This window comes from Bordetella pseudohinzii, assembly GCF_000657795.2.
GTDB lineage: Bacteria > Pseudomonadota > Gammaproteobacteria > Burkholderiales > Burkholderiaceae_B > Bordetella > Bordetella pseudohinzii.
On the sequence record NZ_JHEP02000008.1, the window covers coordinates 1 to 203,548 of the forward strand.

Genomic DNA, 203,548 nt, shown 5'->3' on the forward strand with positions numbered 1-203,548 from the left:
AGGTGGCTCAGATTTACTTTGCGCGAAGTGGCTCATTATTACTTTGCGCGCAACATAGTACTTCTCTATCACCTCTGCAACATGATGGTGGGCGCAGACCTGAATCATAAAATCGACGTCACCCGTGCGCATCAGCTCCAGGCCGGCAAAGAAGTCCTCGATGTAGATGATCTCTGTTTGGTTTAGGCCATGAAAAGCAATGTAGCGACGCGTGTTGAGGTCGTGGTTGCTGCCAGCCGGACCCAAGGTAGCAATTTTCATTTCCTTCCTCGCTTTCTGTGGTTAAGCGCGAAAAGTGTAGGCAGAATTGTGGATATTGCCCTGTATCTAGAGATTCAGCTGCACCACAAATCTTCGGGCCGTGCGACTGCTCTCTACCCGATGGAAATGCCATGAGCTCCGAGCCAACCTTTGCCTCTTGGGATGCGTGCCTTCCTCACACCGCCCGATGGCTTTCAAATTCTGATATCGGTCAACGGAAGGTGGTTCCTGGCGGAACCCGCCTGTATCAGCAGAGTGACATGCATCGGGATTTCTACTTGATTCGCAGCGGATTCGTCCAAACCGCGATGAACCACGAAAATGGTCGACGCTTGCTGCTAGAAGTAATGGGGCCAGGATCAATGTTTGGCGAAGGAGCGGCCTTCGAACAAACTCCGCGATTCGTCGATGCTTGGACCGTTACCGCCTGCGAATTGTCGATGTATGAACCTGCGGAAGTGACAAAAAGTCAGGATGCAGTCGAGTTGCTTGAAGATCTGATCAAGCTGATGGCGGCAAAGCAACGAATCTTGGCATTAAAGCTGCTCCAATTCAGCAATGACGAACCTGAGCTAAGGCTTCGACATCTCATTGCGCGAGTGGTGGCTGTACAAGCGCGGTCAAAGAACACTTCCAATACACAGGTCAGTCAGATCTGGATCAGTCAGGAAAAATTGGGAGAAATGTGCGGCATGAGCCGCGTGAGCGCGGCTCGGTCGCTGCGTCGTATGGCTAAGGCAGGGCTGGTCGTGACCCATCCCAAGTACGTAGAGGTACTGGACGTCGATGGTTTATTGAACAATCAATCGCATCATCTGTACTAACGAGAACTACCGATCCCACAGCAGCATACTGGGAAGAGTTGATGTTGAAGTCAGCAAAACGACGAACCAGCACCCCGGGCAGCAGATCAGTCCCGCAGAGAAAAAACGACCGAAAGGTACGAAACTGGCTTCTCCACAATGGACACGACGCCGTGTAGTGCTGTAGCGTCAAAAAGCAGAGTATCGCCAGGCCCCAGATCCATGCTTCGACGGCCGTATTGGTATTGAAGTCTGCCAGAGAGGATATAAATGAGCTTAATGCCGGGATGCTGAAACGTCGTATATGGCTCAGCTTCACTTTCCAAGACGACCTTGTACGGCTCAACAAACATGTTCCCTGACAGCTGATGACCTATCAATTCGTACGAATACCCGCGAATGACGCCTTCGCGTTCGATACGTAGGCCTTTCCCAGCAGGTACGTAAGAACAATCAGTCCGCTTCTCCTGATCCGTAAAAAAGCGCGACATTGGGACGTTCAACGCTTGCGATATGCGCTCCAGCGCTTCAATCGACGGAGACGCCAATCCATGTTCAATTCTTGAAAGCATCGACCGAGAAACGCCGGAGGTACGACCTAACGCCGCTGCGGAAATGCCGCTGGCCATCCGCAATGAGCGAATTTGAGGCCCAAGCTGGGCAGCTACGGAACTCCGTTTTTGAGCCGTTTCAGCGCGGAGGGGATTTAGAAGCTCTGTAAGTCGAGCGGGCGGCTTGAAAGGGCGAGCGGCCGGAAATGGAGAGTTCGTTTGCTTCGATTTCAACGTGCGCTACTCTTTCTTACTGGCTTAGACGGGTCTCCAAACGGGCAAACCCGATCCCGGCATTACATCTGTAGGGTGGCTACTTGTTCAGGCCCAGGGCATTCCGGAATGCAGCGTATTGCGCGGACTTGAGCTGAACAAACTCATCGGCTGTGCCGTATTTGGCCGGAACGACAGCCAAGCTTTCCATCCTAGCCATGAACTGCGGGTCCTTTTGCATGTCCCTCACCGCATTGCCAACCACCTCTGCGATCGAAGATGGCAGCCCGGGTGGGCCTTGGAGCGCATACCATACCTTAGTGTCGAACTTTTGAAAATCCGGATACTCACTTAGGCTAGGTAGATCAGGCGTGATGGACGTACGCTGCGCATCTGTGGTCGCCAGTGCGATCAGTTGGCCATTTTGGATGTACGTAAGGGCTGACGGCAAGGCAAGGACAGCTACATCGACGTTCTTGCCGATCAAGTCATTTATGATCTGGGGGGCGCTTTTATAGGGAACTCGCAGTGTCTCGATGCCTGCGGATTTCTCAAACATCAAGCCTGCCAAGAACAGGCTGGTGCCGGGACCAGATGTGGCGAGAGCCAGCTTGCCAGGGTTGGCCTTCGAGTATGCGATGAGGTCGCCGACCGATTTGAATCCCAAGTCTGGCCTTGCCACCAACACCATTGATTGCGTGCCAATAAGCGCTATGGGAGTTAGTGTGGAAGACTTCCCGGAGGGCATCGTTCCGCTGGCCATCTGTTGCATTTCAAATTCCAAACCATTGCTGACTGCTAGAACGTAGCCATCGGCTGGCGAATTCATGGCTTTGTTCACAGCTATCGTTCCTCCGGCTCCGGGAATGTTCTCGATAATGACGCTCTGTTTAAGCCTGCTGGACAAACCCTCGGCAATGTACCGTGCCATGGTGTCCGTGCCGCCGCCGGCGCCGTAGGGCACAATGATTGTGATAGCTTTCGCGGGATACGCTTGTGACCAGGCAGTTCCCGTCGCGACAAAGAAAGCAAGAAAAGCAGCGATTCTTCTGAGATGCGAAATCATGTGTTCCCCTTACGATTTATTGCCCGGTCCGGGCTATGGCTGATGCTCGACCCTACTTAGGGCCGGATGACGACTTTTTTGCGACGTATGAAGGTGAATCCGTTTTGAAACGTGGCTCCTGTAGCCGCACTGAATGATGTGGTGACCGGCGCCACTTGCCGGGCACAGTGCGTAGAGGGCGCGTGATCTGGACGCGTCTCTGGTCGCCTACCCGCGATTCCGAGCCGCTTCGCCCCTCAATATTTCAAGGTCCCGTGAAAACCCACTCTCCCTGGACCCTAAGATTTTTCCGTTGTAGGCTCGCGTTCTGCCATATACGATCCAGACATCATCAGGCGAACCGATGACTTCCTCGACTCGAACTTTGTCGGGATGCTTGTCCGCATAAGTGCGGTAAACGAGCCCAGAGTCGATCTCCCCAGCCAGGAGGCTCTCAAAAATCAGAGGCAATGATTTCATGGAAACTTTGGTTTCCCAACGCGTGAGGTCGCAGTAGCCCTCATTCGCCGGTAGCAGGGCTCCGATAGTTTTAGGGACCGTCACGTCAAGCCTGGTCAGGATCGCCAACTCTTGGCTATCTGAAATAAAACTGTCGATCGCAAAAACGTCGCGAAAGTTCTCACCTAGCGTTTGAGGAGTTTCCGGGTGTACGGCACACTGAAGGATGTAATCGATGGAGCGTGCGCGTAACATTGCGATCGCCTCGCGGAACGAAACGACGAAATTAATCTCATACGATTTGACGTCATGAAACTCCATGTATCGCTTGCAGACCATTTCGTGATTGGTACCGCGGGGACCGAGCGTGGCAATTCGTACTGTGGGTTGCTGATTCATCGATGGAACCGGTAGTTGGTGGGACTTCTTCAGCCACAGTATTTAGGCAGACTTCTCAAACGGCAACCGGTTCATCCCATGCAAATGGCGCGAGAGGTCGTCGCCACGAGCTCACACTCTGTCGTTGCATGACATGCAATTGAGTGATGTCCGCACTTGGATCATCGACGAGAACTCATTCACGCTGAGCGGGTCGCCATTGCGAGGGTGTATCGCTGTATACACACTCCTGGGAAGTCAGCCTGGATAAGTCACGCGGGAGACAACGAAGCGCACCCACCACTAGGCCCGGACTGCGGGCCTCTGCCACTGGGCTCACCGTCTACTCGGTACGGGCCCCCAGCGCAAACTGCCGATCGCCGAAATGGTCTCTCAAGGGGGGCGCCCGTCAACGGACCTTGAAAAGGGGACTCGGATTGGATGTCGAAACCACCAATGTGAGCGACTTTTTTGCCCTGCTCAAGGCTACATACATCTTGGATTTGGCGTACAGGGTCGATGTGAACCGCGCCTTGTCGCAGGCCATCAGCATCGCGTGGTCGCACTCCAGGCCCTTCGCCTTGTGAATGCTGCTTAGCACCTTTGGGGGTAATGAAGGACGGGAATGGGAGCGCATACGCGACACCTCCGCAAATCCTTCGTCCGGATCTGCAAACTGGCCGATGCGCACGGCATCCCGCAGTTCGGACCAGTGATCGATCTTCACGGTGTCAAAGCCCGCGGCGTTATCCTTCACCAGCGCAACGATTTTTGTGAGTGCGTTCGACACGCCCGTATGCGAGGGATTGTTCAGGAGGCATCGTGCGACCGCCTGGATGTTGGCCGGCTTGCCCGTGGTGGGGCGCGCCGCCCTGGTACGAACTTCTTGCAAAAGTCGGTCACCGTGGCTGGACGAGCTGAATCCCGCTGCGACGCTTCCCATGAAGGAAATGAGACCCTGCGCCACCGTTTCTGGATCGCCATGACTGGTGCGTAGTGTCTGTACGAGCGTCCCTAGCGCATCACGCGTATGCCCTTCCCAGATCGGCACTGTCCGAAACCAAAAGGCCCGAAGGGCCGACACCAAGTCGTTCTGCGATGCGAGAACCATAAGCTGCGAGCTGCTTTTCAGCATCTTGTCGATCGGTACTCGATGCTCCTTGGACAGTTGGTAGCCCGTACGCATCTGCGCCGTGTTGTTTCCGACAAGCACCCTAACTGATGGAGGTAGCGCTCCGGTCAGGTCTATTGGAGATCCGCGTTCCAAGCTCTCCCGCGCCTCGATTACCCAAGCCCCCAACAGAGGACAACCGGTATTCCAGCGGTGAGGGGTGATCAGCTTCTCGCCCGCTCCCTGCGCCTTCAAAGCGTCCCAGCGGGCACGATCCTCGCGCGCGGCTTTGTCGGTCTTGGCGCCGTAAATCCGCTGCATGGGATCACCAAAGATCCGGACAGTTGCGCCAGCGGACAGTAAAGACATGACAACACTGTGCTGATCGACACTAGTGTCCTGGTGTTCATCGCACACGATGACTGGGTAGCGCTGGGCTAGTGCACGAGCGACCATTGGCTGATGGCGCAGAAATCCCGCGACTTTGGTTGCCATGATCTCAAAGCCTTGCCCTCCATCCCGCCAAGCCCAGGAAGTTAGATCGCGCGGAAGACCAAGTGGCTTGTGATACGCCAGCGCGATCTGCGCAATCAAGGCATCGATGGTCTTGATTTCGACGCGTGACCCGGCTTTCTTCGTGCGTTCTGCGAAGACAGAGCAAGCGGCGTGGGTGTGCGTCAGGATCAACAAGCGGCCATCACCGATCGCACCTACCACCTCCTGCGCGTACGCAGCGGCCTGATATGTCTTGCCGCAGCCCGCCGCAGCTTCAATGATGACTAGCCGCTCGGGTGAGCGGAGAAGCTTGGCAACGGCGTGGTCGCTCATAGATCGAGCTCTTCCACCGTCTTGTGGCCCACGGCTGTCAGTACTGCGTTGATCAACGGAAGCAACTGCGGCTGCATTTCCGCCCAAGCGCCTAACGCCACCATTTTCTGGGCCAACTCCTGCCCACCAGCGTTGGACTTGAACCATTGCTGGGAATGCTTCTTCCAAGCCTTTTCTTGGCCTGTGGGCGCGCCATCCTTGCTTCCGCTGGCGGCTGCGATAATCAAAGTGCGCCACGTTTTTCCGGAGGCTTTCAGCGCCGCATCTATCGCCTCGATGCTCTTGTCCTGAAGTCCCAGGCGCTCCGCTAAAGTCCGAAGGCGATAGCCATCCAGTTCGCCTTCTGCATCTTTCAGCAATGCGAGAAGATTTTCTTCGGGAATGGCCCCGATCACATGATCCTCGGTGCAGCCCTTGGACCACTGGTGCAATCGTTCTTTGAGCTTGTCCTTCAGCTTCTTCCACCGCTCAGGAGCCGTACCTTCGTCGTCAGCCAGGCCGGCAAATAGCAAACCGGAAGACGCGAGCGTCTCCAACAGATCCAAGGTCGCATCGTTTCCCTGACCATCGCAGACTCGCACCCCGTGATCGAGCGGGTTGCCCTTAAAGGCCCTCTCTAATAGGTACTGTAAAAAGCCGACTTCGGTGGGCCCTTCTGCAATGACGGCCACACGCGCCAGAAATGTTTCAGGATCGCGTTTCTGCTGTGGCCCGATCTTGTCCCGAGGCAGCGCCCCGATGGCGCCCGCGCTGTCCAGATACCAGAGGTCCGCCTGCTCGGCACACGAAATGGCGATAGGGCTATGCGTCGTGAGGAAAATCTGTCCGTGTTGGTTGGCCAGGATATTGATGAGCTTGCGCAGACGGTATGGCTCCAGCCCGCGCTCAATCTCATCGATGAGGGTAACGCTTGCTCCCTTGTCCGTTGACGATGCGATTTCGAGTGCAGCCATACGTCTGGTGCCAGCACCCCAACTGTTCAGGGGCAACGCCACCCCATTCTCGGTCGCCACTAGCCCGATGAGCGCGCCGATGGACAACCCCTGGCTCGTCGTAAGACCGAGTTTCAAATTGCTGGGAAGCGCGGCACCTGCCATGCGCGCATCCAGCGATTCAATCGCCTCCTTACCCTTGTCATTGAGCGAATCGTGCAAATTGAGCCCTGCGACCTCCTTGCCGATACGTGCCCGCAATGCGCTATCGGCCAACAACCGATCCAGCGCCGAGCCATAGACAAGGCGCAGATCGCGATCATTGCGCTCATCCGCGCTCATTCGAACCAAGCCGATACGCCGGCGAACGGCTGACGAAAAATGGGCCGATTCGTCATCGGGTTGCACGACCTCCCATGCGAGTTCCAATTCCGCGGTACCCCGTACCCGCACGCGATATACCGGCTCGCTCGGCGCGGCAGGGCCTTCTTCGTCGGCTGACGGAGGTATCGCATCCTGCCCGTTCCACGCCCACGGCCACGCAAAAGTGCTCTGCGAGCCGATGCCGGTCGTATCGGGTAGGGTCATGACGGCTTCGATGACGAATTCCTGCGCGCTGTCGCGCGCCCAATAATCGGCCTCAGAGATGACCGCAGTGTTCGATGGCGAAAGCAGCAACGCAATCGCTTCGAGGATGGTCGTTTTTCCGGCGTCACCCCCACCCAGGATGACGTTCATTCCTTTCGCAGGCCGCCATGTTAGGGAGTGGATGCCCCTGAAGCGTTGAATAGTTATTTTATGAATTCGTGCTGTTTGGGCCATGTCATCCTCAATTGCATGGAATAGGGGCATACCCAGAAACCCGTTCTCTTACGTCATTCAGGAGCGCGGGCTTCGGATACCGTCACCGGTTCACAATCGCGCGCATTTCTTAATTGCAACAAAATGCTAAGAACATAGCTTAGCAGTACTCAATCCAGTGAGCATTCTTGGTATCAACTGTCTCTGCGAAAAAATGCAGACGACCGCTTTCGCGCTTCACTAGACATTGGCGCGCTACAAGTGATTTTCTGCTTCTTGGGCGCGGGCAGCCGTTGATGACGGGCCTTTTCCGTCCGGCGCGCGCACGGGCACGCTCCCTGGCGCAAAGGGGGGCAACGGTAGGCACTTTTGCGCGGGTCCCCAGTCGGACCGATGGAAGGTGAGATGGTCGAGAAGCAGCCGACATTCCCGGACAAGCGCGAAGTTGGCGAGGCTTTTCTCATCGTCAAGCAGTGGGATGCGCATGCGTGAGGTCAGTCCGGCAAGGGCACTGGCTTCTTTTGGTGGGCTCCAGATAATGACCATTGACCACTGACCACAGCCAACAGCGCATGGTGACGCCAGTTTCGACACCTTCCTTTGTTGACGACCGATCGCCAATGGTTGGTTGGCGACCCTCGCTTTTGGAGAGAGCAATGCAACTAAGTTTCAGTAGTGCGTGGGCAGGAGAAAGGCGGGTGCAGGAAGATGTCCAAGACGCACCAGTGGTACGCGAGGCGGGCGGCCTCTATCGAGCCGCAACCGCGGAAGAGCTGCTACGTGCGGCTGCGCAGCAATTGGAGGGGGCGCTGGGTAGTCGCTTGCCAGTGGCCAAGCCATCCGCCGCCATCGACTATATCGTGACGCGGCTGGCGCTGTCGGACGTTGAGGTGTTCGGCGTAATGTTCCTTGATGCGCAATTGAGAATGATCGCCTTCGAGGAAATGTTCAGAGGCACGCTGTCTGAGACGAGCGTGTATCCGCGCGAGGTCGTCAAGGCGGCTATTCGGCACAACGCGCATTCCATCTTGATTGCCCACAACCATCCCTCGGGTTCGTCGCAGCCAAGCAGGGCGGACGTTGAGGTTACGCGGCGCTTGAAGGAAGCAGTGGCTCTGGTGAATGTGACATTGGTCGACCACGTGATCGTGGCGGCAGGTAGCGGCCATTCCATGGCCAAGATGGGCTTGATCTAGGCTTGCCCGCCTGCGTCCAACAGCCGAAGACCGAACGGTCTTCGGCTTTTTTTACGCCGCGAGTAGCTGCTTGGCGGTGAGCCGCTTTTGAAGCTCGGCTGGCGCCACGGTTCCCGACAGCAGTCTTTCCAAATATTCGCCGAGCTTCGCCCATGCTGCTTGCTTCTCGTCGGCGTAGTCGTAGAGTTGGTAGTGCCGCCTGACACGGTTCTTGCCCGTGTGAATGACGTGATTTTGGCAGCGGTCGATGATGTTTGGATCGATTCCCAGTGACTCCATGATGGTCGACCCCGTTCGCCGCAAATCATGAGGCGTCCAATTGCCGTTTTGGCCTTTGCCGAGCACCAGGGAGTTGTCCGAAGCGCGACGTGCTTTGGCCTTTCCGTTGAACATGGCTTGCCGATCTTTGATTTGCTTAGTAAAGGCCTGCTTGTACATCGGTTGGTCTACCCCCGCGTCATCATTGTCGCGCGAAGGTAGGAGCCAGCGGGATGATCCTGCCAGGCTGACCAGGGTCTCGAAATGCTTGACTGCGAAGGGTGACAGAAAGACCAGGTGGTCGCGCTTCTGTGATTTTCTGCCCTTGACGTTCGCCTTGGGAATGAACCACGTACCTTCTCGGAGATCGAGATGCGAAATTTCGGTTAGGTGCAGTTCCCCTATCCGGCATAGCGTGCTCAAACAGATCCAGGAAACTGCCTGCAACGCCTTGGATGGAGGCTTCCTCTTTCGCTTGTCATCCGAAGCGAGATACTGCTCCTCCAACTCGCGGTATCGAGTCTGGAGTTCGACAATCTCAATAGGCGGGAGAACCCGTTCGCGCGCGTTATCCGGGTCGTAATCGTCCGCCAGGAGCACCCCGAGCTCAACCAGCTCAACCGGATTCCCTTCCGAAAGCAGCTTTCGCCATGGTTGGCGCTTTTCTGCCCAATGGAACATCTGGCCCAGTATTTGGTAGGTCACCTCGGCAAGCCGATTGCAACCGCGGCCGACAATCGAGCGGATCACTCGCTCAATATCCTTCTCGCGAATTGATCGCACGGGAGTATCACCGATCAAGGGAAGCACGTCTTTTTCAACGATGCGCTTCACTTCGGTGTTGCCATCTGCTCGCTTCACTCCCGATTCCAGCCAACTTTTATACATCTCTTGGAACGAAAGGGCGTCGGTCGTGGCCTCTTCTTCAGCGGCGGTTACAGCGGCAGATTCAGCTGCCATAGCTTCCCGCACCTGGGCTTTTTCCAAGTCGCGGACGGCTGACGGATTGCGGCCCGCCTTAATGTCCGCCCGCGCTTTGTTCCTGGCGGAGCGGATCTCGTCGAGTGTGCGCTCCGGCCATGAGCCGCAGTAGAATCTCTTTACCTTGTCGCCCATGCGATAGGCGTATCGCCACACCACGGCCATCGTGCCGCGCTGAATGCGGATCTCCCCACTCAGGCCGTCTCCATCGGCCAGGTGATCACCGACCCATTCCGCCGGTACCGCTTCCAGTTCTTTGACGGTCCACCGCGCACCTTTTCCGCGTTTTGGGTATCTCGTCATATTTCTTCGAATCTCTCCGTTCTTCTGCCTCAAGCGCCATATGGGACAACATATGGGACAACATTTTTGCGGCTGTCAGCGTACATTAGCGAACGTCGACGAACAAGGAAATTTGGATAAAGCCTTACGAATCAGCTGGTTATTCGTTCGCTGACGTTCGCTGACGTTCGCGCGTTTCTAATTTGGGAGCAGAGGGTCGCGAGTTCGAATCCCGCCGCCCCGACCAAACAAATCAAAGGATAGGCTTGCTTCTGGCAAGCCTATCTTTTTTTTTCGGGTCCGGTCAGTAATAAAGCGTCGCAACAATGGTGTCGCTATAGCTGCCGACGGCAAGATCCGGCTGCGCGGGCACTTCGCCATACACGGTGATGGCAACGGTGTTGCCGGCGACATCGGTGGTGCCCGCGGCCCTGTCTGTCTCGTCATCGTCGCCCCAGACGCGGGTATGCGCTTCGTCCAGATACAGCTGATAGCGCGCGGTGCCCGCGGGGCCGGCCATTCTGCGCATGGCGCCGTCAAAGTGCTGGCCATTGTTCAAACCGACTTTCCATGGCGTGCCGGGCGCGCACTGGACCCGGATGGATCCGTGTTCGTGAATGGCTTGCTGGGGCGGGGGCGTGGCGCCGAAATTGATGTCCGTCGCCACGATCCAGCAGGCATTGTCATAGGTGGCCAGGACGCCGGAGGAGTGGAATGCGAGCGAGCCGCCGCCGCTGCCCCCGCTTGTGCAGTCCGCCGAGACGGGATAGTCCGTGTTGCTGTAGCGGTACCGCAGCGTGCCCTGGATGCCTTGTTCCTGGAAGTTCCGCGATGCGGACACGGCCTGCCCGGGATAGACCCAGCCGTAGATAGGCGCATGTGTCGATACGGGTGAGCCGGGCGTCACGGCGAGTTGCGTCTGGTAGACCGGGATCGAGCCAGGCGCGCCAATCAGCTGTGTGTGCGCGGGATCGGAGAACAGGTCGTACTTGAGGAATCCGCCGTTGTAGTTGGTCATGCGCCGCGTGGCCTGGCCCGCGCTCCAATCGCCCGGGCCGAGATAGAGGCATATCTGGTAGTACAGTGTCCGGCCGCCGGCGTAATCCGGCGCGCAGGTGTACTTCAGATTGCTGGTCGTGGCCCGGCCGGCCGCGGTGACCGTCCCGAAGTTCATCGAGAACGCGCCGTTGACATGGCAGGTCTGCGCCTGGGCGCTTGGGCTGGCGAGAAACAGCAGCCCCATGGCCATCAGTTGGCACAGGCCCAGGAGACGTCTTATCGGCATATCAGCTCTCCAAGATCAAACCGGCCATGCTGGGCGAGGCCCGTGGGAAGTTCGACCGCGCAACGCCCCCCCCGGTCGCGGACGGTGATCTTGGCGCCTTGCGGCGGGTCTTCGACATAGACCCGGCCGTCATAGCCGACCACGATCGTCCGGTCTCCCGGGCTCAGTTTCGCCACCGTGCCGGCGCGGACGAAGGCGCCGGAGGCATGGCGCAGCGCGAATTCAAGCGCCAGCGTCGTTTTCATGGGAAAGCGCGCGACCATCCCGCTGCCGGTGGCGGGCACCGCCTTCATGCGGACGCGCTCGACGCTCACGTCCGCGGGCAAGACCAAGGGGTCGACGGAAAGGTCGTTTTCCTGCCAGGAATTGAGCGGCGTGACCAGCAACAGGCCTTTGTCGTCGGTCGCGCCGACCAGGCGATTCTCCAGTTTGACGGGGACGTTCGCAATGCCATCGGTCGACACCAGGGCGAAGGAGTCATAGACGCGCCGCATGGGGAAGACGCTGCCCTTCATGAGCAAGATGCCTCCGGTCGCGCCGGCATAGCCGGTCGTGTTGCTTGGGGCATCCTGGTTGTGCCAATACTGGGTGCCGGCCCGCCATTCGCCGTAGCGGCTCAGTTGATTGATTTCGGCCTGTCCGCCGCCTTCCTGGCCCGCGCTGGCCTGCATCCGCCATCCCCAGCCGTCGGCGTCGCCGGGCAGGTTGCGGGCAAGCCCCGCGGTGGCGGTATTCCCATGGTTTTGATGTTCCATGCTGGTCCACGCCTGGAGCTTGTCGCCCAGCGGCAGGGTCCAGTAGGCGTACGCGCTGGTGCCGCCCTTGCCGTCCAGGTCGCGATTGGCGCCTATGCTCAGATGGCCGTATCGGCCCAGGGATTGCGACCAGCTGAGTCCGGCGTAGCTGGCGCGCGGGCTGTCGCGATAGTCTTGCCGGACATAGCTCGCGCCCAGCTGCCCGCCGCCTATGCTCCAACCCAGGAAGGCCTGGGAGGTGCGCAGCGGCAGCCGGGATCCCTGCAGCGTGCCGATGTCCCGGAATGAGGCGTCCCGGCGCACGGTGGAAAGATTTACGCTGATGTCATGGCCCTGCCACTGATAGCCGGCGCCGTACTGCTTGCCGCGCTGTGCATCCTGGTTGCTCGATGCGCCCGAGACGTTGACCACGCCGAGTTGGCCCAGTCTGAACAAGGCGCCCACGCCGCCCATGGTCAGGCCGCCGGCCGCCTCGCCATGCGCCTCCAGCGTGATGGTGTTGCTCAAACCGTAGCGGCCGCTGGCGCTGTACATGACCTCGTTCGCGTAGGAGAAAGAGCGCAGGCCATAGTCTTCGCGCAATTTCCCGACTTCGAACGACCAGTCTCCGAGACCCTGCTGCAGCAGCTGGGTGCTGTTGTAGATCGAAAAATTGACGACGCGGCGCTGCCCGGTAATGTCGGTGATGACCATCTGGGCCGTGCCCGCGCCGGTAATCACGGGAGTGCCGACGATCTGAAACTGGCCCGGCGGCACCTGGCTTTGCGCCTCCCGTATGCCGTTGACATAGAGATCCACCACGGAGGGCAGGGCGGTTTCGCCGACGAAGGACGCCAGTGGCACGGTCACGCGATAGGGCTGGAGATCGAAATTGCGCGAGATGCGCAATCCGCCAAAGCGCATGGTGCGGGTCCAGGACAGCGCGCTGTTGAAGGTGTCTCCCACGGTCGCCGTGATCATCGGGTCCGGGAAGTCCAGCTGCCAGGAGCTGTCCAGGCGCGTGCTGGTGAAGGTGTTTTCACCATGGTTGCCGCCCAACGATTGGACCAGGTTGCTCGTCTTCCATAGGCCCGGGCCCACCCCGAACATCCTGAACTCGGTCCAGCCGCTGACCATCCGGGCGCTCCGGTCTTTCTGGCCATAAAGATCGTAGTTGAGCAGCAATCCCGGCGCCTGGGCCGTGGGGTCCAGATGGGGCATCGCGGGCGTGCGATAGCCCAGTTCGGTTACCGGTCCGCTCAGCGAGCTGACGGGAGCGAGCAATATCAGCTGCTGGTCTGTCGCGTCATAGTCCTGCCGCAGGCCCGGCACGTCGTCCAGCTTGACCAGGCCGGAGGCCGATGCGGCGCCAGGCCAGGTCAGGCCCAGGTCCGTAAGCGTCGCCGCATCCGCCAGCAGCTGGCCGTCTCGCAATACGAAGTGCGCCACACGCCGCAAATGAACGCGGTTGAGCATGACCTCCAGATAGAGGTCTTCGTCCTGCCGGGAATCCGCGGCCTGGCCGGCCGGCGCTTCCTGGGGCTGGGGCCCCGGGTGTTCAACCGCCTGGGCGGCGCACCCGGGTTTCCCTATCCCGATTGCAAAGACAACGCTAGCGGCAAGTGCCTTCCAGGGGCACCGCTTGTGCGTCAGTGTCATCATTGAATCGAGCTTTAAGCGCAAGGCCGGCGGTCAGCGGCGCGGGAGATTTGATCGCCCATCCCATTTGTTTCCCAGGCAGCACGTAGCCGAGCAGGCCGTCTTCGATAAGCTGTTGTTTCCCATCGGTCGATACGGCGGTCACCGAACTGATCCGCAGGGCGCGCGGACTGTTATTGCTGAAGCGCAATTCCGTGCCGCCGCCTCTGCGCGGCGTGAACTGGGCGCACACCCGGCTGAGGTCGGTCTTGTGCGGCGCTTGCGCGTCATCCGCGGGATCGGCCGGCTTGGCCGAACTCGCCGCGATAAAGACGGGTATGGAGTAGCGCAGCAGGATTTTCAGCCCCACCCCCTTGGCGGGCGTTTCCTGGGGCAGCTCGTCAATCAATACCCGATAGGTCTGTTCATCCGCGGCCGGGGTGGGCTTCAGGCGGACGATACGCACGGTCTGCCGGTTGCCCGGCGCCACCCGCATGATCGCCGGGCTGGCGACCACGTCGGTCGCGGGGATCAGGCGATCCGCGCCGCCTTCCTGCGTCCAGCGCATGACGCGCACCTGCGCTTCCAGGGGATTCTGGCCGCTGTTGAAGACTTGCAGCGCCTGCGCTGACTGGGCGGACTCGAATTGCAGACGCACGGGCGACACCTGAAGCACCGCCGCCTGCGCTGGCTGCAGGCTTCCGAACGCAAGCCAGGTCGCCATGGCGCCGATGAGGCCGGCGGCGGCATACAGACGCGGGCGACGGTATGCCGGATACTTGATCAAGCTCATAGTGGCCTCCAGATTTTTCAGTAAGTAATAGTGGCCGTGATGGTGTCGAGATAGCTGCCGACAGGCTCGTTGCCGGCCAGCCTGGCTCTGGCGAATACCGTGAGCGCAATGTTGTAGGCCGGGCCTATGCCCTGCCCGATGCCCGAGTACCAGGAGGTGGAGTCATTGCCCCAGTTCTGCGTGCGCGCGGCGTCGTGCGTCAACTTGTAGCGGATGGAGGTGCCGGAGCTCGCATTGAGCATGGCCCGGTCGTCGGGATCCCGAGACGTCGTGCCGCCATCAAGGCCCAAGGTGAAGGGCAGGTCCTTGGTGCACTGGACCTGGATCGTGCCGGTCTCGTCGATGTCGAAATTCGCGGCGGCGGGATGAGAACCAAACTCAACATCGCTGGCGGAGACAATCAGGCAAGTGCCTTGAATCGAAATCCGCACCTGGAAGGTCGTGTCCGTCGTCTGGCTCTGGGCCAGGGCGGTGCTTGATGTTCCGGCAATGACGCTGGCGGCCAATACCCGGGATAAGCGGCGAAAACTGTGCATAAGATCATCCCAAAAATGTGAATGCATCCATTGCGCGAACGTCGTCATGGTTCGAGTCAACTCGCAGATGAGCGATCCGCCCACCTGTGTCCAGGTGAGACAGCGGAGCGACGACGGCATCATGCATGGATGAGTCAGGCCAAGCCTTTGGCAGGGTTATCAGGAAATGATGGCGGAGGGCGCCGATGTCGACGCATGTGCAGGAGACTGCGGGCTGCATGGTTCGATGCAGCGTCCCAGCAGAGACCGATAGGCACATGAAACGAGGAACCCATCACGCTCGGGAAAAGGCACGGATTTATTGATTCTGTAAGTGGGCGCCTTGAATGTGAGCGGTGACAGTGATATTGACGTTCGGGAGGCTAACCGGAAAGGCCGCGCCAGCCCATTAAGGCTTTCCCCTAGGGAATCCAGGCAGGCGCATCAGGCGGATTCTGTTACGAACGATGTTGGCTCGCGCCGCGGTTGTTCGGCGTGAATGGACGCCCCAGTGGGATCATCGCAAATACGCGATGTCCGCTTTCTGTGGAAAGAATTCCGTGGACATGGGCACTGTCGTGATGCGCTCGTTTCTTGCCGCCGCGCGGGCAGGGCGTGTTTCAGCAGGCGAGGGAGGCTTGCTGCCGCACCAGCAGCCGCACAAAGGTTTCGCATTCGGGGCGCAGGGGTTCGAAGGCCGAGTTGATGAGGTAGACGGCCACGGGAATGTCCAGGTCCACCGGGCGCACGGCCAGGCCGCTCCAGAGTTCTTCATCGACGCAGAATTGGTTGACGAGCGCGACTCCGATGCCCTCGTGGACCAGGGCGCAGGCCTGTTCGGAGCGGTTGATTTCCACCAGCGGGGTATCGTCGACGCCGGCGGCGCGCAGGCGTTCGCGGATGAGGGCGCCCATCGGCATCTCTTGTTGGTAGAGGATGAGCGGCACGCCGGCCAGGTCGCCGAGCTTGATGGTCTTGCGCCGCGCCATGGGGTGGCTGCGCGGCACGGCCAGGCCGATTTTGCCGTCGAACAGCGGGGCGCAGTTCAGGTTGGGATGATCGATGGGCCAGATGGACAGCGCAAAATCGATGACCTTGCCCAGCAGATCGGCGGGCATCTCCTTGATGAGGCTGGTCCGGTAGGAGAAGGCCGCGGGCGGCTCGGTGGCGAGATAGCGTTTGATAGCCTTGGGAACGACGCGCAGGCCGAGGGCGGGGCTGCTTGAGAAGCTGATGCGTTGCTGGCGCTGCTCCTTGAGGTTGTCGACCAAGCCATCGATGCGGGCCGCGGCGCCATAGAGTTCGTCCACTTCCCGGAAGATCACGCGCGCATTCTCGGTGGGGCGGAGCGCGCCGTTCTTGCGGTCAAACAGCATGAGCCCGAGGCTGCGCTCGATATGGGCGAGGGTGCGGCTGATGACGGGCTGCGATACGAACAGCATGCGCGCCGCGCCGCTGGCCGAACCGGTCAGCATGACGGCCCGAAAGACCTCCATATGTCGAAGCTTGAATTTCACCTTGTCTCCTGGCGCTATGTCTTATGGCTATACCCGCCGCAGCATTCGCATATCCGCGACCGGGGCGGCCTTCCTAGAATAACTGGCAGCAGGCCGAAGGGTTCGGCCGCGACCAGGAGCCATGATGATGAATGTGAAGGAGACCGGCCGGGCTGTCCTGCGCCGTGTGCTGGGGGAATCGTATTTCGAGAAGCGAGAAGCGGGCCGCAATGCGTTCAACAACGACGCCCGCGAGTTGGTCGAAGCCTATTGCTTCGGCGCGATCTGGGGGCGTCCTGGCCTGCCCGACCGCACCCGCAGCCTGTTGGTGCTGGCGATGCTGACCGCGCTGGGCAAGGGCGCCGAGCTGAAGATGCATGTGGTGGGCGCGCTGAACAACGGCTGCACGGTCGATGAGATCAAGGAGACCTTGCTGCAGGCGATGGTGTATTGCGGCGTGCCGGCCGGGGTCGAGGCTTTCCGCGCGGCCGAAGAGGTGCTGGCCGCCCAAGACCGGATCGGGAAGGCCTGACATGGCGCGCATTGGATTCATCGGTCTGGGCGCCATGGGCCTGCCCATGGCGTGCAATCTGGTCAAGCGCGGCCACGAGGTGCTGGGCTTCGATTCGGCCGCGCGGCCGACCTTCACCGCCTCGGGCGGGCGCATGGCCGGTTCGGTGCGCGAGGTCGTCGATCATGCCGACACCCTCTTCACCATGCTGCCCAACGGTCCCATTGTGCTGGATGTCGTGGCCAGCCAGATCCTGCCGCATAGCCGTCCCGGGCAGCTGCTGGTGGACTGCTCGACCATCGGCGTGCCCAGCGCGCGCCAACTGCATGCCCTGGCCGCCGAGCGCGGCCTGGGCGTGCTGGATGCGCCGGTGACCGGCGGCGTGGGCGGCGCGCAGGCGGCGACCCTGACCATCATGGTCGGCGGCGACGAGGCGGCCTTCGGCGCGGCGCGCGAACTGCTTTCGGCGATGGGATCCAAGCTGGTGTATGCCGGCGGGGCGGGCAATGGCCAGGCCGTGAAGATATGCAACAACATGGCCGCCGGCATCATCAAGATCGCCATCAGCGAGGCTTTTGTGCTGGCGCGTCAGCTTGGCGTGGATGAGCGCGTGTTCTTCGAGGTGGCCGCGGCCGGCAGCGCCCAGGCCTTCGCCTTGACCCGTACCTGCCCCGTGCCCGGGCTGGTGGAGAGTTCGCCCAGCAGCCGCGGCTACCAAAACGGTTTTGCCACGAGTTTGATGCTCAAGGACATGGTGTTGGCGCAGGAGGCGGCCATGGCCAGCGGGGCGGCGACCGTGCTGGGCGGCGCGGCCACGCATCTATACCAGCTGTGCGCCAATGCCGGCCTGGGTGAGCAAGACAACGGGATTGTTTATCAGTACTTGTCAGGACAGTCGGCTTGAGACCGGCGGAGGAGACATCATGAACTACATCAAGAATACGCTGGCCGCGGCATCGCTGGCTCTGGGGATGAGCCCGGCATGGGCCGCCGATACGTATCCTGCCCGGCCGGTTTCCATCGTCGTCGGATTCGCCGCGGGAGGCAGTACCGACTTGCTGGCCCGCACACTGGCCAAGGAACTGTCGGAACAGTTCAAGCAGACTTTTATTGTCGAGAACAAACCGGGCGCCAATAGCAATGTCGCCAATACCTTCGTGGCGCGCGCGGCTCCCGACGGCTATACGCTGTTGATGGTGCCCTTCGGGCTGGCGGTCAACCCTTATCTGTACAAGGGCTTGAAGGTCAGCGTGGACAACTTCGCGCCTATCGCCTTGGTGGCGCAGGTGCCCAATATGCTGGTGGCCAACAAAAACCTGCCGGTCGACAACCTGAAGGCCTTCGTCGATTATTCCAAGGCCCATCCCAAGGCGGTGTCGTATGGCTCGCCGGGCGTGGGATCTTCCTTGCATCTGGGCGGCGAGCTGTTCCGGCAGGCGACGGGCGCCGAGATGCTGCATGTGCCTTTCAACGGCAGCGGCCCGGCGCTGGTCGCGGTGCGCTCGGGCGAGGTGACATCGGCCTTCGACAATCTGTCGACGGTGGCGCCCTTGGTGCGCAGCGGCGATCTGAAAGCCCTGGCCGTTACGAGCGAGCGCCGTTCCGAGGCCTTTCCGGACGTGCCCACCGTGGCGGAATCCGGCTATCCGCAGTACGAGATATCCTCTTACTTCGGTCTGGCGGCGCCCGCCGGCACGCCGTCCGCGGTGGTCGAGGCGCTGAACCGGGCCGTCATGAAGGCCGTGGCCGGCCCGGCCGTCCAGGCCCAGTTCAAGACGCTGGGCGCTTACGCGACGCCGAACACGCCAGCCGATTTCTCGGCGTTTCTGCACAAGGAAAGCGAGAAGTGGCGCAAGGTCATCGCCACCTCGGGCATAGACTTGACGCCCTGAGGCGGGCAGGCTTTGCGCGCTCGGGGACTGAGGCAGGCCCTGAGCGCCGACGCGCTATTTGGTCCGGTCATGCGAACTTCAGGTTCACGTTCTTGGTGTAAGTGAACTCAAGCAGTTCGGCGAAGCATTCTTCGCGCCCGATGCCGGATTGTTTGACGCCGCCGAAGGGCGCGCCCAGGAAGTGCTGGCTGGCATTGTTGATCCAGACATAGCCTGTCTGCATGCGCTGGGCGGCCCGGTGCGCGGTGTCGAGATCCCGGGTCCAGATGGAGCCCGTCAGACCGAAGTCCACGCCGTTGACCGCCTGAAAGAGGCGGTCTTCGTCCGACCACTTGAAGACCGACATGATGGGGCCGAAGACTTCTTCTCGCGCCAGCCGCATCGACGGCCGCATATCGGCAAAGACCGTGGGTTCGTAGAAGAACCCTTCCCGCAGGGCGGGATCATCAGGGCGTTTGCCGCCGCAAACGAGTCTTGCGCCGTCTTCCAGGCCCATCGCCACGTAGCGCTCGACTTTTTCCAGCTGGGCCTGGCTGACGAGTGAGCCCATGGTCGTGGCGGGGTCTATCGGGATGCCGGGTTTATGGCGCTGGGGTAGTGTCCGCGCGACGCGCGCCAGGACTTCGTCATGGATGGATTCGTGCAGAAAGACCCGGCTGGTCGAACCGCAGCTCTGGCCCGACCAAGTGAAGTTCATGCCGCCGATGATGCCATCGACCAGGCGTTCGCGGTCGGCGTCGGGATAGGCGATCAGGGCGTTTTTTCCGCCGAGTTCGAGCAGCACGGGTTTGAGGCTGTCCGCCGCGGTTCTCATCACGGCGCGGCCGGTGGGCACGCCGCCTATCAAGGTGACTTTGCGCACCAGGGGGTGCCGGGCCAGGGCGTCGCCGCATTCGGCCGTGCCGCACAGGAAGTTGACCACGCCGGGCGGAAACAGCGGGCCGACCAGTTCCGCCAGCCTCAGGACGGACAGCGGCGCCTGGTCTGGCGCCTTGATGATGACGGTATTGCCCGCGGCCAGCGGCGCCGCCAGGCGCGCCGCCGCGAACATCAAGGGATGGTTGTAGGCGACGATGCGCGCGATCACGCCCAGCGGCTGCACGCTCGTGTAGTTGAGATTGCCCGGACCCATGGGGATGGTCTCGCCCTTGATCTCGCTGGCGAGGCCGGCGAAATAGTCGAGGCAATCGGCGGCGAAGGCGGCGTCGTGCGCCAGCGCCGATACCGGGTTGCCATTGTTGAGCGAGTCCAGCTGGGCCAGCGGCATGGCGTGTTCGCGCAGGACGGACGCTGCTTTGCGCAGATAGCCGGCGCGCTCCCTGGGCGGCAGGGCGGACCAGGCCGCAAAGGCCCCGTCCGCGGCCTGGACCGCGGCGTGCACGTCGGCCGCGTCGGCCAGCGGCGCGGCCATGATGACTTCGTTGTAGCAAGGATTGATCGTGTCGGCGTAGCCGCCGGCCAGCGGGGCATGCCATTGGCCGCCGTAAAAGAGTTGGGCGTGGCTGGGCAGAATGCCGTGGGGGATGTCTTGGGTGCGCATGGTGTTTCCTGTGTCGGGAAAGAGGGCCCGTCGGCTAGCTGTCAGAGCGGGTCAGGCCGGCGGTCATCGCGGGGCTGTAGCCGGTCTGTACGATGACGTCCAGCACGATGGCCTGGCCGTTCTTGACCGCGTCGATGGCCGCCGGCAAGGCGCGCGAGAGTTCATCCAGGCTGTCGATGGGGCCTATGCCCGTCAGTCCCTGGGCGCGCGCCATGGCGGCCAAGTCCGGTTCCGGGTTGGCGATGCGTTGGCCTATCCAACGGTTTTCGACCGGACGATTGCGCTGCCGCGCCATGCGCTCCTGGTGCACTTCGTCATTGAAGAAGGAGCGGTTGTTGCAGACGATCATCAGCAGCGGGATTCCGGCATTGGCCGCGGTCCACAGGGCGTTGACGCCCATCAGATAGTCGCCGTCGCCAATGACGGCCACGGGCAGCCGGTCGGATCCCTTGAGCGCGAGCGCCGAGCCGATCGCCATGCCGGGGCCCGATCCGATCCCGCCGCCGCCGTCGTAACCCAGAAAATCCAGCGGATGCCGGAAATCCCACATCTCGCCGCTCCAGCTCAGGGGCAGGCGCATGAGGCAGGTTTTCTGGCCGCCGATGGCATGGCGCAGCGCGGCGGCCACGGTGGCGACGGTCAGCGTCTCCTGGGCAAGGCCATTGGCGGCGGCCTGGGGCGCGCGGGCGGGGGGGCGGGCGGCGCGGGCACGCACGCGCGGGTTGAGCAGTTCAACCGCGGCTTCGGGTTCGCTCAGCAGGAATACATCCACCGGGGGCAGGCCCTGGTGATCCATGCTCCAGCCATTGTGGCTGTAGTGGTCGACGGATACCTGGATGATCTTGCTGGCTATCGCTTCGTCTTCCCAAGCCTGCTTGAGGGTGCCGGCCAGGTCCAGCCAGTCGAGGCTTAGCACCACGTCGGCGTCGCGCAGCACTTCCCTGGCGCGGGCGCTCAGAAAATGACCGGCGGGCGCGGCATGCAGACGGTGGTCGGTGGGAAAGGCGCAGCCGACTTTCAGATCGGTCAGGACTTCGGCATTCAGGGTTTCCGCCAGCTGGATGCGCTGTTGCCAGCCCCTCTCATCCCGGCTGACGCGCCCGGCGAGGATGACGGGTCGCCGCGCGCCGGACAGCAGCGCCGCCGCCTGCGCGATCACCTCATCCGAGGGCCGCGCCGGCGGCGGAGGCAAGTAGCGCGAAGGATCCAGCCGGGCGGGCTGCTGGGCGAGCCGGGACTCTTGCAGCGCGGCGTCGAAGCACACATAGACCGGGCCTTGCGGCGCGGTGGAGGCGATCTGCCGCGCGCGCAGAATGGCTTCCTGCGCCGCGCCGATGGATGCCGGCTGCGCATCCCATTTGATGAAGTGGCGCACCAGGGCCGCCTGGTCCTGCGCGGTATGAATCCAGTCTATCCAAGGACGGCGCTTGGCCGCGTCCACCGGCCCGGTGGCGCCGAAGACCAGCACGGGAACGCGATCCACCCAGGCGTCGAAGATCGCCATCGAGCCATGCATGAGTCCAACATTGCTGTGCAGGATGGCCGCCAGCGGCTTGCCATGGACTTTGGCATAGCCGTGCGCGATCGCCACGGCATGTTCTTCGTGCAGCACCACGATCATCTGCGGCCGCTCATTGCCCAGGTGATTGACGATGCTGTCGTGCAGCCCACGGAAGCTGGCCCCGGGATTGAGCAGGACATAGGGGATATCCAGTCCGCGCAGGATGTCGGCGATCGCATCGCTGCACCAGATGGTCGAGTCGGGCGAACTGGGTTGCGGGATGTCGCGGCGCACCGCGGCGTTGGAAAGTGCGGTCATGAAGGCTCCGGCAAGGGGGTATGGAAAACGGGGCCCGGCCGGCATGGCGGCGCGGGCCGGCGCCGATCAATCGGGGCGGATGTGAGCGGTCTTGATCACTTCGGCCCAGCGCTTTTGATCCTCGGCGATGAGTGTGTTGAAGGCGGCGGCGGTGCTGCTTTCGGGCAAGATGCCTTGCTCGGCCAGTTTTTCCCTGACATCGGGCAAGTCCAGGGCCCGCCGCAGTTCGGCGTTCAGCGCCGCGATGATCGGCGCGGGTGTCTGGGACGGGGCGATCATGCCTATCCAGATATCGCTTTCGAAGCCCGGCACGGTTTCGGCGATGGCCGGCAGTTCGGGCAGCAGCGCCAGGCGCGACGTGCCGGTCGATCCCAGGGCCCGCAGCTTGCCGCTGCGGATATGCGGCAGGGCGGAATTCAGGGGGCAGAAAAAGAGATCGACATTGCCCGAGAGCACATCGACCAGCGCCGGCGCACTCCCCTTGTAGGGCACGTGGACCAGCTTGACGCCGGTCATCGACTTGAAGACTTCGGCGGCCATGTGTTGCGGACTTCCGGCGCCCGCCGATGCGTAGGTGAGCGCATCGGGGTTGGCTTTTGCCAAGGCGATGAGTTCGGCGACCGAAGAGACCTGGATTTTCGGGGCGACCACCAGCACCATGGGCACCCGCCCCAGCAGCGTCACGCCTTGCACATCCTTGATGACGTCGAAGGGCAGCTTGGGGTAGAGCACGGGATTTACCGCCACGGTCTGGTTGGGGGCGATCGCGATGGTGTAGCCATCGGGCTCGGATCTCGCCAGATAGTCGGTGGCGATATTGCCCGCCGCGCCCGGTTTGTTCTCCACGATGACGGGCTGCCCGAAAGTTTCCGACATCTTCTGGGCGAGTATGCGCGCCAGCACATCGTTCGAGCCTCCGGGCGGCAGGGGGACGATGATGCGTATCGGCTTGGCCGGATAGGCCTGGGCGCGCGCCGGCGTGGACAGCGCCGAGGCCAGCGCGGCGGAAAGCAGGGTTGCAACGAAAGTGCGGCGGCCGTCTTGCATGCTTGTCTCCCTTGGATTGTCGTTGTCAGCGCATCCTAGGGAGATATGACGGGTGCTTCAATCTTGAACATTGAATCAACCTGAACCGGCGGCCTATCCTGCCGGCGGGCCCGCGGCGTCCCTCAGCGAGCCGGCCCGCCGGCGACGAATTTCGCGCGTGGACGCAAAAGCATGCTGGTCGCGCGCTGTTCCTGCACATGGGCGATCCAGCCGGCGATGCGCGCGAGCGCGAACAGGGCCGGGGCGGCCTGTGGCGCGAGCCGCAGCGCGCGCGTCACCACGACGACGGCGAGTTCCTGCCTGGGCCGCAGGCCGGTGATGCGCTGCACCTCGTCAAGAAAGCGAAAAATCGCCCGCAGCTCGCGCGTGAGCGTCGCGCGCCTGCGTATCATGTCCAGAAGCAGCGCCGCGCGGGGGTCGCCGGCCGGGTAGAGCGGATGGTGAAAGCCCGGGATGGCATGGCCTTGCTCCAGCAGCTGGCAGGCGCGCCGCACCAGGGTCAGGCGCCTGGCGCCCTTGCCGATGAGTTTCTCGACCCGACCATACATTCTGCCGAGCTCTACGCCCGAGGTCGCGCACAGCGCCGACGCCAGGCAGCTTTGCAAGGAGCCGCCCGCCGAGGCCACCACGCGGGCGCTCAGCGTCCCCGGGGGCAATTCGTGGTCGGCCAGGAGTATCAGTAGCGCGCGCAAGGTCTCGGTGTTTTCGGCCGTGGCGCTCATGCCCAAGGAGGCAGTCAGCGCCTGCAGCAGGGTTTCGCGCGCCTGCATGGGGCGGTAGGCGCGTCCAGGCCCGATAAAACCGCAGAAAGCCACCATGGCCTGCATGATTTCGCGTCCCGCGGCCAGCGTGCCGCCGCGGGCGAGCCGCTGTTCCGTCGAACCATGATCGATGCCCAGCAGGAGCGTCGCCATGGCGAAGACTTCCAGTATGTTGTCGGCCGGGGCGGAGGCCGCCAGCGAGCGCGCCAGGGTGAGGAGCCCTGGCGCGGGCTGGCGCACTCGCCAGCGCGGCGCTTGGGCGGGCAGCCTGCCGGTCCAGAGCAGTTCCGACACCGCTTCCACCGAGGTTCCGGCCCTGACCAGCTCGGCGGCCGGATGGCCCCGGTAGGCGGGGCCCCGCGCGGTGATCTCGGTGATGGAGGTGGGCAGGATGGGCTGTCCCCAATCCATGGCGGCGGCGGCCACGGCGCCATGCCCCGCCCGGGCCTCGGAGCGCTTCCTGAGGCGCTCCACATCCCCGCTGTGATAGCGCTTGGCCTTTTTCCCTGGCTGGGCGACGCTGCGTATCCAGCCGCGGCTGACATAGGCATAGAGCGTCTGCGCGCGCACCTTCAGCAGCTGCATGGCCGTGGCGGCGTCGATATAGTCGCTGTGCGAACCCGGGGGAGGGGCGTCGCGGGCGGTGTTTTCCGGTTCGGGTATCAGCACGCTCGATGGCGGTCCGGTGGGGCCCGCATGTCCGCGTCCACGGGCTAGTCAAGCGTGCATTATCGGAAGCCTGCCGCGGGTTTGCCAATAAAGAATGCGTATCGGATATATGGTTTTTCGTATGCCGTCCGGCATTGATGGACAGGCGGGCGCCCCCTGGGCGCCGCCGCCATCTCCTTGTCCCCGGCGCGTGGCGGCCATCGCATCCCGGGCCAGGCGGCCGGGATGAACAAGCAATTCAGACGCCACGGCTAGGCGGCGCGCAGCGCCTTCTTGTCGACTTTGTTGGCGCCGGTATAGGGCAAGGCGTCGAGGATGCAGATGACCGCGGGTACCTTGTAACGCGCCAAGTTGGACTGGCAGTGCGCGATCAGGCCGGCTTCGTCGACCGCCGCGCCCGGCCGCAGGACCACAAAGGCGCGGATGACTTCGCCGCGGTAACTGTCCGGCCACCCCACCGCCGCCGCTTCGGCCACGTCCGGGTGCAGGAATAGCACCTCATCGACCTCGCGCGGGTAGATGTTGTAGCCGCCCGAGATCACCAGGTCTTTCTTGCGGTCGCGGATGTATAAAAAACCGTCTTGCGCGAACTCGCCGATGTCGCCTGTGTATAGCCAGCCGTCCCGCAGCGCTTCGGCGGTGGCGTCCGGCCTCTCCAGGTAGCCCTGCATGATCTGCGGTCCGCGCGCGCGGATTTCACCGCGCTGGCCGGGCGGCAGCACCGTCGTGCCCGACGCCAGATCGACCACCTGCACCTCGGTCCCCGCGACCGGCATCCCCACGGAGCCGTGCCGGGTTCCCGCCGGGCCGTTGTAGGTGAGGATGGGGCCCGCTTCGGTCTGACCATAGCCTTCGTATATCGGCGCGCCCACCGCGGCCTCCCAGCGCCGATGCACTTCTTCGGCCAGGGGCGCGGAGCCGGAATAGCAGGCGCGCAGGCTGGACCAGTCGGTGTGCGCGAAGCGCGCATGGCCCAGCAGGCCGGTGTAGATGGTGGGGCTCCCGGGAAACAAGGTGATGCGTTCGCGTTCAATGGCATCGAAGACATCGTCGGGCCGGTAGCGCGGCAGCAGCACCAGCGTCGCGGCCGCGCTGACGGCCAGGAACAGACCCATGGCCATGCCATAGGAATGGAATAGCGGCATGGCGCAAAGCACGCTGTCGGCGCCATAGCGGGTGGGCAAGACCAGCTCCCTTTGCCGCACATTGGTGGCGATGGCGTCGCGCCCGAGGATGACGCCCTTGGGCTGTCCGGTCGTGCCGCCGGTGTACTGCAATAAGGCCGGCGCCTGGGCCTCGGCGTCGTCCATGGGGGTGTCCGGCCCGCCTGGCCCGGCTTCCATCCAGGAGCGCGCCTCCTGCTCCATGACCAGCCGTATGCCCAGCGCCGTCGCCAGTGGGGCGGCCACGGCGGCGGATGCATCATCGGCGACCAGCAGCGCGGGCCGCGCGTCACGCAGGATGAATTCCAGTTCGCGCGCGGTGTAGAGCGGATTGAGCGGAACATGCTGCTTGCCGGCGCATTGCAGCGCCAGCGTCATCACGCAAGCCAGGTCGGAGTTGCCCAGCAACGTGGCCACCCGGTCGTTCAGGCGCGTGGCCTCGCGCAGGCGGCTGGCCGTGGCCCGGATCTGCCGCGCATAACGCTGGTAGCCGATACGATGCGTGCCGCAGACCAGGGCAGCGCGTTCGGGATAGTCGCGGGCCGCGCGCGCCAGCAGCGCGGGAATGCGCGGCGGCTTGTCCAGGCTGGCGCCGCTCATCGCGAGCCTCCCGAGTCCACCCGCAACACCACCGCCATGGCGCTGTCGCCGGCCGCGCAGCCGGTGAACAGGCCCAGGCCGCCGCCGCGTTCGGCCAATTCCTCGATGAGTTCGATGACGGATCTCAGCCCGGTCGGGCTTTGAGGATGGCCCCACACCAGGGAGCAGCCATTGTTGTTCATGGCCATGACGTCGAACCCCGTGGCGCGCGCCAATGCGATGTCCGAAACTACGAAGGGATTGTGGGTCTTGACGGCATGCAGGTCGGCGACCGCCAGGCCCGCGCGCGCCAGCGCGCGGCTGGCGGCCTCGATGGGCGCTTGAGGCATGTAGCCCATTTCGGTGCGCGACTGGCCAAAGGCCAGGATCTGGATGCCGATCTCGGGACGGCGCGAGAGTGCGCGGGCGCGTTCGGCGGTCGCCAGGATCATGCCCGCGTTGCCGTCGGCCGGATGCGTCTGGCCGCCGTAGGTGATGGTGCCGCCAGTCAGCACCGGGGCCAGGCGCGCCAGACCGTCCGCCGTGGTGGCGTGGATGCCTTCGTCGCCCTCCATCACCGACGCGATCTTGGCGTAACGCGCATCGGGGACTTCGAAGGGCAGTGTCATGTAGCGCTTCTGGAAGCGGCGCCCATCGGCGCAGGCCTGCGCGTATTGCTCGTAGCGGCGCAATGTGACGGCATTCTGTTCGGCGGTGGAAATGCCATGGCGCTCCGCCACGCGCTCGCCGGTCTGCAGCATGGACAGGCCGCTCCAGGGGTCATGCGAGAAATTGTCCAGCACCCAGTTCTCATGCGCGCCGGACCCCCCGGGCCCGGCCGGGTCGGGATAGTAGAGTTGCGGGCCATTGGAGACGCGGTCGGCCATCAGGACCAGCGTAGTCTCGGCGTTGCCGAGCATGAGTTCGGCCGCGGCGGTCGCCAGGCCGCGCACGGAGGTGGCGCAGGCCTGCGCCACCACGGGGCCCGCCAAGTGGGGCGCGCCGAGCATGCCGGTCACCCAGGGCAGGCCGTAGAACCCTCCTTGCTGCGGCACCGAGCAGCCCAGCACCGCGCTCTGCAGCGCCGCGGGCGCGATGCCGCGGCGTTCCAGTTCGCGGCGCGCGGTCCAGGCCAGCAGACGCAGGCTGTGCAGGCGGGACAGGCTGCCCTGCCAACGGGAAAACGGGGTGCTCCAATACACGCCATAGGGAATGTGTACGCCGGTCATGCGGACTCCTGCTGGAAAAGGAAGGTCAGGGCAGGAACTGCCATGCGCCGGAACGGGCCTGCATCAACACGACGCCGCGCTCGTCCAGGCCGTTGTGGTTGGCGGGCGACATCACATAGATGCCCTGGGTGCCCACCGTGCCGTGCAGGCTTTCCAGCGCGTCGCGCAATGCCTGGCGAAAGGCCGGGGTGCCGGCCGGGGTGGCGGTGGGAATCTTGGCCACCGCGGCGTCCAGCAGCAGGTAGGCATCGTAGGTGTAGGGCGCGAAGGCGTTGCGTGCGTCGGCGCCATAGCTTGATTCGTACAGCTGGGCGTAGCGGCCGGCCACGGGCTTGATCGGGCTGTCATCAGGCAGCTGCTCCACCACTTGCACGGGACCGCTGGGCACGATCACGCCATCCACGCCTTTGCCGCCCAGCTTCAGGAAGTCCTTGTTGATGACGCCGTGGGTGTTGTATTGCACGCCTTTGTAGCCGCGCTCGCGCAGCGAAAGATGGGGCAGGGCGCCCGGCGTTCCCGACCCGCCGACCAGCACCGCATCCGGCGTGAGCGCGACCATCTTCAGCACCTGGGCCGTGACCGAGTTGTCGGTGCGCGCATAACGCTCGTTGCTGAGCACCCTGATGCCGCGCTTGGCGGCGGATGCCTGCAGCGCGCGGTACACCGCGTCGCCCCAGGCATCCGAAAAGCCGATGTATGCCACGGTTTTCACGCCGCGCTTGACCATGTCGGCGGTCAGCGAATCCACCATCAGATCGATGCTGTGCGCGATCACGAAAATCCATTCGGCGCGGTCGGGGCTGACCGCGATGGGCGCCAGCGACAACTGGGGGGTGCGCGCTTCGCGAGCGACTTCGGTGACCGCCAGCGAGGTCGGCACATTGCTCGGGCCGATGATGGCGTCGACCTTGTCTTCGGTGATGAGCTTGCGCGCGGTCTTGACCGCCGAAGATGGGTCGGTCGCATCGTCCAGGGCGATGTATTCCACGGCCCGGCCGCCCAGCGTCTTGGGCAGCAGCTGCACGGTGCTGCGATATAGCGAACCCATGGAAGCCCCGGGCCCCGTGCTGCTGGCGATCACGCCGATGCGGATATCGGCGAGGGCGGCGCTAGGCGCCAGGGCGCAGGCCAGCGCCAGGGCGGCAAGACGACGATACATGGCTATTCCCCTTTTTTGGATATGGCCCGGCGAGCGGGATGACCCTAGTATGGAGGTGTGGGCGATAACTGGATAATTGCGTTTCCTTATCAATCGATAACCAGATTTCGGGTGTCGCCCATGCCGGAATTCCCCACGCTGCAGCAATTGCGCTCACGCCTGCGTATCCGTCACCTGGTGCTGTTGGACGAGTTGGGGCGGGTAGGCAACCTGCATCGCGCGGCCGAGGCGATGCATCTGAGCCAACCGGCGGCAAGCAAGCTGCTGGGCGAGGCCGAGGGGCTGGCCGGGCAGGCTTTGTTCGAGCGCTCACATCATGGCGTCGCGCCGACGGCGCTGGGCCTGTTGATGATCGACCGCGCCCGCCTGCTGCTCAACGAATTGGATGCGACCCATGCCGAGCTCGCGGCCGCGGCCAAGGGCGCGACGGGCAAGGTGCGGGCGGGCATTTTCCCGGTGGTGGCTCATCTGCTGGTTCCCTTGGCGGTCGAGCGCCTGCAAGCGACTCACCCGGCTTTGCGCATCGAATTATCCGAGGGACTGGAGAAGCAGCTGCTGCCTGCCTTGCGCGCGGGCGAACTGGATTGCGTCGTGGGCCGACTGGGGGTGGAGGGCGCGGACGCGGATCTGCAATGCGAGATCCTGTATGACGAGGCGACCGCCGTCGTCTGCGGGCCGGCACATCCCTTGGCGTCGCGCAGCCGCTTGAGCGGCGCGGCCCTGGACCGTTATCGCTGGGTGCTGCCGTCGCGCAACGCCGCGCTCTACAGCATGGTCGCGGCCGCCGTTTCGGCGCGAGGCGCGGGTTTCCCGCAGGTCGCCATCGAATCCAGCGCCATGCTGACCATCGTCTCGCTGCTGCAGCGGACCTCGCTGCTATCGGCCATCCCCTTGCGCGTGGCGCGGGCCCTGGCGGACAACGGCCAGGTGGCGATCCTGCCGCTGGCATTGCAGGCGAGGCTGCATCCGGTGGGGATCATGACCCGGCGGGGGGCGCACCTGGCGGCCACCGTTTCCTTGCTCCTGGAGGCGCTGCGCGAGGCGGCTGCCGCGATCTGAAGGCCCGGAGCGTGGCCCTTGCGCGGCCGCGCCGCGTGGCGGCCTAGAGAAGCAGCTGTATGGCCGGCAGACTGGCATCGGCGTTCAGCAGATGGACTTTCTTCATTTGCAGCCGCAAGCGGCCTGGCCCGCCTTCGAGGGTGTGATAGGCCGTGGCAGCCAGGATTCTCTGGCTGTCGCCTTGGGTCTCGACATAAAGAAAGGGCGTGCGCATCTGGTGGAGTCCCGCCGCGGGGTCGCTCGACATTATCTGTGGGGCCTGCAGGATGCGCAGTCCGCGCACGGCCGGATGCAGGGAATGGGCCCGGGGATTGGCGTAGCGCTGGATACGAAGCCGCAATAGCAGGAGATCCTCGTACAGCAGGGATGGCGCTTCATCGCCGGGCGGCTGGTCCGGCGACAAGGGCATCCAGTACAGACCCGATTCGGCGTAGAGCGCAAGCCATTCGTCATAGCGCCTGGTGTCCAGGAGCATGGCCTCGTGGTACACGAAGGCCGCCAGTTCTGCCTCGAAGGATGCCGCGGTCTTGTCCATCGACACAGGGTTCACGCGCTTTCTCCCATCAGTTCGAGCCAGCCGCGGTGCTGATTGCGGATGACCCATTCATTGTTGCCGCTGTCCATGGAGGCCGAGGCCTGGCGGGTCTCCCCGTCCTTGTAGCCTCGATGCAGGCTGAGCCACTCATTGCCCGAGCACAGCAGCCCGCGCTGTTGGCTTTCGAAGAGGTGCACGTCGTCGTGCGCGACCACCGACATGGGCGAGAAGACCAGCCGCGCGTAGGAGGCCGCCCGCTGCCGCAGGCGAGCGGGGGCGTTGCTGGGCGCGAAGGCCCAGATCTCGACCAGGGTGCGATCCACCGCCAGGGGGCGCAGGACGCGCAGCACCATGGGCGATGCCTTGGCCGCCAGGCTGGGGTAGAGCACCGTATTCTGCGGGGAAAATCGCAGGATCTCCTGCGCGGCCTCCTGGCCGTGGCGCGCTTCGAGTTCGCGCTGGTAGTCCGGCAATGGCGCATAGCCCGTATGGATGCTGAACTTGGTGCCCAGCACGCTGTGTCCATGCGGCAGCACGCGCGCGCCCATTTCCGAATAGAAGCTGTAGCCGGCCCCGAAGGGCAGCAGTTGCTCCATGGCCAGTACGGTATCGCTATTCTCCGGCAGGGTTTGCGCGACTTCCTTTGCGGCGGCGGCGGCCGATTCGTGCGTGGAAATCGGATGCACCGTGTCGTTGACGTTCTCCAGGTAGAGCTTCCAATTGCAGTCGATGAGACTGCGCAAGGGCTGGCCCAGCACGGATAGCTGGCCATCCGGCGCCCTGGCGACCATATTGTCCAGCGTGCCCAGGGCTTCGCCGAAGTAGGTCATGAAGTCAGGGCCTTCCGCGTCGATCCGGGCAAACACAAACCCCTTGTAGTTCATGCTGGCGCCGGGCGATGACAGGCCTTTGCCCGAGGGGCAGGAAGACAGCCCGGTGCCTTCGTAATCGTTTTTCAAGGGGATGGACAGCAGGGAGCCGTCCAGGCGGTAAGTCCAGGCGTGATAGGGGCAGCGCAGCATCTTGCCGCAATTGCCCTCGCGTTCATGCAGGAGCTGGCTGCCCTTGTGGGCGCAGCGGTTCATCAGCACCGCCACTTCCGTCGGGCTCTTGCGCAGCATGATCAGCGATTGCCCGGCGATCTGGGTGGTGTAGTAGTCGCCCACGGCGGGCGTCTGGCTCTCGTGGCCGACGTAAACCCAGGCGCGCTTCCACAGCCTCGCCTGTTCGCTGGCGTAGACGCCGGGGTCGGTGTACAGGTCCCGATGCACGCGGTCCGGGCCCACCAGGTGCCGGAAGCCTTCCGGGGAAGTTTCGCCTGTCATATTGTCTCCAATGCGTTTCATGGGCCGCTTTACGCCGCGGCGGCGCAGGGCGGCCCCGGCGCCCAGGCCTGGCCGGCGGAATCGGGCGGAACGGCCGCGATCAGGGCACGGGTATAGGCATGCCGGGGCTGCTCGAACACCTGGTCGACCGGTCCTTGTTCGACGATGCATCCCTGGTGCAGGACGAGCACGCGCGAGCACAGATAGCGGACCACGGCCAGATCGTGCGATACGAAGACCAGCGCGATGCCTAGTTCCTGTTTGAGCCGCAGCAGCAGGTTCAGGATCAGCGCCTGCACCGACACGTCCAGGCCCGATACGATTTCGTCCGCGACGATCAGGCGGGGCGTGACGCACAGGGCGCGCGCAATGTTCACGCGCTGTTTCTGGCCTCCCGACAATTGCGAGGGCAGGCGGTCCACGGCTTCGGGCGGCAGGCCGACGGATGCCAGCAGCTGCCGGGCAATTTCCCGGCGCCGCGCCGGCGCCGAGCCCGCTTGGGCGGCGAAGGCGCCGGACTCCAGGATCTGGGTTACCAGCGCGCCCACGCGCCGCCGCGGATTCAAGGCCGAGTCGGGGTTCTGGAACACCAGCTGCACGTCTCGCGGGTCGGACGTGCGGGGCGCCGCCGCCTGGGAGCCGGGATAGACGATGCGTCCCGCGCTGGGCGCGACCATGCCGGCGATCAGGCGCGCCAGGCTGGTCTTGCCGCTGCCGCTTTCGCCGACAATGCCGAGGAATTCGCCGCGCTGGACCGATAGGGACAGCGGCTGGAGGATCTGCTTTCTGGGCCGGGCCCGGAACAGACGGGCCTGGCCGGGGTAGCTCAGCGCCACGTCCGTCAGCGTGACGACGGGCGGCTCGTCCGCCGCGGCGGGCGCGGCCCGCATGGCCTGGAACGCCGCGCGGTCACCGCCTTGCGGCGCGTCCAGCGCCGGAATGGACGGCAGGCAACGGGCGGCGCGCTCGCCGCCGCGCGGCAGCAAGGGGACTTCCTGTTCGTCGCAGGCCGCCTGGCGCGAAGGGCAGCGGGAGGCGAACCGGCAGCCGCGCAGCCTTGCGAAATCACCCAGGCCCGGCATGAAGTCGGGCAGGGTGCGCAGGGCCTGCACCGGCGCGTCCATCCCTGGGGCGGATTCTTTCAGGCTGCGCGTATAGGGATGCAGGGGGGTGTCCAGCACCTGCCGCGCGGGGCCGAATTCCACCACTTCGCCGGCATAGAGCACGGCGATCGCATCGCAGACATGGGCCGCCAGCCGGAGGTCGTGCGTGACCAGCGCCACGGCGGTCCGGTGGCGCCGCTGCTGGTCGGCCAGCACGCGCATGATCTGGGCCTGGGTGATCACGTCCAGTGCGGTGGTGGGTTCGTCGGCGAAGATCAGTGCCGGATCGCCGCAGAACGCCATGGCGATCAAGATGCGCTGGCATTGTCCGCCCGACATCTGGTGCGGATAGCGCGCCAGCATGCCCTGGGCATCCGTCAGGCCGACCTCCCGCAGGCGCGCGCAGGCGTAGGCTTCCCATTGCGCGGCGGGTATGCCGACGTGCCGCAGATGCTCGAACAACTGCTGGCGCACCGTCATCGCGGGGTTCAGGCCCGACAAAGGCTCCTGGGGAATGAAGGCGATCTGGCGGCCCAGCATCCCGCGGCGCCGCGCCGGGCTCATCTGGTTCAGATCCTCGCCGCGGAATTGGATGGCGCCGGCGGTGATGCGAAAGCCAGGCGGCAGGGTGCCCGATATCATGCGGCCCAGCATGCTTTTGCCGGCGCCCGACTCGCCCACCAGGCCCAGCATGCGGCCTTCGGGGATGTCCAGGTCGATGCCGCGAAGCACATCGGCGGGCAGGCGTTGGCCGCCGGCGGCCACGTCCGTGGTCAGGGTAAGCTTGCGCAAGCTCAGTAGCGACATGGGCTCAATTCCTTCCGCGTTTGCGCGGGTCCAGCAGCTGGCGCATGCCGTCGCTGAGAAGATTGAATCCGAAGACCGTCAGCACGATGCCCGTCACCGGCGCGACCATGGTCCAGATGGCTTCCTGCATGGTGCTGCGCGCGTCGGCGATCATCACCCCCCAGGCGACCACGTCGGCGGGAACGGACAGGCCGACAAAGCTGAGGATGGCCTCGACGATGATGGCAATCCCTATCTGCAGGCTGAACAGCGTCAGGATCAGCGGCAGCAGTCCCGGGAGCATCTCGCGCAGCATGACGCGCATGTGGCCGAAGCCCATCAGCCGGGCCGCCGTGACGTAGTCATTGCGGCGGATCTTGAGGGCCTCGGCGCGCACCACCCGGCAAAAGCGGGTCCAGTCCACCAGCACGATGGCCAGGATCACATTGCCTACGCCAGTGCCCAGGCCCACCATCAGGATCAGCGAGAGCACCACTGGCGGGAAGGACATCCACAGGTCGACCAGATAGCCGATGCCCTTGTCCACCGCCCCGCCGAAGTAGGCGGCGATCAAGGCGAGCGCGGTGCCCGCCAGCATGGCGCCCATCGCGGCGCATAGCCCCACCCATAAGGCCACCCGCGTGCCGAAGATCAGCCGGGACAGCACGCAGCGGCCCAGACTGTCCGTGCCTAGCGGATACTGGGCCAGCCCGTCGGCCGCCCAGGCGGGCGGCAGCAGCGGCGACAGCAGGTCCTGCGCCAGCGGGTCATTGGGCGCGATGGCGGGCGCGAAGACCGCCAGCGCCACCAGCGCCAGCACGATGGCGCTTCCCAGGGCGGCCTTGGGCGAGGCGCGCAAGGCCGCCCACCAGGCCGACACGCGCAAGGCGGCGGGTGCGGCGGGTGCGTTCAGCGTCGTCATCAGGAGTCTCTCAAGCGGGGGTCGATTACGGCGTACAGACAATCCACGCTCGCATTGATCAGCAGGATCACGGCGCAGAAGACCAGTGAAATTCCCTGGATCAAGGGCAGGTCGTGATTGCGCACGGCCTGGACCATCAGGTTGCCGAGCCCAGGGAAGGAAAAAATCATCTCGATCAGCAGGGTCCCGCCGAACAGAAAGCCGAATTGCACGCCGATCAGCGTCAAGGTCGGCAGGAAGGCGTTGCGCAGCATATGCCGCAGGATCACGCGGCGTTCAGGCTGTCCGCGCAGCCGCGCGACCGTTACATACTGTTCGTGGCTGGTCTCCAGCAGGCTGGCGCGCAGCACCCGCGCAATCAGGGGGCTGAAGCCCAGCGCCAGCGCGAGGGCGGGCAGCACCAGGTGCGAGGCGGCGTCTAGCCAGTCCCGCCAACGGCCCTGCAATAGGAAGTCCAGGAGGACGAAGCCGGTGTATCCGGACGCGGAGACATCCGAGCTGAAGCGGCCGGAAAAGGGCAGGACGGGCCAATGCACGCCAAAGCCCAGCATCAGGAAGATGCCCCATAGAAAGCCGGGGATGGAGATCAGCAGCACCAGGCCGATATCCGCGGCCAGTTCACCGCGGCGGTCGTGCAGCACGTAAAGCAGCAGGCCGCCCGGAATGCTGATCGCCAGCGCCATGACGAGGGCCACGAAGGACAATTCCAGCGTGGCGGGCAAGGTCGTCGCGATCAACTGGGTGACGGGCGCACCGGCGCTGACGGAACTGCCCAGGTCGCCCTGAAGCACATGGCCCAGCCAGATGCCGTACTGCGCGATCAGCGAGCGGTCGAGCCCCATGGCGTGGCGCAAGGCCTCGACTTCGGCTCGGGTCGCGCTGGGCGGCAGCATCATGCCCAGGGGATCCGCCGGCAGCAGCCTCAGCACCACGAAGACGACGACGGACAGCGCCAGCATGGTCGGCACGGCCACCGCCAGGCGGCGCATGAAATGCGAGGCCAGCGACGCCCACATCAGCGGCTCCAGCGATAGACCGCGGGCAGGATGTAGCCGGTCTGGTAGACCTGCATGTCCACCGCCTTCTTGGATGCCACCGTCGCGACCGACTGCAGCAGCGGCAGGCTCCATGCGTGCTCTGTCGCCTGGCGGGCCAGCTCGCGATAGCCGTCGTAGCGCTTGGCGGGGTCGCCTTGCGCGGCCAGGGCGTCTATCGTCTTGGCGAGTTCCGGTTCCTTCCAGGTCGAGAAGCGCAGGCGCGGATCCAGGATCTTGCCGGCGAAAATCTCCGGATCGCCGGTCGCGTTCGCCCAGCTGTAGAGCATGACGCCCGGCACCTTGGACGAATGGCTGAGGTCCAGATACTTGGCCAGCGTGATTTCCTGCAGATTGGCCTGGACGCCGATCTGCGACCACATCTGCACGATGGCGCGCGCCATTTCGTAGTCGCTGGGGAAGGTGTTGTTGGTCGACAGGAACTGGATCTTCAGCGGCTTGTCCGGCCCGTATCCCGCCTTGGCCAGCTCGGCCTGGGCGGCGGCCTTGTCATAGGCGTAGCTAAAGCCCGCCACGTCGCCGGGAGAACCGGGCGTGGCCAGCACGGAAATCGGCTTGGCCACGTTGGCGTAGAAAGCCTTGGAGATGGCCTGCTTGTTGATCGCCAGGTGCAGGGCGCGCCGCACATGCTCGTTCTGGAACTCCGGAACATAGCTGGGGAGCTGCAGAATGAAGATCTCGCTGTAGGGATAGACCTCGGCCTTCAGCGCGGGAATCTTGTTCAGCCGGTTGACTTCGCGCAGCGGGATCTGCACCGCCACGTCGGCCCGGGCCGATTCCAGCATCGCCACGCGCGCCGAGGCATCGGGAACGAATTCGAACACCACCCGCTTGATCGCGGGTTTGTCGCCCCAGTACTTGTCGAAGGCTTCCAGCACCACGCGCGAGCCGCGCTCGTAGCGCACGATCTTGTACGGACCGGCGCCGATGGGCGCCGCCTGGAATCCGTCCTCGCCCACTTTTTCCATATAGGCCTTGGGCAGGATGTAGGAGGTCAGGAAGCCCAGATAGTTGGGCGCGGTCGGCGTCGGGGTGGAGAACACCATGACGGCCTGGGTCGGGCTGGAGATTTCGATATCCTGCAGCCCGCCGAAAAAGCCGTTGATGGCAAGGCGCTTTTCCTTCTTCGGGCGGTCGAGGAAGCTGAACTTGAAGTCTTCAGTCGTCAGCTTGGAGCCGTCATGGAAGGTCAGGCCCTCGCGCAGCTCGATGGCCAGTCGCATATTCTTGTCGTCCAGCCAGCGCCAGCTCTTGACCAGCGCGGGCTGCAGCTTCAGGTCGCCGTCAATGAACAGCGGCGAATCGAACACGGCCTTGTACAGCGATTGCCCCGCGGGAAACGTGACAGCGGTGGGATCCCAGGAGGGCACGTCCACCGGATAGGCGATTTTCAGCTCGCCCGGCTCGGGCGCCGGCGTGTCTGCCTGGGCCAGCGCGGCCGCCCAGCCGCCGCATAGCAACAAAAGACAGGATGCCAGGACCCTGCCCAACCACCGTATCCACCATGCACTGATCATGAACGGCCTCCGATCGCGGAATCGTTGCGCACGCATGCGGCCTGGCAGCGTGCAAACAGTATACTGTTTATGATTTAAGCATTAAAACTTCAGGATTAAACTAATTAATAACCCTGATATCAGTGGCTTATGCTTGTATAGAACAATATATTGTTCAGGGATAACCCTAGCCGATTCTCCTCGGCCCGCCACCCCGCCTTCACAGGAGCGGATTGAATGGGACTGCTGCAACAACGCTTGAAATGGGATGCGCCCGCGGGCGCCATCCTGGATGCGGACCGCCGCTATGTCATGCTGCGCGCCGACGTCCTGATGGGGCTGTTCGCCGCCTTGCCGCCCGGGCAGCGCGCCCAGGCGCTGGACAGCCTGCAAGCCTCGGTGCGCACGTATGGCGGCGCCTCCGCCCGCGCCTACCAGGCCAGCGGCGCGGCCGATCTTGCCGCATTCTTGCGGGTAATGGCCGAATCGGCCGCCGACCTGGGGTGGGGCGCCTGGCGCTTCGAACCGGACCACGGGGCAGGGTTGAGGCTCTCGGTGCGGAACAGCCCCTTCGCGATGGCGGCCGGCCCCGGCGACCGGCCGGTCTGCCACGCGATAACAGGTATGCTGGAAGCCGTCAGCGCGCTGGTGACGGGGGCGTCCAGGACGTTTCGGGAAACCCGGTGCGCCAGCATGGGCGCGTCCTGTTGTGAATTCCAGGCGCAGAACGAATGAGGCCAGGCCGGTGGAGCAGACGGTTAATAAAAACAGAAGGACGAGCGTGGCGGCGCGCAAACCCAATTTGCGCGAACGGGTGTACAGCATCATCCGCGAACGCATACAGACGGGCCTGATCCGCCTGGAAGACCGCCTGGTGGATCACGATATCGCGCAGGAACTGCACGTCTCCCGCATGCCGGTGCGCGAAGCGCTCATGCAGCTCAAGAACGAAGGGGTGCTCGAAGGCACGGCGCGCGGTTTCGTGCTGCGCCGGTTCACGCTGGCCGAAATGAACGAGATCTTCGAGATCCGCACCCTGCTCGAACCCTCGGCCGCCGCCTCCGCATCCTTGCATGCCGATCCCAGGAGCCTGGCCGAGATGAAGGCGGCTCTTGAACAGGCCGAAAGCGCCAACCTGCGCACCGACCTGGACGATTTCATGCGCAGCAACGCGCGCTTCCGGCTGATCTGGCTTGCCATGGTCCCCAATCGTGAGCTGGCCGGCGCGATTGCGCGCTACATCGATCATGTGCAAGTCGTGCGCCTGGTGACCATGGACGACCAGCAGGTCCGCGACATCATCCTGGACGGCATGCGGGGCTTGTATGAAGCCTTCCTGTCCGGCGACACCGAGCTTGTCCGCATCCGCATGCTGGGCCATGCGCGGGCCGCGGCGGCCTGCTACTACGACGCCTACCAGAAGACCTTCGAGTCAGAGAATGCGCGGCGGCAAGCCTAGCCCTTGACGGCGCCCGCCGTCAGCCCGGTGATGATCTGCCGCGCCGCGACAAAGGTGAATATCAGCGGCGGGATGGCGATAAGGCTGCCCATGGCCATGACACGTCCCCAGTCCACCCCCAGGTCGGTGATGTAGAGCGAGGCGGCCACGGGCAGGGTGCGTGTTTCGCGGTCGGTGAGCACGAGGGCGAGGATGAACTCGTTCCAGGCGATCCGGAAGGTGAAGATGGCGGCCGCGGCCAGGCCGGGCGCCATCAGGGGGAGGAACACCTTGGTGAACACGCCGACCGGGCCGCAGCCGTCGATGGCGGCGGCTTCTTCCAGTTCGATGGGCACTTGCAGCACGAAGCCGTAGAGCAGCCAGATGGTAAAGGGCAGGTTGACGGCGACGTAGAGCAGGACGAGCCCCGCCAGGCTGTTGATCAACCCCCATTGGCTCCAGATCATGAAGACGGGGATCGCCAGCACCGCCAGGGGCACGGTGCGCAGCAGCAGCGTGGCATAGGCCACGGCGGCGCGCCCCTTGAAACGGAAGCGCGCGAGTCCATAGGCCGCCATGCAGCCCAGCACCAGGGTGATGAGGGTCGAGCACAGGCCTACGAGCAGGCTGTTGGCCAGGTAGCGGCCGAACTGGTCTTCCTCCAGGACGGCGCGGTAGTTCTCCAGGGTGGGGACGAACAGGAAGTTCAGCGGTTCGGCGAAGATGTCCACCTGCTGGCGCAGGCTGGTGGCGAAGATGATGGCGATGGGCGCCACGCACAGCAGGGCCAGCGCGATGAGCACGGCGTAGTGCAGGCCGCCCCGGATGAGGGAGGGTTTCATGGCGGGTTCAGTGATCCGTTTTCAAGGGGTTGGACAGGCGCAGGGCCCCCCAGGACAGCAGCGCCACGATCGCCAGCAGCAGGACCGAGATCGCCGCCGCGAGGCCCAGGTGCTGGCCGACGAAAGCGGTCTTGTAGATATGCAGGGAGAGGATCTCGGTGGCGTCGCCCGGCCCGCCGAAGGTCAGCACATAGATGACTTCCAGCACCCGGAAGGCGTCGATCAGGCGCATCATGAGCGTGATGGCGAGCACGTGCGCGATCATGGGCAGCTTGACGAGCAAGGTCATCTGCCACCAGCGCGCCCCGTCGATGCGCGAGGCTTCGATGACGGCGCTGTCCACATTGGCCAGCGCGGCGGCCACCATGATGAAGACGAAGGGCGTCCATTGCCAGATGTCGGCGATGACGATGGCGATGAAGGCCAGCGCGGGGTCCGCCAGCCAGGCCAGGGGCGCGATGTCCAGGCGGGCCAGCACTTCGTTGACCAGGCCGAATTGCGCGTCGAAGATGTAGCGCCAGACCAGGCCGACGGCAATCGGCGCAATCATCATGGGCAGGATGAACACGGTGCGGAAGAAGGCCGTGCCGCGCACGCGCCGCTCCAGGGCCAGCGCCAGGGCGATGCCGAGGAGCATTTCGGCGCCGACGCAGACGGCGGCAAACAGCAGCGTGGTCCAGAGCGATGACCAGACGCGCGGGTTGGCGAAGGCGGACAGGAAATTGTCCAGGCCGACCCAGCGCGCCTCGCTCCAGGGCGTGCCGGCGCTCCAGTCGAAGAGCCCCAGCTGGAAGGCCGAGATGACGGGATAGAGACAGGCGGCGGCCATGACGAGCACGGCCGGGCCGAGATAGAGGGCGGGGGCCCAGGCGGAGGTGCGCATGGTGGTGCCCTTCAGATGGCGTAGCCGGCCGCGCGCATGATCTGCGTCACGGGCGCGACCGTGTCGTTCAGGGCCGCTTCGGCGGTCTTCTTGCCGATCAGGGCCTCGGAGATGGCCACGCCCAGGGCCTGGACGTTGATCTTGTCCCAGACAGCGATGAGGGGGCGCCAATCGGGGTTGGCGTGCCTCAGCGCCTCCTTGAAGGTGGCGAATTCCGGGTAGCGGCGCAGCAGGTCGGGGTCGTCGAAGGTCGAGTTGCGGATGGGCGCGCCGCCGGCCGCCGCGACCGCCTGATCCTGCGTTTTGCACGTCAGCCATTGCATGAGCAAGAACGCTGCATCGGGGTGTTGCGCGTTCTTGGGGATGGCCAGCCCCAGCCCGCCCGACTGGGAGGCGTGGCGCGTGCCCATGGGGTGCGGGGCCCAGCCCACCTTGCCGGCGATGCGCGATCTGGCGGGGTTGTCGACCTGGCCGGACAGGGTGGTGGAGTCCAGGTACATGGCCGCCTTGCCTTGCAGGAAGGCCGTGATGCTTTCTCCCTGTCCATAACCCGGGATGCCGGCCGGGCCGGTGGCGACGACTTCTTGCAGGAATTGCAGGGCCCGCACGCCCGCCGCGTCGTTAAAGCGCGGGCGCCACTGCTCGTCGAAGACGCTGCCGCCCAGCGGATTCAGGTGCAGCAGCCAGGCGTGCACGGCCTGGTGGCCGGCCTGGCCGCGCGAGGTCAGCGCGCCCATGCCCGCCTTGTCCTTGATCTGGCGCAGCAGCGCGGCCAGCTCGGTGTAGTTGGCGGGCGGCTGGAAACCGTGCTTGGCGAAAATATCGCGGCGGTAGGCCAGCACCGAGGTCTCCGCGCCGTAGGGCAGGCCATAGAGCTTGGCGCCCGGGCCGGCGAGATAGCCCTTGGGGCCGCCGACCAGGCCGATGTTCTCCAGGTAGATCGGCACGATGTCATCGAGGTCATAGGCGGGGTCGGCCAGGGCGGCATTGAGCAGGAAGGGATCCAGCGGCCGGATGAGATCCTTGGCGACGTATTCTCCCTTCCAGGTCACCACATAGGACACCAGGTCGTAGTCGCCCTGGGGCTTGGCCATCTCCAGCAGCTGCTTGTCCTTCATGCGCCCGATGGCGAGCTTGTCGACTTCCACCCGTATGCCGGTTTCCCGCGTGAACTGCGGCAGGATCTTCAGCATGGCGTCGAAGTGCGGGTGCGCCGGGATGCTGAAGACGACTTTTTGCCCGGCATATTTGGCATGACGGTCCTGGGCCCTGGCGCCGCGCAGCGGCAGGCCGGCGCCAAAGATCGAAATGACGCCGGCTTTGAGGAAATCGCGTCTTTGCATGGGTTGTCTCCTTTGGGGGCGAGGCGGGTTGGGCTAGGGGCGCAGGCTTGCGCCGGTCGTGGCGTCGAAGACGTGCAGGTCCTCGCTGTCGAACTGCAGCGCCAGGGTCTGCCGCCGCAGGCCCTGCGCGTTGCCGGCCAGCATGGCCGACAGGCGCTGCCCGCCGGGCTGGCCCAATCGGCCAGTCACCTGGCTCTCGGTGCCCAGGTATTCGACGCTGTCGACCGTCATGTCCAGCGGCACCAGGGGCGTGTCGGCGGCCGGGCGCAGGTGTTGGGCGCGCAGGCCCAGGACCACGGCCTGGTCATCGGCGGCGGCCAGCCAGGACGGGGCCGGCCAGGCAAAGCCCTCGCCCACCAGCCGCGCGCGTCCGTGCCGGCTGTCGCAGCGCGCGTTGAAGAAATTCATGGTGGGGGTGCCGATGAAACCCGCCACGAAGAGATTGGCTGGCCGGTTGAAGATCTCCGAGGGCGTGGCGACCTGCTGGATGCGGCCTTTGTCGAAAACGACGATGCGCGAGGCCAGGGTCATCGCCTCGACCTGGTCGTGGGTGACGTAGACCGTGGTCTTGCCCAGCTGCGCGTGCAGGGCGGCCAGCTCGGCGCGCATATGCCCGCGCAGCTTGGCGTCCAGATTGGACAGCGGTTCGTCGAACAGGAAGACCTCGGGCTCCCGGACGATGGCCCGGCCTATCGCCACGCGCTGGCGTTGTCCCCCGGACAGGTCCCGCGGCTTGCGGTCCAGCAGATGCTGGATGTTGAGCACCTTGGCGGCGGCCCGCAGCTTGGCGTCGATCTCGTCGTGGGGCCGCCTGGCCAGGCGCAGCGAGAACGACATGTTCTCGGCCACGGACATATGCGGGTAGAGAGCGTAGTTCTGGAACACCATGGCGATGTCCCTGTCCATCGGCGGCAGGCGGGTCACGTCCTTGCCGCCGATGAAGATGCTGCCTTCGGTGACATCTTCCAGGCCGGCGATCATGCGCAGCGTGGTGCTCTTGCCGCAGCCTGATTCGCCCAGCAGCACCGTGAACTCGCCCTCGCGGATCGAGAGATTCATTTGCTGCACGACGGTGACGTCGCCGAAGCGCTTGACGACATTGCGCAATTCAAGTCCGGACATGCTGTCTCCAGATGGCTAAGTGTTTTTGTTGTCGAGCCCCGGCCCCTGGCGCCAGGATTCGGCGGTGTAGCGGCGCACGCCCCAGCCCACCGGCGCGATCCGGTTGCCGGGATGCCGCGGATCCGGGCCCCAGATGGCCTGGTAGGTATCCACGCAGCGGCCGCGCCTTTGCAGGCGGACAAAGCAGGCGGCCAGGCCGGCCCACCAGAGCGCCAGCGCCACGCCCATCCAGCGGGGGGCGTCGGCGGCCAACAGCCCAATGGCGATGGTCGGCACCGCCGCCACGATGCCCAGCCATCCCGCGGCCTTGTGGAAGCGTTCGAAGCACAGCCGCCTGCGCGTCATGTCGTAGTGATCGCCGCGCATCCGGCGGTCGCCCGGGCCGCCCTTGCTGCCGCGCAGCAGGCCGGATGCCGCCTGCAGCCATCCGGTCAGGCAGAGCAGCCAGCCGAACAGGGCATGAAGGGAGGCGGCCGCGCCGTCCGCCGAGACTGTCATGAGCGCCAGCGCCAGACCCGCCGTCATGCAGGCTACCGCGCTGCCCTGCAGCCAGAGATGCGCACGCCACCAGGCCTGGTTGTCCAGGGTCCGCGGCCATGCCTGGCGGGGCAGGATCTTGTAGTAGCGCGCGGCCAATGCGCCCAGCGGAGACAGCATGCCCCAGGACAGCACCATCAGCCTGGCATGCCAGGCCGTCGCCATCGCGATGTCGTGCGTGGCCGCGCCTGACAAGGGCGTCAGGAGCCAGGTGACGACGGCTTCGACCATGGGCGGCGCCGGGCTGGGCTATACCGGCCGGCCCGCGCGCGCCGTCAGCCATCGCGGGGCGTCCTGCAGGCAGACCGGGCGCAGGAAACGCTCCAGCGCGGCGTCGCCGACAGAAGTGCTTTCCGGGCGTGTGCTGCTCGGCCAGGGGCCGCCATGCTGCTGCGCCCGGGTCACGGCCACGCCCGTGGGCACGCCGCTGAACAGCACCCGGCCGGCGATGGCCATGGCCGCCGCGACCAGCTGCCTGCCGAGGTCGTCGTCCTCGTCGGCGCCCCATAAGGTGACGGTCAGGCTGCCGCCTATTGCCTCCAGGACGCGCAGGGCCTGCGCTGGATCGCTGGCGCGGACCACCATGCACGCCGGGCCGAAGACTTCTTCGCGCAGGATGCCGTGCTCGATGAATTGCGTGGCCGTCGCCTGGGCCAGCACCGGCCTGGGCGCGCGCGGCTCGGCGGCCGGATCGTGCAGCAGCATCTGGGCGCCGGCTTCCTGCCAGCGCGCGACCCCGGCGTCCAGGGCCTGGCGCATGGCGTCGTTCAGCATGGGGTGCGGCCGCTGTTCGCCCAGCGCCAGCGCCAGTTGCGCGACAAAGGCGTCGTTGCTGGCCTTGGCGCCGGTTCGCAGCTCGTCGATCAGGACCAGCACGCCCGGGCTGGTGCAGAACTGCCCGCAGCCCATGGTGATGGAGGCGGCCAGCGCGCCGGCCAATGCCTGGCCTTCGGCGGCCAGTTTCCAGGGCAGCGCGACGATGGGGTTGATGGAACCCAGCTCGCCGTAGAAGGGGATGGGCCGGGCGCGGCCGGCGGCCTCGGCGGCCAGCGCAGCGCCGCCCCTGACCGAACCCGTGAATGCGCCGGCCGCGATGGCCGGATGGCGTATCAGGCGCAACCCCGCTTCGTGGCCCTGCTCCTGTATCAGCCCCAGCAGGCCGGTGGGCAGTTCCAGGGCCGCGATGGCTTGGCTGGCCAGCTCGAAGACGCGCCGGCTGGTCAGCAGATGGCTGGGGTGGGCCTTGACCACGACCGGGCATCCCGCCGCCAGCGCCGCCGCGGTGTCGCCGCCCAGCACCGAAAAGGCAAAGGGGAAATTGCTTGCCGCGTACATGGCGACCGGGCCCAGGGGCAGGCGCCAGCGCTGCATGGCGGGATGGCCCGCGGGCGGCGCGCCGGGCGCTTGCGGATCATCGATGACGGCATAGGGTACGCCGCCCTCGGCGAGATCGGCAAAGCGGCGCAGCTGGAAGGCCGTGCGGTCCAGCTCGCCGTTGAGCCGGGCGCCGCCCAGCGCGGTTTCCGCGTCAGCCAGGCCGACGAGGGATTCGCGGTCCGCCTCCAGCGCGTCGGCCAGGGCGCGCAGCAGGGATGCGCGTTGCGCGCCGCTGCTGGCGCGCCACAGCGGGAAGGCGGACAGGGCGGCGTCGCAGGCGCTGTCGACCTCGGCGGGCGAGGTGGCCGCCAATGTTGCGAGAACGTGGCCCGTGCGGGCGTCCAAGGAAGGGATCATGTTCATGTCGGAATCTCAGCGGGCCCAGCGCAGTACCAGGGGATCCAGGCGCCGGGCCGCGTCCAGCAGGCCGGCGCGGACGGGGGCGGGCATGGCGGGGAAGGGGTGGCGCGGCGCGTCGCAGGCGATCACGCCGCCTTCTTTCATGAGCGCCTTGGCGGTGAGGATGCCGCCTTGGCGGTTTTCGTAGTTGATGAGCGGCAGCCAGCGCTCGTACTGCGCGGCCGCCGTCTCGCGGTCGCCGGCGGCGTAGGCGTCGAAGATGCGGCGGATGCCGTCCGGATAGCCGCCGCCGCACATGGCGCCGGTGGCGCCGGCGTCCAGGTCCGCCAGCAGGGTGATGGCTTCTTCGCCATCCCAGGGGCCCTCGATGGCCTTGCCGCCCAGCGCGATCAGCTCGCGCAGCTTGCTGGCCGCGCCGGCCGTTTCGATCTTGAAGTAGGCGACCTGCTCGATCTCCCGCGCCATGCGGGCCAGCAGCGCGGCCGGCAGGACGGTGCCGCTGGCCGGCGCGTCCTGGATCATGATGGGGATGTCGATGGCGTCGGAAACCTGGCGGTAGAAGGCCTCGATGCCGGCGGGTTCGACACGGAAAGTGGCGCCATGGTAGGGCGGCATCACCATGACCATGGCCGCGCCCATGGCCTGGGCCTGACGGCTGCGCGCCGCGCAGATGCGGGACGCATAATGACTCGTGGTGACGATGACCGGCACCCGGCCGGCCACGTGCTCCAGCGCGGTGCGCGTCAGATGCTCGCGTTCCGCGTCTGATAGGGAGAACTGCTCGGAGAAGTTGGCCAGGAGGCAGAGCCCGGTGGCGCCGGCATCGATCATGAAATCCAGACAGCGCTTCTGGCTGTCCAGGTCGAGTTCGCCGGTTTCGGTGAAGGTGGTGGGCACCACCGGAAAGACGCCTTGGTAGGGTCGCTTCATCGACGTCTCCTCACTCGATGACACGGAACTGGTCCAGGTAGTCGGTCTTCAGGGTCAGGCCCAGGCCGGGGACGTCGTCGCGCAGCTGCAGAAAGCCGTTTTCGGCCGCCGGCTCGCCATCGAAGAGGTAGTAGAAGAGTTCGTTGCCGATCTCCACGTCGTGGACGGGGAAGTACTCGCTCATGGGGCAGTTCAGGCTGCTCATGGTGAGGTGGTAGTTGTGCATCTGGCCGGCATGGGGAATGACGGGCACGCTATAGGCTTCGCACAGCGCGTTGATCTTGTGCGCCATGGTGATGCCGCCCACCCGGTTGGTGTCGTACTGCACGACGCTGACGGCCTTGCGGTCGAGCAGTTGCTTGAAGCCGTACAGGCTGAATTCATGCTCGCCGCCGGAGATGGGGATGGAGGTCAGCCGGTTGAGCTCGGCATAGCCGTCGATGTCGTCGGCGATGACCGGCTCTTCCAGCCATCGCGGCTGGAATTTCTCCAGCTTGGGCAGGATGCGTTTGGCGTACTCCAGGTTCCAGCCCATATAGCATTCCAGCATCAGGTCGTTGTCGTAGCCGATCACTTCCCGCACGGCCTCGACCGATCGGAGGTTTTCGGCCACGCCGTCCTGGCCGTGCTGCGGGCCGTAGCCGAAGCGCATCTTGAAGGCCCGGAAACCTTGGTCCAGGAAGCGCTGCGCCTCGGCCTGCATGGCTTTCAGGTCCGTGTGGTAGAGCTTGCTGTAGTAGCAGGGGATTTTTTCCTTGGTGCGTCCGCCCAGCAGCTTGAAGACAGGCTGGCCGGTGCTTTTGCCCAGAATGTCCCAGAGGGCGATGTCCAGCGCCGAGATCGCGGCCATGCCCACGCCCTTGCGGCCCCAGGCGTGCGTGGCGCGGTACATGCGTTGGTTCAGGTACTCGTAGTCCCAGGGGTCCTGGCCGATCAGCAGCGGGGCGAGGTAGTCGTCGATGATGGCCTTGGCGATGCGCGGCGCCAGCGCCGCGTTGCCCAGGCCCACGATGCCCTTGTCCGTCTCTACCTCGACTACGGTCCAGCCATGGAAGCGGAAGGTGCTCATGGTGTCGCGGCCGCAAGCATGCGCGCTGGCGCCGTTGTCATAGACCAGGTCCATGGCGTTGGCGCAGAAATTGCCTTGGGGGGGAACCGTCTTGCCCTGCCATTCGAATACGCGGGCGCGAACCGATTTGATTTTCATGTGCGGACCTCAGGAGGTGTGGGAAGCGGAGCCGAAGGGCGACAGGCCGGCGCGGTAGGCGCGGCCCATGCGGCAGGCGATCCGGAAGGCATTGGCCGTGGCGTTGACGTCGGCGCGGCCCAGCCCCGCGATGTCATAGGCCGTGCCGTGGGCGGGCGTGGTGATGGGGATGGGCAGGCCGCCTTGCACCGTGACGCCCTGGGAAAAACCCATCAGCTTGATGGCGATCTGCCCCTGGTCGTGGTACATGGTGACCACGGCGTCCAGGTCGCCGTCGCGCGCCTTCAGGAAAATCGTGTCGGCCGGGAAAGGCCCGGCCACCGGCAGCCCCGCCGCATTGAGTTCGCGCACCGCCGGTTCGATGATGTCGATCTCTTCGCGCCCGCAGATGCCGCCATCGCCGTTATGGGGATTGAGGCCCGCGACGGCGACCTTGGGGTGATCCACCCCGTTGGCCTGCAAGGAGCGGTAGATCAGCGTGGCGGCCTCGATGATGCGGGTTTTTTCGATGTAGCTGGGCGCGTCCCGGAGCGGCACATGGGACGACACACGGGAGGTCCACAGCCGGCCCAGGGTGTTGAACTCGCAGAAATAGCCCTGCACGCCCAGATACTGGGCAAAGTGGTGCAGCTCGTCTTCGTGCTTCAGGCCGCCTTGCTTCATGGCGTGCTTGTTCAGCGGCGCAAAGCAGATGGCATCGATGTCGCGCCTGAGCGCGGCGTCCATGCAATGGTCGAGCACGCGCAATACCGAGGCCCCGCCGGCCGCGTCGGCGCGCGCGCGGCGCACGTCCCGCGGCCGCACGGTATCCATGGCCAGGAAGGCTGGCGTGGCCGGGCTCGGCCGGCCACGGGCTTCGGCCAGCGAGCGCAGGGGCGCCAGGGGCACGGCCAGACCGGCCTCGCGCTGGCCTTGTTCCCATAGCCAGGGGTCGCCGACCAGCACGACATTGGCCTGCGCCATCAGGTCGGCGCGGGCCAGCAGCCGGGCCATCAATTCGGGGCCGATGCCGGCCGGGTCGCCCAGCGTCAGCGCGACGACGGGCAGATCCGCCGCGGAAGAGGTGGTGTCAGTCATGAGGGTGTCGTCGTGAGTGAGTGATCCTGGCCTCGGGCGCCGCCTATCTGCCCCAGATGGCCTTGTAGTGGTCCCGATAGCCGTTGTCCGGGTCGTAGCGGTTGTCCGCGCCGCCGTCGCGCGCCACGTTGTCGGGCGTGACCAGATGCACTTTCGGCGTGTAGCCGGACCACGGCGCTTGCGCGAACGCGCGGTTCAGTTCGTCCACGATCTGCCAGCCTTGCAGGTTCAGCGGCTCCGACACCGTCCCGGCCTGATGGCGCTTGCGGCGTATCCGCTGGTAGGCGGCTTCGGAGCCGTCGCCGGCGGACACGCCCTTGGGGCGGTCGCCGCCTTTTTTGCCCGCCGCCGACAGCGAGGGCGCCATGAAATCGAAATACGAGTCGTTGATGGCCAGCGTATGTGTCCACTTGTCGCCATGGCGCTGCAGCAGCGCGGTGGTGAGCTGGGGCATGCGGGTGGCGGTTTCGGCGATGGGGCTGTCCTCGATGCCCAGCACGGTGCAGCCGCCGCACTGGCGGATGACGGCCTCCATGGCGCGCGCCTTGTAGATGGCGATGGCGTACTGCGAATCGGTGAGGATGACGACGCCGGCCTTGCCGTCGGCGTCCGCCACCGCCCAGAGGGCGGCCGTTTCCGCGACATCGTCGGCCGGGGTGGTGACATTGGCGAAAAGCCCGGCCTCTGGGTTGGGTCCGGGTTTTTCGCCGGCGTGCCATCCCACCAGGGGCAGGCCCAGGCTGGCCGCGTTCGACAGGGCGGCTTTTTGTTCGGTGGTGTCGAAGCCGCCCACGACGATGCCATCGGGTTGTTGCGCCAGCGCCTGGTTCAAGGCGGCGGTGCGGCCGCTCACGCTGCCCTGGCCGTCGATGACGCGGACTTGCCAGCCTATGGCCCGTGCGGCTTCTTCCACCCCCTTGGCCACGCCCAGGATGCCGCCATTTTTGAGGTCGGCCGCCACGAAGACGATGCGCTTGCCCGCGGCGGCGCGCGGGCCGGAGCGGGGGCCATCCCAGTGGCCGGCCGGCGTCGTGGCCTGCGCCACGCGGCGCCTGGCCTGGTCCAGGAAATCATCCGCCTGGGCGGGGCTGGCGATGAGCAGCGCCGCGCCGAGCAGGCAGGGGCTGACAAGAAAGCGCATCATGGGTTTGCTCCCTGGGTAATGCATGGGGTGTAAGGACAGCCGGGGGTCAGGGCCGGGGCGCGGGTTGCGCCGGCGACAGCTGCCGCTCGGCAATACGGCGTTTGATGGACAGGTTGCGCCGCTGCTGGGCCCAGCCCGCGATGCCGATGGACACCAGGAGGGTCAGCCCGTTGAACAGGGGCTCGACGTAGAAGGCGCCGCCGAGCTGCTGTATGCCCGATATGCCGATGGCGAGAATGGCCACGCCGATCAGCGTGCCCCAGACGTTGACGCGGCCGGGACGCAGGGTGGTCGAGCCGAGGAAGGCCCCGACCAGCGCGGGCAGCAGGAACTCCAGGCCGACGCTGGCCTGCCCGATCTGCAGCCGCGAGGCCAGCAGCACGCCGGCCAGGCCGGACAAGACGCCCGATGCCACGAAGGCCGCCATGACATGGCCGCGCACATTGATGCCGTTGAGCTCGGCCGCCTTGGGATTGGCGCCGATGACGTACAGGGCCCTGCCCAGCGGCGTGTACTCCGTGATCAGCCACAAGACGAGGCCGATCGCCAGCACATAGAAGGCGCCGATGGGCAGGCCAAGGAGCTGGGCGCCGGCGATATCGACAAAGCCGTCGGGCAGTTCTCCCACCACCTGGCGGCCGCCGCTATGCCATAGGGCCAGGGCGTAGATCACCGTGCCGGTGCCCAGGGTGGCGATGAAGGAGTCGATCTGGGCCACCTCGACCAGCCATCCGTTGATCGCGCCGAACAGGGCGGCGCAGAGAATGACAAGGGCCACGGCCGCGGGCCAGGGCAGGCCCATCTGGGTTTGGAGACTGATGGCCAGGATGTGCCACAGCACGATGCCATAGCCTACCGTCAGGTCGATCTTGCCCGTGATCATGGGAATCGTGGCGGCCAGCGCCAGCAGCGCGATCACGGACTTGTCCGCCAGGATGGCGCGCAGGTTGAACAGCGTCGGGAAGGTGTCCGGCAGCAGTATCGAGAACAAGGCCACCAGGACCAGGCAGAGCAGCGGCAGCCCATAGACGGGTAGGGCCCGGCCCAGGCGCTGCGCGAAGGTGATGGCTTGTCCGTCCAGCGAGGGCTCCGGTTCGAGGGCGGTCGACTTGATGGACGCGGTCATGCGCTTGTCTCCAGGACTTTGGTGGGGGATAGGGGCTGGGCGGGGCGGCCCGCGGCCTGTTCCAGCAGGGTTTCGATGGTGATGTCCGCGCCGCTCAGTTCGGCCGCGATCTGGCCATCGCGGAACACGAGCACGCGGTTGCAGACGGCGGCCACCTCTTCGAAGTCGGTGGAGACGACGATCAGGGCGGCGCCCGCTTCGGCCCGCTGGCGCAGGACGTCGTAGATTTGCCGCTTGGCGCCCACGTCCACGCCGGCGGTGGGTTCTTCGAGCACCACCAGGGGCTGGTCCAGGTGGAACCAGCGCGCCAGCACCACTTTTTGCTGATTGCCTCCGGACAGCTGCTGGACTTCGGCGGCGGCCGACGGCGGATTGATGTCGAACTGCCGGATCAGCGCAAGCGCCGCGTCTGCCTCGGCGCGGCGGCGCTTCAAGGAGATGCCGCGCGCGCCATGCAGGGCAGGGTGGGGGAAGAGGTTTTCCTGGACGCTCATCGAGCCGGCCAGGTTTTCTTCCAGCCTTTCGCTGGCGACATAGGCCACGCCGGCGCGGATGGCATCGGCGCAATGGCGCAAGTCCACGGCCTGGCCTTGCAGCTCCATGCGCCCCGCCGCCAGGGGTTCGCGCCCGAACAAGGCCCGGCTGATGGATTCGTGGCCGGCGCCGCGCAGGCCGACCAGCCCCAGGACCTCGCCCCGATGCGCGTCGAAACTGACCGGACCGGCGTTGCCGCTGGCGGCGCCCGCCAGGCGCAGCACGGCCGCCGGAGCATCCGGCTCGCGGGCCTTGGCGACGCCGCTGGACAAGGGCTTGCCCACGATCAGGCGCACCAGGTCTTCCTGGGTGGCCTGCGCGGTGCGCAGGGTCTGCACCAGCCGGCCATCGCGCATCACGACCGCGCGGTCGGAGATCGCCAGGATCTCGTCCAGCCGATGCGATACGTAGATCATCGCCATGCCCTGGTCGCGCAGACGCCGCAGCACCTCGAACAGGCTTTGCACATCGGCCATGGGCAGGCAGGCGGAGGGCTCGTCCAGCACCAGCACGCGGGCCTGCACCTCCAGCGCCCGGCCGATGGCGAGCAGCGATTTCTCGGCCCGGCTGAGCGAGAAGACGCGGCGGTCGGGGTCCAGCTCGCAACCCACGCGGGCCATGACGCGGCGAGCCGCTTGGCGCGCGGCCGCCCAATCGATCAGGCCGAAGCGGCGGCGATAGCCCATGCCCAGCGCAATGTTTTCGGCGACCGTCATCCATTCCACCAGCCCCAGGTCCTGGTGGATGAAGGCCACGGGCTGGCGCGAGCGTTGCTTGGGACGCCAGCTGGCCTCGGGCAGTCCGTCCAGGCGGATGTCGCCCGCATCGGCCTTGTGCACCCCGGCCAGCAGTTTGATCAGGGTGGATTTTCCCGCGCCGTTCTCGCCCAGCAGGGCGACGATTTCGCCCCGGTCGACATCGAAGCTGACGGCGTCCACGGCCTGGGTGCCGCCGAAGCGCTTGCTCACGCCGTCAAAGCGCAGCAGGGGTTCGCCGGAGGAGGGAGGCCGCGCGCTCACAGGATCACGACCTTGGAGACGTCGGGTTCGCGCTGCGTGGCGATATCGCGCTCGAACCGGCAGGTATCCACGTTGAACACGCTGACCCGGTCGTCATCGAGCGAGACATAGGCCAGGGGCTGGACGGGATGAAACGACAGGGCGATGGCGCGCGCGCCGGTCGGCACATGGGCCAGCTCGCGCAGGGTCAGCGGATCGACGATGGACAGGCTGCGCTCGCCGTAGTTGGTCACCAGCAGGCGGCCGTCGCGGTATCGGTACAGGCGCGTGGCGTCATCGCGCGACGGCGCTGTCCGGGTGACCGTCATGGTGGCCGTGTCGATGCTGGCCAGGGTATTGCTCCAGCGATTGGTGACATAAAGGGTTTTTTCGTCTTCGCTCAGGCAATAGCCCTCGGGCTTTTGGCCGGGATGACAGAGCACGGGCGCGGCCAGGGGATCCCAGGGGCGGACCTTGGCGACCGTATGGGACAGCAGGTTCATGCAGTAGGCGGTCTGCCCGTCGCGGGTCAGCGCAAAGAGGTGGCTTTTGACGCCGCCGCTGGACACGGCGCGACGGGGCGCCGTGTCCGAGCGCGGCGCGTCCAGGACCAGGAGCGTGGATTTTTCTTCGCTCAGTGCGTAGAGCCGGTCCTGGGCATCCATCTGCAGGCCATGGATGCGATTGAAGGGCAACAGGTCTATAGACCGTACCAGTTTGGACGCGCGTATATCGATCTGGAAGATGGAATGGCCCCCCGGATCGGTGATGCCGGAGTGCTCCACGCCGTAATGGCCCACGTAGGCGTACTGGCAGGCGCTGTCGGTCACGAATTCATGCGGGTAGTCGGGCAGGGGAACCGAGGCGATGCGCGCTCCGGAGGCCAGGTCGTAGGTGCTGAAACAGTGGCTGCATTTCTCGACCAGCAGCAGGACTTCGCGGTCTTGGGTGGGGGCGGTCATGGGCATCCCTCGGTATTGAGCGTGAGGCGGTACAGCGAGGTGCTGGCGCAGATGAAGAGCTGGTTTCGGCCCGGGCCGCCGAAGGTCAGGTTGCCGACTTTTTCAGGCACCGGGATCTTGGCCAGCCGCGCGCCGTCGGGGCCGTAGACCTGGACGCTGTCGGCGCTGCTGGTGTAGAGCCAGCCCTGCGCGTCGACGCGAAAGCCATCGGCCAGCCCGGGCTGGATTTGCGCGAACACCCGGGGATGGGCCAGCTGGCGGCCGCCGATGACGTCGAAGGCCACGATGTGGTGGTTGCCGCCGCCGTCTTGCCGCAGCGCCGCCGAGGTGTCGGAGACGTAAAGCAGGGATTCGTCAGGCGAGAAGGCCAGGCCGTTGGGCTCTTCGATGGCATCGCTGACGATGTCGAGGCGGCCGCTGGCCGGGTCGAAACGGAATACGAAGTTGTCGCCCAGTTCGGAGTCGGCCTTGTGCCCTTCGGCGTCGGAGAGGATGCCGTAGGGCGGATCCGTAAACCAGATCGTGCCATCTGATTTGACGACGATGTCGTTGGGCGAATTGAGCCGCTTGCCCTGGTAGCGATCGACGACGATCTCGTCGTCAAGGGGCTGGCCTTGCGGGCCGAAGCGCGTGCGCACGATGGCGCGCCGGCCGTGCGAGCAGTGCAGCAGGGAGCCATCGGCCTCCAGGGTATGGCCGTTGCTGAAGTCGGCGGGATGGCGCCAGACGCTGGCGCCTTCGTCGGCGCGCCAGCGCATCATGCGGTTGTTGGGGATGTCGCTCCACAGGAGGTAGCCGCCTTGCGGGATCCAGACAGGGCCTTCGTTCCAGCGGCAGCCGCCCGCGAGCTTCTCCAGTTTGGCGCCGGCGGGCAGCAGCGCCGCGGCGCGGCGGTCGTAGATTTCCAGGCCTTCCATCTCAGTAACCCATTTCGTCCTGGGTGGTCTTGCGGACCTGGTCGAGGTGACGCTGCATCGCCTGGACGGCCAGTTCCGGCTGGCGGGTCTTGAGCGCCTCGAGGATGGCGCGGTGTTCTTTGACGCTGCGCCCGATGGCGCCCTTGCGCAGCAGCACGCGGCGGCGGAACTCCAGCGCATAGCCGTAGAAGTCGGACACCACGTCGGCCAGGAGGTTGTTGCCACAGGCCCGGTAAAGCGTGCTGTGGAATTCCTGGTCGGAGATCTGGAAGCGGACCGGATCGTCGAGCATGGTCTCCTGCTCGCGGATGAGGGCTTCCAGGCGCTGCAGCTGCGCGGCGCTGATGCGCCGGGCGGCCAGGTGGATCACCTGCACTTCGACGGCGGCGCGGGCTTCGGCGACTTCCTGGAGGGAGCGGTGCCGGAGGTCTTTCAAGGCGCTGACGGACTCGTGCAGCCGGAAGGACCCCGTGCCCAGCACCCGCGTGCGCGCGCCCTGGCTGACCTCGATCATGCGCCGCTCTTGCAGCGTGCCGATGGCCGCCCTCACGGTTTCGCGCGACACGCCCAGGGTGCTGGCCAGCTGGCGCTCCGAGGGCAATTCGTCGCCCGGCCGCAGCAGGCCGGAATGGATCATGTAGGCAATCTTGTCGCTGATCTGGTCTTTGAGGGCCTGCTTGCCCAGCGGGGCTTTCTGCCCCGGGATGCGATCGATGAGTTCCATGCCGGATAGGGGGGTGATGAGACTGGTACGGAATATAGACCAGTGCTCCCGGCGCACGATTCCGGGTATTCCCTAGCGGGAGACAGGGCAGGGGGCGGCTGCGCGGGGCTTTTCCCGGCGAGGACGGCGCGCCGCGCCAGCCGGGCGCGGCGCGGAAAAATAAGACGGTTCTAATTGCGCATGGCGCATGCCTATCGAGAGGCCGCCGCCGCGCCCATCCTGGCCTGCTGGAAGCTGAGCGCATGCTGGATGACGTGCTCGATCAGGCGGCTGGTGGGGCCGGCGGCGCGGGCCAGCGCGATGCCGACCTGGAACCCGGGCGGATTGTCGGTCAGCCGCAGGCATTTGACGCCCCGGGGCTGCACCAGGCGGGAGACGCCGGCCACCAGGCCCACGCCCAGGCCAGAGGCCACGAGGCTCATGATGGTCTGCACTTGCATTGCTTCCTGGGCGACCTGGGGCGTGAAGCCTGAGAACTCGCAGCGCATGCGCGCCAGGGCCGAGAGGCTGGGCACTTTGTCGCGCGGATACATGATGAAGGGTTCGTCCGCGGCTTCGCTGAGCGCGATCGCGTCGCGCGCGGCCAGGGGGCTGCCGGCGTTGACCGCGAGCATGAAGTCGTCGCGGTCCATGGGCACGAGGACGCAGCCGCTGTCTTCCAGCACCGGGTAGCGCAGCAGGCCCATGTCGAGTTCGCGGCCGCGCAGGCCGGCCAGGATTTCCGAGGAGGTGGCTTCGTTGAACTCCAGCGCGACCTTGGGGTAGCGCTCGCGCAGCGAAGGGATGAGCCGCGGCATGAGGTCATAGGTGGCCGAGCCGATGAAGCCCAGCCGCAGCCGTCCGCCTTCGCCGTCGCGCACGTCGCGCACGGCCTGGCGGCATTTCTCCGCGTGCAGGAGGGCGGCGCGGGCATCGGCCAGCATGGCCTGGCCGGCCGGGGTGAGGAAGACGCCGGTGCTGGTGCGCTCGAACAGCGCGCTGCCGACTTCGGTCTCCAGCTTGCGGATGGAGATCGACAACGGCGGCTGCGCCATATGGAGCTGGGCCGCCGCCCGGTGGAAGTTGCCGGTTTCGGCCAGCGCGATGAATTGGCTAAGTTGTCGCAGGTTCATTTGATATCAAACCAATATCAAAATCTAAATTCTTAATATTAGACAGCATGATGCCATGCGCATAGAGTCTGGGACACACGGCAGGGCGCCGCCAGAGCGTCCGGACCCGTCCACCCAAGGAGACACTATGTTGCATCGCAGACAATTGCTGGCGGCCCTCCTGGCCGCCGCAAGCGTCGGCGCGGCCGGCCACCAGGCCGAGGCGCGCGCCGAGACTTTTCCCTCGCATCCGATCAAGTTCGTCGTGCCTTTCGGGCCGGGCAGCGGCACCGACACCTCGGCGCGCTATTTTGCCCGCCAGCTGCAGACGCTCACCGGCCAGCCGGTGGTGGTGGAGAACAAGCCGGGCGCCAATGGTTTCATCGCGGTCAAGAGCGTGCTGTCGGCGCCGGCCGATGGCTACACCGTCTTTATCGGCAGCAATTCCACGCTGGCGGTCAATGCGGCGCTGTTCAAGGCGCTGCCCTATGACCCGGTGAAGGATTTCGCGCCCCTGACGATGATGATGCGTTCGCCGGCGATGCTGGCCGTCAGCCCCAAGGCGCCGTACAGCACGCTGAAAGATCTCATCGCCTACGGGCGGGCCAATCCGGGCAAGGTGAATTTCGGCGCCGGCTCGGCGGGCTATCAGCTGATGGGCGAATTGCTCAATGACGCGGCCGGGCTGAAAGCCGTGCACGTGCCCTTCAAGGGCGCCAGCGACGCGATCACCGCGGTGGCGTCGGGCACGGTGGATTACACCTTCGCCGAGGTCACGGCGGTGCAGGAGCTGGCCAAGGACGGCCGCGTGAAGGTGGTGGCGGTGGCTTCGGACCAGCGGGTGGGCACCTCGCCCGATGTGCCCACGGCGACCGAGGCCGGCCTGCCGGGTTTCGAGGCCTACACCTGGGTCGGCGCCATGGTGAGCGCCAAGACGCCGCCGGCCGAGACCGCCCGGCTGGCCGAATTGTTCACCCAGATCTCCAAGATGCCCGACACCCGCGCCTTTTATGAGCGTCTTGGGGCCACGCCCATGACCGGCGGTCCATCGCAGATGCAGGAGTTCCAGAAGAACGAGATCGCGCTGTGGCAGCGCATCGTCAAGAAAGCCGGGGTCCCCCAGCAATGAAGGAAGAGGCCGTCATGACGGGGTGCGCCCTGCAGCATGTGAAGGTGCTGGATCTGTCGCGCGTGCTTGCCGGCCCCTGGGCCGCGCAGACGCTGGGCGATCTGGGCGCCGAGGTGATCAAGGTGGAGCGCCCGGGCACGGGCGACGATACCCGGGCCTGGGGGCCGCCCTATGTGACGGACCCGGCCGGCCAGCCCACGGGGGAGTCGGCCTATTACATGTGCGCCAACCGCAACAAGCTGTCGGTCACCATCGACTTCACCCAGCCCGAGGGGCAGGCGCTGGTGCGCCAGCTGGCCGGGCAATGCGATGTGCTGATCGAGAACTTCAAGACAGGCGGCCTGGCGCAGTACGGCCTGGACTATGCCAGCCTGAGCGCGCTCAATCCGCGCCTGGTGTACTGCTCGGTGACCGGCTTTGGCCAGGACGGCCCGTATGCGCATCGCGCGGGCTATGACTTCCTGATCCAGGGCATGGGCGGGCTGATGAGCATCACCGGCCAGCCCGACGGCGCGCCCGGCGCCGGGCCGATGAAGGTAGGCGTGGCGCTGACCGACATCCTCACCGGCCTGTACGCCAGCACGGCCATCCTGGCGGCCTTGCAGGCGCGCGAACATACCGGCCGCGGCCAGCATATCGACCTGGCCCTGCTCGATGTGGGCGTGGCCTGCCTGGGCAATCAGGCCATGAACTATCTCTACAGCCAGACGGCGCCGCGCCGCATGGGCAATGGGCATCCGAATACGGCGCCCTACCAGGATTTCCCGACCGCGGACGGTCACATGATTCTTGCCGTGGGCAATGACGGGCAGTTCGCCCGCCTGTGCGCGGCCATCGGCCGGCCGGAATGGGCCAGCGATCCGCGCTTTGCCGCCAATGCCGCGCGCCTGGCCAACCGCCAGGAGCTGATCGAGGGCCTGCTGGCCATCACCGTGACGCGCGGCACGCGCGAATGGATCAGCCTGCTGGAGCAGCACGGCGTGCCTTGCGGTCCCATCAACAATGTGGCCGAGGTGTTCGCCGACCCGCAGGTCCAGGCGCGCGGCATGCGCATCGCCATGACGCATCCGCAGGCCGGCGAAGTCCCCCTGGTCGCCAGCCCCATCCGGCTGTCGGACACGCCGGTGAGCTACCGCCACGCTCCGCCGCAGCTGGGCCAGCACACCGATGCCGTGCTGGCCGCCTATCTGGGCCTGAGCGCCGAGGCCCTGCACCACTATCGAAGCCATGGAGTCCTGGGATGACGGCCCTTAGCACGCTTTCGCTCGCGCCCACGCGCATTCCGCCCGAGGACGAGGCCTTGCGCGCCGACGTCCGGGCTTTCCTGCAGCAGGCCACACGCGAGATGCCGGCCCATGTGCGGGCACGCTCCTGGGGCGGCTACGACACGGACTTCAGCCGCCGCATCGGCGCCAAGGGCTGGATAGGCCTGACCTTGCCGCCCGAATACGGCGGGGGCGGGCGCAGCGCCTTCGCGCGCTATGTGCTGGTCGAGGAGTACCTGAATGCCGGCGCCCCGGTGGGGTCGCACTGGATCGCCGACCGCCAGAGCGCGCCGCTCATCCTGAAATACGGCACGGAGGCGCAAAAACGCTTTCACATCCCGCGCATCTGCCGCGGCGAGTCCTTTTTCTGCATCGGCATGAGCGAGCCGAACGCCGGCTCGGATCTTGCCAGCGTGCGCACCCGCGCCGTGCCCAATGAGCGGGGCTGGCTGCTCAACGGACAGAAAATCTGGACCACCAACGCCCATCATTGCCAGTACATGATCGCGCTGGTGCGCACTTCGGGCGAGGCGCAGGACAGGCATCAGGGCCTGTCGCAGCTCATCGTCGACCTGTCCTTGCCCGGCGTGACCGTGCGGCCGATCGAGGACCTCTCGGGCGACAGCCATTTCTGCGAGGTGTTTTTCGAGAATGTGCAATTGGCCGAGGATGCCCTGATCGGCCGCGAAGGCCAGGGCTGGGAACAGGTCACGGCGGAACTGGCCTTCGAGCGCAGCGGGCCGGAGCGCCTGTTCTCCAGCATTGTGCTGTTCGACCAGTGGCTGCAGTATGCGCGCCTGCCGGCCCACCGCACGGCCTCGGCCACGCGGCTGGCGGGCAAGGTGCTGACCCAGCTCGCGCCGCTGCGCGCCATGTCGGTGGCCGTGCAGGAAAAACTCACGCGCGGCGCAAGCCCCATCATCGAGGCGGCGCTGGTCAAGGAGCTGGGCACCACGCTGGAGCAGGCCATCCCCGCCGAGATCGCGCAGGATCTGTTCTCGCGTCCGGCCGAGGATGTCCCGGTGGAGCTGTTGATGACGCTGAAGTACGTGACCGAGGCCTCGCCCTCGTTTTCCCTGCGTGGCGGCACCCGCGACATCCTGCGCGGCATGATCGCGCGCGGCCTTGGCCTGCGGTGAGGTAAGAAGATGAACGACAACGATCTGTACGCTGACGCCGCGCGCGATGTGCTGGCCGACCACTGCACCCCGCGGGCGGTGCGCGATATCGAAGCGGGCGGCCCGTCGGCCGGCCCGCTGTGGGAGCAGCTGGAGGCCGCGGGCCTGGCCGATGCCCTGGTCAGCGAGGAAGCGGGCGGCTCCGGCCTGGGGCTGAGCCAGGTATACGGGGTGCTGGAGCAGTGCGGGGCGCACGCCTTGCCCCTGCCGCTGGGCGAGACCATGGTGGCGCGGGCCTTGTTGCCGGCGCGACCGGCGGGCAGCATCGCGCTGGCCCGGGGACAGCGTCTGGCCGACGGCGCCTGGCATTGCGCCCTGGTGCGCGGCGGCCGGGCGGCGGCCCACGTCCTGAGCCAGGCAGAGGGGGAGTGGCGTCTGCTCGCGGCGGCCGATGCGCGTTGCCAGCCCCATGCCCTGCCGCTGGATGCGGCGATGAGCTGGACGGCGGAGAAAGCCGGGTCGGCGATCGCCATCGCGGGCGCCGACAGCGGCCTGGACGTCTGGACCCTGCAGGCGGCCGTGGCCGCGGCCCAGATGGCCGGCGCCCTGGGCTGGGTGCTGGAGCGTACGCTGCAATACGCCAACGAGCGCCAGCAGTTCGGCCGGCCCATCGGCAAGTTCCAGGCCATCCAGCATCAGCTGGCGGTCATGAGCGAGCATGTGTGCGCGGCCCGCATGGCGGCGCAGCTGGGTTGCAGCGGCGAGGGCGCGCTGCCGGATCGCCTGCGGGTCGCCACGGCCAAGGCGCGCTGCAGCGAGGCGGCCCTGGCCGTGGCCGAGTTGGCGCATGCCATCCACGGCGCCATCGGCTTTACCGAGGAATACGACCTGCAGCTCTACACGCGCCGCCTGCACGCCTGGCGCCAGACGGCGGGCAGTGAAGCCTATTGGCAGGAGGTCGCCGGCCAGGCCCTGCTCGCGCATGAGGGGCTGACGCTCGATCTCGTGCGCCGTATCACCGATGTCCCGGCCTGAGCGGGACCTCAAGGAGAATCACACCATGGCATTCCTGCAAATCGAACGCGACGGCGGCATCGTGACCGCGACCATGAACCAGCCGGAAACGCGCAATGCGCTGACCGGCAACACCGCCGTCGAAGAATTCGTGGCGCTGTGCGCCGACATCCGCCGCGATGCGACGGTCAAGGTGCTCATCATCACCGCGGCCGGCCCGATCTTCAGCTCCGGCGGCAATGTGAAGGACATGCGGCGCTTTTTCGATGAGGCGCTGACGCCGGAAAGCATTTGCGAAGAGTATCGCCAGGGCATCCAGCGCATCCCGCTGGCCTTGCACGCGCTGGATGTGCCGGTCATCGCCGCCGTCAACGGGCCGGCCATCGGCGCCGGCCTGGACCTGGCGTGCATGTGCGATATCCGGATCGCCGCCGATAGCGCGACCTTCGCCGAAAGCTTCGTGCGCGTGGGCATCGTGCCCGGCGACGGCGGCGCCTGGCTGCTGCCGCGCGCGGTGGGCATGGCCCGCGCCTGCGAGATGGCCTTCACCGGCGAGGCCATCGACGCGGCCGAGGCGCTGGCTTGCGGGCTGATCAGCCGCGCCGTGCCGGCCGAGGCGCTCATGCCGACGGCCAGGACGCTGGCCGCGAAGATCGCCGCCAATCCCGGGCCGGTCATGCGCATGACCAAGCGTCTTCTGCGCGAGGGGCAGCAGGCCAGCCTGGCCTCCCTGCTGGAGCTGTCGGCCAGCTACCAGGCGCTGGCGCACAAGACGGCCGAGCATCGCGAGGCGGTGACGGCCTTCATCGAGAAGCGGGCGCCGAAGTTCTGAGGGGCCGGGCGCGGCCTGTGCGGGCGGGCTCGGGCTGCGGGCCATCCATGCGGATATCGCCGCCGCCCGGCCGCCCCGGATATTCAAACGGCGTGTTTCATGCGGCCGCCGTTATCGAGGATTTTTCGCGGCGGATATTTTCCGGCTTTTTAATGATTGAAATAAAAACGGATTATTTCCGTTTTAGAAAAAGCGCTGGCGGGATGCTCGTTTTTTTGCAAGCGCTTTTTTGACAAGCACGGTCAATTTTCATTTTCCGGCGGGGTTTTTTCATCTGCCCCGGACTCTCCGGTAAAATCGGCGGTCACGTCACGCTGAATTTAATATCCCGCCGTGAGCTCCGAATACAGTCTGCTATCGTTGAATCAGGTATGGGCGATGCTTGTGGCGCGCGCCCGGCTTGTGGCATGGGTGGCCCTGGGAACCCTGCTGCTGACCTGTCTGCTCATATTGGTGTTGCCGCGGGTGTGGACCGCCACCTCGGATGTCTTCATCGACTACCGGGAAAACGATCCCATCAACGGCCGCTCGTTCTCGCCGCTGCTGGACGAGAGCTATATGCAGACGCAGATCGACATGATCCGCAGCCAGACGGTGGCCGACCATGTGATCGCGAGCCTGGGCTTGCTGACGGGAGAGGATGCCGCCGCGGGGTCCAAGGCGCGCAATGAGCTGCTGGCCTATATCAAGCGCCACCTGGAGGTCGACAAGCAGCAGAACAGCCGCGTGCTGGCGATTGCTTTCTCCGCCGATACGCCCCAGAAGGCGCGCGAGTTCACCAATGCGGTGGTCAATTCCTATATTGCGGTCAGCCAGGGTGTCGCCTCGGCGGCCGCCCGGGCGCGCACCGAACAATACACCGCCCAGCTGGAGCAGCTGCGCGGCGAACTCGACGCCATCCAGGACAAGCTGACGCGCTATCAGCAGGAGACCGGCATTGTCGATACCCTGCAGGCGGGCGACGATATCGATGCCCGCCGGCTCAATGACATGGCCACCGCGATGCTGGCGCTGGAGTCCCAGCTGGAGGCCGCGCGGGCCCGCAAGGCCACCACGGCCAGTCTGCTGGCCGGCGGCATGCGGCCGGAGGATCTGCCCGAGGTGGGCCTGATCGCGCCCATCAACGACTTGCGCAATGGTTTGACGGTGGTCGAGCACCAGCTGGGCCAGCTGCGCGGCGCGCTGGGGCCCAAGCATCCCAGCGTGGCCGGCCTGCTGGCCCAGCGCGCGCAGATGCAGGCCGAGATCGCCCGCCAGGCCAAGGCGGCGGTGCAAGCGCAGGACAGCGAGGTGCAGCGCCTGGAGGCGCAGCGGGCAGCCCTGCAGCGCGATATGGAGGCGCAGCGCGCCAAGGTGCTGGACCAGATGGCCAAGCGCGACCGCATTGCCGCCTACCGGCGCCAGTTCGCCGGCGTTGAGCAGGTCTACCAGACCGCCCTGCAGAAATACGATGGCATCCTGATGGCCAGCAATATTTCCCTGCCCAGCCTGGCCGTGCTGCGCGCCGCCGAGTTGCCGGCCTCGCCCTCGCGGCCCAAGGTGCGCAGCAGCCTGGTGCTGGGCCTGTTGGTCGGCATCCTGGCCGGCCTGGCCCTGGCGCTGCTGCTGGAACTGAGCCGCCGCCGCATCCGCTGCCTGGATGACCTGGAGCGCAATACTGCCCTGCCTGTCCTGGGCCGCGTGGGCCGGATGGCCGCATCATGAGCGATTCCACCATGCGCCCCCTGTTCGACCGCCTGAACCAGCAAGCCGGCCAGGACGCCGCCGCGTCCGGCGACAAGATGGGCGAGCGTTTTGTGCGGCTGGGCCTGCTGACCGAGGAGCAGGTCGCGCGCGTGGTCCAGCTGCAGCAGGCCGAGCGCCTGCGCTTCGGGCAGGCGGCCGTCAAGCTGGGGTTTGTCTCCGAGGCGCGCGTGCAGTCGGTGCTGGCCGAACAATACCGCTACGACTATGCGTCGGCGCAGCACGCCGAGATCAAGCTGCCTATCGCGGCCATGCCATTTGGCCGCGAGGCCGAGGCCATCCGCCAGCTGCGGGCCGAGATCTCGATCCGCCTGGAGGATTTGCCGCGCATCGCCGTGGCGGTGGTGAGCCCGCAGGATGGCGAAGGGCGCAGCTATCTGGCGGCCAGCCTGGCGGTTGCCTTCGCCCAGACCGGGCGGCGCACGCTGCTGGTCAATGCCAATCTGCGTGCCAGCGGGCAGCAGGACCTCCTGGGCGGCGGCGGCGGAGCGGGCCTGTCGTCCATCCTGGCCGGCCGCGCGGCGTCGGGCGAGAGCCGCGCGGTGGCGGGCTTTCCGGCCCTGGGCGTGCTCGATGCCGGGCCGCAGCCTCCCAATCCGGCCGAGCTGTTGCGCGAGCCGGCGCTGCGCCGGGTGCTGGAGGCCTATGCCGGACAGTACGAGATCTTTATCGTCGATACGCCGGCGGCGGCGCAGTCGCCGGATGCGCAGAGCATTGCGCGCCAGGTGGACGCCTGCCTGCTGGTGGCGCGCAAGGATGTGACCGCGCTGGGCGAATTGACGCGCACGGCCGAGCAGCTGGAGACGGCTGGCGCGCGCGTGCTGGGCACGGTCTATAACGAATACGACCCCGAGCGGGGCCGCGGTTGGCGGGACTGGCTGCGCGCACTCGTGCCGGCGCGCCTGCGCCGCTGAGGGCCGGGGCCATGGGCGCGCAGACCGTCCTTCCGGTCGCCGACGGACAGAGCCGCGGCAGCCGTTGGGCCGTATGGCTGCTGGTGGGCCTGAGCCTGCTGTTCGCCATCGTGCCGGATACGCTGTCGGTCGGCGAGCTGGGCCCGCAGGCCACGCATACGGTGATGCAGGGTTCGATGTTGCGCCAGGTGCAGTACGCCTCGCTCTTTCTGGGCGCGGCCATCGTCGCCTGGAGACATCTGCCCGTCGTGCTCGGGAATCTGCGCGCCAGCAATCTTTTTCTGCTGCTGCTGGTGGGGTATTGCCTGGCCAGCACGGCCTGGTCTCCCTATCCCGACATCACGCTCAAGCGCACCGTCATCTTCGCCGGCCTGGTCCTGATCGGCCTGGCGGTGGCGCCGCCCTTGAGCGGCCCGCGCCAGTTCCTGCGCGTGGTGCTGGGGACTTACTCCCTTGTGCTGGTGCTGTCCTTCTTCGTAGCGCTGCTGATGCCCAGCGTGGGCGTGGACGCCTTGCTGGGCAATGCCTGGCGCGGCATCACCTGGCAGAAGAACATGCTGGGCTCCATCGCAGGCTTCGCCGTGCTGCTCTGGCTGCGCGAGTGGGCGATGACGCCGCGCCTGCGGCGCCTGGCCAGCCTGGGGCTGTTGTTCAGCGCTTTCATGCTGGTGATGAGCAAGAGCGCCACCGCCCTCCTGGTGACCGCGCTGGGCGCGGCGGTCTACCTGATTTCGCGCAAGCGTTTGTTTGGCGGGCGGCATACCGGCCAGATCCTGGTGTTGGGCGCCCTGCTGTTGCTGCTGTATTTCCTGCTGGTGTTCTTCGTGGCGGCGGGCCGCATGCCGCGGATCGACGACGCGGTCGCGATGGTCACGGCCCTGTTCAACAAGAGCAGCGACCTGACCGGCCGGGGCGAGATCTGGGCCCTGGTGGATATCGCCATCGAGCGGCACAAGCTCCTGGGCATAGGCTATAGCGCCTTCTGGGTGGGCGAGGGCGGGCCGGCGCAGTACATCGGCGACCGGCTGGGCTGGCTGCCGGGGCAGGCGCACAACGGCTATCTCGACATCCTGCTCGACCTGGGGCAGGTGGGCATGGGCTTGTTCCTCGCATGCCTGGCCTGGCATGTGGCGAGCATCCTGCGGCTTTACCGGATAGACCGCGAGGATGCGGCCATGCACCTGGGTCTGTGCGTGACGATCATGATCAGCAATTTTTCGGAAAGCCAGATCCTGCGCGACACCAATTTCCAGAACATCATGTTCATCTATTCGTCGCTGGCCATCAGCGGCCGCCTGGCGATGGCGCGCGCGCGCGGCGCGGCCGCCGGGCCGCGGGTCGGCCGGGAGCGCCAGGCATGAGGCGCTGGGCGGCGCTGTGCTGCCTGGCCTGGCTGCTGGCGGCGCGCATGGCCTCGGCCGCGCCGGCCGATTGGTTCGTTTTCGCGATGAAGCCGGAGAATCTGGCCGGCGCGCCCGATGTGGCTTTCCTGAACCGGCCGCTGGACGCTGCGGCGCGCATAGTCGCGCGCGACGGGCATTTCTTTCGCGCAGGCGCCGACGGCCAGGTCGACGAGCGGGTGCGTTTCTTCGGCGTCAACCTGTCGTTCGGCGCCAATTTTCCCGATGCCGGCGAGGCGGCCCGCCTGGCGCGGCAACTGCGCAGGCTGGGCTTTAACGCCGTACGCTTGCATCACCTCGATTCGCTGCCCTCCGATCATCCCGAAGCGCCCATCAGCATCCTGACGCCCGGACCGTTTCCGAGCTTCAGCCCGCCGGCGGTGGCCAGGTTGCGCGGCCTGATCCGGGCGCTGGCCGCCGAGGGCATCTACGTCAACCTGAATCTGCACGTAGGCTATCGCTTCCGCCCCAGCGTGGACGGCTTGCCCGCGCTGGATGGCGGGGCCGAGATGCCGGCCTTGACCGCGCCCATCCATCTCTACGATCCGCGTCTGATCGCCATGCAGGAGGAGTACGCCCGCCAGCTGATCACGCGGCTGGGCTTGCGGGACAATCCCGCGCTGGCCATGGTGGAGATCAATAATGAGTCTTCGCTGCTGGCGGCCTGGCTGGGTCCGGATTGGCAGGCGGCGATTCCCTCGGCCTATGCGCCGCAGCTGCGCAAGCAATGGCGGGCCTGGCTGCTGGCGCGCCATGGTTCGCTGGAGCAGGCCTGCGCGGCCTGGGGCGGTTGCCCGGGCGGCGATGCGACCGAGTTTCCGCAGCCGGACGGCCAGCAGCCGGTTTATGAGAATGGCCTGGCTCAGCTGCGCGCGGGGATCGCCCGCCGGGTCCATGCCTGGTTGGGGCCCGGCAGGCCGGCCGAGGCGGATCCGCGCGAGCAGGATTTCCGGCGCTTCCTGGCGGCGACCGACCAGGCGTATTTCGAGCGCCTGCGCCGCGTCGTGCGCGACAGCGCCGGCGCGCCGGTGCCGGTGACCGGCACGCAGATGGGTTTTGGCGGCCTGATGAATTTCGATTCCCAGGCCACCATGGACTATCTCGATGAGCATTTCTATGTGGCGCATCCGGATATCCGGTCGGCCGACGACTGGCGCATCCCGGACCTGAACGCCAGCGGCAATGAGTTTGCCCGCCTGCTAGCCCTGTCCTTGCGGCGCGATCGCGAGAGGCCCTTCGTGGTGAGCGAGTTCAACCAGCCTTTTCCCAATCCCCGCGGGGCGGAGATCCTGCCGCTGATGAGCGCCGTGGCCGCCCTGCAGGATTGGGACGGGCTGTTCTACTTCGATTACAGCGACGCGCAGCGTCTGCCGCAATCGCCCTCGCGCTTTGCCTTGAGCGGCGATTGGGGGCGCATGGCCCTGGCCGGCCAGAGCGCGCGCCTGTTCCGCCAGCCGCTCGTGGAGGCGCTGCCCGGGCGCATCGACATCCCGGTGGGGCCGCGGCAGCGCCTGCGCCTGGGCGCCGACCGGCGCTTTGACGCGATCACGGTGGCGCTGGCCGAGGGCCTGGGCGTGCAGCCGCAATGGGCCTTGCAGGGCAGGGTGGCGGTGGACCTGTCGCCGGCGCCCGACGCCGCGCCGCGCGCGCCGGACGCCGCGCCCACCGCCGTGCTGAAGCAGGCGGACGGCCATGTCCTGATCCAGACGCCCTGCCTGTGGGCGGTCTTCGGCGCCGCGGGCGGCGCGTCCGTGGGCGGCGGGCCGGCCTGGATGCGCTTTGATGCCCCAGGGCCGGTCAGCGCCATGCTGACCTGCCTGGACGGACAGCCGCTGACGCGCTCGCGTCATCTGCTCTTGAGCCTGGGCAATGACACCACCGGCACGCAGCCCGGCGCGATGCCGCGGCGGCCCAAGCTGCGCATGCCTTACCGCGGCGGGGCCTCCGGCTTTACCCTGGAGCCTGATCCGGGGTCGGCGGGCGCGGACTATGCCACCCGGCCGCCGGCCTGGCTGCGCCGCATGCCGGCCACGCTGGGCCTGGCGGCCCGCGCCGGCCGGTTGACGGTCTACCCGCTGGACGGCGCAGGCAGGCGCCAGGCGCCCTTGCCGGCCGCCGACGTGGTCCTGGGCGCCGACGGCGCGCGCGTGCGCGTGCAGGCCGGGGCCGCGCCCAGCCCCTGGTATGAACTGGTTTACGAGGACAAGCCATGAGCGCCGGCCCGATCAGCGTCTGCATCGCCACCTACCGGCGCGCGCCGCTGCTGGACGCCCTCTTGGGCGACCTGGCGGCGCAGACGCTGGCGCCGGCCCAGGTGGTGGTGGTGGATAACGATGCCGAAGGCAGCGCCCGGGCCGTGGTCCAGGCGCATGAGCCGGCGCTGCGGGCGCTGGGCGTGCGGGTGGATTACGCCATCCAGCCCGAGAAGAATATTTCGCTGACCCGTAATCGCGCGGTCGCGCTGGCCCGCGGGCAGTGGCTGGCGATGATCGATGATGACGAACGGGCGCCGCCGCAATGGCTGGCCCTGCTGGCCCAGACGGCCGCGCGCTTCGACGCCGACGCCGTCCAGGCGCCCGTGCTGGCGGAGTTGCCGGCCACGGCGCCGGCCTGGGTGCGCCGGGGGCGTTTTTATGACGGGCCGCGTTTCCGCACGGGCGAGGCCGTGCCGCGCAATGTCTTGCGCATCGGCAATTTCTTCATCCTGGCCGACTGGCTCAAGCGCCGTCCGCAGCCCTTCGATCCGGCCTATGGCCTGAGCGGCGGCGAAGATGGCGACACGCTGATGCGCCTGGCGGGCGAGGGCGCGCGCATCGTCTGGTGCGATGAGGCCCATGTGGCCGAGCCGGTGGCCGCGAGCCGGATGACGGCGGCCTGGATCTTGAAACGCGCCCTGCGCGGCGGCCAGGACTTCGCCCTCCATTTCGAGGCCGGCCGGCTGGGCGGCCGGCCGGGCGCGGCGCGCCGCCTGCGCTTTTATGCGCGCGCGGCGGCGCAGATGGCCGCCGCCGGCCTGCTGGCGCTCTTGAGCTGGCCGCTGGGCCGCCATCATGCCGTCCATTGGCTGGGCCGCGCCTGCGCCAACTACGGAAAACTGTCCGTCCTGTGGGGCGGGCGCTATCACGAGTACGCCTGAGCATCATGGCCCTGATCCTGCATCTGCTGCTGTTCATCATCGCCTTGCCAGTCACGGCGGCGACCCTCTATCTGGGCCTGCTGACGCTGCTGTCGGCGCGCCTGCCGCGGCCCCAGCCCCGGCGGCGCGACATGCGTTTCGACATCCTGGTGCCGGCGCACAACGAGACGGCCGTGATCGAGCGCACGGTGCGCAGCCTGGCGGCCATCGATTGGCCGCGCGAGCACTACCGCATTGTCGTCATCGCCGATAACTGCAGCGACGATACGGCGGCGCTGGCGCGAGCGGCCGGCGCCGAAGTGATCGAGCGCCACGATCCGGCGCAGCGCGGCAAGGGCTATGCGCTGGAGTTCGGCATCGCGCATAGCGCGGCCGACGGTTTTGCCCAAGCGGTGGCGGTGATCGACGCCGACACCGAGGTCACGCCCAATCTGCTGGCCACCTGCGCGGCGCGCATCGAGCAGGGGGCGGAGGTAATGCAGGTCCATTATGGCGTGCTCAACCCGGACGACTCCTGGCGCACGCGCATCATCACCATCGCCTATGGCGCCTTCCATGCGGTGCGGGGCAGGGCGCGCGAGCGCCTGCATGCCTCCAACGGCCTGCGCGGCAATGGCATGTGCATGACGCACGCCTTGCTGCGCGACGTGCCCTTCAATATCCATTCGATGACCGAGGATCTGGAGTACGGCATCGTGCTGGGCCTGGCCGGGCGCCGCGTTGTCTATATCGACGAGGCCAGCGCCGACGCCGAACTGGTGGCTTCCGAGCGGGGCTCGCGCACCCAGCGCCAGCGCTGGGAAGGCGGACGCCTGGCCGTGCTCAAGGCCTATGTGGGCCGTCTGCTGCGCCAGGGCCTGAGCCGGCCGAGCTGGCTCTGCCTGGAGCTGGCCATCGATCTGCTGACCCTGCCGCTGGGCTATATCGTGCTGCAGACCGGCGGCTTGCTCGCGCTGGGCGGCCTGGCGGCCCTGGCGCTGCCGGACGCCGGGCTGGCAATCTGGCCGCTGCTGGCGCTGGGCCTGCTGGCCGTGCTGGCCTTGCATGTGCTGCGCGGCTGGCAGCTCTCGCCGCTGGGGCCGCGCGCCCTGCTGGACCTGCTGCGCGCGCCCTTCTTCGTGCTGTGGAAGCTGGTGGTGCTGTTGCGCAACCGGCGCAACCGGCACTGGATCAAGACCGACAGGGATTCCCGATGAAGCGGCCCCCTGCATCGGCCTCGGGCCTGGCGCGCCTGTTCGGCAGCTCGATCGCCGACCAGGCCATGCTGTCGGCGGCCAATTTCGCCGTCGGCCTGATCCTGATCCGTTATGCGGCCGAAACCCAATACGGCTATTACATCCTGGCCTTCAACACCATGATGTTGCTCACGACCTTGCAGGGGACCTTCATCGGCACGCCGATGGTGATCCGCCTGCCCGGGCTGGACGCGCCGCAGCGGCGCCTATGGATGGGCAGCCTGTTGCGCGACCAGAAGCGGCTGGGCCTGTGGGGCGGGCTGCTGGCCCTGGCCGTGATATCGGGCGGCTGGGCGGCGGGCCTGTTCGACGGCGCATCGGCCGCCGTGGCGGCCGCGGCCCTGGGCCTGGTGCTGGCGGCGCTGTATCGCGAGTATCTGCGCGGCATTCTGCTGATGTATCACCGTCCGCAGCAGGTGCTGGGCGCCGATGCCGTCTATGTGGCGGTGCTGCTGGCCGGCTGCGCGCTGGCCGTGCACGCGCCGGCGGCGGCCGTGGGCGCGCTGCTGGCGGGCATGGCCGCGGCGCTGGTCGGCGCGCGCCTGCTGCGCCGCGCGCTGGGCGGCGATATCGATGCCCAGGCCGCGCCGGGCCGCTTGCGCGAGATCGCGCGCATGGGCTTGTGGGCCGCTTCGGGCGGCGTGATCTATTGGCTGTTCAATCAGGGCTATCACTTCCTGACCGCCGCGACGCTGGACCTGGCGGCCGTGGCGGCTCTGGCGGCTTCGCGCCTGACGCTCATGCCCATCAATCTCCTGCTGTCCGGCATGCAGAAGCAGCTCACGCCCATGGCTTCGGGCTGGATGCACGCCATGGGCGCGCGGCGCACCTTGCGGCGGCTGATGCTGTTCTCGCTGGCCCTGGCGCTGTTCACGCTGCTCTACGGCGCCGTCCTCTGGCTGCTGCGCGACTGGATCTTCCTGGATCTGATGCGCAAGGATTTCCCGCAGCGCGATGCCTTGCTCCTGCTGTGGACGGGGCTGTTCGTGCTGATGGTGATCCGCGAACCCATCATGATGGTGCCCTTGCTGCGCCAGCGCTTCCGCGCCCTGAGCGCCGGCACGCTGGTCTGCGCCCTGATCGCCCTGGCCATCAGCTATGCCGGCATGCTCAAGTTCGGGCCGGTCGGCGCGGCCATCGGCATCGTGGCGGGCGAAGCCTGCTATGGGCTGGCCGTGGCCGTCATGGCCTGGCGCGAAGTGCGCCGTGACGATGATATGACCGGAGCGCGGGCATGAGCCGGGCTTGCGTGCCTGCCGGCGCGCCGGCCCGCGGCCGCTTCTTCCCTGGACGATGATTCATGGACATTATTTCGATTCAGTATCTGCGCGGGATCGCGGCCATGATGGTGGTGGCGGTCCACCTGCATCCGCAGCTCGAGCGCATGGGATACCAGGGCTATTGGCCGCACTGGCTGGCCGCGGGCGTGGACATCTTCTTTGTCCTGAGCGGCTTTCTGATGTGGATCACCACGCGCGATCGAAAGGTCGGCGTGCTGGAGTTCTACCGCCGCCGCGCCGTGCGCATCATTCCGCTGTACTGGCTGCTGACCTCGGTGGCCGTGGCGGTGATGCTGATCGCGCCGCAGCTGCTGCAGACCACGCGCTTCGGCCTGTCCCATGTGATCGCCTCGTATTTCTTCGTGATGGCGCCCAATCCGGCGGGGCTGATCGAACCCGTGCTGACCGTGGGCTGGACGCTCAACTACGAGATGCTGTATTACCTCATCTTTGGCCTGACGCTGGTGCTGCCCACCGCCTGGCGCTTCGCCGTGACGGCCCTCGTGCTCATCGGCATCAGCATGCTGGGCTGGTTCGTGGTGGGCCAGGACAGGCCCATCCTCCAGGTCTATACCTCGGACATCGTGTTGGAGTTCCTGCTGGGCATGAGCATAGGCTGGTGGTTCTCGCGTCCGCATCAGGGCGGGTCGGCGGCCCTGGGCTGGCTGCTCGTTCTCGGCGGCTTTGCCGCCATCGCCCTGGCCTCGGTTTTCGCGCCGCAGGCCTCGCGTCCGCTGGCGCAAGGCCTGCCTTCGGCGGCCATCGTGATGGGGGCCATCCTGCTGGAGCGCTTCCAGGCCCTGCCGCGCTTCAAGCTGCTGCACACGCTGGGCGATGCCTCGTATTCGATTTATCTCTCGCATGCTTTTGTGCTGTCGGCCTTGAGCCAGGGCTGGCGCAAGCTGCACCTGGACAGCCTGCCGGGCGGCCGGGTGGGATTCTGCCTGCTGGGCGTCGTGGCCTGCGCGGTGGCGGGTCTGGCGGTCTACTACCTGATGGAAAAACCGCTGATCGGCCTGTTCAAAAAGCCGCGCGAGCAGGAGGCGTCCAAGGCCGCTACCCGCCGATCCGTAGCCGGTCTTTGAGCATGCGCAGCCAGCGCTTGTGGCGGCGCGTGGCCGCGCGCTGCGCGGACCAGTCGATCATGCTGTCGTGGACGTCATAGTGGCCGCGCTGGGCCTCGGGCAGTTCGCCCGACTCGACCGCGGCGATCAGTTCCGGCAGCCGGCGATAGAACTCCGCGCCGCGATAGGGCGGATGCAGCGACCACAGGCCGGGCGCGGAGCCCAGCAGGTCGACGCGGTACAGCCCGCGCTGGCGCAGCACCTCGCCCAGGATGACCTCGGCCTCGCGCACCTGCGGCGGGTTGCCCAGCAGATGCGATTTCAGGCGCTGCAGCGCGCCGGGCGGCAATAGCGGCAGATGGCCCAGCGTGGCGCGCAGCCGCTCCATGTCCAGCATGAAGATGCGCGTGCTGGCGCTCTGGAAACGATAGGCCGGGGCGCCGGCGATTTCCGTGCGCTGGGGCTCGGGCTGGCCATGGCCGTAGACCGCCCCGTCGGCGCGCGGCGGCCCCGGAAAGGGGCCGGTCAGCAGGACGTTGGGATCTTGTTCGGTGTAGGCGATGGCTTCCTCGACCCAGCGCCGGCTGCCGCCGCCGAACAGCATGTCGCCGTCGAAGTGCACGATGTGGCGCGCCTGGCTGTGGTGCATGCCATAGAAATAAGCATAAAAGGGCCCGCCGTCCCAGGCCTTGACCGGGATGTCGCCGGCGCCGAAAAAGGATCGCGCCACTTCGCGCCGCGCCTCGGGCGCATAGTCCACTTCGATCACGTCCAGCTTGGGCGTGTCGCGGCGCAGCTCGCGCGCCAGCGCCAGCAGCTTGGCGCGGTATTCATCGAAATGCGTGCCCCGGTAGCGTCCCGAACGGCTGCGATGGGTGTCGATGGTGACGAGGATGCGGTCCACCATGGGCGCCCAGGCGCGGATCTGGTGCGGCAGCAGCAGCGCCGCATGGGGATAGTCCATGGGGTACATGCTGATCTGGGCGGCGACGCGGTGGGGGTAGTGCACGGCGGGTTCTCCAGTGTGTGGCGTCATCATGCGCGCTCCGCCGCGACGGTTGCCGCCAAGCCCTCTGACAAGGGTGTCCAGCGCAGGCCAAGCTCGCGTTCGGCGCGCTCGGCGCGCAGGCGGATGGGCTGGCGCCACAGGCGGGCCAGCGAAGGCGGGATGGGCGGCGGCAGGCGCAGGCGGCCCAAGCCGATCTCGGCGATTTTCAGGACCGGCGCCAGCAGATGGGTTTCGATCTTCAGGCGGCGCTCGCCGATGCGCTTGATCGGGACCGCGCCCAGCGCCCGGGCATAGGCCAGGAAGTAGCCGTTCCAGTCCGGGGCCTGGGCCATGGCGAGGTTGTAGACGCCGGCCGGCGCGCGCAGGCCGGCCAGCACGGCGGCCGCGACATCGTCGATATAGACCAGATTGCTGCAGCCGTCGCCGGCCGCGCCCAGGTCGCCGATGCGGCGGGCGCGCAGCAGGCGGGCGATGCGCAAGCTCCATTGCGGGCTTTGCGGGCCGTAGATGCAGCCCGGACGCAGCGTGAGCACGGTCGGGCGCGAGGACAGCAGGCGCTCGGTCTCGACCTTGGCGCCGGCATAGCCGTCCAGGCCCTGGGCCAGCGGATGTTCTTCGCCGATGTCGCCCTGCGCCGGGCCATAGACGGTCATCGAACTGAAGTGCACCAGGGGCATGGGCCTGGCGTCCAGGGCGCCGGCAAGCGCCCGGGCGCCGGCCGTCATGGTCTCGGCCGGGCCGGCCACGCAGTTGACGGCGGCATCGGCCTCGCCCAGCGCGCGCGCCACCGAGGCGGCGTCGGTGGCGTCGAGCACGATCTCGCGGCCCAGTCCGCCGGCGCGGCGCACGCCGGCCACCGGTTCGGCCCAATCGCTGGCGGCCAGCCGCGCCATCACGCGGCGGCCGACATAGCCGTTGGCGCCCAATACCAGGATGCGTTGCTTCATGTCGGGGAGGTCTCCTTGCGGGCGGCCGCGGCGGGCAGGCGAAGCTCGCGGCGCAGATGATCGGCCAGGCGCAGGGCCAGCGCCACGATGGTCAGGGTAGGGTTGGCCTGGCCGGAGGTCGGGAAGACCGCCGAGCTGGCGATGTAGAGGTTGGCGGCCTCGTGCACGCGGCAATCGGCGTTGACCACGCTGTCGCGCGGATCCCGGCCCATGCGGGCCGTGCCGATGTGGTGGCCGCCATAGGCGCCGTAGCGCGTCATTTCGGCTTCGACTTGCGCCGGGTCGTAGTCGAAGCGTCCCGCGCCGCTGGCCGCCAGCGCCTCGGCCAGGGCGGCCAGGGCGCGCTGCACCGTCTCGACATCGCGCCGCGTATAGCGCCAATCGATATGCAGGCGGGGCATGTCCAGGGCGTCCCGGCCGCTGCCCAGCGTGACCCGGCTCTCGGGGTTGGGCTCCTGTTCGGCATGGAAATCCAGGCTATAGCGGCGGTTGCGCGGGTGGACGATGATGGACGGAAATTTGCGCGCGGCCAGCCTGCGCTGGGTGAGCATATGCCACAGGAATCCCGCCGTGGCCGGCGCGCCCAGCAGCACATTGCGCAGATGGCGCAGCCACAGGCCCGCCGAGCCCGGCGTGTCGCCATAGAGGCGCTTGGCGTATTCATAGGGCACGATGGGCCGGGCCAGGTAGAGCGCCGACAGGATGCCGCTGCCGTGCCCGGGATCCGGGATGCGCGGATGATGCAGGCGCGCGATGAAGTTGCCGGCATGCAGACGGCGCTGGGCTTCGGGCCGCAGGGCCAGGCGCCGGCGGCAATAGACGCCCTCGTCGCTGATGTCATAACCGTGCCAGACCGAGCTGGCGCCGGACAGGTCCACTTCGCCTATGGTGCCGGCGACATGGCACATATAGTAGCGGCCCACGACGTCATGGGCATTGCCCAGCCCGCGTCCGCTGGCCCCCGGGCTGGCCAGCAGCAGGCGCGCGGTCTCCAGGCCGCCTGTGGCCAGCACATAGTGGCGCGCCCGGACCGTGAAGGCCGAGCCGGCCAGGGTGCGCACCTGGGCCGGGCCCACGGGCGCGCCGGCCGGGCCGCTGTCGAGCCCGCATAGATTGGCGTGCTGGATGATGCGGATGGGCCCCTGGCGCAGCCGCTGCGCGTAGCGGCCGGCGAAATCGGTGGGCAGGCTGAAACGCTCCAGCGTATCGGTGGAGAAGGCCGCGCTCTCGAAGCCGCCTATCATGGGCCGCAGCGGATGGTGGAAGGCGGTCTGCACGGTATAGGCGAAGTCGCCGGCCTCGCACAGCTGGTTTGCCCGCGGATAATAGGGCAGCAGATCGTCCAGGCCGATGGGCCAGCCGCTGTGCGCGATGTAGTCGCGCGGCTCGAAGTCGATGGCGTCGAAGGGCATGCAGCGCCCGCCCCAGATGGTGCTCGAGCCGCCCATGCGGCGCTGCCGGTAGCGGTCCGGGCCGGGATGCATGCGCGCATCGGCGACGGTGCCGGCATAGAGGTCCTGCGTGGCGCGCTCCTCTCGCGGGCCGCCGCTTTCGAGCAGCACGATGTCCAGGCCGCTGTCCATCAGGGCCAGGGCCAGCGTGATGCCGGCGGGGCCGCCGCCGGCGATGCACAGGTCGGCCGTCAGGGTCGTGCCCTCAGGAATGGTGCTGGCGTCCAGGATCATGGTCGGGTTCCAGGCCCTTGCGGCAGCGCGCCGCGCGATTCATCAGTACTGCACGCCGCTGCTGGCCGGCAGTTTCAGGGTTGCGCGCACATAGCGCGCAAAGGCCGCGTAGCCCGTGGTGGAAGGGTGAACGCCGTCGGCGAACATGCCCGGCGCGAGCTTGCGGTAATCGTTGCTGCCGCCGCTGGACCAATGCAGATAGTCCACCACCCGCAGGCCGGAATATCGCGGCGCCAGGCCTTGCAGCAGCCAGTCGTTGAAGGCGCGCGCCTGCAGGATCATGGCGTCGCTCATGCCGAGGTAGGCGCCGATATTGTCCACGACCAGCGGGATGTTTTGCTCGGCGGCGGTCTGCGCGAAATACATGAAGTTGTCCTGCATGGTCTGCAAGGGCAGCATGCCCATGGCGATGTCGTTGATGCCGACATGCAGGTAGATCAGGCGCGGCCGCGTGCCGGCCGGCAGGGTGCGCGGGCCGCGTCCGTCGCCCGGATCGTCGTCTTCGGCCAGGGCGTCGCGGCGCCAGCGCGCCCGGACCTGGGTGGAGGTTTGCCCGCCGATGCCCTGGTTGAAATGAAATACGCCGGAATACTGCGCCAGCTCGTAGGAAAGCTGGCCCGGGCTGGAGGGGTAGTCGGGCACGAACTGGCCCTGGACGTTCAGGCGGCCCTTGCGCTGGATTTCGCCTTCGGCGATGGAGTCGCCGATCAGCACGGCATAATCGGGCTCGGCGCGCGCCCAGGCGGGCAGCGCGGCGTAGCCCGGGGCCAGGAGCAGGGCCGAGAGCAGGGCGCGGCGCTTCATCAGAAAAAGCGTTCGTTGACGTGGATGACGTCGCCGGGCTGAACGGCGTCGGTGAGCGTGACGCGCTTGCCAGTGACGGCCCCGGTCAGCGCATCGCTGCGGTTGAGGTCGATGCGGCTGTCGGAGGCGCGCGGGGTGAGGCCGCCGGCCAGCGCCAGGGCGCGCATCACGTTCAGGCCGGGTTCTATCGGATAGGCGCCGGGCTTGCCGACTTCGCCGTAGACATAGAAGCGCGGCGCCTCGGGCACGAAGACCACATCGCCGGGCCGCAGCTCGGTGTCCTGCACCGTTTGCGAGGGCGATTGCCGGTTGCCCACATAGAGGTTGATGCGGTCGTTGCCGCCGCCGGCGCGGCGCACCAGCGTGGCGACATCGGCGGCGCCGTTCGTGGCGCCGCCGGCCATGGCCAGCAATTCCAGCACCGACAGCCGGCCTTCGATGGGGTAGCGGCCGGGCCGGGCGACCTGGCCCAGCACGGAGACGATGCGGCTGCGCAGGGTCAGCACCTCAATAGCGACCTGCGGGTCGGTCATATAGCCTTTGCTGCGCAAGCCCTGTTCGATGCGCCGGGCCAGGGTCGAAGGATTGAGGCCCGAGGCCGGAACCTGGCCCAGCATGGGCACCACGACCCGTCCGTCGGCATCGACGGTGGCGCGCACTTGCCCGCCGCCCGTGCCCATGATGTTGATGCCCAGCGTGTCGCCAGGGCCGACGGCGCCTATCGCGCCGCCAATGGCCTGTTCCACGGCGCTGTCGGCCGGGGCGGCGACGGCCGGCGAAATGGGCAGGGTGTCGGGCAGGCGGTTGCCGGCCAGCTCGCCCTCGGTGCCCCGCCTGCCGCTGCCGATCTTGCCCGGCGGCGTGACGACCGGCGCGATGGGCGGCGCGGCATAGACGGCCGGCGCGGCCGAGGACGCCGGCGCGCCCATGGGCAGGGGAGCGGTATAGGCAGGGGATTCGACCGGCGCGTTGTAGCGCTGGAAATCCGCCGGGGCGCCGGCGGGCGCTGGAGAAACCGGGTCGGGGATGGGCAGGTCCTGCGCGCCCGCGGTTTGCGTGTAAATCACCAGCGCCGCCAGCATCGCTTTTCGCCACGTCATAATCCGACCCGCCACGTTATTCTCCGATCCCTTGATAAAAGCTTGCGCGCGCGTGTAATAGTATCCCAGGCCGGGCGCCACACCGCAGGTATTTTAAATACAATACGCGCGTGCCGGCTTGAATGACTGTGGTTTTCTCAAATGCGAATGTGAGACCATTATTTTTCAATTAACCGCCCTTCGTATCGAGATTACCCTTGCATAGTCCCCAGCAAGTATCCGACCCCGGATTGCGCGCGGTTGAAAACGGCGCCGGGCCCGCGCTGCCCAGCGTGCGCCTGTTCGATCTGGACATCGCCGCCGTCTCTTTCGGACAGGCGGTCGAAGCGCTGGCGCAGGCCGCCGTGCGCCGCGACGGCCGGGCCCGCATCGTGGTGACGCCCAATGTCGATCACGTGGTGCGCCTGGATGCCGCGCCCGACTTCCGGGCCCGCTACGCACGGGCCGATTTTATTTTTGCCGACGGCATGCCGGTGGTCTGGGCCAGCCGCCTGCTCGGCCGGCCGCTGCCCGAGCGCATCACCGGCTCCGATCTCTTTGTCGCGCTGTGCCGCCGGGCCCAGCGCGAAGGCTGGCGCGTGATGCTGCTGGGCGGCATGCCGGGGTCGGAGCCCGCGCTGCATGCGCGTTTCGCGCAGTATTTCCCGGGGCTGGACATCGAGGTGGTCAGCCCGTCCATGGGCTTCGATCCGGTCGGGCCCGAAGGCCAGGCCTTCGCCGACCGGGTGCGCGAACGCCAACCCGATGTCGTCTTTCTGTGCGTGGGCATGCCCAAGCAGGAGAACTGGGCGCTGCACCATGCCCTGGCCTTGCCCGGCGGCATCCTGCTGTGCGTGGGGGCGGCGATGGAATTCGCCATCGGCCTGCAGCGCCGGGCTCCCCAGTGGATGCAGCGCGCCGGCCTGGAGTGGCTGTGGCGCCTGGCCAGCAATCCGCGCCGCCTCTGGCGCCGCTACCTGGTCGACGACCCGCGCTTCGCGGTGCTGTGCTGGCGTCAGTGGCGCAAGCGGTCCGGTTCGGCGCCGTGACCGAGGGCGCGGCCATCCTGGCCCGCCGGCCCGGGGGCTGGACGGCGCGGCTGGCCGCGGCCGGCCTGGCCTGGCATGCCGTCTGCGCCGCGGCCGCGCCCGGTCCGGCGGAATATGCCGTGCAGCTGGGCAGCTCTTTCCAGTACCAGAGCAATCCGGCGCGGCTGCCCGAGTCCATGGCCGGCGATATCCGCAGCGCGGGAGTCATGGTCAACGCGGCCGGCCTGGGGCTGCGCCTGCCGCTGCTGTCCGATGACACCCGGCTGGAGGCCGGCGGCACGCTAGCCGACGCCCGCTACACCCATGACCGCCAGCTGGATCACCAGCCCGGCAACCTGCTCTCGACCCTGCATTGGCGCGCCGGACCGCTGTTTGCCGGACGCTTCGATTACGGCTACCAGAAGCAGCTCAATTCCAATCTGTCGCGCACCTGGCCCGACCGCGACATGCAGGCGCGGGACAACAAGGCGGCCGAAATCGGGCTGCGCGTGAGCGAACGCCTGACGCTGCCGGCGTTCAGCGTTTTTCGCAATGGCACGCGCTATGACCAGGACATCAACAAGACGCTGTACGACCGCAAGGAAGAGGGCTGGCAGCTGGCGGCGCGCTATGCGGGCTTTGGCCGATCCTATGCGCAGGCGGGGCTGCGCCGCGGCAACGTCGATTATTACGGCCGCACGCCGGACCTGGTGGCGACCATAGACGACCGCTACACGGACGACGAGATCTTCGCCGCCGCGCGCTGGGATTACAGCCCCAAGACGGTGCTGCAGGCCCGCGTCGGCCTGCTCAAGCGCAGCTATGAACATCTCGGCGACCGCGATACCCATCTGTTCACCTTCCAGGGGCGCGCCACCTGGGATTATTCGCCCAAGACGCGCTTGGACCTGCAGCTCTGGCGCCGGCCCTACGCCTATGACGACGACCCCACGGTGCTGTATTCGGTGCAGACGGGCGGCCTGGCCTCGGTGACCTGGCGGCCCACCGTCAAGACCGCTTTGCAGCTGGGCGCGGAACTCACGCGCCAGCGCAACACGGCCTTTACCGGCGGCAGCGACCAGGTCTTGCAGATCCGCCGTTATGGCGCCCGGCTGCAGTGGCAGCAGCAAGACACGCTGCGCTGGATCCTGGATGTCTATCGCGACCGGCAATCCGGCGACTCGCCCGCCGACGCCTACAAGCAGACTTTCGTGCGCATCGGGCTGGAATACACCTTCGGCACCCGGGGCAAGGAGGACTTGCGCCGCCTGATGCAACCTACCGACTGCCAATGGCGCAGGCCGGAACTGGCCATGTGCGATCCCATGGGCGAGGAACCCTGAGCGCTCAATAGGCGTTGCGGTCCCAGAAGATCACCAGCCCGGTGCGCGCCAGGATCTTCAGGTCCAGCATCAGCGACCAGTTGGCGATGTAATAGCGGTCGTAGCGCACGCGCTGGAGCATTTTTTCCGGTGTGTCGGTCTCGCCGCGCAGACCATGGATCTGCGCCCAGCCGGTGATGCCGGGCTTGACGCTGTGGCGCAGCATATAGCCCTGGATCATGCGGCGATAGAGTTCGTTGTGCTCGGCGGCGTGCGGGCGCGGACCCACCAGGCTCATGGAGCCGCCCATCACATTGAAAAGCTGGGGCAGTTCGTCCAGCGAGCTTTTGCGCAGGAAGCGGCCGACGCGGGTCACGCGCGGATCGTCCTGCCGGGCCTGGCGCAGCGTGCCGTCGGCCTCCTTGCCGGCATTGGCGCGCATGGAACGGAACTTATAGACCGTGATGGGCAGGCCGCGCTCGCCATAGCGCGACTGGCGGAAGATCACCGGGCCGGGCGAGTCCAGCTTGATGGCCAGCGCGATCAGCAGCATGAAGGGCGAGGCCGCCAGCAGCAGCAGCCCGCCGATCATGAGGTCCATGGCGCGCTTGAGGCTGCGCGACAGTCCTTGCATATGGCTTTCGTGCAGGGCCAGCAGCGCCACGCCGGCGATCTCGGCGCTGCTGGCGGTCAGCTCGCCCAGAAAGGGCGACTCGGGCATCAGGTAGATGGCGGCGGTGGAGTCGTACAGCCGGTTCATCAGGTCCATGAAGACGGGATCGTTCTTCCTCTCATCCAGGGTGACGAACGCGATGCCGTAGTCGCCGGCGTCGATACGGGCCTGCGCGTCGGGGTAGCGGCCCAGATAGGGCGGCGGCTCGGCTTGGCCCGGGTGTCCGCAGACCGGTTGCTCGGCGTAATAGCCGGCGGTATGGATGCCAAGGATGGGCGAGCGCCGCAGGCGCATGGCCAGCTTGCACGCCTCCGGGCCCATGCCGAAGAAGACGGCCGTGCGGCGGCTGGAGGGGGAGTTGTTCAGGCGATAGGCCACGCGGCGCAGAACATAGAGGCCGAGCACCTGCAGCGGCAGGGCGACGGCCGCCCATTTGAGCAGCAGCAGGCGCAGGGATTCGGTGTCGGTGGCGCTGCCAGGCAGGAAAAACAGCGCGATCAAGGCCAGAAACAGCACCTGCAGCCAGCGCAGCGCGCCCCGGCCCAGCATCCAGGGCATGCTGCGCGCGCTGAGCAGCAGCGTGAAACGAGCGAAGACCGCGAAGGCGCCGGCGGCCAGGATGGCCGGTATCCATCCCTGGAAGATGGGCGACATCATGTCCAGGGACCGGGTCAGGAAGAAAAAGACACCGGCGTTGATCAGCGCGCAGATCAGGCCGCTCAGGGCCATGAAGGAGCGCTGAGGGTGGCTGGGCGTTGCGTGGGTGAGCATGGGAACTGTGAGGGAAATCAGCGGCCGTAGGCGTCATCAAACCGGACGATATCGTCCTCGCCCAGATACGGGCCCGACTGTACTTCGATGAGTTCCAGGTCTATCGAACCCGGATTCTCCAGGCGATGCTTGACGCCCAGTGGGATATAGGCGGATTGGTTTTCCGAGAGCAGGAAGACTTCGTCGCCGCGCGTGACGCGGGCCGTGCCGGTCACGACAATCCAGTGTTCGGCGCGGTGATGGTGCATCTGCAGCGACAGGCGGGCGCCCGGGGCCACGCGGATGCGCTTGACCTGGAAGCGCTCGCCGCCGTCGATGGCGTCATAGCTGCCCCAGGGGCGGTAGACCAGGCGATGGGCCGAGGCCTCGGCGCGCTTGCCGGCGTTGAGGCGGGCCACGATGCGCCGCACGTCCTGGACCTTGTCGCGGGCGGCCACCAGCACGGCGTCGGCGGTTTCGACGACCACCACGTCCTCCAGGCCCAGCAGCGCGAGCAGGCGATGGCTGGAATAGGCGTAGACATTGCGGCAGTCTTCGGCGATGACGTCGCCGCGCAGGGCATTGCCCTGGCGGTCCTGCGGCGCCAGCTGCCATAGCGAGGCGAAGGAGCCGATATCGCTCCAGCCGGCGTCCAGCGGCACCATGGCCACGCCCGGGTCGCGCTCCATGACGGCATAGTCGATGGAATCGGCGGGGCAGGCGGCGAAGGCGGCCTCGTCCAGGCGGATGAAATCGCCGTCATGGCGCAGTCTGGCCATGGCCTGGCGGCAGGCTGCCAGGATGTCGGGGCGGTGCGTCTGCAGCGCCTGCAGGTAGCGCGAGGCGCGGAACAGGAACATGCCGCTATTCCAGAAATAGCGGCCGCTGGCCAGGTATTGCTCTGCCGTGGCGGCGTCGGGCTTTTCGACGAAGGCCTCGACATCGGCCACGCCCTGCCGGACCGCGCCGGCGCGGATATAGCCGTAGCCGGTCTCGGCGTAGGTGGGCTGGATGCCGAAAGTGACCAGGCGGCCATCCAGGGCGGCGGGCAGCGCCTGGCGCACGGCCTCCTGAAAACGCCCGGCGTCGGTCACGGCGTGGTCGGAGGGCAGCACCAGCAGGACGGGGTCGTCGCCCTCGGCCTGCGCCAGCAGGGCGGCCAGGGCGATGGCGGGGGCGGTATTGCGCCCGGCCGGCTCAAGCAGGATGGCCGGCTCGTGTTGGCCGATCTGGCGCAGCTGTTCGGCGACGATGAAGCGGTGCTCTTCATTGGCGACGAAGATCGGCGCCTGGGCGTCCAGCCCCTTGACGCGCTCGCAGGTCGCTTGCAAGGGGGAAAGATCGCCCAGCAGGGGAAGAAACTGTTTGGGATAGCTGCCGCGCGAAAGCGGCCATAGACGGGTGCCCGTGCCACCCACGAGCAATACGGGGCGCAGCTTCGGCGTGGTACTCGGCATCTGGGGTCCCTTGCAATTGGCCGCGCAGTCTCTCTGGTGCCCGGGTTCTTGGGTACAAATACTTGCACGGGTGCAAACTATATAGCGTGCAAGACAAAATGTGGCGTCGACTTTGCAAATCCTGAAGATCTATATGTTTTATTTTACTTCGTCGCTATACTAATATAATTGCTGCGGCAGAAAGCCATAATACGATTTATTTTGCGATTATCGGAAATATAAGTCGGGATATAACAAATTATGCATAACCGGTTTGCGCCGGTATTAATGCAATACGGTCCCGCCTTGTCACATCGTTCCGTGGCGCGGCTGCTGTTTAAGACGCAAGGTTATGCTCCAAGAATGCGGCCTAAAGTCCCGCAGCTCCGCCTTGCCAACTCGCGGATACAGGCTATGCAGAGCCTGGAAATCACAAAGTATTGGCCCTTGCCCCGGCGATGTCGCCTCGGGCCCTCGGTAGTGATTCGCCCTGATGCTTGCCGCCGGCGACACGGTTTTCCCGTGCTTGCCCGGTTTGACGCATCCGTTTCCCCCTTGTCCCTACAGGTTTGTTTCCGCCGCGCGGCGCGTCATGACGCTGCCGCCGCCCGGCCGAACCCGCTTGCCTGCCTGTAATGAAGGATCAATGTGCAAAGCGCCATCTTCTCCCATCTCGACGAACGACTCTGCGCCAGCCAATGGCGCGATGTGCTGTCCGCATTCGCGCAGGAACTGGTCCAGGACCTGACGGCGCAGCGCCTGCGCGCGCTGATGCGGCGCGCGGGCGAACAGTTCGCCGGCAGGCAGGCGCTGGCTCCGGCCGCGTCGGTCGCCGATATGCAGTCGGCCATCAACCAGGTCTGGCGTCCGCTGGATTGGGGCTGGGTGGAAATTTCAGAGGCCGAGGACCATCTGGCGCTGGCCCATTGCTGCGCGCCGCTGCGCGCGGCCTTCGGCGACAGCCATCTGGCCTGGAGCAGCGGATTTCTCGAGGGCGTCTATGAGTCATGGATGCGCCGCCTGGGCGCCGATGCGCAGTTGCGCATCACCGAGCAACAGGCGCCCGATGCGTTGGGGACGATTGTCTATCGATTGGGCCGTTGAGACAGGGAGAGGCCGCCGCGGGAGATGCGCCCGCGGCGCATTGGGGAGTCAGGGATGCGCGACATCAGCGACATAAGCAGCCTGTACCGGGAGTTCGGGGGAGACCCGCGCAACTACCGTGAGATCGGCCAGGAAGGCCGGGCGGCGGCGGCCCGCGGGCGCTGGCCGCTGCTGGGCCGGATACGGCCCGGGGTGGCGGCCGTGCCGCCGGCCGTGGGCGGACCGGCGGATCGCCCGGCGCGCGTGGCGCAGTGGCCACCGGCCGCGGTCGCCACGCTGGTCTTGCCGCCGGCGGCCGGCTATCCGCCTGTCCGCGCCGGCGCGGCCATCGATGGCGAGCGGGCGCTGGCCCTGGTCAGGAGCGCGCGCGTGCAGCGTATCGCGCTCGATGCGCTCGTCCTGCCCGCCGCCGCGCCCGAAGCCGAATGGTTGCCGCCCATCGTGGCCGCGCCTGCCGGCCTGGCGGGCAACGCCGCCGCGGCGCCGCGCGTCGAGCCCGGCCTGGCCCCGGCCGAGCCGCTCGTGGACGCGCCGCCGCTCGCGCGGACCGAGCCGCCCGCGGCCTTGCCGCCCGTCATGCCCGCGCCCGACGCCCGCTCCGCGACGCCGCTGCAAAGCGTTTTCGCGCGCCTGGCCAAGGCGCCGGTCCCGCCCACATCCAACACGGCAAAAGAATGAAAACCATAGCCATCGTCTCCGCCAAGGGCGGGGTAGGAAAGACCAGCATCGCGGCCGCCCTGGGGCTGGCGCTCAGCCGCGCGGGACATCCCGCGCTGGTGCTGGACCTTGACCCGCAGAATGCGCTGCGCTTTCACCTGGGCGCCGACGCCGAGGCGGCCGAGTCCGGACTGGCGCGCGCCAGCCTGGCCGGCATGCGCTGGCGCGACGCGGCCGTGCAGGGCGAGGCCGGCCTGCATCTGCTGCCCTTCGGGCAACTGAAGGAAAGCGACCGCCTGGCCCTGGAGCAGCAGATGCTGCGGGACCCCGACTGGCTGGCGCGCCATCTGCGCGAGCTGGACCTGGCGCCGGGCACGCTGGCGCTGATCGACACGCCGCCGGGGCCTACGGTCTATGCGAGCCAGACCTTGCGCTGCGCCGACCTGGCGCTGGTCGTGACGCTGTCCGATGCGGCTTCCTATGCCACCTTGCCCCAGGCCGAGAGCCTGATCGCCCAGTATGCGCAAGGGCGCGAGGGCTATCTGGGCCATGCCTTCATCGTCAACCAGGTCGACAGCGCGTCGGCGCTGGCCAAGGACACCCTGCGCGTCATGCGCGGCGTCCTGGGCGAGCGGCTGGGCGGCGTGGTCCACCGCGACGCCGCGGTCAGCGAGGCGCTGGCCTTCGGCAAGACCGTGATCGACCACGCGCCGCACAGCCAGGCGTGCAGCGATATCCTGGCCAGCGCGCAATGGCTGCGGCGGCAACTGAGCGATGCCAAGAGGGAGCATCCATGAAATCGTCGAGCCGAGAGACCGCGGCGCGCCATCCGCGTCTTGCGCGCCTGGGCAATGATCTGCTGTCCTGGCGCATCTGGAAGATGGCTTGGGCGCGCGCCCTGTCGCTGGCGCTGGCCGGCGCGCTGTCGGTGCTGGCGGTCGCCGTGGAGATGGGGCTGTTCCAGCAGATGGTGTTCGCGGCCGTCTGCGTGGCCGTGACCCTGCTGCTGCATCGCGTGGGCGGCCGGCTGGCCACGCTGACCATGGTGATGCTCTCGGTCATCACCTCGCTGCGCTATATGTATTGGCGCATCACCGACACCATCGGTTTCGACAACGTGCTGGACGCTTTTTTCGGCTACGGGCTGCTGCTGGCGGAAGTCTACGCGCTGACGGTCATGCTGTTGAGCTATTTCCAGTCGGCCTGGCCCCTGCGGCGCAAGCCCGCGCCCCTGCCGGCCGACCGCGGCAGCTGGCCGACGGTGGATGTCTATGTGCCGACTTATAACGAGCCGCTGGAGGTGGTTCGCCAGTCGGTGCTGGCCGCGCAATCGCTGGATTGGCCGGCCGACAAGCTGCGCGTCTATGTGCTGGATGACGGTCGGCGGGCGGAGTTCCGCGACTTTTGCGAGCAGGCGGGCGTGGGCTATCTGACCCGCCCGGACAACCGGCATGCCAAGGCCGGCAATATCAATGCCGCCCTGGCGCGGACACAGGGCGAATTCGTGGCCGTGTTCGATTGCGATCACGTGCCGGTGCGCTCCTTCCTGCAGATTTGCATGGGATGGTTCGTCAAGGACAAGCGGCTGGCGCTCTTGCAGACGCCGCACGTCTTTTTCTCGCCCGATCCTTTCGAGCGCAATCTGGGCACCTTCCGCAACGTGCCCAATGAGGGCGAGCTGTTCTATGGCGTGGTGCAGGATGGCAACGACCTGTGGAACGCGACTTTTTTCTGCGGTTCCTGCGCGGTGATACGGCGCAGCGCGCTGGACGCGGTGGGAGGCGTGGCGACCGAGAGCGTGACCGAGGACGCCCTGACCGCGCTGAAGATGAACCGCCAGGGCTTCAACACCGCCTATCTGGCGGTCCCGCAGGCCGCCGGCCTGGCGACGGAAAACCTGTCGCGCCACATCGGCCAGCGCACGCGCTGGGCGCGGGGCATGGCGCAGATCATCCGCATCAACAACCCGCTGCTGGGCAAGGGCCTGAAGCTGGGGCAGCGGCTGTGCTATCTGAGCGCGATGCTGCACTTCTTCTTCGGTCTGCCGCGCGTGGTCTTCCTGACCGCCCCGCTGGCCTATCTGTTCTTCCATGCCAATGTATTCCAGGCGTCGGCCATCATGGTGGCGGCCTATGCCTTGCCGCACATCATCCTGTCCAGCCTGACCGGCTCGCGCATCCAGGGGCGTTTCCGCCATTCGTTCTGGAACGAGGTCTACGAATCCGTGCTGGCCTGGTACATCATGCGCCCGGCGCTGCTGACGCTGATCAGCCCCAGGACCGCGCAGTTCAATGTGACCGCCAAGGGCGGCATCATCAGCGAGGCTTATTTCGACTGGACGCTGGCGCGCCCCTATGTGGTGCTGCTGGCGCTGAACCTGATCGGTTTCATTGTCGGCGCGGTCAGCCTGGCCGCCGGCTATGGGGGCGTGGACGCGCGCCTGACCATTGTCCTGAACCTGGCGTGGACGATCTACAACATCATCATGACCAGCGCCAGCGTGGCCGTGGCCGGCGAGGTCAGGCAGCTGCGCAGCACGCCGCGCGTGGCGATTTCGCTGCCGGCCATGCTGCTGCTGCCCGACGGGCGCACCGTGGCCTGCCGGACCAGCGATTATTCGCGGGGCGGCCTGGGGCTGGTGTTGCCGGCCGGCGTGGTGGTGCCCAATGGCATGCCGCTGAGTGTTTCCCTGTTCCTCAACGATGAAGAGGCCATGTTCCCGGCGCTGGTGACTTTCAGCCGGGGCGACCGGCTGGGCCTGAGTTTCCAGTCGCTGACGCTGGAGCAGGAGCGCGCGCTGGCGGAGATGACCTTCGGCCGCGCCGATACCTGGACCGCCCACTGGGGCAATAACACGCCGGACTCTCCGCTGGCCGCCCTGGGCCAGATCAGCACGATAGGGGTGCGGGGCTTCAGCTTGCTGCTGCGCCAGTTGCGCGACCGCAGCCTCGCGGCCGCGCGCCGGCCCATGCCTACAAAAAACTAGAGGACGATAGACCGATGACTTCCAGGCTTGATGCTTGGCCGCCCAGGCCTTGCCCGTCCCCCGGCTTGCCCGCCCCGCGGCGGGCCATGATGTTGGTCTTGCTGGCCCTGGCGCTGCCGGCCGCGGCCCAGCAGGAGGCCGCCGCGCCGCCCGCCGCCCAGACCCTGCCGCCCGGCGCTCAGGTGTATTCCCTGCCGCTGTCGCGCTTGAGCGGGCAGAGCGCGCTGCCGCTGCGCGGCGTGGACGGCATCAACGGGCTGGGCTTCTCGGCCCGCCGCGACCAGCGCATCATCGGCGCGCGCCTCAATCTCGATTACAGCTACTCGCCGTCGCTGCTGCCCGACCTGTCGCACTTGAAAGTGCTGCTCAATGGCGAGGTCGCCGGCAGCGTGGCGCTGCCCAAGGAAGCAGCCGCCACGCCCACGCGCAAGGCGGTCGAACTGCCCCTGCCGGCGCTGGCCGACTACAACCGCCTGGACGTGCAGCTGATCGGCCATTACACGCTGGGCTGCGAGGATCCGGTGCACTCCAGTCTGTGGGCCGATGTCGCGGGCAGGAGCACCTTGGACCTGACCGTCGTGCCGGTGGCGCTGCCCAATGACCTGGCGCTGCTGCCCGCGCCCTTCTTCGATAGCCGCGATATCCGTCCGCTGGCGCTGCCCGTCGTGCTGGGCCGCCAGCCCGATGCGGCGCGGCTGGAGAGCGCGGGCATCCTGACCTCGTGGTTCGGCGCCCTGGCCGGCTATCGCGGTGCGCGGTTCAGCGCCCGCCTCCAGGACCTGCCGGCTTCGGGCAATGCGGTGGTGCTGCTGCAGCCGGGCGATACCGTGGCCGGCGTGCAGGCGCCGGCCATCGATGGCCCCGCGGTGGCCATGATCACGCATCCCCAGGATCCTCACGGCAAGCTGCTGCTGGTCATGGGGCGCGACGCCAAGGAGCTGAAGCAGGCGGCCACCGCCGTGGCCCTGGGCAGCGAAACGCTGTCCGGCTCGCGGGCGCGCTTTACGCGCCTGACGCCGCCCCAGCCGCGCAAGCCTTTCGATGCGCCCAACTGGCTGCGCAGCGACCGTCCGGTGGCTTTCGGCGAACTGGTCGCCACGCGCGAGCTGAATGTGTCGGGCCACCGCCCGCCGCCCGTGCAGATCCCGCTGCGCCTGCCGCCGGGCCTGTTCGGCTGGCACAGCGACGGTGTGCCGGTCAACTTGATCTACCGCTATTCGCCGCGTCCTGGCGCCAAGCAGTCGGTCATGGAGATGACAGCCGGCGACCAGCTGCTGCGCAGCTTTTCGCTGCATGAAGGCACGGGCGTTTTCAGCCGCCTCAATGGCATGCCGGCCTCGGAAGGGCAGGCCAGGGTGAGGGTGCCGACCTATCTGCTGCCGCCGCTGAGCGCGCTGCAGTTCCGCTATGTGTACGAGTACGCCAAGCTGGGCGAATGCCAGAACAGCATCCTGGACAATGTGCGCAGCGCCATCGACCCGGGCTCGACCATCGATGTGTCGGGCCTGCCCAAGTACGCGCCCATGCCTGACCTGTCCTTGTTCGCCGACGCGGGCTTCCCCTTCACCCGCATGGCCGATCTTTCCGAGACGGCCGTGCTGATGCCGGAGGGCGCCGGCGCGGCCGTCTATGCCGCCTATCTGACGCTGCTGGGCGTGATGGGACAGGCCTCGGGCTATCCGGCCATCGGCGTGACCGTGGGCCAGGCCGCGCAGGCCGAAGCCCTGCGGGACAAGGACCTGCTGGTGCTGGCGTCGGGCGACAACCAGCCGCTGCTCAAACAATGGCAGGGCATGCTGCCCAGCGGTTTCGAGGGCAGGGAGCGGCGCTTCAGCCTGTCGGACTGGATAGACCAGCTGGCCGCGTGGCTGGGCCCGGATCCGCGCGACCGCAAGCGCCGCGCCGATCTCCAGCTCGATTACGCCGGCGGCGGCGTGCTGGCCACGCTGGCCGGCATGGAGTCGCCGCTGCGTTCGGGCCGCAGCGTGGTCGTGGTCTCGGGCGCCAGCGCCGAGGGCCTGGCCGCGGCCGTGCAGGCCCTGCAGGCCAATCGCGATAACGAAGGCCGGGCCGAGGATCCGCGCGACCGTATCGGCGGCAGCCTGACGGTGATCAACGAAAAGCAGGCCTACACCTTGCAGGACGAGCAAAGCTATTACGTGGGTTCGCTGCCCGCCTGGCTGGGCCTGCAATGGTTCTTCGCGCGCCATCCGCTCACGCTGGTGGGCGCCTTGCTGCTCAGCGCGCTCGTCATCGCCGTGTTGCTCTACCTGTCGCTGCGCGCCCGCGCGCAACGCCGCCTGGGATCGTGATCATGAAAAACAACCGCCTTTCGACCCAAATGCCGCAAGTCCGCTGGTCGGCGCGCGCGCTGTCGCGGCTGCCCATGCTGCTGCTGGCCAGTTGCTCGCTGCTGGCCCAGGCGGCCGAGACGCCGGCCCCGGCTCCCGAGCCGGCGTCTTTCAAGGCCGATCAGCGCTACACCTTCAAGCAGCTCGGCGCACAGTATCCGCTCAACCTGCGCGGCGTGGACGGCAGCAATACGCTGAACTTCAGCGTGCGCAACGACCGGGTCGTGACCGGCGCGCGGGTGGACCTGCGCTATGCCTATTCGCCCGCGCTGCTGGCCGAGCTGTCGCACATCAATGTGCTGGTCAACGACGAGGTCGCCGCCACCATTCCGGTGCCGCGCGAAACGGCCGGCGGCAATCTGCGCCAGACCGTCGAGATCCCGCCGTATCTGATCACTGCCTATAACGACCTGCGCCTGCAGCTGATCGGCCACTACACGCTGGACTGCGAAGATCCGCTGCATTCCAGTCTGTGGGCCAATATCAGCAATCTGAGCTCGCTGGACCTGGCGACCGCGGCCCTGCCGCTGCCCAATGACCTGGCCAACCTGCCGCTGCCCTTTTTTGACCGGCGCGATATGCGCAAGCTGGTTCTGCCTTTTGTGTTCCAGGCCGAACCCGACGCGGCCGTGCTGGAAGCCGCCGGCGCCCTGTCGTCGTGGTTCGGCGCGCTGGCCGGTTATCGCGGCGCCGAGTTTCCCGCCGCCGTCACGCAACTGCCCGGGCGCGGCAACGCGGTGGTGTTCGCCATGGGCAGCGCCGTCCCCGGCCTGGGCCAGCCGCCGGTCAAGGGCCCCGCCCTGGCGGTTGTCGGCAATCCCAACGACCCGGACGGCAAGCTGCTGCTGGTGATGGGCCGCGATGGCAAGGAGCTCAAGCAGGCCGCCGCCGCGCTGGCGCTGGGCAGCCAGACGCTGGCTGGCCCGTCGGCGGCCATCACCCGCCTGGCCGAGCTCAAGCCGCGCCAGCCCTACGACGCGCCGCGCTGGCTGCGCACCGACCGCCCGGTGCGTTTCGGCGACCTGATCGATCCCAAGCGCCTGAACGTCTCGGGCTTCAGCCCCGACGCCATTCGCATCGATGTGCGCGTGCCGCCCGATCTGTTCGGCTGGCAGGAAAAGAAAGTACCCATCGACCTGCGCTACCGCTATACCCCGCAGCCCACGTCGCTGAACTCCTCGCTGCTGTTCGGCGTGGGCGATGAGTTCGTCAAGTCCATGCCCTTGTTCGCCCTGGAGCGCATCGAGGGCGGCGACAAGCTGCGCGCCGAGGTGCTGCCCGACGAGAGCCTGCCCATGCGCGCCCAGCTGGATGTGCCGCTGGAACTGCTGAAGGCGCGCGGGCAGCTGCAGTTCCGCTATCTGTACGACTACATCAAGCAGGGCGAGTGCCGCGACATCATCGTCGACAATGTGCGCGGCATGATCGAGCCCGAGTCGACCATCGACCTGAGCGGCTATCCGCATTTCATCCTGATGCCGGACCTGCGCGCCTTCGGCACCTCGGGTTTTCCTTTCACGCGCCTGGCTGACCTGTCGGAGACGGCGGTGGTGCTGGATGAGCGCGCCGGCGCCGAAGTCTATTCGGCCTATCTGAATGTGCTGGGCCGCATGGGCGACGCCACGGGGTATCCGGCCACGGGCGTGACCGTGATCCGTCCGCAGCAGCTCGACGCTCAGGCCGGCAAGGACCTGCTGGTGATCGCCGCCGGGGCCTCGCATCCCTTGCTCAAGCGCTGGGCCGCCAGCATCCCGGGCAGCTATGAGGCGGGCGCGCACTTCAGCCTGTCGGATCTGGTCTATCGCGTGACGGACTGGTTTCATGCCGACCCGCGCCTGGACCGGCGCGTCCCGCGCGCGGCCCTGAGTTATGCCGGCGAAGGCGTCAGCGCCATCGTGGCCGGCTTCGAGTCGCCGCTGGCCGCGCGCCGCAGCGTGGTGCTGCTGGCCAGCAGCCAGCCCGAGGGCCTGGCCGCGGCCGTGGCCGCGTTGCGCGGCGGCGAAGGCTATGACAAGGCCGTGCAGGGCAGCCTGTCGGTGATCCGGGGCAAGCAAGTCGATGCGCTGGCCGGCGACCAGACTTACACGCTGGGCAGCCTGCCGCTGCTCAAGCGCATCGATTGGTCGATCTCCTCGCTGCTGCCCGGCTACACCTTGCTGCGCCTGGCGGTGATGGGACTGGTCTGGCTGGCCGGCATCGCCGTGGCGCTGGCGCTGCTGCGCGTCCTGGTGCGCCGCCTGCGCAGGAAGACGCCGTGATGCCCAGACCCGCCCGCGCACGCGCTTCGGCCTGGCGCCCGCGCGCCCTGCTGGCGGCGCTTGCGCTCGGGCTGGCCGGCCGCGCGGCCGCCGCGCCCGTGTGCACGGCGGTCAGTTGGCCGGAATGGTCGGCCTTCGTGACGCATTTCGTGCAGGCCGATGGGCGGGTCGTCGACGGCAGCACGCCGCGCCAGATGAGCACTTCGGAAGGACAGTCATATGCCATGTTCTTCGCCCTGGTGGCCAATGACCGCGAGACCTTCGGGCGCCTGTGGCGCTGGAGCGTGGCCAACCTCGCCCGCGGCGATGCGGGCCGGCATTTGCCGGCCTGGTCCTGGGGCAGGCGCGATGACGGCGCCTGGGGCGTGCTGGATGCCAACTCGGCGTCCGATGCCGACCTATGGTTTGTCTATGCCTTGCTGGAGGCGGGGCGGCTGTGGCGCCAGCCCGCCTACACCCGCGATGCGCTGGCGCTGTTGGCCCAGGTCGAGGCCGGCGAGATCGCCGATCTGCCGGGGCTGGGCAGCATGCTGTTGCCCGCGCCCCAGGGCTTTGTCCAGCCCGGCTTGTGGCGGCTGAATCCAAGTTATCTGCCGCCGCCGGTGCTGCGGCGGCTGGCGCAGGCATCGGCGCAAGGGCCCTGGAACGCCGTCGCCGCCAATACGCTGCGGCTGATCCAGGCCACCGCGCCCAAGGGCTATGCGGCCGACTGGGTCGCCTACCGCGGCCGGCCGGCGCAGCCCGGATCCGCGGCGAGGGTGGGGCATTACGAGAACGATCCCGTGCAGGGCGCCAAAGGCAGCTACGACGCGATCCGCATCTATCTGTGGGCGGGCATTACGCCGCCTGACGATCCTGTCGCCCGGCCCTTGCTGGCGGCCCTGTCGGGCATGGCGACCTCGGTCGCGGCCGATGGCGCGCCGCCCGAGTCGGTCGATGTGGACAGCGGCCAGACGCGGGGCAGGGGGCCGTTCGGTTTTTCAGCGGCCTTGCTGCCCTACTTCGAGGCCCGGGGGCAGGACGACCTGCTGCAGGGGCAGTTGCGCCGCGTGCGGACGGCGTGGGCCGCCAGCCTGCAAGCCGCGGCCTCGCGGCAGCCGCCTTATTACGATTTTGTGCTCAGTCTGTTCGGCACCGGCTGGTTCGATCAGCGCTACCGGTTCGGCAAGACGGGCCGTGTGTCATTGGAGTGGGAGAAGAAATGTCCTTGAACCGCCATACGCTGGCCATCGGCGTGCTGGCCGCTCTGGCGCACCAGAGCGGCTGGGCCCAGCCGGCCGCCACCGCCTCGCTGCTGGAGCAGGGCCGTTATTGGCAGAACCAGGGCGATGCCAGGCGCGCCGCCCAGGCATGGGAAAAACTCCTGCTGTCCGAACCGGCGCAGCAGGAGGCGCTGTATGGACTGGGGCTGTCGGCTGTGCGCGAGAAGCGCTTGAGCGATGCCCAGGGCTATCTGAACCGGCTTCGGCAGCTCGACGCCGCCGGCTCCTTCACCCAACGTCTGCAGCAGGACATCGCGCTGGCCGGCGGCCCGGGCGCGGCCGACCTGGAGCGCGCGCGCATGCTGGCGGCCTCGGGCGAGATCGGCCAGGCCATGCAGGCCTATGACCGGGCCTTGCAGGGCCGCGAGCCGCAGGGCGATATCGCCCTGGAGTACTACAGTTTCCTGGGCTATACGGACAAGGGGGTGGCGCCGGCCATCGGCGGCCTGCAGCGGCTGTCGCGCGAGATGCCGGGCAATCCCTATGTGCAGCTGGCCCTGGGCAAGCATCTGATCCGTGACGAGCGCCGCCGCGCCGAGGGCGTGCGCCTGCTGGGCCAGCTGGCGCAGCGCAAGGATGTCGGCGCCGACGCCACCGAGAGCTGGCGCGCCGGCCTGATATGGCTGGGCGCGCCCAGTGCCGCGGAAAAACCGCTGTTCGAGGCCTATCTGAAGGGCCATCCGGATGACAAGGAAGTGCGCGCCGTCTATGACAACCCGGCGGCCAGGCGCGGCGCGCCGGCCGTGGCCTGGCGCCAGGATCCCCGGCTGGCGCGCGGTTTCGCGGCCCTGAAGAACCAGGACCTGCCCGCCGCCGAGGCGGCCTTCCAGGAAAAACTGCGCGCCGCGCCCAATGATCCCGACGCCCTGGGCGGCCTGGGCCTGGTGCGCATGCAGCAGGATCGCGGCGCCGAAGCCCAGGAGCTGTTGTCGCGCGCCGCGGCGCGGCCCGGCGCCGGACGCAATTGGAGCCGCGCCCTGGCCGGGGCGCGCTATTGGAACTTGCTGGACCAGGCCGAGGCCGCGCGCCAGCGCGGCGACAGCGACGGCGCGCGCCGCCTGCTGGAGCAGGCCATCCGCCTGGATGGCGGCGCGGCCGGCGCCTACAACGCCATGGGCCGTCTCTATGCGGGCGCGGGCGACATGGCCAATGCGGAGAAGACCTATCGCGCCGTGCTGGCCCGCCACAAGAATGACCCCGAGGCCGTGCGCGGGCTGGCCGATGTGCTGGCCCGGACCCATCGCGCCGACGAAGCCCGGCGCCTGGTCGCCGCGCTGCCGCCCGGCCAGGCGGGCGATATCGGCCGGCTGCGGGCCTCCATCGCCGCCGGGCAGGCCCGCGAGGCCGACAAGCGCGGCGACACGGCCGGCGCCCGCCGCCTGCTGGAAGATGCGCGCGCCGCCGATTCGCGCAATCCCTGGGCCACGTATGAGCTGGCGCGGCTGATGCTGCGCCATGGCGAGGCGGCGCGCGGTCAACAGCTGATGGACGAGACTCTGCGCCTGCAGCCGGACGCCGCCGACGCACTCTACGCCAGCGCGCTGCTGGCTTCCGAGAGCGGCGATTGGGGCCGCGCCCATGACACGCTGGCGCGCATTCCGGAGAGCCGGCGCACGCCCGACATGCAGGCATTCCAGCGCAATGTCTGGGTGCGCGAACAGGCGGCGCAGGCGGCGCGCCTGGCCCAGGCGGGCGATACGGCCCAGGCGCGCCAGCGCCTGGAGGGACTGGAGACCGCGGCCGCGGGCGATCCTCAGCTGCTGGGCGCCATCGCCCAGGCCTATGTGGACGCCGGCGACACGCCGCGCGCGCTGGCCCTGATGCGGCCGCTGGCCGCGGGATCGCTTCCGGCCGGCCCCGATGTGCTCATTCCCTATGCCGGCGTGCTGCTCAAGAGCGGCGATGACCCGGGCACGGCCGCCGTGCTGCGCCAGGTGCAGAAGCTGCCCATGGATGCCGACCAATACCGCGGCTTCCAGGACCTGGTGAGTCTGTATACGGTGCGCCAGGCCGAGGCCATGCGCCAGCGCGGCGATCTGGTGGCCGCCTACGACATCCTGCAGCCGGTGCTCAAGCGCCGGCCCGACGACGCCTCGGCGCAGGGCGCGCTGGCGCGCATGTATGTCGCCGCCGGCGACCGCGACAAGGCGTTGGAGATCTATCGCGGCCTGCAGGCGCGCGATCCCGACAATGCCCAGCTGCAGATCGCGGTGGCCGGCATCGCCGCCGAAGCCGATGACTGGCGTTCGGCCGAGACGGCCATCGACCGCGCCTTGACGCTGGCGCCGCGCGATCCGGACGTGCTGGCCGGCGCGGCCCGTCTGTACCGCTCGCGAGGCAAGACGGCGCGCGCCGCCGATCTCTATCGCCAGGCCATCGCGGCGCAGGAGGCGCGCGGCGCCGCGCTGGCGCTGGCCGACAGCGGCGGCGCTCATGCCGACGGCAATCCCTTCGTGGGCCTGCCGGGCCAGCGGGCCCGGGCCACCGGCCAGTCCCAGGTGCTGGGCCAGGCGCTGGACGAGTCTTTGCCCGCGGCCTACCGTTCGGACGCCGATGCCGAGCCGGCTTCCGCGCGCGAAGAACCCTATGCCATCGCCGCCTCCGCGCCGCGGGATACGCGGGCGCTGGCGCCTTCCGCGGCGCCGCCGGGCGGCGCGGCGGCCGCCTATGCGGGCGGCATCGCCACGCGCACCGGGCCGGGCGCCGACAACCTGCCGCCGGCCGGCCATGCGGCCAAGGCCGATCCCGCGCCGCGCTCGCTCAGGCAGGAGCTTGACGAGGTCATGCAGGCGCGCAGCGCGGAAATCCGCGCCGGCGCTTTCGTGCGCTCCAACAATGGCGAATCCGGCATGAGCAAGCTGACCGAGGTCGATGCACCCGTCGAGGCGCTGATCCCGGCCGGCGACGGCAAGCTCTCGCTGCGCGCCACGCCGGTCAGCTTGACCGCCGGCAGCCTGGACAGCAGCTATTCGAGCAGCAGCCGCTTTGGCGGCGGGCCGGTGGCCGCCGCCGCCCAGGCGCAGGGCCGCGTGGGTTCGGCCGGCAGCCAGCGGGATCGCGGCGTGGGGCTGTCGGCCGGCTATGTGATGGACGGTCTGTCGGCCGACATCGGCGCCACGCCGCTGGGTTTCGAGTATTCCAATGTGGTGGGCGGCGTGCGGATCAACGGGCCCATCAGCCGCGCCGCCGGCACCTGGTACAGCCTGGACCTGTCGCGCCGCGCCGTGACCGATAGCCTGCTTTCCTTTGCCGGCACCCGCGACAATCGCAGCGGCCAGCGCTGGGGCGCGGTCACGGCCACCGGCCTGGAAGGCCAGATCGGTATGGACAACACGGATTATGGCGTCTATGCCTATGGCTCCTGGCGCGGCCTGGATGGCCACAATGTCGAGTCCAACTCGCGCACCGAAGTGGGCACGGGCATTTACTGGCATCTGATGCGCGAGTCCAACCGCATGCTGACGGCCGGCCTGAACCTGGGCGCCATCTTCTACGACAACAACCAGCGCTTTTTCACCTATGGCCACGGCGGCTACTTCAGCCCGCAGCAGTTCTACGCCCTGAGCGTGCCGGTCACCTGGGCGCAGCGCGATGGCCGCTTCACGTACAAGCTGCAAGGCGCGGTGGGTATCCGCCACTTCAAGGAAGACAGCGCGGATTACTTCCCGACCAACGGCGGCCTGCAGGCGGCGGCCAATGCCGTCAACCAGGGCTTGTTCGGCACCCCGGCCGTCTACGACGGACAGTCGCGCACGGGCGTGGGCTACAACCTCGCGGCGGCGGCCGAATACCAGCTCACGCCCAAACTGTTCCTGGGCGGCACGCTGGCCATGGACAACGCTTCCGACTATCGCCAGTACGCCGGCGGCCTGTATCTGCGCTATGCCTTCTATCCGCAGACACGCCCGCTGGAGCTGCCGGTCAATCCCTATCAGTCGCCCTATGCCCGCTAGCGCGTTCAATCAAGGAGTATCGCCATGCTGACTTCCGTTTTTGCCGGTTTGAGCATCCTGCTCATCGGCGACAGCCATCTGGCCGCGCCCGGCTATCTGATCACGACCCTGCAGGACGATCTGGTCCAGCAGGGCGCCGTCGTGCGCAGCATCGGCGTGTGCGGCAGCAATGCCGGCGACTGGCTCAAGGCCACGCCCAGCACCTGCGGCGGCGCCGAGCGCCTGAACAGCGGCAAGATCGAATTGAAAGGCAAGGCGGCCCGCACCACGCCGGTCACCGAGCTGATCGCGGCCACCAAACCCAACCTGGTGCTGATCGTGCTGGGCGACACCATGGCCGGCTACACCAACCCCGCCTTTCCCAAGACCTGGGCCTGGCAGCAGACGACGGCGTTGACCCAGGCCATCGCCGGCAGCGGCGCGGCCTGCGCCTGGATCGGTCCGGGCTGGGGCACCGAAGGCGGCAAGTACAACAAGAATTTTGCGCGGGTCAAGCAGGTGTCGGCCTTTCTGGGCAGCAATGTCGCGCCCTGCGCGTATATCGATTCGACGCAGTTCTCCACGCCGGGCCAATGGCCGACCACGGACGGCCAGCACTACACCAACACGGGCTACAAGGCCTGGGGCGATGCCATCGCCAAGCAGCTGGCCAGCCTGCCCCAGGTCAAGGCGCTGCGGAAACAATGACGCGCGGCCAACGCGCAGCACGGAAAGGACCAGGAATGACTGCTTTTCTTTGGCGTGGCCTGGCCGGTCTGTCGATCGCCCTGTCTGCCACGGGCGCCGGCGCGGCGCAGATCCAACTCTATGAAACCGGGCCGGCGGAGGATGCTTCCTTCGTGCGCTTCGTCAATGGCGGCGGCGAGCCGATGGACGTCGGCGCCAAGGGCTCGCAGGCGCGCATCAAGCTGGATGCCGCCCATCCGGCTTCGGACTTCATGCCCGTGAAGGCGGGCGCCAAGATGCAGGGCATGCTGCAGGGCGCGGGCAAGACGCGCGAGGTCGAGGTGACGGTGCGGCCGGGCGAGTTCGCCTCGGTGGTCGGCCTGCCGGACAAGGAGGGGCTGCGCGCCGTCATCGTGCGCGAGCAGCCCGAGGACTTCAATGCGCTCAAGGTATCCGTCGGCTTCTACAACCTGGACCCGGCTTGCGGGCAGGCCAGCCTGTTGGCCGTGCCGCGCAATCTGGCCTTGTTCGAGAACGTCGCCGAGGGCGGCGTGGCGCGCCGCCTGGTCAACCCGGTGGCGCTGCGCGTGCAGGCCCGTTGCGGCGGGCAGGCAGTGGGCCCGGAGCTGGACCTGGGGGCGCTGCAGGCGGGGCAGCGCCATACCGTCCTGCTGCTGCCTTCGGGGCCGCGCCTGTTGCACGCGGTAGACCAGACCGCGCGCTAGGCCGCGCAGCCGGCGGGGAAGCCTCCCCGCCCGATAACAATCCCTCCGGCCGACCCGGCCCTAGACCATGGTTTTCGCGTCCCTCGAATTCCTGACGCTGTTCCTGCCGCTGTTCCTGGCCATCTATGCCTTGACGCCGCGGCGGGCGCGCAACTTCGTGCTCCTGGCGGGCAGCTGGTTGTTCTACAGCTGGCTCAAGCCCATCTACCTGCTGCTGCTGGTGGGCGTGACCGTGGCGGCCTGGGCCGGCGGCCTGCTGCTGGAGCAAGTCCAGGCCGGCCATCGCCGCAAGGCGCTGCTGGTGCTGCTGTTGGCGGCCAATACGGCCACGCTGTGCTGGTACAAATACGCCAACATCCTGGTGGCGACCTTCAATGACATCGCCGGCATGGCCGGCGCCCTGCCTCTGTCATGGGAGCGGGTCGCCTTGCCGGCCGGCCTGTCCTTCTTCGTGCTGCAGGCCATCTCCTACCTGGTCGACGTCTATCGCCGGGACGTGCGCGCAGAGCGCAACTTCATTGATTTCGCGGCCTACAAAGCCATGTTCGGGCAGCTGATCGCCGGCCCCATCATCCGCTGGGCCTGGGTGGAAAAAGAGATCGCCCACCGCAGCATGGACTGGCAGAACTTCTGCCTGGGCGCGCGCCGTTTCATGGTGGGCATGAGCATGAAGGTGCTGGTGGCCGATACGCTGGCGCCGGTGGTCGACGCCGCCTTCGCCTTGCCCGCGCCGACGCTGGCCGATGCCTGGATAGGCTGCGGCGCCTACACCCTGCAGCTGTTCTTCGACTTCGCCGGCTATAGCGCCATGGCCATCGGCCTGGGCCTGATGATGGGCTTTCACCTGCCGGAGAACTTCAACCATCCTTATCTGGCGCGCAGCATCCAGGACTTTTGGCGGCGCTGGCATCTGTCCTTGTCCAGCTGGATACGCGACTATCTCTACATTCCCATGGGCGGCAGCCGCCTGGGCGTCTGGAAAACCTATCGCAACCTGCTGCTGACCATGGGCATCGCCGGGCTGTGGCATGGCGGCGAAAGCTGGAACTTCCTGCTCTGGGGGCTGGCCCACGGCCTGGCCCTGGCCTTGGCGCGCGCCTGGGGCGGCAGCGGCCTGCCCGCGCCGCCCGGCTGGCTGTCGCGGCTGGCGACGCTGCTGTTCGTGATGCTGGCCTGGACGATCTTCCGCGCCGCCGACTTCCATGCCGCCCTGGCCATGTATCGCGGCCAGTTCGGCCTGAACGGCATCGCCCTGGGCGACAGCCTGGCCTATGTGCTGCGGCCCACGCATGCGCTGGCCGCGGCGCTGGGCGTGGTCTGCGTCATTCTGCCCGCGCTGCGGCCCGGGTGGACGCGCCGGCCGGCGGGCCGGCTGCGCGCGGCCTGCAGCGCGCTCTGGCCGGTGGCCGGTTTCTTGTTGGCCTATGCCCTGATCGCCGCGCGCGGCGCGGTGCCTTTCCTCTATTTCCAGTTCTGAACCGATGAGCGCCCCTCACGATACGCCGGCCGCGCCTCCCGTCGTCCATGCCACGGCCGCCCATCGCCGCGCCAGCCGGCTCGCGGGCGTGGCGCTGATCCTGTTCATGGCCGGCGCGGCCCTGAGCAACGGCTGGTGGAGCCTGCGGCATGAGGTGCTGCCGCAAGACCGCTCGGTGGCGCGCCTGCTCGACGGCGGCGTGACGCATGATCTTTCGCTGCGCCTGGCCGACATGAGCTTCAGCACCGAAGCCGCCCGCCTGCAGCGCGGGTTGGGCTGGCTTACCCTGCGCGACCTGGGGCCGCGCGTGCGCCGCGGCTGCGCCGGTTGGCTTTTTTTGGGCGATGAGCTGCAGCCGCATCCCGGCGCCGACCAGAACCAGGCCGAGCGGGCCCGCATCGTGGCCGCCGTGCGCGGCGCGCTGGCCGCCCGCGGCATCGAACTGCTGGTGGCGGTGGTGCCGGACAAAAGCCGTATCGAAGCCCAAGGCCTGTGCGGCCTGCATCGCCCGGCGTCCTTTCAGGACCGGCAATCGCGCTGGGTCGGCATCCTGCGCGCCCAGGGCGTGCGCGCCGTGGACCTGAGCGCGGCGCTGGGCGCGGTCGGGCAGGGCGCTTTCTATCGCAATGACACGCATTGGAACGAAGCCGGGGCGGGCGCCGCGGCGCGCGCCATTGCCGAACAAGTGCGCGCCAGCGGCGTGCCCTTGCAAGCGCCGCAGCGCTGGCGCGTGACGGCCGAGCCGCCGGCGCCCCGGCCCGGCGACCTGGTCAGGCTGGCTGGCGTGGACTGGTTGCCGCTGGCGCTGCAGCCCAGTCCGGAAATCGTCGCCTTGCACCGCTACACGCCCGAGGCCGCCGCCCCGGCCCAGGACGCCGACGACCTGTTCGGCGACAGCGCCCTGCCCACCCTGGCCCTGGTGGGCACCTCCTTCGCGCGCACCTCGGAATTCCTGCCCCAGCTGTCGCAGCAACTGGGCGTGGCCATCGGCAACTTCGCCCGCGACGGCGGCAAATTCGGCGGCGCCTTGCAGGCTTATTTCAAGAGCCCGGCCTGGAAACAAAGCCCGCCGCGCCTGCTGATCTGGGAAGTGGACGAGCGCGACCTGGGCACGCCGCTGACCGACGAGGACAGGATAAAGCCCTAGGCACGGGTATCAGACACCTGATCGTGGCCATGCGGTCCCTCAGACCACCTTGACCATGAACACGCTGTGCGGGTCGGGCCGGTAGTCGCCGAAAGGCGGGCATTCGGTGTAGCCCTGGCGGCGGTAGAAGGCCAGGGCCTCGGCCTGGCGGGCGCCGGTTTCGAGGTGGATGCGGCGGATGCCGGCGTCGGCCGCGGCCGTTTGCAGGCGGGCCAGGAGCGCCTGGGCCACGCCCTGCCCGCGCGCGGCCGGGCGCACATACATGCGCTTGAGTTCGGCGTAGCCGCTGTTGAGCTGGATGCCGCCGCAACCCAGGGCCTGGCCGGCCTCGTCGCGCGCCACCAGAAAGACGACGCCGGGGCTGCACAAGGCGTCGAGGTCCACGCCATGATGGCTTTCGGGCGGCGACAGCGGGATCTGGTAGGCGTCGAGTTCTGCGATGAGCGCGGCGACGTCGGGCGTGCGCGCGTTTTCGGGCGAGATATTCATGTCGGAGCGTCGTGGACGGGCAAGCCGCCGATCCTCGCACGGCGGCATGGGCCGGTCAATCCGCGCGGCCGGCAGCATCTAGGCGCCGCGGTCCTGGTCCAGGCGCCAGCCCCGATGAGGCGCGCGAACTGCCGGCTTTACGCGGTTGGCGCCGGCGGCCGTCCTTGAGCGAGACGGTGGACGCCGCTAGCCCTTCGTCCTGGCGCCGGGACGGAGGGCCTGCGGTGTGGCGGGACCTCAGTCGGGCAGCTCCACCCAGACCTGGCCTTCGGCCATCTTGACCGGATAGACGGGCAGCGGCTCGCGCGCCGGCCCCTCGAGCACCTCGCCGGTCTTCACATCGAAGACCGCCTGGTGCAAGGGGCATTCGATACAGCCGTCTTCAAGGTAGCCGTCCGTCATATAGGCATGCTGGTGCGTACAGATGTTGCCGGTGGCGAAGACGGCGTCGCCCACTTTGCACAAGGCGATATCGCGTCCGGCGATTTCGACGCCCAGCATGGTTTTGCCGTTCAGGTCGGCCGATGCGGCGGGATGCCACGTCATGTTGCGGTTCTCCAGTGGTGTGTAGAAAAAAGTGTGGGAAATCAGCGGGGTTCGGAGAGTTCGACGGCATAGATGCGGGCCTCGATGGGCTTGGCCGCCGTCACTTCCTGCATCACCCGGGCGAAAGCCTGTTCGGCGCGCGAGAGCTGCGCCTTGGGATTGCTGACCAGATAGACGTCGATGGGCGTTGGATGCTCGAAAGGCGGCAGTCGCCACAGCTGGCCATCGCGCACATCGCGCGCGGCCACGTGCAGGGGCAGGGCGCCCACGCCCATGCCGGCCAGGACCATGCGGCGCACTTCTTCCAGATGGTCCGATATGCCGCGGAAAGGCATGGCGAGCCTGGCCTGGCGGTACATGCCGTTGATGGTCTGCAGCACCTCCGAGTTGGCCACCACCTTGAACGACACCGCATTGTGGCCGGCCAGATCGTCGAGCGTGAGGCCGCGCTTGCCGAACAGGGGATGGCGCGGGCCGCAGAACAGGCCGAAGTACTCCTGGTAGAGGTGGAAGTACTCAAGCTCGGCCACCTTGCTGCAGGCCAGCGACACGCCGACGTTGATGGACCGGTTGAGCAGCGATTCGATGAGCGCCGAACTGGGCTGCAGGCAGATATCCAGCGTGACCTGCGGATAGCGCTCATGAAAGGCCGCCAGCGTGTCGTCGATGATGTCGCTGACGATGTGGCTGGCCATGTGCAGCTGCAGCGTGCCGGCGATGGCCGAAGGGTCTTCGCCGATCAGGCCGGGGATGTTGCGGATGGTGTGGAAGATCTCGCGGCATTCGCGATGCAGCAGGGCGCCGGTTTCCGAGAGGCTGAAGCGGGTGGAGCTGCGCTGCACCAGCTGCGTGCCCATGGTCTCCTCCAGGCGCTTGAGCGCGGCGCTGACCGCGGGCTGGGTGCGCCCCAGGATGTCCGCCGCCGCCGAGATGCCCTGCGCCTCGGCGATCACCAGAAAAGTGCGCAACAGGTTCCAGTCCAGGCTGCGGGCCAGCGAGCTTTCGGTCAGGAGTTTGGAGACGGGTTGCATCGGCGTTCTAGCTCTATAAACTGTATTTATGATTGGATAATCAAAATCCATTTGATTTATACGACACGCTACCGGAACATGCGCATCGGGTCAACGATTCAATGGAAGCGCCGCGATGCATGTGGTTTACGCCGATCAACAGCAGCAACATCAGCCCGAGCATTTCATGGTGGCCGGCCGCGTGCGGCCCAATCCCGATGTCCCGGCGCGCCTGGCCGGCCTGCGCGAAGGCGTGGCGGCCATGGGCTATGCCATCCATGCGCCCGAGGACTTCGGCCTGCAATACCTGAGCCGCGTGCATACGGCTCGGTATCTGGATTTTCTTGAGCACGCGCATGCCTTGTGGTCGCGGCTGCCCAATGCCGGCCCCGAAGTCGTTCCCAATGCCCATCCCCGCCGGCCAGACGCGCCTTACCCGCAAGGCATCGTCGGGCGCGCGGGCTTTCATATGTACGACCTGGCCTGCGCGATCGGTCCGCACACCTGGCAGGCCATGCGGTGGGGCGCCAACAGCGCGGCCAGCGCCGCGCGCGGCGTGGCCCAGGGCCGGCTGGACGCGGCCTATGCCCTGTGCCGCTCGCCGGGCCATCACGCCGGTCCTGAATACGCCGGCGGCTTCTGCTATCTGAACGGGACGGCGGTGGCCGCCGAAGTGCTGCGCGAGCGCTATGACCGCGTGGCCATCATCGACGTCGATGTGCATCACGGCAATGGCACGCAGGATATTTTCTATGCGCGCGGCGACGTTCTCACCATTTCGCTGCATGGCGACACCGCCGAGTTCTACCCCTTCTATTGGGGCAGCGCCGGGGAGCGCGGCCAGGGCGAAGGCGAGGGCGCCAATCTCAATATTCCGCTGGCGCGCGGCACGGCCGACGCCGCCTATCTGGCGCAGCTGTCGGCGGCGCTGGAGCGGGCCTCGCAATGGGGCGCCCAGGCCCTGGTGGTGGCCCTGGGCTTTGACGGCTATGAGCGCGATCCGCTGGCCTGGCTGTCCATCAGCACCGAAGGCTTCGGGCGCATCGCTCAGGCGCTGGCCGGCCTGGGCCTGCCCACCGTGCTGGTTCAGGAGGGCGGCTATATGTGCGAAGACCTCGCCGCCAATCTGCGCAGTTTCATGACGAATTTTGAAGCCGCCCACCGTGTGGCGCGGGGTTGACATCAATCAAGGGGTGAACACCATGGCAGTCAAGGAAGTAGCGGTACGCATGTTCGACAAGACCTTCCGCGAGGTGACCCAGGCGTCGCATTCGCCGGGCTTCATCTACAACGACCCGGACGTGCTGGCGCGCGAAGAGGAGGAGATCTTCCGCCGCGACTGGCTCTGCCTGGCGCGCGAGGACGAGCTGGCCAAGCCGGGCGACTACATGGCCTTGCGCGTGCTGCGCGATCCGGTGCTGCTGTGCCGCGACGAGACCGGCACCGTGCGCGCCTACGCCAATATGTGCCTGCACCGGGGCGTGGAGATCGCCACCGGCAAGGGCAATGCCGAGGAGTTCACCTGTCCTTACCACGGCTGGCTCTACGGCCTGGATGGCGCGCTCAAGGGCGCTTCGTATATGCGCGACGCCGAGGATTTCGACCGCAAGAACTGCCGCCTGCCCGAACTGAGCGTGGGCCTGTGGGGCGGCTTCATCTTCGTGTCGCTGGCCAAGGAGCCCGTGCCCTTCGCCGACTTCATCCGCGACTTCGACGAGAAGTTCGGCTATATCCAGACTGGCCAGCTGAAGGTGGGCCTGCGCGTGGATGCCGAGCTCAAGTGCAACTGGAAGCTGATGGTGGAGAACTTCATCGACTTCTACCATGTGGGCGTGCTGCACAAGGATTCCATCGGCCGCTTCATGAAGACGGTGGACCTGCCCTATGACCTGCGCGCCAACGGCCAGGTCTTCATCGACGAGTACGACGCCGGCACGCTGTCCAAGTCCGGGGACCTGACTTCGCGGCGCATCCCGGCGCTGGAAGGCAAGTCCGACCGCTATTCGGCCACCGGGCTGTTGAGCCCCAACCTGAATTTCTTCGTGCGCCCTGACTACATTTCGGTCTATACGAGCTGGCCCACCGGACCGGAGACCATGCGCCTGTCGGGCATGGTGCTGTGGATGCCCGAGACGGTGGACGGTCCGCAGCGCGACCGCGTGGTGGGCGAGTTCAAGGAAATGCTGGACAAGGTGCTGGCCGAGGACTTCTCCATGGTCGAGTCGCTGCAGAACGTCACGCGCGCGGCCTCCTTCGTGCCGGGTCGCATGTCGCGCCTGGAGAAGGGCGTGCAGCACTATATCAAGCACAATCTGGAGCGCCTGTTCGGCGCCGCCGAGGCCTGATGATGAGCGGGCCCATCCAGTATTTCGCCGATGCCGGCGGCATCAATGTGCGCGTGCGCCAATGGGGCCAGGCCGGCCCCGCCGTGCTGTGCGTGCACGGCCTGGGCTCGCATGCCGAGATCTGGGACGAGCTGGGCGCGCGCCTGGCCGCCCAGGGCCGTGTCTGCCTGGCCATCGACCTGCCGGGCCATGGCCTGTCCTATAAGGGCCCGGATTTCGACTACCGCGCCGCCGGCCACGCCGCCATGCTGGCCCGTCTGCTCGACAGCCTGGAACTGCGGGCCGTGGACGTCGTGGGTTCCTCGCTGGGGGGCCTGCATGCCGCGGCCTTCGCCACCACGCATCCGGCGCGGGCGCGCAGCCTGGCGCTGATCGGCGCCGTGGGCCTGGCGCCGCTGGCGCCGCAGCGGCGCGAGTGGACCGCCGGCTATCTGTCGCGCATGGACCGCGACTCGGTGGCCGAACGGTTGCGCGTGGGGGTATACGACCCGGCCCTGGTCAGCGAAGCCTATATCGAGGAAACCTGGCGCATGAATAATTCGGCCGGCGCGGCCGAGTCCTTCGCCGCCATCGGCCGCTACTACCGGGGATCCATCAACGACGATATGCAGACGGACAGGCTGGCCGCCCTGGGCGAGCGCCTGCCGCTGATGCTGATCTGGGGCGAGGACGACGTCACGGTCTCCTACGCCGATGCCCGCGAGGCGGCGACCCGCCTGCCGCGCGCCCGTTTCGAAGCCCTGCCGCGCACGCGGCACATCCCCCATGTCGAGCGGCCCGATGAGGTGGCCCGCTTGCTGTCGCAGCATCTTTCCGCCGTGTCAACGACCGTTCTGGAGTCCGCATGAAGCAAGCCGATCTGTCTTCCTCGCTTACCCGCCGTGATCTCATCAAGGGCGCGGCCACCCTGGGCCTGGGCGCGGCCTGTGGCCTGATCCTGCCGTTCGGACAGGCCCAGGCGGCCGAAACGCCCGTCAAGGGCGGCCGCCTGAAGCTGGGCCTGGCCGGCGGGCAGACCACCAATACCCTGGATCCGGCGCGCGGCGGCTTTGGCTCGCCGGTCGAGCGCACCATCAACTACACCCTGTACAACACGCTGATCGAGATCACGGAAGACGGCCAGGCCATCCCCGAGATCGCCACGCGCTGGGACGTGGGCCCGGGCGCGCGCGAATGGATCTTCCATATCCGCGAGGGCGTGACTTTTCACAATGGCAAGCCGCTGACGGCCGACGACGTCGTGTTTTCCCTGCGCCGCCATACCGGCCCGGACACCAAGTCGGGCGCGGCCGGCCTGCTCAAGGAGATCACCTCGATCGAGAAGGCCGGGCCGATGCAGGTCAAGATCGTGCACGCGACCGGCAACGCCGACCTGCACTATCTGCTGTCCGACTACCACCTGAGCATCGTGCCGGACGGCCAGGCCACGATCGATGGCGTGGGCACCGGCCCCTACATCCTGCAGCAGTACGAGCCCGGCGTGCGCTTTCTGGCCAAGCGCAATCCCAACTACTGGAAGGAAGGCCGCGCCCACGTCGACGAGATCGCCATCAGCGTGGTCAACGACGATGCCGCGCGCCTGGCCGCGCTGCAGTCGGGCGAAGTGCAGGTCGTCAACCGCCTGGATCCCAAGACGGTCAAGCTGCTTGAGCGCCTGCCCAGCCTGCGGGTCATCAACGCCAGCGGCAATGCCTTCTATGCCCTCAATATGCGTTCGGACCGGGGGCCTTTCGCCAATCCGGACCTGCGCCTGGCCATGAAGCACGCCATCAACCGCAAGCAGATGCTGGACCGCCTGCTCATGGGCTACGGCTCGCTGGGCAATGACCACGCGGTCGGCCGCTATATGCCTTTCTTTGACGCCACGCTGGCGCAGCGCGAGCAGGACCTGGACCGCGCGCGCTTTCACTACAAGAAGTCCGGCCATAGCGGGGCGATCGACCTGCGCACCTCGACGGCCGCCTTCTCCAGCGCCATCGACATGGCGGTGCTGCTGAAGATGGACGCAGAGAAGGCGGGCATGACCATCAACGTGGTGCGCGAGCCGCAGGATGGCTATTGGGAGACGGTGTGGCGCTCCAAGGATTTCATGATCACTTATTGGGCCGGCCGCGCCGTGCCGGACCAGATTTTCACCACCGCCTATTTTTCCAAGGCCGCCTGGAACGACACGCACTGGTCCAATGCCCGCTTCGACACGCTGCTGCTGGCCGCGCGCACCGAGCTGGACCAGGCCAAGCGGGCGCAGATCTACGCGGAGATGCAGGCGCTGATGCGCGATGACGGCGGGCCCATCATCCCCTTGTTCAACAACTTCCTGGACGGCGCCAGCGCCAAGGTGCGCGGCAATCTGGGCGCGCCCAATATGGAGCTGGCCGGCTGCCGCATCGCCGAACGCTGCTGGCTGGCCTGACGGCCTGGGCGCGTCCGGCGCGCCCAGGCACGTAATAACAAAGGGGGAAATCCGCATGACCTTATTGCGATTGATCGGGCGCCGGCTGGTCTGGGCCCTGATCACTTTATGGCTGGTATCGGTGTTCATCTTCATGGCGGTCGAGCTCATGCCCGGCGACGCGGCCGAGGCGCTGCTGGGCAAGGACGCCACGCCGCAGGCCGTCGAGAACCTGCGCCGGGCCTTGCGCCTGGACGAGCCCGCCGCCACGCGCTATGTGGAGTGGCTGGGCGACATGGCGGCCGGCAATGCCGGCCAGTCGCTGGTGACGGGCATGCCCATCGCGCCCGTGTTGAGCGAGCGCCTGGGCAATACGCTTTTCCTGGCCGTCAGCGCGGCCGTGGTGGCCGTGCCGCTGGCGCTGGCCCTGGGCCTGTTGTCGGCGCTCAAGCAGGGCACGGCCGCCGACCGCGTCATCTCGGTGGTGTCGCTGGCCTCGATCTCCTTTCCGGAGTTCTTCATGGGCTATGTGCTGCTGCTGGTGTTCGGCCTGCAGCTGGGCTGGCTGCCGGTGCTGTCCACCGTCAACCCGGACATGGCCCTGGGCGAACGGGTGTTGCGCATTGTGCTGCCGGCCCTGACCCTGGTCTGCATGGTCATGGCCTACATGATGCGCATGACGCGCGCGGCCGTCATCAACGTGCTGTCCCATCCCTATATCGAGATGGCCCGGCTCAAGGGCTGCAGTCCAGGCCAGATCGTGCTGCGCCACGCTTTCATCAACGCGGTCGGGCCGATCATCAATGTGGTGGCCATCAGCCTGGCCTATCTGGTGGTGGGCGTGGTGGTGGTCGAGGTGATCTTCACCTATCCGGGCATGGGCCAATGGATGGTGGACGCCGTGTCCAAGCGCGACATCCAGGTGGTGCAGGTCTGCGGCCTGGTCTTCGGCGCCGCCTATATCGGCCTGAACCTGGTGGCCGATGTCACGGCCCTGGCTTTCAACCCCAAACTGAGGCACCCGCGATGACGGCGATGATGAATGTCCTGGCCGCCTGCCGGCGTTCGGAGGCGGTGACCCGCGTCGCCTTGCTGGTGCTGGCGCTGGTGGTGCTGGCCGTGGTCGCCGGACCCTGGCTCTGGCCGGTCGGCCCCGACGACATGGTGGGAGATCCCTGGAGCCCGATGAGCTGGGCGCATCCATTCGGCACTGACCAGCTGGGACGCGACATGCTGGCGCGCGTGATCGAGGGCGGGCGCAACAGCCTGGCCCTGGCCGCGGTGATCGCCGCCGGCGCCTTCGCGCTGGGCACGGGGCTGGGCCTGGCGGCCGCCTTCTGCTCGGGCGCCGTGGACGCCGTGCTCTCGCGCGCGGTCGATCTGCTGATGTCGTTTCCGCCGCTGATCTTTGCCTTGCTGGTGATCTCGTTGCTGGGCAATTCCATTCCGGTCCTGATCGCCGTGTTGGTGCTGTTCGAGTGCCTGCGCATCTTCCGGCTCACCCGCTCGCTGGCCATGGATATCGCGGTGCAGGACTATGTGGTGGCCGCCAGGCTGCGGGGCGAAGGCCTGGGCTGGCTGCTGGGCCGCGAACTGCTGCCCAACGCCATGGGGCCGCTGGCCGCCGAACTGGCCATCCGTTTCATGTTCAGCCTGTTGTTCATCAGCTCGCTCAGTTTCCTGGGCCTGGGCGTGCCGCCGCCGGCCGCCGACTGGGGCGGGATGGTGCGCGACAACGCGCCGGCCATCGGCTTTGGCCTGACCGCGCCGCTGTTTCCCGCGGGCATGATCGCCATCGTGGCGGTGTGTGTGAATTTGCTGGCGGACGCTTTGCTGCGCCGCAAGGATGTTTGAGATGACCTCGCCATTGATCGATATCCGGGATCTGCGCCTGGCCACCTCCGCCACGCCCTCGCGCGAACTGCTCAAGGGCCTGAGCCTGACCCTGCGCGCCGGAGAGGTGCTGGGCATTATCGGCGAGTCGGGCGCGGGCAAGTCCACCCTGGGCCTGGCGGCCCTGGGACATCTGCGCGCCGGCGTGCGCCACACGGGCGGCCAGGTGCTCTACCGTGGGCAGGACCTGCTGGCCATGCCCCTGGCCCGGCGCAATCAGCTGCTGGGCCGCAAGCTGACCTATGTCGCCCAGTCGGCATCGGCGGCCTTCAACCCCGCCTACACCCTGGGCCGGCAGATGACCGAAACCCTGGTGCGCGACGGCATGCCGCGCGAAGCGGCGCGCCAGCGCATGGTGGCCTTGCTGCGCAAGCTGGACCTGCCCGACCCGGAAAACTTCGGCGAACGCTATCCGCACCAGGTCTCGGGCGGACAGCTGCAGCGCGCCATGACCGTGATGGCCATGGTTTCCGAGCCGGAAATGGTGGTCTTCGACGAGCCCACGACCGCGCTGGACGTGACCACCCAGCTGGAGGTGCTGGCCGCCATCAAGAAAGCCATACATGGCCAGCAGAGCGCGGCGCTCTATATCAGCCACGACCTGGCCGTGGTGTCGCAGATCTGCGACCGCATCATGGTCCTGCGCCATGGCGAGCTGGTGGAGGCGGGCACGGCGCGCCAGGTGGTCGATGCGCCGGCGCGCGAATATACGCGCGAGCTGCTGGCCGTGAGCCGGCATCGCGGCGCGCCCGAGCCGGTGAGCCAGGAGGACACCATCCTGACGGTGGACAAGCTGTCGCTCAGCTATGGGCCGGTACAGGTGCTGCACGAGGTCTCGCTGCGGCTGCGGCGCGGCACCACGCTGGCCGTGGTGGGCGAGTCCGGCAGCGGCAAGTCCACCCTGGCCAAGACCATCGTGGGCCTGGTGCCCGGGCCGCGGCAGACGCTGCGCTTTGACGGCCAGGCGCTGCCGGCGGCCTTGCGCGACCGCTCGCGCGACACCCTGCGGCGCATCCAGCTGGTGTTCCAGACGCCTGACACGGCATTGAACCCCAGGTTGACCATAGGCGAATCGCTGGGCCGGCCGGTGGCTTTCTACCATGGCTTGCCGGCCTCGGCCGTGGCGCGCCGCGTCGAAGAGCTGCTGGCGGAGATCGAGCTGCCGGCCGAGGTGGCCCGCCGCTATCCGGGCGAGTTGTCCGGCGGGCAGAAGCAGCGCGTCTGCATCGCGCGCGCGCTGGCCGCGCAGCCCGACGTCATCATCTGCGACGAGGTCACTTCGGCCCTGGACCCGCTGGTGGCGCAAGGCATTATTGCCCTGCTGGCCCGTTTGCAGCGCCAGCGCGGGGTATCGTACATCTTCATCACCCACGATCTGGGCACGGTGCAGAGCATCGCGCACGACATCGCGGTCATGCGCGGCGGCAAGGTGGTCGACTGCGGCAGGCGCGACGAGGTGCTGCCGCCGCGCCATCCCTATACCAGGCTGTTGTTCGGCGCCGAGCCCCGCACCGAGGCGGGCTGGCTCGAACAGGCGCTGCGCGGGCGTTCGCGCAGCGAAGCCGGACCTTCCGGCGAGTTGCAAAAGGCGGTGCCCGACGCACCCATGAGTATCGGCTGACAAGGAAGCATAAATGACGGAAACCATCGTGATCGCGGGCGCGGGACATGCCGCGGGCAAGGCGGTGCGGATCCTGCGCGAAGAGGGCCATACCGGCCGCATCGTGCTGGTGGGCGAGGAAACCCATCTGCCCTATGAGCGTCCGCCGTTGTCCAAGGAGTATCTGAACGGCGCGCGCACGCTGGAGCAGTGCGCGGTCAATCCGGCCGCCGCCTATGACGGCGTCGAACTTCTGCTGGGCCAGCGGGCGCTGGCGCTGGACCCCGTGGGCCATGTGCTGTCCACCACGGCCGGCATGCTGCGCTACGACAAGCTGCTCATCGCCACCGGCGCGCGGGCGCGCGCCTTTCCGGGCCTGCCGTCTCATCCGCGCGTGCATGTGCTGCGCGGCGCCGATGACGCGCTGCGCTTGCGCCAGGCGCTGGTGCCGGGCCGCCATATCCTGCTCATCGGCGGCGGCTTCATCGGCCTGGAGGTCGCCGCGACCGCGCGCGGCCTGGGCTGCGAAGTGACGGTGCTGGAGTCCGCCGATGTGCCGCTGGCGCGCGTGACCGGCCGGCAGGTGGGCCGCTATGTCGAGTCCGTGCACCGCGCCCATGGCGTGAAGCTGCAGACCGGCAGGGTGGTGACCGGGGTGCGGGCGCATGACGACGGTGTCGAGGTCAGCTGCCAGACCGGCGAGACCTGGCGCGCCGACACTCTGGTGGTGGGCATAGGCGTGGTGCCCAATGTGGAGCTGGCGCGCGAGGCCGGCATCGAGTGCGAGGACGGCATCGTGGTCGATGCTTGCGGCCGCAGCAGCGCGCCGGATGTCTACGCCACCGGCGATGTGACCTCGCATCCCAATCGTCATTACGGCCGCCGCATCCGGCTCGAAACCTGGGAGAATGCCGAGAAGCAGACCGTGGCCGTGTGCCGCAGCATGTTGGGCCGCGAGACCGCCTATGACGAGATTCCCTGGATGTGGACCGATCAGTTCGGCATGAATCTCCAGGTCGTGGGCCTGCCGGGGCCGGTGGACCAGGCCGTGGTGCGCGGCGATCCGGCCAGCGGGCGCTTCATCAGCCTGTCGCTGCACCAGGGCTGCCTGACTTTCGCGGTGCTGGCCAATATGGGACGCGAGCGCCGCGCGCTGACCACGCTCATCGCCAACCGCACGCCGGTGTCGGTGGCCGACCTGGCGAATGACGCCATCAACCTGCGCGATCTGGCCCGCCAGACCGCGGCTGCCTGAACGAGGAGCGCCTAGTGTTCTATCACTGCGACCGCAACGACCACGGTCTGCCCTACAACCCCTTCAAGGCCTGCGTCATTCCGCGCCCCATCGGCTGGGTGTCCACCCGCTCGGGCGCGGGCGTGCCCAATCTGAGCCCCTTCAGCTTTTTTTCCGCCGTCAATGAGCGCCCGCCCATGGTGGCCTTCTGCGCCAACGGCCGCCATGTGGCCGGCGGCGAAAAAGACTCCGTGCTCAATGCCCGCGAAACCGGCGAGTTCGTCGTCAATCTCGCGACCTATGCCTTGCGCGACGCCATCAACGCCTCGTCCGCCTCGGTCGAGCGCGATGTGGACGAGTTCGGCCTGGCCGGCGTGACCGCCGTGCCCGGCCGGCTGGTCAAGGCGCCGTGCGTCAAGGAGTCCCCCGTGCACTTGGAGTGCGCGGTGCACGACATCCTGGAGCTGCCCAGCAGCGAGGAGGGCTGGATCAGCCGCATGGTGATCGGCCGCGTGCTCGGCATCTACGTCGATGACGCCATGATCGAAGACGGGATGGTCAAGGCCGAGCGGCTGCAGGCCATCTCGCGGCTGGGCTATATGGACTACGCCGTCACGCGCGAAGTCTTCCAACTGAACCGGCCCGAATGACGGGCGACAAGGGAGTTTCGATGGGAGTGTCCGCCATCAAGGATCATCGTCTGTCCGCCGCGGCCCGGGTGCTGGTGAGCGAGCATTTCGCGGTGCAGGCCGGAGAATGCGTGCTGATATCGGCCGATACGCGCACCGATCCCGAGCTGCTCGATGCCGTCTTCGGCGCGGTGTGCCAGGCAGGGGCCACGCCCTTGCTGGCGACCTTGCCCAAGCTGCCTTTCCAGGGCGCGCTGGCCGATCCCTATCTGCCGCCGGCTTTCGCGGCCGCCGCCGCGCAGGCCGATGTGTGGCTGGATTTCAATTTTCCCTATATGGCCGGCTCCACGCCGCATGACGAGGCGATCAAGGCCGGCCGGGTGCGCTACGGCCTGCTGGCCCTGCCCGATGGGGCCAGCCTGGCGCGCGTCTACGGCGGGGTGGATTTCGGCGCGCTGATGGATTTCCAGGTGGCCTTGGCCGAATACCTGGACGCGCGCGCCGGCGCCGAGGCGCATTTCACCTGCCCGCTGGGCAGCGACGCCCGCTTCATCCTCCAGCCCGTCAAGCTCAAACGCCACCGCGTGGCCAATGTGCCCGGCATCCATACGGTGCCGGGGGCTCAGAGCCTTTATCCCCAGCTCGACAGCGTGCGCGGGCGCATCGTGCTGCAGGCCCTCTTCGACGAGGTCTACCGGCCATTGCGCCGTCCCATCACGCTGGAGGTGGACGGCCGCATCCAGGGTTTTTCGGGCGCGGGCGCCGAAGACGCGCCGCGCCTGGAGCGGGCCCTGCGCCGCGCCGGCAATGGCCAGTACGGGTATTTCGTGCACTTCACGCTGGGCTTTCACCCGGCCGCCTGTTTTACCGGCACGAATTTCATCGAGGACATCCGCCTGCCCGGCACCAACGCCATCGGCATGGGGCTGCCCTGGTGGGAGCCGGGCGGCGGCGAGAACCATCCCGACGGCGTGGTGTTCGACCAGACCCTGTCGGTCGATGGCGAGGTGCTGGTCAAGAACGGGGCCTTCCAGGGGCCGGCGGCGCTGCGCGCGCTGCACGAGCGCTTGCTGCCGCGCTTTTACTGAGCGGCGCGTATGCCCTCGATCAGGGCCTGCACATAGCGCGGCGCGGGCTGGCGCAGGACAATGCTGCGCTCGCGCGGCGCCCAGGGCTCGTCCAGCGCCAGCAGCCTCAGTCCGGCCTGGTGGCGGCGCGCCGCCGAAGCGGGCAGGATGCCGATGCCCACGCCGGCCTCGACCATGCGGCAGAGGGCTTCAAAGCCGCCGACCTGCACGCGCCACTGGGGCGCCAGCCCCGCCTCGGCGGCTTTCTGCTCCAGGAAGTGCAGCAAGGTGCTGCCGGTGTGCAGGCCGACCTGCGGATAGCCCAGGGCCGCGGCAAAGCGCACGGCGCTTCGTGCGGCCAGCGCATGCTCCTGCGCTACCGCCACCACCAGGCGGTCGGTCGAGAAGGGGATGCGCTGCAGGCCGCGGACGGCGACCGGCCCGGCGAGCACGCCCAGGTCGGCCGCGCCATCGCGCACGCCCTGGGCGATGTCCGGGTTGAGCTTTTCTTCCAGCGTCACGCTGATGGCGGGATGGCTGCGCAGGAAATCGCGCAGCACGGCCGGCATGAACTCGCTGACAGCCGTGGTGTTGGCGTAGATGCGCACATGGCCGGTGATCTCCTGGCGGTGGCGGTCCACCGCGCTTTGCAGCAGCGCGGCCTGGCGCATCATGCGCCGCGCGTGACGCAGCAGGGTAAGGCCGGCCGGCGTGAGGGTCACGCCGGTGGGTTCGCGGTACAGCAGGCGCAGGTCCAGCCGGGCTTCCAGCGCCTTGATGCGCAGGCTGGCGGCCGCCAGCGACAAATGCATGGCGCGGGCGGCCCGGGTGAGGCTTTTCTCCTCGGCCGCCAGGATGAACAGACGCAGATCGGCCAGATCGAAGCGCGGCGTCATGGCGGCGGCATCAGCCGGCCAGCCGGGCCCGGTATTTGGCGACTTCCTCGTCATAGAGATCGCGCCCGTGCGCATCATTGGTGACCAGCAGCGGGAAGCCCTCGATCTCCAGGCGCTGGATGGCTTCGGTCTTCAAGTCTTCATAGGCCACCACGGTGGCGCGCTTGATGCAGGCGAACAGGGTGGCCGAGATGCCGCCGATGGCCGAGAAGCACACCGCCCCATTGCGCCGGCAGTTCTCGCGCAGCGCCGGGCCGCGGTTGCCCTTGCCGATGGCGGCCTTCACGCCGTGGTCAAAGAGCACGGTGGCATAGGGATCCATGCGGTAGGCCGAGGTGGGGGCGACCACGCCGATGGCGTGGCCGGGCATGGTGGGGCCCGGCCCGCCGTAGAACACCGTCTGGCCGCGCAGGTCCACCGGCAGCGGCAGGCCCTGGTCCAGCAGGTCGACCAGGCGTTTGTGGGCGGCGTCGCGCGCCATGTAGATGGTGCCGCTGAGCAGGACTTCGTCGCCGACATGCAATTGGCGGATGACCTCGTCGGTCAGCGGCGTGGAGAGCGTATGAGTGGCCATGCGGGAGTCCTCAGAGGATGGCGGTCTTGCGGCGCGAGGCGTGGCATTGGATGTTGACGGCGACCGGAAGGGCGGTGATGTGGCAGGCATAGGTTTCCACCGCCACCCACAGCGCGGTGCTGGAGCCGCCGTAGCCTTGCGGGCCGATGCCGCTGCGGTTGATGGCCTCCAGCAGCTCGGTCTCCAGGGCGGCGATATGGGGCGCCTCGTGGTGCTGGCCGATATCGCGCAGAATGGCCTTCTTGGCGATCTCGGTCACCTTGTCGAAACTGCCGCCCAGGCCCACGCCCACGGTCAGCGGCGGGCAAGCCGCGCCACCGGCCGCTTCGATGGCATTGAGCACGAAACGCTTGACGCCCTCGACGCCCTCGCCGGGCAGGAGGAATTTCATCGTGCTCCAGTTTTCGCTGCCGCCGCCCTTGGGCAGCACGGTGATGCGTATCTGCTCGCCGGGGACGATGTCGGTATGGATGACGGCGGGCGTGTTGTCATTGGTATTGACCCGCAGCAGCGGGTCGCCCACCACGGACTTGCGCAGATAGCCTTCGGCATAGCCTTTGCGCACCCCGGCGTGCACGGCCTGCTGGTAGTCGCCGCCGACGATGCGCACGTCCTGGCCGACATCGACATAGACGATGGCCAGGCCCGTGTCGTGGCAATAGGAGACATCGTTCTCGCGCGCGATGCGGTCATTGTCGATGAGCTTTACCAGCACGGACTTGCCCAGCGGCGAGATTTCCGTCTGGCGGGCGCGTTCAAAGGCCGCCAGCACATCGTCGGGCAGCTTGCGGCAGGCCTCGATGCAGAGGGTGGCGATACAGTCGGTGATCTGGTCGGTATGTATTTGGCGCATGGCGTATCGGGAAAGAAAAGGGCGGACGCGGGCCTCAGTCCAGCTTGACCTGGGCGTCGTTGACGATGCGCGACCATTTGGCGACTTCGCCGCCGAGATAGTCCTGGAATTGCTGGGCCGTCTTGGGCTTGGCCGGGGTCAGCGCCAGCGTCTGGAAGCGCTGCGCCACCTCGGGCGTGCGCAGGATCTCGTTGACCTGCGTGTTCAGGGTTTCGATGATGCGCGGGTCGGTGCCCTTGGGCGCCAGCAGGCCGAAGAAGGCGACGGTGCTGATGGCCGGATAACCCTGTTCATGCAGCGTGGGCAGATCGGGCAGGAAAGGACTGCGCTCATTGTCCAGCACGGCCAGGGCGCGCAGCTTGTTGGCCTTGATCTGCGGCAGGATGGCCGGCAGGGAATCGGAGGTGGCCGGGATCAGCCCGCCGATGACCTGGGTCTGGGCCTCGGCGCTGCCCTTGAAGGGGATGTGCACCATCTTGATGCCGGTCTCGCCGCTGAAGACTTCCATCGTCAGATGCTGGGTCGAGCCATTGCCGGCCGAGGCATATGACAGGTCGCCCTTCTTGGCGGCCTCGACCAGCTGGGCGACCGACTTGATGCCGGATTGGGCGCCCACGGCCAGGATCTGGGGCGTGGCGGCGATGTCGGCCACGGCGGAGAAGTCTTCCAGCGGCTTGTAGGGCAGGCGCGAATACAGCGAGGGCGCGATCGCGAAGGGCCCGGTGCTGGTCAACAGCAGGGTGTAGCCGTCGTTCTGGGCGCGGGCCGCATAGCCGGTGCCCAGCGTGCCGCCGGCGCCGGCCTTGTTTTCGATGATGAAGGGCTGTCCCAGCTTCCGGGCCAGCTGTTCGCCAATGCTGCGGGCGATGATGTCGCCCGTCTGTCCGCCGGGGAAGGGCACGATGATGGTGACCGGTTTTTCCGGATAGGCGGCCCAGGCCGAGGCCTGGGCGAGGAGGGCACAGCCCAGGGCCAGGTATTTGAAGCGTTGCAACATGAGGGGGTCTCCTCCCAGCGGCGCGCGTGCGCGTTTTAATAGTAGATACCATTTAATGGTACGTACTATTCTAAGGAGCGCCGGGCCGCTTCGTCAATCGGCATGGCCGCGCGGCGCGGCCGGCGGCGGGGGACGGGCTCGGTACAATACGGCGGCCCGCGCCACCATCAAGAAGCCCATCATGGATGTCCGTTACACCGAGCTTGCGAGCGTGCTGGTCAAACAGATCACCGAAGGCCCTTTGCGGGTCGGCGATCAACTGCCCAGCGAAGTCGCCCTGGCCGAAGAACATGGCGTCAGCCGCACCACGATACGGTCGGCCCTGAACATCGTCGAAGGGCTGGGCCTGATCAGCCGCAAGCGCCGCGCCGGGACGGTGATCCTGTCCAAGGAAACCCGCAACCGCTACACCAAGTCGCTCCATAACATCGAGGACCTGGTCAACTACGCCAGCTATACCGAACGCACCATCATCGACATCTCCGATGCGGTGGCCGACGAGCGGCTGGCCGCCGCGCTGGAATGCCGCCCGGGCCAGAAATGGCTCAAGATCCGCATGCTGCGCACCGAGAAGACGCCCGAGCGCGCGCCGGTCTGCTGGACCGACGCCTATCTCGATCCCAAGGAGGGCCTGCCCATCCTGGACCAGATCCAGGACGGCACCGGCCTGCTGTGCACCTTGATCGAAAAAAACTCCGGCCGCGCCGTGCTGGACGTCAAGCAGGAGATCGCGGCGACCTCGCTATCCGAAGAAGTCGCGCCCTATCTGCGCGCCGCGCCGCATATGCCGGCCCTGGAGATCACGCGCCAGTACCTGGACCAGGCCAAGCAGAAATTCCTCATCACGGTCAGCACCTATCCGGCCGACAAATTCCGCTTTACCTTCTGGATGCACCGCGCCAAGGCCACCGAGCTCTAGGCTTTCCATCACCTTTCCCGAGCGAGTCCTCACCATGCCCATCCTGTCCCAGCCAGTCAGCGCGCCGGTCACGCGCAGCGCCTTTTTCCTGGTCGCCACGGTCAAGCCTGATGCGCGCAGCCGCGCCACGGTGCGCGAGTGCTGCGCCGATATCGCGGCTCTGGTGCGCTCGGTCGGCAAGCGCGTGCCGGACGGCCAGCTGTCCTGTGTGCTGGCCTTCGGCGCCCAGGCCTGGCCGCGCCTGTTCGGCGGCCCGGTGCCGGCCAGCCTGCATCCCTTCCGGGAATTCGGCGAAGGCGAGCGCCGCGCCGTCGCCACGCCTGGCGATCTGCTGCTGCATGTGCGCGCCGACCGCCAGGACCTGGGCTTTGAACTGCTCACCCAGCTCATGACGCGCCTGCAAGCGGCGATCGACGTGGTGGACGAAGTCCAGGGTTTCCGCAATTTCGACATGCGCGCCATGATCGGCTTTGTCGACGGCACCGAAAATCCCGAGGGCGAGGCCGTGCCGCCCTTCACGCTGGTCGGCGATGAGGATCCCGATTTCCGCTGCGGCAGCTATGTGCTGGTCCAGAAGTACCTGCACGACATGACGGCCTGGAACGCGCTCACGGTCGAGCAGCAGGAGCGCATCATCGGCCGCCGCAAGCTCTCGGACATCGAACTGGACGAGGAGAGCAAGCCCGACTGGTCGCACAGCGCGCTCACGACGCTGGAGGACGAGGCCGGCAACGAGGTCAAGATTCTGCGCGACAACATGCCTTTCGGCCGCCCCGGCCAGGGCGAATTCGGCACCTACTTCATCGGCTATGCGCGTTCGCCCCAGCCCATTGAACAGATGCTGGAGAATATGTTCGTCGGCAAGCCGCCGGGCAATTACGACCGCCTGCTGGACTTCTCGCGCGCGGTGACCGGCGGCCTGTTCTTCGCGCCCTCGGCCACCCTGCTCGAAGAACTGGCCGAACGCGCGCCCGCCGATCAGGACTAGGGCGCCCGCGCGGCCGTCAAGCCGGCGGGCCGCCGTGGATCTGGCCCAGATAGGTGGTGATGATTTCCAGCACGCCGTTGATGACGAACTGCACGCCCATGCAGACCAGCAGAAAGCCCATGACGCGGGAGATGGCTTCCACGCCGTCATGGCCGATGATCTTGACGATGCGGCCGGCCCAGCGCAGGCAGACCCAGAACAGCAGGCCCAGCAAGAGGAAGACAATGGGCGGCGTCAGGTCGATGACCCAGCGGGCGTAGTGGTCGGCGGCGTCCAGGGTCGAGGTGGCGCTGATGATCATGGCGATGGTGCCGGGGCCGGCCGTGCCGGGCATGGCCAGCGGCACGAAGGCGATATTGGGCGAGGCGCGCTGCGGGATGGCGTCGGCCGCCTTGTCGGCTTCCGGGATGTCTTCCAACGCGGTCTTGGGGAACAGCATGCTGAAGCCGATGGCCACCACGATCAGGCCGCCCGCGATCCGCAGCCCCGGGATGGAGATGCCGAAGGTGCTCATGATCCAGGCGCCGGCGTAATAGGTCACCAGCATGATGCCCACGACATAGCAGGCCGCCTGGCCGATCTGCTTCTGGCGTTCGCGGTAGGGGATGTGCTGGCCCAGCGACAGCAGCAGGGACATGGATGTCAGGGGATTGGCCAGCGGCAGCATCAGCGTCAGGCCCAGGCCGGTCAGCTTGATCAGGTCGAGAACGTCGTTGAGCATGGGGGCGGGTTTCCGGGGGTCAGGCGCGCAGCAGCGGCGCGATCGCTTCGATGTTGCGCAGCGTATGCTGCAGGTGTTCGCGCAAGGCCATGGCGGCCGCGGCGAGGTGCTGGGCCTCGATCAGGTCGAGGATATGCAGATGCTGCTCGCAATGGTCGCGGTAGCGCTTGCGGTCGCGCATGGAGCGGTACGACAGCAGTCGGCGCACCCGGTTCACGCGGCGGATGGCATCGACGAAAAAGACGTTGTGCGAGGCCTCGACCAGCGACTCGTGAAAATGCACCCCGCGCGCATGCAGCTGGTCGGCGGTGGCGGTCTCGATGCCGCCTTGCAGCAGCTGCAGCTCGGCCTGGCGGCAGCGAGCCAGCACGGCGGGATCCAGCCGATAGCCGGGTTCGAGCAGGGCGGCGGGTTCCAGCGCCAGGCGCAGGCGGTAGGACTGCAGCAAGGCGTCGGGCGTGCGCATCATGGACGAGAACTCCCAGCCATAGCCCGGGCGGCGCGTGATCCAGCCTTCGGCCGCGATGCGGTCCAGCACGGCATTGAGCTGCGCCACCGTCAGCTGGTAGCGCTGGCGGAGCTGGGATTCGGTCACGGCCTCGGGCAGCGCGCCGTTGAGCAGGTCGTCGGCGATACGGAAATAGGCCTGGTCGCCCGGCTCCGGCGGCGCCGAGGCCTCGGCCTGACGCGCCGGCGCGGCGACGAAATAGCCGCGATTGGGCTGCCGGACCAAGAGACCCTGGCCGGCCAACCCCCGCAAGGCCTCGTTGACCGGCGTGCGCGAGACCCGCAGCCGGTCGGCCAGCCATTGCGCCGGCAGATGCGAGCCCGGCGCCAGACCCTCGGTCTGGATCAGGCCGATGATCTGCGCGGCAAGGGCGGTGTGCGGTTTCATGCGTGCCACTTTAACCCGGATGGGCAGGGGCTAAACGGGATCGCCCGCCGTCCGGATTTCAGCCTCCCAGGTATTGCGCCAGGATGCCCGGTATCACGCCGCCGGCGCGCAGCAACTCGCATTCCAACCGGGTTTCCACGGCCGCCTGCGCCACGAGGGCGGTCGCGCCGCCGGCGGCGTGGCGCAGGCGCAGCGGCACGTCCGCGCGCGGCCTGATGTCGGCCGCGTCGATCTCGATGCGGTCGCCGGCCGCCAGGCCCGGCCACTGCGCCGGCAGGCGCAAGGGCAGGATGCCCATGCCGATGAGGTTGGAGCGGTGGATGCGCTCGAAGCTGGCGGCCAGCACGGCGCGTATGCCCAGCAGGCGCTGGCCCTTGGCCGCCCAGTCCCGCGACGATCCGGTGCCGTACCGTTCGCCAGCCACCAGCACCACGCTATGTCCGTCGTCCTGGTAGCGGGCGGCCGCTTCCCAGATCGGCATGAGGCGGCCGCTGGGGATATGCAGGGTATGGGCCACCGGGGCTTGCCCGGCCAGCTGGTTGCCCAGGGTGCGGCTGTGGAAGGCGGCGCGCAGCATGACTTCCCAATTGCCGCGCCGAGAGGCGAAGACATTCAGATCACCGCGGTCTTCGCCGCGGGCCACCAGGAAGTCGGCCACCAGGCTGTCGGGCGGGATGGCGCTGGCTGGCGAGATATGGTCGGTCGTGACGTCGTCGCCCAGCGCCAGCAGCGGGTAGGCGGTATAGCGGCCCAGCAGGCTGCCGGCGTCGCGGGTGGCAAACGGCGGGCGGCGCAGCATGGTGGACGCCGGGTCCCAGGCAAAGCGGGCGCCCTCGGGCGCGGGCAGGGCATGCCAATCGGGATTGGCCTGGGCCCGGCGGAAATCGCGCGCGAAGTCCTCGCGCGCCAGGCCGGCCCGCAGACAGGCCTGGATCTCGTCCTCATGCGGCCACAGCTCGGCCAGCATCACGGGCCGGCCTTGCGCGTCGTGGGCCACGGGGCCATGGACCAGGTCGCGCCGCGCATCGCCGGCCAGGGCGTAGGCGATCACCATGGGCGGCGACACCAGAAAGCCCAGCTCCAGGTCGGGGTGGACCCGGCCCGGGAAGTTGCGGTTGCCCGACAGGATGGCGACGGGCCGGATGGCGCCGGCGCGCGCGCCGGCATCGATGGCGGCGGGCAAGGGGCCGGCATTGCCGATGCAGGTGCTGCAGCCGAAGCCCACGATGTCAAAGCCCACGGCGCCCAGATCGTCCAGCAGGCCGGCGCGGCGCAGATAGCTGTAGGCCGCGGGCGAGCCGGGCGCCAGCGAGGTCTTGGTCCAGGGGGCGGCGCGCAGGCCGCGCGCGCGCGCCTTGCGCGCCAGCAGTCCCGCGGCCATCAGCAGCGCCGGGTCGCTGGTGTTGGTGCAGCTGGTGATCGCGGCGATGGCCACGGGGTAGGCGGGCAATCCGGGCGCGCCGCTGTCCAAGGGCGGCAGCGTCGCGGGCACCTCGGCCAGCGCATGCCGGTCCTGCGGGCGGCGCGGGCCGGCCGCGCTCGCGGCCAGGCGGTCCAGGGCGATGCTCAGCGTGCGTGTATAGCGCGGGCGCGCCTGGGGATCGAACCACAGGCCATTGCGCCGCAGATAGGACCGCGCCAGCGCCAGGCTGGCCTCGTCGCGGCCGGTCTGGCGCAGATAGTCCAGCGCCGCCTCGTCGGGCGGGAAATACGCCGTGGTCGCGCCGTACTCGGGCGCCATATTGGCCACCACCGCGCGGGCGCCGGCCGGCAGGGCGCTGACGCCCGGGCCGAAAAATTCGACGAACTCGCCGGACACGCCGAGGGCGCGCAGGCGCTCGGTGACGGCCAGCGCCAGATCGGTCGCCAGCACGCCGGACGGCAAGGCGCCGGTCAGCTCCACGCCGATGACATCGGGGATGCGCAGCATGGTGGGCATGCCGAACATCACGGTCTGGGCTTCCAGCCCGCCCACGCCCCAACCCAGCACGCCGATGCCATTGATCATGGGGGTGTGGCTATCGGTGCCCAGCATCATGTCCGGCACGGCCCAGCGCCGGCCCTCGCGCATTTCGGCCTGCACCAGCGTGGCCAGCTGTTCCAGGTTGATGGTGTGCATGATGCCCGTGCCTGGCGGATGGATGCGCACGCCGCGCAGGGCCGACTGGGCCCAGCGCAGAAAGCGGTAGCGCTCGCCGTTGCGGCGGATCTCATGCCCGATGTTCAGGCGCGCGGCATCGGGCCGCGCATAGGCCTGCACGGCCAGCGAATGGTCGACCGAGACATCCACCGGCAGCACGGGATTGAGCCGCGCCGGGTCGACGCCGGCTTCGGCAAGCGCATCGCGCATGGCGGCGATATCGACCAGGGCCGGCGTGCTGGTGGTGTCATGCATCAGCACGCGGCCCGGCTGGAAGGCGATTTCGGCCAGGCTGCTGCCTGTATCCAGCCAGCCGTTCAGGGCGGCGATCGCCGCCTGCCTTTCCTCGCCGCGCATATGGCGCGCCACGTTTTCCAGCAGCAGGCGCAGCACCACGGGCAGGCGCGGCGAGGCCAGGGCGGGCAGATCGACGATGAGGTAGCGGTCGCTACCGACGGCCAGGGTGGCCGGGGCGAGAGGGGCGGCATCCATGTCGCGCATTATTGCATTTTAAAAAATCAAAAAGCAATTTAATGGGGTGCACACCCGCCCGGCGGCGCAAGAGGGATATGCATGCCGGCGGGATGCCAGGCCGGCGTTTTTTTCCGGTCTCGCACTGAAAAAGCCTCCGGATTAAACACTCTTGCGCAGTTCGTCACGATGCGGATGTGCGCGCGCGGCAACGATTCGCGCCCCCAACGGTCAAACATTTAAAAGGGACAGATTTATAGGGTTTTCACTAGGTCGAATGGCGCTCACCATGAGGCCGTTGGCGCGACATTCTGGACAGTTCTACGGCAGCCCTCTATGCCCTCCGTCAGCAAGGTGTTAACGAGACGGGAGTGGTCATGAGCAACATCAGAAGTCTTTCCCGGCCGGGTCAGCCGATCCGCCGCCCTATGCGCCGCGCCAAGTGGCGAGCCGCCCCGCTGGTGGTGGCGCTTGCCGCGGCGTTTGCCCTGCCGGCGCAGGCCCAGCCCATCGTCTATGGACCGGGACTGGTGGAACAGCCCATCAGGGTGGGTGGCGGCAGTGCCATCATCGAGGGCGGCACCACCATCTCGCCGCAACCGCCCTATCCGGAGCACCACAGCGGCACCGGCGTGCAGGTTTACGGCGGCGGCGAGGCCACGCTCAAGGCCAATGAGGGCGCCATCTATATCAACGCGCATGGCCATTCGGCCGACGGCCTGTTCGTGGGCGAGGGCAAGATCACGGTCAATGGCGGCGGCACGTACATCAACGTCGTGACGGATGACACCGATGACAATATCAACGCGCGCGGCATCTATACCGCGGGCGACGCCGGCCGCTCGGAATTCGAAGGCACCGATGTTTTCGTGACCACCCAGGGCAGCAATTCCGATGGGCTGCGCTCCTATGGCCAGCAGGCCACGGTCAAGCTCAATAACGCCACCCTGACCACGTCGGGCGACCGTTCGCGCGGCGTCACGAGCTGGGGCGGCGCCGAGATCACGTTGGACAATACCGGCATCACCACCACGGGCTTGCAGTCGCACGGCGTGTGGCTGACAGCGGGCGGCGCCGACAAGGACACCCACCTGACCCTGAACAACGGCTCGATCACCACGAGCGGCTTTCAGGCCAATGGCGTCGAGGCCTATCCGGGCACCCATTTCACGGCCAATAACACCTCGGTGCACACCACGGGCGACGCCTATGCGGTCAACATCGCTGGCGCCACATTCGACGGCTCCCAGGTGGACATCGTGGCCGAAGACGCGCGCGCGCTGGTGGTGAGCGGCGCGACAAGCCAGGTGGACCTGGTCGATTCCTCCATCCATTCCACCAAGAATGGCACGCAGACCGTTTGGATCAGTGCCGGCGATGTCACCTTGAGCGGCACCCGCATCACGGCCGGCGGTAGCGATTCCATTCCGGTTTGGAGTACGGGCGGCCAGACCGCCCTGAACGGCAGCCTGCTGGAAACCACGCAGGACGGTTCGCGCGCCCTGCTGGTGCAGGGCGGGGCGGTCACGCTAGGCATGCACGAGGGCGCGGGCACGCTGGTGCATACCACGGGCGCCAGAGCCAATGCGGTGGGGGTGCTCAATGGAGCCAGCTTCTCGGCGGACGGCGCCACGTTGCACACCGAGGGTGCGAGTTCCCACGCGCTGTTCATCTACGGGGGCGACGAGGCGGCGCCCAATACCGTGGACCTCGCGCGCACGACCATGACGTCGCAGCAGGCCGACGGCCTGCGTTTCTACGGCGGGCATGGCGTGGTCAACCTGGATGCTTCTTCGGTCACCGGTGGGCAGAACGCCATCTGGGCGGCCCCCGACAATGCGGGGCCGGGCAATGGCACGGTCAATGCCAGCGGCTCGCTCATCACCGGCCGCGTGGGCGCCGAAAGCGGGAGCACGATCAATGTCAACCTGAAGGACGCCAGCCGCTGGAATGTCACCCTGGATTCCACCGTGGACGAACTGAGCAATGCCAACAGCCTGATCGACCTGCAGGCCGCCGGCGACGTGGCTTCGCGGCCCACCGATGCGAGCGCCTATCGCCAGCTCAATGTCCGCGGCAACTACAGCGGCGCCGATGGCGTCGTCGCCGTGAACACCTATCTAAACACCGGCGGCGAACTGAGCAATCAGCACACCGACCGCCTGCTGGTCGCGGGAGACGCCATCGGCACGACCCAGGTGCAGGTCAATGGCATTTCCGGCAGCCCCGGCGGGCTGACCTCGCCGGATGCCCGGCATCTCAGCCATGAAGGTATTTCGGTGGTGCAGGTCGCAGGGGCCTCCACCAGCAACGCCTTCACGCTCAAAGGCGGCTATGTCCATGCGCCGGAACAGCCTTATACCTATCGTCTCTTCAGCTATGGCCCGGGCGCCGAGCTGGGCGCGGCCGATCCGGCGCAATCCCTGGTCGGCAATGCCGACGGTTATTGGGACTATCGCCTGCAAAGCGCCTATGTCGGTCCGGAAGGGCCCGTCACCCCCGACCCCACCCGGCCGGATGTGCGCCCGCAAGTGGTGCCCCAGGTCGCTTCCTACCTGACCGCGCCCATCGCGCTGCAATACGCTACCTATGCGGACATGGATTCCCTCCATCGCCGCCTGGGCGAAATCCGCGATGACCGGGCCATGGGTCTGGACAAGGGCAAGGGCGAGGTCTTCTTCCGCGCTTATGGCGGCGACTTCGACTATCAGTCCAACCGCGGCTTTCGCGGCTATGGCTACGACGCCAGCGGCGACTACGGCGCCGTGCAGCTGGGCGGCAATCTGTTCAAGCAGGCTTCGGAAGACGGCGTGTGGCGCTTCGGCGCGGCCGGCTCCATGGGCCGCCTGACCTACCGTCCCGACGCCGTCGATGGCGCCAGCCGCACGAAGACCGATATCTATCGCCTCTCGGGATATGCCACCTACCTCAGCAATGAGGGCTGGTATGTGGACGGCATCCTCTCGCTGGGCTGGTTCAATGGCGACGTGCGCACCGACGCGCGCGGCAAGGTCATGGATCTCAAGGGCAACAGCTTCGCGGCCTCCATCGAAGCGGGCTATCCCTTTGACATCGGTTATGGCATGAACCTCGAGCCCCAGATCCAGCTGGTCGCGCAACACCTGCGCTTTGACAGCAAGCGGGACGCGGACGGCCTGGACGTGGACATCGGCTCGCAAACCCAGGGCATGGCCCGCCTGGGCGCGCGCCTGACCCGTCCGGTGGACCTGGCCAGCGGGCGCATCACGCCTTACGCCGGCATCCATGTGCTGCATGCCTTCAACGGCGCCTCCAGCGTCGATGTCGGCGACGCCACCTTCCGCACCGGCCAGTACGGCGATGCGATGCGCTACTCAGTGGGCGTGACGGGCACGGTCAGCGAAATGCTGTCGCTCTATGGCGAAGTCGCCCGCATGCAGGCCCTGGGCGGATCCGGCGTCGACGGCTGGCTCTTCAACGGCGGTCTGCGCTATCGCTTCTGATACCGCCGGTATTGACTCACCCGGCCAGGCGCGCCCGCGCCTGGCCGTCTTCATTCTCCCGGGTTTTCACTAGTTCTCCCTGCCGCGGGCCGCGCTCTAGCATCGGCGTGTGACCACATGGTCACATTGCGGAGGCGATATGACGATAGGCGTGGCGGCAAGCGGTGAACGCGCCGCCTGGGCGGTGCGCGACGCCGTGCTGGGCGCCGAGCTGCTGGGGCGGGGCGCCATCGGCGGCTTCGCCGTGCTGGCCATCGTGGACGCGCAGGGCGCGCTGCACTACGGCCAGACGCAACGCGGCGGCATCACCGCCCTGGATATGCCGCCGGGCTGGCAATCCGCCCGCCTGGCGGCGGCCATCTCCAGCGGCCCGGACCGCCCCGAGCCCCTGGTCCAGTTCCTGGCCGGCCAGGCCGGCCTGGGCCTGGTCACCGGCCACCGCCTGCCCAACCAGCCGGGCGCCGACGGCATGGCGCTGAACCAGGCGGTATTGCGCCGTATGGCGCAGGGCCAGGCGCCGCAGCAGGCGGTCGACGAGGTGCTGGCCGCGCATGCCGAGTGGGACGCCGGCCTCATCGCGCTGGACACAGGCGGGCGGCTGGGCATGGGCAATAGCGTGCGCGTCACGCGCCGCGACGATCTGGGCGAGCTGCGCCGCCGGACCTACGAAGCCAGCCTGGGCCTGCTGCACAACAGCATCTACACGCGCGCGCCGCTGGCGCCGGACCTCGCCGAACTGGCCTGGGCCCGGCTGACGGGCCGCGCCGGCGCCTTGCATCTGTTGACGCTGGATGCGCCCGTGACCATTCAGGCCGGCCCGGCCGACCGGGTGCATGTCGACGCCCAGGGCCGCATCCTGGCCCTGGAGAGCGCCGATCCGCGCCTGTCCACCCTGAACCGGCCCGGCACCGCCGTCTATCTCGGCGCCGGCGTCTGGCGCGAGGGCCGCTGGGTGGGGCGCGCCCAGACTGAACTCTATGCCGAGCTGCGGGCCGGCACCGTGCATCCCGGACCGGGCGGCGGGCATCTGCTGATGCGGGGGCGCGATGTCGCGGCGTGAGCAGACCGAAAGACAGATCCTGCAGGCCCTGGAAGACCAGATCCGCGACAGCGGCATGGCCGGGGTCGGCATCAACGCCATCGCCAAGCGCGCGGGCGTCAGCAAAACGCTGATCTACCGCTATTTCGATGGCCTGCCGGGCTTGCTGATGACCTGGATGCGGGAGCAGGATTATTGGACCGGACACGCCGGGCTGCTGGCCGACAGCGAATCCAGCGCCCGTCCGCCGGCCGAACTCATCCTCGCCATGCTGCGCGCCCAGATCGAAGCCCTGGCCGGCAACGAAACGCTGCGCGAGATCCGCCGCTGGGAGCTGGTCGAACGCAATGAGGTCACGGCGCGCCTGGCCGAGCGCCGCGAGCGGACCGCGCGCGCCTTCATCGACCGCGTCGACGGCCTGACCGACGAGGCCGACGTTCCGGCCCAGGTCAGCATCATGCTGGCCGGCGTGCTGTATCTGATGCTGCGCGCCAAGACGGAAAGCCATTTCCTGGGCCTGCCCTTGCGCGGCAATGAGGGATGGCGCCGCCTCTACGCGGCCCTGCAGGAGATGGTGCGGGGCCTGCCCGAGCCTTTGCGATCGCAACCGTTGAGCGCGCTGGAAGCCGCGCGCCCGACATCCGGAAAAGGCCGCGCTGGCGGCCAGTCAAAAGGGGAAATGCCATGATGTTGATGCACAGCCTGCGCCGCGGCGCCAGGCGGATGCTGCTGGGCGCGGCCTTGACGGCCGCCCTGTCGGCCGGCGCCGCGGCGCAGACGGTGTCCGTGGTCATGCAGTCCGGCTTGCGCGTGCTGGATCCGGTCATGACCACGGCCTTCCTGACGCGCGACCACGGCTACATGATCTACGACACGCTGCTGGGCACGGACGAACACTTCAAGGTCCAGCCGCAGATGGCCAGCTGGACGGCCAGCGATGACGGCAAGGTCTATACCTTCACGCTGCGCGAGGGCCTGAAGTGGCACGACGGCCAGGCCGTCACGGCCGAGGACTGCATCGCCTCCATCAAGCGCTGGGCCGACGTCGACGCCAGCGGACAGGTCCTCATGACCATGGTCCAGGGCATCGAGCCCATCGACGCGCGCCAGTTCCGCGTGGTGCTCAAGCAGCCGACCACGCTGTTGCTCGAAGGCCTGGCCAAGCTCAGTTCGCGCCCGGCCTTCATGATGCCCAAGCGCATTGCCGACACGCCCAGCGCCCAGCCCATCAAGGAGTTCATCGGTTCGGGCCCGTTCAAGTTCGTGGCGGGCGAATTCAAACCCGGCCTGAAGGTGGTCTACGAAAAGAACAAGGACTATGTGCCGCGCGCCGAGCCGCCCAGCTGGACGGCCGGGGGCAAGGTGGTCAACGTCGATCGCGTCGAGTGGGTCGCCATGCCCGACCAGATGACGGCGGTCAACGCCTTGCAGAACGGCGAGGTGGACTACATGCAGCAGCTGCCTTTCGACCTGCTGCCCATGGTCGAGGGCCAGCCGGGCCTGCAGGTCAAGGTGCTGGACAAGCTGGGCGCCTGGACCTACTTCCGCATGAACCATCTTCATCCGCCGTTTGACAACAAACTGGTCCGCCAGGCCGCCATCGCGGCGGTCAGCCAGGAAGATGTGCTCAAGGCCCTGGTGGGCAATCCCCAGTACTACCGGACCTGCGCGGCCGTCATGGGCTGCGGCAATCCCATGGGCGACACCACGGGCGAGGACTGGGTGGTGCCGGGCCGGCTGGACCGCGCCCAGGCCCTGCTCAAGGAAGCCAAGTACGACGGCACGCCGGTGGTCATCCTGCAGCCCTCCGATATCGCCATGCTTTCGGCCCAGCCCGTGGTCCTGGGCGCGGCCTTGCGCAAGGCCGGCTTCAAGGTGGTCATGAAGGCCATGGACTGGCAGAGCGTGGTCTCGCAGCAGGGCAACCAGAATCCGCCCTCCGAAGGCGGCTGGAACATTTTCTCGACTTACAGCATCCTGGCCACCAGCGGCGATCCCTTCGGCAATACCACCTTGCAGGCCAATGGCCGCAAGGCCTGGGCCGGCTGGCCCGATGTGCCCGCCCTGGAAGCCCTGCGCCTGAAATATGCGCAGTCCACCGACATGGCCGAACGCAAGCGCATCGCCGCCGAAATCCAGAAGGTGGCCATCGACGAGGGCGTGGTGGGGCCGCTGGGCCAGTTCCAGATTCCGGCGGCCTACAGCACGCGGCTGTCCGGCATCCTGGAGGCGCCCGTCACCCTGTTCTGGAATCTGAAGAAAAGCGAGAAATAAGCATGTCCACTGTCCATGACCTGCTCATCCGCGGCGCCGAGATCGTCGATGGCAGCGGCGCGCCGCGCTATTCGGGCGACTTGGCCGTCGACGGCGAGCGCATCACCCGCCTGGGCGATCTGTCGGGCCACAGCGGCCGCCGCGAAATCGACGCCGCCGGCCGCGTGCTGGCGCCGGGTTTCATCGACGCCCACACGCATGATGACCGCGCCCTGTTATCCGATGGCGGCATGGCGCCCAAGGTCAGCCAGGGCGTGACCACCGTCATCGGCGGCAATTGCGGCATCTCGCTGGCGCCCCGCCCGCCGCGCGTGGTGCCGCCGCTGGACCTGCTCGACAGCGACGGACAGTGGTTCCGCTATGCGCGCTATGCCGACTATATGCAGGCCTTGCGGGACCAGCCGGCCGCCACCAATTGCGCCATGCTGCTGGGCCACATCACGCTGCGCGTGGCGGCGGTGCCTGATCTGGAGCGCGACGCGCGGCCGGCCGAAATCGCCGCCATGCGCGAGCAGGTCGAGCTGGCCCTGGACGCCGGCGCCATTGGCGTGTCCACGGGCCTGGCCTATGCGCCGTCGCGCGCGGCCAGCACCGAGGAGATCATCGAGGTCTGCCGGCCGCTGCGCGGCCACGGCGGCATCTTCACCACGCATCTGCGCGATGAGGGCGACGCCATCATGGACTGCCTGGAAGAAACCTTCCGCATCGGACGCGAGCTGGATGTCCCCGTGGTGATCTCCCATCACAAACTGGTGGGCCGGCCCAACTACGGCCGCTCCGTGCAGACGCTGGCGCGCATCGGCGAGCAGATGGGCCGCCAGCCCATCTGCCTGGACTGCTATCCCTACAACGCCTCGTCCACCATCCTGGAGCAGGCGCTGGTCGATGGCGCGGCCCGCGTCATCGTGACCTGGTCCAAGGCCAGCCCCCAGTACGCCGGGCGCGATCTGGACGATGTCGCCCGCGAGATGGGCTGCGCCGTCCCCGAGGCGGTGCGCCGCCTGCAGCCCGCCGGGGCCATTTATTTCCGCATGCACGAGGACGACGTCACGCGCATCCTGGGCTTTGACGACACGATGATAGGCTCCGATGGCTTGCCGCACGATGAGATGCCGCATCCCCGCCTCTGGGGCAGCTTCCCGCGCGTGCTGGGCCACTATGCGCGCGGCCTGGGGCTGTTTCCGCTGGAGAAAGCCGTGCACAAGATGACGGGGCTGACCGCGGCGCGTTTCGGCCTGGCCGACCGCGGCGTGCTGCGCGAGGGCGCGTACGCGGATCTGGTGCTCCTGGACGCCCTGCGGGTCGAAGACCGGGCCACCTTCGCCCATCCCGTGGCGCCGGCCGCCGGCATCGACGCGGTCTGGACCAATGGCCGCCCGGTCTGGCAGGACGGCAAGACCACGGGCGAGCGGCCGGGCCAGGTATTGCGCCGTCAGGCATAGAATGTCTGCCATCGGTCAGCAGGGGGGCAGGGCGTGTCGGGGAAGTCCATTGCATGGCGGGTGCCGGCCGCGCTGGCCCTGGCGCTTTTCAGCGCCTGGGGGGCGCTGGCCCTGTATTACCAGTTCCCGGGCGGCGCGCCGGGCAAGACCCTGGCCCTGGCGCTCTGGCTGGCCGGCGCGCTGACCGCGCTCCATGCCCTGGCGGCCCGGCCGGCCTGGCGCCGGCGGGCCGGCTGGGGCTATCTGCTGCTGGCCGCGCTGCTGCTGGCGTGGTGGCAGGGGCTGCAGCCCTCCAACGACCGGCAATGGGCCGACGACGTGGCCCGCATGCTGCAGGGCAGCCGGGACGGGTCCCTGGTCACGCTGGACAATGTGCGCAACTTCCGGTGGCGTAGCGACAGCGATTACACCGTGCGCTGGGAAAACCGCCGCTACGATCTCGACCGGCTGGAGTCGGTGGACATGGTGCTCTCGACCTGGGGCATGCCCGCCATCGCGCATACCCTGGTGTCCTTTGGTTTTTCCGACGGCCAGCGCGTGGTGTTTTCGGTCGAGATCCGCAAGGAGCGACACGAACACTTCTCCGAACTCGGCGGCTTTTTCAAGCAATTCGAGCTCAGCGTGGTGGCCGCCGACGAGCGCGACATCATCTATGTGCGCACCGCGGTGCGCGGCGAGCAGGTCTCCCTCTATCCCATCCGCATGCCGCGCCAGGCCATGCGCGAGCTCTTCCTCGCCTATGTGGATACCGCCAATGCCCTGCGCGAGCGGCCGCCCTTCTACCACACGGTGACAGCCAATTGCACCACGCTGGTCTATGAGATGGTGCGCGCCATCGTGCCCGGCCTGCCGCTGGATTACCGCCTGCTGCTGTCAGGCTATCTGCCCGAATACCTCTACGCCCATGGCGGGCTGGGCCACGACCGCACGCTGGCGCAGCTGCGCCGGCAGGCCGACATCACGGCGCGCGCGGCCCAGGCCGGCGACGGACCCGGCTTTTCCCAGGCCATCCGCCAGCCCTGGGCGCCGCCGGGCGTACAATCCCCGCGTTGATATCATGGTCTTGGTGGCAACGTGGCGATTCCCTATCTTCTGCGCGAACTGACGGCGGCGCAGCGCACCCCGAGGGCCAATCGGCAGTTGGCCTATTTCCTGATTTTCGTCGCCGGCGCGGTCAATGCCGGCGGCTTTCTGGCGGTCGCCCAGTACACCTCGCATATGTCGGGCATCGTGTCCGCGATGGCCGATCATCTGGTCCTGGGCAGCCTGGTATTGGCCATGCAGGGCCTGGCGGCGCTGCTGGCCTTTCTGTGCGGCGCGGCGACCTCGGCCTGGCTCATCAACTTCGCCCGGCGCGCCCGGCTGGCCAGCGAATGCGCCTTGCCGCTGCTGCTGGAGGCCGCGCTCCTGCTGGTCTTCGGCCTGATGGGCGCCAGCGTCGAGCGGCATCAATGGCTCTACCTGCCCCTGACCGTCACGCTGCTGTGCTACATCATGGGCCTGCAGAACGCCATGATCACCAAGGTGTCGCGCGCCGAGATACGCACGACCCACATCACCGGCATGGTGACCGACATCGGCATCGAGCTGGGCAAGCTGTTCTACTGGAACGCCCTGGCCGCCGACGCGCCCAAGGTCACGGCCGACCGCCAGAAGCTGGGCGTGCTGGCCGCGCTGGTGACGCTGTTCTTCCTGGGCGGCGTGGCGGGCGCGCTGGCCTTCGCGCACGTCGGCTTTTCCGCCACCTTGCCGCTGGCCCTGCTCCTGGTCGTGCTGGCCACCGTTCCCGTGATCGACGATTTGCGCCGCCTGGCGCGGCGCCTGGGCCAGCTCCCGCGCAGGTTCTAGCCCGTGTATTGCTCGCCGCCGTCCAGGTCGATGACGGTGCCGCTCAGATAGCCCGCGCGCGGCGAGCAGCCGAACACAATCATGTCGGCGATCTCGGCCGGCTCGGTGAGGCGGCCGAAAGGCAGGTCGGTCAGCGTCTCCTGCCAGCGTTCCGGATCATTCCAGCGCGCCTGGGCGCGCTGGCGGGCCAGCGTCATGACACGATCGGTGCGCGTGCGGGTGGGGTTGACGCCAAAGACGCGCAAGCCATGCCTGGGGGCCTCGCCGCCCAGGGCGCGCGTAAAGGCGATCAGGCCGGCATTGGCGGTCGCGCCGCAAATGTAGTCGGCGCGCGGCGCCACGCCGGCCTTGCCGATGATGTTGGCCACCACGCCGCTGCCGCGTTCGCGCATGGCCGGATAGCAGGCCCGCGTCAGGTTGATGTAGCCATAGATCTTCAGTTCCCAGGCGGCGCGCCAGCGCGCCTCGTCGACTTGCTCCAGCGTGCCGCCCGGAATGGCGCCGGCATTGTTGACCAGGATGTCGATGCCGCCGGCTTCACGCGCCAGGGCCTCGGCCGCGCCGGCCTGGGCCAGGTCGCTGGCCAGGAATGCGGCCGCCACGCTGGTCTGGCGCCGGATGTCCTCGGCCGCCTCGGCCAGGGCCGCGCGGTCGCGCGCCACCAGGATGGGCAGCGCGCCTTCGCGGGCGAAAGCATGCGCACAGGCCAGGCCTATGCCCTTGGACGCGCCGGTGATGAGTACGCGCTTGCCGCCGAGTTGCAGATCCATTGATGTCTCCGGAAGGGTGGGGTGGCGGCCAGCATATCGCGGCCGCCGCCCGGCCGCGCATGGCAGCCCTGCCGCCAGCACGGTCTTTGGCGTCCTACAATGGGCCGGCCGCCGGGTCTTGGCGGCGCACGACAAGGTGGAGACATATGGAAGCGGATTTCTGGCTGGAACGCTGGCGCGAGGGACAAACGGGATTTCATCAGACCCGGGTCACGCCGCTGTTGCAGAAGTATTGGCCCACGCTGGGCCTGCCCAGGGGCGCGCGCGTGCTGGTGCCCCTGGCCGGCAAATCACTGGACATGGTGTGGCTGGCCGAGCAGGGCCATGAGGTGCTGGGCGTGGAACTCTCGCCGCTGGCGGTGGAGCAGTTCTTCGCCGAGCAGGGCTGGACGCCGCGCCGCTGGGAAAGCGCCTACGGACAGCACTATGCCGCCCAGGGCGTGGAGCTGATCTGCGGCGACATCTTCGGGCTGGACGCGGCCGCGCTGGCCGGCTGCCAGGGCGCCTACGACCGCGCCGCCCTGGTGGCGCTGCCGGCGGCGATGCGCCGCGACTACGTCAAGCATGTCTACGGCCAGCTGCCGGCGGCCTATCGCGGCCTGCTGCTGACGCTGGACTATCCGCAGGCCGAGATGGACGGCCCGCCGTTCTCGCTGGACGAAGCCGAGGTGCTGTCGCTGTATGGCGAGCGGGCCCGCCTCATTGACCGGCGCGACATCCTCGCCAAGGATCCCAAGTTCGCCGCGCGCGGCGTGACCCGGCTGGACACCCTGGTGTTCCGCCTCGGCGCCCAGGCCTGAGGCCGCGCGCCCTCATGCCGCCGGCGGGGAGGTGTTGGTCAGGACATAGCGCAGAAAGCCGCTGTGCGGGGTGTACTTGTCGTACAGTCCCCGCGCCCGGTAGTTGTTCTCGCGCGTATTCCAATAAAGGCGCGACCAGTTGTTTTCCTTCATCCGGGCGACCAGCCAGTCCAGCAGCTGGCGTCCCACGCCTTCGGCGCGGACCGCGGGATCGACGAAGAGATCCTGCAGATAGCAGACCGGGGTGAGGGTATTGGTGTTCTCGTGCAGGATGTAGTGCGCCAGCCCGATGGGCCGGCCCGCCGCGTCGCAGGCCACCACGCCATGCACGGGCGAGTCCGGCGCCAGCAGGCGCTTCCAGGTATGCGCGGCCTGCGCCGGATCGGCCTCGCGCTCATAGAAGCGGTTATAGCCCTTCCAGAGTTCGAGCCAGCGGGCGTGGTCGTCGGCTTGCAGGGCGCGGATGGACAGGGACATGGGCGGGTCTCCAGAGTGTCCCGTTATGCTCGCCGCTCGCCGTGCCGGCGTCAATGTTATTCGCAGTACCATGAGGTTTTGCGCGCGGCGGTTGGCCTGGAGGTGGGACGATGGACAGAAGAACGTTTGGCGCGGGCGTGCTGGCCTGGCTGGGCGCTTCGGCGGCGGGGCTGCCCGCCCTGGCCGGGGTGCGCGACAGCCTGTCCGCGGCCGGTGACGACGCGCAGCGCCAGCTGGCGCGCCTGGAGGCGCGCGAGGGCGGGCGCCTGGGCGTGAGCCTGCTCGATGTGCAAAGCGGTTACGCCATCGCCTACCGGGCCGATGAGCGCTTTGCCCTGTGCAGCACTTTCAAGCTGCTTGCCGTGGGCGCCGTGCTCACGCGAGTGGCGCGCGGCGAAGACGATCTGTCCCGGCCGATGCGCCTGAGCGCGGCCGACATCGTGACCTATTCACCGGTGACCCAGCAGCGCCTCAACGAGGGCATGACGCTGGGCCAGCTCTGCGAGGCGGCCCTGCTGTGGGGCGACAACACGGCGGCCAATCTGCTGCTCTCCACCATCGGCGGGCCGCCTGGCCTTACGGCCTATGCGCGCGCGCTGGGCGACGGCGTGACGCGGCTGGACCGCCTCGAAACGGCCCTGAACGAAGCCCGGCCCGGCGACGAGCGCGACACCACCACGCCGGCGGCCATGCTGGGCAATCTGCGGCAATTGGTGTTGGGGGATGTCCTGCCGGCGCCCGAGCGCGAGCGCCTGCGCGACTGGCTGATGCAATGCCGCACGGGGCGAGAGCGCCTGCGCGCGGGGCTGCCCGCCGCCTGGGCGCTGGCTCATCGGTCCGGCGCCGGCGGCCATGGCAGCTGCAATGACATCGGCGTGGCCTGGCCCGCGCCCGCCGCGCCGGTGCTGATCTCCGCCTATCTGACCGAATCGCCGCTGGACCTGCCGGGCCGCGAGCGCGTGCTGGCCGAGGCCGCGCGCATCCTGGCCCACGCCCTGGTGTCCGCGCGCCTGCACGCCGGCTGAGGCTTTAGTTGTCCTTGGCCGGGCTGGGCGCCGGTTTGTCCTCGCAACTGAAAGTCACCCGCGCCTCCTTGGGCATGAGGCCGGTCGCGTGGTTGGAGCTGACTTCCGGGCGGACGTAGCGCTGGTTCATGCCGGCGCAATAGTCCTCGGCCTGCTTGCGCGCCTGGTTCTTGATCTCCACCCAGGTCATGGCCTTGGCGCCGGCGTTGTAGCGGATCTCGTAGCGATCCTTGTCCACGCGCTTGATTTCGCTGCTCACGCCACAAGCCGTGAGCAGGGCGAGCAGGCAAAGCGGCAGGGCAAGACGAAAATGCATGTCGGTTTCCGAAACAGGGCTGCAATGACGGTATTTTATGCCAGCGTGGGCGCGGCGCCCGGCGCGGGGCGCCGTGCTAGCATCCGGCCCATCATCCGCGCTCGCGGTGTCCCACACAAAGAGGTTTGCCATGGATATTCAGGAACAGATCGCCGTCATCGTGCACACGGTGTCGCACCAGGGTGGGCGCATCGACGCGCTGAACGCCACGCTGGCGGCCACGCTGCATCTGGTCAAGGAGTCTCCCGGCCTGAAAGAAGCCATCGAGGCCCAGCTCGAGAAGAACTATTCGACGCTGCTGGCGCGCTCGGAAAACCCGCAATACATGGCGGGTTTCGAGAGCGTGCGCGACATGGTGCAGGCCGCCCTGAAGTAAACCGCCGCCGCCCGAGTTATCCACTGCTTTTGTGGATAAGTCTTGGGATAGCTGCCCGATAAATCGGCATTTCCCTTTTGCGACAAAGGCTTGTGTCCCCGGCTCATTTCTGGAGCGCGGCGACGATCGCGGCCAGGCGGCGCACGGCCTGCTCGATGCGTGCGGAATCCGGCTCGGCGCAGGACAGGCGCAGATAATGATCGTAGCGGCCGGAGTTGGAAAACATCGCCCCCGGCGCCACCCGTATTCCCGCGCCCAGCGCGGCCTCGAATACCGCCATGCCGGACACGCCGCCCGGCAGCTCCACCCATAGCAGCATGCCGCCCGGCGGCAGGCTCAGGCGCGTGCCGGCCGGGAACTCGCGCGCGATGGCGTCGGCGACCCACTGGCGCTGCTGCGTGAGCTGGCGGCGCAGGCGGGCGAGATGGCGGTCAAAGGCCTTGGTGGCCATATAGCTCGCGGCGGCCAGCTGCCCGGTCGCCTCATTGGGCCGGCTCTGCGCGAACTTGAGCATATCGACCCGCGCCTGCCAGCGTCCGCCCATGATCCAGCCCAGCCGCATGCCCGGCGCCAGCGTCTTGTGCAGCGACGAGCAATAGATGACGTCGCCGGCGCGGTCCCAGTGCTTGATGGCCCGGTGCGGCCCGCCGTCGGCCAGCGCGCCATAGGTGTCGTCCTCGATCAGCGCGGCGCCGTGCGCCACACAGACCTCCAGCAGGCGCTGCTTGTCCTCGTCCGGCATGATGCAGCCTAGCGGGTTCTGCAGATTCGGCACCACCACCACGGCGCGGATGCCGGCTTGCGTACGCAAGGCCAGCTCCAGCGCATCAACCGACAGCCCGCGTTGCGGGCTGGTCGGGATCTCCAGCGCCCGCAGCCCCAGGCTTTCGAGGATTTGCAGGAGACCGAAATAAGTCGGGGACTCCACGGCGATGGTATCGCCGGGCCGGGACACGGCGCGCAAAGCCAGGTTGAGCGCTTCGATGCAGCCGTGCGTGACCAGGATGTCCTGCGCCGTGGCACGGATGCCGCAGTCCAGCGCCCGGCGCGCCAGCACGGTGCGCAATTCCAGCGCGCCCTGCGGCGGCGCGCGGCTGGTGAGCAATTCCGGGTTCATGCGCAGCACGCGGCTCATGGCCTGCCGTAAGGCATGCTGCGGATAGGCAGAGGGTTCGGCCGCGGCCAGCGCGAAATTGGTCGACAGGGCATGCTGCTCGCAGCGCGCCACGAAGTTCGACACGCGGTCGTGGATGCCGACATAGCGGGCCGGATCGGCCGGGGCGCGCATATCGGGCTCCGTGGCCGGCGCCAGCCGGGGCGCGGCGGCGCGGCGCACGAAGTAACCCGAGCGCGGGCGGGCCTCGACCAGTCCGTCATCTTCCAGCCGCCGGCAGACCTGCAGGGCCGTGCTCAGGCTGACGTGGTGGGTGCGCACCATCGCGCGCACCGAAGGCATGCGCGCGGCGGGAGGCAAGGCGCCGGATTGGATGGCGTCGCGGTAATACTCGGCAAGGCGTTGGTACAGCGGCTGGGCGTGCATGGGCTTCATGATGCCGCGCGATAGGGGGAGGGGACAGGCACAGAGCAACGGTAAAACCACCATAACAGAAAGCCGGATGGCGAGCTGTTATGGAACAGATAAGGTTTGCGTGTGCCTGTTGCGCACGCGCCGGGCTGCGTAGTCTGGAGGCTTCGGCGATACGGAGTCCACAACATGCCTCTCTCATCCTTTCAGTCCCTGCCTGGCGGCGGGTGCCGCAGCTTCTATGCCCGCTCGGGCGATCAAGTCGTCTGCCTGGAGGGCCGGATCGCGGTGGGCGAAGCGCGCGCCGGCGGCCTTGATGTCTATCAGCGTGTCGAGTCGGCGCTGCAGGCCGGCGAAGCGCATTGCTTCCATGAGGCCGGCGTGGTCACGCTCAAGGCCGGGCAGGACAGCCGCCTGATTTATTTGCATGCGCAACCGGTTTGGCGCGCGTCCATGGCGCGCGCCGTGCAGCATCTTTCAAAATGGTGTATGATTCGTTTCATCAGACGCGGGGTGGAGCAGTCTGGCAGCTCGTCGGGCTCATAACCCGAAGGTCGTAGGTTCAAATCCTGCCCCCGCAACCAATTGAGAGCCCTGATTTCCTACGAAATCAGGGCTTTTGCATTTGGATCGCCGCCATCGCCTTGCTTGCGCTACCATGCACGGACAACCAGCACACAAGGGAGAACAACAGGATGGGAACGGCGAAGTACGATCATCCCGGTTTTGTCGCGGATACCGGCGTGCAGGGCAAGTTCGTCATTGGCGTCTGGTGCCCGCACGGCTATCCCGCTCACATCCATATCGGGCGCTTCAAGCCCGGTGCGGCTGCCGAGCCCAATCTGCGGCTGCGCATTCCCGACGGCGTTTTCCAATCCATCTCCGACGACATGGAAAATCTCTGTCGCCGGGCGTTGGGCCAGGCCATCGCGGACCGCCTGCTGGTCGATGCCGAAGTCGGCTACCAGGAAACGCGCTTTCGCATCGATGCGGTGCCATGGACCGGCCCTTTGCAGGCGCTGGCGGCCTGAGCGCGGTTGTGCACCGCCGCGGTGGATAAGTCTTGGGACAGCTGCCGCGCAATGGCAAAAAACGCTTTATGAATAAGGGCTTGGACGCCCTGCTCAATATTTGGGCAGGGCGCTCCGGCTGCGGCGCGACAAGTCCCGGACGCTGAGGTATTCTGGCTGCGCCTGGAGCCGATGGCATCCAGCCTTGCGAGCTGTTGTCCTTATCAAAGACAAGGAGATCCCATGAAGCAGAAAGCCCTCATGATCATTGTGCTGGCGCTGGCCGCGGTTTCCGCCGGCTGCAATACGGTTGCCGGCGCCGGCAAGGACATCGAGCGTGGCGGCGAAGCCATCCAGGGCGCGGCCAAAAAGTAAGTCCAGCCCGCGGCAGGGCTGGGGCCCTGCCGCGGGCTGTTGCATAATCGGGCCTTCGATGTTTTTGTGACAGAGGGCAGTCTCATGCGCCTATGGATGGGTTTGGCGGCGGTCGCCGTCGTGTTGAGCGGTTGCGCCAGCAAGGGCTTGCTGGAGCCGGACGCCAAAGGGATCACGGAAACCTTTGTCGTCGATGCGGACCCCATGGCCGCCCTGCGGCGCGCCAGCGAGTATGTGCGCATCTGCCACGAGACGCGCGCCCATCCCTATGGGGCGGTCTATATGGGCAAGCGTTCCGTCGGCGAACGCGGCCTGCCCAACGAGATCCTGGTGCACAAGGAAACCGAGGCCGCCAAGATCCTGGAGCGCATCCACACCCAGGTCGCCGAGCGCGCCAACCAGGCCGAGGTCACGGTCACGGTGCTGGGCGAGGGCATCTGGGACCAGGCCGAGATCGCGGCGGCCAGGCAATCCATCGCATCCGCCACGCCGGCCTGCCGCGCGCTGCAATAGGGCCGGCTCATGCCTGATACGGCCGTAAGCGGCGTCTTCCTGTTGCTGGCCTCGGCATTGCGCTGGACGGGCTGGCTCAACGGCATCGCCTCCCTGATGCTGATGGCTTTCTCCCTGGGCATGGTGGGCGGCGATGTGGCGCCGCCCGATCTGTCCTGGCCCCTGGCCTTTTTTCTGGCCGGCATCGCCGCGGCGGCCCTGGCTTTTGTGCTGCTCGCCCTGGCCCGCGCCCTCCAGCCCCGCCGGCGGCCCTGGTTCTTCTGGCCTGTCCTGCTTCTGGCGCTGGCCAGCTATGGGGTGAGCATCGCCGGGTTCGGCGCCGGCTGCTGGCTCACCCTCGGGGATGCTGGCGCCTCGGACGACACCCAGCAGTACAGCAACACCTGAGCCGGCTTGGCCCAAAAGCTGCTTTACGCCGGGGTGTCTCTGGAATAATATGCGCAATGCGTATATTCACAGGGGCCGCCCGCCATGTCCATCTCCCAGCAAGCCTTTCTGCGCGACGCCATGCGCCGCCTCAACCTGACCCGCGACGTCTTTGCCGCGCGTATCGGCGTCAAGCGCCGAGCGCTTGACACCTGGCTGCTGCCGGAGGGTTCGCAGGAATTCCGCGCCATGCCGGAGGTGGTCGAGCGCTTTGTAAGCGAAATCGTGCAAAACCGCGATCTGCTTGAGAAATATACGCAGAGCGTACAGGGAGGCCCCTTGCGAGACCGTATCGCGCTCAATGGCAAACACCAGCTGATTTCGGTGGATCAGTTCACGCGCGAGTCCGTCGAGGACCTGTTTCGCGTCGCCGACATGATGCAGCCCATCGCCCGCCGCCAGAAAGTCTCGCGCGTGCTGGAGGGCGCGGTGCTGGGCAATCTGTTTTTCGAGGCCAGCACCCGCACCCGCGTGAGCTTTGGCGCCGCCTTCTGCCGCCTGGGCGGCTCGGTCTGCGACACCACCGGTTTTACCTTTTCTTCCATGGCCAAGGGCGAATCCATCTACGACACCAGCCGCGTGATGAGCGGCTATGTCGACGCCATGGTGATCCGTCATCCGGACAAGGGCTCGGTGGCCGAATTCGCGGCCGCGACCAATATTCCGGTGGTCAATGGCGGCGATGGCCCCGGCGAACATCCCAGCCAGGCGCTGCTGGATCTCTACACCATCCTCACCGAGTTCTCGCGCCTGGGCAAGCTGCTCGATGGCGCCCATATCGCGATGGTCGGCGACCTCAAGTACGGCCGCACCGTGCACTCGCTCATCAAGCTGCTGTCGCTCTACAAGGGCCTGCGCTTCACTCTGATCGCGCCGCCCGGCCTGGAGATGCCCGACTACGTGCTGGAGCAGGCGGCCCGCAACGACAACGTGATCGAGCAGAAGTCCTCGCTGGCCGAGCTGGCCGGCGCCGACGTGATCTACGCCACCCGCGTGCAGAAAGAGCGCTTCGCCAACGAGGAGTCGAGCGAGGGCTATACGGCCGAATTCCAGGTCAACCGCGCCATCGTCGACACCTATTGCGGCCCGGACACCATCGTCATGCATCCGTTGCCGCGCGACAGCCGGCCGGGCGCCAATGACCTGAGCGTGGATCTCAATGACGATCCGCGCCTGGCCATTTTCCGCCAGACCGACAACGGCATTCCGGTGCGCATGGCGATTTTCGCGGTGCTGCTGGGCGTCGAGGGCCTGGTGCAGCATTCGATGCGCGACGTCACCTGGCGCCATCCCTCGCATGTGGGGCCGGACGACTCATCCTTCCACGGCCTGGACTGAAGCGCCCAAAAAAAACCGCCCCGCAAGGGGCGGTTTTGCTTCTGGGCGGCGCGCTCAGCCGCGCTTTTCGCCGCCCAGGGCGTCGACCAGCTCGGCGAGCATTTTCGCCAGTTCGCCGGTCATGAGCGCCATGTCGGAATCGAACTTCTCGTCGTCATTGAAGGCCACGCTGTCGGGATTTTCCTTCAGCACGTCCAGCGGCGCCACGCGCTTGATGTCCATGGACTCGGTCAGCACGAAGGACACCCGGTCGGCCCAGGTCATGGCCAGGCGCGTGCACTGCTTGCCGGACTGGATATGGCGGCGCACATCGTCGGCATCGATGCTGTGCTTGACGTAGCGGATGGCCGCGCGGCTCTCGCCGGAGGCGCGCAATTCCGTGTCCTGGTCGATGGAGAAATTGGCCGGCGCCTCATCGGCGGCCAGCCAGCCGGTCATGGCCGCGGCCGGCGATTGGGCCACGTAGAGGTTTTCCAGCGGCAGGGGATCCACCGTCTTGACCAGCATGCCGATGACCTCGTCGGCCTTGGCCGAGGCGGCCGCATCGATGACCAGCCAGTGATTGACGGTGTCGATCCACACGCGCGTATCGCGATAGATGCTGAAGGCGCGCGGCAGGAGCTCGTCGGTGACGCGCTCCTTGATTTCCTTCATCTGCTTGCGGCCCGGCTTATAGCCTTGCTGCTCTTCGATTTCCTGGGCGCGGGCCCGGGCGACCTGGTTGACGACCGTGGTCGGCAGCAGCTTTTTTTCGGCCCGCAGCGACAGCAGGATCTGGCCGTTGACGCTGTGCGCCAGGCTGGCGTTCTCGCGCGGCGAAATCCAGCCCAGGCTTTGCATTTCGAGGTTGTTGCCGCTTTGATAGGCGTGCCGCGCAAGGCTTTCTTCAAGCTGCTCGCCGGTCAACGTCCAGGGGGCGGACAGTCGATAGATCTTGAGATTCTTGAACCACATGGCGTCGGGCAAAAGCGTAGATTCTATACGAGCGCGACGCCTCATGGCGCCTCGCCGGCCGGATTGTTTGACATGACACGCTCTGTCACTGACAGAGCCATCGGGCATGGGGTAAGGTGCCGACCATCGTCAACAGCAGAAAGGGGATGGGCGATGAAACCTGCCACCATCGTGGGTGTGATTCTGATAGCACTGGGCGCGGCCGGCCTGATCTACAAAGGCTTCAGCTACAAATCGGAGGAAACCGTGCTGCAGGTCGGCTCGGTCAAGGCCACTGCGGAAACCGAGAAGTCCGTCGCCATCCCGACCTGGGCCGGCGTGGCGGCGATCGTCGTCGGCGTGCTGGTGGTCGGTGTCGGCATGCGCCGCTGAACGGGCGCTGTGCTGTCGCCCAAAGGCCGGCCTCGCCGGCCTTTGTTTTTTCCGGAGGCGGAAAAAAAGACGGCCCGGCAAGCGCCGGGCCGATACGGGGCACACGATACCGCGTCAAAAAAGGCTCGCGGGGAACGCGGCATCGGTGTCAGAACACTACCCTGCAACCCGCGTCCAGGGGATCGTTTGTCCGCGGGTACAGCGCAAGGCTGTAATCTGAGCGCCCAGTCTACTGTTGTGGTCTGACAACGTCCTGAAAGCCCCAAGGGGCAAAAAAAAAGCTCCCGAGGGAGCTTTTGAAGGGCCGGACTGGCGCAGCGGTCCAATCCGGCGGGGGAACGGTGCTTTAGGCGTTGATGTCGTTGTCCTTGGTTTCGCGCACGAACAGCGTGCCGATCACCAGGGTCATGACCGCGATGATGATGGGGTACCACAGGCCGTCGTAGATATTGCCGGTGGCGGCGACCACGGCGAAGGCGACGGGGGGCAGGAAGCCGCCGAACCAGCCGTTGCCGATGTGGTACGGCAGGCTCATCGAGGTGTAGCGGATGCGGGTCGGGAACATCTCCACCAGCATGGCGGCGATGGGGCCGTACACCATGGTCACATAGATCACCAGGATGGTCAGCAGCAGCACGACCATGACATTGTTGGTCTGGGCCGGATCCGCCTTGGCCGGGTAGCCGTGGGCGCGGATGGCGGTGGTCAGGGCCTTGTCCAGTTCCGCGACCTTGGCCTTGAATTCGGCCGCCGGCAGCGTCTTGCCGTCGAAGGAGGTGAACTCGTCGTTGCCGATCTTGACCTTGGCCACCGAGCCGGCCGGCGCCGTCTGGTTCTGGTAGTTCACCGCGTTGCGGGCCATGAAGGACTTGATCACGTCGCAGGAGCTGGTGAACGAGGCCGTGCCGACCGGGTTGAACTGGAAGGAGCAGGTGGCCGGGTCGGCGACCACGGTGACCGGGGCCGAAGCCTGGGCCTGGGCCAGCGCCGGGTTGGCGTAGGTGGTGATGCCCTTGAAGATCGGGAAGTAGGTCAGGGCGGCAATCAGGCAGCCGGCCATGATGATGGGCTTGCGGCCGATCTTGTCGGACAGCGAACCGAAGATCACGAAGAAGGGCGTGCCGATCAGCAGCGCGATCGCGATCATGATGTTGGCGGTGTTGGCGTCGACCTTCAGCGTCTGCGTCAGGAAGAACAGGGAGTAGAACTGGCCCGTGTACCACACCACGGCCTGGCCGGCGGTCAGGCCCAGCAGCGCCAGGATCACCACCTTGAGGTTGCGCCATTGGCCGAACGATTCAGCGATCGGCGCCTTGGAGCCCTTGCCCTCTTCCTTCATGCGCTGGAAGGTCGGCGATTCGTTGAGCTGCATCCGGATCCAGACCGAGATGCCCAGCAGCACCACGGAGATCAGGAAGGGAATGCGCCAGCCCCATTCCTTGAACGCATCTTCGCCCATGTAGTTGCGAACGCCCAGGATCACCAGCAGCGACAGGAACAGGCCCAGGGTGGCCGTGGTCTGGATCCAGCTGGTGTAGAAGCCGCGGCGGCCATGCGGGGCGTGCTCGGCCACGTAGGTGGCCGCGCCGCCATACTCACCGCCCAGGGCCAGGCCTTGCAGCAGGCGCAGGATGATCAGGATGGCGGGAGCGGCGATGCCGATGGAGGCGTAGCTGGGCAGGATGCCGACCAGGAAGGTCGACAGGCCCATGATGACGATGGTGACGAGGAAGGTGTACTTGCGGCCCACCAGATCGCCCAGGCGGCCGAAGACCAGGGCGCCGAAAGGACGCACGGCGAAGCCGGCGGCGAAGGCCAGCAGCGCGAAGATGAAGCCGGCCGTGGGGTTCACGCCCGAGAAAAAGTGTTGCGCGATGATTGCCGCAAGCGAGCCGTACAGATAGAAGTCGTACCACTCGAAAACCGTACCCAGGGACGAGGCGAAAATCACCTTGCGCTCGTCCTTTGACATTGGGCGGGGCTCCGCCTGCGGGCCGCGGCCCGGTAACGTCGTTGTGCTCATGAAGTCTCCTCGTTATTGGCCGGTGGTCGTCCACCGTGCTCCCTACCCTCGGCCGTCGCGGCGTTGAGCTTGTCCGACAAGGTAAGGAGCAAGACTGACGAGGTTCTGACGTAACCCTTACCTGAATCTTAATTATGTAACTATATGAAACCATCCCTTGGGAGCTTGCGGGCATTCCCTAGGTCAGGTCTCGGACTCCAGGAGGGGCGGGGCGTTGTACTGCCCGAACATCACGGCGATGCGTGTGCCCGGCAGGTCGGAGTGCTCGCTGGGATGGCCCTCGATGCGCACATCGGCGCGGTGCTTTTGCGCGATCTCGCGCACGATGGCCAGGCCCAGGCCGCTGCCGTCGGCCACCGTGCCCAGCACGCGGTAGAAGCGGTCGAAGACGCGCTCGCGCTCTTCGGGAGGGATGCCGGGCCCGGAGTCTTCGACCTCCAGCACGGCCTGACCGCCGTCCTGGCGCACGCGCACCGTGATGTGCCCGCCGCGCGGCGTATAGCGCAGGGCATTGTCGACCAGATTGTTGATCAGCTCGCCCAGCAGAATCGGGTTGCCCATGATGTCCACCGGCTGGTCGCAGCCTTCGAAGCCCAGGTCGGTGTTCAGGGACAGCGCCTGCGGCACCCAATGCATGGTCTGCTCCGAGGCGATGGCGTTGAGGTCCACCCGCGACATGCCGGCGGCGTCCGGCGTCTCGGCCCGGGCCAGCAGCAGCAGCTGGTTGACCAGGCGCGTGGCCCGGTCAGAGCCGGTCACCAGCTGCCTCAGGCTGGATTGCATTTCGTCCGGACTGGCATCGCGCAAGGCCAGCTCGGCCTGCGTGCGCAGGCCGGCCAGCGGCGTTTTCAGTTGATGGGCGGCGTCGGCCACGAAACGGCGCTGGGCTTCGACGTTGGAGGACAGGCGGTCCAGCAGGTCGTTCATGGCCGCCACCAGCGGCGCGATCTCCGAGGGCGCGGCGTGCTCGTCGATGGGCGACAGATCATCGGGGCGCCGGGCGCGCAGGCGCTGCTGCAAGGCATTGAGCGGCGCGACCCCGCGCGACAGCCCGAACCAGACCAGCAGCACCGCCACCGGCAGGACCACGAACTGCGGGATGATCACGCCCTTGATGATGTCGTTGGCCAGCTGGGCGCGTTTTTCGCCGGTCTCGGCCACGATGAGCAGGGGAGGCTCGGTGCCCGGCAGGTCCAGGTCCACCCAGGTATAGGCCAGCCGGATGTCGAAGCCGCGCAGGTTGTCATCGGCGTACAGCACCTGGCCGGGCCGGGGCTGGCCGGCCAAAGGCGGCAGGGGCAGGGCGCGGTCGCCGCCCAGGTATTCGCCCCGGCTGCCCAGGGCCATCCAGAAGACGCTGTCGGTCTCGTCGGCGCGCAGCACTTCGCGCGCCGCGTCGCTCATATGCAGCACGGCGCGCCCGTCCTCGGCCTGCACCTGGCGGGTGAGCACATGCAGATTATTGGCGAGCGCCCGGTCATAGGGGGCGTTGGCGATGTTCTGCGCCACCACATAGGTGATGGCCACGCTCATGGGCCAGAGCAGGAACAGCGGCGCGAGCATCCAGTCCAGGATCTCGCCCAGCAGCGACCGTTGCGGCGGCGCGAAGCTGGGGCCCTTGGCGCCGCCGCGCAGCGCCTCGACCGCTTCCTGGTTGACCGCTTCGGAGGCCGCCGGATCAGCTGGCGAGGGAGTAGGCCGCGGCACCCTGATCCCGTTCCAGGCAATAGCCCAGGCCGCGCACGGTGATGATCTTGACGCCGCTGGGCTCAAGCTTCTTGCGCAGGCGGTGGACGTAGACTTCGATGGCGTTGGTGCTGACTTCCTCGCCCCATTCGCAGAGATGGTCGACCAGCTGGGTCTTGCTCACCATGCGGCCGCTGCGCGCCAGCAGGATCTCCAGCAGGCTGACTTCGCGGGCCGAGAGATCCAGGGTCTGCTCGTCCACGGTGGCCACCCGCCCGGTCTGGTCGAAGACCAGGCGGCCATGGCGGATCACGGTGGCGCCGCCGCCGGCGCCCCGGCGGGTGAGCGCGCGCACGCGGGCCTCGAGTTCGGACAGCGCAAAGGGCTTGGCCATGTAATCGTCGGCGCCCAGGTCCAGGCCCTTGACGCGCTGCTCGACGCTGTCGGCCGCGGTCAGGATGAGCACCGGCAGCAGCGAATTGCGCGCCCGCAGGCGGCGCAGCACCTCCAGGCCCGTCAGCTGCGGCAGGCCGAGGTCCAGGATGAGGAGATCGAAAGGCTGGGCGGCCAGCGCCGAGTCGGCGGCCAGCCCGTCGCGCACGGCGTCCACGGCATAGCCATTGTGTCGCAGGGAGCGCGACAGGCCATCGGCCAGGATGCTGTCGTCTTCGGCAATCAGGATGCGCATGCGGTACGGCGGTGGTTGGCCGGCGGGCGCCGGCGGGATTGCCGGGCGGGCGTCGCGGCCTGGCGCGGGCGGGGCCGTGCCGGCCGGTTTTCGCGTCGTCTCCGGGTGCGGGGCATTCTGTCACAGGCGGCAACCCTTGCCACTCAGGGAATACGTGGAAAACCTGTACATACTGTTTGTTTATCCAGTATACTCCGATGCCATAATCCGCGTTCGCACATCCAATCGGGGTTCGCGCAGGCCGCGCCCGCGCCGGTTGGCACGATAGACCCGCTCGACCCGTTGGGCCGGCTCCTGCCCGGCCACGCATATAGGACTCTCCATGGACGACAAAACCAGCAAGGCCGCATCGGAAAAAGCCAAGGCCCTGGCCGCCGCGCTTTCTCAGATCGAAAAACAGTTCGGCAAGGGCTCGATCATGCGCTACGGCGACAACGAGGTCGAGCACGACATCCAGGTGGTTTCCACCGGGTCGCTGGGGCTGGACATCGCGCTGGGCGTCGGCGGCCTGCCGCGCGGCCGCGTGGTCGAGATCTATGGTCCCGAGTCCTCGGGCAAGACCACGCTGACGCTGCAGGTCATCGCCGAAATGCAAAAGGTCGGCGGCACCTGCGCCTTCGTCGACGCCGAGCACGCGCTGGACGTCCAGTACGCCTCCAAGCTGGGTGTCAACCTGGGCGACCTGCTGATCTCCCAGCCCGACACCGGCGAGCAGGCCCTCGAGATCACCGACGCCCTGGTGCGTTCCGGTTCGGTCGACCTCATCGTCATCGACTCGGTGGCGGCCCTGGTGCCCAAGGCCGAAATCGAAGGCGAGATGGGCGACGCGCTGCCCGGCCTGCAGGCCCGCCTGATGAGCCAGGCCCTGCGCAAGCTGACCGCCACCATCAAGCGCACCAACTGCATGGTGATCTTCATCAACCAGATCCGCATGAAGATCGGCGTGATGTTCGGCAACCCCGAAACCACCACCGGCGGCAACGCGCTCAAGTTCTATTCCTCCGTGCGTCTGGATATCCGCCGCATCGGCTCCATCAAGAAGGGCGACGAGGTCGTGGGCAACGAAACCCGCGTCAAGGTCGTCAAGAACAAGGTGGCGCCGCCGTTCAAGCAGGCCGAGTTCGACATCATGTACGGCGCGGGCATCTCGCGCGAGGGCGAGATCATCGACCTGGGCGTGGCCGCCAACGTGGTCGAAAAATCCGGCGCCTGGTACAGCTATAACGGCAACCGCATCGGCCAGGGCAAGGACAATGTGCGCGAGTACCTCAAGGAGCATCCCGCCATGGCCATCGAGATCGAAAACAAGATCCGCGAAAACCAAGGCATCGTCAGCCGCGCCGCCGAATTCGCGCCCACCGCCGAAGAAAGCACCGAAGACTGAGCGCGCCGTCTCCTTCCGGCCGGCATTGCATGGTTTCGCGTTCCCCCGACACCGGGCGCCAGCGGCGCGAGGATGACTTCGAAACGCTGGCCAAGCCGGCCGAGGCGCCGCGCCCCAAAGGCCCCAGCCTGAAGGCGCGCGCGGTCGGCTATCTGTCGCGCCGCGAGCACTCGCGCGCCGAGCTGGCGCGCAAGCTGCGCCCGCATGCCGAAAGCGCCGAAGAAATCGAAGCAGTGCTCGATGCCCTGCAGAAAGAAGGCTGGCAGTCCAACGCCCGCTTTGCGCAAAGCCTGGTGCACCGGCGCGCGCCGCGCCAGGGCACGGCGCGCATCGTCCAGGAGTTAAGGCAAAGCGGGGTCGAGGACGCCGATATCGCCGAGGTGCGCGACGCCCTGCGCGCCACCGAATACGAGCGCGCCCTGGAGGTGTGGCGCCGCCGCTACGGCGAAAAACCCCAGGACCGCAACGCCTACGCCAAGCAGGCGCGCTTTCTGGCCTCGCGCGGCTTTGCCCATGAGGTCATCCGCCGCATCCTGGGCGAGGGCGGCGACGACTGAGCCCAGGCTCAGTGCTTGGCGCTCTTGATCCCCGTCAGCGTCTTGAAGCTGACGTCCCGGGCTATCGTCAGAAACTCATCAATATACGAGGCGTCGCGGTCTTCGCCGCGCACGGTGGCGTACAGCGTGCGCCAGACGCCTTGGGGCCCCAGGTGCAGCAGCTTGAGCGGCGCATGTTCCACATACTCGGCCACCGCCCAGTTGGGCAGGGCGGCCACGCCGCGGTTGCTGTTGACCAATTGCACGATCATGGGCGTGAGCTCGGCGCGCCGCAGCGCGGCGGGCTCGACATCGGCCGGGTCCAGAAAGGCCGTGAAGACATCCAGGCGCTGGCGGTCCACCGGATAGGTGATCAGCGTCTGGTCGGCCAGTTGCTCCGGCATGACGTGGCGCAGGCTGGCCAGCGGGTTGTTCTCCGAGACGGCCAGCACCAGTTCATAGCGAAATAGCGGCAGGTAGTCCACGGCCTCCAGCGGCTGGGGGTCGGAGGTGATGACCAGATCCAGGTCGCCGCGCACCAGCGCCGGCAGCGGCGCGAAAGAAAACGCCGCCGACAGGTCCAGCGCCACATCGGGCCACTGCGCGCGAAAGGCGTCCAGGGCCGGCATCAGCCACTGGAAGCAGGAGTGGCAATCGATGGCCAGATGCAGCCGGCCGGTGCGCCCGGCCGCCAGGCGCAGCAGTTCGCGCTCGGTGGCGCGCAGGCGCGGCAGCACCTCGTCGGCCAGCGCCAGCACGCGCAGTCCCGCCGTGGTGAGCCGGGCCGGGCGCGTGCGCCGGTTCAACAGCGGCGTGCCCAGGCGGGTTTCGAGATCGCGCAACTGATGCGATAGCGCCGACTGCGTCAGGTGCAGGCGCTCGGCGGCTTCCTGCAGGCTGCCGCCATCCCGGATGGCGGACAGGGTTTCAAGATGGCGGATTTCAAGCATGGGGGGCGGCGGGCAAAAAACCTAGTTTATGAAAATCTCTCAAGTTATGCATGTAGAGATTGATTTTGACTCAGCTTGCTTTGCACGCAGAATAGCGGCCTGACTTGAAATTATTTTGTCTTGAGCGGATATTCATATGACTATTATTCATAATCTGGGTTTTCCGCGCATCGGTGCCCAACGCGAACTGAAGCGCGCCGTCGAAGCCTATTGGGCCGGCAAGCAAACCGCCGAAGAACTGCTGGCCACCGGCCGCGAGCTGCGCGCCGCGCATTGGCGGCGCCAGGCCGCCAACGGCCTGCGCTTCGTGCCGGTGGGCGATTTCGCCTGGTACGACCACATCCTGGAGTGGACCACGCTGCTGGGCGCGGTGCCGGCCCGCTTCGGCCAGCCCGAATCCGAGGCCGTGAGCCTGGACACCCTGTTTCGCATGGGACGCGGCCGCGCGCCCAGCGGCAAGCCCGCCGCCGCCTGCGAAATGACCAAGTGGTTCGACACCAACTACCACTACATCGTCCCGGAGCTGGTCCCCGGCCAGACCTATCGCATCGCCCGCGACTACCTGTTCGACCAGGTCAAGGAAGCCCAGGCCCTGGGCCACGCCGTCAAGCCCGTCATCCCCGGCCCGCTGACCTGGCTCTACCTCGGCAAGGGCGACGCCTTCCAGCAAGGCCCGGCCGACGCCGGCAAGCTCGCGCTGCTGGCCAATCTGCTGCCCGTCTACCAGGAAGTCCTCAAGCGGCTGGCCGCCTTGGGCGTGGAGTGGGTGCAGATCGACGAGCCCATCCTGGCGCTGGATCTGCCGCAAGCCTGGCGCGATGCTTTCCGTGACACCTACGCCCAGTTGGCGGACAGTCCCGTCAAGCTCCTGCTGGCCAGCTATTTCGACGGCCTGAAAGACAATCTGTCGACCGTGGCCGCGCTGCCGGTGGCCGGCCTGCATGTGGACCTCGTGCGCGCCCCGGAGCAACTGGCCGAGGTGGTCAAGGCCCTGGGCGCCGGCCAGATCCTGTCGGCGGGCGTGATCAACGGCCGCAATATCTGGCGCACCGACCTGGACGAGGCGCTCAAGGTGCTTGAGCCCATTGCCCGGCAACTGGGCGAGCGTCTGTGGCTGGCGCCCTCGTGCTCGCTGCTGCACGTGCCGGTGGACCTGGCCGCCGAGACCGAGTTGGACGCCGAACTCAAGAGCTGGCTGTCCTTTGCCGCCCAGAAACTCGAAGAACTGAACCTGCTGGGCCGCGCCCTGGATGGCGATGACTCGGCCCGCGAAGGCCTGGCGGCCCAACGCGCCGCGCTGGCCGCCCGCCGCGCGTCGCCGCGCATCCACAACCCTGCCGTGGCCCGCCGCATGGCCGGCGCCGCCGATGTCTCGCGCGACCGCGCGCCCTTTGCCGAGCGCATCAGCCGGCAGCAGGCGCGCCTGAAGCTGCCGGCCTTCCCGACCACCACCATCGGCTCCTTCCCGCAGACCGCCGAAATCCGCGCCCTGCGCCGCGACTGGAAGGCCGGCGCCCTGAGCGACTCGGCCTATGAAACCTCCATCCGCAAGGAGATCGAGGAAGTCATCCGCTTCCAGGAGAAGGTCGGCCTGGATGTCCTGGTGCACGGCGAGCCCGAGCGCAATGACATGGTGGAGTACTTCGGCGAGCTGCTGGCCGGCTTCGCCTTCACCAAGAACGGCTGGGTGCAGAGCTATGGCTCGCGCTGCGTCAAGCCGCCGATCATCTTCGGCGACGTGGCGCGTCCCGCTCCCATGACCGTGGGCTGGTCCTCCTACGCCCAGTCCCTGACCGACAAGCCGGTCAAGGGCATGCTGACCGGCCCGGTGACGATTCTGCAATGGTCCTTCGTGCGCGACGACCAGCCGCGCGAGGCCACCTGCCGCCAGCTGGCCCTGGCGCTGCGCGACGAAGTCGTCGACCTGGAGCAGGCCGGCGTCAAGGTCATCCAGATCGACGAACCCGCCATCCGCGAAGGCCTGCCGCTGCGCCGCGCCGACTGGCGGCATTACCTGGACTGGGCGGTGGACTGCTTCCGCCTGAGCACCGCCGGCGTGGCCGACGACACCCAGATCCACACCCATATGTGCTATTCGGAGTTCAATGACATCATCGAATCCATCGCCGCCATGGATGCCGACGTCATCACCATCGAGACCTCGCGCTCCAATATGGAGCTGCTCAAGGCCTTCGAGGACTTCCGCTATCCCAACGACATCGGCCCGGGCGTCTATGACATCCACTCGCCCAATGTGCCTGATGTGGACTGGATGGTCGGCCTGATGCAAAAGGCCGCCAAAAGCCTGCCCAAGGAGCGCCTGTGGGTCAATCCGGACTGCGGCCTGAAGACCCGCGCCTGGCCGGAAACCGAGGCCGCGCTGATCGGCATGGTCCAGGCCGCCCGCAATCTGCGCCAGACCGCCTGAGCGCCGCCTGTCCCCGCCCGCCCGCGCCGTCCCCGGCGCGGGTTTTTTTCGTGCGCCGCGCCGCCGGCCGCCGGGCAGGGGTTCGGGTTCCTTTTTTGCACTGCGAAATCCCGGCGCGTCATCCGGAACGGCTGCGTTATACTTTGATGGTTTTGCTGCCTTGCGCCAAAGTCGCCCGCAGGCCTTCCTATGCCTCTGCCACCGCCCGATGTTCCTCGTCAGCCCCTGCATACGCGTTCTATACGCGTGCAATGCTATGGGCGCGAAGACGGCCTGTTCGATCTCGATGCCGAGCTCATCGACGTCAAGGCCTACGATTTTCCCAGGCGCAACGGCGAAATCTTCAAGGCCGGCGACCCCATCCATCACATGCATCTGCGCCTCACCATCGATGAGGAGTTCAACGTCGTCGCGGCCCATGCCGCCTACGACGCGGCTCCGTATGAGGCCTCCTGTATGGCGATCGATCAAGCGTACGGCGGCCTGGTTGGCTTGAATCTGCTGAAAGGGTTCCGTAACCGGGTCAAGGAGCGTTTCGGGCGTGTGGCGGGCTGTACCCACATGACCGAGCTTTCCCAGATCCTGCCCACGGCGGCCGTGCAGATGATGGCCAATCGCCGGCGCGAAACCGTCAACGAGGGTCAGCGTCCCTTCCAGCTGGATGGCTGTCATGCACTGCGCACCGACGGGCCCGTCGTGCTTGAGTACTATCCCCGGTGGTACACGGGGGATAGTGCGCCAGACACGGCCGACGCGACATCCGAGTCATCTTCTTTTTCTCATTCGTCCTGACAGGTAACACATGAAAATCCACGAGTATCAAGGCAAGGAACTGCTGAAGAAATTTGGCGTGCCCGTGCCGCGCGGTATTCCCGCCTTTTCCGTAGATGAGGCCGTCGCGGCTGCCGAGAAGCTGGGCGGTCCGGTCTGGGTCGTCAAAGCGCAGATCCACGCCGGTGGCCGTGGCAAGGGCGGCGGCGTCAAGCTCGCCCGCTCGCTGGACGAAGTCCGTCAACTGGCCTCGCAGATCCTGGGCATGCAGCTGGTCACGCACCAGACCGGCCCCCAGGGCCAGAAGGTCAACCGCCTCTACATCGAAGACGGCGCCGACATCCAGAAGGAATACTACGTGTCGCTGGTCACCGACCGCGCCACGCAGAAGGTCGCCCTGATCGCCTCGAGCGAAGGCGGCATGGACATCGAAGAGGTGGCCCATTCCTCGCCCGAAAAGATCATCACCGAATACATCGACCCGATCGTCGGCCTGACCGACGCCCAGGCCAAGAAGGTGGCCGACGCCATCGGCCTGCCGGCCGACTCGACCGCCCAGGCCGTCGACGTCTTCAAGAAGCTGTACCAGTGCTACATGGACACGGACGCTTCGCTGGTCGAAATCAACCCCCTGAACCGCGACAGCAAGGGCAATATCATCGCCCTGGACGCCAAGTTCAACTTTGACTCCAACGCCCTGTTCCGTCATCCGGAAATCGTCGCCTACCGCGACCTGGACGAAGAAGATCCCGCTGAAATCGAAGCCTCCAAGTTCGACCTGGCCTACATCCAGCTCGACGGCAATATCGGCTGCCTGGTCAATGGCGCCGGCCTGGCCATGGCCACGATGGACACCATCAAGCTGTTTGGCGGCGAACCGGCCAACTTCCTGGACGTCGGCGGTGGCGCCACGGCCGAGAAGGTCACCGAAGCCTTCAAGATCATGCTCAAGAACAAGGGCGTGAAGGCCATTCTGGTCAACATCTTCGGCGGCATCATGCGCTGCGACGTCATCGCCGAAGGCGTGATCTCCGCCTGCCGCGCCGTCAACCTTAGCGTGCCGCTGGTCGTGCGCATGAAGGGCACCAACGAAGAACTCGGCAAGAAGATGCTTGCCGAATCCGGCCTGCCCATCATCAGCGCCGACACGATGGCCGAAGCCGCGACCAAGGTCGTCGCCGCTGCCAAGTAAAAAATTGCCAAGGATTCACAAATGTCGATTCTGATCAACAAGGACACCAAAGTCATCACCCAGGGCATCACGGGCAAGACGGGCCAGTTCCACACCCGCATGTGCCGTGAGTACGCCAATGGCAAAGCCGCCTTCGTGGCCGGCGTGAACCCCAAGAAGGCCGGTGAAGACTTCGAAGGCATCCCCATCTACGCCTCGGTCAAGGACGCCAAGCAAGACACCGGCGCCACCGTGTCGGTGATCTACGTGCCGCCCGCGGGTGCCGCCGCCGCCATCTGGGAGGCCGTCGAGGCCGAGCTGGACCTGGTGATCTGCATCACCGAAGGCATCCCCGTGCGCGACATGCTCGAAGTCAAGAACCGCATGCGCGACAAGGGCAGCAAGACCCTGCTGCTGGGCCCGAACTGCCCCGGCCTGATCACGCCCGATGAAATCAAGATCGGCATCATGCCCGGCCACATCCACCGCAAGGGCCGCATCGGCATCGTCAGCCGCTCGGGCACCCTGACCTATGAAGCCGTGGCGCAAGTCACCGAACTGGGCCTGGGCCAATCCAGCGCCGTCGGTATCGGCGGCGACCCCATCAACGGCCTGAAGCACGTCGATGTGCTCAAGCTCTTCAATGACGATCCCGACACCGACGCCGTCATCATGATCGGCGAGATCGGCGGTCCGGACGAAGTTGCCGCCGCCCAGTGGGCCAAGGACAACATGAAGAAGCCGGTGGTTGGCTTCATCGCGGGCGTCACCGCTCCTCCGGGAAAGCGCATGGGCCACGCCGGCGCGCTGATCTCCGGCGGCGCCGACACGGCCGATGCCAAGCTTGAAGTCATGGAAGCTTGCGGCATCAAGACCACGCGCAACCCCTCCGAAATGGGCAAGCTGCTGAAGTCGGTGCTGTAAAGCCGGCCTCGCCGCCAAGCGCGAAAAGCCCGCCCTCGTGGCGGGCTTTTTTTTCGTCCATGCGGCGCGAAATAGGGGGGATTTCAACTCCCAGACAGGTTTTTTGTGTATCCGCGCGGCCGGGAAAGCCGGCGGACAGGTCTTAGAAACTATAATGAAAGGCGAGGGTGGCTCTACCCCGCACATCCGCGCACTGAAAAAACGAGGCTGTCCCGGCTCGCAACCGACAGAGACGGCAAGTGCGCTTTTCGCTCTTGTACACACAACACCTAGGGGATCATTCTAGGAAAGAGAGGCATGGAACTTAGTTCTGCTGCATTCTGGATCGCGCTGCTCCAGATCATTTGGGTCAATATCCTGCTGTCCGGCGACAACGCCGTGGTGATCGCGCTGGCGGCCCGCTCGCTGCCCCCGCATCAGCAAAAGAAGGCCATCGTCGTCGGTTCCGCGGCGGCCATCATCATGCGTATCGTGCTGACCCTGGTGGCGGCCAAGCTGCTTCTGCTGCCCTGGCTCAAGCTGATCGGCGCCTTGCTGCTGGTCTATATCGGCGTCACGCTGCTGCTGCCCGAAGGCGAAGAAGATGGCGCCGGCAAGGAAAATGGCGGGCTGTTCGCGGCCATCCGCACCATTATGATCGCCGATCTGGTCATGAGTCTGGACAATGTGGTGGCCGTGGCCGCCGCGGCCATGGGCGACACCACGCTGCTGGTGGTGGGCCTGGCCATCAGTATCCCGCTGGTGATTTTCGGCAGCACGCTGCTGCTCAAGGTCATTGAACGCTTCCCGCTCATCGTCTGGGTGGGCGCGGCGCTGCTGGGCTTTATCGCCGGCGAACTGCTGGTGGGCGATCCCGCGCTGCATGATTCGATCCAGCGTATCGACAGCATGCTGGGCGTGACGGAGCATCAGCTCGCGCTCATGTGCGGCGCCGTCGGCGCGCTACTGGTTTTGGCAATCGGAAAGTTTTTCTTGATTCGTCAGAAAGCTGACTGAAAGCTGAACTACAATAAGGGGTTGTGCCGCATTCCTCCGCAGCGCTAGACAGGAGGAAGGGGCCGCCCCTTTTGACATTTCGAGACTGGATCTCCGGGGCGGCTGGCGGTGAAATACCTCTAAGAACGCCAAAGGGAGTTACAAGTGCTTGAGTTTTTCCAGACCCTCAGTTGGGCCGCCGTCTTTCAGATCATCCTGATCGACATCCTGCTGGGCGGTGACAATGCCGTCGTGATCGCGCTGGCCTGCCGCAACCTGCCCGCCAAGCAGCGCATGCAGGGCATTCTATGGGGCACCGCCGGGGCCATCCTGCTGCGCGTCGTCCTGATCGCCTTTGCGCTCACCCTGCTCAACATCCCCTTCCTGAAGATCGTCGGCGGCGCATTGCTGCTGTGGATCGGCGTCAAGCTCCTGATCCCCGAGGATGACGGCCATGGCAACATCAAGGGCGGCGTCTCGGTCTGGGCGGCCGTCAAGACCATTATCGTGGCCGACTTCGTCATGAGTCTGGACAACGTCATCGCCATTGCCGGCGCGGCCCAGAACGCCCATGCCGACCATCAGATCGGCCTGGTGGTCTTCGGCCTGATCGTCAGCGTGCCCATCATCATCTGGGGCAGCACCCTGGTGCTCAAGCTCATCGACCGCTTCCCCCTGGTGGTCACTTTCGGCGCGGGTCTGCTGGGCTGGATCGCGGGCGGAATGCTGGTCACCGACGTGTTTGTCGTGAATCAAATTGGCGAACAGCCGCAGGCGGTTAAAATCACCGTCGAAGTTATCGGCGCGCTGTTGGTCATTGTCCTGGGACGTTGGCTGGCAAGCCGCAAGAAAAACGCCTCCAAGGAATCCGCCAATGAGTCTGCGTAAGACTGAAGATCTGCAACAATCGGAATCAGGCCTGAGCCTGCTGCAAGGCCTGTTCATCCTGGCAATCATCGGTGTGGTGGCCACGGTCATCGTGTCGTCTTTCCTCTGACGCCACAACGTGTCCCTGCCACAACGTCTGGTCATCGCCACCCGCGCGAGCCGGCTTGCCATCTGGCAAGCCGAGCATGTGCGGGACAGGCTGCGCGCGCTGTACCCGGCGTGCGCGGTCGAACTCCTCACCCTGACCACGCGCGGCGATCAAATCCTCGATCGCACGCTGTCCAAGGTCGGCGGCAAGGGCTTGTTCGTCAAGGAGCTCGAGGCGGCCCTGCTCGACGGGCGGGCCGACCTGGCCGTGCATTCCCTGAAGGACGTGCCGGTCGATATGCAGCCGCCCTTCGAGCTGTGCGCCGTGCTGGAGCGGGCCGATCCGCGTGACGCCTTTGTGTCCAACCGCCACGAATCGCTGGAGGCTTTGCCGGCCGGCGCCGTGGTCGGCACGTCCAGCCTGCGCCGCGAGGCGCAGATACGGGCCGCCCGGCCGGACCTGACGGTCAAGCCGCTTCGGGGCAATCTCGACACCCGCCTGGACAAGCTCGATCGCGGCGAATACGACGCCATCGTGCTGGCTGTCGCCGGCCTGGAGCGCATGGGCTACGGTGATCGCATCCGCGGCCGCCTGTCGCCCGCGCAAAGCCTGCCCGCGGCCGGGCAGGGGGCCCTGGGCATAGAGATCCGCGACGACCGCGACGAGATGCGCGCCTGGCTGGCGCCGCTGTCCAACGCGGCCACCACGGCCTGTGCCAGCGCCGAGCGCGCCGTCTCGCGCAAGCTGGGCGGCTCCTGCCAGGTTCCGCTGGCGGCCTATGCCGAACTGCATCGGGACGAACTGCGCATCGAGGCCCTGGTGGCCTCGGTCGACGGCAACCGCATCCTGCGCGCCACGCGCACGGGCGCGGCCGCCGACGCCGAGCGCCTGGGCCTGGCCGTGGCGCAAGACCTGCTCGATAAAGGCGCGGGGGCCATTCTGGCCGAGTTGCTGCAAGACGATACGGCGCCCTGACGCGGCGCCTGGCAAGGGGGGCATGATGTCGCCTTTGGCTATTCTGACGCGGCCCGCGGGCCGCAACGAAGCCCTGGCCACGCGCTTGCGCGGCGCCGGCTGGGAGGTCCATGCCTGGCCGGCCTTGCTTATCGAGACCCTGCCGCCGCCCGGCGCGGGCCTGCCCCGGCCCGAGGACTTCGACCTGGTGGTCTTTGTGTCCGGCAATGCGGCCCGGCTCTACCTGGGGCAGGTCTTCGGCGGCGGCGGCGCCTGGCCGCCCGGCACGGCGGCGGCCACGGTGGGCCCGGCCAGCGCCCGCGCGCTCACCGGCTCGGGTTTTTTTGGCGCGAATACAACAGTTTTGCATCCTGGCGACGATGCCCCCACGCATGACTCCGAGGCCCTGTGGCGCCTCATCCAGGCGCGCGGCGTCTTGCCGCGCAAGGTGCTGCTGGTGCGGGGCACGCGGGGGCGCGACTGGCTGGCCAGCCAACTGCGCCAGGCCGGCGCCGAGGTTTGCGTGCACGCGGTCTATCGCCGCCTGCCCGCGCAGTGGGAGGCATCCCGCCTCGACACCCTGCGCCTATGGGCCGCGCAGGGCAGGGCAGCCACCTGGCTGCTGACCAGCGGCGAAGGCATCGACGCCATTGCCGCCCAGCTCGCCCGCGCCGGCCTGCCCTCCTGGTGGCCGCAGTGCCGTTACGTCATCACACACCCGGTATTGCGGCAGCGGCTGGCGCTTGCTGGCGAGGGCGCGGCCGCAATGGTAAAAGAATGCATGCCTGCCGATGAGGCGATATTCGAGGCCTTTGGTGCTGCCTGAGTCGTCCTTTCATGCCATCAACGAATACAATCGCGTCATGACAGACAATACCTCTTCTCTTCCGCCGAGCCCGCCGGCGGGCGGTTCTGCCGAGCGCGCGCCGGAGACCGCCAAGCCGCCCAAACCCGCCCGCAAGGGGGGCGTGCTGTCCACGGCGCTCATCATCGTCCTGTTGATCGCCATCGGGCTGGGCGCGGCCCTCTGGAACCTGCGCCAGCAGTCGGCCAAGAGCGGCCGCGAAGTCGCCGCCCGGCTGGACCGCCTTTCGGGCGACCTGCTGCAGGCCCGCAACGATGTGCGCGAGGCCCTGTCCCTGGCGCAGGCGCAAAGTGGCCGCGTGGCCGACCTGGAAAACAAAGTCCGCGAGACCCAAAGCCAGTACAGCGCCCTGCAGCAGGCCATGCAGAACCTCAACGACGGCACCAGCGACGAGATGCTGGCCAATGACGTCGAACGCCTGATCACCGTGGCCAGCCAGCAATTGCGCCTGGCTGGCAATGTCAACAATGCCGTGGTGGCGCTGGAGTCGGCGCAGGCCCGTCTGGCCCGCGCCGACCGTCCGCGCTTTGCCAGCGTGCAGCAGGCCATCAATGGCGACCTGGACCGCCTGCGCGCCGTCAGCACGGTGGACATCCCGGCGCTGTCGGCCCGCATCGAGCGCCTGGTGGCCCTGGTGGGCCGCGCTCCGCTGCTGGTGCCCGATGGCGCCGCGCCCAAGCTGGCGCCGCAGGCGCCGGCCCAGGGCCGGGTGGCCGTGCCGCCGCCGGCGCCCGAACCGCTGCCGGCCGATGCCGCCTGGTGGCAGCGCTGGCGCGCCGAGATCGGATCCTGGCCGGGCCGCGCGGGCGCCGCCCTGGCCAATGAGCTGGGCGACCTGATCCGCGTGCAGCGGGTGGACCAGCCGGCTGCGCTGCTGCTGTCGACCGACCAGGCCGCCGACCTGCGCTCCGTGCTGCGCCAGCGCCTGCTCTCCCTGCAGCTGGCCATGCTGATGCGCCAGCCCGCCGTCTGGAAGAGCGAACTGGACAACGTCAACGACACGCTGTCCAAGTATTTCGATGCGCGCTCTCCCGATACGCAGGCCGCGCTGGCGCTCACGCGCGAGCTGGCCCAGACCGATATCGCGGTGCGCGTGCCTGACGTCGCCGACAGCCTGAACGGCATCGCCGCGCTGCGCGCGGCCGGCTTCAAGCCCGACGAGCAGGACTGAGCACATGCGTACCTGGTTCTGGACTCTACTTCTGGCTTGCGTGGCCGTCGCGGTCGCGGTGGTGCTGCGCGCGCATCCGGGCAATGTGCTCATCCTGGTCTGGCCCTGGCGGCTGGAGATGTCGCTGGCGCTGGCCGTGCTGCTGCTGGTCGTGCTGTTTGTCGCGCTTTATGTCGGTTTGCGGCTGCTGGCCTGGCTGGTGGCCATCCCCGATCGCGTGCGGGCCTGGCGCGGCCGCCGCGCCCAGGCCCGCGACCACGAATTGCTCGAACGCGGCTGGATCAGCCTGCTGGAGGGGCGCTTCTCGCACGCCGAGAAAGACCTGGTCAAGCTGCTGGATCAGACCAAGGTGCGCGGCCGGCGCGTGCTGGCCGCCTTGTCGGCTGCGCGAGCCGAGCATGGCCTGGGTGAATTCGAGCGGCGCGACCAGATGCTGGCCAAGGCCCGCGAAGAAGCCGGCGACGATGCCGGCCTGATCGAAGCGACCGCCACGGTGGCGGCCGACATGCTGCTGGACCAGGGCCAGCCCGCCCAGGCCCTCGACGTGCTTGCGCCGCTGCAAGACGGCGGCGCGCGCCATCTGCATACCATGCGCCTGCTGCTGCGCGCCGAAAAAGCCCTCGGCCACCAGGAGCGTGTGTTCGCGCTGGCGCGCGGCCTGGTGCGGCGCAACGCCATGGACAAGGCCGAGGCCGAGCAATTGATCGACGGCGCCGGCGCGGCCCGCCTGCGCGCCGGCATGGCCAGCGAGCAATGGCGCGAGGTCTGGAAGGACCTCAAGACCGAAGAGCGCCTGTTGCCCAATATCGCCCTGGCCGGCGCCGCGGCCTTCGAGGCGGCGGGCGAGCACAACGAGGCGGCCCGCATCCTTGAGTCGGCCATCGCCGCGAAGTTCAACCCCGTCCTGGTGGCGGCCTATGCGCGCTGCGAGGCCGATCAGGTGCCGCGCCGCCTGGCCAAGGCCGAGACCTGGCTGCAGCAGCGGCCGGCCGATGCCGGCATGCTGACCGCCCTGGGCCTGCTGTGCCTGAATGGCCAGCTCTGGGGCCAGGCCGAGCGTTATCTGCAGCGCAGCGTCTCGCGCCGCAATGACGCCCAGACGCATGCGCTGCTGGGCAGCCTCTATGACCGCCTGAACCGCCCGGCCGAGGCGGCCAAGCATTGGCGCCTGGCGACCGCGGCCAGCATGGCGCTGCCTATCCTGGCCACCGACGCGGCCTTGCCGGCGGCCGACACCCAGGCCGACCCGCTGCACCTGGACGCCGAGGGCGCCTTTGTCGATGGCGAGGAGGCGGTCTACGCCGCCGCCGGCCCGCGGGCCGACGCGGCGCCGCCCGAGGCGGCCGCCTCGGCGGCGGATTACGTGCTCGACCCGGATGCCCGGCTGGCCGGACGCGACGCCCCGCCCGAGGCGCAGGCCGCCGTGCCCTTGCGCTCGGCCATCGATATCGAAGAGTACTTCGACAGCGCGCCCATTCCGCCGGCGGCCATCGAAGCGCCGGTCAGCAGCTTCGGCAGCGATGCCGCCAAGCCCGCGGACAAACCCGGCGAAAAGACCTGATTTCCTTTCCAGTTACCACCCAGCAAGGTTTGCACTATGAGTTTCGAACGAGTCCCTGCCGGCAAGAAGCTGCCGGATGATTTCAACGTCATCATCGAAATCCCGATGAATGCCGATCCGGTCAAGTACGAGGTCGACAAAGAAAGCGATGCCATCTTCGTGGACCGCTTCATGCTGACCGCCATGCACTACCCGTGCAACTATGGCTACATTCCGCAGACCCTGTCCGAAGATGGCGATCCGGCCGACGTGCTGGTGATCACGCCTTTCCCCATCCAGATCGGCGCCGTCGTGCGCTGCCGCGCCCTGGGCGTGCTGGAGATGGACGACGAGTCCGGCGGCGACGCCAAGCTGCTGGCCGTGCCGGTGGACAAGCTCTATCCTCCCTACCGCAATATCAAGTCCTACGAGGACCTGCCGGCCGAAGACATCGCCCGCATCCAGCACTTCTTCGAGCACTACAAAGACCTCGAAAAGGGCAAGTGGGTCAAGGTCAAGGGCTGGAAGGGCGTTGACGCCGCCCACCAGGAAATCCTGCGCAGCGCCGAGCGCTACGGCAAGGGCGAGTAAGCCTTCGACCGCGCACAGCCTCGGCGATGCGCGGCGGATCGCAGCGCGGCCGCGACGGCATGATGCCGGTCGCCGCCGCGCTTTTGTTTTTTCGGGATCGGCCGATCCCGCGGCCGATCGGGCATTAAAAAAGCCCATGAAAACGGATAAACTCGCGCATTGTCAGTGTCAGCCGGCCCGGCCGGCCATGCGTCCGTAGAGGTTCAATAATCATGGAATACGTCATCCCCCCCCCTGCCGGCCGTCTCGGTGCCCGTGGCCGGCAGCAATGCCCGTTTTCCGGTGCGCCGGGTCTACTGCGTCGGCCGCAATTACGCCGAACACGCCAAGGAGATGGGCTTTACCGGCCGTGAAGATCCCTTCTTCTTCAACAAGCCGGCCGATGCCATCGTCGCGGTGGCCGACGGCGAAACCGGCTCCATGCCCTATCCGCCGCGCACGTCCAACCTGCATTACGAGATGGAGCTGGTCGTGGTGCTGTCCAAGGGCGGCAAGGATATTCCCGCGGACCAGGCCAATGACTGCGTCTGGGGCTATGCCCTGGGTCTGGACATGACGCGCCGCGACCTGCAGGGCGAGGCCAAGAAGCAAGGCCGTCCCTGGGAGGTCGGCAAGGGTTTTGATTTCTCCGCGCCCATGGGCCCCATCCACCCGCGCAGCGTGGTCGGCACGCTCGACAGCGGCGCCATCTGGCTGGACGTCAACGGGCAGCGCAAGCAGTCCAGCGACATCTCGCAGATGATCTGGAACATCCCCGAAAGCATCGCCTATCTGTCCACCTTGTTCGAGCTCCAGGCCGGCGACATCATCTTCACCGGCACGCCGGAAGGCGTGGGCGCGGTGGTCAAGGGCGACGAGCTTGTCGGCGGCGTCGAAGGCCTGGGCGAACTGCGCGTTCGCATCGCCTGAGCTGGAGGGGCCTTATGCGTAGCAAGATCGTGCTGACCGCCTTCGTGGTGTTCGGGTTCGTGCTGCAGGGTTGCAATACCGTGGCCGGCATGGGCAAGGACGTCTCGCGGGCGGGCAACGCCATTACCAGCGCCGCCGAAAAGTAAACGGCGCCGCCTGCAAATCCTCCGCCCTGGGCGGAGGATTTTTTTTTGCGCTCGCTGCCCCTGGGGCCGGGCATCCGGGTCCGCTCAGGCCGGCCCGCCGGCCCTGCCGCTATCGCCCTCGATGGCGCATTTGACGGCATCCTCCACCCGGTCCAGCAATACAAAGCGCAGCTTCTGGCGCGCCTCGGCGGGCACGTCTTCCAGGTCGCGCTCATTGCGCCGGGGCAGCATGACGATCTTGATGCCCGCCCGCAGCGCCGCCAAGGTCTTTTCCTTGACGCCGCCGATGGGCAGCACCAGCCCGCGCAGGCTGACTTCGCCGGTCATCGCGACATCGGCGCTGACCGGTTTGCCGCTCAGGAGCGAGGCCAGGGCCACGAACATCGCCACCCCCGCGCTTGGCCCGTCCTTGGGCGTGGCGCCGGCCGGAACGTGGATATGGATGTCCAGTTTTTCGAGCGAGTCGCCGCTCCAGGTCTTGGCCAGCGTCAGGGCCGTCTGGGCCGACTCCTTCATGACGTCGCCCAGCTGACCGGTCAGGATGAGGCGTCCGCTGCCGGGCACCTTGCTTGCCTCGATGAAAAGAATGTCGCCGCCCACTGGGGTCCAGGCCAGGCCGGTGGCCACGCCGGCCACGCTGGTGCGCAGGGCCACCTCGTTCTCAAAGCGTTGCGGGCCGAGAATGGCGGCCAGGTCGCCGACGTCGATCGAGACATGCTCGGCCTTGCCCTCGGCGATCTGCATGGCGGCGTGCCGCAGCGTCGAACCGATCTCGCGCTCCAGGTTGCGCACCCCGGCCTCGCGCGTGTAGTCGCCCACGATGGCGGCCAGGGCGGCGTCGGTGATGTCGGCCTGCTCGGGCTTCAGGCCGTTGGCTTCCAGCTGGCGACGCACCAGATAGCGCCGCGCGATCTGGACTTTCTCTTCTTCGGTATAGCCCGGCAGCTGGATGATCTCCATGCGGTCGCGCAGGGGCCCGGGGATGGTGTCCAGCGCATTGGCCGTGCAGATGAACATGACATGCGACAGGTCGAAATCCACGCCCAGATAGTTGTCGCGGAATTTATGGTTCTGCTCCGGGTCGAGCACCTCCAGCAGCGCGCTGCCCGGATCGCCATGAAAGCCGCCCGCGCCCAGCTTGTCGATCTCATCGAGCATGAGCACCACATTGCTGGTGCCGGCGCGGCGCATGGCCTGGATGATGTTGCCGGGCAAGGCGCCCAGATAGGTGCGGCGATGGCCGCGGATCTCGGCCTCGTCGTGCACGCCGCCCAGGGCCACGCGCTGGAAGGCGCGCCCCGTCGCGCGCGCGATGGACTGCCCGAGCGAGGTCTTGCCGACCCCGGGCGGGCCCACGAAGCACAGGATGGGACTGCGGCCCTGGGGGTTGAGCTTGCGCACCGCCAGGTACTCGAGAATGCGCCGCTTGATCTTGTCCAGGCCGAAGTGATCTTCGTCCAGAATCTTGCGCGCCTCGTTCAGATCTATGGGCTTTTGCGGTTCTTGCTTCCAGGGCAGCTCGGTCAGCCATTCCAGATAGGTGCGCAGCATGGCGCTCTCGCCGCTGGCCTCGCCCATGCGCTGCAGGCGGCTGAATTCCTTGCGCGCGTGGCGCAGGACATCCTCGGGCATGCTGGCCGACTCGATCGCGGTCTTCAGCTGTTCGAGTTCGGCCGCCGTATCCTCGGTGTCGCCCAGCTCTTTCTGGATCTGGCGCAGCTGCTCGCGCAGCAGGGTCTCGCGCTGCCTTTCATCGAACTGCGCCCGCGTGCGCTCGCCGATCTCCTTGGACAGCCGCAGCACCTCGATGCGCCCGGCAAGCAGGGCGATGACTTTGTCCAGCCTGCGGGCCAGGTCGAAGGTCTCGAGCACCTCCTGTTTTTCGGCCGGCTTGATGTCCACGAGATTGGTCACCATATCGGCCAGCAAGGTGGGCGACTCGATGCCCTGCACCACGGCGCCCAGCTCGTCGGGCACATTGGGCAGCAACGCGATGGTCTCCAGCGTTTGCTGCTTGAGCTGCAGAAAGCGCGCTTCGATCTCGCTGTCGCGCTGGCCGGTGTCTTCGACCAGGGCCACGCGCGCCACCATGAAAGGCCAGCCCTCCAGGAACTCCAGCACGCGAAAGCGGCTCTGCCCCTGGACCAGCAGATGGTGCGCGCCATCCTGGCCGGTGATGTAGCGGGCGATGGGGCCTTGCGTGCCGACCCAATACAGGTCGTCGGGCCGCACCTCGTCTTTTTGCGGATCCCGCTGCAACAGAAAGCCCACCGGGCGCTCCGCCTTGACCGCCTCCTGGGCGGCCGCCACCGAAATCTGCCGGCTGACCGTCACGGGGGTCAGCACGCCTGGGAAAAGCACCGCGTCGCGCAAGGGAATGATGATGCGCGCATCTTCGGGCAGCGTGCGCAAGTCGGTCATGGGATCTCCCTAAGTTTGTTCAGGGTGAGAAACAGGCAGCCGTCGGCCAGGCGCGGCGTGGTCGGCTCCAGCGCATGCAGCGGCAGGCGGATGCGGCGCTGGAACTGGCCGTAGGGTATTTCCAGTTGGTGGATGCGGGTGTCGTAGGCGGCGGGAATGGGGCGCAGGCCGGAGACCGTGATGCCCTCGGGATCGAAACGCACCACGACATCCTCGGGGCCGACGCCGGGCAGGGCCACGATGACCAGCACGGCCGCCTCGCTCTCGATGATGTCCACGGGCGGCTCCCAGGCGTGGGCCGCCGCCTGCGCGGACTGCAGGACCTGGCGCTGCAGGCGCTCGGCATGATGCAGCAGCGCCAGCGCGTCACCCCAGATCCAGGAAGAAAAGTCGCGCGATTTCATTGAACTCGAAGCCCCTAAGAGGTTCTGCCGGGCCAGGCCGCGGCGGATTCGCGATGCCGCTGACCGGAGGCGGGCAGGGCATGGGTTCAAGCATTCGATTGACGGCGGCGGGGCCGCCTGTCCTGACCAATATACTCCAGTCGCCCGGCCGCTACAGCGGGGGGCGTGACGAATATGCGCGTCTCGGTTTGTGCGAATTGTGGCCGGTCCGCGGGCGCTTCAGACTGGCATCTCGTGAATCTTGATGACGAGGTGCAGCATGCAACACAAACGACGCCAGGCCGGGCAGGCCATGACCGAGTACATCATCGTGGTGGCCCTGGTCGCCGTGGCCGCGATCGCGGTCTACCAGTACTTCGGGCAGGTATTGCGCGCCCAGACCGCCGCCATGGCGCGCGAGCTATCCGGCGAGGACGGCACGGCCCAGGTCAAGCAGGCGCAAGGCGCGTCAGGCAAGGCGGCTTCGCAGGCCAAGGGGCGCACCCTCAAGTCCTTCACCGGTAACGCGGGCGCCAAATGAGGCCGGCCTTCCAGCGGCGCGCGAGGCAAGGCGGGCAGGCCCTGGCGCTGGGCCTGGTGGTCCTCGCCCTGCTGCTGGGAGGCTGGGTCGCCGCCCACTGGACCTCGCGCATGGCCAGCGCCAGCGCGCGGCTCACCCATGTGGCTGATGCCGTGGCCTATAGCGGCGCGCTGATGCAGGCGCGCCAGCTCAACCTGCTGGCCTATATCCACCGCGCACAGCTGGCCCACCAGGTCGCCATGGCGCATCTGGCCACGCTCATCGCCTGGCAGCAGCTGGGCATGACACAGGCGCGCCGGCGCGCGATAGGCAATCCGCCCGCCTTCCTCATCGGGCGCCTGTTCGGGCCGCGCTTCGCGCGGGCCTATGGGGCCTCGCCTTCGGGCTCCTCGTCCTATTCCCACAATCCGGCTGCCTTGCAAGCCTCGCTGAAACGGCATGATGCCGTCGTGCACCGCATCCTGGCCGAGGTCGCCCGCCAGCAATGGCGCAGGGCCGTGCCGCTGCGCGATGCGCACATGGGCCGGGTGCTGCAGGCCAACTATGTCTCTTCAACTTCAAGCCGCACAGGGGTTCCCGTCATGCAAGTGCACGACGACAATTTCCCGCGTCTTCTGGCATGGCAATCACCCTCCGATGCCCAAGGGCTGCAGGCGCTGACGCAAACCGTCGCGCGGCGGTTCGCCTTTCTGCGGCCCCGGGACCTCACCTGGGCCAGCGCCTGGATCGTCCAGCCGCGTTGCCCCAATACCCGGCACCAGCTGCGGCGGCGCGGGCATACCTTCCTGGATGCGCTGGGCCGATGGGGCGCCAGCGACACCTTGTCCTTCCATGCCCTGCGCAGCAATCGCTGGATAGGCTGCTACTTCCGCGAGTACCCAATGGGCTGGGCCACGACCGGCGCCACGCGCTGGAAACTGGGCCGTCACTATGTCGAACGTCCCTTGGCCGAGTTCTCGTCCCAGGATTTCTGGCGCTGGTACAGCCAGTACTCCGGCCTGCATGCCGGCGCGTGGCGCAACAATCCCCTGGCCAATTCTTATGCCATGCGCGACCGCTACGCGCCGCCGCAAGGGGCGGGCCTGCCCGATGTCCTGGGCCTGTCCGCCCAGGGGCTGCGCCAGCCCAGCGCCACCTTCAAACTCAGCCTGCGGACCTCCCTGGCCGTGTCCGACCTTGGCCAGGCCTGGCGCATCCCGCGCCTGGGGGACGCCGACGCCTGGTGGCGCGCCCGCCGGCTGACGCGCGTTTCCGCGGCCGAAACCTATTTCGCAGCCCCGGCTGCGCCGAGCGGCGGCCAGGCAGAGCTGCCTTCCCTGTTCCGTCCTTATTGGCAGGCCAGGCTGGTTGCCGCACACCACGTCACTCACGGAGCCAGACCATGAAGCCCAAGCGATCGTCATATCGCCGCCGTCCTTGTCTTCCCCGTCAGCCTCGTTCCGGCAAGCTGCGCCTCTTGCAGACCGCGGACAAGCGCAAGGTGCTGCCGGTCGACGCCGACATGCCCAAGCCCGGGCCCGCCTGCCGCGATACGCCCTGGCCTTCGCGCCCCGAACGCCCATGGCAACGGCTTTACCGTCAAGGCGGCCAGGCGCTGCCGGAGATGCTCGTCCTCACCGGGACACTGGCGCTGCTGTGGTTCGGCGTCCACCAGCTTTCCGAATCGCGGATGGCGGTGCTGGAAACCGCGCAGGCCAGCCGGCGCTGGGCGTTTGCCGTGGCGCGGGCCGAGACGCCGCCGCCCGCGGATCGGGGTCTGAGCCTGTCGGTGCTCAAGCCCATGCAGGCCCCTGACAGCGCCGCCTCGCCCTCGGGCCAGGCCCTGGTCGCCGAGTGGCTGGCGCTGCCGGCGCACTGGGCCGCCGTCCGTGCCCATGCGGGGCAGGGCATGCCGGCGCGCCAGACCATCCTGGCCGCCGGCGCCGGCCACGCCAGCGACGCGCGGACGGCGCAGCAGCGCCTGGGACGCTCCGCCCATGGATGGACGCATGCCGCGGCCGAGTCATTGCGCCAGGCCCGGACGCTGGACCTCGCCTTGCAGGGGCTGGACCGGCCCTGGGGGCAGAGGCGCGTCCACACCGATTGGCTGATGCCCTGGGCCGATGTCGTTCCCGCCGGGCGGCAGGCCCCCAGGGGGCGCCGATGAGGCCCTGCGCGTTCATCCAGGCCTTGATGGGCATGCTTGCGCTGGCGGTTCCCGCGCTGGCGCAGCCCGTCCCGGAGCCCTTGCCGGGGCTGCCGGCCGAGCCGGCCTTGTCCGCGATCCTGCCTTCCGGCAGCCGGCTCGAATGGCGGCATTTCGATGCCGCGCAGGACATGGCAGCCGTCCTTGACAGCGCTTGGGAGCCCTCGGCGTCCGCGCTGGCCGTCTGGCCCGGGCATACGCTCATGGTTCATCAAAGCGACGCCTGCCATGTGCTGCTAAGCCTGCGGCCACGCCCCGGCGGCGGCACGACGGGCAGCCAGTCGCGCTTGTGCGCGGCGCGGCCCGCCGCATCCGCCGGCGTCGAGCCGCTGGGCCGGCTGGCCGAGCTGCTGCATGCCCACGCCGAAGGCCGTGTGACGGTCTCGGTCTGGTCCTTGCCCTTGGGCGACACGGCCGCCAGCCAATGGCTGGAGCGCGAGCTGCGCTCGCGCGGATGGCGGCCCTCCGGGGGCGCTTGGGTCCGCGGGGACGCGAGGCTGGACACTTTCCTCACCCGGCTGGATGCCGGCGCCGCGGCCGCCAGCGGGCTGGTATTGGTGCGCCACCATGACTGACGCGCGAGCCGGGCATAAGCAGCCCCTGGCTGCGCGGCGATGGGCGCGGCTGTGGTCCGGCCATGGCGTGTGGGTGCTGGCCGTCGCCTGCGGCGCCGGGGCCGCCTGGGCGGTGCAGCTGCATATCCAGGGCAAGGAGCGGGATCTGGAGCGGCGCAGCCAGGTTCCCACCCTGTCGCGGCTGGTGGCCTGGGCAGACCTGCCCGCCGGCCACGTCCTGGAGGCCGAGGACGTGGCGCAGCGCGAGATCCCCAAGGATTGGGCGTCCGCCCAGTCCTTGGCGCCCGAACAGCTCGGCGAACTATTGGGCGCCAGGCTCAAGGCCCCCGTGCCAGCCGGCCAGCCCATCCTGCGCGCCGACCTCGATTTTTCGCTGCCCGGCACGGCGGCGCGCCTGGGTTCGGGCAAGCGCGCCCTGACCCTGTCCCTGCGCGAGCTGGCCGAGATGCCGCCGGACATGCAAGAAGGCGATCATCTCGACATCTATGTCTCACTGACGCACAACGACAAACGGCTGACCTTGCCCTTGCTGCAGAACGGCCGCGTGCTCGCCGCCCCGGGGCCGGAGGCCGCGCAAGTGGTGCTGGAGGCCAGCGCGGCGGAGGTCCTCAGGGTGATCGCCGCGCGGCAGGCGGGCGCGCTCACACTGGCGCTGCGGGCGCCCGAAGACGTGGCCTCCGAAGCCCTGCCAGCAGGCGAGCTTGGCGACATCCTGGGCTTGCAAGCGCCGGTCGATCGCAGCGTGCCCGTGCTTTATGGCGACGAGCAGCAAGCGCTAGCTCCCGCCCTGCTGGAGGCGCCATGACGCGGATTCGCAGGCCGCGGCGGTCTTGCCGAGGCGGCCGGGCCGCATGGTTGGCCAGGGCGCTGCCCTTGGCGCTTGCCCTCCGGGTCCTGCCGGCCGCCGGGCACGCCGCCGATGACATCCTGCTCGAGGTGGGCCAGACCCATGTGCTGCCGGCCCCGGGCCTGAGCCGTATCGCCGTGGGCAGCGGGCAGGTGGTGCAGGCGCAGGCCGTCGATGGCAAGGAGGTCATTCTCTTTGCCCGCAAGGAGGGGGTGTCCTCGGTCCACGTATGGACCGGCAAGCAGGGCGTCAAGGCCTATGCCTTGCGGGTCATGCCGGCCGGCTTCGGCCGCATGCGCGCCGAGGTTGAGCAGTTGCTGGCCAGCATGCCGCAGCTGCGTTTCAGCGTGGTGGGCCACCAGATCGTCATCGAGGGCAGCGGCCTGACGGACGATCACAAACAGCGCATCGCCGCGCTGGCGGCCCGCTATCCCGAAGTGCTGGATCTCACCGGAGACGTCGGCTGGGAGCAGATGGTTCTGCTGGATGTCCAGGTGGTCGAAATCCCCCGCACGCGCTTGTGGGAGCTGGGCCTGAACTGGGAGACGGGCGGCGGCGTTGCCGGCGGCGCTTCGCACGCCGGGCCCTGGGGCGGGGTGCAATGGCTGGGCGTGCATGCCTCGCTCGGCGCCCGCCTGCAGGCCCTGGCGCAGCGCGGCGAGGCGGTCTTCCTGGCGCGTCCGCGCCTGCTGGCGCGCAGCGGCTCGTCGGCCTCCTTTCTGGCCGGCGGCGAAGTGCCTTATCCCAGCGCCGACCGAGACGGCAAGGGCAGCACGGTCTTCAAGCCCTATGGGGTGGGGCTGACCATCACGCCCCGGATTGATCCGCGCGGCACGATACGTTCGCGCATCGAGGTCGAGGCCAGCTCCATCGACCCTACGCTCACGGTGGCCGCCGGGCCCGCCATGCGCACCCGGCGGGCCGCGACGGAGTTCAACCTGCCCTCCGGGCAGACTCTGGTGCTGGGCGGGTTTCTCGGCCGCGAGCGGACGCAGCATACGCGCGGCCTGCCTTGGTTGAGCGAGCTGCCTGTCATCGGCGCGCTGTTCGGCGGGCGGCGCGAACAAACGCGCGACACCGAGCTGGCGATCTTCGTGACGCCCACCATCGTCAAGCCGGATGATCCCGCGCTGGCGCGCGAGGCGCTGCGAGGCAGGCAGTTGCTGCATCGGGCATTTCCCGAGGCGCCGGACATGCTGTCGGACATCCCCGGGCCGGCGCCGGGCAGGCGCAAGCCGGCTTGGTCGGCATCGCAATGGTCATCCGGGCTGGCAAGCCAGGCGCAGGCAGGAGAGCCCACGCCATGATGCTGGCATTGCACTATGAAGACGGGCGGACCGAAGAACTGGCCTTGTCCGATTCCCTGCTGCTGGGGCGGGCGGCGCACTGCGATCTGCGCATCTCCAACTGGCGCGTGGCGCGTGAGCATGCCCGTCTGCAGCGCGGTCCGGAAGGCTGGCTCATCGAAGACCTGGGCGGTCTGGGCGGTACCTTCGTCAATGGCGCGCGCGTGACGGTATACGGCCCGCTGCAGCCATCCGACCTGATCGTCATCGGCCCCTGCCGGCTGCGCCTTGCCGCGCCCGCGCAGGCCGGGACCGAAAGCGCCGGCCCTGGTGGTGGGACGGCGGACGGGCCGGCATGGCAGTCCTGCCGGGGCGCGCTGCACGAGGCCCTGATCCAGGCCCTGGACCTGCGACGGCGGGATGTCGCCGCCATGCCCGATGCCATGCTGCGCCAAGAGGCCTCGGCATTGCTGGCGCGCCTGCTGCGCGATGGGCAGGTCGAGGTTCCCGAGGCCGTGGACCGGGAGGCCTTGTGCAAGAGCGTGCTCGACGAGGCCGTGGGGCTGGGCGCGCTGGAACCCTTGCTCCAGGACCCGGCCATCTCCGAAATCATGGTCAATGGTCCCGAGCGCATCTATGTCGAGCGGCAGGGGCAGCTGGAGCGCCATCCCGCGTCCTTCAGCAGCGAGCAGGCCTTGCGGCATGTGCTGGAGCGCATCGTCGCGCCCCTGGGCCGGCGGATCGACGAGGCCGCGCCCATGGTGGACGCGCGGCTGGCCGACGGCGCGCGCGTGAACGCGGTCATTCCGCCCATCTCCACCCGGGGCACCTGCCTGACCATACGCAAGTTTCCGGCGCGCCGCCTGAGCATGGCCGACCTGCTGCAGGCCCAGGCCCTGAGCGCCGAGATGGCCCGCTATCTCGAAGACGCAGTCAGGCAGCGCCGCAATATCCTGGTCGCCGGCGGCACGGGCGCGGGCAAGACGACCCTGCTCAACGTGCTGTCCAGCGCCATCCCGGAGCACGAGCGCATCATCACGATCGAGGACGCGGCCGAGCTGCGCCTGTCGCATGAGCATCTGGTCGCCCTGGAGGCCAGGCCCGCCAATATGGAGGGCAGGGGGACGGTCGAGATCCGCGATCTGGTGCGCAACGCGCTGCGCATGCGCCCGGACCGCATCGTGGTCGGCGAATGCCGCGGCAAGGAGGCCTTCGACATGCTGACCGCCATGAATACCGGCCACGAGGGTTCGCTCACCACCCTGCATGCCAATTCTCCCCGGGACGCGCTGGGCAGGCTGGAGTCCATGGTGCTCATGGCGGGGCTGGACTTGCCTGTGTCGGCGCTGCGCGAATACGTGGCGTCCTGCATCGACCTGATCGTGCAGCAGGCGCGTGGCGCCGATGGCGTGCGGCGCATCACCGCCATCGCCGAAGTCTGCGGCATCGAAAGCGGCACGATCCAGCTGCAGGAGCACTTCCGCCACGAGCCGGCAAGAGGTTTTGTCGCCGCCGAATGGGCCTGCTGGCAGCCAGGAGAGCATCTATGACAGGAGCCGCTTTTCTTGCCGTGCTGCTGGCCTTGCTGGCCGCGTCGCTGCTGGCCTGGCAGCTTCAGCGCAGTCTCAAGCCGGCCTGGCAGCGCTATCGCGACACCTATATGCAGGATGCCCGTCATGGGCTGCAGGAGGTCTTTCTTTTTCTCGATCCCAGGCAGCTCTGGGGCATGGCGATGTCCTGCGCCTGCGGGGTGTTCGGCCTGGTCCTGGCGACAGGCGCCCATCTGGCCTTGGCCGTGGCGGCCGGGGGCATGGCCTGGCGCTTGCCCGCCATGCTGCTGGCAGGCCTGCGCCGGCGGCGGCAGCAACGCCTGCAGGCGCAACTGCCGGCTGGCCTGCTCAGTCTCGCGGCGGCCCTGAAGGCCGGCGCCAGCCTGCCCATGGCCCTGCGCCAGCTTGCCGACCTGGCGCAGGCGCCGCTGTCCCAGGAGCTGGGCCTGATGTTGCGCGAGCAGCGTATCGGCGTGTCTTTCGATGATGCGCTGCGCCGGCTGGAAACCCGGGCGGACCTGCCGGCGATACGCCTGATGGCGGCGGCCTTCCGGGTGGCGGGCACATCGGGAGGCAATCTCGCCCAGGCCCTGGAGGGGATTGCCCAGGCCTTGCGCGGCCAGCTGCTGGTCCAGGGCCGCCTGAAGGCCTTGACCGCGCAGGGGCGGATGCAGGCCTGGGTGCTGAGCGCCTTGCCGCTGATGCTGGGCGTGGCGCTGTATTTTCTGCGGCCGCAACAGATGGCGCGTTTGTGGCAGACCGACATCGGCTGGATGCTGATGGCCGTCATCGTGGGCCTGCAGCTGCTGGGCTGGCTGATGATACGCCGCATCCTGGCGGCGGCGTCATGAGCGCGGCCAGCGTTCTGGCGGGGCTTGCCGCGGCCTGCCTGATGCTTGCGCTCAGCGGGCTGGCGCGCGGCGGCCCGGACCTGCCCCAGCCCATGCCGGCGCTCTCGGGGCTGCAGGCCTGGGCTTGGCCGCTGTCGTGGCGCCTGGCCCGCCGCCTGGAACGCTTGCTGGGCTGGCGGGCGCGCGACCGCCTGGGCCGGCTGGCCCTCTTGGCGGGATGGCCGGCCCAGCTGCCTGCGGCCTGGCTGCCCGCCCGCATGCTGCTTTGCGCGGCCGCGGGTGGGCTGGCCGCCGCGGTGGCGGCCTGGCTGGCCTGCCCGGCGGGCGGCGCGGTCGCGCCGGCGGCGGGGGCGGGCCTGGGAGCGGCGGGCGCCGCCTGCCTGCCCTTGTGGGCGCTGCGCCGCCGCATCAGCGAGAACCGCCGCCGCGTCGCGGCCGACCTGCCTTTCCTGCTCGATGTGATGACGCTGTGCATCGAGGCCGGCCAAGGCATGGCCAAGGCCATGTATCTGGCCGCGCGCTATTGCCCGCCCGGCCTGTTGACCCAGGCCTTGCTCCAGGCCCTGAATGAAGTCCGCGCCGGACGCACCCAGCGCGAGGCCTTGCAAGCCCTGGCGGCGAACCTGGCGGTCGATGGCGTGCATGCCTGGGTGGCGGCCCTGGCGCAGGCCGAGCGCCTGGGCGGGGGGACGGGCACCATGTTGCGCGCCTTGGCCGGGCAGCTGCGCGAGGAGGCGTTTCAGCGCGCCGAGGAGGCGGCCATGCGCGCGCCGGTCAAAATGCTCTTTCCCCTGGTCAGCTGCATGTTTCCATGCACTTTCCTGATCCTGGGGTTTCCCTTGCTGGTGGATTTTCTGCCGCAGGGGCAGCCGTGAAGCGGGGGCGCGCCGCCTTGCCGGCGGACCGTCTGCGCTTGCGCGAGGCGGCCGTGTGGCATCGCCGCCTGCTCGGCCTGTTGTGCAGGCGGCGCCCGCCCGGGCCGCGCAGCGGCCTGTTGCTCAGGCCCTGCCATGCGGTCCATACCTGGGGGATGGCCTATCCCATCGCGGTGTGGTTCATCGGCCGCGATGGGCGGGTCCTGCGGGCGCGGCGCCTGGACCCCTGGCGCTGCGCCTCATGCCGCGGCGCTGTCGCCGTGGTCGAGACCGGGGTGGAAGTCCTCGATGCCGAAGACGGAGGTGTAGGCCGGGTAGAAGCTGCTGTAGAGCACCGCGCCGGCCGCCACGTTGATGGGGATCTGCACGATGTTGGCGACCGAGGCCGGGATGCCGATGGCGACCAGCAGGCCGGCGCACAGGTCGATGAACAGGAACACCATGACCCAGACGGCGCCATAAACCAGGAAGGCCCATTTATTGCGCCAGCAGGCCACGCCCGAGAAGAACAGCGCCTGCACCAGGCGCAGCCCATGCCAGGCCACCAGCACGGGCGCGTGCCAGAAGAGCGCGGCGATGATGACGTAGATGATGGCAAACAAAAACAGCGGGAAGCGCACGGCGGCCACGAAGGGCATGATGTCGTGCTCGATCTGGATGGCGCGCAGCCCGGCGGTCAGGTCGCCCCAGAAGGGCAGGAAGGCGAGCAGGCCGCCGGCCAGGCTCAGGCCGGCATACAGCAGCCCCATGAGAAACAGCTTGCGGAAAACCCCGGGACGCAGCAGCGGCTTGGGCCACATGGAGGGCAGCATGACCCGCCCGGCTTCGATGTGCTTGCAGGCCGACAGCGTCATCAGCGTGAACACCGGCATCAGCGCGACGAACAATAGGGGCCCGACCGGCGGGGTCAGGGTGGCGAACAGCACGAACAGGCTGAGCGCCATGGCCCAGAAAAACATGGGCAAGGGCTGTTTGGCGAAAATTTTCAGCCCGTCTCTTACCCATTGCCAGCCAGAGGACGCGGGTAGGGTTGCTGCTTGCATAGGTCTCGTGAAAGGTCGCAGGGGACGGATGGCTTGTTCAACACCCATTATGCGTGTCGTGGCGGTCAGGGCAAGGGCGGCAGCACGCCGCGGTGGCGCGCTTGCAACACTCTTTCAAAGTGCCGGGGGTCATGGGGCTTGAGCGTTTGCGCGGGCCGCGGCAAGAAATAGTCATACAGGCGGGACAGCCAGAAGCGCAGCGCCGCGGCGCGCAGCATCAGCGGCCAGGCACGGCGCTCGGCGTCCGTGAAGGGGCGCTCTTGGGCATAGGCCCCCAGCCAGGCCTGGACCAGTTCCGGGATGAACTCACCGCTGTCGCGGTCGATACACCAATCATTGACGGAAACCGCCACGTCGAACAGCCAGGTGTCGCAGCCGGCGAAGTAGAAATCAATGAATCCGCCCATGAGCGGGCTGTCGAAGGTGCCGGCAAACAGCACGTTGTCGCGGAAGAGGTCGCAGTGCGAGGGCCCGAAAGGCAGCTCGGCGCGCTCGGGCTGGGCCGCGGCGGCCTGCTGGTCGGCCAGTTCCCGGGTCAGCAGGGCGGCCTGTTCGGGCGTCAGGAAGGGCATGACCTTGGGCGCGGTTTCCAGCCACCACGACAGGCCGCGCAGATTGGGCTGGCGGATGGGGAAATCCGCGGCGGCCTTGTGCACGCGGGCCAGCGTCGCGCCGGCCAGCGAGCAGTGCTTGGCGCCCGGCGCCGGTTCGTAGCCGCCAGGCAGGCGGCTGACGATGGCGGTGGGTTTGCCGTGCAGCGTCGTCAGGCGGCTGCCGTCTTTCAGGGTCTGGGGCTGGGGCACGGGGATGCCGCGTCCAGCCAGGTGGTGCATCAGTTCGATGTAGAAGGGCAGCTGCTGCCGGGTCAGCACTTCGAACAGCGTCAGGACATATTCGCCCTGCGTCGTATGCAGGAAAAAATTGGTGTTTTCAATCCCGGCGGTAATGCCCCGCAGGGAGACAAGCTCCCCGATGTCATAGGTTGCGAGCAGGGCACGGGCGTCTTGTTCGGATACGGGAGTGAAAACGGCCATTGATCAGTGTTGGGTGGGGGGTGGAAAAGGGGCGGGGCCTGTCGGGCCGGCGCTGCAATTTTAGACCAGTGCTTCCCCTGTTTCGGGCCTAGGCCGTCCCGGGGTCGTAAAATACCCCTTTCCCCCAAGCCCGTAAGGTTTTTTCTTGACCCCGCCCGACTGGCGACTGTGTGTCGCGCCCATGATCGATGTGACGGATCGCCATTGCCGCTATTTCCACCGGCTGCTGGCGCCGCATGCACGCCTGTACACCGAGATGATCACCACCGGCGCCTTGCTGCACGGCAATGTGGCGCGGCATCTGGACTTCGACGAGGCCGAGCACCCGGTGGCCCTGCAGCTGGGCGGCAGCGAACCCGAGGCCCTGGCCGCCGCGGCCAGGCTGGGCCGGCAATGGGGCTATGACGAAATCAACCTGAACTGCGGCTGCCCTTCGGAGCGCGTGCAGCGGGGAGCGTTCGGCGCCTGCCTGATGGCCGAGCCGGACCTGGTGGCCGATTGCATGAAGGCCATGCAGGACGCGGTGGACATCCCCGTGACGGTCAAGCACCGCCTAGGCCTGGACTACGACGAGTCATACGCTTTTGTGCGGGATTTCGTGGGCAAGATCTACGACACGGGCTGCCGCGTCTTCATCGTGCATGCCCGCAATGCCGTGCTCAAGGGGCTGTCGCCCAAGGACAACCGCGAGATTCCGCCTTTGCGCTACGACGTGGCCGAGCAGCTCAAGCGCGATTTTCCGGACTGCGCCATCGTGCTCAACGGCGGCCTGTCCGATGCGGCGCGGGCGCTGGATGCGGCCGGCCGCTTTGACGGCGTGATGCTGGGCCGGGCGGCCTGGCATACGCCTCGCGTCTTGTCCGAAGTGTCGCTGCGCCTGTGGCCGGCCACGCGCTTGCCGACCGATGCGCAGGTGGTCGATGCGATGACCGAATACACCGCCCGCCAGATCGCGCGCGGCGTGCCGCTGCGGGTGATGCTGCGGCCCATGCTGGGCCTGGTGAATAACCAGAGCGGCGCGCGCGGCTGGCGCCGCCTGCTTTCCGATCCGGGCCGTCTGGCCGAGAACGATCCCGGCCTCATCTACGAGGCCTGGCGCAATCTGCGGTCGGCCGCCCGTACGCGGCCGGAGTTGGCCCAGCCGGCGATCTGAGGCCGCCATCCCATCACAAAGGGCCACCCTCGGGTGGCCCTTGCCGCAATGCCGCCTTGCTCAGGAGTTGGGCGAGGCGCTGTCCATGGGCCAGTCGCGGATATAGGCCTTGAGCATGTTGTTCTCGAACTGCTGGGCCGCCACGATGGCCTGGGCCATGTCGTAGAAAGAAATCACGCCCATCAGGGTCGGGCCATCCATGACCGGGATGTAGCGCGCGTGCTTGTCGAGCATGAGGCGCTGGACTTCGTCGGCGCTGGTGTTGGGCGAGACGCTGACCGGGGCATCGTCCATGATGGCGCGGATCGTGGTTTCGCCGACCTCGCCGCCATTGAGATCCAGATGGCGCATGATTTCGCGGAACGTCAGCATGCCGGTGAGCATGCCGGATTCCATGATGACCAAGGAGCCGATGTCCTGTTCGCTCATGGTGCGGATGGCGACGGACACCAGGGTGTCCGGCGTGGCGGTGTACAGCGTATCGCCCTTGACGCGCAGAATTTCGCTGACTTTCAACATGGTGTTCCTCCTTGGGGCACGAAGCCAGCCCCGATTGCATACTGGTTTTTGTCTGCCTATGGCCCGTATTACTTGGGCTTTTTGGCATTCTCCAGCGGCAGCACGGTGATGGGGCGCGTTTCGCGCTCGAAATCGTCGTCTGGCGTTGGCCCGATGCCCCTATTGTGCGACAGGCTGGCGAGTTCTTCCAACTTGGGGGCGTTTTCCGGGTCGGCCAGCCGGGTGGCCAGCATACTCAGGGACGGATCAAGACGGACACGCCGCTGCTGCCTGTCGAGCAGGAATCGATCGTAAAGGGGCGTGAGCGGCGTGGATTGCGGGTTGGCCGCCAGGATCCAGCGGTCGTCCCCGGTCGGGGCGACCAGCCCCATCGCATGCAGGGCCGCCAGGACGGCATTGAGCTCGTCGTGGTGCAGATGCAACTGGCGGCAGAGCATCTGGGTGCTGCGTCCTGGCGGGCGCTGTCCGCGCGCGGCCATCAGCAGGCGCAGCACGCCCACCGCGTCGATGAACTGCGCGCCCGCGGCGCGGTTGATCTCCCAGCGGCCCAGCCGGATCATCGGCGCGCTGGCGGCGATGCTGGCGCCGAACAGCACGGCCAGCCAGGAGAGATAGATCCACAGCAGGAAGATGGGCAGGGTGGCGAAGGTGCCGTAGATGACGGTGTAGGCGGGAAACCGGGTCAGGTACAGGGCGAAACCGGATTTCATCACTTCGAGCGCGATGGCGGTGCAGAAGCCGCCGGTCAGGGCGTCGCGCCAGTAGACGCGGCAATTGGGCACCACCACGAACAGGGCCGCGAAGCCCAGGCCGGTGAGCAGCAAGGGAATGAAAGAGATCGCCAGGCTGACGACTTCCGGCACGTCCTGGACCAGCCCCAGCGATTCCCGCGCCACGAAGGAGGTCGCCCAGAGGCTGGCGCTGGCGGCCACCGGGCCCAGGGTGATGACGGCCCAGTAGACCAGGGCCCGCTGCGGCCAGGGCCGCTGGCGGCTGACGTGCCAGATATCGTTGAAGGTCTTGTCTATCGTCATGATAAGCAAGAGCGAGGTCACGATCAGGAAGGCGCTGCCTATCGTCGTCAGCCGCGTGGCCTGCCGCGCGAACTGGTTGAGATAGTTCATGATGTTGTCGGAGACCGCCGGCGGCATGAGGTTGTTCGCCAGGAAGTCTTCGAGCGCGAGGCGGAAATCCTGGAAGACCGGAAAGGCGGTAAACAGCGACAGCACGACGGCCAGCATCGGCACGATGGCCAATACGGTGGTGAAGGTCAGGCTGGAGGCGACTTGAAACAGGCGTTCTTCATCGGCGCGGTGCGCGGCGAAACGAAGCGCGTGCACCACGCGCCGTATCCAGGAGCGGCGGCGCGGCCTGGGTGGGGAGTCCCCTTCGGCGGTTTCGGCGGTCGGGTCCATCAGGCGATAATAGCAGCATGCGCCCCGAACTCGATCCCAATCTGCGCCGCCTGGCCACCGCCAGCTTGCTGGCCCTGATCGTCCTCTGTCTGGCCTGGGAAACCTTCCTGGCCCCGCTGCGCCCCGGCGGCTCCTGGCTGCTGCTCAAGGCCGTGCCGCTGGCCTTTCCACTGCGCGGCGTCATCCGGGGCGATGTCTATACCTATCAATGGGCCAGCATGCTGTCGCTGCTCTACCTGATGGAAGGGGTGGTGCGCGCGATGTCCGATCCGGCGCCGCTGTCCGCCGGGCTCGGGGCGCTGGAGGCGGTGCTGGCGGCCGTATTCTTCCTGGCGGCGATTTTCTATGTCCGGCCGGCCAAGCGCGCCGCCCGGCGGGAGCGCGCCTGATGTTGCGCAAGCTGGATGAACTGACCCTCGACAACAGCTTCGCGGCCCTGCCCGAGGCGTTCTACACGCGGCTGCTGCCGCGGGCGCCGGGCAATCCGCGCCTGCTGCATGCCAATGCCGATGCGGCGGCCCTGATCGGCCTGGCGCCCGCCGAGCTGCATACGCCGGCCTTTCTGGCGGTGGTATCGGGCCAGCAGCCGCTGCCTGGCGGCGATACGCTGGCGGCGGTCTATAGCGGCCACCAGTTCGGCGTGTGGGCCGGCCAGCTGGGCGATGGCCGGGCCCATCTGCTGGGCGAGGTGGTCGGCCCCGCGGGCAACTGGGAACTGCAGCTCAAGGGAGCGGGCCTGACGCCGTATTCGCGCATGGGCGATGGCCGCGCGGTGCTGCGGTCCTCGGTGCGCGAATACCTGGCCAGCGAAGCCATGCATGGTCTGGGCATCCCGACCACGCGCGCGCTGGCGCTGGTGGTCTCCGACGATCCGGTCATGCGCGAAACGCGCGAGACCGCCGCTATCGTCACCCGGATGTCGCCCAGCTTCGTGCGCTTCGGCTCCTTCGAGCACTGGTCCGCACGCCGCGATCCCGAGCGTCTGCGCCAGCTGGCCGATTACGTCATCGACAAGTTCTACCCGGCGTGCCGCGAGGCGGCCGGCGAGCATGGCGAGCTGTTGGCGCTGTTGCGCGAGGTCAGCCAGCGCACCGCGCGGCTGATGGCCGGTTGGCAATCGGTGGGCTTCTGCCACGGGGTGATGAACACCGACAATATGTCCATCCTCGGGCTGGCCCTGGACTACGGCCCCTATGGTTTCATGGATGCGTTCCAGCTGGGCCATGTCTGCAATCACTCCGACACCGAGGGGCGCTACGCCTGGAACCGGCAGCCTTCGGTGGCCCTCTGGAATCTCTATCGCCTGGCGGGCAGCCTGCACACCCTGGTGCCGGACGCCGAAGCCCTGCGCGCCGTCCTGGCCGAGTACGAGGGCGTGTTCACGCGGGCCTTCCATGAGCGCATGGCCGCCAAACTCGGCCTGTCCGCCTGGCAGGCCGACGACGAGGCCTTGCTCGATGACCTGCTGCGGCTGATGCACGAAAGCCGTTCGGATTTCACGCTGACGTTCCGCGCCCTGGCGCGGGCCGTGCGCGGCCAGGTCGGGCAATTCCTGGATCACTTCATCGACCGCGAGGCGGCGCAGGCCTGGTGGGACCGCCTGTCGGCGCGCCATGCGGCCGATGGGCGCGCGCCGCAAGCGCGCGCCGACGGCATGGACGCGGTCAATCCCTTGTATGTCTTGCGCAACCATCTGGCCGAGCAGGCCATCCGCGCGGCCGCCCAGGGCGATGCCAGCGAAATCGAGCGCCTGCTGTCCTTGCTCAGGCAGCCTTGCCGCGCCCAGGCCGGCGCCGAAGCCTATGCCGCCTTGCCTCCGGATTGGGCGGCCGATCTGTCGGTCAGCTGTTCTTCCTGAGGGCGCGGCGCGCCTATAGCACGAAGCCGGATACCAATCTCTTTAGGAAAATCCCTCGGTCCCAGGTAGAATTTGGCAACACTATGTCATTGAGTGATGCCGAACGGGCGGGGCGGCGTCACGTCCAATTATCGGAGTCTGGGGGAAGACATGCTGTCAGTGGACGGTTTATTGCGTATTGGGCTTCTGGAAGACGACGAAGACTTTCGCGAGGAACTGACGCTCGGTCTGGAGGGCTATGGTTTCAAGGTGGCCTTCGGTTGTGGTGATTCGGTGTCCTTCCAAGAGACGGTCCAGGCGCAGCCCTGCGATATCGTCATCATCGACGCCAATGTGCCGGGCGAAGACGGCTTCTCCGTGGCGACCCGGCTGCGGGCGCACAGCCACCTGGGTATTGTGATGCTGACCGGCCGCGGCGCCCTGGAGGACCGCGTGCGCGGCCTCGAAGGCGGCGCCGACGTCTATCTCACCAAGCCTGTGGATCTTCTTGAGCTCAGTTCCGTCATCCGCAGCCTGGCGCGCCGGATGCGCCTGGCGCGGCCCGCCGCGCAGGACGGGCAGGCGGCGCAGGAGCCGGGCGCGCGCCAGCCGGGCCAGCAATGGTCGCTGCTGGAGGGCGGCTGGATCCTGGCGTGTCCGGACGGCGGCTCGCTGCACCTCAATGCCCAGGAGCGCGTGTTTCTCATGGCGTTGATGCAAAGCGCCGGCGAGGCCGTGACCCGCCAGGTGCTGGCCGAGATCATCCAGCCCGACAACCCAGGCGAATTCGAGCCGCGCCGGGTCGATGTCATGGTCAGCCGCCTGCGCGCCAAGGCGCAGTCGGCCGGTTTCAAGCTGCCCGTGCTGTCCGTGCGCGGGCAGGGCTACGTGTTCGTCGCCTGAGGCGGGCCGTCAAACCGGCTCGTCCTGCGGCGAGAGCGCGGCCAGGCCGCTGGCCGGCAGGGTGATGACAAAGCGCGCGCCCTGGCCCGGCTGGGCCTGGGCCGTGAGATTGCCCTCCTGGCTGATGCAGATCTGGCGCGCCAGATGCAGGCCCAGGCCGGCGCCCGGCGTTTCCCGGTGCGCCGAGCGCCTGAAGTGCGGCTCGAAAATCGCTTCGATCTCGTTCTCGTCCAGGCCGGGGCCATGGTCCGACACGGCCAGCCAGGCCATGGCATGCTGCGCCCCCGTGGTCGCCAGCCCCGCATCGATCAGCACAGGCTGGTTGGCGGGCGAATACTTGATCGCATTCTGGATCAGGTTGCGCAAGACCAGGGAGGTCAGCAGCGGATCGCAGAGCGCCGGCACGGCGTCTTCATTGCGCACGATCAGCGGATGGGCGCTGTCGGCCTGCATGCTCGCGCAGACGTCGTGGGCCAGCTCCGCCAGATCCACGGTTTCCAGTCTCGGCACCATGGCCTGATCGTCGCGGCGTTCGGGGCTGAGCATCTGGTCGATCATGTCTATCATGCGGCCGACGGCGCGGCGGATGCGCGCCAGGCGGCTGTCCACCTCTTGGCCGCTGCCGGCCAGGATGGTTTCCAGCGACTGCGCGGCCGCGCTGATGGTGGCGGCCGGCGTGCGCAGCTCATGCGAGAGCAGGGCCTGCAATTGGCGGTGCGATTGCAGCGCCCCGGCCATCTCGGTGAGGCGCCGGTCGCTGCGCTCCTGGCGCTTGCGCAAGGTGCTCGGCCCGGGTATGGGCGGCGGCTCGACGGGCGGCGCGGCCGGCGCGGGCGGCTCGGCGGACGGGGCGGTTTCATGGGGCAGCGCCTGCAGGACGATAAAGCCCAGGGAGGCCAGCAAGGCCGTCTGGGCGTCGTCGCTGGCCCCGGTGGCGTAGGCCGGGATGTCCAGGGCATGCGCGGTGCGCACGATGGTCGAGGCCAGTTGGCGATTGCCCGGGCTGGCGGCCAGGCCGTGCACAAAGCCGCCGTCCACTTTCACATAGGCCAGGGGCAGCTGGTGCAGCTTTTCGATGGCCGAGAACTGTTCGGACAAGCGCTGCACGCCCACTCGCGCGCCCCTGGCGGCGGCGATTTCGCACAAGGCGCGCACGGTCTCGTAATAATCGACCAGGCTGTGCGCGTCGACCTCCAGGATGAGCTGTCGGCTCTGGGCCGGGCGGTCGTCGAGCAGGGCTTGCACGCGGGCCAGGAAATGCGCCTGGGCCAGCGAGGCCTGCGCCAGGGGAAGCGCCAGCGGGCCCGCCTGCCGCGCGCGCGTGTCCAGCGCCAGGCGGATGGCCTGGATGTCGCAATCGGCGGCCAGGCCGAGGCGCGAGGCCGGGGGCATGAAGGCCGAGGCCGGCAGGGCATCCCTGCCGCGCAGCATCAGGCGGGCTTCTTCGTGCAGCAGCCGGCCCTGGCTGTCGCTGCGCGCCTGCACCTCAAGATAGAAGCGGTGTTCGTCCAGGGCCTGGGTGATGAGGTCTTGCCAGCGGTACTCTCCCTCGATGCGGCGCTCCCCGGCGACATCGGCCATTTGCAGGACATCGTTGTTGGCGGTCTCGGCGCGCATGAGCGCATTGTCCAGGCGGGCCAGGACCGAGCCGACTTCTTCGCCGGCTTCGTAGCGTCCCAGAGCGATGGCCCAGCGACACCACGCCTGCTGGCGCAGCGGCAAGCGGCGCAGCCGCAGTTCGCGGCGCACTCTTTCGCTCAGGGCCAGGGCCGGCTGGGCGGCCAGGCCCGGCAGCAGGGCGGCGAAATCCGAGCCGTTCAGGCGCGCCAGCATGGCATGCGGGCCGGCCTGCTCCTGGATGGTTTGCTGGAGCTGGGCGGCGCTCAGGCGCAGCCACTGATCGGTCGCTTCATGATGCATGCGCCGGTTGATTTCGGCCATGTCGCGCTGGCGGAAGATGAGCACATGGCCGGCGGCCTGGGGATCCTCGGCTCGCAGGATGTCGCGGAAACGGTCGAAAAACGTCTTGCGGTTGGGCAGCCGGGTGACGGCGTCCCGCATGGTTTCGTTCTCGAGCATGGCGATGCGTTGTTGCAGCCGTGCCACGACCTGCTCATGCTCCAGGCGGTTTTGCGCCAGGGCTTCGCGCACCGGCCAAAGTTCGGTGAGTTCGGCGCTTTGCCCGTCGTCATGGCCGCGCGCGGCCCGCGCCAGCGAATCCAGGGGACCCTTGCGCATCCAGGCCACCAGATGCCGCACATAGAGGCACCAGGCCAGTGTGGCCAGCAGGAGGAGGGCGGTCTGGATAAGGGCGGCGGAGATGTAGGCCCTGGGCGCCGCGTCGCCGGGGATGGCGTAGGCGACCACATGGCCCCGGCTGGCGCCGTCGGCGCTCTGGTAGGGGCTGCGGGCCAGGACGGCCAGGTCGGGGGCGGGCTCCGCGTCGGCGGCCCACAAGGGAATGCTGCGGCCCAGGGACGACTCGTCGATGCGCAGGCGCGGGCCCTCGGCGCTGGGCACGGGCAGCCGGCCCAGCCAATCCTGCGAGCTGCCCTCAAAGCGGCCGATGGCCCAGGCCAGGCTGCTGGCCGCATCCCGCGCGCGGCCGATCTGGTACGCCTCGGCATCCCGCTTTGCCGCCCAGAGGCCCGCGAGCTGGATGCCGAACAGCAGCAATCCCATCAGGAGGACGATACTGAACAAAAGATGCAATGAAAGACGCATAAGTGGCCGCTGAAGGGTCCTGGGTCCGCCGCCCGGGAGCCGGTCGGCAAGAATCAAAACATTACTGATTGTATTGGCAAATGTCGCGGGCACCACCGAAAGAATGTGGATTTAGGGACAAATACCCAGTCCTATTTGGGCCATTTCATGCATAATTCCGCTGATACCCGTTAGGGGTGCTAGGGGTCACCCTAGGGATGGGTCCGTGCCACAGAAACGGACGCTGTGCTCGCTGAAACGAGGGGGCTCCGTGGGCTTGGATGACCTGGTGAGACAGTGTCTGCTGCCGGGCATGGCGCTGATCGCCATTTGCGTGGTTTTTTTCCTGATACGGGAGCGCCGGCTTCGCAGCCGCCTTGCGCGGGATTCTTCCACCAATGCCTTGACGCCCGACAGCCTGCGCGACCGCGCCCAAAGCGCCATGGGCCGGGTCGGCCAGGGGGCGGTCTTCCTGGTCAAACTGATCCATCATCCCGCCTTGAGCGCCATGCTGGCCGTCGAGGATAACCGGGCCTTGCTCGCCATGGTGGCCGAGCGCCTGCAGCAGCAATCCGAAGACTTCCTGGTCGCGCGCTATGCCAGCGATTCCTTCCTGATCTGGGCTCCCGCCGCCCACGCCTGGGAGATTCCGGAGTTCGCGCCGCATATCCTTGAGCAGCTGTCCTGGCCCTATGAGCTGCGCGGCCAGCCCCTGATCGTCGATTTCCGCCTGGCCGCGGCCGTGTATCCGGACCATGGCGACAGTTTTGACGAACTGGAGCGCGGGGTGCAGATCGCCTTCATGCAGATGGAGGAGGATGGGCCCCACTGGAATGTCTTCGAGCCGGCCATGCTGGAGCGCCAGCGCCATTACCAGGGCCTGGAACACGATCTGCGCGTGGCCCTGGCCTCCTCATCGATGGACCAGTTCGAGATCCATTACCAGCCCGTGTTCGACACGCGCACCGGCAATATCGAGGGCTGCGAGGCGCTTTTGCGCTGGCACCATCCGGTGCACGGCAATGTCTCGCCGGCCATCGCCATCGAACTGGCCGAGCGCACCGGCCTGATCGTGGCCCTGGGCGCCTGGGTGCTGGACACGGCCTGCGCGCGGGCCGTCACCTGGCCCCCGCACTGGCGTCTGCATGTCAATCTTTCGGTGCGCCAGATGTATGCGGACGAACTGCCCATGCAGGTGGCGCATACCCTGGCCAATACCCGGCTGGCCCCGCACCGGCTGGTGCTGGAAATCACCGAATCCGTCTTCATTCTGCAGTACGAGCGTCATGTCGCCACCCTGAACGGGCTGCGCGCCCGGGGCGTGCAGGTGGCCCTGGATGATTTCGGCGCGGGCTATTCCAGCCTGACCCACCTGCGCCGCCTGCCCATAGACTGGGTCAAGGTCGACCGGGGCTTCATCGCCGAGCTGGAATCGGATACCGTCAGTCAGGAGGTGGTGTCGGCGCTCATGGGCATGTGCCGGGCGCTGGGCCTGATGGTGGTGGCCGAGGGGATAGAAACCGAGGCGCAGCGCGATATCCTGAGTCGGCTGGGCTGCCGCTATATGCAGGGCTTTCTGCTCGGCCGCCCCGTCCCCGCTCACCAGATCCGGGTCCTGGCGTCATCGGTGTCATAATCGAGCCTGCTCCAAAATCCCGCATTCCGCAGACCCGCTATGTCCGGCAATACTCTTGGTTCCCTGTTCCGCGTCACCAATTTCGGCGAATCCCATGGCCCGGCCATCGGCTGCGTTGTCGACGGCTGTCCTCCCGGGCTGCCGCTGGATGCCGCCGACATCCAGCTTGAGCTGGACCGCCGCCGCCCCGGGACCTCGCGCCATGTGACGCAGCGCCAGGAGGCCGACCAGGTCGAAATCCTGTCCGGCGTCTACGAGGGCGTGACCACGGGCACGCCCATCGGCCTGCTGATCCGCAACACCGATGCGCGCAGCAAGGATTACTCCAATATCGCCGACACCTTCCGGCCCGGCCACGCCGATTTCACCTACTGGAAGAAATTCGGCCAGCGCGATCCGCGCGGCGGCGGCCGTTCCTCGGCCCGCCTGACCGCGCCGACGGTGGCCGCCGGGGCCATCGCCAAGAAATGGCTGGCGCGCGAGCATGGCACGCGGGTGCGCGGCTATATGAGCCAGCTCGGGCCCATCGAGATCCCTTTTGTGTCCTGGGACGATGTGCCGGGCAATCCTTTCTATGCGCCCAACGCGGCCATCGTGCCCGAGCTTGAAGCCTATATGGACCAATTGCGCCGCGATGGCGATTCCATCGGCGCGCGCATCGAAGTGGTGGCCGAAAACCTGCCCGCGGGCTGGGGAGAACCCATCTATGACCGCCTGGACGCCGACATCGCGCACGCCATGATGGGCCTGAACGCCGTCAAGGGCGTGGCCCTGGGCGCGGGCTTTGCCAGCATCACGCAACGCGGCTCCGAACATGGCGACGAGATCACGCCCGAAGGCTTTCTCTCCAACCATGCCGGCGGCGTGCTGGGCGGCATCTCGACGGGCCAGCCGGTGACCGTCTCGCTGGCCATCAAGCCGACCTCCAGCATCCGGGTCGAGCGCCGTTCGGTCAACCGGGCGGGCGAGCCGGTCAGCGTGCAGACCCTGGGCCGTCACGATCCTTGCGTCGGCATCCGGGCCACGCCCATCGCCGAGGCGCTGCTGGCCCTGGTGCTGATCGACCACGCCCTGCGCCACCGCGGCCAGTGCGGCTGATCTTTGTTTCTTTGCCAAGGGGGGCCTCATGTCGACATTCCTGTCCAGATCCTGCGCGCTGCTGACGGCGGCGCTGCTTGCCGGTTGTGCCGGCATGAGCACCACGCAAACCGGCGCCGTGGGCGTCAACCGCACGCAATACATGTCCAGCCTGGTGCCCGAGGCCCAGCTCGAACAAGAAGCCAACAAGCAATACAGCGACATCATCGCCCAGGCCAAGGCCAAGGGCCTGCTGGACAAGGATGCCGCGCAACTGAGCCGCGTCAAGGCGATTTCGCAGCGGCTCATCGCCCAGACCGCGGTGTTCCGTCCGGATGCGGCCAAATGGTCCTGGGAAGTGCATGTGCTGACCTCCGACGAGGTCAACGCCTGGTGCATGCCGGGCGGCAAGATCGCCGTCTATACCGGGCTGCTGGACCAGATCAAGCCCACCGACGCCGAATTGGCCGCCGTGCTGGGCCATGAAATCGCCCATGCGCTGCGCGAGCACGCGCGCGAGCGCGTCTCGCAGCAAATGGCCACCAGCGTCGGCCTGTCCATCCTCTCGATTGCCACCGGCTCGCAGCAGGCGGCCGACCTGGGCGGGCGCCTGAGCGAAGTGATGTTCACCCTGCCCAACAGCCGCACCCATGAAAGCGAAGCCGACCTGATGGGCGTGGAGCTGGCTGCGCGCGCCGGCTACGACCCGAGGGCGGCGGTCACGCTGTGGCAGAAGATGGGCGCGGCCCAGCAGGGCAATTCGCCGCCGGAATTCCTCTCCACCCACCCTTCGGCCAGCACCCGGATCGCCGACCTGCAACAGGCCTCCCAGCGCGTGCTGCCGCTCTACGAGCAGGCGCGGCGCTAGCGGACGCTTCAGCCGCCCAGGTCGCGCAGCACCTCGACGACCCGGCCCAAGGCCTGCGCGAGGGCTTCGTGCGAGACGGAACCCAAGGCCAGCCGTATGGCATGCGGCGGCCGGCCGGTCATGGCATAGGGCGCGGCCGTGGACACCAGCACCTTGTGCTCGCGCAGGCGCATGGCGACCGCGTCGGCGCGCAGGTCCTCGGGCATGGGCAGCCAGACAAAATACGAAGCGGGATGGCGCCGGGTCTTCAGGCCCGACAGCGCTTCGGCGGCGATGGCCTGGCGCCGGCTGGCGTCGCGCCGTTTTTCGCGCTCCAGCCGGGCGACCGTGCCATCCTCCAGCCAGCGGCAGCAGATCGATGTCACCAGGCTGGGGGTGTTCCAGACCGTAGCGCGTATCGCCCGGAGGATGGCTGGCTGGTGCGCCGCCGGCGCGCGCACGAAACCAAACCGCAGGCCGGTGGCCACGCTCTTGGACAGGCTGGAGATATAGACCGTGATGTCCGGCGCCAGCGCGGCCAGGGGCGGGGGCGCGCGTTGTTCCAGAAAGGCGTAGGCGGCGTCTTCCATGAGCAGCAGGCCATGGCGGCGGGCCAGCGCGATCAGGGCCAGGCGCTGCGCCAGCGGCATGACCCAGCCCATGGGGTTGTGCAACGTGGGCATGCAGAACACCGCGCGCACCTTGCGCCGGCGGCACAGCCGCTCCAGCGCATCCAGGTCCGGGCCCGTGGCGGCCGCGGCAATGGCGACCAGTTCGAGGCGGCACAATTCGGCCACGACCTTGAAGCCCGGGTAGCTCAAGGCATCCACCGCCACCACGTCGCCGGGCTGCAGCAAGGCCAGGGCGGTCGCGGCCAGCCCGTGGATGGCCCCGCTCACGATCAAGACCTCCTCGCCCGTCACGGACAGGCCGCGGCTGCGCAAGTGCCGCGCGACAGCGGCTTTTTCATGGGGGCGGCCGCCATGAGGCTGATAGCGCAGCACCGATTCCAGCTCTCCCGCCGAGGCCGCTTGCCGCAGCGCCGTGCGCAACAGCCCGGTTTGCGCGGGCAGGGCGGGATAGTTGAAGGTCAGGTCCACCAGGTCTCCCTGGGCGACCTGCATCTCCAGGCCTTGTTCGCGCGGCAGCGGCTCGCGCACAAAGGTGCCGCGCCCGACCTCGCCGGCCACCAGCCCCATGGCTTGCAGCTCGGCATAGCAGCGGGTCGCCGTGGCCAATGAGATCCCTTCGCGGGCCGCCAGCTTGCGATGCGTGGGCAGCGCGGTTCCGGGCTTCAGCCGGCCGGCGCGGATATCGTCGGCCAGCCGGTCCACCAGCTGTTTGTAGCGAGCCTGGGGCATGGGGCAAGTGTATCCATGACAATTATTTGATTGTAATGATATGCGCGGCGTAGGATGCGCTCTCTCTTTGGCCACGGGGCGCCGCGCAGCATGGAATTGACGGTCAGCACGATTGTGATCACCTTTGCCGGTGTGTTCTTGATCTGCTTCATGAAAGGCGCCTTCGGCGGCGGCTTTGCCATCGTGGGCATTCCGCTCCTGTCCCTGGTCATGGACCCGGTGACGGCGGGCGGCCTGCTGGCGCCGCTATTCGTGGCGATGGATCTCTTCAGCCTGCGCTACTGGCGTCCCTCGACCTGGTCCCGGCCGGATCTCGTGCTGCTCGTCTCGGGATTGGTGCTGGGCATCGGCGCGGGCTATTTCCTGTTCCGGCTGCTGGATCACCGCGCCATTGCCATCGTCATGGCGGCCGTGACGCTGGCCTTTGTCGCTCTGTGGTTTCTGCGCGGCGGCGAAGTGGTGCTGCGGCCGCGCTCGTCGTCCAAGGCCATCGCCGCTGGTCTGACCTCGGGCATCACCACCATGGTCGCGCATTCGGGCGGGCCGCCGCTTGCCATGTATCTGCTGCCGCTGGGCCTGAGCAAACAGGTTTACGCGGGTACCACCAGCCTGTTCTTCACGGTGGGCAATCTGCTGAAGGCCGTGCCCTGGCTGGCGCTGTCCCGGCCGCAGGGCTCGGCCTGGATCCTGATGGCGATCTGCCTGCCGGCCATCCCGGCGGGCGTCTGGCTGGGATGGCGCCTGCACGCCAGGCTGGATCAGCGCCAGATGTACCGGGCCTGCTACGGGCTGCTCGTGGTCACCGCGCTCAAGCTGCTATGGGACGGCGTTTCCGGGTATTTGGCCTGAGCGCTTGCCGGCCGAGCCGGCCTTGGACCGGGAGACGCCATGCACCAGCAGCGCCAGTTGCAGCCTATCCGTGACGCCCAGCTTCTCGAACACCGCCGACAGGTGGGCCTTGACCGTCCGTTCCGTGATGCCGAGCAATTGCGCGATCTGGGCATTGGATCGACCGGCCGAGGCGTGGCGCGCCACCGTCTCCTCGCGTTCGGTCAACAGGCCCTGGCTCCAGTCGGCCCGCGCGCAGGCGCGCTCCTGGACTTGCTGCAGCAGGCGCTCCACCAGGGAGCGGCCCACCCAGATGCCGCCTTCGGCCACGACGCCCAACGCCTGTCCCAGCGCCGCCGGGCTGGCATAGCCATGGCAATAGCCCTGCGCGCCCGCGCCCAAGGCCTGGGCGCCTTGCTCGTCGCTGGGGCGCAGGCTGGCCACCACCAGGGCCAGGCCCTGTGTCATGGCCGCCCAGCACGGGTCCTGCCAGGCGGGACGCCGCGGCAGGTTCGCGTCGATCATGGCCAGGCCGCGGCCTTGTTCGCGCCAGCGGGCAAGGTCGGCCATCTGGCGGCCGCGCGCGGGCAGCCAACGGCGATCCAGCTGGCGCCAGTGCTGCCATAGCAGGTCGTCGTGCGTGATCAACAGGACGGGCGTCGGTTTCATGGTTCCTTCGGCGCTGGGCGCCGGCGCGGGCCTTGCGGATGTTGCTGGGGCGGCACCGGGCCGGTCTCCAGAACGCTGCCCGGGACGGGCGAGGGGCATGCGGAGCTGTCCGGGGCACGCTCGCGCGGCGAGGCCCCCGGAATCAAGAAGCGATACAAAACGTGAGCAGTCTGTATTTAAATGCCATAAGGCGCGAGTCAAGATTTGTTAACTATCTGCGGGCTCGCGGCCGCATGCGCGACATTTTTGCCGGCACGCGGGAGGAATTAATATGGCCGCTCTGGAAAATCCATAAATAAATCATAATATTGCGGGCAGCGCGAAATATTTCGCATGATTTCATATTATGTTTTTTGCGTATTTCGCGGGTCCGGATGAATACTTTCGCAAGTATATCTTGCGGATTGCCGCGTCGCCGGCGCGGCGGCGGGCGGCGTCGCCGGGCGGCGCGGGCAAGACCGCGCGAGCCTCGGCAAGGGGGTAGTGCTTGTACTAGGATAAGTGGTTGAATTGTACTAGCTTGATAGCCTGGGCATAATCGCAGCATGCCGCGCGGTCACAGCGACCGGAGGCGGTTTGCCTACCCATCAGAGCGATCCATGGCCCAAACCCTTTACGACAAACTCTGGGACGCCCACGTCGTCCACCAGGAAACAGACGGCACCTGTCTGCTCTATATCGATCGTCATCTCCTGCACGAGGTGACCAGCCCGCAGGCTTTCGAAGGGCTGACCCTCGCCGGCCGCAAGCCGTGGCGCACCAGCGCCAACCTCGCGGTGGCCGACCACAACGTGCCGACGCTGAACCGCGCGCAGGGCATCGAAGACCCCATTTCGCGCCTGCAGGTCGACACGCTGGACGCCAATTGCGATAAGTACGGCATCACCGAATTCCGCATGAATGACCTGCGCCAGGGCATCGTGCACGTGATCGGCCCGGAGCAGGGCGCCACCTTGCCCGGCATGACGGTGGTCTGCGGCGATTCGCACACCAGCACGCACGGCGCCATGGGCGCGCTGGCCTTCGGCATCGGCACCTCCGAGGTCGAGCATGTGCTGGCGACCCAGACGCTGCTCATGAAGAAAGCCAAGAGCATGCTGATCAGCGTGGACGGCGAACTGCCCTTCGGCTGTACGGCCAAGGACGTCGTGCTGCACATCATCGGCATCATCGGCACGGCCGGCGGCACGGGCCATGCCATCGAGTTCGCCGGCAGCGCCATCCGCGGCCTGTCCATGGAGGGCCGCATGACGGTCTGCAATATGGCCATCGAGGCCGGCGCGCGCTCCGGCATGGTGGCCGTCGACGACAAGACCATCGAATACTTCCGCAACCGTCCCTTCTCGCCGGTGGGCGTGCTGTGGGATCAGGCGGTCAATTACTGGCGCACCCTGCATTCCGACGAAGGCGCCAAGTTCGACCGCGTCATCCGCATCGACGCCAAGGAAATCAAGCCGCAGGTGACCTGGGGCACGTCGCCCGAAATGGTGCTGCCGGTCGATGGCCGCGTGCCCGATCCCGAGCGCGAGAAAGACGAAGTCAAGCGCAGCGGCATGGAGCGCGCCCTGCAGTACATGGGCCTGACGCCCAATACCCCGTTGGTCGATATCCGCGTCGACCGCGTGTTCATCGGTTCGTGCACCAACTCGCGCATCGAGGATCTGCGCGCCGCGGCCGCGGTGGCCCGCGGCAAGCGCGTGGCGGCCAATGTGCGCCAGGCCATGGTGGTGCCGGGCTCGGGCCTGGTCAAGCAGCAGGCCGAGCGCGAAGGCCTGGACAAGATCTTCATCGACGCCGGCTTTGAATGGCGCGAACCGGGCTGCTCCATGTGCCTGGCCATGAACGCCGACCGCCTGGAGCCGGGCGAGCGCTGCGCTTCGACCTCCAACCGCAATTTCGAGGGCCGCCAGGGGCAGGGCGGACGCACCCACCTGGTCAGCCCGGCCATGGCCGCGGCCGCCGCGGTGGCCGGCCATTTCGTTGACGTGCGCAGCTATCGCTGAGCGGGGATATTCATGCAAGCATTCACTTTTCACGAAGGGTTGGTCGCGCCGCTGGATCGCGAGAACGTCGACACCGACCTCATCATTCCGAAGCAGTTCCTGAAATCGATCAAGCGCACGGGCTTCGGCCCGAATCTGTTCGACGAGCTGCGCTATCTGGACCATGGCGAACCGGGCATGGACAACAGCAAGCGTCCGCTCAACCCGGATTTCGTGCTGAACCAGCCGCGCTACCAGGGCGCTTCGGTGCTCTTGGCCCGCAAGAACTTCGGCTGCGGCTCCAGCCGCGAGCACGCGCCCTGGGCGCTGCAGCAATACGGCTTTCGCGCCATCATCGCGCCGTCGTATGCCGATATCTTCTTCAACAACAGCTTCAAGAACGGCCTGCTGCCGATTATCCTGACGGAGCTGGAAGTCGCGCGCCTGTTCGATGAGGTCAAGGCCTTCCCGGGCTACAAACTGAAGATCGACCTGGAGCGCCAGGTGGTCATCGGCGCCGATGGCCGCGAAATGGGCTTCGAGATCGACGCCTTCCGCAAGTATTGCCTGCTCAATGGCTTTGACGACATCGGGCTGACCCTGCGCCAATCCGACAAGATCCGCGCCTTCGAGGCAGAGCGCCTGGCGCGCCATCCCTGGCTGGAAAGCCGGCCGGTGGCTTGAGCGCCGCGCCGCCCTTGCCGCGCAAACCGGGCATCGTGGCGATGCCCGGTGTTTTTTAGCTACCTACAGGAATTTCCATGACTCAGAAAATCGCAGTCCTTCCCGGCGACGGGATCGGCCCGGAAATCGTCGAGCAGGCGGTGCGCGTCCTCAAGGCGCTGGACCTGCCGCTGGAACTGAGCGAAGCCAAGGTCGGCGGCGCCGCCTTCGACGAATTCGAGCACCCGCTGCCCCCGGCCACGCTGGAGCTGGCCAAGACCTCGCGCGCCGTGCTGTTCGGCGCCGTGGGCGACTGGAAGTACGACAGCCTGCCGCGCGAGTTCCGCCCCGAACAGGCCATCCTGGGCCTGCGCAAGGCCCTGGGCCTGTTCGCCAACCTGCGTCCGGCCATCCTCTATCCCGAGCTGGCCAGCGCGTCCTCGCTCAAGCCCGAGATCGTCGCCGGCCTGGACATCGTCATCATCCGCGAACTGACCGGCGATATCTATTTCGGCACCCCGCGCGGCGTGCGCAGCTCGCCCGACGGCCAATTCGCCGGCGAGCGCGAAGGCTATGACACCATGCGCTATGCCGAGTCCGAAGTGCGCCGCATCGCCCGCGTCGGCTTCGAGACGGCCCGCAAGCGCAACAAAAAGCTCTGCAGCGTGGACAAGGCCAACGTGCTGGAGACCTCGCAGTTCTGGCGCGATCTGGTCATCGAGACCGCGCGCGACTATCCGGACGTGGAGCTGTCGCATATGTATGTCGACAATGCCGCCATGCAGCTGGTGCGCAACCCGCGCCAGTTCGACGTCATTGTGACCGGCAATCTGTTTGGCGACATCCTGTCGGACGAGGCCGCCATGCTCACCGGTTCCATCGGCATGCTGCCTTCGGCCTCGCTGAACGCCGGCGGCCAGGGCCTGTACGAGCCCAGCCATGGCTCGGCGCCGGACATCGCCGGCAAGGGCATCGCCAATCCGCTGGCGACCATTCTGTCGGCCGCGATGCTGCTGCGCTACTCCCTGGACCAGGCCGCGCAGGCCGACCGCGTCGAGGCGGCGGTGCGCAAGGTGCTGGCCCAGGGCCTGCGCACGGCGGACATCCACGAGGCGGGCACCACCAAGGTCAGCACCGCGCAAATGGGCGATGCCGTCCTGAAGGCGCTGGGCTGAGCGCCGGCCGGGCCGGCGGCTGGCCGTCGGTCCGGTGTGACACGTCCCCGAATTGCGAGGGTGCAATGCAGCATTGCGCCTCGCATTCTGATAAATTGCTGTAGTTCATCCCATTTTTTCATTCCAGACCCCTAAAGAGCCCAGAAATGACGCAAGCAGTAGGCCTCGTCGGTTGGCGCGGCATGGTCGGTTCGGTTCTCATGCAGCGCATGCGTGAGGAGAACGACTTCGCACTGATCGACCCCGTGTTCTTCTCCACCAGCAACGCCGGTGGCGCCGCGCCCAAATGGGCCGAAGGCGCCGGCCCGCTGCAAGACGCAAACGATATCGAGGCCCTCAAGAAACTGCCCATCATCGTGACTGCGCAAGGTGGCGATTACACCACCGAGGTCTATCCCAAGCTGCGCGCCGCGGGCTGGAAGGGCATCTGGATCGACGCGGCCAGCACGCTGCGCATGGCCGATGACGCCATCATCGTGCTGGACCCGGTCAACCGTCCGGTCATCGACGCCGCCCTCAAGCGTGGCGTGCGCAACTTCGTCGGCGGCAACTGCACCGTCAGCTGCATGCTGATGGGCCTGGCCGGTCTGTTCAACAACGACCTGGTCGAATGGATGACCTCCATGACCTACCAGGCCGCTTCGGGCGGCGGCGCGCAGCACATGCGCGAACTGCTCAACCAGTTCGGCCTCCTGAACCAGGCCGTCAAGCCGCTGCTGGACGATCCGGCCTCGGCCATCCTGGACATCGACCGCGGCATCCTGGCCAAGCAGAAAGACGCCAGCCTGCCCCGCGAACACTTCGGCGTGCCGCTGGGCGGCAACCTGATTCCCTGGATCGACAAGGACCTGGGCAACGGCATGTCGCGCGAAGAATGGAAGGGCGAGGCCGAGACCAACAAGATCCTCGGCCGCGGCGCAGCCTTCGGCACGCCCGCCACGCCCATCGACGGCCTGTGCGTGCGCATCGGCGCCATGCGCTGCCACAGCCAGGCGCTGACCATCAAGCTCAAGCGCGATGTGCCGCTCGACGAGATCGAGGACATGATCGCCGCCGGCACGCAGTGGGCCAAGGTCGTGCCCAACACCAAGGAAGCCACGGTCGAGCAACTGACCCCGGTGGCCGTGACCGGCACGCTGGACATTCCGGTCGGACGCCTGCGCAAGCTCTCCATGGGCCCGCAATACCTGGGCGCCTTCACGGTGGGCGATCAATTGCTGTGGGGCGCCGCCGAGCCGCTGCGCCGCATGCTGCGCATCGCGCTGTCCGAGGCCTGAGCCCGCGCGGGTTCGCCTGCAGCAAAGGGCGCCTCCGGGCGCCCTTTGTTATTGGGCGCGATGCCCTGTTTACTATCTGGTACGTTGAATGAATATGTTCGGTTTATGAATCCTCTTTGATCCATTACACTTTTCCCCTGCATTGCCCTGGTTCAGAACACGGAAATCACACCATATGAGTTCGCGCCATTCGCAGCACCGCCTTTCTCCGCAGATCTGCCGCAAGCGCGGCCTGGCCCTTGCGCTTGCCATGGCCCTGGGCGCCACATGGGGGTGGAGCGCGCAGGCGGCCCGGCTGGGGCATGCCCGGGTGGTGTCCGCCCCGGGCGAGCCCTTGCGCGTGGCGCTGCCCCTGACCGAACTCAGCCCCGACGAAGCGCAAAGCCTGCAAGTGTCGCTGGCCGATGCCGCCGACTGGCAGCGCGCCGGCCTGACGCCGCCCGCGCCGCTGTCGTCGCTCAGCCTGCAGACCCAGGCTTCGCGCGACAGCACCCGCCGCGATCTACTCATGGTCTCGCCCCAGCCCATGCAGGGCGATGCCGTCGATGTCTTGCTCAATCTGCGCACCAGCGCCGGGCAGCGCTTGGTGCAGGTGACGGTGCTGGTGCCCAAGGGAGCGCCCAAGGTGCAACCGGCCCAGCTCGGCGCGGCGCGGCCGGCCGCGGCGCAGGCCGGGGGGAGCAGCGTGCATGTGCGCCGGGGCGACACGCTTTACAACATCGCCCAGCGCCACCCCGTGGCCGGCGCCAATATCCACCAGATGCTGGTGGCCCTGTGGCGCGCCAACCCCAATGCCTTCATCGGCGACAACATGAACCGCCTGAAGGCCGGCGCCGACCTGGCCCTGCCCGATGCGGACACGGTGCGCGCCATCGACCCGGCCGAGGCGCGCCGGATCTATATCGAACAGGTCGAGGCCTATGCGCGCTACCGCGCCGGCCTGGGCCAGGCCGCGGGCGGCACGCGCGTGAGCGCCGGGGCGGCCAGCGCGGGCAAGGTCGGCGGCGGCGACACGCCGGCCGGCGCCAGCGCCGCCTCGTCCCAGGACCGCCTGCGCCTGTCCGGCGCGCCGGCCGACGCCGATGCCAAGGGCGACAGCAAGGCCTCGGACGCCCATGCCCTGGCCGATGCCCGTGGGCGGGTCGATACGCTGCAATCGAATGTCGAGGCCCTGAAACAAGCGGGCGCGGGGCGCGACGGCGCCAGCGATGGCGCCGTCGGCGCGGCCGGCAAGGCCGCGGGCGCGGCGGCGGCCGCATTGGCCGGGGCCAGCCCGGCGCCCAAGGATGCCGAGAACGCGGGTGCGGCGCCAGCCGATGGCGCCGGCCAGCAGGCCGATGCCGCCAAGGGCGCCGCCTCGGCGCCGGCCGGTGGCGGGGCGGCCGCCCCGGGCGCCGCGACAGGGGCCGCGGCCTCGGGCGGCACGCCGGGCCAGAACGCGGCCGGACCGGCCGGGCAGCCGGCGGCGCCCGCGGGCGACACCGCGGGCGACAAGGCCGCGGCAAACAAGCCCGCCGACGCCAGCGGCTTGCCCGCCTGGCTGGCGGACAATCTGCTGGCCATCGTGACGGCGGTGCTGGCCCTGCTGGTGCTCGTCATCGCCTTCGCGCTGCGGCGGGCGGGCACCCGCCGCGACGAAGACAACGAAGAAAGCCCCTATTCGGAGGCGCCGCGCCTGGACGACGAAGCCCTGAACAAGCGGTTGCACACCATCAATCTAGACCTGGACCAGCCGCCCCCGGACGAGCCAGGACGCCGGACCTGATTTTTTCATGACACGCATTGCATTGGGGCTGTCCTATGACGGCTCCAGCTGGCAGGGTTGGCAAACCCAGCCGCACGGGCAGACCGTGCAAGACACGCTGGAAACGGCCTTGGGCCAGTTTGCCGGCACCGGGCTGGGGCTGCCCACCATATGCGCGGGGCGCACCGATACCGGCGTGCATGCGGCCATGCAGGTGGTGCATTTGGATACCGAGCTGGCCCGCCGGCCCGAGTCCTGGGTGCGCGGCGTGAACGCCTTTTTGCCGCCCAGCATTTCCGTCCATTGGGCCCGCGAAGTCCCCGACGATTTCCATGCGCGCTTTTCGGCGCGCTCGCGCAGCTATGTCTACCTGCTCTGGCGCGGCAGGGTGCGCCCGGCCTTGTGGGCCGGACGGGCCGGATGGTGTTTCCAGCCCCTGGATGTGGCGGCCATGCGCCAGGCGGCGCGGGCGCTGCTGGGCGAGCATGACTACTCCAGCTTCCGGTCGTCGCAGTGCCAGGCGCGCCACCCGGTGCGCACCATGACCCGCCTGGACATCGCCGAACGCGGCGACTTCCTGGTGTTCAGCTTGCAGGCCAATGCTTTCCTGCATCACATGGTGCGCAACATCATGGGCGCCTTGCTCCAGATCGGGCAGGGACGCCAGCCCGTGGCCTGGATGGCCGAGCTGCTGGCCGCGCGGGACCGGCGCCAGGGCGCGCCCACATTCGCTCCCGACGGCCTGTATCTGTCGGCCATCGAGTATCCGCGGACTTTCGCGTTGGCGGAACTGGATGGCGGCGCCGCCTTCCTGGCGCCGTTCACCTCGGCCTTCGATTCCTAAGGAGAGAGCCATGCGGCGCCGTTCCTTCCTCAAGCAAGCCGTGATAGGGGCAGGGGGCGCGGCGGTCGCCGCGCCGGTGTTCGCGCAGGACGCGCCGGTCCTGCACTGGCGCCTGGCCTCGGGCTTCCCGCGCCAGGCCGACGCCATCTATGCCGGGGGCGAAGACTTCGCCAACTACCTCTCCCAGGCCACCGGCGGCAAGTTCTCCATCCAGGTCTTCCCCGCGGTCCTGAACGTGCTGCAGGCCGTGGGCGAGGCCAGCGTCGAATGCGGGCATACCGCTTCCTCCTACTACTACGACATCGATCCGGCGCTGTGTTTCGACGGCGCCATCCCCTTCGGCCTGAACACGCGCCAGATGAATGCCTGGATGCGCCAGGGCGATGGGCTGGCGCTGCTGCGCGAGCGCTTCGGCCAGCACGGCATCATCAACTTCCCCTGCGGCTATACCGGCGCGCAGATGGGCGGCTGGTTCCGCCGGGAAATCAAGACCAGCGCGGATTTCAAGGCCCTGAAACTGCGGGCCAGCCCCTTCGCCGGCGCCGTGCTCGCCCGCCTCGGCGCCCAGCCCCAGTCCATCCCGGCCGCCGGCATCCGCGCCGCGCTCGAAGCGGGCAGCATCGACGCCGCCGAATGGATAGGCCCATACGACGACGAAAAACTGGGTCTGCACAAAGCCGCGCCCAACTACTATTTCCCCGGCTGGTGGGAAGGCACGCTGCAGGCCTCGCTCTATATCAACCTGGACGCCTACCAGGCCCTGCCCAAGACCTACCAGGCCGCCATCGCCCAGGCCAGCGCCGCCGCCACCCAGGACATGATCGCCCGCTACGACGCCGAAAACCCCGCGGCCCTGCGCCGCCTGGTCGGCGAAGGCGCCCAGCTCAAGGCCTTCCCCGTGCCCGTGCTGCAAGCCTGTCACGAAGCATCCATCGCGCTATGCGAGGCGCTGGCCGCCCAGGACCCTGGCTTCAAGCAGCTGCACGACAGCATGACGGCCTTCCGCGACAAAACCATCCCCTGGCTGCGCCTGTCCGAAGGCAGCTACGACGGCTTCATGAGCACCCGGGGCGCCCGCTAGCTTCATCAAGTAAGCTGTAGGCATCGCCACAATGGAATTACAGGTAGCACCCATGCGAACGCGCGTGAAAATCTGCGGCTTGACCCGCGAAGCCGACATTGCCCAGGCCGTCCAGGCCGGCGCCGATGCTATCGGCTTTGTCTGCTATGCGGGCAGCAAACGCCACGTCGATCTCAAGCGCGCCGCGCAACTTCGCCGCGAAGTCCCGGCCTTTGTCAGCGTGGTCACGCTCTTCGTCAACCCGAGCGACGACGACGTCCGCGCCGTGCTCGACGAAGTCGGTCCCGACCTGCTGCAATTCCATGGCGACGAAAGCCCCGAAGACTGCGCGCGCCACGGCCACCGCTTCCTGCGCGCCTTTCGCGTCGGCGGCCCCGGCCTCGACACCTCCGACGCCGTCGCGGCCGCCTGCCGGCCCTACCGCCATGCCGCCGGCTGGCTGTTCGACAGCTACAGCGCCGGCTTTGGCGGCAGCGGCCTGACCTTCGACCACAGGCTGCTGGCCGGCGTGCAGGCCGACCCCCAGGCCCGGCCCATCGTCCTGGCCGGCGGTCTCAACCCCGCCAACATCGAAGAAGCCATCCGCCTCGTCCGTCCCTGGGCGGTCGACGTCAGCAGCGGCGTGGAGTCCGCGCCCGGCCTGAAGGCCGCCGACAAAGTCGGCGCCTTCATCCGGTCAGTAAAAAAAGTGGACGATGACTTGCACGCCTAAAAAAACCTCTATATAATTCTTTTTCTTCGCTGAACGAACGCAGCAACGCGAAAAACAGCGAAGCAAAAACCGAATTTAGGCGGTTAGCTCAGATGGTTAGAGCGCCACGTTGACATCGTGGAGGTCGTTGGTTCGATTCCAATACCGCCTACCAAATACCGCAAAGTGCTGTGAAGCACGGCAAAGAAAAAGCCGCTAGGTCAATGACCAGCGGCTTTTTTGTTTTGTCTGAGTTATCTCGCGTCGGTCCTCCGGCTACCCTCGTCAGCGCTCAGGGCGAACGGGATATGGGGAGGCACGGGTTATCTCAACTTGTTAAAGTACCGTCACGACCCTGGGACTTGGCCCTCTCACCATTCAGGAGAAGCAATGAAAAGGACAGGAAAGGTCGCGTTGGCGGTGCTGTGCGCTGCGATGGTGGCGGGCTGCAAGACGACAGTCGAAACTGAAGTCAGCCTGACCGATTTGCTGAGCTCGCCGACCAAGCAGCTTGCCGGTGTTGCGCGCAAAGTAATAATGAGCCACTTCGCGCAAAGTAAATCTGAGCCACC

180 protein-coding genes, 2 tRNA genes and 3 pseudogenes are annotated in these 203,548 nt (G+C 67.3%); 108 read left to right on the plus strand and 77 right to left on the minus strand.

The features are described 5' to 3' along the window. Nucleotides 1-261 (minus strand): annotated as a pseudogene (locus L540_RS11630) (hypothetical protein); the annotation flags it as partial. 131 nt (nucleotides 262-392) lie between these two features. Here L540_RS11630 and L540_RS11635 point away from each other — a divergent pair. After that, nucleotides 393-1,085 carry a Crp/Fnr family transcriptional regulator gene (locus tag L540_RS11635; RefSeq protein WP_082149615.1) on the plus strand — a complete coding sequence of 231 codons (693 nt, stop codon included), beginning with the start codon at nucleotides 393-395 and terminating at the stop codon, nucleotides 1,083-1,085. Nucleotides 1,086-1,171: 86 nt separating this feature from the next. Here the strand turns inward: L540_RS11635 and L540_RS21550 are convergent, their stop codons facing one another. The 5 genes from L540_RS21550 to L540_RS11655 all read right to left on the minus strand — a co-directional run bounded on the left by L540_RS21550 (nucleotide 1,172) and on the right by L540_RS11655 (nucleotide 7,433). Further along, nucleotides 1,172-1,849: a helix-turn-helix domain-containing protein gene (locus L540_RS21550; RefSeq protein ID WP_268902916.1), complete on the minus strand. Its 678-nt coding sequence runs from the start codon at nucleotides 1,847-1,849 to the stop codon at nucleotides 1,172-1,174. Between the two features lie 79 nt (nucleotides 1,850-1,928). Then, on the minus strand, nucleotides 1,929-2,894 hold the full coding sequence (locus tag L540_RS21225) for a Bug family tripartite tricarboxylate transporter substrate binding protein (protein WP_082149616.1): 966 nt from the start codon (nucleotides 2,892-2,894) through the stop codon (nucleotides 1,929-1,931). 207 nt (nucleotides 2,895-3,101) lie between these two features. Next, on the minus strand, nucleotides 3,102-3,731 hold the full coding sequence (locus L540_RS11645; RefSeq protein ID WP_131726042.1) for a hypothetical protein: 630 nt from the start codon (nucleotides 3,729-3,731) through the stop codon (nucleotides 3,102-3,104). Between the two features lie 388 nt (nucleotides 3,732-4,119). Next, nucleotides 4,120-5,649 carry a UvrD-helicase domain-containing protein gene (locus L540_RS11650; RefSeq protein WP_043208648.1) on the minus strand — a complete coding sequence of 510 codons (1,530 nt, stop codon included), beginning with the start codon at nucleotides 5,647-5,649 and terminating at the stop codon, nucleotides 4,120-4,122. Further along, nucleotides 5,646-7,433, minus strand: a complete 1,788-nt coding sequence (locus tag L540_RS11655; RefSeq protein ID WP_043208650.1) for an ATP-dependent nuclease — start codon at nucleotides 7,431-7,433, stop codon at nucleotides 5,646-5,648. The genes L540_RS11650 and L540_RS11655 overlap by 4 nt, the downstream gene beginning before the upstream one ends. Nucleotides 7,434-8,038: 605 nt before the next feature. Here L540_RS11655 and L540_RS11660 point away from each other — a divergent pair. Continuing rightward, nucleotides 8,039-8,578, plus strand: coding sequence for a JAB domain-containing protein (locus L540_RS11660; RefSeq protein WP_165590422.1), 540 nt, complete (start codon nucleotides 8,039-8,041; stop codon nucleotides 8,576-8,578). Nucleotides 8,579-8,629: 51 nt separating this feature from the next. Here the strand turns inward: L540_RS11660 and L540_RS11665 are convergent, their stop codons facing one another. The 6 genes from L540_RS11665 to L540_RS11690 all read right to left on the minus strand — a co-directional run bounded on the left by L540_RS11665 (nucleotide 8,630) and on the right by L540_RS11690 (nucleotide 16,581). Beyond that, the gene (locus L540_RS11665; RefSeq protein WP_048026330.1) at nucleotides 8,630-10,120 is read right to left on the minus strand and encodes a tyrosine-type recombinase/integrase; all 1,491 of its coding nucleotides are present in this window, start codon (nucleotides 10,118-10,120) and stop codon (nucleotides 8,630-8,632) included. 283 nt (nucleotides 10,121-10,403) lie between these two features. Beyond that, nucleotides 10,404-11,384: a Csu type fimbrial protein gene (locus L540_RS11670; protein WP_043208654.1), complete on the minus strand. Its 981-nt coding sequence runs from the start codon at nucleotides 11,382-11,384 to the stop codon at nucleotides 10,404-10,406. Further along, complete coding sequence (locus L540_RS11675) at nucleotides 11,375-13,594, minus strand: fimbria/pilus outer membrane usher protein (RefSeq protein ID WP_054471584.1); 2,220 nt, start codon at nucleotides 13,592-13,594, stop codon at nucleotides 11,375-11,377. The genes L540_RS11670 and L540_RS11675 overlap by 10 nt, the downstream gene beginning before the upstream one ends. Before the next feature lie 136 nt (nucleotides 13,595-13,730). After that, nucleotides 13,731-14,549, minus strand: a complete 819-nt coding sequence (locus tag L540_RS11680) for a fimbrial biogenesis chaperone (RefSeq protein ID WP_082149618.1) — start codon at nucleotides 14,547-14,549, stop codon at nucleotides 13,731-13,733. Between the two features lie 17 nt (nucleotides 14,550-14,566). Continuing rightward, entirely contained in the window at nucleotides 14,567-15,133 is a 567-nt protein-coding gene (locus L540_RS11685; RefSeq protein WP_231584780.1) for a Csu type fimbrial protein, read from the minus strand. A gap of 551 nt (nucleotides 15,134-15,684) precedes the next feature. Further along, nucleotides 15,685-16,581 (minus strand): LysR substrate-binding domain-containing protein, encoded by an 897-nt coding sequence (locus L540_RS11690; RefSeq protein ID WP_043208658.1) that lies wholly within the window; start codon nucleotides 16,579-16,581, stop codon nucleotides 15,685-15,687. 121 nt (nucleotides 16,582-16,702) lie between these two features. Between L540_RS11690 and L540_RS11695 the strand changes: the two genes are divergently transcribed. The 3 genes from L540_RS11695 to L540_RS11705 are packed head-to-tail and all read left to right on the plus strand — an operon-like array spanning nucleotide 16,703 to nucleotide 18,963. Then, nucleotides 16,703-17,092 carry a carboxymuconolactone decarboxylase family protein gene (locus tag L540_RS11695; RefSeq protein ID WP_372432920.1) on the plus strand — a complete coding sequence of 130 codons (390 nt, stop codon included), beginning with the start codon at nucleotides 16,703-16,705 and terminating at the stop codon, nucleotides 17,090-17,092. A 1-nt stretch (nucleotide 17,093) separates the two neighbouring features. Further along, nucleotides 17,094-17,975 carry a 3-hydroxyisobutyrate dehydrogenase gene (gene mmsB, locus L540_RS11700; RefSeq protein ID WP_043208661.1) on the plus strand — a complete coding sequence of 294 codons (882 nt, stop codon included), beginning with the start codon at nucleotides 17,094-17,096 and terminating at the stop codon, nucleotides 17,973-17,975. Between the two features lie 19 nt (nucleotides 17,976-17,994). After that, on the plus strand, nucleotides 17,995-18,963 hold the full coding sequence (locus tag L540_RS11705) for a Bug family tripartite tricarboxylate transporter substrate binding protein (protein ID WP_043208664.1): 969 nt from the start codon (nucleotides 17,995-17,997) through the stop codon (nucleotides 18,961-18,963). A gap of 67 nt (nucleotides 18,964-19,030) precedes the next feature. On the opposite strand, the gene L540_RS11710 is transcribed toward L540_RS11705, so the two are convergent. The 7 genes from L540_RS11710 to L540_RS11740 form a co-directional block, all read right to left on the minus strand. After that, the gene (locus L540_RS11710) at nucleotides 19,031-20,503 is read right to left on the minus strand and encodes an aldehyde dehydrogenase family protein (RefSeq protein WP_048026332.1); all 1,473 of its coding nucleotides are present in this window, start codon (nucleotides 20,501-20,503) and stop codon (nucleotides 19,031-19,033) included. 34 nt (nucleotides 20,504-20,537) lie between these two features. Then, a complete protein-coding gene (locus L540_RS11715) occupies nucleotides 20,538-22,322 on the minus strand; it encodes a thiamine pyrophosphate-binding protein (RefSeq protein WP_043208666.1) in 1,785 nt (594 codons plus the stop codon). Nucleotides 22,323-22,388: 66 nt separating this feature from the next. Beyond that, a complete protein-coding gene (locus L540_RS11720) occupies nucleotides 22,389-23,369 on the minus strand; it encodes a Bug family tripartite tricarboxylate transporter substrate binding protein (protein WP_043208667.1) in 981 nt (326 codons plus the stop codon). A gap of 122 nt (nucleotides 23,370-23,491) precedes the next feature. Further along, nucleotides 23,492-24,799, minus strand: a complete 1,308-nt coding sequence (locus L540_RS11725; protein WP_048026335.1) for a citrate/2-methylcitrate synthase — start codon at nucleotides 24,797-24,799, stop codon at nucleotides 23,492-23,494. A 251-nt stretch (nucleotides 24,800-25,050) separates the two neighbouring features. Then, a complete protein-coding gene (locus tag L540_RS11730; RefSeq protein WP_048026336.1) occupies nucleotides 25,051-26,562 on the minus strand; it encodes an AMP-binding protein in 1,512 nt (503 codons plus the stop codon). Then, nucleotides 26,559-27,770, minus strand: coding sequence for a thiolase family protein (locus tag L540_RS11735; RefSeq protein ID WP_043208670.1), 1,212 nt, complete (start codon nucleotides 27,768-27,770; stop codon nucleotides 26,559-26,561). The genes L540_RS11730 and L540_RS11735 overlap by 4 nt, the downstream gene beginning before the upstream one ends. A gap of 25 nt (nucleotides 27,771-27,795) precedes the next feature. Further along, nucleotides 27,796-28,929, minus strand: a complete 1,134-nt coding sequence (locus L540_RS11740) for an ABC transporter substrate-binding protein (RefSeq protein ID WP_043208672.1) — start codon at nucleotides 28,927-28,929, stop codon at nucleotides 27,796-27,798. Between the two features lie 120 nt (nucleotides 28,930-29,049). Between L540_RS11740 and L540_RS11745 the strand changes: the two genes are divergently transcribed. Further along, nucleotides 29,050-29,988 carry a LysR substrate-binding domain-containing protein gene (locus L540_RS11745; protein WP_043208673.1) on the plus strand — a complete coding sequence of 313 codons (939 nt, stop codon included), beginning with the start codon at nucleotides 29,050-29,052 and terminating at the stop codon, nucleotides 29,986-29,988. Nucleotides 29,989-30,031: 43 nt separating this feature from the next. On the opposite strand, the gene L540_RS11750 is transcribed toward L540_RS11745, so the two are convergent. From L540_RS11750 to L540_RS11775, 6 genes are read right to left on the minus strand one after another with little or no spacing between them, the layout of a single operon-like run. Beyond that, nucleotides 30,032-30,538: an aromatic-ring-hydroxylating dioxygenase subunit beta gene (locus tag L540_RS11750; protein WP_231584781.1), complete on the minus strand. Its 507-nt coding sequence runs from the start codon at nucleotides 30,536-30,538 to the stop codon at nucleotides 30,032-30,034. After that, a complete protein-coding gene (locus L540_RS11755) occupies nucleotides 30,535-31,848 on the minus strand; it encodes an aromatic ring-hydroxylating dioxygenase subunit alpha (RefSeq protein ID WP_043208678.1) in 1,314 nt (437 codons plus the stop codon). Before L540_RS11755 ends, L540_RS11750 begins: the two co-directional genes overlap by 4 nt. A 29-nt stretch (nucleotides 31,849-31,877) precedes the next feature. After that, nucleotides 31,878-33,758: an ABC transporter ATP-binding protein gene (locus L540_RS11760; protein ID WP_048026338.1), complete on the minus strand. Its 1,881-nt coding sequence runs from the start codon at nucleotides 33,756-33,758 to the stop codon at nucleotides 31,878-31,880. Between the two features lie 4 nt (nucleotides 33,759-33,762). Next, the gene (locus L540_RS11765) at nucleotides 33,763-34,659 is read right to left on the minus strand and encodes an ABC transporter permease (protein ID WP_043208680.1); all 897 of its coding nucleotides are present in this window, start codon (nucleotides 34,657-34,659) and stop codon (nucleotides 33,763-33,765) included. Further along, complete coding sequence (locus L540_RS11770) at nucleotides 34,659-35,675, minus strand: ABC transporter permease (protein WP_048026340.1); 1,017 nt, start codon at nucleotides 35,673-35,675, stop codon at nucleotides 34,659-34,661. Before L540_RS11770 ends, L540_RS11765 begins: the two co-directional genes overlap by 1 nt. Then, entirely contained in the window at nucleotides 35,675-37,231 is a 1,557-nt protein-coding gene (locus L540_RS11775; protein WP_043208683.1) for an ABC transporter substrate-binding protein, read from the minus strand. Before L540_RS11775 ends, L540_RS11770 begins: the two co-directional genes overlap by 1 nt. Before the next feature lie 216 nt (nucleotides 37,232-37,447). Here L540_RS11775 and L540_RS11780 point away from each other — a divergent pair, with 216 nt between their 5' ends. Both L540_RS11780 and L540_RS11785 read left to right on the plus strand, forming a co-directional pair. Next, a complete protein-coding gene (locus tag L540_RS11780) occupies nucleotides 37,448-37,945 on the plus strand; it encodes a V4R domain-containing protein (RefSeq protein ID WP_043208685.1) in 498 nt (165 codons plus the stop codon). Nucleotides 37,946-37,991: 46 nt separating this feature from the next. After that, nucleotides 37,992-38,669: a GntR family transcriptional regulator gene (locus L540_RS11785; protein WP_048026342.1), complete on the plus strand. Its 678-nt coding sequence runs from the start codon at nucleotides 37,992-37,994 to the stop codon at nucleotides 38,667-38,669. Here the strand turns inward: L540_RS11785 and L540_RS11790 are convergent. The 16 genes from L540_RS11790 to L540_RS11865 all read right to left on the minus strand — a co-directional run bounded on the left by L540_RS11790 (nucleotide 38,666) and on the right by L540_RS11865 (nucleotide 55,843). After that, a complete protein-coding gene (locus L540_RS11790; RefSeq protein WP_043208687.1) occupies nucleotides 38,666-39,490 on the minus strand; it encodes a carbohydrate ABC transporter permease in 825 nt (274 codons plus the stop codon). The two genes, L540_RS11785 and L540_RS11790, sit on opposite strands and share 4 nt — an antisense overlap. Before the next feature lie 7 nt (nucleotides 39,491-39,497). Further along, on the minus strand, nucleotides 39,498-40,373 hold the full coding sequence (locus L540_RS11795) for a carbohydrate ABC transporter permease (RefSeq protein ID WP_043208689.1): 876 nt from the start codon (nucleotides 40,371-40,373) through the stop codon (nucleotides 39,498-39,500). A gap of 11 nt (nucleotides 40,374-40,384) precedes the next feature. Beyond that, the gene (locus tag L540_RS11800; protein ID WP_043208692.1) at nucleotides 40,385-41,716 is read right to left on the minus strand and encodes an extracellular solute-binding protein; all 1,332 of its coding nucleotides are present in this window, start codon (nucleotides 41,714-41,716) and stop codon (nucleotides 40,385-40,387) included. 33 nt (nucleotides 41,717-41,749) lie between these two features. Then, complete coding sequence (locus L540_RS11805; protein ID WP_043208696.1) at nucleotides 41,750-42,838, minus strand: ABC transporter ATP-binding protein; 1,089 nt, start codon at nucleotides 42,836-42,838, stop codon at nucleotides 41,750-41,752. Between the two features lie 15 nt (nucleotides 42,839-42,853). After that, nucleotides 42,854-43,606 (minus strand): cytochrome b561 domain-containing protein, encoded by a 753-nt coding sequence (locus L540_RS11810; protein WP_043208698.1) that lies wholly within the window; start codon nucleotides 43,604-43,606, stop codon nucleotides 42,854-42,856. A gap of 18 nt (nucleotides 43,607-43,624) precedes the next feature. After that, nucleotides 43,625-45,115: an aldehyde dehydrogenase (NADP(+)) gene (locus L540_RS11815; RefSeq protein ID WP_043208700.1), complete on the minus strand. Its 1,491-nt coding sequence runs from the start codon at nucleotides 45,113-45,115 to the stop codon at nucleotides 43,625-43,627. Nucleotides 45,116-45,124: 9 nt separating this feature from the next. Next, nucleotides 45,125-46,042 carry a dihydrodipicolinate synthase family protein gene (locus L540_RS11820; RefSeq protein ID WP_043208702.1) on the minus strand — a complete coding sequence of 306 codons (918 nt, stop codon included), beginning with the start codon at nucleotides 46,040-46,042 and terminating at the stop codon, nucleotides 45,125-45,127. A 10-nt stretch (nucleotides 46,043-46,052) separates the two neighbouring features. Then, nucleotides 46,053-47,249, minus strand: coding sequence for an L-rhamnonate dehydratase (locus tag L540_RS11825; protein WP_043208703.1), 1,197 nt, complete (start codon nucleotides 47,247-47,249; stop codon nucleotides 46,053-46,055). 9 nt (nucleotides 47,250-47,258) lie between these two features. Beyond that, a complete protein-coding gene (locus L540_RS11830; RefSeq protein WP_043208706.1) occupies nucleotides 47,259-48,326 on the minus strand; it encodes a 4-hydroxythreonine-4-phosphate dehydrogenase PdxA in 1,068 nt (355 codons plus the stop codon). Between the two features lie 43 nt (nucleotides 48,327-48,369). Then, nucleotides 48,370-49,470, minus strand: a complete 1,101-nt coding sequence (locus L540_RS11835) for an ABC transporter substrate-binding protein (RefSeq protein ID WP_048026345.1) — start codon at nucleotides 49,468-49,470, stop codon at nucleotides 48,370-48,372. Between the two features lie 46 nt (nucleotides 49,471-49,516). Continuing rightward, entirely contained in the window at nucleotides 49,517-50,596 is a 1,080-nt protein-coding gene (locus tag L540_RS11840; protein ID WP_043208707.1) for an ABC transporter permease, read from the minus strand. Continuing rightward, nucleotides 50,593-52,149, minus strand: a complete 1,557-nt coding sequence (locus L540_RS11845; protein ID WP_043208708.1) for a sugar ABC transporter ATP-binding protein — start codon at nucleotides 52,147-52,149, stop codon at nucleotides 50,593-50,595. Before L540_RS11845 ends, L540_RS11840 begins: the two co-directional genes overlap by 4 nt. Next, complete coding sequence (locus L540_RS11850; RefSeq protein ID WP_043208932.1) at nucleotides 52,146-53,090, minus strand: YncE family protein; 945 nt, start codon at nucleotides 53,088-53,090, stop codon at nucleotides 52,146-52,148. Before L540_RS11850 ends, L540_RS11845 begins: the two co-directional genes overlap by 4 nt. Then, on the minus strand, nucleotides 53,087-54,007 hold the full coding sequence (locus L540_RS11855; RefSeq protein ID WP_043208709.1) for an SMP-30/gluconolactonase/LRE family protein: 921 nt from the start codon (nucleotides 54,005-54,007) through the stop codon (nucleotides 53,087-53,089). The genes L540_RS11850 and L540_RS11855 overlap by 4 nt, the downstream gene beginning before the upstream one ends. 1 nt (nucleotide 54,008) lies before the next feature. Then, nucleotides 54,009-54,731 (minus strand): FadR/GntR family transcriptional regulator, encoded by a 723-nt coding sequence (locus L540_RS11860; RefSeq protein WP_048026347.1) that lies wholly within the window; start codon nucleotides 54,729-54,731, stop codon nucleotides 54,009-54,011. 191 nt (nucleotides 54,732-54,922) lie between these two features. Further along, nucleotides 54,923-55,843, minus strand: a complete 921-nt coding sequence (locus L540_RS11865) for a LysR family transcriptional regulator (protein WP_043208710.1) — start codon at nucleotides 55,841-55,843, stop codon at nucleotides 54,923-54,925. Nucleotides 55,844-55,970: 127 nt separating this feature from the next. Between L540_RS11865 and L540_RS11870 the strand changes: the two genes are divergently transcribed. From L540_RS11870 to L540_RS11930, 14 genes are all read left to right on the plus strand, one after another. After that, nucleotides 55,971-56,951: a Bug family tripartite tricarboxylate transporter substrate binding protein gene (locus L540_RS11870; RefSeq protein ID WP_043208712.1), complete on the plus strand. Its 981-nt coding sequence runs from the start codon at nucleotides 55,971-55,973 to the stop codon at nucleotides 56,949-56,951. Beyond that, nucleotides 56,948-58,195, plus strand: a complete 1,248-nt coding sequence (locus L540_RS11875) for a CaiB/BaiF CoA transferase family protein (protein ID WP_082149620.1) — start codon at nucleotides 56,948-56,950, stop codon at nucleotides 58,193-58,195. Before L540_RS11870 ends, L540_RS11875 begins: the two co-directional genes overlap by 4 nt. Continuing rightward, nucleotides 58,192-59,355, plus strand: a complete 1,164-nt coding sequence (locus L540_RS11880; protein ID WP_043208714.1) for an acyl-CoA dehydrogenase family protein — start codon at nucleotides 58,192-58,194, stop codon at nucleotides 59,353-59,355. The genes L540_RS11875 and L540_RS11880 overlap by 4 nt, the downstream gene beginning before the upstream one ends. A gap of 9 nt (nucleotides 59,356-59,364) precedes the next feature. Then, a complete protein-coding gene (locus L540_RS11885) occupies nucleotides 59,365-60,369 on the plus strand; it encodes an acyl-CoA dehydrogenase (RefSeq protein WP_043208716.1) in 1,005 nt (334 codons plus the stop codon). 25 nt (nucleotides 60,370-60,394) lie between these two features. After that, entirely contained in the window at nucleotides 60,395-61,180 is a 786-nt protein-coding gene (locus L540_RS11890) for a crotonase/enoyl-CoA hydratase family protein (protein WP_043208718.1), read from the plus strand. Nucleotides 61,181-61,227: 47 nt separating this feature from the next. After that, complete coding sequence (locus L540_RS21755; protein WP_131726040.1) at nucleotides 61,228-61,413, plus strand: hypothetical protein; 186 nt, start codon at nucleotides 61,228-61,230, stop codon at nucleotides 61,411-61,413. A 100-nt stretch (nucleotides 61,414-61,513) separates the two neighbouring features. Then, nucleotides 61,514-62,884, plus strand: a complete 1,371-nt coding sequence (locus tag L540_RS11895; protein ID WP_043208720.1) for a GumC family protein — start codon at nucleotides 61,514-61,516, stop codon at nucleotides 62,882-62,884. Next, nucleotides 62,881-63,837, plus strand: a complete 957-nt coding sequence (locus L540_RS11900; RefSeq protein ID WP_043208721.1) for a polysaccharide biosynthesis tyrosine autokinase — start codon at nucleotides 62,881-62,883, stop codon at nucleotides 63,835-63,837. The genes L540_RS11895 and L540_RS11900 overlap by 4 nt, the downstream gene beginning before the upstream one ends. An 11-nt stretch (nucleotides 63,838-63,848) precedes the next feature. After that, the gene (locus L540_RS11905) at nucleotides 63,849-65,198 is read left to right on the plus strand and encodes an O-antigen ligase family protein (protein ID WP_048026351.1); all 1,350 of its coding nucleotides are present in this window, start codon (nucleotides 63,849-63,851) and stop codon (nucleotides 65,196-65,198) included. After that, nucleotides 65,195-67,450, plus strand: a complete 2,256-nt coding sequence (locus tag L540_RS11910; protein WP_043208722.1) for an alpha-amylase family protein — start codon at nucleotides 65,195-65,197, stop codon at nucleotides 67,448-67,450. Before L540_RS11905 ends, L540_RS11910 begins: the two co-directional genes overlap by 4 nt. Then, the gene (locus L540_RS11915) at nucleotides 67,447-68,373 is read left to right on the plus strand and encodes a glycosyltransferase family 2 protein (RefSeq protein WP_043208723.1); all 927 of its coding nucleotides are present in this window, start codon (nucleotides 67,447-67,449) and stop codon (nucleotides 68,371-68,373) included. The genes L540_RS11910 and L540_RS11915 overlap by 4 nt, the downstream gene beginning before the upstream one ends. Nucleotides 68,374-68,378: 5 nt before the next feature. Continuing rightward, a complete protein-coding gene (locus tag L540_RS11920; protein WP_043208724.1) occupies nucleotides 68,379-69,569 on the plus strand; it encodes a glycosyltransferase family 2 protein in 1,191 nt (396 codons plus the stop codon). Continuing rightward, a complete protein-coding gene (locus tag L540_RS11925) occupies nucleotides 69,566-70,846 on the plus strand; it encodes a lipopolysaccharide biosynthesis protein (RefSeq protein WP_043208725.1) in 1,281 nt (426 codons plus the stop codon). Before L540_RS11920 ends, L540_RS11925 begins: the two co-directional genes overlap by 4 nt. Before the next feature lie 62 nt (nucleotides 70,847-70,908). Continuing rightward, a complete protein-coding gene (locus L540_RS11930; protein WP_043208726.1) occupies nucleotides 70,909-71,973 on the plus strand; it encodes an acyltransferase family protein in 1,065 nt (354 codons plus the stop codon). On the opposite strand, the gene L540_RS11935 is transcribed toward L540_RS11930, so the two are convergent. From L540_RS11935 to L540_RS11955, 5 genes are read right to left on the minus strand one after another with little or no spacing between them, the layout of a single operon-like run. After that, nucleotides 71,945-72,991 (minus strand): capsular biosynthesis protein, encoded by a 1,047-nt coding sequence (locus L540_RS11935; RefSeq protein ID WP_231584783.1) that lies wholly within the window; start codon nucleotides 72,989-72,991, stop codon nucleotides 71,945-71,947. The two genes, L540_RS11930 and L540_RS11935, sit on opposite strands and share 29 nt — an antisense overlap. Continuing rightward, nucleotides 72,988-73,908: an NAD-dependent epimerase/dehydratase family protein gene (locus L540_RS11940; RefSeq protein WP_043208728.1), complete on the minus strand. Its 921-nt coding sequence runs from the start codon at nucleotides 73,906-73,908 to the stop codon at nucleotides 72,988-72,990. Before L540_RS11940 ends, L540_RS11935 begins: the two co-directional genes overlap by 4 nt. Further along, nucleotides 73,905-75,593: a GMC oxidoreductase gene (locus tag L540_RS11945; RefSeq protein WP_043208730.1), complete on the minus strand. Its 1,689-nt coding sequence runs from the start codon at nucleotides 75,591-75,593 to the stop codon at nucleotides 73,905-73,907. Before L540_RS11945 ends, L540_RS11940 begins: the two co-directional genes overlap by 4 nt. A 42-nt stretch (nucleotides 75,594-75,635) precedes the next feature. Beyond that, entirely contained in the window at nucleotides 75,636-76,397 is a 762-nt protein-coding gene (locus tag L540_RS11950) for an SGNH/GDSL hydrolase family protein (RefSeq protein WP_043208733.1), read from the minus strand. After that, the gene (locus L540_RS11955; protein ID WP_109842525.1) at nucleotides 76,397-77,497 is read right to left on the minus strand and encodes an SLBB domain-containing protein; all 1,101 of its coding nucleotides are present in this window, start codon (nucleotides 77,495-77,497) and stop codon (nucleotides 76,397-76,399) included. The genes L540_RS11950 and L540_RS11955 overlap by 1 nt, the downstream gene beginning before the upstream one ends. Before the next feature lie 197 nt (nucleotides 77,498-77,694). Here L540_RS11955 and L540_RS11960 point away from each other — a divergent pair, with 197 nt between their 5' ends. After that, a complete protein-coding gene (locus tag L540_RS11960; protein ID WP_231584784.1) occupies nucleotides 77,695-78,525 on the plus strand; it encodes a WecB/TagA/CpsF family glycosyltransferase in 831 nt (276 codons plus the stop codon). Continuing rightward, nucleotides 78,495-79,847 (plus strand): hypothetical protein, encoded by a 1,353-nt coding sequence (locus L540_RS11965; RefSeq protein WP_043208734.1) that lies wholly within the window; start codon nucleotides 78,495-78,497, stop codon nucleotides 79,845-79,847. Before L540_RS11960 ends, L540_RS11965 begins: the two co-directional genes overlap by 31 nt. Nucleotides 79,848-79,851: 4 nt before the next feature. Here the strand turns inward: L540_RS11965 and L540_RS11970 are convergent, their stop codons facing one another. Together L540_RS11970 and L540_RS11975 are read right to left on the minus strand one after the other, a co-directional pair. Continuing rightward, nucleotides 79,852-81,270, minus strand: a complete 1,419-nt coding sequence (locus tag L540_RS11970; protein ID WP_231584785.1) for an undecaprenyl-phosphate glucose phosphotransferase — start codon at nucleotides 81,268-81,270, stop codon at nucleotides 79,852-79,854. A 17-nt stretch (nucleotides 81,271-81,287) separates the two neighbouring features. Next, nucleotides 81,288-82,706, minus strand: coding sequence for a mannose-1-phosphate guanylyltransferase/mannose-6-phosphate isomerase (locus L540_RS11975; protein WP_043208738.1), 1,419 nt, complete (start codon nucleotides 82,704-82,706; stop codon nucleotides 81,288-81,290). Nucleotides 82,707-83,333: 627 nt separating this feature from the next. Here L540_RS11975 and bcsD point away from each other — a divergent pair. From bcsD to L540_RS12035, 12 genes are all read left to right on the plus strand, one after another. Beyond that, the gene (gene bcsD / locus L540_RS11980; RefSeq protein WP_043208740.1) at nucleotides 83,334-83,789 is read left to right on the plus strand and encodes a cellulose biosynthesis protein BcsD; all 456 of its coding nucleotides are present in this window, start codon (nucleotides 83,334-83,336) and stop codon (nucleotides 83,787-83,789) included. A 54-nt stretch (nucleotides 83,790-83,843) separates the two neighbouring features. After that, nucleotides 83,844-84,467 carry a cellulose biosynthesis protein BcsP gene (gene bcsP, locus L540_RS21230; RefSeq protein ID WP_053073202.1) on the plus strand — a complete coding sequence of 208 codons (624 nt, stop codon included), beginning with the start codon at nucleotides 83,844-83,846 and terminating at the stop codon, nucleotides 84,465-84,467. Then, the gene (gene bcsQ / locus L540_RS11990) at nucleotides 84,464-85,243 is read left to right on the plus strand and encodes a cellulose biosynthesis protein BcsQ (protein WP_043208742.1); all 780 of its coding nucleotides are present in this window, start codon (nucleotides 84,464-84,466) and stop codon (nucleotides 85,241-85,243) included. Before bcsP ends, bcsQ begins: the two co-directional genes overlap by 4 nt. Then, nucleotides 85,240-87,432 carry a UDP-forming cellulose synthase catalytic subunit gene (gene bcsA, locus L540_RS11995; RefSeq protein WP_043208744.1) on the plus strand — a complete coding sequence of 731 codons (2,193 nt, stop codon included), beginning with the start codon at nucleotides 85,240-85,242 and terminating at the stop codon, nucleotides 87,430-87,432. Before bcsQ ends, bcsA begins: the two co-directional genes overlap by 4 nt. Before the next feature lie 86 nt (nucleotides 87,433-87,518). Further along, complete coding sequence (bcsB, locus tag L540_RS12000; protein WP_048026354.1) at nucleotides 87,519-89,744, plus strand: cellulose biosynthesis cyclic di-GMP-binding regulatory protein BcsB; 2,226 nt, start codon at nucleotides 87,519-87,521, stop codon at nucleotides 89,742-89,744. 2 nt (nucleotides 89,745-89,746) lie between these two features. Beyond that, complete coding sequence (bcsB, locus tag L540_RS12005; protein WP_043208746.1) at nucleotides 89,747-92,041, plus strand: cellulose biosynthesis cyclic di-GMP-binding regulatory protein BcsB; 2,295 nt, start codon at nucleotides 89,747-89,749, stop codon at nucleotides 92,039-92,041. After that, a complete protein-coding gene (gene bcsZ / locus L540_RS12010) occupies nucleotides 92,041-93,252 on the plus strand; it encodes a cellulose synthase complex periplasmic endoglucanase BcsZ (RefSeq protein ID WP_068945288.1) in 1,212 nt (403 codons plus the stop codon). The genes bcsB (L540_RS12005) and bcsZ overlap by 1 nt, the downstream gene beginning before the upstream one ends. Next, nucleotides 93,243-97,256, plus strand: coding sequence for a cellulose biosynthesis protein BcsC (locus L540_RS12015; protein WP_043208750.1), 4,014 nt, complete (start codon nucleotides 93,243-93,245; stop codon nucleotides 97,254-97,256). The genes bcsZ and L540_RS12015 overlap by 10 nt, the downstream gene beginning before the upstream one ends. Nucleotides 97,257-97,280: 24 nt before the next feature. Next, nucleotides 97,281-97,943, plus strand: a complete 663-nt coding sequence (locus L540_RS12020; RefSeq protein WP_082149621.1) for an SGNH/GDSL hydrolase family protein — start codon at nucleotides 97,281-97,283, stop codon at nucleotides 97,941-97,943. A 35-nt stretch (nucleotides 97,944-97,978) separates the two neighbouring features. After that, nucleotides 97,979-98,647, plus strand: a complete 669-nt coding sequence (locus tag L540_RS12025; RefSeq protein ID WP_043208753.1) for a cell division protein FtsQ — start codon at nucleotides 97,979-97,981, stop codon at nucleotides 98,645-98,647. A 67-nt stretch (nucleotides 98,648-98,714) separates the two neighbouring features. Next, nucleotides 98,715-100,124 carry an MBOAT family O-acyltransferase gene (locus L540_RS12030; RefSeq protein WP_043208755.1) on the plus strand — a complete coding sequence of 470 codons (1,410 nt, stop codon included), beginning with the start codon at nucleotides 98,715-98,717 and terminating at the stop codon, nucleotides 100,122-100,124. Nucleotides 100,125-100,128: 4 nt separating this feature from the next. Continuing rightward, nucleotides 100,129-101,271, plus strand: coding sequence for an alginate O-acetyltransferase AlgX-related protein (locus L540_RS12035; RefSeq protein WP_043208757.1), 1,143 nt, complete (start codon nucleotides 100,129-100,131; stop codon nucleotides 101,269-101,271). Nucleotides 101,272-101,310: 39 nt separating this feature from the next. Here L540_RS12035 and L540_RS12040 read toward each other — a convergent pair whose 3' ends face one another. The 3 genes from L540_RS12040 to L540_RS12050 form a co-directional block, all read right to left on the minus strand. Beyond that, nucleotides 101,311-101,760, minus strand: a complete 450-nt coding sequence (locus L540_RS12040) for a GNAT family N-acetyltransferase (RefSeq protein WP_043208759.1) — start codon at nucleotides 101,758-101,760, stop codon at nucleotides 101,311-101,313. Between the two features lie 237 nt (nucleotides 101,761-101,997). Beyond that, nucleotides 101,998-102,306 carry a Rieske (2Fe-2S) protein gene (locus L540_RS12045; RefSeq protein WP_048026357.1) on the minus strand — a complete coding sequence of 103 codons (309 nt, stop codon included), beginning with the start codon at nucleotides 102,304-102,306 and terminating at the stop codon, nucleotides 101,998-102,000. A 41-nt stretch (nucleotides 102,307-102,347) separates the two neighbouring features. Beyond that, the gene (locus tag L540_RS12050) at nucleotides 102,348-103,337 is read right to left on the minus strand and encodes a LysR family transcriptional regulator (RefSeq protein ID WP_048026359.1); all 990 of its coding nucleotides are present in this window, start codon (nucleotides 103,335-103,337) and stop codon (nucleotides 102,348-102,350) included. Between the two features lie 115 nt (nucleotides 103,338-103,452). On the opposite strand from L540_RS12050, the gene L540_RS12055 reads away from it, so the two are divergent. From L540_RS12055 to L540_RS12100, 10 genes are read left to right on the plus strand one after another with little or no spacing between them, the layout of a single operon-like run. Then, nucleotides 103,453-104,496, plus strand: a complete 1,044-nt coding sequence (locus L540_RS12055; protein WP_043208762.1) for a histone deacetylase family protein — start codon at nucleotides 103,453-103,455, stop codon at nucleotides 104,494-104,496. A gap of 22 nt (nucleotides 104,497-104,518) precedes the next feature. Then, nucleotides 104,519-105,661: an aromatic ring-hydroxylating oxygenase subunit alpha gene (locus tag L540_RS12060; RefSeq protein ID WP_131726039.1), complete on the plus strand. Its 1,143-nt coding sequence runs from the start codon at nucleotides 104,519-104,521 to the stop codon at nucleotides 105,659-105,661. Continuing rightward, a complete protein-coding gene (locus L540_RS12065) occupies nucleotides 105,661-106,509 on the plus strand; it encodes an alpha/beta fold hydrolase (RefSeq protein ID WP_082149624.1) in 849 nt (282 codons plus the stop codon). The genes L540_RS12060 and L540_RS12065 overlap by 1 nt, the downstream gene beginning before the upstream one ends. Then, complete coding sequence (locus L540_RS12070) at nucleotides 106,506-108,074, plus strand: ABC transporter substrate-binding protein (RefSeq protein ID WP_043208768.1); 1,569 nt, start codon at nucleotides 106,506-106,508, stop codon at nucleotides 108,072-108,074. The genes L540_RS12065 and L540_RS12070 overlap by 4 nt, the downstream gene beginning before the upstream one ends. A 55-nt stretch (nucleotides 108,075-108,129) precedes the next feature. Then, the gene (locus L540_RS12075) at nucleotides 108,130-109,083 is read left to right on the plus strand and encodes an ABC transporter permease (RefSeq protein WP_043208770.1); all 954 of its coding nucleotides are present in this window, start codon (nucleotides 108,130-108,132) and stop codon (nucleotides 109,081-109,083) included. Continuing rightward, entirely contained in the window at nucleotides 109,080-109,907 is an 828-nt protein-coding gene (locus L540_RS12080; RefSeq protein WP_231584786.1) for an ABC transporter permease, read from the plus strand. The genes L540_RS12075 and L540_RS12080 overlap by 4 nt, the downstream gene beginning before the upstream one ends. Nucleotide 109,908: 1 nt before the next feature. Then, nucleotides 109,909-111,567 (plus strand): ABC transporter ATP-binding protein, encoded by a 1,659-nt coding sequence (locus L540_RS12085; RefSeq protein WP_068945287.1) that lies wholly within the window; start codon nucleotides 109,909-109,911, stop codon nucleotides 111,565-111,567. A gap of 13 nt (nucleotides 111,568-111,580) precedes the next feature. Continuing rightward, on the plus strand, nucleotides 111,581-112,801 hold the full coding sequence (locus L540_RS12090) for an NAD(P)/FAD-dependent oxidoreductase (protein ID WP_043208772.1): 1,221 nt from the start codon (nucleotides 111,581-111,583) through the stop codon (nucleotides 112,799-112,801). Between the two features lie 14 nt (nucleotides 112,802-112,815). Further along, nucleotides 112,816-113,430 (plus strand): flavin reductase family protein, encoded by a 615-nt coding sequence (locus L540_RS12095; protein ID WP_043208774.1) that lies wholly within the window; start codon nucleotides 112,816-112,818, stop codon nucleotides 113,428-113,430. Between the two features lie 20 nt (nucleotides 113,431-113,450). Continuing rightward, a complete protein-coding gene (locus L540_RS12100) occupies nucleotides 113,451-114,497 on the plus strand; it encodes a M29 family metallopeptidase (protein WP_043208776.1) in 1,047 nt (348 codons plus the stop codon). On the opposite strand, the gene L540_RS12105 is transcribed toward L540_RS12100, so the two are convergent. The 4 genes from L540_RS12105 to L540_RS12120 are packed head-to-tail and all read right to left on the minus strand — an operon-like array spanning nucleotide 114,491 to nucleotide 117,796. Then, on the minus strand, nucleotides 114,491-115,372 hold the full coding sequence (locus L540_RS12105; RefSeq protein ID WP_043208779.1) for a LysR family transcriptional regulator: 882 nt from the start codon (nucleotides 115,370-115,372) through the stop codon (nucleotides 114,491-114,493). The genes L540_RS12100 and L540_RS12105 overlap by 7 nt on opposite strands. A gap of 10 nt (nucleotides 115,373-115,382) precedes the next feature. Next, nucleotides 115,383-115,946, minus strand: coding sequence for a FumA C-terminus/TtdB family hydratase beta subunit (locus L540_RS12110; protein WP_043208781.1), 564 nt, complete (start codon nucleotides 115,944-115,946; stop codon nucleotides 115,383-115,385). Between the two features lie 10 nt (nucleotides 115,947-115,956). Continuing rightward, entirely contained in the window at nucleotides 115,957-116,799 is an 843-nt protein-coding gene (locus L540_RS12115) for a fumarate hydratase (protein WP_048026363.1), read from the minus strand. 34 nt (nucleotides 116,800-116,833) lie between these two features. Then, a complete protein-coding gene (locus tag L540_RS12120; RefSeq protein ID WP_043208783.1) occupies nucleotides 116,834-117,796 on the minus strand; it encodes a Bug family tripartite tricarboxylate transporter substrate binding protein in 963 nt (320 codons plus the stop codon). Between the two features lie 181 nt (nucleotides 117,797-117,977). Between L540_RS12120 and L540_RS12125 the strand changes: the two genes are divergently transcribed. Next, nucleotides 117,978-118,715 carry a GntR family transcriptional regulator gene (locus L540_RS12125; RefSeq protein ID WP_043208785.1) on the plus strand — a complete coding sequence of 246 codons (738 nt, stop codon included), beginning with the start codon at nucleotides 117,978-117,980 and terminating at the stop codon, nucleotides 118,713-118,715. A 34-nt stretch (nucleotides 118,716-118,749) separates the two neighbouring features. Then, entirely contained in the window at nucleotides 118,750-119,703 is a 954-nt protein-coding gene (locus L540_RS12130) for a Dyp-type peroxidase (protein WP_043208787.1), read from the plus strand. Between the two features lie 16 nt (nucleotides 119,704-119,719). Here L540_RS12130 and L540_RS12135 read toward each other — a convergent pair whose 3' ends face one another. Genes L540_RS12135 through acnA form a run of 3 tightly spaced genes read right to left on the minus strand, consistent with a single transcriptional unit; the run spans nucleotide 119,720 to nucleotide 123,960 of the window. After that, nucleotides 119,720-120,424 (minus strand): MarC family NAAT transporter, encoded by a 705-nt coding sequence (locus L540_RS12135; protein WP_043208789.1) that lies wholly within the window; start codon nucleotides 120,422-120,424, stop codon nucleotides 119,720-119,722. A gap of 19 nt (nucleotides 120,425-120,443) precedes the next feature. Continuing rightward, nucleotides 120,444-121,319 carry a GntR family transcriptional regulator gene (locus tag L540_RS12140; RefSeq protein ID WP_043208790.1) on the minus strand — a complete coding sequence of 292 codons (876 nt, stop codon included), beginning with the start codon at nucleotides 121,317-121,319 and terminating at the stop codon, nucleotides 120,444-120,446. A gap of 58 nt (nucleotides 121,320-121,377) precedes the next feature. Further along, nucleotides 121,378-123,960, minus strand: a complete 2,583-nt coding sequence (acnA, locus tag L540_RS12145; RefSeq protein WP_082149625.1) for an aconitate hydratase AcnA — start codon at nucleotides 123,958-123,960, stop codon at nucleotides 121,378-121,380. Nucleotides 123,961-124,307: 347 nt separating this feature from the next. Here acnA and L540_RS12150 point away from each other — a divergent pair, with 347 nt between their 5' ends. The 7 genes and pseudogenes from L540_RS12150 to L540_RS12180 form a co-directional block, all read left to right on the plus strand. Further along, nucleotides 124,308-127,412, plus strand: a complete 3,105-nt coding sequence (locus tag L540_RS12150) for an autotransporter family protein (protein ID WP_082149626.1) — start codon at nucleotides 124,308-124,310, stop codon at nucleotides 127,410-127,412. Nucleotides 127,413-127,551: 139 nt separating this feature from the next. Further along, nucleotides 127,552-128,472, plus strand: coding sequence for a DUF6963 family protein (locus tag L540_RS12155; protein WP_043208795.1), 921 nt, complete (start codon nucleotides 127,552-127,554; stop codon nucleotides 128,470-128,472). After that, nucleotides 128,459-129,139 carry a TetR/AcrR family transcriptional regulator gene (locus tag L540_RS12160; protein ID WP_043208796.1) on the plus strand — a complete coding sequence of 227 codons (681 nt, stop codon included), beginning with the start codon at nucleotides 128,459-128,461 and terminating at the stop codon, nucleotides 129,137-129,139. Before L540_RS12155 ends, L540_RS12160 begins: the two co-directional genes overlap by 14 nt. After that, on the plus strand, nucleotides 129,136-130,725 hold the full coding sequence (locus L540_RS12165; RefSeq protein ID WP_043208798.1) for an ABC transporter substrate-binding protein: 1,590 nt from the start codon (nucleotides 129,136-129,138) through the stop codon (nucleotides 130,723-130,725). The genes L540_RS12160 and L540_RS12165 overlap by 4 nt, the downstream gene beginning before the upstream one ends. Before the next feature lie 2 nt (nucleotides 130,726-130,727). Further along, complete coding sequence (locus L540_RS12170) at nucleotides 130,728-132,167, plus strand: N-acyl-D-amino-acid deacylase family protein (RefSeq protein ID WP_043208801.1); 1,440 nt, start codon at nucleotides 130,728-130,730, stop codon at nucleotides 132,165-132,167. Between the two features lie 33 nt (nucleotides 132,168-132,200). Continuing rightward, nucleotides 132,201-133,220, plus strand: a complete 1,020-nt coding sequence (locus L540_RS12175) for an Lnb N-terminal periplasmic domain-containing protein (RefSeq protein ID WP_053073204.1) — start codon at nucleotides 132,201-132,203, stop codon at nucleotides 133,218-133,220. Between the two features lie 21 nt (nucleotides 133,221-133,241). After that, nucleotides 133,242-133,973: pseudogene (locus L540_RS12180) on the plus strand (YoaK family protein); the annotation flags it as partial. Between the two features lie 38 nt (nucleotides 133,974-134,011). Here the strand turns inward: L540_RS12180 and L540_RS12185 are convergent. Further along, the gene (locus L540_RS12185) at nucleotides 134,012-134,785 is read right to left on the minus strand and encodes an SDR family oxidoreductase (protein WP_043208803.1); all 774 of its coding nucleotides are present in this window, start codon (nucleotides 134,783-134,785) and stop codon (nucleotides 134,012-134,014) included. Between the two features lie 146 nt (nucleotides 134,786-134,931). Here L540_RS12185 and L540_RS12190 point away from each other — a divergent pair, with 146 nt between their 5' ends. Beyond that, entirely contained in the window at nucleotides 134,932-135,585 is a 654-nt protein-coding gene (locus tag L540_RS12190) for a thiopurine S-methyltransferase (protein ID WP_043208805.1), read from the plus strand. A gap of 12 nt (nucleotides 135,586-135,597) precedes the next feature. Here the strand turns inward: L540_RS12190 and L540_RS12195 are convergent, their stop codons facing one another. Further along, nucleotides 135,598-136,062 (minus strand): GNAT family N-acetyltransferase, encoded by a 465-nt coding sequence (locus L540_RS12195; protein WP_043208807.1) that lies wholly within the window; start codon nucleotides 136,060-136,062, stop codon nucleotides 135,598-135,600. 110 nt (nucleotides 136,063-136,172) lie between these two features. Here L540_RS12195 and blaHBL point away from each other — a divergent pair, with 110 nt between their 5' ends. Then, entirely contained in the window at nucleotides 136,173-137,087 is a 915-nt protein-coding gene (blaHBL, locus tag L540_RS12200) for an HBL family class A beta-lactamase (protein ID WP_068945286.1), read from the plus strand. 4 nt (nucleotides 137,088-137,091) lie between these two features. On the opposite strand, the gene L540_RS12205 is transcribed toward blaHBL, so the two are convergent. Beyond that, a complete protein-coding gene (locus L540_RS12205; protein WP_180961829.1) occupies nucleotides 137,092-137,403 on the minus strand; it encodes a hypothetical protein in 312 nt (103 codons plus the stop codon). 130 nt (nucleotides 137,404-137,533) lie between these two features. Between L540_RS12205 and L540_RS12210 the strand changes: the two genes are divergently transcribed. Next, nucleotides 137,534-137,779, plus strand: a complete 246-nt coding sequence (locus tag L540_RS12210) for a hypothetical protein (RefSeq protein ID WP_005013550.1) — start codon at nucleotides 137,534-137,536, stop codon at nucleotides 137,777-137,779. Between the two features lie 103 nt (nucleotides 137,780-137,882). Here L540_RS12210 and L540_RS12215 read toward each other — a convergent pair whose 3' ends face one another. Both L540_RS12215 and L540_RS12220 read right to left on the minus strand, forming a co-directional pair. Next, a complete protein-coding gene (locus L540_RS12215) occupies nucleotides 137,883-139,319 on the minus strand; it encodes an aminotransferase-like domain-containing protein (protein ID WP_372432964.1) in 1,437 nt (478 codons plus the stop codon). Nucleotides 139,320-139,502: 183 nt separating this feature from the next. Next, entirely contained in the window at nucleotides 139,503-139,778 is a 276-nt protein-coding gene (locus L540_RS12220; protein ID WP_048026366.1) for a hypothetical protein, read from the minus strand. A 33-nt stretch (nucleotides 139,779-139,811) separates the two neighbouring features. Here L540_RS12220 and L540_RS12225 point away from each other — a divergent pair. The 6 genes from L540_RS12225 (at nucleotide 139,812) to L540_RS12250 (ending at nucleotide 142,966) form a co-directional block, all read left to right on the plus strand. Beyond that, nucleotides 139,812-139,888 (plus strand) — tRNA-Met (locus L540_RS12225). A gap of 111 nt (nucleotides 139,889-139,999) precedes the next feature. Next, complete coding sequence (locus tag L540_RS12230; protein ID WP_043208816.1) at nucleotides 140,000-140,335, plus strand: hypothetical protein; 336 nt, start codon at nucleotides 140,000-140,002, stop codon at nucleotides 140,333-140,335. 222 nt (nucleotides 140,336-140,557) lie between these two features. After that, a complete protein-coding gene (locus L540_RS12235; RefSeq protein WP_029580335.1) occupies nucleotides 140,558-140,689 on the plus strand; it encodes an entericidin A/B family lipoprotein in 132 nt (43 codons plus the stop codon). Between the two features lie 84 nt (nucleotides 140,690-140,773). Further along, nucleotides 140,774-141,202, plus strand: coding sequence for a BPTD_2524 family lipoprotein (locus L540_RS12240; RefSeq protein ID WP_180961771.1), 429 nt, complete (start codon nucleotides 140,774-140,776; stop codon nucleotides 141,200-141,202). A 9-nt stretch (nucleotides 141,203-141,211) separates the two neighbouring features. Then, nucleotides 141,212-141,589, plus strand: coding sequence for a hypothetical protein (locus tag L540_RS12245; protein ID WP_043208820.1), 378 nt, complete (start codon nucleotides 141,212-141,214; stop codon nucleotides 141,587-141,589). A gap of 84 nt (nucleotides 141,590-141,673) precedes the next feature. After that, entirely contained in the window at nucleotides 141,674-142,966 is a 1,293-nt protein-coding gene (locus L540_RS12250; protein ID WP_043208821.1) for an aspartate carbamoyltransferase, read from the plus strand. 54 nt (nucleotides 142,967-143,020) lie between these two features. On the opposite strand, the gene L540_RS12255 is transcribed toward L540_RS12250, so the two are convergent. Beyond that, nucleotides 143,021-143,920 (minus strand): recombination-associated protein RdgC, encoded by a 900-nt coding sequence (locus L540_RS12255; RefSeq protein ID WP_043208974.1) that lies wholly within the window; start codon nucleotides 143,918-143,920, stop codon nucleotides 143,021-143,023. Nucleotides 143,921-144,073: 153 nt separating this feature from the next. Between L540_RS12255 and L540_RS12260 the strand changes: the two genes are divergently transcribed. Then, nucleotides 144,074-144,292 (plus strand): hypothetical protein, encoded by a 219-nt coding sequence (locus L540_RS12260; protein WP_043208824.1) that lies wholly within the window; start codon nucleotides 144,074-144,076, stop codon nucleotides 144,290-144,292. Between the two features lie 346 nt (nucleotides 144,293-144,638). Here L540_RS12260 and L540_RS12265 read toward each other — a convergent pair whose 3' ends face one another. The 3 genes from L540_RS12265 to L540_RS12275 all read right to left on the minus strand — a co-directional run bounded on the left by L540_RS12265 (nucleotide 144,639) and on the right by L540_RS12275 (nucleotide 148,689). Continuing rightward, entirely contained in the window at nucleotides 144,639-146,315 is a 1,677-nt protein-coding gene (locus tag L540_RS12265; RefSeq protein ID WP_043208826.1) for an MFS transporter, read from the minus strand. A 183-nt stretch (nucleotides 146,316-146,498) separates the two neighbouring features. Next, nucleotides 146,499-147,878 carry a sensor histidine kinase gene (locus L540_RS12270; RefSeq protein ID WP_109842530.1) on the minus strand — a complete coding sequence of 460 codons (1,380 nt, stop codon included), beginning with the start codon at nucleotides 147,876-147,878 and terminating at the stop codon, nucleotides 146,499-146,501. A gap of 115 nt (nucleotides 147,879-147,993) precedes the next feature. Then, nucleotides 147,994-148,689: a response regulator transcription factor gene (locus L540_RS12275; RefSeq protein ID WP_043208830.1), complete on the minus strand. Its 696-nt coding sequence runs from the start codon at nucleotides 148,687-148,689 to the stop codon at nucleotides 147,994-147,996. A gap of 322 nt (nucleotides 148,690-149,011) precedes the next feature. On the opposite strand from L540_RS12275, the gene recA reads away from it, so the two are divergent. After that, nucleotides 149,012-150,073 (plus strand): recombinase RecA, encoded by a 1,062-nt coding sequence (gene recA / locus L540_RS12280; protein WP_043208832.1) that lies wholly within the window; start codon nucleotides 149,012-149,014, stop codon nucleotides 150,071-150,073. Nucleotides 150,074-150,102: 29 nt separating this feature from the next. Beyond that, complete coding sequence (recX, locus tag L540_RS12285) at nucleotides 150,103-150,630, plus strand: recombination regulator RecX (protein ID WP_043208833.1); 528 nt, start codon at nucleotides 150,103-150,105, stop codon at nucleotides 150,628-150,630. Nucleotides 150,631-150,638: 8 nt separating this feature from the next. On the opposite strand, the gene L540_RS12290 is transcribed toward recX, so the two are convergent. Next, on the minus strand, nucleotides 150,639-151,559 hold the full coding sequence (locus L540_RS12290; RefSeq protein ID WP_043208835.1) for a LysR family transcriptional regulator: 921 nt from the start codon (nucleotides 151,557-151,559) through the stop codon (nucleotides 150,639-150,641). A gap of 136 nt (nucleotides 151,560-151,695) precedes the next feature. Between L540_RS12290 and metE the strand changes: the two genes are divergently transcribed. From metE to L540_RS12360, 14 genes are all read left to right on the plus strand, one after another. Next, entirely contained in the window at nucleotides 151,696-153,987 is a 2,292-nt protein-coding gene (gene metE / locus L540_RS12295) for a 5-methyltetrahydropteroyltriglutamate--homocysteine S-methyltransferase (protein ID WP_043208836.1), read from the plus strand. Between the two features lie 189 nt (nucleotides 153,988-154,176). After that, entirely contained in the window at nucleotides 154,177-154,779 is a 603-nt protein-coding gene (locus L540_RS12300) for a DUF2889 domain-containing protein (protein WP_043208840.1), read from the plus strand. A 10-nt stretch (nucleotides 154,780-154,789) separates the two neighbouring features. Continuing rightward, nucleotides 154,790-155,950, plus strand: a complete 1,161-nt coding sequence (gene sucC / locus L540_RS12305; protein WP_043208842.1) for an ADP-forming succinate--CoA ligase subunit beta — start codon at nucleotides 154,790-154,792, stop codon at nucleotides 155,948-155,950. Nucleotides 155,951-155,971: 21 nt separating this feature from the next. Then, entirely contained in the window at nucleotides 155,972-156,853 is an 882-nt protein-coding gene (gene sucD, locus L540_RS12310) for a succinate--CoA ligase subunit alpha (RefSeq protein ID WP_043208843.1), read from the plus strand. Nucleotides 156,854-157,150: 297 nt separating this feature from the next. Further along, nucleotides 157,151-157,849, plus strand: a complete 699-nt coding sequence (locus tag L540_RS12315) for a TerC family protein (RefSeq protein ID WP_043208845.1) — start codon at nucleotides 157,151-157,153, stop codon at nucleotides 157,847-157,849. A gap of 144 nt (nucleotides 157,850-157,993) precedes the next feature. Next, nucleotides 157,994-158,716 (plus strand): TerC family protein, encoded by a 723-nt coding sequence (locus L540_RS12320; RefSeq protein WP_043208847.1) that lies wholly within the window; start codon nucleotides 157,994-157,996, stop codon nucleotides 158,714-158,716. Continuing rightward, on the plus strand, nucleotides 158,703-158,825 hold the full coding sequence (locus tag L540_RS22075; protein ID WP_029580353.1) for a hypothetical protein: 123 nt from the start codon (nucleotides 158,703-158,705) through the stop codon (nucleotides 158,823-158,825). The genes L540_RS12320 and L540_RS22075 overlap by 14 nt, the downstream gene beginning before the upstream one ends. Before the next feature lie 9 nt (nucleotides 158,826-158,834). Further along, the gene (gene hemC, locus L540_RS12330; RefSeq protein ID WP_043208849.1) at nucleotides 158,835-159,779 is read left to right on the plus strand and encodes a hydroxymethylbilane synthase; all 945 of its coding nucleotides are present in this window, start codon (nucleotides 158,835-158,837) and stop codon (nucleotides 159,777-159,779) included. 25 nt (nucleotides 159,780-159,804) lie between these two features. After that, complete coding sequence (locus L540_RS12335; RefSeq protein WP_043208976.1) at nucleotides 159,805-160,584, plus strand: uroporphyrinogen-III synthase; 780 nt, start codon at nucleotides 159,805-159,807, stop codon at nucleotides 160,582-160,584. 37 nt (nucleotides 160,585-160,621) lie between these two features. Continuing rightward, nucleotides 160,622-161,794, plus strand: a complete 1,173-nt coding sequence (locus tag L540_RS12340; protein WP_109842529.1) for a uroporphyrinogen-III C-methyltransferase — start codon at nucleotides 160,622-160,624, stop codon at nucleotides 161,792-161,794. A gap of 4 nt (nucleotides 161,795-161,798) precedes the next feature. After that, nucleotides 161,799-163,355: a heme biosynthesis HemY N-terminal domain-containing protein gene (locus L540_RS12345; protein WP_043208852.1), complete on the plus strand. Its 1,557-nt coding sequence runs from the start codon at nucleotides 161,799-161,801 to the stop codon at nucleotides 163,353-163,355. A 36-nt stretch (nucleotides 163,356-163,391) separates the two neighbouring features. Next, nucleotides 163,392-163,925, plus strand: coding sequence for an inorganic diphosphatase (gene ppa / locus L540_RS12350; protein WP_043208854.1), 534 nt, complete (start codon nucleotides 163,392-163,394; stop codon nucleotides 163,923-163,925). Nucleotides 163,926-164,180: 255 nt separating this feature from the next. Then, a complete protein-coding gene (locus tag L540_RS12355; RefSeq protein WP_372432941.1) occupies nucleotides 164,181-164,834 on the plus strand; it encodes a fumarylacetoacetate hydrolase family protein in 654 nt (217 codons plus the stop codon). 14 nt (nucleotides 164,835-164,848) lie between these two features. After that, nucleotides 164,849-164,980, plus strand: coding sequence for an entericidin A/B family lipoprotein (locus L540_RS12360; RefSeq protein ID WP_043208858.1), 132 nt, complete (start codon nucleotides 164,849-164,851; stop codon nucleotides 164,978-164,980). Nucleotides 164,981-165,064: 84 nt separating this feature from the next. Here the strand turns inward: L540_RS12360 and lon are convergent, their stop codons facing one another. After that, nucleotides 165,065-167,401, minus strand: coding sequence for an endopeptidase La (gene lon, locus L540_RS12365; protein WP_043208859.1), 2,337 nt, complete (start codon nucleotides 167,399-167,401; stop codon nucleotides 165,065-165,067). Further along, nucleotides 167,398-167,805, minus strand: a complete 408-nt coding sequence (locus L540_RS12370; protein ID WP_043208862.1) for an Hsp20/alpha crystallin family protein — start codon at nucleotides 167,803-167,805, stop codon at nucleotides 167,398-167,400. Before L540_RS12370 ends, lon begins: the two co-directional genes overlap by 4 nt. A gap of 259 nt (nucleotides 167,806-168,064) precedes the next feature. Between L540_RS12370 and L540_RS12375 the strand changes: the two genes are divergently transcribed. From L540_RS12375 to L540_RS12415, 9 genes are read left to right on the plus strand one after another with little or no spacing between them, the layout of a single operon-like run. Next, a complete protein-coding gene (locus L540_RS12375; RefSeq protein ID WP_043208864.1) occupies nucleotides 168,065-168,325 on the plus strand; it encodes a hypothetical protein in 261 nt (86 codons plus the stop codon). Continuing rightward, nucleotides 168,322-169,710: a pilus assembly protein gene (locus L540_RS12380; protein WP_231584787.1), complete on the plus strand. Its 1,389-nt coding sequence runs from the start codon at nucleotides 168,322-168,324 to the stop codon at nucleotides 169,708-169,710. The genes L540_RS12375 and L540_RS12380 overlap by 4 nt, the downstream gene beginning before the upstream one ends. Beyond that, nucleotides 169,707-170,471, plus strand: a complete 765-nt coding sequence (locus L540_RS12385; RefSeq protein ID WP_231584788.1) for a hypothetical protein — start codon at nucleotides 169,707-169,709, stop codon at nucleotides 170,469-170,471. The genes L540_RS12380 and L540_RS12385 overlap by 4 nt, the downstream gene beginning before the upstream one ends. Next, the gene (locus L540_RS21975; protein WP_231584789.1) at nucleotides 170,468-171,085 is read left to right on the plus strand and encodes a hypothetical protein; all 618 of its coding nucleotides are present in this window, start codon (nucleotides 170,468-170,470) and stop codon (nucleotides 171,083-171,085) included. Before L540_RS12385 ends, L540_RS21975 begins: the two co-directional genes overlap by 4 nt. Then, nucleotides 171,078-171,890 carry a Flp pilus assembly protein CpaB gene (gene cpaB, locus L540_RS12395; RefSeq protein WP_231584790.1) on the plus strand — a complete coding sequence of 271 codons (813 nt, stop codon included), beginning with the start codon at nucleotides 171,078-171,080 and terminating at the stop codon, nucleotides 171,888-171,890. The genes L540_RS21975 and cpaB overlap by 8 nt, the downstream gene beginning before the upstream one ends. Then, complete coding sequence (locus L540_RS12400) at nucleotides 171,887-173,239, plus strand: type II and III secretion system protein family protein (RefSeq protein WP_048026369.1); 1,353 nt, start codon at nucleotides 171,887-171,889, stop codon at nucleotides 173,237-173,239. The genes cpaB and L540_RS12400 overlap by 4 nt, the downstream gene beginning before the upstream one ends. Continuing rightward, nucleotides 173,239-174,768, plus strand: coding sequence for an ATPase, T2SS/T4P/T4SS family (locus L540_RS12405; RefSeq protein WP_372432942.1), 1,530 nt, complete (start codon nucleotides 173,239-173,241; stop codon nucleotides 174,766-174,768). The genes L540_RS12400 and L540_RS12405 overlap by 1 nt, the downstream gene beginning before the upstream one ends. Beyond that, nucleotides 174,765-175,619, plus strand: a complete 855-nt coding sequence (locus L540_RS12410) for a type II secretion system F family protein (RefSeq protein WP_043208869.1) — start codon at nucleotides 174,765-174,767, stop codon at nucleotides 175,617-175,619. The genes L540_RS12405 and L540_RS12410 overlap by 4 nt, the downstream gene beginning before the upstream one ends. Next, nucleotides 175,616-176,494 carry a type II secretion system F family protein gene (locus L540_RS12415; protein ID WP_231584792.1) on the plus strand — a complete coding sequence of 293 codons (879 nt, stop codon included), beginning with the start codon at nucleotides 175,616-175,618 and terminating at the stop codon, nucleotides 176,492-176,494. The genes L540_RS12410 and L540_RS12415 overlap by 4 nt, the downstream gene beginning before the upstream one ends. 239 nt (nucleotides 176,495-176,733) lie before the next feature. Here the strand turns inward: L540_RS12415 and L540_RS21985 are convergent, their stop codons facing one another. Beyond that, a complete protein-coding gene (locus tag L540_RS21985; protein WP_043208870.1) occupies nucleotides 176,734-177,537 on the minus strand; it encodes a BPSS1780 family membrane protein in 804 nt (267 codons plus the stop codon). Nucleotides 177,538-177,602: 65 nt separating this feature from the next. Beyond that, a complete protein-coding gene (locus L540_RS12425; RefSeq protein WP_043208872.1) occupies nucleotides 177,603-178,571 on the minus strand; it encodes a homoserine kinase in 969 nt (322 codons plus the stop codon). 145 nt (nucleotides 178,572-178,716) lie between these two features. On the opposite strand from L540_RS12425, the gene dusA reads away from it, so the two are divergent. After that, complete coding sequence (dusA, locus tag L540_RS12430; RefSeq protein ID WP_082149627.1) at nucleotides 178,717-179,724, plus strand: tRNA dihydrouridine(20/20a) synthase DusA; 1,008 nt, start codon at nucleotides 178,717-178,719, stop codon at nucleotides 179,722-179,724. A 60-nt stretch (nucleotides 179,725-179,784) separates the two neighbouring features. Here dusA and L540_RS12435 read toward each other — a convergent pair whose 3' ends face one another. Beyond that, nucleotides 179,785-180,243, minus strand: coding sequence for a CBS domain-containing protein (locus L540_RS12435; RefSeq protein ID WP_043208876.1), 459 nt, complete (start codon nucleotides 180,241-180,243; stop codon nucleotides 179,785-179,787). Between the two features lie 68 nt (nucleotides 180,244-180,311). Continuing rightward, nucleotides 180,312-181,658 carry a YihY family inner membrane protein gene (locus L540_RS12440; RefSeq protein WP_043208877.1) on the minus strand — a complete coding sequence of 449 codons (1,347 nt, stop codon included), beginning with the start codon at nucleotides 181,656-181,658 and terminating at the stop codon, nucleotides 180,312-180,314. A 17-nt stretch (nucleotides 181,659-181,675) separates the two neighbouring features. Here L540_RS12440 and L540_RS12445 point away from each other — a divergent pair, with 17 nt between their 5' ends. The 3 genes from L540_RS12445 to L540_RS12455 all read left to right on the plus strand — a co-directional run bounded on the left by L540_RS12445 (nucleotide 181,676) and on the right by L540_RS12455 (nucleotide 184,398). Then, on the plus strand, nucleotides 181,676-182,047 hold the full coding sequence (locus tag L540_RS12445; RefSeq protein ID WP_043208880.1) for a DUF2069 domain-containing protein: 372 nt from the start codon (nucleotides 181,676-181,678) through the stop codon (nucleotides 182,045-182,047). Next, complete coding sequence (locus tag L540_RS12450; protein ID WP_043208881.1) at nucleotides 182,047-183,516, plus strand: protein adenylyltransferase SelO; 1,470 nt, start codon at nucleotides 182,047-182,049, stop codon at nucleotides 183,514-183,516. Before L540_RS12445 ends, L540_RS12450 begins: the two co-directional genes overlap by 1 nt. 150 nt (nucleotides 183,517-183,666) lie before the next feature. Continuing rightward, entirely contained in the window at nucleotides 183,667-184,398 is a 732-nt protein-coding gene (locus L540_RS12455) for a response regulator transcription factor (RefSeq protein WP_043208883.1), read from the plus strand. A gap of 9 nt (nucleotides 184,399-184,407) precedes the next feature. On the opposite strand, the gene L540_RS12460 is transcribed toward L540_RS12455, so the two are convergent. After that, nucleotides 184,408-187,080: an EAL domain-containing protein gene (locus L540_RS12460; RefSeq protein ID WP_372432977.1), complete on the minus strand. Its 2,673-nt coding sequence runs from the start codon at nucleotides 187,078-187,080 to the stop codon at nucleotides 184,408-184,410. A 334-nt stretch (nucleotides 187,081-187,414) separates the two neighbouring features. Here L540_RS12460 and L540_RS12465 point away from each other — a divergent pair, with 334 nt between their 5' ends. The 3 genes from L540_RS12465 to L540_RS12475 are packed head-to-tail and all read left to right on the plus strand — an operon-like array spanning nucleotide 187,415 to nucleotide 190,682. Beyond that, nucleotides 187,415-188,737 (plus strand): putative bifunctional diguanylate cyclase/phosphodiesterase, encoded by a 1,323-nt coding sequence (locus L540_RS12465; RefSeq protein ID WP_048026389.1) that lies wholly within the window; start codon nucleotides 187,415-187,417, stop codon nucleotides 188,735-188,737. Nucleotides 188,738-188,776: 39 nt separating this feature from the next. Next, nucleotides 188,777-189,835 (plus strand): chorismate synthase, encoded by a 1,059-nt coding sequence (gene aroC / locus L540_RS12470; protein WP_043208889.1) that lies wholly within the window; start codon nucleotides 188,777-188,779, stop codon nucleotides 189,833-189,835. A gap of 28 nt (nucleotides 189,836-189,863) precedes the next feature. After that, the gene (locus L540_RS12475; RefSeq protein WP_043208890.1) at nucleotides 189,864-190,682 is read left to right on the plus strand and encodes a M48 family metallopeptidase; all 819 of its coding nucleotides are present in this window, start codon (nucleotides 189,864-189,866) and stop codon (nucleotides 190,680-190,682) included. A gap of 8 nt (nucleotides 190,683-190,690) precedes the next feature. Here L540_RS12475 and L540_RS12480 read toward each other — a convergent pair whose 3' ends face one another. Beyond that, on the minus strand, nucleotides 190,691-192,022 hold the full coding sequence (locus L540_RS12480; protein ID WP_043208892.1) for an aminotransferase-like domain-containing protein: 1,332 nt from the start codon (nucleotides 192,020-192,022) through the stop codon (nucleotides 190,691-190,693). Nucleotides 192,023-192,112: 90 nt separating this feature from the next. Between L540_RS12480 and L540_RS12485 the strand changes: the two genes are divergently transcribed. Then, nucleotides 192,113-192,871, plus strand: a complete 759-nt coding sequence (locus L540_RS12485; protein WP_043208894.1) for a sulfite exporter TauE/SafE family protein — start codon at nucleotides 192,113-192,115, stop codon at nucleotides 192,869-192,871. On the opposite strand, the gene L540_RS21555 is transcribed toward L540_RS12485, so the two are convergent. After that, nucleotides 192,839-193,519: a response regulator transcription factor gene (locus tag L540_RS21555; protein ID WP_048026375.1), complete on the minus strand. Its 681-nt coding sequence runs from the start codon at nucleotides 193,517-193,519 to the stop codon at nucleotides 192,839-192,841. The genes L540_RS12485 and L540_RS21555 overlap by 33 nt on opposite strands. A 599-nt stretch (nucleotides 193,520-194,118) precedes the next feature. Here L540_RS21555 and leuC point away from each other — a divergent pair. From leuC to L540_RS21990, 10 genes and pseudogenes are all read left to right on the plus strand, one after another. Next, entirely contained in the window at nucleotides 194,119-195,522 is a 1,404-nt protein-coding gene (gene leuC, locus L540_RS12495; RefSeq protein WP_043208896.1) for a 3-isopropylmalate dehydratase large subunit, read from the plus strand. 12 nt (nucleotides 195,523-195,534) lie between these two features. After that, a complete protein-coding gene (gene leuD, locus L540_RS12500; RefSeq protein WP_043208897.1) occupies nucleotides 195,535-196,185 on the plus strand; it encodes a 3-isopropylmalate dehydratase small subunit in 651 nt (216 codons plus the stop codon). 77 nt (nucleotides 196,186-196,262) lie between these two features. Next, the gene (gene leuB, locus L540_RS12505) at nucleotides 196,263-197,339 is read left to right on the plus strand and encodes a 3-isopropylmalate dehydrogenase (protein ID WP_043208899.1); all 1,077 of its coding nucleotides are present in this window, start codon (nucleotides 196,263-196,265) and stop codon (nucleotides 197,337-197,339) included. Nucleotides 197,340-197,485: 146 nt separating this feature from the next. Then, nucleotides 197,486-198,616 carry an aspartate-semialdehyde dehydrogenase gene (gene asd / locus L540_RS12510; protein WP_043208902.1) on the plus strand — a complete coding sequence of 377 codons (1,131 nt, stop codon included), beginning with the start codon at nucleotides 197,486-197,488 and terminating at the stop codon, nucleotides 198,614-198,616. Between the two features lie 175 nt (nucleotides 198,617-198,791). Beyond that, nucleotides 198,792-200,381, plus strand: a complete 1,590-nt coding sequence (locus L540_RS12515; protein WP_043208904.1) for a type IV pilus assembly protein FimV — start codon at nucleotides 198,792-198,794, stop codon at nucleotides 200,379-200,381. A gap of 7 nt (nucleotides 200,382-200,388) precedes the next feature. Continuing rightward, complete coding sequence (truA, locus tag L540_RS12520; protein ID WP_043208906.1) at nucleotides 200,389-201,204, plus strand: tRNA pseudouridine(38-40) synthase TruA; 816 nt, start codon at nucleotides 200,389-200,391, stop codon at nucleotides 201,202-201,204. Nucleotides 201,205-201,214: 10 nt separating this feature from the next. Further along, nucleotides 201,215-202,285 carry a TRAP transporter substrate-binding protein gene (locus L540_RS12525; RefSeq protein WP_043208909.1) on the plus strand — a complete coding sequence of 357 codons (1,071 nt, stop codon included), beginning with the start codon at nucleotides 201,215-201,217 and terminating at the stop codon, nucleotides 202,283-202,285. A 52-nt stretch (nucleotides 202,286-202,337) separates the two neighbouring features. Then, nucleotides 202,338-202,997, plus strand: a complete 660-nt coding sequence (locus L540_RS12530) for a phosphoribosylanthranilate isomerase (RefSeq protein WP_043208911.1) — start codon at nucleotides 202,338-202,340, stop codon at nucleotides 202,995-202,997. A 77-nt stretch (nucleotides 202,998-203,074) separates the two neighbouring features. Beyond that, nucleotides 203,075-203,151 (plus strand) — tRNA-Val (locus L540_RS12535). Nucleotides 203,152-203,366: 215 nt separating this feature from the next. Beyond that, nucleotides 203,367-203,548, plus strand: a pseudogene (locus tag L540_RS21990) (hypothetical protein); the annotation flags it as partial.

Coding starts and splice junctions, on each gene's coding strand:
- L540_RS12100 (WP_043208776.1), top strand. CDS start 113,451: ATGGGAGTGTCCGCCATCAAGGATCATCGTCTGTCCGCCGCGGCCCGG.
- L540_RS12370 (WP_043208862.1), bottom strand. CDS start 167,805: ATGAAATCGCGCGACTTTTCTTCCTGGATCTGGGGTGACGCGCTGGCG.
- L540_RS12205 (WP_180961829.1), bottom strand. CDS start 137,403: ATGCATTTTCGTCTTGCCCTGCCGCTTTGCCTGCTCGCCCTGCTCACG.
- L540_RS12220 (WP_048026366.1), bottom strand. CDS start 139,778: ATGCTGCACGGCGCGCGCCATGGACGCGCGCCAAACCGGTTGCGCATG.
- L540_RS11805 (WP_043208696.1), bottom strand. CDS start 42,838: ATGTCCGGACTTGAATTGCGCAATGTCGTCAAGCGCTTCGGCGACGTC.
- L540_RS12020 (WP_082149621.1), top strand. CDS start 97,281: ATGCTGACTTCCGTTTTTGCCGGTTTGAGCATCCTGCTCATCGGCGAC.
- L540_RS12240 (WP_180961771.1), top strand. CDS start 140,774: ATGCGCCTATGGATGGGTTTGGCGGCGGTCGCCGTCGTGTTGAGCGGT.
- L540_RS11840 (WP_043208707.1), bottom strand. CDS start 50,596: ATGACCGCGTCCATCAAGTCGACCGCCCTCGAACCGGAGCCCTCGCTG.
- L540_RS12070 (WP_043208768.1), top strand. CDS start 106,506: ATGAAGCAAGCCGATCTGTCTTCCTCGCTTACCCGCCGTGATCTCATC.
- L540_RS11670 (WP_043208654.1), bottom strand. CDS start 11,384: ATGCCGATAAGACGTCTCCTGGGCCTGTGCCAACTGATGGCCATGGGG.
- L540_RS11665 (WP_048026330.1), bottom strand. CDS start 10,120: ATGACGAGATACCCAAAACGCGGAAAAGGTGCGCGGTGGACCGTCAAA.
- L540_RS11915 (WP_043208723.1), top strand. CDS start 67,447: ATGAGCGCCGGCCCGATCAGCGTCTGCATCGCCACCTACCGGCGCGCG.
- L540_RS11800 (WP_043208692.1), bottom strand. CDS start 41,716: ATGCAAAGACGCGATTTCCTCAAAGCCGGCGTCATTTCGATCTTTGGC.
- L540_RS12405 (WP_372432942.1), top strand. CDS start 173,239: ATGCTGGCATTGCACTATGAAGACGGGCGGACCGAAGAACTGGCCTTG.
- L540_RS12480 (WP_043208892.1), bottom strand. CDS start 192,022: ATGCCCCAGGCTCGCTACAAACAGCTGGTGGACCGGCTGGCCGACGAT.
- L540_RS11890 (WP_043208718.1), top strand. CDS start 60,395: ATGGCATTCCTGCAAATCGAACGCGACGGCGGCATCGTGACCGCGACC.
- L540_RS12450 (WP_043208881.1), top strand. CDS start 182,047: ATGTTGCGCAAGCTGGATGAACTGACCCTCGACAACAGCTTCGCGGCC.
- L540_RS11900 (WP_043208721.1), top strand. CDS start 62,881: ATGAGCGATTCCACCATGCGCCCCCTGTTCGACCGCCTGAACCAGCAA.
- L540_RS11635 (WP_082149615.1), top strand. CDS start 393: ATGAGCTCCGAGCCAACCTTTGCCTCTTGGGATGCGTGCCTTCCTCAC.
- L540_RS11850 (WP_043208932.1), bottom strand. CDS start 53,090: ATGACCGCCCCCACCCAAGACCGCGAAGTCCTGCTGCTGGTCGAGAAA.
- L540_RS12090 (WP_043208772.1), top strand. CDS start 111,581: ATGACGGAAACCATCGTGATCGCGGGCGCGGGACATGCCGCGGGCAAG.
- L540_RS11780 (WP_043208685.1), top strand. CDS start 37,448: ATGGGACTGCTGCAACAACGCTTGAAATGGGATGCGCCCGCGGGCGCC.
- L540_RS11885 (WP_043208716.1), top strand. CDS start 59,365: ATGAACGACAACGATCTGTACGCTGACGCCGCGCGCGATGTGCTGGCC.
- asd (WP_043208902.1), top strand. CDS start 197,486: ATGACGCAAGCAGTAGGCCTCGTCGGTTGGCGCGGCATGGTCGGTTCG.
- L540_RS12045 (WP_048026357.1), bottom strand. CDS start 102,306: ATGACGTGGCATCCCGCCGCATCGGCCGACCTGAACGGCAAAACCATG.
- aroC (WP_043208889.1), top strand. CDS start 188,777: ATGTCCGGCAATACTCTTGGTTCCCTGTTCCGCGTCACCAATTTCGGC.
- L540_RS11855 (WP_043208709.1), bottom strand. CDS start 54,007: ATGGAAGGCCTGGAAATCTACGACCGCCGCGCCGCGGCGCTGCTGCCC.
- bcsB (WP_048026354.1), top strand. CDS start 87,519: ATGATGTTGGTCTTGCTGGCCCTGGCGCTGCCGGCCGCGGCCCAGCAG.
- L540_RS12415 (WP_231584792.1), top strand. CDS start 175,616: ATGAGCGCGGCCAGCGTTCTGGCGGGGCTTGCCGCGGCCTGCCTGATG.
- L540_RS12075 (WP_043208770.1), top strand. CDS start 108,130: ATGACCTTATTGCGATTGATCGGGCGCCGGCTGGTCTGGGCCCTGATC.
- acnA (WP_082149625.1), bottom strand. CDS start 123,960: ATGCGCGACATGGATGCCGCCCCTCTCGCCCCGGCCACCCTGGCCGTC.
- L540_RS12425 (WP_043208872.1), bottom strand. CDS start 178,571: ATGGCCGTTTTCACTCCCGTATCCGAACAAGACGCCCGTGCCCTGCTC.
- L540_RS11695 (WP_372432920.1), top strand. CDS start 16,703: ATGATGATGAATGTGAAGGAGACCGGCCGGGCTGTCCTGCGCCGTGTG.
- L540_RS12210 (WP_005013550.1), top strand. CDS start 137,534: ATGGATATTCAGGAACAGATCGCCGTCATCGTGCACACGGTGTCGCAC.
- L540_RS12120 (WP_043208783.1), bottom strand. CDS start 117,796: ATGTTGCAACGCTTCAAATACCTGGCCCTGGGCTGTGCCCTCCTCGCC.
- L540_RS12515 (WP_043208904.1), top strand. CDS start 198,792: ATGAGTTCGCGCCATTCGCAGCACCGCCTTTCTCCGCAGATCTGCCGC.
- L540_RS11765 (WP_043208680.1), bottom strand. CDS start 34,659: ATGACGACGCTGAACGCACCCGCCGCACCCGCCGCCTTGCGCGTGTCG.
- L540_RS12400 (WP_048026369.1), top strand. CDS start 171,887: ATGACGCGGATTCGCAGGCCGCGGCGGTCTTGCCGAGGCGGCCGGGCC.
- L540_RS12160 (WP_043208796.1), top strand. CDS start 128,459: ATGTCGCGGCGTGAGCAGACCGAAAGACAGATCCTGCAGGCCCTGGAA.
- L540_RS12260 (WP_043208824.1), top strand. CDS start 144,074: ATGAAACCTGCCACCATCGTGGGTGTGATTCTGATAGCACTGGGCGCG.
- L540_RS12105 (WP_043208779.1), bottom strand. CDS start 115,372: ATGACGCCGCGCTTCGATCTGGCCGATCTGCGTCTGTTCATCCTGGCG.
- L540_RS21975 (WP_231584789.1), top strand. CDS start 170,468: ATGAGGCCCTGCGCGTTCATCCAGGCCTTGATGGGCATGCTTGCGCTG.
- sucD (WP_043208843.1), top strand. CDS start 155,972: ATGTCGATTCTGATCAACAAGGACACCAAAGTCATCACCCAGGGCATC.
- L540_RS12025 (WP_043208753.1), top strand. CDS start 97,979: ATGACTGCTTTTCTTTGGCGTGGCCTGGCCGGTCTGTCGATCGCCCTG.
- L540_RS11790 (WP_043208687.1), bottom strand. CDS start 39,490: ATGAAACCCTCCCTCATCCGGGGCGGCCTGCACTACGCCGTGCTCATC.
- L540_RS11645 (WP_131726042.1), bottom strand. CDS start 3,731: ATGAATCAGCAACCCACAGTACGAATTGCCACGCTCGGTCCCCGCGGT.
- L540_RS21985 (WP_043208870.1), bottom strand. CDS start 177,537: ATGCAAGCAGCAACCCTACCCGCGTCCTCTGGCTGGCAATGGGTAAGA.
- L540_RS11815 (WP_043208700.1), bottom strand. CDS start 45,115: ATGAACATGATCCCTTCCTTGGACGCCCGCACGGGCCACGTTCTCGCA.
- L540_RS12135 (WP_043208789.1), bottom strand. CDS start 120,424: ATGCTCAACGACGTTCTCGACCTGATCAAGCTGACCGGCCTGGGCCTG.
- L540_RS12165 (WP_043208798.1), top strand. CDS start 129,136: ATGATGTTGATGCACAGCCTGCGCCGCGGCGCCAGGCGGATGCTGCTG.
- L540_RS12155 (WP_043208795.1), top strand. CDS start 127,552: ATGACGATAGGCGTGGCGGCAAGCGGTGAACGCGCCGCCTGGGCGGTG.
- cpaB (WP_231584790.1), top strand. CDS start 171,078: ATGACTGACGCGCGAGCCGGGCATAAGCAGCCCCTGGCTGCGCGGCGA.
- lon (WP_043208859.1), bottom strand. CDS start 167,401: ATGACCGACTTGCGCACGCTGCCCGAAGATGCGCGCATCATCATTCCC.
- L540_RS11775 (WP_043208683.1), bottom strand. CDS start 37,231: ATGATCAGTGCATGGTGGATACGGTGGTTGGGCAGGGTCCTGGCATCC.
- L540_RS11935 (WP_231584783.1), bottom strand. CDS start 72,991: ATGATGACGCCACACACTGGAGAACCCGCCGTGCACTACCCCCACCGC.
- L540_RS11685 (WP_231584780.1), bottom strand. CDS start 15,133: ATGACGACGTTCGCGCAATGGATGCATTCACATTTTTGGGATGATCTT.
- L540_RS11930 (WP_043208726.1), top strand. CDS start 70,909: ATGGACATTATTTCGATTCAGTATCTGCGCGGGATCGCGGCCATGATG.
- L540_RS11710 (WP_048026332.1), bottom strand. CDS start 20,503: ATGCGCACCCAAGACATCCCCCACGGCATTCTGCCCAGCCACGCCCAA.
- L540_RS12125 (WP_043208785.1), top strand. CDS start 117,978: ATGGATGTCCGTTACACCGAGCTTGCGAGCGTGCTGGTCAAACAGATC.
- L540_RS11945 (WP_043208730.1), bottom strand. CDS start 75,593: ATGATCCTGGACGCCAGCACCATTCCTGAGGGCACGACCCTGACGGCC.
- mmsB (WP_043208661.1), top strand. CDS start 17,094: ATGGCGCGCATTGGATTCATCGGTCTGGGCGCCATGGGCCTGCCCATG.
- L540_RS11680 (WP_082149618.1), bottom strand. CDS start 14,549: ATGAGCTTGATCAAGTATCCGGCATACCGTCGCCCGCGTCTGTATGCC.
- L540_RS12150 (WP_082149626.1), top strand. CDS start 124,308: ATGAGCAACATCAGAAGTCTTTCCCGGCCGGGTCAGCCGATCCGCCGC.
- L540_RS11795 (WP_043208689.1), bottom strand. CDS start 40,373: ATGCGCACCTCCGCCTGGGCCCCCGCCCTCTATCTCGGCCCGGCCGTG.
- metE (WP_043208836.1), top strand. CDS start 151,696: ATGACTATTATTCATAATCTGGGTTTTCCGCGCATCGGTGCCCAACGC.
- leuC (WP_043208896.1), top strand. CDS start 194,119: ATGGCCCAAACCCTTTACGACAAACTCTGGGACGCCCACGTCGTCCAC.
- truA (WP_043208906.1), top strand. CDS start 200,389: ATGACACGCATTGCATTGGGGCTGTCCTATGACGGCTCCAGCTGGCAG.
- L540_RS12380 (WP_231584787.1), top strand. CDS start 168,322: ATGAGGCCGGCCTTCCAGCGGCGCGCGAGGCAAGGCGGGCAGGCCCTG.
- L540_RS12335 (WP_043208976.1), top strand. CDS start 159,805: ATGTCGCCTTTGGCTATTCTGACGCGGCCCGCGGGCCGCAACGAAGCC.
- L540_RS12080 (WP_231584786.1), top strand. CDS start 109,080: ATGACGGCGATGATGAATGTCCTGGCCGCCTGCCGGCGTTCGGAGGCG.
- L540_RS11950 (WP_043208733.1), bottom strand. CDS start 76,397: ATGAAGCGCCGCGCCCTGCTCTCGGCCCTGCTCCTGGCCCCGGGCTAC.
- L540_RS11715 (WP_043208666.1), bottom strand. CDS start 22,322: ATGACCGCACTTTCCAACGCCGCGGTGCGCCGCGACATCCCGCAACCC.
- L540_RS12245 (WP_043208820.1), top strand. CDS start 141,212: ATGCCTGATACGGCCGTAAGCGGCGTCTTCCTGTTGCTGGCCTCGGCA.
- L540_RS12375 (WP_043208864.1), top strand. CDS start 168,065: ATGCAACACAAACGACGCCAGGCCGGGCAGGCCATGACCGAGTACATC.
- L540_RS11735 (WP_043208670.1), bottom strand. CDS start 27,770: ATGACCGGCGTACACATTCCCTATGGCGTGTATTGGAGCACCCCGTTT.
- L540_RS12410 (WP_043208869.1), top strand. CDS start 174,765: ATGACAGGAGCCGCTTTTCTTGCCGTGCTGCTGGCCTTGCTGGCCGCG.
- L540_RS11880 (WP_043208714.1), top strand. CDS start 58,192: ATGACGGCCCTTAGCACGCTTTCGCTCGCGCCCACGCGCATTCCGCCC.
- L540_RS11650 (WP_043208648.1), bottom strand. CDS start 5,649: ATGAGCGACCACGCCGTTGCCAAGCTTCTCCGCTCACCCGAGCGGCTA.
- L540_RS12440 (WP_043208877.1), bottom strand. CDS start 181,658: ATGGACCCGACCGCCGAAACCGCCGAAGGGGACTCCCCACCCAGGCCG.
- L540_RS11940 (WP_043208728.1), bottom strand. CDS start 73,908: ATGAAGCAACGCATCCTGGTATTGGGCGCCAACGGCTATGTCGGCCGC.
- L540_RS12460 (WP_372432977.1), bottom strand. CDS start 187,080: ATGGGATTGCTGCTGTTCGGCATCCAGCTCGCGGGCCTCTGGGCGGCA.
- L540_RS12140 (WP_043208790.1), bottom strand. CDS start 121,319: ATGAAACCGCACACCGCCCTTGCCGCGCAGATCATCGGCCTGATCCAG.
- L540_RS11830 (WP_043208706.1), bottom strand. CDS start 48,326: ATGACTGACACCACCTCTTCCGCGGCGGATCTGCCCGTCGTCGCGCTG.
- L540_RS21225 (WP_082149616.1), bottom strand. CDS start 2,894: ATGATTTCGCATCTCAGAAGAATCGCTGCTTTTCTTGCTTTCTTTGTC.
- L540_RS12055 (WP_043208762.1), top strand. CDS start 103,453: ATGCATGTGGTTTACGCCGATCAACAGCAGCAACATCAGCCCGAGCAT.
- bcsB (WP_043208746.1), top strand. CDS start 89,747: ATGAAAAACAACCGCCTTTCGACCCAAATGCCGCAAGTCCGCTGGTCG.
- L540_RS12190 (WP_043208805.1), top strand. CDS start 134,932: ATGGAAGCGGATTTCTGGCTGGAACGCTGGCGCGAGGGACAAACGGGA.
- L540_RS21755 (WP_131726040.1), top strand. CDS start 61,228: ATGCGGATATCGCCGCCGCCCGGCCGCCCCGGATATTCAAACGGCGTG.
- L540_RS11835 (WP_048026345.1), bottom strand. CDS start 49,470: ATGATGCGCTTTCTTGTCAGCCCCTGCCTGCTCGGCGCGGCGCTGCTC.
- L540_RS11825 (WP_043208703.1), bottom strand. CDS start 47,249: ATGAAAATCAAATCGGTTCGCGCCCGCGTATTCGAATGGCAGGGCAAG.
- L540_RS12530 (WP_043208911.1), top strand. CDS start 202,338: ATGCGAACGCGCGTGAAAATCTGCGGCTTGACCCGCGAAGCCGACATT.
- L540_RS11745 (WP_043208673.1), top strand. CDS start 29,050: ATGCCGGAATTCCCCACGCTGCAGCAATTGCGCTCACGCCTGCGTATC.
- L540_RS11910 (WP_043208722.1), top strand. CDS start 65,195: ATGAGGCGCTGGGCGGCGCTGTGCTGCCTGGCCTGGCTGCTGGCGGCG.
- L540_RS12465 (WP_048026389.1), top strand. CDS start 187,415: ATGGCGCTGATCGCCATTTGCGTGGTTTTTTTCCTGATACGGGAGCGC.
- L540_RS12455 (WP_043208883.1), top strand. CDS start 183,667: ATGCTGTCAGTGGACGGTTTATTGCGTATTGGGCTTCTGGAAGACGAC.
- L540_RS12300 (WP_043208840.1), top strand. CDS start 154,177: ATGCCTCTGCCACCGCCCGATGTTCCTCGTCAGCCCCTGCATACGCGT.
- recA (WP_043208832.1), top strand. CDS start 149,012: ATGGACGACAAAACCAGCAAGGCCGCATCGGAAAAAGCCAAGGCCCTG.
- L540_RS21555 (WP_048026375.1), bottom strand. CDS start 193,519: ATGAAACCGACGCCCGTCCTGTTGATCACGCACGACGACCTGCTATGG.
- L540_RS12230 (WP_043208816.1), top strand. CDS start 140,000: ATGGGAACGGCGAAGTACGATCATCCCGGTTTTGTCGCGGATACCGGC.
- L540_RS12345 (WP_043208852.1), top strand. CDS start 161,799: ATGCGTACCTGGTTCTGGACTCTACTTCTGGCTTGCGTGGCCGTCGCG.
- blaHBL (WP_068945286.1), top strand. CDS start 136,173: ATGGACAGAAGAACGTTTGGCGCGGGCGTGCTGGCCTGGCTGGGCGCT.
- L540_RS12195 (WP_043208807.1), bottom strand. CDS start 136,062: ATGTCCCTGTCCATCCGCGCCCTGCAAGCCGACGACCACGCCCGCTGG.
- L540_RS12265 (WP_043208826.1), bottom strand. CDS start 146,315: ATGAGCACAACGACGTTACCGGGCCGCGGCCCGCAGGCGGAGCCCCGC.
- L540_RS12030 (WP_043208755.1), top strand. CDS start 98,715: ATGGTTTTCGCGTCCCTCGAATTCCTGACGCTGTTCCTGCCGCTGTTC.
- L540_RS12315 (WP_043208845.1), top strand. CDS start 157,151: ATGGAACTTAGTTCTGCTGCATTCTGGATCGCGCTGCTCCAGATCATT.
- L540_RS12340 (WP_109842529.1), top strand. CDS start 160,622: ATGACAGACAATACCTCTTCTCTTCCGCCGAGCCCGCCGGCGGGCGGT.
- L540_RS11740 (WP_043208672.1), bottom strand. CDS start 28,929: ATGTATCGTCGTCTTGCCGCCCTGGCGCTGGCCTGCGCCCTGGCGCCT.
- L540_RS12435 (WP_043208876.1), bottom strand. CDS start 180,243: ATGTTGAAAGTCAGCGAAATTCTGCGCGTCAAGGGCGATACGCTGTAC.
- L540_RS11770 (WP_048026340.1), bottom strand. CDS start 35,675: ATGTGGGCGTCGCTGGCCTCGCATTTCATGCGCCGCCTGGCGGTGGCC.
- L540_RS12255 (WP_043208974.1), bottom strand. CDS start 143,920: ATGTGGTTCAAGAATCTCAAGATCTATCGACTGTCCGCCCCCTGGACG.
- L540_RS11655 (WP_043208650.1), bottom strand. CDS start 7,433: ATGCCCCTATTCCATGCAATTGAGGATGACATGGCCCAAACAGCACGA.
- L540_RS12170 (WP_043208801.1), top strand. CDS start 130,728: ATGTCCACTGTCCATGACCTGCTCATCCGCGGCGCCGAGATCGTCGAT.
- bcsZ (WP_068945288.1), top strand. CDS start 92,041: ATGCCCAGACCCGCCCGCGCACGCGCTTCGGCCTGGCGCCCGCGCGCC.
- L540_RS12250 (WP_043208821.1), top strand. CDS start 141,674: ATGTCCATCTCCCAGCAAGCCTTTCTGCGCGACGCCATGCGCCGCCTC.
- L540_RS12085 (WP_068945287.1), top strand. CDS start 109,909: ATGACCTCGCCATTGATCGATATCCGGGATCTGCGCCTGGCCACCTCC.
- L540_RS11925 (WP_043208725.1), top strand. CDS start 69,566: ATGAAGCGGCCCCCTGCATCGGCCTCGGGCCTGGCGCGCCTGTTCGGC.
- L540_RS12110 (WP_043208781.1), bottom strand. CDS start 115,946: ATGGCCACTCATACGCTCTCCACGCCGCTGACCGACGAGGTCATCCGC.
- leuB (WP_043208899.1), top strand. CDS start 196,263: ATGACTCAGAAAATCGCAGTCCTTCCCGGCGACGGGATCGGCCCGGAA.
- L540_RS11875 (WP_082149620.1), top strand. CDS start 56,948: ATGAAGGAAGAGGCCGTCATGACGGGGTGCGCCCTGCAGCATGTGAAG.
- L540_RS12445 (WP_043208880.1), top strand. CDS start 181,676: ATGCGCCCCGAACTCGATCCCAATCTGCGCCGCCTGGCCACCGCCAGC.
- bcsQ (WP_043208742.1), top strand. CDS start 84,464: ATGAAAACCATAGCCATCGTCTCCGCCAAGGGCGGGGTAGGAAAGACC.
- ppa (WP_043208854.1), top strand. CDS start 163,392: ATGAGTTTCGAACGAGTCCCTGCCGGCAAGAAGCTGCCGGATGATTTC.
- leuD (WP_043208897.1), top strand. CDS start 195,535: ATGCAAGCATTCACTTTTCACGAAGGGTTGGTCGCGCCGCTGGATCGC.
- bcsP (WP_053073202.1), top strand. CDS start 83,844: ATGCGCGACATCAGCGACATAAGCAGCCTGTACCGGGAGTTCGGGGGA.
- L540_RS22075 (WP_029580353.1), top strand. CDS start 158,703: ATGAGTCTGCGTAAGACTGAAGATCTGCAACAATCGGAATCAGGCCTG.
- L540_RS11730 (WP_048026336.1), bottom strand. CDS start 26,562: ATGAGCGGCGCCAGCCTGGACAAGCCGCCGCGCATTCCCGCGCTGCTG.
- L540_RS11660 (WP_165590422.1), top strand. CDS start 8,039: ATGCAACTAAGTTTCAGTAGTGCGTGGGCAGGAGAAAGGCGGGTGCAG.
- L540_RS11705 (WP_043208664.1), top strand. CDS start 17,995: ATGAACTACATCAAGAATACGCTGGCCGCGGCATCGCTGGCTCTGGGG.
- L540_RS11920 (WP_043208724.1), top strand. CDS start 68,379: ATGGCCCTGATCCTGCATCTGCTGCTGTTCATCATCGCCTTGCCAGTC.
- L540_RS11865 (WP_043208710.1), bottom strand. CDS start 55,843: ATGAACCTGCGACAACTTAGCCAATTCATCGCGCTGGCCGAAACCGGC.
- L540_RS11955 (WP_109842525.1), bottom strand. CDS start 77,497: ATGACGTGGCGAAAAGCGATGCTGGCGGCGCTGGTGATTTACACGCAA.
- L540_RS11860 (WP_048026347.1), bottom strand. CDS start 54,731: ATGGAACTCATCGATCGCATCCCGGGGCAGAAAGCCCCGCTGGGCAAG.
- L540_RS12040 (WP_043208759.1), bottom strand. CDS start 101,760: ATGAATATCTCGCCCGAAAACGCGCGCACGCCCGACGTCGCCGCGCTC.
- bcsA (WP_043208744.1), top strand. CDS start 85,240: ATGAAATCGTCGAGCCGAGAGACCGCGGCGCGCCATCCGCGTCTTGCG.
- L540_RS12275 (WP_043208830.1), bottom strand. CDS start 148,689: ATGCGCATCCTGATTGCCGAAGACGACAGCATCCTGGCCGATGGCCTG.
- L540_RS11760 (WP_048026338.1), bottom strand. CDS start 33,758: ATGTCGCTACTGAGCTTGCGCAAGCTTACCCTGACCACGGACGTGGCC.
- L540_RS12475 (WP_043208890.1), top strand. CDS start 189,864: ATGTCGACATTCCTGTCCAGATCCTGCGCGCTGCTGACGGCGGCGCTG.
- sucC (WP_043208842.1), top strand. CDS start 154,790: ATGAAAATCCACGAGTATCAAGGCAAGGAACTGCTGAAGAAATTTGGC.
- L540_RS12485 (WP_043208894.1), top strand. CDS start 192,113: ATGGAATTGACGGTCAGCACGATTGTGATCACCTTTGCCGGTGTGTTC.
- L540_RS12015 (WP_043208750.1), top strand. CDS start 93,243: ATGTCCTTGAACCGCCATACGCTGGCCATCGGCGTGCTGGCCGCTCTG.
- L540_RS11820 (WP_043208702.1), bottom strand. CDS start 46,042: ATGAAGCGACCCTACCAAGGCGTCTTTCCGGTGGTGCCCACCACCTTC.
- L540_RS11970 (WP_231584785.1), bottom strand. CDS start 81,270: ATGCTCACCCACGCAACGCCCAGCCACCCTCAGCGCTCCTTCATGGCC.
- L540_RS12065 (WP_082149624.1), top strand. CDS start 105,661: ATGATGAGCGGGCCCATCCAGTATTTCGCCGATGCCGGCGGCATCAAT.
- L540_RS11870 (WP_043208712.1), top strand. CDS start 55,971: ATGTTGCATCGCAGACAATTGCTGGCGGCCCTCCTGGCCGCCGCAAGC.
- L540_RS12050 (WP_048026359.1), bottom strand. CDS start 103,337: ATGCAACCCGTCTCCAAACTCCTGACCGAAAGCTCGCTGGCCCGCAGC.
- L540_RS11975 (WP_043208738.1), bottom strand. CDS start 82,706: ATGCCGAGTACCACGCCGAAGCTGCGCCCCGTATTGCTCGTGGGTGGC.
- L540_RS12290 (WP_043208835.1), bottom strand. CDS start 151,559: ATGCTTGAAATCCGCCATCTTGAAACCCTGTCCGCCATCCGGGATGGC.
- L540_RS11905 (WP_048026351.1), top strand. CDS start 63,849: ATGGGCGCGCAGACCGTCCTTCCGGTCGCCGACGGACAGAGCCGCGGC.
- L540_RS12270 (WP_109842530.1), bottom strand. CDS start 147,878: ATGCTCGCGCCGCTGTTCCTGCTCTGGCCCATGAGCGTGGCCATCACC.
- L540_RS11675 (WP_054471584.1), bottom strand. CDS start 13,594: ATGCTCAACCGCGTTCATTTGCGGCGTGTGGCGCACTTCGTATTGCGA.
- recX (WP_043208833.1), top strand. CDS start 150,103: ATGGTTTCGCGTTCCCCCGACACCGGGCGCCAGCGGCGCGAGGATGAC.
- L540_RS12035 (WP_043208757.1), top strand. CDS start 100,129: ATGAGCGCCCCTCACGATACGCCGGCCGCGCCTCCCGTCGTCCATGCC.
- L540_RS12235 (WP_029580335.1), top strand. CDS start 140,558: ATGAAGCAGAAAGCCCTCATGATCATTGTGCTGGCGCTGGCCGCGGTT.
- L540_RS11755 (WP_043208678.1), bottom strand. CDS start 31,848: ATGACAGGCGAAACTTCCCCGGAAGGCTTCCGGCACCTGGTGGGCCCG.
- L540_RS11720 (WP_043208667.1), bottom strand. CDS start 23,369: ATGCAAGACGGCCGCCGCACTTTCGTTGCAACCCTGCTTTCCGCCGCG.
- L540_RS12360 (WP_043208858.1), top strand. CDS start 164,849: ATGCGTAGCAAGATCGTGCTGACCGCCTTCGTGGTGTTCGGGTTCGTG.
- L540_RS12060 (WP_131726039.1), top strand. CDS start 104,519: ATGGCAGTCAAGGAAGTAGCGGTACGCATGTTCGACAAGACCTTCCGC.
- L540_RS12385 (WP_231584788.1), top strand. CDS start 169,707: ATGAAGCCCAAGCGATCGTCATATCGCCGCCGTCCTTGTCTTCCCCGT.
- L540_RS12185 (WP_043208803.1), bottom strand. CDS start 134,785: ATGGATCTGCAACTCGGCGGCAAGCGCGTACTCATCACCGGCGCGTCC.
- L540_RS12130 (WP_043208787.1), top strand. CDS start 118,750: ATGCCCATCCTGTCCCAGCCAGTCAGCGCGCCGGTCACGCGCAGCGCC.
- L540_RS11810 (WP_043208698.1), bottom strand. CDS start 43,606: ATGGTCGAAGCCGTCGTCACCTGGCTCCTGACGCCCTTGTCAGGCGCG.
- L540_RS12215 (WP_372432964.1), bottom strand. CDS start 139,319: ATGCACGCCCAGCCGCTGTACCAACGCCTTGCCGAGTATTACCGCGAC.
- L540_RS12525 (WP_043208909.1), top strand. CDS start 201,215: ATGCGGCGCCGTTCCTTCCTCAAGCAAGCCGTGATAGGGGCAGGGGGC.
- L540_RS12115 (WP_048026363.1), bottom strand. CDS start 116,799: ATGCGCCAAATACATACCGACCAGATCACCGACTGTATCGCCACCCTC.